Origin of the sequence: Paragemmobacter straminiformis, assembly GCF_014243445.1 — a bacterium.
In the GTDB taxonomy this organism is placed as follows: Bacteria; Pseudomonadota; Alphaproteobacteria; order Rhodobacterales; family Rhodobacteraceae; genus Paragemmobacter; species Paragemmobacter straminiformis.
On the sequence record NZ_JACLQD010000004.1, the window covers coordinates 1 to 226,615 of the forward strand.

Genomic DNA, 226,615 nt, shown 5'->3' on the forward strand with positions numbered 1-226,615 from the left:
GATCGCAAAAACAATAAGCCCTCGGGAAACACAACGGACGCGGGGTGGAGCAGCCCGGTAGCTCGTCAGGCTCATAACCTGAAGGCCGCAGGTTCAAATCCTGCCCCCGCAACCAACTCAAGCGAACTACGCGAAACCGCAAATGCCCCGCCCTTGGTGGGGCCTTTTGCTTTTGAGCTACCAGCCTGCAAAAGCTCGACAATCTTGCCTTCCAGCTCAATCGTATGGCCGTTCAGCGCATCGTGGCGCACGATGACACGGTCGATCATCTCGCGAAGTTCGTCGCCTACATCGCCGGCGACGGACTCGTGCGTGAGCGTCTCGACGAGGTTGGCTATGTGCTCGCGATAGATGTCCGGAAGGTTCTCGGGAAGATCGACCGGTTTAGGTTCAGCTTCGATCCGCTCTGTCTTCATCCGCTTGAGTTCCTCATCCACCTGATTGAGGCGTTCGAGAACCGGCGCGCTGAAAGTGCCGGTCTCAACCGCCTTCATCAGGTTTGCTTTCGTCTTCTCGTGCTCCCGAATACGTGCGTCTCGCAGTTTGAGGTCTTCGGTCGTTGCCGATTGTGTCGCTTCCAGATGACGCGCGTATTCCTCCCGGAAATGCGCATAGGCGGCTGGCTGCATCAGGCCATCGCGCAGGCCGGCGAGGGCGAAGCCATCGACTTCGCTTTGCAAGATGCCCGGCATACCCGAGCAGAAGGCCGGTCCTTTCTCCTTGTTCGTCGCACAGTAATAACGCCGCTTGCTCCCCTTGGTGGTGCCGCCGGCGACGGTCATAGACCCGCCACAGACGCCGCATTTGACGAGTCCGGACAGCAGGTATTTGCGACGGCGCAAGTTGCGGTTCACAGACAGATGGTTGTCATCTGTCGAGTTGATCTTGCTTTTGGCCTTCGCGAGACGGTCTTGTCTGGCCTTGGCCAAACTCCACTGTTCGTCGTCGAGAATACGCAACTCCGGCACCTCGATCCTCTGCCATTCACTGGCGGGGTTAAGGCGCGACACGCGGCTGTTGCCGTCCGGTGTTTTTAGGTAGCGCAGACGGTTCCAGACGCGCCAGCCGACATAAAGCTCGTTGTTCAGGATGCCGGTGCCGCGTTCGCGGTTGCCATTGATCGTGTTCTGCTTCCATCCGCCGGTGCCCGCGCCATTGCCGCGAGGCGAAGGTATCCCTTCGGCATTGAGGCGTGCCGCGATCTTGAGCGGAGAGTCCCCTGCGGCATACTCGCGGAAGATGCGACGGATGATGATGGCTTCGTTCTCGTCGATTACCAACCTTCCGGTGATCGGGTTGCCGCGCTCGTCGATGGCAGGGCGATAGCCATAGGCACGACCGCCTGCATTCAACCCGTCCTTGACCTTGCCTTCGAGGCCGCGACGGGTCTTCTCGCGCAGGTCCTCCAGAAACATCGCACTGAATGTTGAGCTGAACCCGATCTGCATCACATCGACCTTGCCACGATCGACCGTGTGCAAGACCACATCGTTGTGCTTCGCCTCTTTGTAGAAGCGCGAGATGTGTTCCTGATCCCGGCTGAACCGGTCCAGGCTCTCCGCCAAGACGATGTCACAACGACCTTGGCCGATCGCGTTCCTTAGATCCTTGAAGCCCGGACGGTCATCGCGTGTGCCGGACATTGCCTCGTCGGCAAACTCGGCCACGACCGCCCATCCTTGCCGCAGTGCGTGCGCGCGGCACTTGTCCAACTGATCGCGGACGGAATGGGCGTTTTGCAGTTCGGTCGAAAACCGGGCGTAGAGAATGACGCGGGGCTGACTGGTCAAGAGGAACTCCGTTCGAGCAGATTCTTTGGTTGAGGATGCCGTAAAGGATTCTGAATGGAAAATCGAAAGTATGGTGGCGCGCGGCTGCGCCTTCGGCTTAATCTGTAAGCCTCTGCCTCCGGCGTTCGACCCGAAGCGGCGGCTCTGGTAGTCGCGTTCTTCACGGCGACGACGGCGACGAGGGAGATTATCTTTTTGAGGTCCATCCGAGGTTCCTTTCCAGTCGAGACGATCAAACCTCTGTCCGGACAGCTACCAGATGGCCCCGAGTGAGTTCCCTGCAGATGCGCCCGTCCCGAAAGGGGCGGGCGCAGCCATTTTGTGATCCCCGCGGCCCGGTCGTTTCCAGCAGTGGAAAGCGGGGTTGGTTGATGGGATGGACCGCGGGGAACGGCCTCACCGGATCTTGCCGGTGCGGGTTCGGCGATAGCGCTGGATCGCGGCTTCCGCGTCGAGCAGGTCGCGGACCCTGATGACGAGGATGCAGGCGGTCTGGATGTCGGCAACGAACGACAGCAGCGCCGTATCTGCTTCGCGGCTGTCCGTTACGACATTCGCGGCAGCACAGATCCGCATCAGCGACGCACTGGTCGAGTCGTCGACGAGATCCCCTCGATCAAGCAGGGCTTCGATCAGTGCGAGGTGGTCGCCAAGTTGCGCATAGTCATCTGCATCCAAATCTTCGGCAGTAGCGACCGCATCGCGCAAAGCTCTGTGGGCGTCGGCCAAAAGGTCTGTGATGCGATCAGCATCGGGCAGCTTTTGGTCGGGCGAATGCATCAGGATGCGATGCGTGTTCTGCGTCGGGACGGTTGCTGAAAACATCGGTGGTCTTTCTGTTGTGAAGGGTAGGAAGTTGGGTGCGGTTTGCGGCGCGCGAGCTCGGCTTGGGCCGTGACGGGCGGGGCGACGGGATCGGCTTCCGCGGGCGGTAGATGATCAGGCGGCAAGATGACATTAGCGGCGCTCCTCCTCGCGTTGGTGGCGAGCAATGTCGGCTTCGGCGTGCAACCGTCCGCGCACTGCGTTCAGTCGTTCAAAGGCGCGGCCTGTAAGCCGGCCGACACGGATCCCACCATCAGGTCGGATTGCTTTGCGGCGCAGACTCTGCCGGCTGACGAAGACACGCCGGGCAGCGCAGAAGCGGGTTGGTTGTTCCAAGCCTGCCGAGGCAAGCAGGGCGTCTTCCTCGACAAGAATGTCATAGCCCGTCCGGCGTGCCGCCTCTGCCGGCGCGCCATCCGCGATCAGCAGATAGGCGCGATCGCTGATTTTGTGGGTGTCGATCACCAGACAAGGGCGAGCCGTGTCGGTCTCGCCGCCAGTCGTCTTTGACGGGAACGGATAGTGCAGGACATCACCGATCGCGAAATCATCGGCGTTCGTGTCCTGCAGGCGGGTAGCGCTGTGGTTGGTCAAGGTCATTCCTCGTGAGGGTGGGTTGTTATGCTGACCTGCTTCCGTTCCGGTATCTCTTTGGTCCGGCATCCGGTGTTCTGCTGCGGTCAAATGACCCGCGCAGCAGAACACGGTGCCGGCCGCGCCTTGCGCCTCTTCGGGAGAGCGTCGAGAGGGTTGCCCTCTGGACCCCTTCGCGGGCAAAGAAAGCGGGACTTGCCAACTTGGCCGGCCGGAACAACAGTCGGCTTACGCAGAGTGCAGCGCGACAGCCGAAACGGGGCGTCCGAAATGTCTGATGAGAATGAGATTGAGGACGACCCGAGTGAGGAACTCGAAGAAGGCCAAGATATCTGTCCCGTTTGCCGAACCTTGGTTTGGCCCGGCGCGATGGATTATTGCCAACATTACCTATGGACCCGTTGGGACGGCCAAATCATCTGGCCGTCATCCGAGGCGGAAGGACTGCTTCGCATCGCCAACGACTTTGTCGCTTCGGTTTACGATGCGGAAGAAGGCGGCTGGGCTGCATTAGCTTATGTCGCGCTTCGGGACGGTGGAAGTCCCGAGGCAGCCGAGTTCGTGGCGCAGGGATACAGCTTATCCACGGAAGATGTCGCCGATGCGCCAGATACAAAGATCGGCAAATGGCGAGAAACGGACGGAATGCTTTCAGGCAGCGGCGTTGCCTGTTTTGCCCCGATCGCTGCGGCGGCGTGGGCAGAACGGCGGTCGGTTGCGCTGAAGACGGCTCTGGCCGTCATCGGTAAGCAACGGCCAAATATCGACTGATCGTATCGATGTGCTGAGCGTCGATGAACACCGGCATATCCAGAGCCGGGTTCTTCGATCGTGAAGGCAACGCACTTCGTCGGGAGAGCGTCGAGAGGGTTGCCCTCTGGACCCCTTCGCGGGAAGCGGGAGCGGGTTGGGGTTCGGGGAAGGGAGCGGAACGCCTTCCTCCGGGAGCTTGGGGAAGCCGGTGGGGAGTGCAGAACATCCCCTCGGTCCCGCGGAAGGCGGCCGGACAGGGTGCAGGGACAGGTGGCGAACGGTCCTTGCCCGGGGAGTCCAGAGGGGTGTGGAGCTTCCCTCCGGTCCGTCGGAAGGACGCCAGGGGGGGCAGGGGGAGCGGCGAGCGATGACCCTGCCGAGGGTGTCCAGAGGGGTGTCGAGCCCCCTTTGGTCCCGCGGAAGGCGCGGGGACCGGGGCGGCGCCCCGGCGAACGAGGCAAGTGGAACGGATGCGCCAACGGCGCAGGAGTGCCACTTGCTTAGTGAGTAGACTTCTGGCGCTTTCCTGAACCCGCAGGTTTTTTGTTTTGAAAGGCGGCGACCCATCTCCTTCTCGCCAACCGCGACAGGAGACCCCGCAATGTCATTGGAGAACTACGAAAGCTTTGCCCGCAAACGGGAAATCATCCGCCACCGCATCGTGCTACGCTTTGCGGAACTCTTCCCGAGTGGCCTTGCCGGCGTTGAAATGCACGCAAATCGCAAGGGCGGGAACCTCGAACACGTCGACCAGCAAAGGACCCGCGAAAACGAAATCCTGATCGGGGACGCCGATTGGCGCGCGAAGCTGGAAGCTGAGATTGAAGCCGCGCGCCTCGAAAATCTTGCCGAAGAGTTGGAAGCCCTCAAGCGTCGTAAGCGCCAGTCGGAGTGGGACGCTAGACGCCTCGAAGGAAAGGCGGACCCGTGGAAGGCGTCGAAGAAAGGGCCGCTGCGGGAAGTGATCCTGACCGCAGGCAAGGACTGGTTTGCCGAACGGGATCAGCTTGCGGAAATCTTGGACGAGAGCCGCCAGCAGTGGTTCGAGACGATGGCGGTCGAGTGGCTTAAGGCCAACTTCGGCGATGCCGTCGTGCACGCGCGGGCCGACCACGACGAGATGACCTTCCACATCCACGCGGTCATAGCGCCGTGGTCCGAAAAGACGACTGCGCGGCGCGGCAAGCAGCGCGTTCTGCAACCGTCGGCCTATCCGATGCTTGCGTCCTATGAGGCAGCACAAGACAGCGTTGGAATAGCCTTCGCTACCATCGGTCTCGAGCGGGGGAGAAGAACGGCGGCTCTCCGGCGCGCTGCTACCAAGACAAGAAAAGATCGCGAGGAGCAGCGGGAAGCCCTGACTACCGCAGGTCAAGCCGTGCCCGAATACTTGGAAGAAGCAAAGGACCCCCTCATTCCAAGAAAGCGGCAGCACGTTCCAACGCCCGTCTGGTGGGCTGAAGAGACGCAGCGTCTTAATAAGAAGGAACGCGAATTGAAAGCGGCCGCTGTGGCTGATGCGGAACGCAAGGCAAAGCTGGAAGCAGAGCGCGCGGACATCGAGCAGCGCAAAGAGAACCTGACCGAGCGTGAGAAGGATGCCGACGAGTTGCTTCTGGTCATTGATGGGATAGCTGAGAATGCAGGTAGGGTCGAAGCGCGCGAGTATCGCCCGCGAACGCAACGGTTTCTCGATACCCTGAGGAAAGCCCGTGATGCGTTCCGCTCGAAGATAGAGCTGGACGCCGAAAAGAAACTCGCACAGGGGCGCGAGGCCATCGAGAAAGAGCGGAAGGCAGTCGAGACAGAACGCAAGGCTCTCGATGCGGAGCGCACGGCAGTGGAGCGCTTCAAGAGCCGCGTTTTGGGATTCGCCAAAAACGCCATCGCGACATTGCCGACTGAGGTTAAGCAACGATTTGTCGACGCCCTCAGGCCTGAGGCGGAGAAGGTCAAGGAAGCGGAAAAGTCGCTGCAAGAGTTGCGTAAGCGGGACCCCAACGGAAGTGCCGAGCGGTGATCACGAGCGGCGTTCCGACTGAAACAATACGTGATCAAAAAAGTGCAGCAGACCGCTTTTTCCTGCTGATGACGATACGAGGTCCTGATTATCCGCAAGCAACCAGAGAAAGGAAATCCGGATGACCACCCTCGCCAACACCAAGACTAACTCGACTGATCCTCGCATCGCGAACGCGCTCGACAGACTCGCTACGATGATGGCGGCTGATGAGAAGCGGAAACTCAAAGAGCACTCCGCGCAGCGCAAAGCAGTCCTTGCGGCGTTCGAAGCTTGGCTTGATCGGGCTCGCTTGGCCGATCGTCAAGCGTTCCTCGAAACACTGGCCGCGCGCTCAACCGGCACCGCTGCAACGCGCATCGCAGGCTTTGCAGAACGAATGGTGGAAGGAGCGGAAGCGATGCCCGCTGCACTTGGAAGCTCGATTGAGCGGGCGCCGGTGCCTTCTGTCCAGTCCGGGCCGAACGGAGGGGCACAATCGCCTAAGACCACGAGCGCGGCAAACTGAATCGCCTTGAAAGAGGTTTGACAAGGGGCGGCACCAAAAGGTGTCGCCTTTAAAGCTTCAAGACTGGGCAAGCGGATAGCCACAGTCAGAAAATCCCTTCCGCATAGCAGAAGCCAGTGCCATAGTTGGAGGTGAAATATTGCTTGCGGTTGCGTGTGAATCGACCGTGCGATTGAAAGGAGATTTTGAATGGGATTCCGTGACTCGAACATTTGGAAGGCTGCCTTCACGAACGAATCTTCAGGAACTTGGGGCGCGGAGCGCACACGGCTTATGACCGAACTGCTCGGTGCGCGTGAACGTGTCGAAGGCCTACTCACCGGCATCCCTCAAGATTGCAGAGATTTAACTATTCACGATGTCACACATTTGGACGCACTTTGGGAAGCCGCAGACCTCATTTGCGGAGAACGTATATTACTGAACCCGGCTGAGACATTTGTGCTTGGCCTTGCCATTTTGACTCACGATGCGGGTCTGACCTCTCTGGCATACGAGGGCGGAAAAGCCGCACTCAAGAAAACTCAAATTTGGCAAGACTTTGCCGCCCAATATTTTTATAGTCGATCAGGAGTTGATACTTCGGAACAACTAACTCCATCGCAGGAAGGGGAGGTGCTGTTCTCCGTCCTGAGAGCACTTCACGCAGATGAAGCAATACGTCTCTGTAAGGCGGAATGGAAATACGGTTCGTCAGGCCCCATCCACATTGTTTCTGACCCTGAGCTGCGTGAGGCATATGCCGAAACAGCTGGAAGGATCGCAGCAAGTCACAACTGGGACTCGAAAAAACTAACAGATGAACTTAGTTCATCAATCGGTGGTAGTCCAAAACTACCATCAGACTGGACCATCAACGAAGTAAAACTTGCTTGTATCTTGCGCTGTGCCGACGCTGCACAAGTTGATCGGCGTCGTGCGCCATTAGCATTATACTCAGCAATTAAGCCAAGTGGCTACTCTCAGTTGCATTGGGAGGCGCAATTAAAACTCAACAAGCCACACATAAAAAATGACACGATCTATTTTTCCTCATCCTCAACGTTCGCAACTTCCGAGGCGGACGCCTGGTGGGTTGCATATGATCTAGCAAGAGTGCTCGATTTTGAGCTAAAAAGCGCAAATGCAATTCTTACGGATATCGGTGAAAATACACTGATTGCACAAAGAGTGGCAGGAGCGGATACACCTGATGCATTCGCAAAGTATGTTAAAACAGCGCAGTGGCGCCCCGTTGATGCAAGCGTAAAGGTAACGGATCCGCTGCGTTTGGCTTCAACATTGGGCGGACGAAACTTATATGGTAATGACCCAAGAGTGCCATTTCGTGAATTAATACAGAATGCCGCCGATGCAATTAGGGCAAAGCGAGCACTTGAAAAACGTGGGCAGGATTTCGGTCAAATTACAATTACTATAGAGCAAGATCCTTCAAACGCTGACGACTGTTTGGTGTCAATTGACGACAACGGCGTCGGAATGAGTGAGCGTGTGCTTTCCGGTTCACTCGTAGATTTCGGGCGATCGTTTTGGAATTCGAGCGCGGTTCGAGAAGAGTTTCCAGGACTTCAGGGAACAAACTTCCAAAAAATCGGTAAGTTTGGAATTGGGTTTTTCTCTGTTTTTTCCTTTTCTAAGGCAGTCCGAGTAATATCGCGGCGACACGATAGTGCTGTCTCCGACGCTAAAGTTCTCGAGTTTCGTAGCTTTTCGAATCGCCCTCTATTGAGGGCGGCGATGATTAAAGAACTTCCGATGGATACCCATACGCGTGTGTCTTTCTCATTAGCGAAGAAGTTTTTTGAGTTTTCCACCGCAGGATTGGTGCTGCGTCGAGCTTACTTTGAAGATGACGATTGGGGCGGAAGGCGGAATGACCTGATTATGGAAGTTGCGCGACTTGTTTCATTTCTTGATATAAAAGTTGTGATTTCAGATCGAAGGAACGGGAAAAATTTTGTCCATCAACCAGACATATATGAAGTGGATGCGTCGAACTTTTTGACTGGACTTTACGATCAGAAGGAAGCTCGCCGGTTCTTTGATCCGGTCAAATTGCTTGCTGCATTAAAAGCCGAAGATGGAGATGCTTACGGTCGGGCTGCTCTTGATGTCGATGCGCTGCTTGATAGACAGACGCGATCTGTGGGCTTCGTCTCTGTAGGGGGCATAGTATCGCAGGGGCGTAGCTTGGAGTTGAAGTCCTCTCTTGGTGAATCTTTGCCATATATGGGTGTGATTGAAGGAGATACGGAGCGAGCGGCCCGGGATTTTGTGTCTAGCAAGGTGCCGCAGTCAGTAGTGGATAATTGGTTTAACGCTCAAATTAATGCCGTAGATGATGGTGTTCTTACCACTTCTGAACGAATGAAGCTTTCCGCCTTTGCTTTCCTAGCTACTGGCTTTGAAACAAGCTTGCCTTTCGCTTTTCATATGGGTCGCGTAAAGACAGTTTCTGAAATTCGTGAGGCAATTCGTAAGACGCAAACTATTCTATTGCCTATGTGGTGGCGTTATGATTCTTGGGTCGAACTCCGCGGTTACAACGATCTACAGCCAGATTACTTCGAGGCTGATTTGTCGGTTGATGTCTTCGTATTGTCGGAGGGTTCGCAGCGCTTGGTCGATGATGAAGATGCTAGGACGCTTAGACGAAACGAGAGTATGAAACTTTCAGCAACGGTGCTTTCATCTAAGTGGAAGACTGCTGCCCCATTGCTGAAGCTCATCCACGAGACTTGGGGTGTGGAACCAAGTGTAGAAATCAGAAAGGCCTCAATTTTTCAGACACGCGTATCGTCCTTGTCGGGGGCGCGTTGGGTGCTGGCTTTGGACAAGCCGGTGAATGTTGGTGCGAAGCACTAATATGTGGGAGCTCGGGTTCGCGTCAGTCCAAGGCGCGCCCCCGCAACCAAATCAACCGTACTGTAATCGACAGACCCAACACGCCCAGCTAACACTGGGGCTTTTTGCGTTCTGGGCCAGATCGATCAGGGCTGTGAGAGCCCCGTCCAGAACCACCGCAACCTGTCCCTCCTCCCAACGCACCGAAACCTTCTCGATCAGGCTGCGGATGATCTCGCGGGCGGGGGCGGAGGCCTTGTCCGCTGACCATGCACGCGGGGTGGCGAGCGTTTCCGGGGGGCGTCGGGATGCCGGACGGGTTCGTACAATCTTTTGTTGCGCGATGCGTTTCGCTAGTTAATCTTCCTTAAGTAGTATTTTTCCGTCCCCACTCATTTCAGCGCGGGTATGCCCATGGCGGACTACAAAGTTTCCGGTCCCGAGATCAAGAAATTCGTCAAGATCATGCGCCGCGAGCCGGTGTCGTTTGCGTACAACCCCGGTGACAGGCCCGAGGATGACTATCTGGGCCTGCATCGGCTGAAACCGCCGCAAGTCCTGGGCAAGGAAGCCAAGGAAGAGGGGCAGGGAGCGAAATATGCCTTTGGCACCGGAACGGTAGAGGGAAAGCTTCTGACCCTGACCTGCGAACGGGTGCTGCCCGGTTTGGCCAAGAAGATGAAGCGGTGCCTCAAGGCGCAAAAGGTGATGCTCAACGTCCAGATCCTCGACGCTGATGGGACCGTACTCGAAGCCGATGTCGAGGAGCTGCCCGATGATCCGGAACTCGACGACGATACCGACATCGCCCAAGGCGCACCGGCGGCCGATCCGTCCAACGCGCCTCCTCCCGAAGCGGTTGCGGCAGAAAACAGCGACCCGGCAGCATTGAAACAGCGCCTTGCCGCGATTGTTCCCAAGGTCCAAGCCCTGGGCGGCGATCTTGCCGAAAGGTTGCGGCAAGCCTGCCTTGTTGCCGGACAGCAGATCAGCTCGGGCAGTCCCGAAGCGGCCGAAACCCTTTCCAAGATTGAAAATGTCCTTGCGCGTCAGTCTGCGTCTGCGCCGCCTGCCGAAACCGCAGCCGAACCGGCATCGCCCGAGGTCCCTCTGGCCCGCCTGAAGGACGCCATGCTGCAACTGGTGCAGAGAATACGTGTCCTGCCCGAAGGGCCGGCGCGGACCAAGCTCGGGGCTGACTCGCGCACTATTCTTGGGCAGATCAACGAAGGTGCGGTCGAGGCCGCCATCACAGCGATGCGTCGCCTGACGCAGGAACTGGTTTTGGCCGAAAAGCCCGAGGCGGCGCCCAAGGCCGACCCGATGGTGGTCTGGCGTGACGCGAAGGAAACCGTAGATGTGTCGATCGGCGCGCTTCAATCGGCGCTCAGGGGCATCGACGACCCTGATCTCAGGCGGATCGCCGATGCCGGATTGAACGGCGTGACCGATGGTCTGCAAACTCGGCTCATGGCCGCGTTGTTCGAATACAATGCCGCGTCCGGCGAAAACCGCGCCAAGGTTGCCGAAACCCTGCGCGGCCGCGCCGTCGATCTGCGCAACATGCTGGAAACCGACCCGATCATTGCCCTGTGCGAGGACAATCCGTTCGGCGTCAAGGTTGCGATCCGCGCCCCTCTCATAGCCGCCCTCGACAAACTCGAAGCCATCGCTGGCGCGTGACGCCACCCACACGAGAGCCTGACCATGACCGAAGGACAGACCGTGACCGATGTCGCCATCCTTGACTGGATCAAGAAATTCAACGCGGCAAAAGGTTGGGACACCCTGTCCGTGCCAAAACCCGAGATGCTGGGGATCAAGCATCCCGGCGGCAAGCTGAAATCCTCGCCAAAGTCGCTGTTCGCGGCGAACCGCGACGATCTTGGCAACCGCGAAGATATCCAAAAGCAGCTCGATACGGTGAAGTCCGAGGTGTCGGAGCTGAAACGCAAGTTGGGCGAAAACCTGACTGCGGCCGAGATTGAAACCCTGCAAGAGCAGTTGCTGATCAAACTGGACGAACAGCAGGAACAGGAAGCCGAACTCGCGCTTTTCGACCGGTTCGACAGATTGACGAAGCAGGTCATCGCGGCCGAGGAAAGCATTCCGCAGGATTTGCTGGCGGTCGAGACCTCGATCATGGACCTGCGCGACAAGGTCGAGAAAACGCCCGCAGACCTTTCGAAACTGGATCCGGCGGAATTGTCGCGGCTGCGCGATTTCCACGACATGGTGTCGGGCAACGTCGAGCGCGCACGGCAGGAGGTGATCCCGCTGGTCCAAAGCACCGAGGATGGAACGGAGACCAAGCTTTTCGCTGCCATCAACTCGAAGGAATACAAGCTGCTTTTCGGCATGCTCGAAGAAGCTATCCTTTTGCTGCAACTGGGAAAACTGGCCGAAGCCAAGGACAGGATACAGACGGTTTCCGACAAGCTGTCAGAGTACCGTACCGCCCGCACGGGGGCGCAGCCGATTTCGCAACAGGAGCAGCTTGACCCCGCCCTTGACGAAATCCTGATGCACTGCGGCGGCCTTGTGGGCACCCTGAAGCATTCCGGCTTTGAAAAATGTGCGGCCCTGCGCGAGGAAGAAGTCAAGAAGCTGACCGGACGGATCAGAACCGAAAGGAATGCCAAGACCCCGTACCTTGCCGAAATGTTCAAAGGCGAAGCGACCGAGCTGCTGAATGTCCTGCGTCAGGATGTCGAGGCGATGCACAAGGTGCAAAGCCTGCTCGGCGAGGCGATGCAGGACAGTCAGGCGATGCTGGCAAACGGGCATGTTCACCGTCCGAAACGTATTCAGGACAAGATACAGAAATACGATCGGGGTCCGAAATCTGCCGACAATGTGGTCGCCGCCCTCGAGATCCGGGACTATGCGCGTGAAAGGCTGAAAGAGTCCCTTGCCGAGGACCTCGACCGCGCGGCGGTGAAGCCGGCAGACTTGAAAAAGACGCATGACGGTCTTGCCGCGCGCTATCTCAAGCTGGCTACCGAGCTGAAGAAACTTCCCGCCGAGGTCAAATCGGAAATCGACCTCATGATCCTTGCGTCGGGCCAGCTTTTGGACTCGAACTCGGTCGATGCGCTGAAACAGGCTGACCGCTATCTGCGGTCGATCGACATTTTCATCAAGAACATCGAGGGCTACCCGACAGTCTACGCCGATTTCCAGAAACGGATCGACAAGATCGAGACCGAGATTAAGAAGATCGGCGTGGATTACGGTGCCTACGAAATCGGCATGCGCGCCGAGATGGATGACGACTGCAAGCAGCTCAAGACGTCATACATGACCCTCAATCAAAAACAGGTGCTTGACCGGATCGTCGCACTCGAGACGGATGTCGCCAATTTCCGCAGGCTTTGCAGCGAATTGCGGGGGAAGAAGCGTGTTGCTTTCAAGATGGCCGACGCGCTGAACGAGACGCTCGACAAGATCGGAAAGACGCTGAAAAGCAGTTTTTCCAACGGTTTCATTACCTTTGATGGCTATTACGGCAGCCTGCGGGGCGAGGTTGCGACCGCCCGTGCGGATGTCGAAAAGCGGACCGAGTCCCTGATCGAGAAGGGCACGGAGACGCTGATCACCCTTAAGACAAAGATCGACAAGACCCGCACCGACCTTGAGAAGATGCGCACGGACAAAGCCAAGCTTGATCCGGCGACATCGCTAGCGCTGAATGCTTTCCTGATCGATGCCCGTGGGGCGCAGGCCGAACACGATGCCGACGAAAGCAAGAAAAAGGACTTCCAAGCCGCCAGAAGCGAGGTAAAGGCGGAAATCACCGAAGCGAAAAAGAAGTTCGCAAAGATCAAATCCGACCCCTCGGACCTGGACGCTTTGGAAACCGAACGGCTGAATCTGATAAAAGAGATCGAAGCCTCGGGCGCTTATGTCGATGGCCTCAAACGCATGACTGCGCTTTTTCCGCGTGTCAGGAAACTTGCCGCAACTGCCGATGACGCCGCGGAAATCCTTGACGGCACGCTTGAAGAAGCCGCGAAAAGTTGCGTTTCAAAGGTGGAAATCCTTCGCGCCCATGTCCGCGGCTTTTTCGACGGGGTGATCCGCCGGGCGGCGGAAACGACCAATGGCAACCAGTTTGACGACAAGTCGACCGGCTATGACGAAGCCAAGATCAAGGCCTTCTTGGCATCCATCGTTTCGGCCTTGCCGCAAAAGGCGATAGATGACCTGCCATCGGCCGCCGCGCTGGTGGTCAAACCCGGGCTCGGGTTGGCCGAACGTCGGGATGCACGCAAAGCCGCGCTTGCACATACGCGTGCCCTCATGGCCGTGCTCGACGGGTTCAGCCCGCTGAACCATCTGCGGGTAAATCCATTCGAAAGCACCGCTGCCAACCATCTCAACGCCGCTCGGGCCGCGCTGCCGCGTCTCGAGATGCGCCTTTTGACCGCGATCAAGGAGTAAAGCCATGCCCCTGACCGAAGCACAGCACGCATGGATCGAAACCGCGCAGGCCAAGAGCGCCGAGTTTCAAGCCTTTGGCGAAAAGATGAGTGTCCGCAACAAAGAGATGACCGAGATCACCGCCGAAATTGACCGGCTTACCTCGGAACTGCGCGACGCAAACGCGGCATTGAAGGTCACGTGGGACAGCGATGCAGGCAAGGGCCTGTTCAAGGGCAAGAAACGCAGCATGGATTGGATGGACGGGGACAGCGACAGCGAAGTCGATACCGTCCACGACCTGACCGGCAAGTACAAAGTCGATGAAAAGGCCGCGCGGCGCGTTCTGATGCTGCACGAGGAACTTGTCCGGCTGCAAACCCGGATGGAAGAAGCCGAATACGAGGATCCGGTCACCAAGAAGAAGGCCAAGGTCTTTTCGCCCAAGGATATCGAGCGCGAATTGTGGTCTCCCTTGGTGATGGCCGAAGTGCTTCCGTCGAATGCGGTGGCCGACAAATACAGTCAGGAAGCGCAGGTTTGGACCGGCGCTTGCGAAATCTATGGCGAAATCCTCGAAAAGCACACCGAAGAGGCCTCGGAATTCGAAGGTGCGAAACGCGCGCTGCGGATCGGGATGGATGTGGTTGCGCTGGTCGGCAGCGTCGGGGCGGAATCGATCAAGGCAGCCAATTTCGATGCCGTCTCGATGTCGGCGGCGGACAAGGACCTCGCATCGGCCGCAAAGAAGGTAGCGCCTTCGGAGCGGACGCCCGCACAGGTCTCGCTTTTGGGCAAGCTCGACAAGTTGGAAGTCGCCGAAAGGAACATGGCTGCGCTGAGCGTTGCCACGACGGTCGTGAACGGTGGACTGAAAGTGGCGGACAAGGCGCTCGACACGCCGGACGCCAAGCTTGGCTGGGCCATTGCCGAGTCTGTCTATGAAGCCCTCGGCGAGGCGGCGTCCAAAAGCCTTGGTCTTGCGGGCAAGCAGGTTGCAACCAGCAACAAGGCCTTGTCCGAAACGCAGGCCTTCAAGACCTCTATCGCTTCGGCCACCAGTCTTGTCAGTTACGGCTTCAAGGCGGGCAAAGTTGTGTTTCGCGTCAATGAAATCTGCACGGCCAAGGACGAGTCGGGCAGAAAGAAAGCGGCGCTTGGCCTGATACAGTCTGTCGCGGGCGCGATTGGCGATGCCTTTGCCGCTTTCGACAGGCAGGACGGAAAGAACGACAAGGGCGAGGACGTCACAGGCACCAATGGCGCCTGGTCCAAGATCGGCGCCGCCGTAAGAACCGCCGTGATCGGCGCATCGAATGCCGGCTTCATTGCCGAACACATCTACAAGGCCCAGAAATCCGGCGGTCTCAAGAACCCTAGTGCCTTGGTCGGGGCCATCGGCCTTACCGTGCTTGCCCCGATCATGGCCGGTGTGTTCGACTCGTTGTCGGATGCAAGCCGCAGAGACCTGAAGAAAGACGATAAGGGCAAAGAGGAAGCCTATGGCAAAGGGGCCCAACGCTCCTTTGAGGAAAGCTCGGACGACAAGGCCGGCAACCGGCTTACCGGCGAGACGCATTCAACTTTCACCGACTATGTCGATCAAAGCATGTCCAGCCTTATGCCCGACAAAGACGATGAATCGGCTGGCGCGATCGACAAGGAGAAGGCCAAGGAGCAGGTGGAGGCGGCGCTGAAATCCCTGCCGGAACTGGCCACGCTTGGCACGGCGCTGCTGTCGGCGATCCCGAGCGGGGCCACGGCCGAAGAGGCGAAACAGGCGATTGCCGAACGGCTTAGCAAGCTGGAACAGCAAGAGAAGGAAAAGGAGATCGGCAATTTCAGCAAAAGGCTTGCCGATGATCCGCAGTTCAAGGAATCGTTCTTTGCCGACATCAAGACGCAGTCCGACGAAGAAGCCGATCGACTGGACAAACTGATAAACGACGCTTCCCCGAGCCCCGAAGAGCTGGATAACGACGAAAAGGCGGAAAAGTCGGTGGCGGCGCTTGAAAAGCTGACCAACGAGGCCGAGGCCTGCAACCAGAAGTGGCAGATGGTCAACACCCTGACATCGGGCGGGGCATCGATTCTGGTGGCAGCCTTGCCGGTCGCCGGTCTGGTCGTCGCGATTCAGCGCCTTGCGATGGATACGGCGATCCTTGTGCGCAAGTCGATCCAGCTGAACAAATGGATGGACAATATGGCCCTGACGATGGGGAACCATTCGGTCTATGGCCCTGCGATCACGTCACGCCTTTCATCGGCCAAGATCCAGGTCAGCCAGCAGTCGCTTCTTGTGATCTATGCCGCTTTGGGCGTTGCATCCGAAGGGGCGAAGCTGGGCGATTGCACGGGGGCGGCGACCGGAATCTCGATCGGTGTCAACATGGCCCGCGCCCTGACCGAGTTTGGCTTCAAGATGCACAAAGAGGCCGAGATCGAAGCGGGTTGGCAGCTTTACAAAGAGGCGCGTGCCAATCCGGGCGACCGGAAGCGCGCCCGCAAGGCGATGCGTTGGAATTCGACCCTGTCAAAATGCGTGCTGGCATACGGCATCGTCAAAGATGGCGATCCCATCGCCAAGGAAGTCGGACGCAGCTGTGGACTGACGCCTGAAATTCTTGTCGATGGCAAAAATGTCTGCACCAAGGTCGTAAAATACTTCGAGACGGTCTATTCGGACGATCCGCAGGTCAAGCGGCGTATCCCGCTCAAGAAAGACTGGCATCCCGGGATGGCCAATCTTTCCCTCGACAGCTGGTTGCGCTTCAAGGCCGCGGCGATTGACAGGGCAATCCCGTCCATGTCGCAGGAGTCGGCCCGCACGACGGATATCGACCGTTTCATGGCGGTGCTTGAACCGCTTATCGGGCGCGATGCGGATTACTCGGGCGTGCGGGATCTGAAGTTTCCCGAACTGAATCCGGATCCGGCCGGAGCGGACATGCGGCTTGATCCGAAATACCGCGAATTCCTGAACCGCACCAAGGAAGCGGCCAACGGATTGATCGCCGCTCTGCGGGCGTGGAAGCCGGTCAACGGCAAACCGCCGAGCGATTCGGATCAGAAGTGGATCGCCGGATCGTCGCATGACGGAATGATCGACGTGGCCGATAGCCTGCTTGCGCAGGCCCAACTTCTGCTTGGCGAAGTGTCCTTTGACATCAAGCAGTTGGAGGAGCGCGAGAAGCAGGACAAGGCGCGTGAAGCGGCCGCTCTGGAAGCAGGCAAACAACAGCTGAAAGCCGCCTGATCGCCGCCTGTCCACACCAAGATGTGCTGCCATCCGGGCGCGGCAGGCGGGCAATTTTGCGCAGCGAAGGGCAGGCGTTGCAGTCTGCGGCGGTGTTGCTGAATGGCTCGATCCGCGCCGGATGCGCCGAGGTCATGCCGACAGGCGCAGCACCTCGTCCGGGGGGACTGTCAGGGCGATCTGGCTGCCGACCGAGAGGTTTGCAGCCAGATCGCGCGCGAAGCAATCGACGAGCAATGTGTTTGGCCCGCAAGATACATGCAGGCGGGTGAATGCCCCGAGGAATTCGACGTGGCGCACCGTGCCGCGCAGCCCGTCGCCGTCGATGGGCGCGGGGCGAAGTGACTGCGGCCGGACTGCCACGGAGAGGGTCTCGCCGGGCGATGCGCCGAAAGTGCCGGGCAAGGCCAGACGCCCGCCCGCACAGGTCAGGACGGTGCCGCCTTCCGTGCCGAGTTGCCCTTCGATCACGTTCAGCGTGCCGATGAACCCTGCGACGAAACGGGTGGTGGGCCGATTGTAGATCTCTTCGGGGGTTCCGATCTGCTCGGCCCGCCCCGCGTTCATGATCACGATCCGGTCGGACATCGACAGGGCCTCTTCCTGATCATGGGTCACGAAAAGCGTGGTGATGCCGAGTTGGCGCTGGATGGTCCTGATTTCGGTGCGAAGCGCCACGCGGATCTTGGCATCGAGTGCCGACAGCGGCTCGTCGAGCAACAGCACGCGCGGGCGCGGGGCGATGGCGCGGGCCAGTGCGACGCGCTGCTGCTGGCCGCCCGACAATTGGTAGGGATAGCGCCCTTTCATCGCCGCAAGCCCGACCATGTCGAGCATCTCGTCGACCCGTTTGTCGATCTGGGCCGGGGCAAGCTTGGCGACGCGCAGCCCGAAGGCCACGTTATCGGCCACGGTCATGTTCGGGAAAAGCGCGTAGGACTGGAACACCATCCCGATCTGGCGCTGGCTGGCGCGTTGGCGGAGCAGGCTTTGCCCCTCGATGCGGATATCTCCGCTGTCGGGGGTTTCGAACCCCGCGACCATCCGCAGAACGGTTGTCTTGCCGCAGCCGGACGGGCCGAGCAGCGACACGAATTCGCCCTGGTGCAAGGCGAGGTCGAAGTCGCGGACCACGGGCGTCGGGCCGAAGCTCTTGCCCAGTGAGGTCAGGTCGATGAAGGCCATGGCGGTCATCCTTTCGTAAAGCGGGTGCGCCGTGCGAGCAGCTGGATCACGCCCATGCTGGCCCATGTCATGCCGAAGGCGATCACGGCGAGGGCTGCGGGTTCATAGGCACGGTTGCTGCCCATCCAGACCATGTAGGGCCCGAAGGCAGGGCGGTTCAGCAAGGCGGCGATCACATATTCACCGATGACGATGGCAAAGGTCAGGAATGCGCCTGACAGGATGGCCACGGCGATGTTGGGCAGGATTACCCGTGCCAGCACCGTTGCCCATCCGGCCCCGAGGCTTTGGGCGGCTTCGGTGAGTGTCTGCACCTCGATGGCGCGCAGGCCGGTATCGACCGCGCGGTACATGTAGGGCAAGGACAGGGTCGCGTATCCGGCCGCAAGCAGGAAGTCGGTGCCCCGCGCCGAACCGGTCAAGGGCAGGATCGACGAGGTGTTGAACAGGCGGATGTAGCCGAAGACGATGATGATCGGCGGGATCACAAGCGGCAGCAGCGTGATGAACTCGACGACGGGGCGCAGGCGCGGCATCTTGAGCCGGACCCAGAAGGCCGTCGGGGCGACGATCAGCACGCCAAGGATGACGGTCGCAATCGACAGGATCACCGAATAGGCCAATGTCTGCTGGAATTGCGGGTCGTCCAGCACGTTGCGGTAGGCATCGAGGGAATAGACGCCCCTGCGCGCCCTGAGCGAGAATTCCAAGGTTCCGACGAGGGGCAGGAGGAAGTAGATGACCGCAAGGATGAAGATGGCCCATGAGCCGATGCGCTTGAGGTTCATTTCTGCCACCGTTCAGCGCGCAGGCGCAGCCAGATGTAGATGACGTTCGCGCCACCTGTCAGGGCGATCATCGCAAAGGCGATGGCATAGCCGAGATGGGGGTCTTGCAGGACATCGCCGCGGATCTGGGCGAAAAGGATGATGGGCAGGATCGACAGCGCCGAGCCGGTCAGCGCCATTGCCGTTGCCACGGCCCCGAAGGCATTCGCGAACAGCAGGGCGAAGGCCCCGAGCAACGAGGGCCATAGCACGGGAAGCGCCACCATGCGCCAGTATTGGACCCCGCTTGCGCCGAGGCTTTCCGCCGTCTCGCGCCATTCGCCGCGTAGGCCGTCAATCGCGGGGGTGATGATGAGGACCATGAGAGGTATCTGGAAATAGAGATAGGCCATGGTCAGGCCCGAAAAGCTCGTCAGGTTGAAGCCGGTCGCGTAGAGGTTGATGCCGAACCAGTCGCGGGCGAGCACGGTCACAAGGCCGAGGCGTCCGAGCGTTGCGATGAAGGCAAAGGCCAGCGGCACGCCCGCGAAATTCGATGCGACCCCCGAGAAGGTCATGACCGCATCGCGCAAGGCAGGGGGCAGCCCGCCGCGGATGACGGCACCGGCCACCAGAAGGCCGCCGATGGTTCCGAGGCATGCGGTCCACAGGCTGATCCGCAACGAAAGCCAGAGCGCCGAGAGGATCGTGCCGGACATGAGGTCCGACAGGTTGGCCAAGGTCAGGCTGCCATCGGGCCGCGTGAAGGCCCCGATCACGACATGCAGGGTCGGAAGGACCAGAAAGACAAGCGCAAAGACGAAAAAGGGAAGAACCCCCAGCCAAAGCGACAGGGAGCGTTCAAGCCGGTGGGGAAGCAGGGATGACATGAGGCGCCGATCAAAAAAGGTCCCCCGCGTCCGGTCGGGACGCGGGGGCGTGGTCAGGATCGATTACTCGGCGACCTGCGCGCCGACCATTTCGTCCCATTTGCCGGACACGACTTCCTTGTTGGCCGACTGCTGGTCAACCGAGGGGAATACGGCGCGGGCATAGGCCTCGGCCGGGGGCAGCGCGTCGAGCAGTTCTTTCGGCACTTCGCCAGCCGCGACCATCTTGGTGAAACGTGCGGTGTGGCAGTAGCCCTTGACGTAGCCGTTCTGGCCCTCGTTCGAGAACAGATGCTCCATCCACAGCTTGGCGGCGTTCGGGTGCGGCGCATAGGCGCTGATCGCCTGGACGTAGACGCCGGCCAGAACCGGACCTTCGGGGATCACCACCTCGACCGGCGGGTTGCCGGCGAGCTGGTCGCGCCAGGACAGGAGGTTGTAGTCCCAGGCCGCGACGATCGGCGTCTGGCCCTGGGCGATGGTGCCCGCCTTGCCCGAGACGGGGACGAAGTTTCCGGCCTTGTTCAGTTCGGCCATGAATTCAAGGCCCTTGGTGCCCGATGCTTCGCCCGGCTCGGCGCCACGCGACACGCCTGCCGACATGATGGCAAGGATCGCCTGGTTCGACGCGCGCGGATCACCGGTGAGGGCGAAGGCATTGGCGTAATCGCTTTTGAGCAGGTCGTCCCATTTGGCGGGCACGGTCTTGATGATGTCGGTGTTCACACCGAAGGCCATCACGCCATAGTAGGACCCGGCCCAGAAGCCGTCGGCGTCCTTGATATCGGCCGGAATGTCGTCCCAGAGCGAGACCTTGTAGGGCTGGATCAGACCTTCCTGTTTGGCCTGCGGGCCGAAGGCAAGACCCACGTCGATGACGTCAGGAGCCTGCGGGCCGGTGTTGTCCTTGTTGGCGCGGATCGCCTCGAGTTCGTCGGCGGAACCGGCATCGGGGTTCAGCTCGTTCACGGTGATCTCGGGATATTTCGCTTTGAACGACGCGATGATCTCGCCGTAGTTGCACCAGTCGTGGGGCAGGGCGATCGTCGTCAGCGCGCCTTCTTTCTTGGCGGCCGCTTCGATGTCGGCAAGCGTTTCGGCAGAAGCAGCCGTCGCCGCGAACATTGCAAGCAGGCTCACGCCAGAAACCAGCGCATTGAGGGTTTTCATTTACGTCTCCGTCATTTGGTCGGTGGGGCCGATTGCCCGCTCCGCCGGGCCTCTCTAGGCGCATCGCGTGACGAATTTCCGACGGTTATGTAACAGTTTCAATATGATGGACCGAAGGCCGTTTCCTGCCACAGCAAGGTGGGGGTGCGTTTCCCCCAAAGGAGGGTTGGCGCCTGCCGTAGGGATGCCGCGCGGGCAAGGCCGTGTTGCGCCGTTGGGCTGCGGGGGTGGCGGGCAGCCAAGGTGTTGCGGATGCCGCGACCGATGCTGTCGGTGCCGCAGGCCAGACCGCCGCTGTCGATATCCGGCTGCGATCGATCGCCGACGGGGCCTAGCCGACCCAGAAGCGCACGGCCCCGGTTGCCACGACCACGGCAAGGCTGGGGAGGCCGACCCGCAGGCCGACACCCGCCCCGCCGACCCATGCGGACATGACCGATTTTGCGATGGTGTTGACGACGACAGCCAGCACAATCGCATCGGCGGCAAGCTGTGCGGCACGGCCGCTTTGCGCCATGGAAAGGGTGATGGCGTCAACATCGAGAATGCCCGAAAGGGCCGCCACGCCAAGGACGCCGCTTTGTCCCCACAAGAGTTGGACAATCTCGACCGATGCCATGACGACGACGATGAAGAGCGCGATCTTGATCGAGGACGCAACCGCCAGAGGGTTCGCGATGACAAGCGACGCACCCGCCCCGACAGGGCTGGCCGAACGCAGGCGCAGCATCGACAGGCCCGCCGCGCACAGCATTCCCAGCACCACCATGCCCAGTTCGGGAAAAAGCGAGGCCAGCAAGGCGGGGTTCAATATCAGGACAAGCCCCGCCACACGCAGGGCCATGACCGCGCCGCTTATGAATATTCCGCCCACCAGCAGATCGGTCGCGCGCGGCTGGTCACCCGCCAGTCGCGCAAAGGCCAAGGTGGTTGCGGTCGAGGAGGCAAGCCCGCCCGCCGCTGCGGTCAGAACGATGCCCCACGTTCCGCCAAGCATCCGCACGGCAACGTAGCCGATGAAGGAAATCAGCGCCATCAGGATGGCGAGCAGCCAGACCTCGTACAGATTGACTGCGCCCCAAGGGTCGATCGGGCGATTGGGCAGCAGGGGAAGCAACAGGAAGGTCATCACCATGAGGATCAAGCCTGCGCGGACCTCGTCCCAAGTCAGGCGAAAGAGCCAGCTGTGAAGCTTTTCACGCAGCGCAAGCAGGACGGTCATGCAGACCGCCACCGCAATGGCGACCGTGACGTCACCGACCGTCGCCATCGTGCCAAGCAGGAAGGTGAGCAGCCCTGCGACAAGACCCGTTGCACTGAGATCGCCGCTTGCCCGCGATTCCATCCAGACAAAGGCGCCCAAGGTCGCGGCAAATGCGAGGAAGGTCACGGCGACGACCATCGGGCCAAGCTCGGCGCTCAGCACGCCGCTTGTCCCGCCCATCAGGCCCGCAAGGCCGAAGGTCCGCACTCCGGCGGCCCGTTTGTGATCCTCGACCTCGCGGGTTTTCCAGCCGCGTTCGATCCCGACCAGCAAGCCGATGGCAAGGGCAGCAGCAAGACGCGAGAACACATCAAGTTCCGGCATGATCGCGCGGATCCTTATTGGCAGCGGCCCGGTCCGGTCTGCGACCGCAGAGGGGCACCACGCACATCGTGGTCGGGCCAATTATGTATATGCATTCAATATGCTGTCCCGGGGTCATGCAATGGGGAAACATGGGTCGGACGGCAAGAAGACGGAAAGCCAAAGGGTGATCCGGCTGGCAAAGGAGGGGCGCGATACCGGTGCCGAGCGGGAAATCCGCAGGGTCGTGCGGAAAAGGGTTGTTTCGCACCCGACGGCACCGCCCCCCGCGCCCCGGCGGAAGGGCAGGGCATCGGGGCGGCAGCGGACACGCCTGCCAAAGCCGGCATTGGCGGCGCGGCCATGGCCCGCGACATGATCGCTGTGGTCTGGCGGGCAGAGACGCCGAAAGCGGGGCGTCGTCGGGCCGCGAAAGTGCGGCGGGGTCACATTCGGCACCTTGCCCTTCGCAGCGGGCGGACCGTCATATCGAATTGATGTTCTTGATGCTTTAACGCGGCAACCCCGCCATTCCTGTCGGCTTGCGCCCCGCCCGACCCTGCGCGCCGCCCCGATTGCGAATGTGCCGAAGTTTGCGTTCCGCAGGGGGAATGACCGGACGGCGTTTGGCGCGCTTTGCGTCTGCGCCCTTGTGCCTGTTGCGGGGGGGCGGGTAACAGGGGGCGCTTGCCCGGATTTCATTGCGGTTTGCGAGAGGGTCGATGTCACACGAAGCAATCACCGAACTGCTGCGCAAGCAGCGCCTCGTGGCCGGTCTTTCGACGGCGGCGCGCAAACCGGGGCAAGAGGTCGTCGACTCGCTTGTCACCCGCCAGCAGGCCGTGGAACTGGGCAGCCAGCTGGGCCGCATGACCCCCGAAGCCATCGCTGCTGTTCTGGAAGGGCTTGACCTGTCCGATGCCATGCTTGTCTGGCAGTCTTTGCCTGCCACGCGCACCAGCGATGTGGCGTGGTTCCTGCCCCGCCCGCTGCGCGAGGCGCTTGACGGCAGGGCCGAGCCGCGCTTTGGCGAGAACCGGATCACGGTTTGCGAAAGGGTCAACGGGCGGGTGCGTTTTCGCTGCATCACTGACACGGCCGAGCTTGCCGGGACCAATCCCGTCTGGATCGACCTTGTCGGCGCAAGTGCCGCCGAACGCCAGTTGATCGGCGCGCATTACGGCATCGACCTGCACGACCCCGGCGAGGAAACCGATCTCGAGGTCAGCTCGCGCTTTCAGGTCGATGACGCCGGATCGGTCTGGCTGCACTCGAATTTCCTGCTTGACCGAAATGGCGCGTCGCGCAGCGTGCCGGTGGCCTTTGCCCTGACGGGACAGATGCTGTTTTCGCTCAGGAACGAGGAACTGCCCGTGTTCCGGCTTTTGCGGCGGCGGCTGTCGACCATGCCGGTCAGCAGCCAGCAGGACTGTGTCGATATCATGATCGCGCTTTACGGGGCGGATGTGGAATACTCCGCAGACTCGCTTGAGGATATCTACCGCACCCTTGGCAAGGCAGGCCGCCATGTGCTGTCGGAGAAGATGACCGACCAGGAGGCGGCCTCGGTTCTTGCCGACATCGCCGAAGAAGAGGACCTGAACGGGCGTATCCGGTCGAACATCATGGATTCACAGCGCGCGATCAGCTTTCTGATGCAGGCCCGAAACCTGCAAAAGACGCAGATCGCATCGGCCAAGCAGGTCTTGCGCAACATCGACAGTCTGAACAGCCACACGGCCTTTCTGTTCGACAAGATCAACTTCCTGATGGATGCGACCATCGGTTTCATCAACATCAACCAGAACACCCGGGTGTCACAACTGACCGTGTTCGGTCTGGTCTTCATGCCGATCAACATCCTGTCCGGCATGGGGGGCATGTCGGAATTCTCGATGATGACGCGCGCGATACCCTGGCCCGTCGCCTATGGGGGGTTCATGGTCGGGTGCATCTTTGTGGGGTGGTTCACCTATCTGTTCATCCGCCGCGCCGAAATGCGCCGGATCCGCCAGAGCCGCGCGAAGTCGGGTGCGATGCGACACGATTCCTGACAGGGCAACCGGCGGCGGCGCGCGATGGCATCGCCGGAAAGGGTGCTACCTGCGGAATGCGGAAACCGCATCCCGCGGCAACACCCTGTCCCGGTTCGCTTTGACCGGCCACGGGCCTTTCCCCTGTGCGCGGGGAAAGGATGGCCCGTGGTGATCCGGTCGTGTCAGAGACCACCCATCGTCGTACCCGGGTAGAACGGCAGCGACCGGAGACGCGTGTTGGTCAGTTTGGCCCATGCGTTGGCGACTGCCGGTGCCACGACCGGAACCGCTGTCTCGCCGACCCCGCCCGGTGCCGCGGTGCTGGCGACGAGCTTGATCAACACGGTCGGCATGGTTTGCAGCTTGAGGTAGGGGTAGTTGTTGAAGTTCCGCACCTGCGGCACGCCGGCGACAAAGGTTGCCTGATGCCACATGGCGGCCGCAAGCCCGTGGGCAATGCCGCCCTGCATCTGGGCTTCGACCTGATCGGGGTTCACCACGACGCCGCAATCGACCGCGACATAGATCTTGGAAACCCGGATCGTTCCGGTCGAGGTTTTGCCCACCTCGGCGACCATTGCGACGTAGCTGCCGAACCCCTTGAGGAAGGCGACCCCGCGCTGGTATCCGGTCGGCGGCAGGTTCTTCCATCCCGAGAGCGTTTCAACCGCCGTCAGCACGCCCTTGGCGCGGGGGTCGGTCAGGCGGTCGCGGCGGAAGTTGAGCGGGTTGATGACGGCAAGTTTCGCCAGTTCGTCGATCGCGCTTTCGACGGCGAAGGTGTTGTAGGATTCCCCGACCGAGCGCCAGTAGCCAAGCGGAATGTCGGTCGGCAATGCCACATGTTCGATCTGGCGTGCGCCGATGCTGTAGGGCAGGCCCTTGGCGCCGGCGACGGCGCCGGTGTCTTCGGGGTTGCTCACGCTGCTCGGGCCGCGCTGCAATTTGATCGAGGGCGAGACGTTCCGATAGATCAGCGCGGTCATGTTGTTGGACGCGTCAAGTCCCGCCTGCACGCGGATCAGCGCGCTGGGGCGGAAGCGGTCGTTCTGGAAATCCTGCTCGCGCGACCAGATCAGTTTGACCGGAACGCCGAGTTGCTTGGAGCATTGCACCGCTTGCAGGACATAGTCCGACTCGATCTTGCGGCCGAAGCCACCGCCAAGATAGGTCGTGTGGAGAACGACCTTGTCATTGCTCAGGCCACAGGCGGCGGCGGCGGCGGGAATGATGAATTCCTGTCCCTGCGTAGGGGCCCAGATCTCGCAACGGTCTGCGGTGACCGAGGCGGTGCAGTTCATCACCTCCATACAGGCATGGGCGAGGAAGGGCAGCTTGTAGGTCTGGTCGAAGGTCTTGGCCGCACCGGCCAGCGTGGGGGTGCCCGAGGCTTCGGCCACATAGACCGAGCCGCTGCTTGCCGATGTCAGAAGGTTCTGCGCGGTCGCACCGAGGGAGGCGCTGTCCATGCGCGACGTGTCGGCGGGAAGCACCCACGAGACGTTGCGTTCGATGTCGCTGGCACCCTTGATCGCGGTCCAGGTGTTGGTGGCGATGACTGCCACCGCATTGCCGAGGTTGATGACCCCAAGAACGCCCGGGCGCGACGGTTTCGCCGGGGTCGCGCCGACGGTGCCGCCAATGGTCGGGCAATGCACGACGCTGGCAAAGACCATGCCGGGAACCTGGACGTCCATGCCGAAGACGGCCGAGCCGTTCACCTTGGCCGGAATGTCGAGGCGCGGCATGCGCTGGCCGACGAATTTGGTCGTCGTTGCCAGCACGGGGGCCGGAAGGCCGCTGACCGAGGCGGCAGTGGCCGCGACGGCGGCGAAGGTCAGGGTCGTGGTGCCGTTGGTCACGGTGCCGCCCGTGCCCAGTTTCCAGCCCGTGGTATTGGTCTGCTGGGCAGCGGCCTGGATGAGCATGTCGCGCACGGTTGCCGCGGCGGTGCGCATCGGGTTGTACCAGCCCATCATGCTGGTCGATCCGCCGGTGATCTGGGCGTGGAACAGCGGGTTCGCGTAAGGATTGCCCGCGCCCGATCCGCCGATGGCATGTTCGCCGCGCATCTGGGACCAGTTGACCTGCAACTGTTCGGCCACAAGCTGGGCAAGGCCCGTCATGATGCCCTGACCCATCTCGGTCGAGCCGATGCTGAGGGTGACGGTGTTCGTCTCGTCGATGCGGATGAAGGCGCCGATCTGCACCGGGGTTGCGGCCGCTTCGGCGCGGCGCGGGGCAAAGGAGACGGCGAAGGGAAGGATGAAGGACGCGGCCGCACCCTTGAGAAGGTCACGGCGGTTGGGCCCGTTTGCGGGTGCAGCAAGATCGTCCATGATGTCGGGGCTCTTTCTTCTGGATTGCGTGGCGGCGAAGGGTCGGAAACGGCGGGGTCAGAGCCCGCCGAGGGCCTTGTTGATGCGCGGATAGGTGCCGCAGACGCAGATATGCTTGATCTCGGGCGCGATTTCGCTGCCGTGGTGTCCGGCCTTCATCGCGGCGGTGGTGGCGGTCAGCATGCCCGGCTGGCAAAAGCCGCATTGCGGGACCTGGTTCGTGACCCATGCCGCCTGTGCCTTGGCCCCGTCGACATCGCCCGAGAGGCCTTCGACGGTCAGGATTTTCTTTCCGACAGCCGAGGAGACATCGACCTTGCAGGCGTGTTCGCGCTGGTTGTCCATGATGACGGTGCAGGCACCGCAGACTTCGATCCCGCAGCCATATTTGGCCCCGGTGAACCCCATGAAGTCGCGCAGGACCCAAAGCAGCGGCATGCTTGCCTCTGGCACGCTCACCGTGCGGTTAACCCCGTTCACGTTCAGTGTGTATGTGGGCATTTGGAAACCTTGTGTTTGATTTGGTTCGCAAATCCTGAGTTTCGGATGTGCAATTTATATTCAATTTCCAATATATATGCGACGGAGGCCCGCGCATCAGGAAAGTGGGGCGGGCAGGGGTGCGAAGGGGCGTTCTATAACTCGGGTCATAGGTGTTTCTTACCTGCGGACTAAGCGCGGAAGGCGAGTTGTAGAAGCACCATGAGCAAGAGCGCGGGCGCGAGATAGGCCCCGAAGGCGATGCGGCGGTCCTTGCCGCCGGACCCCGCCATGACCCGAGTCGCGTAGGCCCCGATCGCCGAGAGCGCGGCGCAGAGGATGAAGGGCGCGATGTTGTCTGCGGAGAGCCAAAGACCCGCTATCGCGATGAGTTTGACATCACCCTGTCCGAAGGCGTCGCCCCCCTTGGCCCGGCGGGCGAGGACCGCAAAAACCGTCAGGCCAACCCAGAGCGCGAGTGCCGCAAGGAGGCGCGCAATCAGGGTGTCGGGGTCAGGCCCCGTGAACAGTAGGCCCAGCGGGATCAGGGGCAGGCTGAGCCGGTCGGGAAGGAGGAAGTGGCGGGCGTCGATCAGCATCAGCAGGATGGCGATGCCGCCCAGAAAGGCGACGGCCAGGACGGCATTTGCCTGCGCACCGAGTGACGCAGCACCGAGGCCCGAAAGCAGCGCCGCGCCGAGGGCAAGCCTGCGGTCGGCTGTCGAAAGCCATCCTGCGATGACAGGCCAAGGCGTCCGCTTCCCTGTCATTGCTTGCCGAGTTCGATGGCGGTCGGCAGGAACAGGGTGACATCGCCGTCGGGGCCGTGAAACACGGCGCGGTCGGATGCGACGGTCATCAGGTGCAAGCCACGGCTTTCCTCGCCCGGTTCGAGGTAGACGGTCGGCCCGCCCGCCGTGTCGCCGACAAAGGCGCCGCCGGGAGGGGGCGAGGTCACGACCCCCAACAGCACGGGCAGAACTTCGGGCGCGGGGGGGGGCGTCGATGGTTCGGGCAGAAGCGGCGGTTGCAGTCCTGTCAGCGACGGCGCGGCCGGATCGGCATTTGCCGATGCGCGCGACGGCTGGAACAGGGGATGGTCTGCCAAGGCCGCAGGCAGGGCGGCAAGGGCGGGTCCGGCGGCAGGGGCAAGGGCGGCGGGATCGGTGGTCGAGGGGGGCGGGGTTTCGGGGGCGATACCGAACAGGCGGTCAAGCACCAGCAAGCCCAGCAGAAGGACCGCCACGATCGACAGAAGGCGGATGCGTCCGGTCATGGTTTCACCGCCGTTGCAAAGGCCGAAAGGGCGATTTCCGCCTGAAGGAGTCCGCCTTCGATGCCCTGTCCGTCAATGCTGATCCGGTCGAGGCGCAACAGTGGCTCGGTCTGGTCGAGGGCCAGCACGGCGGCCATGATCTGGGTTTCGCTGCCCGAGAGGGCAAGCGTGAGGGGAAGTCGCGTCAGCACGCCTTGGGCCTCGGGCGCGGCGGGGTCGATCCGGTCGGGCACAAGGCCCGTCGGGCCGAGTTGGCGCAGCACCAGAGATTGCAGCGCCGATTGGGCAAGCCCCGCCGTATCGCCCGCGACGAGGGTCTTGGCCGCCTGTCCGGCGGGGCCGGAATTGGCGGTCTGTCTGGCCGCAGCCAGTGCTGCAAGCGCCTTGTCGGCAGCGCCCCGATAGGCCGCGGCGCCAAGGCAGGCGCAAAGCCCGAGGGCAAGAAACAGCGCGGGAACAGAAAGAAGGACAAGCAACGGATTGCGCCGGATCATTCCTTGGCCCCCCTGAATGCGAATTCGCCGGTGACGGTGAACGAGAACAGGCCGTTCTGGATGTCGCGGGCCATGGGTCCGTCGAAATCGACCCGCTGTGCGGAGAGGGGGCCATCGGCGGACGAGAGGGCGGGGATGATGGCTTCGGGCGCACTGCTGCGTCCCGAAAGGGTGAAGCGGTTCCCTTCGAGTCCAAGGTGCAAAAGCCAGGTGTCGGTGGGCAGGCGGCTTGCAAGAAAACCGAGCCGCGCGGCAAGATCGGGGGTGCCAAGCTTGTCGTTCTGAAGCGACAGGACCGCAGCGGTGGCCGCCCCGAGGGTGCCGTTTTCCTGTAGCCTTGCCATTTCGGAGGCGGCGTTGGCGGCAATGGCGCGGGCGGCAAGGGCCGATGGCACCTGCCACAGCAAAAGGCCCAGCCCGAGGGCCATGATCCCGCCCGCAAGGGCGATGAGCCGCTTTCGCAGCCGCGCCCGTCCGGCAAGGTCAGGGCGGAAGGTGAAGCCTGCGCCATCGGTCGGTTGCAGCCGCACCTCGGCAAGGGAACTGCCGCACCGTTCCAGCCTGTCCTCGAGCAGGCGGAGCGGGGCGACCGGAACCATCGCGACCTGCCAGACGCCCGGCGTTGCGGTCTGTGCGGCGTCCCACAGATAGCTGCCCGGTGCCCAGGGCGACGCGTCCTCGAGCCATATGGGGACGGCGCGGCGGATATCGGTTCCTGCCGGAAGCTCGAGCCTGCGGATGAGGGCGCGGTCGGCCCCGACCGTCAGCGAGATGCGGGCGGCAGCAGGAAAGTCGCCGATGGCTGCGGCTTCGGCCGCGTCAAGCGCGAGCGGAACCAGCCCGCGCCGCGCCGGAGGCAGCAAGCCTTCGACATGAAGTGCGGCATCATCGACAAGGCGCGAGAGGCGGGATTGTATCATCGGGCGGGCATCCCAGTGTCGTCGGTCGGGTCAAGGGGCCAATCGATGGCCGCCACCTGATAGCCGTCCGCTGTGATCCTGAGCGAGACATGCGTGGTGCCGCCGCGTGGCGGGTCCGTGTCGCGGAGATAAAGCTCGTAGAAACCGGCGCTGTCCTGCGTGGCGGCCCCGGCGTAGAGGTCGACGCTGCCAAGGCTTGCCGCCGGAGCCACGGCTGCAAGGCGGGCCGGGGCGCTGCCCGCGTCGAAATTCACATTTGCGCCGAGGCAGGTTGTCAGCTCGCGCAGACGGGGCCAGAGCGCGGGTTCGTCCGCGAGCAGGTGGCGCAGGTCCGAGGCAAGGAGGAAGGCGCGGCCGGCCTGGGCGCTTGTGGCCTTGGCGCGGCGGTCGAGAATGCGGTCGGCCAAGGTCTCGGCGCGCAGGGGCGGCGTGTCGGCTGACCGGAACAGGGCGATCAGAAGCGGGCGCGGCGCGGTGTTCGGGTTCACCAGCCCCGCGACCGAGAAGAGCCGCGCCTCGAGCTTGCGGTCGGGCAGGGCCAGGCGGGTGGGCGTGCCGTTTCCGGGCAGGGGATCGCGCCCGTTCATGCGGGCAGCGACCAGCGCAAGGGCAGAGGGCAGCGCAAGCTGGTCTTTCAGAAGCAGGGTTTCGGATCGGGTCGTCGCCAGCGCGCTTGCCGACAGGCGTGCGGCGGCGGCGGCCACGGCTGCCAGCAGCGCCAGAGCCACCAGCACCATCAGAAGGACGGCCCCCGCTTCCTGTCTGGGTGCATGGCTCACGGCGTTGCCCCCGTTGTTGCGTCGGCGCAGCCAGAGGCGCCATCGGTGCAGGCCAGAGCGATGAGCGGCAGGAAGGATCCTGCAAGGGCAGGGCGGGCAGATCGGTCGGGGCCGACGACAAGCCCGAGCGCGCGGGGCATCGCGTTCGGGTCAGCCCAGCGGTCCAGCCATTTGCCGCGTGCGTCAAGGTAGCGGAAGGCCAGCGGTTGCAGCGGCTCCCACACCGCCACGGCGTCTGTTTCGGCCTGACCGAAGGGTGTTTCGCTGCGGTCGACATGGCCCGCGGTGCCGCCGCCCAGACGGTAGGTGACGAAAACGGGGTCGGGATCGGTTTCGCCGGGACGCGGGCGGGGCAGCATGGCAAAGCGGGCGGCCTGCGCGCTTCCCTCAAAGACCTTGCCCCCGGCGGTGACGGGCAGGGCGAGGGCATGGGCGGCATCGCCCGCCAGCAGATCGCCGAACCGCGAAAGGGCTTCGTCGGTTGCGGCGGAAGCGGCAAGGCGCGATGCGGTGGACCCGGCAAGTTTGACGGCCGTCAGCACCGACATCATCACGACCGCGCCAAGGGTAAGGGAGACGAGCGCCTCGATCAGGGTGAAGCCGGCTTCGGGTCTTGCGGTCATGGCGCGGCCTGCGGCAGTTCGAGGACCGAGAGGGACAGCACGGGGCCATTCGGCCCCCGGATGGCAAGGTCGCGACGCGCCAGATTTTGCGACAGCCGTTGCGTGTCTGCCTGCCAGACAAGCCCCCGGACATCGCCTTGCCCCGCGCTGCCTTCGGCGAGAAGCACCCTTGCGAGATTGCGCGCCGCGGTGCTGCGGGCCTGACGGTCGGCAACACGGGCAAAGGTTGCGAAGGTGTCGAAGGCGGCGACCAGCATCATGGTGGACAGGGCAAGGGCCGCCAGAACCTCGACCAGTGAAAAGCCCTGCTCGGCGCTAGGGCCACAGGGTGATGCGGCCGGTGGGCGCGGCGATATCGGCGCCGTATTCCGTGCCGTCGGCACGGGACAGGACGATGCGGCCGCCGTTGCTGGTGCCGTCGGGACGGAACCAGACGGGGCCGGACAATGCCGCTTCGGCGCCGGTCGAAAGGGTTGCGATGTCTGTTTCGCCCTGTCTTGCCACAATGTCGCGGCCGCTGGCTGCAAGGGTGAGGTATTGGCCCGAACGCATTGCCGCGACGCGGGTATCGACGAGGAAGCCGTCCAGCCTTGCGCGGTCAAGCATCGTGCCCCCCGGAAGGCCGCGGCCAAGGACAAGGCCGCTGGCAAGGGCGAGGATCGCAAGGACGAGAAGCATCTCGACCAGCGTGAGACCGGCTTCGCCGTCATGGGGTGATGTCGGCATTGTCACCTTCGCCGCCTTCCTTGCCGTCGGCACCGTAGCTTGACAGGCGGTAGGTCGCGCCGTCGGGGGCCGCGACATAGGCGTAGGCATTCCCCCAAGGATCGGCGGCAACCGCCTTGTTCAGATAGGGACCGTTCCAGCCGCCGGACGAAGGCGGCGCGTTGGTCAGCGCGTCCAGCCCTTCGGATTGTGCGGGGTAACGGCCCATGTCGAGGTGGTAAAGTTCCAGTGCCGTCTGGTACGAGGCGATCTGGATCTTTGCCGTCTTGACGCGTGATTGGCCCATATAGCCCACGACCCTTGGCCCGACGAGGGCGGCCAGAAGGGCAAGGATCACGAGGACCACGAGGAGTTCGACAAGCGTGAAGCCTGCCTCGCGGTCTTTCGGGAGGGGACGATGGGGGGTCATGGTTAGCGTCCTTCTTGCATCACAGGAACAGGTCGTTGACCGACATCAGCGCCCCGATCACCAGATATATCAGCGAGCCCACGGCGACCGAGATGAACAGGATCAGGGCCGGTTCCAGCAGGGTCAGCGCCCTGTCGAGCGCGGTGGTCGTCTTTTCCTCGAAGATCGCGGCGGCCTGCGACAGGCTTTGGCCGAGATTGCCGGTTTCCTGCCCGACCTTCATCAGGCTGGAGAGAAGGCCGGGAAAGGCGGGATCGGCCCGCAGGGGGCCGGTGATGTCCTGACCCGCACGCAGGGCGGCTTCCATCTTTTCCAGCGTCGCACCAAGGCGGGGCGACGGGGTCGCGTGGCGGGCAAGGCGCAGGCATTCGTCGACGGGCAACCCCGCCTCGGCCAGCATGGCAAGGGTGCGGGTGAGGTCGGCAAGGCGCGAGAGGGCCAGAAGCGGGCCGATGACCGGAACGGGGCGCAGAAACTCGGCCAGGGCGACCCGAACGGAGGGGCGGCGCAGCAGGGCGGCACAGGCGAAACCCGCGCCAAGCACCGGCAGCGCCGCAATCGGACCGTGGGCAAAGACCCAGTCCGAAAGCGCGATGAGGCGGCGCATCGCCCTGTCGCTGCCGTCGGCCATCGGCTGGTCGGGCAGGATCGCCCTGAGTTGCGGCAGGACGGCAAGCGCGATGAGCGCCACCGCCGCGATGGCGACGATGACAAGGAAGGCGGGATAGATCAGCGCCGCCCCCACCTTCTGGCGCAGGCGGGCGGCGCGGGCGCGGCCTTCGTAAAGCCGTGACAGCACCATCGGCAGGGTCCCCGCGGATTCGGCGAGCGACACAAGGCGGAGGTATGTTTCGGGAAAGATGCGGCCCTGCCGCGACATGGCTTCCGCAAGGCTGCTTCCGGCCCTGAGTTCGGCCCTGATGCCGCGCAGGGGGGCGGCGAGGGGGCCGGATTGCGCCTCGGCCAGAAGGATGTCGATGGCGCGGCCCAGCGGCACGCCCGAGCGCACCATCCACGCCAGTTCCTGCGTGAACAGGGTGATCTCGGCCTCGGTCGGGACGGCGGCGCGTCGGGGAAAGCCCAGTTCGAAACGGCGCGTGTCAGTCATCCTGCACCACGCGCAACAGTTCAGCCACGCTGGTCTGGCCCGCCAGCACTTGCCGAAGCCCCGCCGCGAGAAGCGGAACCATGCCTGCCCTTATGCCTGCCGCGTGGAGTTCCGATGTGCCCGCACCGCCCAGAAGGGCCTGCCGGAGCGGTTCGGTCAGGGCAAGCACCTCGAAGATCGCGGAGCGCCCGTAGTAGCCCGTGCCGCCGCAATGGTCGCAACCGACGGCATTCCAGACCTTGGTTTCGCCCGTCGGCGCGTGGCCGGCCATCGACCGGATTTCGGGGGCAAAGGGCAAAGCGGGCAGGATTTCGGGGGCGCGGCAATGCGGGCAAAGCTGGCGGACAAGGCGTTGGCCGATGCTGAGGCGCAGCGTTGCGGCGAGAAGGTAACGCTCGATCCCCATTTCGGTCAGCCGGACCACGGCACCGGCTGCCGAATTCGTGTGCAGGGTCGTCAGCACGAGGTGGCCTGTCAGTGCGGCCTGAACGGTGACGGCGGCGGTCTCGCGGTCGCGCACCTCGCCCACCAGAAGCACATCGGGGTCGGCGCGCATGAAGGCGCGCAGGCCGGCGGCGAAATCAAGCCCAATGGCGGGGTTCACCTGCACCTGTGACACGCCCGCGATATGGTATTCGACGGGGTCCTCGACCGAGATGATCTTGCGCGAGGGGTCGTTCAGCGCCGAAGTCGCGGCGGCAAGTGTGGTCGTCTTGCCGCTGCCGGTCGGGCCGGTGACGAGGATCAGCCCGTGGCTTTGCGCCAGAGCGTGGCGCAGGGCCGCTTCCTCGGCGGGCAGAAGCCCGAGCGCATCGATGCGCGGGATGCGCGCGCGGCCTGCCAGAATGCGCAAGGCGGCCCCTTCGCCATCGACCATCGGAAGGGTCGCGCAGCGCATGTCGATGCGGGACTTGCCGATGGTCACGCGCAGGTGCCCGTCCTGTGCGAGGCGGCGTTCGGCGATGTTCAGTCCGGCAAGGATTTTCAGCCGCGCGACAAGGGCGCGTCCTGTCGGTGCGGGAACCGTCATGACGACGCGCAACATGCCATCGACGCGCTGCCGGATCGTCATCTGCTGCGGGCCGGGTTCGAAATGCAGGTCGGTCGCGCGGGTTTCGACGGCGCGGGCCAGAAGCTTGTCGAGCAGCGCGACGGTGGGCGCGTCGAGGGCGCTGTCATCGGCGCTGTCGGTTTCGGCCGGTTCGGCCATCTCGGCCGCGCCGGATGCCTGTTCGGCAAGGCTTTCCAGACGCGAGAGCAGGGCGGGAACCGAGGCGATCCGGAGCGAGAGCGGCTTGCCGAGGGCGGCCCTTAGCGCATCGGTCGCGGCGCGGTTCGCGGGATCGGCCAGCGCGACCCTTTCGGCCCCCGTGGCAGGATCGGGGCCGACGGGAAGCATCAGGGCCGAACGCAGGAACCGCACCGAAAGGGCGGGCGGCAGGTCGATCCGGTCGGGCCAATCCTCGTCGGCCATCAGGGCAAGACCGCTTCGCGCGGCGATCAGGCGGGCTTGCGCCAGCGGGTCATCGCCGTCCCGCACCGCCTGCGGCGCCGCGATGCCGGATTGGGGGGTCATTTTCCGGCCATGAGCGTCATCTTGCGCCGGATTTCCTGCGCCGCCGCCGCCGCGTCCTGCTGGTCGCGGATGACATGGGGGGTGATGAAGATGACAAGCTCGCTGCGCGCGCGGTCGGACGTGCGGTGCCCGCCAAGCAGTTTGGTCAGCGCGTCGCCATCCTTGCTGCGCGAGGACTGGGTCGAGATCAGCCCGCCCAGGGCCACGGTCTGGCCGTCATAGACCGCGACGCGGGTCGCGATGGAGCGTTGGCGCAGGGTGGGTGTCAGGGTGGTGTTGCCGTCGGTCTGGCCCACGACGGCCGAAAGCTCTTGCTTGACCGACAGGTTGACAAGGTCGGTCTGGCTGACCTGCGGGGTCACGCGCAGGATGACGCCCGCGTCGCGGTATTCGACCGAATTGACTGTGGGCGCGTTGGGATCGGTCGTCGCCTGCACCTGCTGGGTGACGATGGGAACCTGTTCGACGACCTTGATTTCGGCCTGTTCGTTTTCGAAGGCGGAAATCGAGGGGGCCGAGACGACCTTTACATCTGTCACCTTCGACAGGCTGTCGATGATGGCGCGGGGGTCTGCGCTGCGGCCAAGGATGATGTTCACGCCCGGAAGATTGCCCGTCAGGGCGGGGGCGCTGTCGGTGCTGGCGATCAGGCTGGCCTGCTTGTCCTTGAGATAGGCCTGAACGCCCATGCTGGTGGCATCGTTCAGCGTGACTTCGACAAGGATGACATCGATCAGCACCTGCGTGGGCGATTTGTCGATCGCTGCCAGAAGCGCCAGCGCCTGATGCCGGATCGGAGCGGGGGCGCGGATGATCAAGGTGTTGTCGGCGTCATTCGCGATGAAATGGACGTCGGTCCCTGTGGCGCTGCCCATGCCAAGGGCCGAGGGCGCTGCCGCTGCGGCAAGGGCGACATCGCCGCCCGCATCGGCGGTGTCGGGCGTGGCGGGGGCGGGGGCCGCCGCCGGAGCGCTGCCGCCACCCGAGCCGCCGAATGTTTCCGTCAGAACCGATGCAAGCGAGGAGGCGCGGGCGAACTGGACCTGATAGACCTCGATATCGGTGCCGCCGGTTCCGCCGGTCTGGTCAAGCCGTTGCACCCAGCGCATGGCATTGCCGAGATCCTCGCTGCTGGCCGCCCGCAGGATCAGCGCGTTCGAGCGGTCAAGAACGATGACCTTCCATGTCGAGGTCGAAGGATCGCTTTCCTGAAGGGCGCGCAGGTCCTCGGCCACACTTGCCGCCGAGGCCGTTTGCAGGAAGGCGATGCCCGAGGCCGAACTGGACATGACATCGGTGTCGAGCGAGGCGATCAGGGCGGCCAGATCGGCGCGTTGCGTGCTGGAGCCACGCACGAGGATCATATCGCCATCGGGTGCCGCGCGCAGCGTGCCTTCGGGGGCGGCGAAACCGTCGAGCAGTGAAAGCATCCGGTCGGCAGGGACACGGCGCAACGGAACGGCGGTAAGCCCGTAGCCGTCGGCGGACAGGCGGGCGGTCGTGCCGTCACCGCTTCCGGCAAGTATGCGGTAGCTGCCCGAGGCTTCGGTCAGGGACAGTCCGTTCGCGGACAGGGCCTCTTCGAACAGGCCGACCAATGCGTCACGCGACACGGCGCCGCCGGTGGCCAGAGTGACCGTGCCGGACACGCCGGGATCGACCGTGTAGGGGACCTTGAGCACCTGTCCGAACAGCGATTCCGCCGCAGCTTCGACCGAGACGTCCTGCAAATTGACCGTGTAGCCCGCGCCAAGCGGCTGGATGCCCTGCGGCACCTCGTGCTCTGTTCCGCTATCATCGAAATAGGCGATACGCGTAACCCCCGAGGTCTGCGCGCCGTTGCCCCCCCGGGCCGCCTGCCCGCGCGGAGCGAGGTCGAGCCCGGAGAGCATATCGGAATTGCCGTTCTGGGTTTCGGTGCAGGCCGGAGCGATTGCAACGAGGGCAAGGCAAAGGATCGTGGCGAGCCGCTTACGCGGTGCAGGTCGGGCCTGTCGAGTTAGGGACACCTAGAATCCAATCCTGATAATTCTGGGGCGGGAGAACCTTGGCCGCAGGCAAGGTCGGGACCCTCCACTGGGGTGTTTGTGCCAAGGAAGTGACTGCGGTCAACGAAGATCAACCGCATGTGGTCATAGAGAGCCATGATCTACATCAAAAGTTATAGGGCGGATGATGCGGGAAGGGGCCTTGCGGAGGGGGGCCGTCACCGCAGCACCGTTGCCATGAGATCCTCGATCAGCACGCTCATGAGTTGACTGCGCCCCTGAACGCCGGCTTTTCGATAGATGGAGTTGAGGTGCGTCTTGACCGTTCCTTCGGCCGTGTGGCGCAGCGATGCGATTTCGCCGATGGAGCAGCCTTTGACCGTAAACATCGCGACGTCCTGTTCGGCCGAGGTCAGGGACCATTGCCTGAAATAGGCGATGATCGTGTCGTTCAGCACGCCTCCGACGACATCGAGACGGCGCTTCATCTCGCGCTGGATCCTGAGTTGCTGTGACACCCACCGCACTTCGAACAACACACCGATGGCAAGGCCGAGCGTGGCGAGGGCCTCGGGCAGGATATGGTGGAGGGAGGTCAGCCCGGATGCGATATCCATGGATACATCGGCCAGAAAAATCCCGGTGCAGGCGGCCTGAAACACCGCGAGGAACGCCATGCCCAAGGGGAAGGCCGCCGAGTCGGCTTTTGACGCGCCGATGGCGGGCTGGTCGGATGCCCAACGTTCCTCGGGGATCTTGCGTTCGCTGGCAGCTTGCATCTTCACTCCGCGATGCGTGCACCGTACCGACTTTTACAGCAATCTGACAATCTGTCGAAAGGATGGGCCAAATTGTGCAAAAAATGGCAGATTCGGCGCAATTGCCGCGAAGCTAGGCGGGGTCCGTCCGCGACGGGGATGCCGCGGAATTGAGGGGGGCGCCTCGCTGCGGGCGAGGGGGGATTTACACGGCAGAAGGGCGGGAGAGGGCGCTGAAGCAGGGTTGTAACGGGCAAAGGGTGGTCATGGCCGTGCTTGGCCTGCGGCGCGCGCAGGGTTCGCAGGGTGGAAGGCGCGCCGATTTGCAATAAAACTTGCGCAAACGCAATATTCTGCTAGGCTCGTGCGTGACAGGACAGGTGGCCATGGACATTCCCTACAAGAAGCCCGCGACAGTCAAGGAGGTGCAGGCCCGCCTTGCGTCGATGAACCCCGACTTCAGCAAGGGCTCGCGCCGGATCGCGGATTTCCTGATGGCGAATCCGTCGATTGTTGCCGTGCTGTCCGCCGGGGATGTCGCGAAGCGTTGCGATGTCCACCCCTCGAGCCTTGTCCGTCTGGCGCAGGGGCTTGGCCTGTCGGGCTTTCGCGAATTGAAGACCGTTCTGCAAAATGACATTGCGACGACGAAGGAACTGACCGGCACGGTGCAACCCGCCATCGCCGTCCAGCGCGAACTGGGGGAAAGGCTGCGGCTGCGCTTGCTGGCCGAGTCGGGGAAATCCTTCAACCAGGCCGCAAGCGAGGCCGCCGAGCGCCACTGGTTAAACAAGCCCGAGGTCGAGTTTCACGCCGAATCGCACGTATCGCACAGCATCGGTGCCGAGGAATTGGCCCACCGGATCAGCGTGGTGTCAGCCGATGCCGATGGCATCCTGCTTGTCGCGCGCGAACACCCCGCGATCAATCGCGCGGTGCAAGAGGTGACCGCGCGGGGCATTCCCGTTGTCTGCCTGACAAGCGATCTTCCGGCATCGGGGCGCACCGCCTATGTCGGGCCTGACCAATACGCCTCGGGGTCGACCGCAGGTTGGTTCTGCGGGCGCCTTGCCCCCCGCCAGCAGGTGGGGCGCGTCCTTTTCGTGTGCAGCGTTCCGTTCCGCTGCCAGCTTGACCGCGAACAGGGGTTCCGGCAGGTTTTGCGGTCGGAATTTCCGATGCTGACCATCGAGGAACGCGTGGGTTCGGATGAAAGCGTCGAAGTCACCTACGAGGCGATACGCCGGCATATCGCCCAGAACGGCCCGCCGGTTGCGATATACAACGTCTCGGGGGCGAACCTTGGCATCGGGCGCGCGCTCGAGGATGAGGGCCTGGCCGGAACCACGGTTTTCGTCGGGCATGAGCTGAACGCCAACTCGCGGATGTTGTTGGAAAAAGGGATCATGGATGTCACCATCGGCCATGATTTCGACCGCGAGATCGCGCTCGCGGTCGAGGCCATCCGCATGGCCCGGAACGGGGTTCAGCCGGCCAGCCGCATCACGCCCAGCCTGCTTTACACCCGGCACAACTGCGCCATCGCCTAAGGGTCAGACCGCGAGCTTTTCGACCGGCACGGGCGGCGCAAAGGGGTAGGCGCCCCAGACCGACTGGTCGAAATGGATGACCGCGCCGGTCATCATGCCGGATTCGGAGGAGAGCAGGAAACCGACGGCCTTGGCGACCTCTTCGGGGGCGAGAAGGCGGCCGAAGGGTTGTTCTGCGGCGACCTTTTCAAGCCAATTCGCATCGGCGTGGTGATAGTCGCGCTGGATCCGGTCTTCGCCGTCGGATGCCATCCAGCCGATGTTCAGCTGGTTCACGCGGATCTGGTTCTTCATCGCAGCAAAGGCCGTGTTGCGTGTCAGGGTGGCCAAGGCCCCCTTGCTGCCGCAATAGGCGGCAATGAAGGGCTGGCCCGACAGTGCCGCAGCCGAGCCGATGTTCACGATGGCGCCCGGCGTGCCCTGCCGCACCATGACGCGAATCGCGTCCTGCATCAGGAAGAAGGGCGCGCGGGTGTTGATCGCGAACATGCGGTCGAAAAGCGCCTCGTCCGTTGTGAGGATATCGCCGCGGTCGGTGATTCCTGCCGCGTTCACCAGCATGTCGACGCGACCGAAGGCCTTGTCGGCGGCCGCGACGACCGTGCGGACATCTGTTGCAACGCCCAGATCGGCCTGCACGAAGCGCACATCGCAGCCGGTTTCGTCGCGGATGGCATCGGCCACCGCTTTGCCTTTTGCGGCGTTGCGCCCGCAGGTTACCAATCCCGCCGCACCTGAACGCGCCAGCTGCCAGGCAACCGCCGCGCCAAGCCCCTGCGTGCCGCCCGTCACCACCCCGATCTTTCCGTCGACCCTGCTCATCCTGTCTTCCTCCACCGTTCGGATTGCGCCGCGACCGCTTCGCACTGATTATTGCGAGATGCGGTTGTTGCAAAATTTCTATTGACAGATATGCGCTGATGCAACAGTTTTTGCGCAACTGAAAGAATTACTGCACTTGGGGAGGGGATATGTTGCGAATTGCTGTTCTGGGATGCGGACGCATCGGCCAGATGCACGCGGCGAATGTGGCACGGCATCCGCGGGCGACGCTTGCGGGGGTCTATGACCTGCACCAGCCCTCGGCTGACCGCGTTGCGGGGGAACAGGGCGTTCGGGCCTTTGCCTCGGCGGCGGATGTCTTTGCCTCATCCGATGTCGATGCGGTTCTGATCGCGACGGCGACCCCGACCCATGCCGATTACATCGAACTTGCCATCGCGGCGGGCAAGGCCGTGCTGTGCGAAAAGCCCATCGACCTGAACCTTGCGCGGGTCGAGGCCTGTGCCGCCAAAATCAAGGGCAGCGCGCTGCCGATCCAGCTTGGTTTCAACCGCCGCTACGACCCCGGCCACAGCGCCGCGCGCAATGCGATGCTGGCGGGCGAGATCGGCGAGTTGCATCAGGTCATCATCACCTCGCGCGATCCGGGCATTCCGCCCCGCGCCTATCTGGAAGCGGCGGGCGGTCTGTTCCGTGACATGACGATCCACGATTTCGACCTTGCCCGCTTCATGCTGGGCGAGGAACCGGTCGAGGTCTTTGCCATCGGCGGCGCCTTGATCGACCCCGCCCTGGGTGCCGCGCTGAACGAGGTGGACAGCGCCATGTTCATCCTGCGCACCGCTTCGGGCAAGCAATGCCACATCAACAACTCGCGCACGGCCGTTTACGGCTACGACCAGCGGGTGGAATTGATGGGCAGCAAGGGGATGCTGATTTCCGACAACCGCAAGCCCCACGAAATGCGCCGCTACACCGCGACGACGACCGAGACGGCAGCACCCTACCAGTTCTTCTTTCTCGAACGCTACAACGAGGCCTTCATGGCCGAGATCGACGGCTTTGTGGATTGCGTCGAAAAAGGCGCGACCCCGCTTGCCAGCTTCGAGGACGGCCGCCGCGCGCTGATCCTTGCCGAGGCCGCCTATCTGTCCATGCAACAAGGCCGGATGGTCAAGGTGTCCGAAGTCAAAGCCTGACGGGACCGCCCGAGGGCGACCCGACGCCGCGCCCGCCTGACGGGGGGCGCGCCCTGAAAAGCCGTGCCTGACGGCAGGTGAGGAGATTTGCCGTCAGCACCGCCAGCCCATCCCTTTGTGACGCACGCAAAGGGGCAAAGTGGTCCTCCGATCCGGTGAAAGCCCGAGGGGATCGCAAAAACCCAGTGGAGGATGACAGAATGAAATTCAACATGACCCGCCGCCAGTCGGTCAAGGCGCTTGCCGCAGGGACGGTGGCTTTCGCCCTGTCCGCAGGCATGACCTTTGCCGACAATGCCGATGTGAAGATCGGCTTCACGCCGAAATTCCTGAAAGACGACTTCCAGACCCTGATGCTGGACCTGTCGAAGAAGGCGTTCGACGCGAAGGGCTTCACCCTTGTCGGCGCGCCTGATCCGAACGGCGATATTGCGGCACAGGTCGATGCGCTGACCAACCTGATGGCCAATGGCGCGAATGTCATCGTCTTTGCCCCGCTCGATGCCGCAGGCATTGTTCCGGTCGTGGAAAAGGCCAATGAATCCGGCGTTCTGGTCTTTTCGATCGACGACAGCCCGGCGGGTGGCAAGGTTACGGCAACCGTCCGCGCCGACAACGTCGATGCCGGCGCGCAGGGTGCCAAGGAAATGGCCAAGCGTCTGGAAGCGGCCCCGTGCTGGAAAGACGACAGCTGCATCGTGCTGGAACTTCAGGGCGCGCTGACCACGCCGAACGGACTTGACCGGTCGGAAGGCTTTGCCAAGACGCTGGCTGAACTGGCCCCCAAGGTGCAGATCATCCAGCGCCCGACCGAATGGACCGCCGACATGGCTGCCGATGCCGCGCAAAACGTGCTGACGCAGAACCCGAACCTTGCCGGGATCTTCATGGCGTCGGAACTGATGGCGACCGCCGTCAACGCGCAGCTGAACGCCGCAGGCAAGGGCGCTGCCGTGGGCGAGGAAGGCAACGTCATCCGCATCGCCATCGACGGCACGCCGCAGGGTCTGCAACTGATCCGCGACAAGGCGCTGGATGCGACCGTTTCGCAGCCGCTCAGCGCCTATGCCACCAAGACGGCCGAGTTGATCGAACTGGTCAAGGGCGGCGGCACCATCGAGCTTGGCAAGCGTGACGACGGGCAGGTCATCGATACCCCGGTCGGCCCGCAATACCAGCTGAACGCGACGCTCGTGACCGCCGAGAACGTCGACTCGCCCGATCTCTGGGCAAATCAGGTCGGCAAGTAAGCCTGCATGAACATCGTGGATCCAGAGATCATGGACAGAACGCAACCCATCGTCGAGATGCGCAACATCTCCAAGACCTTTGGTTCCACGAAAGCCTTGCGGGGCGTGGATTTCACCGTGATGCACGGCGAGGTTCACGCCCTTCTGGGGCGCAACGGGGCCGGAAAGAGCACGCTTGTGTCGACCATGAGCGGGCTTGTCGCGTCAGACACCGGAACCATCCGCATTTCAAGGACCGAAGTGGCGGCCAACGGTCAGCCCTATGCCGCCAGAATCCGAGACGACATCGCGCATGTCCAGCAGACTCCCCAGCTTTTCAACCTGTTGACCGTGGCCGAGAACCTGTTTCTGGAAAACCCGCTTGTCCGCAGGAAATTCGGCATCGTCAGCCACAGGCGCATGATGTCCGAGGCGCAGGCGTTGCTTGATAAATGGAACATCGACATCCGCGCCGAGGCGCTTGCCGGCGAACTGAGCGCGGGCACGCGTCAGCTTCTGGAAATCATGAAGGCGCTGAGCCGTGGCGTTCCCGTCATCATCCTTGACGAACCCACCGCCGCCCTGAGCAATGCCGAGAAGCGCATGCTTTTCGAACAGGTCAAGGCGCTCAAGGCGCTTGGAATTTCGTTCATCTACATCTCGCATCACCTCGACGAGGTGTTCGAGGTTGCCGATACCGTGACGATCCTGCGCGACGGGCAGGTGGTGAAGGAACGCGAGGATGTCGGCAACCTCAACGTCGAGCTGATCGCCGACCTGATGATGGGCGAAAAGACCGCCCGCTCGGTCCGCGTGGACCATACGCAGGCAGATGCGCCTGTTCTGTTGCAGGCAAGGGGGATCGGGCTTTACCCCGTTTCGGCGGAAGGGGTCGATTTCGAGATCCGGCCCGGCGAGATCGTGGCGCTGGCCGGCCCTGTCGGTGGCGGCAAGGAAGCCTTGGCGATGATGCTTGCCGGCCAGTTGACCCCCTATAAGGGCAAGGTCAGCGGTGCGGGCGGCACGCTTCCCACCATCGGGCTTGTGCCGACGGACCGCCATGCCAGCGGCTATGTCGGGATCCTGGGCGTGCGGGAAAACGTCGCCATCGGCGGGCTTGATGTTTTGTCGGGCCGCTTCGGCTTTATCGACCTCGACAAGGAGGCCGCGCATGTCGGCAATCTGGCGCGGCAGACGAATGTGATCGCCTCGTCGCTGGAGCAGGCGGTCAGCCAGCTTTCGGGCGGCAACCAGCAAAAGGTCGTCTTTGCGCGCGCCCTTTGCCAGAACCCGCAGGTGATCGTCGCACTCAGCCCGACGCGGGGTGTCGATGTGGGGGCCAAGGAACAGCTTTACGCCCTGTTGCGCGATCTGGCGAGCAAGGGTCTGGGAGTCATCGTCGTCTCGGACGAGGAGGACGAGATTTCCCAACTGGCAAACAGGGTCGTGATAGTCTTCGAAGGCAGGATCACGGGCGAATTGCGCGGAGACTACACGATGAAAGACTTGATTTTGCGCATGGAGGGCGTGGCATGAGCAGTGCAATGACAGGACAGGCAAAGGCCGGAACGCCGGCGGGCCGGTCGCGGCTTTCGGCCTTTGGCAGCGCCTTTGTCGCGGGCGGCTATACCATGTATCCGGTGCTGGCGCTTCTGGTGCTTGTGGGCGCCGTGGTCGCGCCGAACTTTGCCACGGGCATCAACCTGATCAACATCCTCGAACAGGTCAGCGTGCTTGGCCTGACGACCATCGGACTTACCTTTGTCGTGCTGATCGGACGGCTTGACCTGTCGCTTGAAGGCATCGTCGGTTTTGCGCCGATGCTGGCGGCGGTCTGTCTTGTTCCGGCAACGGCGGGCGGCTTCGGGATCGAATTGCCGTCATGGATGGGACTGGTCGTCGCCTTGGGCACGGCGGGGTTGATCGGGTATTTCAACGGTTTCATGGTCGTGCGGGTCGGGTTGAACCCGTTCATCTCGACGCTTGGCCTGCTTGTCCTGCTGCGCGGTGGCGTGCTGATCGTGTCGAACGGGCGGTCGATCTATTCGCCGGGGCCTGCGCTGACCTACCTCGGGTCGGCCAAGTTGTTGGGGCTTCCGGTGTCGGTGCTTGTCTTTGCCTTTGTCGCGGTCGCCATCGGTCTGGTGTTCAAATACCACCGCTACGGGCGCGCGCTTTATGCCATCGGCGGAAACGAAGATGCGGCGCGGGCGGCGGGTATCAACGTCGACCGCGTGATCTGGTCGGCCTTTGTCTATGCCGGTCTGCTTGCCGGTCTGGCAGGGGTGCTGATGACGGGGCGGCTCGACTCGGCCGTCACGACGCAGGGGCAGGGCATCATCTTCTCGGCCTTTGCGGCGGCGGTGATCGGCGGCGTGAGCCTTGGCGGCGGGCGCGGCACGATGGTCGGCCTTGTCAGCGGTGTGCTGCTGATCGGCGTGATCAACAACCTTCTGACGCTGGCGCAGGTGCCATCCTTCTACGTTCAGGCATCAACGGGTGCCGTGATCATCGTGGCGGCGGTATTGACCACCGTGGCAAGCCGCCGGTCGAGCGGTGTGCGCACCCGCACCTGAGAGGGGCGGGGAAAAGGGAAACTGCCGCCATCTGTGACGGATGGCGGCAGGTTGCTTTGGCGGTGTAGGCTGGGACGAAACGCGGGAGAGCGGCGATGAAGACCCATGCCATCGGCAAGACCGGCCTTGTCATCACGGATATCGGCTTTGGCGCGGCGCCCTTGGGCGACATGCCCGACACCTATGGCTACGGCGTCGACGAGGCGACGGCGCGGGCGGCAATAGACGCAATCTTCGACGGGCCTTCAAACCTGCTCGACACATCGCGGAATTACGGATTTGGCCGGAGCGAGGAACGGATCGGCGCGGCGATCCGTGCGCGGGGCGGGTTGCCGAAGGGGTTTGTCCTGTCAACAAAACTTGACCGCGACATGGAAACGGGCCGCTTCGACGGCGATCGGGCAAGACGGTCGTTCGACGAAAGCCTGACGGCGCTTGGGCTGGAGCGCATTCCGATGCTGCATTTGCACGATCCCGAACATGCCCGCGACCTGACCGAGATCACGCGGACAGGCGGCGCGCTGGACCAGTTGTTCCGGCTGCGCGAGGAGGGGCTGGCAACGGTCGTCGGGCTTGCGATGGGGCGGCTTGACATGATGCTGCCGCTTGTCAGGGACTGGCCCTTCGACGTGATCCTGAGCCATAATCGTTACACGCTGCTCAACCGTTCCGCCGATGCGCTGTTCGATCTGGCGCAGGCGAAGGGTATGACGGTGCTGAACGCGGCCCCCTATGCGGGTGGTGTGCTGGCCAAGGGCAGCGCCACCGTGAAGAAGATCACCTATCAGGACAGCACCGAGGCCGCCTTGGCCCCTGTGCGCGCGGTCGAGGCCCTTTGCGACCGGCACGACATTGCCCCCGGCGCTGCGGCGCTGCAATTCTCGCAGCGCGATCCGCGCATTGCCTGCACCATCGTCGGGGTGTCGCGGGCCGAGAGGGTCAGCCAGACGCTGGACTGGGCAAGGGCAGCCGTTCCGGATGCGGCATGGCGCGATCTGGACAGCTTGGACTATTCGACCGTCGACCCCGAAGCCGAGCGCGTCTATCGACCGGGTTGAGCGCCCAAAAGGCTGCGGCATCCGGCCCCGAAAGGGGCCGGTGCGTGCGTTTCCTTGCGGCGATGGGTCAGAACTTCAACCCGTATTGCGCGTTCATCACCAGACTCCCCGCCGAGCCCAGGGTGACGCTTTCCTCAAGCTGGCCAGCGCCGAGGGCGTGGCTGTAACGAAGCTCAAGGCCCGTGCTGAGTGAAGTGGCCGTGCCTTCGAGGTCGAGCGCCAGATCGAAGTTGCGCTGTCTGGCGGCATCGTCCTGCGACAGTTCGATGCGCGCGGATAGCCCGCAGTCGGTCGTCAGGTCGTTGAAACCGTGGTCGCAGAACAGACCGGGCGTGACCGACAGCAGCATGGGCGAGCCGGGCAACAGGTCTTCGACCCTGACGCTGGCGAAAAGCCGCATCCCGATCACTTCGGGGACGGTCACGCTGCCTGCATCCTTCAGCAGGCCGCGCGTCAGGGTCAGGTCGCCGTTTCCGCCCGGCGACCATGCAAGGTCGATCCCGGCTCTGGGCGTGAAGGCAAGCCCCATTGCCTGCGCCTCGCCCGAGAGCGCGGCACCGGCAAAGAGGGCCCCGTAGGTATAGGCTCCGTGGGCGTCGATGACGCCTCCGACACGGTCGAAGGCGAAGTCGAACCCGTGGCGACCGGCCGCAAGACCGAGGTAATAGTCGAAGTACAGATCCTCGCCGAGGCGCTGCGCCCCGTAGAGCCCGGCGTTGAGCCCGAAGCCGAGGATCGTGCCCGATGCGCCCGCCGAGATGTCGCTGCGCGTCGCATAGGCCCCGATGAAATGCCCTTGCAGGCGATCGGTGCCGACAAGCCTTTCCTTGCGGACCGAGAGGTTGACCATGGTCTGGCTGAGGCCGCCGTCGGATGACATGTGGCGCGCGCTGCCCGACAGGATGCGCCAGCTGCCCGTGGCGCATTCGCGGTCTTCACGGTTGAAGCCCGCGTCGAGACGGTTGCCATTGGCCCCGCTGTCGCTGTCGAAGGAATGGCTGGCCGTCGAGGTATCGACGCAGCCATTGGCCCCCGGCGCGTCCTCGATCAGGGTCAGGACGACGCCGCCCTTTCCCGCGCGACCGGCACCCGCCGCACCATAGCCGCGCGCCGCGATCTGCCAGCCGTCAACATGCCGGTCACGCAATCCCGCCACGATTGCGGCGGCGCGGGCATCTGTCAGACCCTGCGCCGCATCTGCCGCTTCTTGCGCATCGGCGTAGACGCCGATTTCGAAGCGGCTGTCCGGACAGCGGCGCAATCCGGCTGCGATACGGTCGAGCGCCTGTTCCGACCCCGGCGACAGCGCGGCGCCGTCGAAGGTGATCGGCTGTTCGGCAAGGATCGTCTCGATCTGCGTCTGGCACAGCGCCTTGTCCTGCGACTGGAGCCGTTTGAGCGCAGCTTCGGCATAGCCCTGCATGGTCTTGCCCTGCTGCTGAAGCGTCATCGCAAGATCATCGCGCAAGATCGCCTCGACATCGGCCTTGACCATCGGCAGCAGGTCGGCGTCGAGGGGAATGTGGTTGTGGACCACGCCGTTCGACGTGTTCGCGATATTGGAGGGCACGAAGACGAAATCGAAGGACATGTAATAGAGTTTCGACGTGCCCGAGGTTGGCACGGCATCGGCCACCACCGGCTGGATTCCTCCGCCCAATGAGGGGGACATCGCCCCCGCCGCAGGCTTGTAGACCGCCGAAGGCTTGTATCCCGGCCGCTCGACGCGCAGCCGGTAGGTGCCGCTCGGTGCGATTGAAGGGTCCAGAATATAGACGTAGATGCCGCTGGAATCGGTCACGCTGCCGTTGGTTTGGCCGAGCGTTGTGTTCAGCCAGTCGTCCGGAACGGGGATGCCGTTGTATTCCAGTGTGACCTTTGCCCCGGCCAGCGGCGCGAAGGTTTCGGAGTCGTAGACGACCCCACTCGGGTCGATGGAAAAGGCGTCCTGACGGACCTGCATCGCGCCCGCATCGACGGACAGGTCCGTGATGCGGTTGCCCGAAGCCGCGCCGCCCTGACTGACGGCCGTCAGCGGGGCCGAAGGATCCGACGCGAATTCCACCCCGTAAGTGCCGGGCGGCAGGCCGGTGAAGGCATAGCTGCCATCCGCCGCCGTGACGACCGATCTCGGCACGCCATTGTCGAGGACGTAGTCATAGACCCCCGGCGCGGTCTCGGTCAGCAGATAGACCGTCACACCCGCCTGCGGTGCAAGATATTCCCGCACGGTCCCGCCGATCTCGCCGGGGAATTGGGTTCCCGTCGCTTCGCCGCTGTCGGTGTTGTTGCCGGTGACCTTGCTTTCGGCCGACACTGCCGGTCCGCTGGGCGGGGTTCCCGTCACGGTGGCAAGGTTTTCGACCCCGCCTGCCGCTATCGCCCCGGCGTCGAGCCGGAAGCTGGCGTCAAACGTCCAGACCTCGCCGACATCCAGTGTATCGTCGGTCAGGATGCCGCGCGGGGTCGGCCCCGACGTCAAGGTCAGGCTGTTGCCCTTCGCGTCCCTGAAAGCGTCGTCAAGCGTCACGTTCGTAAGCGTTACGTTGCCGGTGTTCTCGACCTCGATCGTGTAAAGCAGGGTATCCCCGACACGCACCCCGTCATCCAGCGCCGAGTCGTCGACCGTCTTCTTGACCGAGATGACGGCTTTCGCCGCCAGCGTGGTCGTGGTCGGCGCGCCGTTGCCGGTGCCTGCGGTGGCGTTGCCTGTGCTGGCCGATGAGGATTCGACGCTGATCCGGTCGCCGCTGCCCGAGGGCGGGTTGGCGCTGGCGACGGCAAGGTTCTCGACCTTGCCCGCGTCGATGTCGCCCTGCGTCAGGGCATGGCTGGCCGAATAGGTCCATGTCTCGCCCAGATCGAGCTTGGCATTGGTGTTCGCATCGCCCGAGACATAGGCCTCGTCCGTTGTCAGCGCGTCGACAAGGGTGACGCCGGAAAGGGTGGCGTTTCCGCTGTTGGCCACGTTGATCGTATACGAGATCACCTCGCCGACCTTCGGCGCTGCGGAGAGAGCGGTTGCGTCGGCGACCTTCTTCACCGTCATGGCGGGGGAGGCCGCCAGCGTGGTTGTGGTCGGTGCGCCGTTGCCGGTGCCTGCGGTGGCGTTGCCGGTGCTGGCCGATGAGGATTCGACGCTGATCCTGTCGCCGCTGCCCGAGGGCGGGTTGGCGCTGGCGACGGCGAGGTTCTCGACCTTGCCCGCGTCGATGTCGGCCTGCGTCAGGGCGTGGCTGGCCGAATAGGTCCATGTTTCGCCCAAGTCGAGCTTGGCATTGGTATTGGCATCGCCCGAGACATAGGTCTCGTCCGTTGTCAGCGCGTCGACAAGGGTGACGCCGGAAAGGGTGGCGTTTCCACTGTTCGCCACGGTGATCGTATACGAGATCACCTCGCCGACCTTCGGCGCTGCGGAGAGAGCGGTTGCGTCGGCGACCTTCTTCACCGTCATGGCGGGGGAGGCCGCCAGCGTGGTCGTGGTCGGCGCGCCGTTGCCGGTGCCTGCGGTGGCGTTGCCTGTGCTGGCCGAGGAGGATTCGACGCTGATCCGGTCGCCGCTGCCCGAGGGCGGGTTGGCGCTGGCGACGGCGAGGTTCTCGACCTTGCCCGCGTCGATGTCGGCCTGGGTCAGGGCATGGCTTGCCGAATAGCTCCATGTCTCGCCCAAGTCGAGCTTGGAATTGGTGTTCGCATCGCCCGAGACATAGGTCTCGTCCGTTGTCAGCGCATCGACAAGGGTGACGCCGGAAAGGGTGGCGTTTCCGCTGTTCGCCACGGTGATCGTGTAAGAGATCACCTCGCCAACCTTCGGCGCTGCGGAGAGAGCGGTTGCGTCGGCGACCTTCTTCACCGTCATGGCGGGGGAGGCGGTCACAGCCAGCAGAGTCTGGTCATTGGTCGTGTTGCCGTCGGTATCGTCACCGTCGTCGGTGACATCGGTCACGGCCGCGCCCGTCGGCGGCGTTCCTGCCACGGTCGCGGTGTTGGTCAGGCCGCCCGCGTCGATATCGGCCTGGGCGACGAGATAGGTGGCGTGAAAGCTTGCCGTCGCGCCCGGAGCCAGTGTCGTCGACCCCGAGGCGAGCGTGAAGCTGCCGAGGCTGTTGGTCGCGGATGTCAGATCGGCCTTCTTGAGCGTGTCGCTTTGCACCGTGACGCCGGTCAAGGTGACATTGCCGGTGTTGGTCGCGGCGACCGTGTAGGTGACCGTATCGCCTGCGGACAGGCCGCTCGGGACCACATCGTTCGTGATCGCGGCGGTCTTTACGCCGTCGATGGCGGGGGATGCGGGCAGCAGCACGATGGCCCCGCCCGATGCGGCGGGTGCGCTGGAGGCGGTCGAGGCCACGCCATTCGCGGCACTGTAGGCGGTGACTGCCGTGCTGGTTCCGGACTCGGCCGCCGCGACGCTGGCGACGTTCTCGACCTTGCCGGCATTCACCTCGGTTTGCGTGAGGGTGTGGCTGACGGTCCAGCGCCATGTCTGGCCGGGTTGCAGGACCGAGGCGTTGGTCAGGGCCGCGGCGTTGTCGACCGTGCCGTCGGAATTGGTGTCGAGCCCGAGGTAGGTTCGGGTCGTGGCGAAACTGTCGGCAAAGGCCGAGTAGACGAGGTTCGATGTCCCCGTGTTCTTGGCGGTCACGATCCAGCCGATGCTGTCGCCGGATTTGGCGTTCGGCACCGAGGCGTCGGAATCTGTGGCGGTCTTGGTGACGGTCAGTTCGGGGACCGTTGCGGTGACGGCGTCGTAATAGGTGTTCAATTCCTGAACCAGCGAGGCCGGACGGAAGTTTGCGCTTCCGATGAAGCTCGAGGCTGCGGTGCCGTCGAAGACATAGGTCCTGTTTCCGCCGCTCTTGGTCAGGTCGGCGAAGAAGTTGGTGCCGTCGGTCGGGCCGACACGATCGAAGTAAAGGCTTTTGGCGGGGTTGAACGTGTTGGCGATGGAGACGCTTTCGCCTTCGGGCAGCATGAAGCCGAAGCCCTCGATCTTGCCGCCCGGCTGGTCTAGCCAGTTCACGCAGACAAGGAAGCTGATCGTTCCATTGGTGGAACCGGCCACCTTGGCCGGGTCGACGGTCAGCCTTAGGGTGACGGCCACATCGTTGCCCTGGCTGTCGCAGCCCGTCTGGATGGCCTCGAAGCGGCCGCTCGCGGTGTCCTGGACGAATTCGACGTTGGAAATGCCCGGAACGGACAAAAGGCTGGCGGGCGAGCCGATGTTTTGCAGCTGCGATCCGTCGAAGGTGCCATAGCCCACATCGCGGAAGGCGACGGCCACCTCGGTCGCTGTTGCGGCTTGCGCCGAGCCCATCGCCAAGACGAAGGCCAGGCTTTTCAAGCCGGAGGAGGCCACGGCGAGGTGACGGTGGAGGAAAGATTTGGGCATTTGGTGGAAAACCGCGATGAGGACTGTCGACCCCTGACAGCAAGAACCGTGCCGTACTTCCCGGCTTTGGCCGAGTCCTGTCGGCAAATGCCATGTTTGCCCGGCCAGAGGCATGTCTTGCAGACTTTATGCTGCCGCCTGCGTGGATCGGGTCGCGGTCGCCGGATTGCGGCAGATGCCCGTCTGTGCCGTGGAAACGGGGGCGTCTGACGGTGCCGGGCCGTGCCTGCAAACGGCAGCCATGTTCCGGTGACGGTGGTCCGGCCGATGTTGGACCCGTCGGGAGGGCCGCGCGGCTTTCTGGCCGTCTTGTGCGGCGATCCTGCACGCCGCAGGCGGGTACCGGTGACGGGTGGTCTGCGCGATTGGCGTGGCCCCTTGCCGAACGGCGGGGCGGGCGGGAATTTCGGCGGCCGTGATTGCCGAAGCCGCCGGAAGAGGCGTAGACATCCGGACGGGTTCCGGCTGTGGCCGGAGCGGTGACCGTTGCGCTGCCTGCTTTGGGGGAAGAACGCGTTGAAGATGACGGATATGAACCTGCGGGTGGTCGTGCGGGGCCGTGCGTGCCGGATGGCCTGCGTTGCGCGGGGGCGGTTGTGCTGAGCGGGCTGCGCAGGGCCGAGGCGGCGTTGCGGCGTGTCGGCATCGACCGCTACATGATGCTGCTGTTCCTGACCGTTCTTGCGGCCAGCCTTGCACCCGCGCGGGGCGAGGTTGCGGCGGGGTTGAAGCAGGTGACGTTCTGGGCGGTTTCACTTTTGTTTTTCATCTACGGGGCGAAGCTGTCGACGGCGACGATCCTGTCGGGGCTGACGAACTGGAAGTTGCAGACGGTCATCCTGCTATGCACCTTTGCGCTGTTTCCGCTGCTCGGGCTGGCGCTGAACCCGCTGGCGGGGCTGTGGCTTCCGGCGGCGATGGGGATCGGCTTCCTTTACATCGGCTGCCTGCCTTCGACGGTTCAAAGCTCGATCGCCTTTACGTCGGTCGCGGGGGGGAATGTGGCGGGGGCGGTCTGCGCCGCGTCGATCTCGAACCTGATCGCGGTGGTGCTGACGCCGGTGATGCTGGCGCTGCTGGTGCCGCAGGGGGGCGAGCATGCGGTGGATGCCGGGGCGATCTGGACGATCTGCAAGCAGATATTGCTGCCCTTTGCCTTGGGCCAACTGTGCCGGCCGCTGCTGGCCGATTTCCTGAACCGGCAGAAATTGCCGACGATGATCGTGGATCGGGGGTCGATCCTGCTGATCGTCTACGCGGCCTTTTCGGCGGGCGTGGTCAACGGCATCTGGAGCAAGCTGTCGGCAGGTGCGCTGGTGCTGACGGTGGGGCTGTGTTTTGCCATGTTCGTGGTGGTCGTCGCCGTGGCGCTGGCGGCGGGGCGGGCGATGGGGCTGGGGCGGGCGGACCTTTATGCCGTGCTGTTCTGCGGCTCGACGAAAAGCCTTGCCACCGGATTGCCGATGGCGGGGATTCTGTTCGCGGGGCCGGACCTGCCGCTGATCGTGCTTCCGCTGATGGTCTATCACCTGATGCAGCTGGTGCTATGCGCGCTGATCTCGCAGCGGGCGGCCGGCTGAGGCCGCGTCACTCGAGATTGGTGTGACGGGCGCGCATGGCGTCGGGCGGTTCGCCGAGGTGGTCGCGCAGGGCGAGGACGAGAAGCTCGAAGGCGAGGAACTGGGCGCCTTCGAACAGAGAGCCCATCGGCAGGACGCTGGTGGCGGCAGGCCCCTTGTCATTGGCCATCGTCTGGGCGGGGATGAGGAAAACGCGGTCCGCGGCCCGTGACGCGCTGCCCTGCGGCTGGGCGGTGATGCAGGCCACGCGGGCGCCGGCGGTGCGGGCGACACCGATCAGCCCGTCGACGGTGGAAAAACCGCCCGGACCCGCGCTGACCAGCAACAGGTCGCCCGGGCCGACCGGCGGGCAGGACATGTCGCCCACGACATGGGCATCGAGGCCCATGTGGTAAAGCCGCATGGCAAGGGCGCGCATCATCAAGCCCTCGCGTCCGACGCCGTAGCAGACGATGCGGCGGGCGGCGGCAAGTTCGTCCACCATGCCCGACATGGCCGCAGGGGCGATGGCGGCGACGGCTTCGCGGATTTCGGCGGCGGCGCGGGTGGCTTGGTCGGCCAGTGACATGGGGAAACCTTTCGTTGCGCCAAGGGCGGGGTCGGCCCAATCTGCGGCAAAGATCGGCCTTCGTCGAGCGGGACGGGAAGGCCGGACGGTCTTGGCAGGCTTGCGGTGGAAGGGGGAAGGGGTCAATCTACCTTTGCGTGTAATTGTCCCCTTGTGCGAGTGATGCGATGATCTATCCGGTGTTGTTGTGCGGCGGGTCCGGCACGCGGCTTTGGCCTTTGTCACGCAAGAGCTTTCCCAAGCAGTTCACGGCGTTGTCGGGGCCGGAAAGCCTGTTTCAGGCGACGGTGCGCAGGGTCGGGGATGGCCGCTTTGCGCCGCCGGTCGTGGTGACGGCGGCGGATTGCCGCTTTATCGTGGCCGAACAGATGCAGGCCGCCGGACGCGACCCTGCGGCGATATTGATCGAGCCCGCGCCGCGCGGCACAGCCCCCGCGATACTGGCGGCGGCATTGCATTTGGCGGCAAAGGGGCCGGAGACGCTGATGCTGGTCTTGCCCTGCGATCATGCCATGCCGGATGCGGCGGCCTTCCGGCAGGCGGTGGACCGGGGCAGGGCCGCCGCGTTGGAGGGGCGGATTGTGACCTTTGGCATCACGCCGACGCGGGCCGAAACGGGGTATGGCTGGCTTGACCCCGTAAAGGCGTCGGGCGACGTGTCGGGCGGGGCGGCTGTTGCCCTGCGCGGCTTTGTGGAAAAGCCCGATGCCGCCGCCGCCGCGCTGATGCTGGCCGAGGGCGGGTATCTGTGGAATTCCGGCATGTTCCTGTTCACGGTCGGGACCCTTCTCGATGCCTGCTTGCGCCATGCCCCCGATCTGCTCGCCCCGGTCGAAGCCGCGATGCGGGGGGCGCGGGCCGATCTGGGGTTTCTGCGGCTGGACCCGGCGGCATGGGCGCGGCTGCCCTCGATTTCGATCGATCATGCGGTGATGGAGCGGTGCGACGGGCTGGTCGTGGTGCCTTTCGCGGGAGAATGGGCCGATCTGGGCGGATGGGACGCGGTGGCGTCGGCCATGGGAACAGACGCAGCGGGCAATGCGCTGGGCGGTGCCGTGACGGCGATCGGTTGCGAGGGGTCGTTGCTGCGGTCCGAGGATGCGGGGGTGGAACTGGTGGGTATCGGCCTGCGCGGGATCATTGCCGTGGCGTCGGGGGATGCCGTGCTGGTTGCCGATGCCGCACGGGCGCAAGAGGTGCGGCTGGCGGTGGATGCCCTGCGCGCCAAGGGGGCGCGGCAGGCCGAGCATTTCGCCCGCGACCATCGCCCCTGGGGCTGGTTTCAGACGCTGGCGCTGTCGGACCGGTTTCAGGTCAAGCGGATCGTGGTGAAACCGGGGGCGGCGCTGTCGCTGCAAAGCCATGTGCATCGGGCCGAGCATTGGGTTGTCGTCTCGGGCACGACGCGGGTGACCATCGGGGGCGATGTCCGGCTGGTGAGCGAGAACCAGTCGGTCTATGTGCCGCTTGGTGCGGTGCATCGCCTGGAGAACCCCGGCAAGGTTGCGATGCATCTGATCGAGGTGCAGACGGGCACCTACTTGGGCGAGGATGACATCACGCGCTACGATGACGTCTATGCGCGCCCCGTCGATGGCGCGGCCTTCCAGAGCGAGTCGTAGACGCTGCGGATGCCGGCGACCTCGGCCTCGATGCCGAAGAGGCCTGTGGCGCGGTCGCGGGCGGCGGCGGCGGCGGCGGCGTGGCGGGCCGGATCGGACAGCAGGGCAATGGCGGCGTCGGCAGCACCGGCCCAATCTTCCTGCGCGACGATCTCTCCTGCGGTCTTGCCCACGAATTCGGCGAAATGTCCCGCCTGCGAGGCGATCACCGGCACGCCGCAGGCCATCGCCTCGAGCGGGGTCATGCCGTAGCCTTCGTAGCGGGGCAGGGCCATGAGGAGCGCTGCACCCCGCAGGATGCCGGGCATCGCGTCCGAGGGCACCTCGCCGGGAAAGAGGATGCGGTCGGTCAGGCCGGCGGCGGCGATCTCGGCGCGCAGCGTGGTGAGGAAGTCGGCCTCGGCCGGTTTCGCCATGCCGAGAACGACGGCGGTCGCTTGCGGCAGATGCGGCAGGGCGCGGATCATCGCCTTGACGAAAAGGTCGGTGCCCTTTTCGTTGCGGATGCGCCCGACGGTGACGATGCCGTAAGCGCCGGGAAAGCCGGTTGCGGCCCATGCCTTGGCGCGGTCGGCGGCGGGGGTGAAGCGGGCGGTATCGACGCCATGCGGCACCACGGCGCGCACATGGGGCACCAGTGCGGCGGCCAGCGGTGTCGTCGCCACGACCGCGTCCATCCGGCTGATGAGCCAGCGCGGCAAAGCCGAATGGCGGCGCTGGGCGGCCGAGGTAAAGACGATGCGCACAGGCAGCCGCAGGATATCGCGGGCGACGAGTGCTGCCAGCATTTCCGCATTGCGGCGCACATGCCAGATCGCGAAGGGCAGGCCCTTTGGCACGTTGCGCGACAGGGAAAATGCCCGCAGCACCGGCACGGGGGCAGGGCAGTCGGGCAGGGGGTGGCCTACGAGAACAGCGTCAAGCCCGCGCTTCTGCGTTGCCAGAACGGCCGCCGCAGTGGCCGATACGCCGGTAAAACGCGGGTTGAAATTGGTCACGAACAGCGCGGGCATGAAACTCGTCCTAAGGCTGTGCCCATACGTGGTGAGGGTTGTCCGGCTGTCAACCCTGACGCGCCGAAGCGTAGCGCCATCGGTGGCGAAGCGCCGTCGGCGGCTTGTGAGCGGAACGGGGCGGGGATATAAACTTTGATTAACGCAAGCGCCCCCGCCGGCGCGAAGGGATGCGATGCCAGAACCTCGGACCGTGATATATTGGCTGTCGGACCGCCTGATCCGAGCGGCCTTTGCCGTGCTGATGCTGATGCCCTTTCCCCTGCGGCGGCGGGTTTGCGGCTGGCTTATGTCGCGGGTGGTGGCCCCATTGGGCGGCTATCGCGCGCGTATCCGTGAGAACCTTGCGCTGGTGCTGCCCGATCTTCCCGAGGCGGAGGTGGCACGTCTGGTCCGCACGGTGCCGGAAAATCTGGGCCGGTCGCTTGCCGAACTTTATTCCGCGCCGGATTTCCTGAAGCTGATCCGCGACGAGCCTTTGACCGGGCCGGGCGTGGAGGCCTTGGCGGCGGCACATGCGGCGGGGCGTCCGGTGATGCTGGTGACGGGGCATATCGGCAATTACGATGCGATCCGCGCCGCGCTGATCTTGCGGGGCTATCGTGTCGGGGGGCTGTATCGCCCGATGGCGAACCCTTTCTTCAACGAACATTACGTCAGGGCGATTTCGGGCATCGGCAAGCCGCTGTTCCCGCGCGGGCGCAAGGGGCTGGGCGACATGGTCCGCTTTCTGCGCTCGGGCGGGATGCTCGGGGTGGTGTTGGACCAGAGCATGGGCGACGGCGTCCCGCTGAGTTTCATGGGGCACGCGGCGCTGACGGCGCTGTCGTCAGCGGAACTGGCGCTGCGCTATGACGCGCTGGTGGTTCCGACCTATGGCATCCGGCGGGCCGATGGCGGGTTCGATCTGATCGTGGAGGCGCCGGTCCCGCATACCACCGCCGCCGAGATGACGCAGGCCTTGAACGACAGTCTGGAGGCGCAGGTCAGGGCGCATATGGACCAGTGGCTCTGGACGCACCGGCGCTGGAAGACGCGGCGGCGGCGAGTGCGGAAAAAATAAGCGCCGCCGTGCGTTCGGTCGCGTCGCCCTCGGCGGTGACGACCTGCCGCGCGGCCTGTGTCATCGCATCGCGCAGCGCGGGATCCTGCAATTGCACAAGCGCGGGGGCAAGGGACTCGGTGGTGATGTGCGCGGCACCTCCGGCAATGTCGAGCCGCGCGTAGAGATCGGCGAAATTCTCGACATGCGGGCCGTGCAGGATGGCGGCGCCGTGCAGGGCGGGTTCGTAGGCGTTGTGCCCGCCCACGGGTTCGAGCGAGCCGCCGATGAAGGCGAGCGGGCAAAGATCGAACCAGAGGCCAAGCTCTCCCAATGTGTCGGCAAGATAGATGTCGCCCTGTGGCAGGTCGCCCCGGCTGCGCTGGCTGACGGCGAAGCCCGATTGCTCGAGGTCGGCGCGGATCGCGGCGGCGCGGTCGGGGTGGCGCGGGGCGAGGATCAGAAGCGCATCCGGCAGGGATTGCTGGACCAGCCGATGCGCGGCGGCGGCGGCGGCTTCCTCGCCCGAATGGGTCGAGGCGGCAAGCCAGAGCGGGCGCTGGCCCGTCGCCTGCCGGCAGCGCGCGAGTTCGGCCGCGTCGACCGGAATCCGGTCGGCCCCGCGTTTGAGCGAGCCGGTCACCTGCAGGCGGACGGGATCGGCGCCGAGTTGCAGCAATTTGCGGGCGGCGGCGGGATCGGGCGCGGTGAGGGCCGAGAAGCGGCGCAGCAGCGCGCTTGCCAGACCGCCAAGGCGCGACCAGCGGGCAAGCGAGGCATCCGAGATGCGCGCGTTGACCAGCAGCAAGGGGATGGCGCGGCGGTGGGTTTCGCGAATGAGGCGCGGCCAGAACTCGCTTTCCACCATGACGGCGACATCGGGCCGCCAATGGCGCAGGAAGCGCCGGACGGGGCGGGGAAAGTCGAGCGGCAGGAATTGCACGATCACGCCCTGCGGTGCGCGTGTGGCCATCAGGCGGGCCGAGGTGACGGTGGTGCAGGTCAGCAGGACGTTCGCCTTGCCGCAGATGGCCGAAAGCAGCGGCAGGACCGACAGGCCTTCGCCCACGCTGACGGCATGGACCCAGACAAGGGGGCCTTCGGGGCGGGGCAGGGCGGTTTCCCCCAGCTTTTCGCGCCAGCGGGCGGGATCTTCCTTGCCCGCGGCCAGCCTGCGGCGAAGCAGATGCGGCGCGAGCGGGGCAAGAAGCGCGGTAAGCCCGAGATAGGCCCAGAGCAGCGCCGAAGCGGGCGGGGCGGGCGGATCTGTGAAAGGGGCGGTTGTCATGGCGACAGGATTACACTGCCCGCAGCCGTCAGGCCAAGCCGGAACTGGCGCGGCGGGGGCTTTCCTGCGGCGCCGGCACTCTGCTAGCACAAGCGGATGGGGGTGCGGGATGCTGACCTGTTTCAAGGCCTATGACGTGCGCGGGCGGATCGGGGTCGATTTCGATGCCGGTATCGCCTGCCGCATCGCGCGGGCCTTTGTGGCAGAGACGGCTGAGGCAGGGGCGGCTGTGGCAGGGGCGGCTGTGGCAGGGATGGGCGCAAGGCGCGTGGTTCTGGCACGCGACAGCCGCGCCTCGTCTGCCGGAATTGCGATGGCGGTGGCGGAGGCCCTTGCGGCGGTCGGGGTCGAGGTGCTGGACCTCGGGCTTGCGGGGACCGAGGAGATGTATTTTGCCACGGCCGAGACGGGGGCGGTGGGCGGCATCTGCGTAACCGCGTCGCACAATCCGAAAGACTATAACGGGATGAAACTGGCGGGCACCGGAGCGGCACCGCTTCCAAAGGACGTCTTTGCCGCGATCCGCGCGCGGGCCGAAGCGGCGGGGGACGCGCCCGATGGCATGGCTGCGCGCGCGTCGGGGGGCCGCGTGACCGATGCCGCCCATCTGCGGCGCGACTATGCGGCGCGGATCGCGGGGATGGTGGACCGCGCGTCCCTGCGCCCGCTGCGGGTGCTGTTCAACTGTGGCAACGGCGCTGCGGGACCGACACTCGACGCGGTTCTGGATGCCTTGGGCGATGTTCCGCTGGCGGCGCTGCGGATGCATCACGAACCGGACGGGGCCTTTCCCAACGGCGTTCCCAACCCGCTGTTGCCCGCGAACCGTCCGGTCACAGCGCGGGCGGTGCTGGCGCAGGGGGCTGATCTGGCGGTGGCCTTCGACGGCGATTTCGACCGCTGCTTCCTGTTCGACGAGACGGGCGCTTTCGTGCCGGGGGAATATGTCGTGGCGCTGCTTGCCCGCGTCTTTCTGGCGCGCGAGGCGGGGGCGCGGATCGTGCATGATCCGCGCGTGGTGCTTGCCACCCGCGACACGGTGCGGGCGCTGGGCGGAGAGGCGGTCATGGCGCGCACGGGGCATGGATACATGAAACAGGCCCTGCGCGAGACGGGGGCGGTCTATGGCGGCGAGATGTCGGCGCATCACTATTTCCGCGACTTTCACGCCTGCGATTCCGGCATGATCCCCTGGCTGCTTGTGCTCGAGGAGATCGGGCGGAGCGGCAAATCCCTGTCAGAGCTGGTCGCCTCGTATCGCGCGGGCTTTCCCTCGTCGGGCGAGATCAACTACAGCGTTTCCGATCCGGCAGCCGCAATCGAGAGCGTCGCGCGGCACTATGCGCCGCTGGGCGGGCAAGAGGACCATACCGACGGGCTGTCGCTCGACTTCGGGGATTGGCGGCTGAACCTGCGGGCGTCGAATACCGAAAGCTACCTGCGCCTGAATGTCGAATCGCGCGGCAGGCCCGATCTGGTGGAACGGGCGGTGGCCGAGATCGGTGCTTTGCTGGCGGGGGTGCCGTAGGCTTGGCCCCTGCCGCGTGCGGGGGCCCTGCCGCGCGCGGGGGGCTGTCTGCCCCCCGGGATCGCCTGCGGCGATCCTCCCCCCGAGGATATTTGTTCGAGTATGAACAAGGCGGGCTCGCTGCCCCTTCATCCTTGTCCAAATACTCAATTCCTGCCGTGTGGGCGTAGCGCCGCCGATGGCGAAAGATGGCCCTGGCAGGGCGCTGTCACATGACGGCGCCGATCTGCCACGGCACGAATTCCGCCCCGCCGAAGCCCAACTCCTCGGACAGCGACTTCTGCCCCGAGGCGACGGCGATGATGCGGTCGAGGATTTCCTCGCCCTTCTTCTCGATGCTCACCCCTTCGGTCAGGATGTCGCCGCAGTTGATGTCCATATCCTCGGCCATGCGGGCATACATTTCCGAATTGGTGGCGAGTTTGATGCAAGGTGAGGGCTTGTAGCCCGAGACCGAGCCGCGCCCCGTGGTAAAGACGATCATGGTCGCTCCGCTCGCGATCTGGCCCGTGACCGAGCAGGGGTCGTATCCGGGGCTGTCCATGTAGACAAAGCCCGGCGTGGTGACGGGTTCGGCGAATTTGTAGACGCCCGAAAGCGGGGCGGTGCCGCCCTTGGCAACGGCGCCGAGCGATTTTTCGAGGATGGTCGTCAACCCGCCCTTCTTGTTGCCGGGCGAGGGGTTGTTGTCCATCTCGCCCTCGTTCCGGGCGGTGTAGTCTTCCCACCAGCGGATGCGGTCGATCAGCTTTTCGCCCACCTCGCGCGAGACGGCGCGGCGGGTGAGCAGGTGTTCGGCGCCGTAGATTTCGGGTGTCTCCGACAGGATCGTGGTGCCGCCCATGCGGACGAGGAGGTCCGAGGCATGGCCGAGGGCCGGGTTGGCGGTGATGCCCGAATAGCCGTCCGATCCGCCGCATTGCAGGCCGATCACCAGTTTCGAGACGGGCGCGGGCGCGCGCGGGGTCTGCGAGGCGACCTCTGCCATCTCGCGCAGCACCTCGAGCGCCTTGGCGATGGTGGCGCGGGTGCCGCCCGTGCCCTGAATGGTCATGTAGCGGAAGTTGCCATCGGGGCGCAGGCGGCCCTGCCCGACCAGGTCGGGGACCTGCATCACCTCGCAGCCGAGGCCCACAAGAAGGATGCCGCCGAAATTGGCGTTGCGGGCATAGCCTTTCAGCGTCCGCATCAGGGTCTGGTAGCCCTCGTTCACGCCCGACATGCCGCAACCGGTCTGGTGGACGATGGGCACGATGCCGTCCATGTTCGGCATGGAATTGAGGACGGGGTCCTTCTCGGCCGCTTCGGCGATGAACCGCGCGACCGAACCCGAGCAGTTCACCGAGGTCAGGATGCCGATGTAGTTGCGCGTGCCGACCTGACCGTCGGCGCGGTGGTAGCCCATGAAGGTTTTCGGCTCGAGCGGGGGCAGGGGCGTGCATTCCGCGCCGATGGCGTAATCGTCGCTGTGCGGGGCCATGCCGAGGTTGTGGCTGTGGATATGCGCGCCCGCTGCGACATCGGTTGTCGCCTGTCCGATGATCTGGCCGTAGCGCAGCACGTTCTCGCCCCTGGCAATCGCCCGGGTGGCGATCTTGTGGCCGCGCGGCACGGGGGCGGGGAGTGCTATGCCTTCGACGGCCGCACCCTTGGGCAGGTCCGCCAGCGCGATCACCACATTGTCCGACCCGTGCAGACGGATCACTCCGGCCTCTGTCACGCCCATGCCACTGTCCCCTTGCCTTGCGCCCGCCTAGCTTGACAGCGGGGCGTTCCTGCCTAACATGTTAGCATGTTACAGCCGCAAGAACCCGCTTCACAAGCCCATTCCGACGCAGGTGCTGCGCGGTTGCAGCCGTTGGACGCCTTTGCCGGATCGCTGGGGCAAAAGGTGTACCAGACGCTGCGCGAGGCGATCCTGTCGCTTGCCTACCGTCCCGGGGAAATCCTGCGCAAGCCCGAAATCTGCGAGGCGCTGGGCGTTTCGCGCAGCCCCGTCGCGGATGCCGTGGCGCGGCTGGCGGCGGAAGGGCTGGTCGATGTGGTGCCGCAGGCCGGGACGTTCGTGGCGCGCTTCTCGATGGAGGAGATCCGCGAGGGCGCTTTCCTGCGCGAGGCCATCGAATCGGCGGCGATCGAGCGGCTGGCTGAGGTGATCACCGACGACCAGCTTACGCAATTGCGCCGCAACATCACGGTGCAGGCGGCGCTGGTGGCCGATGGCGACATTCCGGGCTTTTACCAGATGGATGCCGCGATGCACGAGATGCTCTTGTCCTTTACCGGTTTCCGCAAGCTTGCGCAGGTGTCGGAAACCGCCTGGCTGCATGTGAACCGCGCGCGGCAGCTGATCCTGCCCGTGCCGGGACGGATCTCGGCCACGGTCGAAGAGCACCGCGCGATCCTAGCGGCGCTCGAAGCGCGCGACCCCGAGGCGGCGCGGCGGGCGGTGCGGTTGCACTTGCGCCAGTTGATCAGCTATCTGGAGCCGCTCGAGCGCGACCGGCCCGAACTTTTCGCGCCGAACTGACCTGCCCCGAAAGGCCCGATCCATGACCCTGCCGAACCGCCCGCGCTATGCCACGCGCCTGAACGCCTTCAAGCGCGGCAAGGAGGGGATCGCTGGGATGATCGCCCATGCGGGCGAGGTGGGCGGGCTGTCGGCGGCCGATCTGAACTTTCCCGACCATTTCGAAGCGCATTCCGCAGCGGAACTGTCCGATCTGCTGGCCGCGCAGGGCATGGCGCTGAACGGGCTGGCCATGCGCTATTACACCGAGGCGGGGTTCAAGCTGGGGGCCTTTACCCATCCTGACCGCGCCGTGCGGCGTGCGGCGATCGACGTGACCAAGCGCGGGATGGACGCGCTGGCGGCGATGGGCGGCACGGTGATGACGCTCTGGATGGGGCAGGACGGGTTCGACTACAGCTTTCAGGCCGATTACGCGCGGATGTGGGACGACACGCTCGAGGCGATGGCCGAGGTCTGCGACCATAACCCCGCGCTGGATGTGTCGGTGGAATACAAGCCCAACGAGCCGCGCGCCCATGCGTTGATGCCGGATATGGCGACGACGCTTCTGGCGCTGCGCGATCTGGGACGGAAGAATGCGGGGGTGACGCTCGATTTCGCCCATGTGCTTTATGCGGGCGAGATGCCGGCCAAGGCGGCGATGCTGGCGGCGCGCTATTCCCGCATTCTCGGGGTGCATCTGAACGACGGCTACGGCAAGCGCGATGACGGGCTGATGGCGGGCACGGTGCATCCGGTGCAGACGGTCGAGCTGTTCGTGGCTTTGGAGCGGATCGGCTATGACGGGGTGATCTATTTCGACACGTTCCCCGACCACGGCGGACTGGACCCGGTGCAGGAGGCGCGCGAGAATATCCGCCTGACCGAGCGGCTGCGCGCCATTGCCTCGGGTCTTGTGCATCATGTGGGGCTGGCCGAGGCGATGGCGCGGCAGGATGCCGCCGCCTCGACCCGCATCATCGCGGGCGCGCTTTACGGCGCGTGATCAGGGGGCGTTCCGCCCCCTCGGCGCGAGGCGCCTCACCCCCCGAGGATATTTGAGCGAATGTGAAAGCGGGGGGCGGGTTTCCCTTCCTCTTGCCTGAAATATCCTCGGGGGGTGAAGCCCCGACGGGGCGAGGGGGGCGGAAAGCCCCCCTTTTGCGCGGATCGGGGTTGCGCGGTCAGAGCCCGTAGAAGCTGCTTGCCGTGCCGCCGAAGATCAGGGCGCGGTCGACATCGGTCAGGTCGGCGGTGAGGGTTTGGGCCGCGGCGTGCCAGTCGGCATATTCGCCGCGCAGGCGGCAGACCGGCCAGTCCGAGCCCCACATCACCCGTTCCGGGCCGAAGGTGGCGAAGATGTGGTCGGTGTAGGGGCGGAGGTCTTCGACCGTCCAGCCCTCGTTCGCCTCGGTGATGAGGGCCGAGAATTTGACGCAGGCGGCGCTTTCGTCGGCGAGGCGCGAGATGCCCTCGGACCAGAAGCGCAGATGGTCGGCGGAAGCCTCGCGGATTTGCGGTTTCATGCAATGGTCGATGACGATCTGCAGGTCGGGGTAGCGGCTGAAGAGGGTGCGGAAATTGGCGAGGTGGCGGGGAAAGCCCAGTGCGTCGAAGCGCAGGCCAAGGTCGCAGAGCGCGCGGAAGGCCCATTGGATGTCGTCGCGCAGCATCCAGCCCTCGTCGGGGATATCCTGGATCATCGGGCGGACGCCCTTGAATTTCAGATGTTGCGACAGGCGTTTCAGCTGTGACAGGTCGGCGGGGTTTTCGAAGTCGATCCAGCCTACGACGCCCATGACCCAAGGTGTCGCATCGGCAATGCCCAGCATGTATTCGGTTTCCTGCACGGTCGGCGCCGCCTGCACGAGGACGGTGCCGTCGATCCCTGCCGCTGCCAGTTGCGGGCCGAGGTCTTGCGGCGCGTAGGGGCGCGACAGGATGGCGTTGTCCTTGGGCATCCAGCCGTAATCGCCACGGTCGGGGTGCCAGAAATGCTGGTGGGCGTCGATCTTCATGGGCTTACCGGAGCTGTTGCGGGAAGAAGGTTGCCGTCTTTCATCGCGGCCCAGAGGGCGGCGGGGACGGGGGCGGCGGCGGCTTTCAGGTTGCCTGCCATTTCGGCCACGGTCTGGCCGCCGGGGATGACCGAGACGACAGCGGGGTGTGCCGCGCAGAACTGGAAGGCCGCATCGACGAGTCGGGTGCCGTGGGCGGCGCAGAGGGTCTGGAGTTGGCCTGCCTTTTCCAACGCCCAAGGGGGCGCGTCCTCATAGCGGTATTTCGCGCCCGGTTTCGGCCCCGTGGCAAGGATGCCGGAATTGTAGGGCCCGCCGATCACCACCCCCACGCCGCGTTCGGCAGCGGGGTCCATGAAACCATCGAGCGCCTCGGTCCGCAGGAGGGAATATTCCCCTGCCAGAAGGAAGATGTCGAAATCGCCCCGCTCCATCAGCCATGCGCAGGGTTGCCATTCGTTCACGCCTGCCCCGAAGGCGCGAATCGTGCCTTCGTCGCGGAGCTTCAGGAGGGCGCGGTAGCTTCCGGCCATGAATTCGGCCAGACGCGCATCGAGGGCGGCTTGGCTGCCGTGGTTGAAGATGTCGAGGTCGTGGCCGTAGAGGATGTCGACGCGGTCGATCCCGAGCCGTTCGAGCGAGAATTCGAGCGAGCGCATGGTGGCGTCATAGCCGTAGTCATAGACCTCGTTCCGCGAGGGCACGTCGAACCATTTGCCGAAGCCGTCGCGCCTGTCGGGCGTGGTGGCGCGGAACAGGCGGCCGACCTTGGTCGAGATCACATATTCGTCGCGGGGCTTTCCGCGCAGGAAGCGGTTGAGGCGGGTTTCCGAAAGGCCGAGGCCATAGAGGGGCGCGGTGTCGAAATAGCGCACGCCCCCCTCCCACGCCGCTTGCAGCACGGCATGGGCATCGTCGTCCGAAATGGCGCGGAAGAGGTTGCCGATGGGGGCGGTGCCGAAGCCGAGGGTGGTAAAGGTCAGCCCGCCGTTGCCGAGCCTGTCCCAGTGTCTTTTTTGCATAAGCGCCCCCTGCCTTGTCGCTGACATGCTAGTATGAAGCCCCTTCCTGTCCAATATCTTTCCGACTAGCGTGGGGGCATCTTGGGAGGATGGTATGAGCAGGTTCGAGCGTGTTTTCGGGGCGGGCAGGAAGCCCGTGATCGCCATGGTGCATCTGGGCGCATTGCCCGGCACGCCGCTGCATGATGCGGCGCGCGGGGTCGAAGGGATCATCGCCGATGCGCGGGCGGACCTGATGGCCTTGCAGGCGGCAGGGGTCGATGCGGTGATGTTCGGGAACGAGAATGACCGCCCCTACGAGTTGAAGGTGGATACGGCCTCGACCGCCACGATGGCCTATGTGGTGGGCCGGCTGCGGGGCGAGATCACGGTGCCTTTCGGCGTCAACGTCCTGTGGGACCCGATGGCGAGCATCGCCTTGGCGGCGGCCACGGGGGCGGCTTTCCTGCGCGAGATTTTCACGGGCACTTACGCATCCGACATGGGCGTCTGGGCGCCGGATGCGGGGGCGGCGCAGCGCTATCAGCACCGGCTGGGCAATACCGGTTGCGCGCTGCTCTACAATGTCTCGGCCGAGTTTGCCGGAAGCCTTGATCCGCGCTCGCTGCCCGACAGGGCGCGGTCGGCGGTGTTTTCGTCGATCCCCGATGCGGTCCTGGTGTCGGGCGCGATCACGGGCGAGGCGGCAGAGATGCGCGACCTCGAGGCCGTGAAGCGGGTGCTGCCCAAGGTGCCGGTGCTGGCCAATACGGGCGTCAAACACGCCACGATTGCCGATGTGCTGCGGGTGGCGGATGGCTGCATCGTGGGGTCGGCGCTGAAGGTGGGCGGCGACACATGGGCGGCTGTCGATGCCGAGCGGGCAAAGGATTTCATGGACCGCGCGCGGGCGGCGCGGGGGTATTGAGCGGCGTGGGAAACGGGCAATTTTCTTTGAAGAAAATTGCAATTTCCTTGCAAGGCATTCGGGGAGGCGGGAATGGAGCTGCGTGATCTGATCCGCGAATACATGCTGGTGCCGGGTCTGGCGGGGCATGAGGACCGTATCCGCGCGCGGATCGCGGCGGACCTCGATGCGCTGGGCTTGGCGCACCGGACCGACCGGCTGGGCAACCTGTCGACGACGGTCGAGGGCGATCCGGCAGCACCTTCGGTGCTGGTCTTTACCCATATGGACCAGTTGGGGTTCATCGTGCGCAAGGTCGAGGCGTCGGGGCTGATCCGGCTTGAGCGGCTGGGCGGCGTGCCCGAGCGGGCGCTGGCATCGCAGTCGGTGCTGGTCTGCACGCGCAAGGGCGACATCAACGGCGTGATTGCCAACAAGAGCCATCATGCAACCACACCGGACGAGAAATACCGCGTGGTGCCCTATGCCGAGCTGTATGTCGATTGCGGCTTTGCATCGAAGGACGAGGCGCATGCGGCGGGGGTGCGGATCGGGGATGCGGTGGTGTACCGGCCCAATGTGATCGACCTTGCCAAGGGGCGGATGGCGGGAACCTCGATCGACGACCGCGCGGGCTGTGCGGCACTCATGGTGCTGGCGGAAGCCTTGGCGAAGCGCAAGGCCGGGCCGACGGTTCATCTGGTCTGGGCAGTGCAGGAGGAGTTCAACCTGCGCGGCGTGCTGCCTGCGGCGGCGGCGGCAAAGCCCGATATCGCGTTCCAGATTGACCTGCTGCTGGCCTGCGACACCCCCGATATGACAGGGCGGGGCGAAGTGACCCTTGGCGGCGGGCCGGGGATTTCGCTTTATTCCTTTCACGGGCGCGGCACGTTGAACGGGGTGATCCCGCATCCCGTGCTGGTCGCCTTGTTCGAGGATGTGGCCGAGGCCGAGGGGCTGGCGTTGCAACGGTCGGCCCATACCGGGGCGCTGACGGACCTGTCCTATATCCAGTTCATGGGCGAGGAGGGGGTGGCCTGCCTCGATGTGGGGTTCCCCATGCGCTACACCCATTCATCGCTGGAAGTGGTCGACCCTGCGGATGTGGCGGGGATGGTGGCATTGCTTGACGCCGCGATTGCGCGGATCGGGCCGGAGATGCGGTTGATCCGATGAGCTATACGCTGGGTGTCGATATCGGGACCTTCGAGACGAAGGGCGTTCTGGTGGATGCGGCGGGCGCCATCGTCGCCACGGCGACGCGGGCGCACAAGATGCTGGTGCCGCGACCGGGCTGGGCCGAGCATCGGGCCGAGGAGGATTGGTGGGGGGACTTCGTCTTTGTGACCAAGGCCTTGCTCGCACAGTCGGGCGTGGACCCCAAGGCGATTGCGGCCGTGGCGGCAAGCGCCATCGGCCCCTGCATGTTGCCCGTAGATGCGGGCGGCGCGCCCTTGATGAACGGGGTGCTTTACGGGGTCGATACGCGGGCCGCGGCCGAGATCGAGGAGTTGACCGCGCGGATCGGCGAGGACCGCATCATGCGGCTCTGCGGCAATGCGCTCACCTCGCAGTCGGTGGGGCCGAAGATCCTGTGGCTGCGGCGGACGCATCCCGACCTTTTCGAACGGACGGCGAAGATCCTTACCTCGACCAGCTATGTCACGTGGAAACTGACCGGCGAATATGTGATCGACCATTATACGGCTGCGAATTTCTCGCCGCTTTACGATGTGAACGCGCTGGCATGGACCGATGCGCTGGCGGGGGACATCGTTGAGCTTGGCCGTCTGCCGCGTCTGGCCTGGTCGACCGATATCGCGGGCAGCGTGACGGCGGCGGCGGCGGCCGAGACGGGGCTGGCGGCGGGCACGCCCGTGACGGTCGGCACCATCGACGCGGCGGCAGAGGCGGTATCGGTGGGCGTGCAAAGCCCCGGCGAGATGATGATGATGTATGGCTCGACCATCTTCATCATTCAGGTCACCTCGGACCCCGTGCGGGATGCGCGGCTGTGGTATGCACCGTGGCTGTTTCCGGGGATGCATGCCTCGATGGCGGGGCTGGCGACATCGGGCACGCTGACCCATTGGTTCCGCGACCAGCTGGCGCGCGACGCCGATTTCGCGGCGCTGGCGGCAGAGGCCGAGGCAAGCCCGAAGGGGGCGAAAGGGTTGATCTGCCTGCCCTATTTCAGCGGCGAGCGGACACCGATCCATGACCCCTTGGCCAAGGGGGCGTTCTTCGGCCTCAACCTCACGCATACGCGGGGCGACATGTTCCGCGCGGCGATCGAGGGGGTGGCGGCGGGGACGGCGCATGTGCTCGAGACCTATGCCGAGCTTGGCGCCTCGCCCGCCCGCGTGCTGGCCGTGGGGGGCGGGGTGAAGAACGCGGTCTGGATGCAGGCAACGTCGGACATTTCGGGGACGGGGCAGATCGTCTGTGAAAAGACGGTGGGGGCGAGTTATGGCGACGCCTTCCTTGCCGCCGTGGCGGTGGGCCATGCGATGGCGGAAGAGATCACCGAATGGAACCCCGTGGCGCGGGTGGTGACGCCGGAACAGGTGCCCGCCTATGCGCGGCAGTATCCGCTGTTCAAGCGGCTTTACGCCCAGACGCGCGATATCGCGCATGAGCTGGGGGCGGGCTGATGCGATATGAACGGATGCGCCCCGATCAGGTGCAGGCGGCGATTGCGGCGGGGGTGCCGGTGGTGCTGCCGCTTGGGGTGATGGAGCATCACGGCGGCCACCTGCCTGCGGGGGTGGACCTGCTGGCCGTGACCGAAATCGTGGAACGGCTGGGCGACGAGGTGGTGGTGCTGCCACCCTTTGCCTATGGCGCGGCAAGCCATGCCGTGGCGGGGCCCGAGCATGGCACGACGCTGCATGTCGATGCAGGCGCGCTGGTGCCGTTCTTCGAGGGGCTGTGCATGGCGCTGCTGCGGGCGGGGTTCCGCAACGTGCATGCGGTGATCCACCACCAGTCCGAAAACATCGGGCAGGGTATGCCCACCGACCTTGCCTTTCGTCTTGCCGCGCGGAATGTGATCTTCCGCTTTCTGGAAGAGACGCGGGGCGCGGGCTGGTGGGGCAAGCGCGAGATGCGGGACTATTACGCCGCGCACGAGGCGGGGACCGACCCGTTCAACTGGATCCGCCTGCATCCGCTGTTCCCGAAGACCGATGCCTTCCCCTTTGACCATGCGGGCGAGGGCGAGACGGCGCTGATGCTGGCGCTTGCGCCCGAGAGCGTGGCGATGGAGCGGGCGGGCGAGGGCGATCCCTGGTGGACCGAAACCGCGCCCCGTGCCACAGCCCGCACGGGCGAGGCGGGGGTGGCGCTGGCCCTTGCCCATCTGCGGCGGGTGCTCGGGCTTTCCGCGACCTGATATCTGCGCTTGTGCCCCCCGTCACCGGGGGCTTTGCGCCCCCGGACCCCCGCAGAGCATTTGGGCAAGGATGAAGGGGAGAAGATGCTTCCTGTCCGCTTTCCTCTTGCCTGAAATATCCTCGGGGGGAGCGGGCCGCTTGCGGCCCGTGGGGGGCAGACAGCCCCCCTTTCGCGCGGGGCCGGTCAGAGTTCCGGCAGGTTCACCACGCCCTTTTTCAGGATGAAGCAGCCATAGGGGCCGCTGTCGGCGGTGCGGATGATGGCGAAGGCGCGCTTTGCCTCGGCATAGAAGTCGAAGCGTTCGAGGGCGCGGATGGGAACGGGGCGGCCTTCGGCGCGGTCGACGGTGGCCTGCGTGCGGGCGAAGATCGGGACCTGGCCTTCGGGGTTTCCCACGACCTGCATGCGTGCGACGGGGGCGGGGACGAAGCTGTCAAGCGGCATGAGCGTAAGGATCGCCGCCGCCGCCGTGGGAATGTCGCAGCCCGCCATATCGACCAGCCGCCCGTAGGTGGTTTCGGCCGCGATGGTGGCGGCCGGGTGGTTCACGTCGCAGATCACCAGATCGTCGCCATGCCCCATGAGCATGAGGATATGGACGATCTCGGCGGAAAGCCTTTGGTCGATGCCCTTGAGCATTACTTCACCGCACCCGCGGCCATGCCCTTGATGATGTATCGTTCCAGCACCACGCCGATGACGATCAGCGGCAGGATGGCGGCAAAGGAAAGTGCGGCCATCGACCACCAGGAGATGCCCTGTGACCCTGTCTGGCTGGCGACCATCACCGGAAGGGTATTGGCATAGGTCGAGGTGAGCAGGGCCGCGAAGAAATACTCGTTCCATGTCAGCACGAGCGACAGGATGAAGGCCGCGACCATGCCCGGAAGGGCGATGGGCATGATGATGGTCAGGAACGCGCCCCAGATCGACAGGCCATCGACGAGGGCGGCTTCCTCGAGCTCGGTCGGGATGGAGCCGAACTGGTCGCGCATGATCCAGATGACGATGGGCAGCACCGAGAGCGTGTAGAGCAGGATCAGGCCGATCCGCGTGTCGAGCAGTGCCAGCTCCTTGTAAAGCACGAGGAAGGGCAGGGCGAGGACGACGGGCGGCAGGATCAGCTGGCTGAGGAAGAAGAAGGAGATGTCGGCGTTCTTCATCCACAGGAATTTGTAGGAAAACCGCGACAGGCCGTAGGCGGCAAGGCTGCCGATGGCCACGGCCAGCGCCGAGGAGGTGAGCGACACCACGGCCGAGTTCCAGAACCGCTTCATGAATTCGGCCCGCACGGTCGATTCCGCGCCGATGGTGTCGGGCGACAGGCCGAGCGATTTCCACCCGATCCACTTCGGGGTGAAATCGACCCAGGGGATCAGGTTCCCCTTCATCACGTTGGGGGCCATCTTGAAGCTTGTGGTGATGGTCCAATAGATCGGGAACAGGCAGATGATGGCCCAGACGACCAGCACCCCGTAGATGGCAATGCGGCTGGTCCACCATTTGGCGCGGTGGTTCAGGTCGGTCGAGGTGTCGCGGAAAATCTGGGTGGTCATGTCTGCGGCCTTGTCCAGCGTTCGGCGAGTTTCATCAGGATCGTCATGCCGATGATGATGACCACAAGATAGACCATCGCCAGAAGCGTGCCGTAGCCCACGTTCGATCGGTCGCGGTATTCACGGAAGATGAAGCTTGTGACGGTGTCGGTGGCCCCGCCCGGCCCGCCCGAGGTGACGGTGATCACGATGTCGGCCAGTTTCAGCTTGAAGATGATGCGGATCAGGATCGCGGTGATCGAGACGGGCAGCATCAGCGGGAAGGTGATTTCCCAGAAATTGCGCCAGCCGTTCGCGCCGTCGACCTTGGCGGCTTCGGACAACTCTTTGGGAATGGCCTGCAACCCGGCAAGGATCATGATCATCATGAAGGGGATGTAGGTCCAGGCATCCATCGCCATGATGGTGAACTTGGCGATGTCGGGCGTGCCGAAGAACGAGGGCGTGTCCCAGCCGAGGAAGCGGCCAAGGCGGGCGAGGGGGCCGTAGCGCGCCTCGAGCATCGATTTGCCGATCATCCACGACACGGCCACGGGCGAGAGCATCAGCGGCAGAAGGAAGGCCACGCGGAAGAACTTGCGCGCGCGGATTTCGGCGTTCAGCAGCAGCGCGAGGCCGAAGGCGATGGCATATTCCACAACGATGGCGGCGCAGTAGATCACCATGTTCCACATGGCGTTCCAGTAGAACGGGTCGGCCCACATCTGCCGCACGTTGTCGAGCCCGTTGAACTGCCGCCCGTCGGGGCTTGAGAGGTTCCAGCTGGAAAAGGCGATCAAGAGGCCGAAGAGCAGCGGAAAGACCGTAAGCGAGACGACGAACAGCGCCGCCGGAAGCACGAAGAGCGTGCGCTTGCCATGCTCGCCATGCAAAAGCACCTGCGCCCAGCACAGGCAGGTGGCCCAGAGGCAATAGGCGTAAAGCGTGGGCCGCCAGTTGACGAAGCCGAAATCGCCGTGCCCCGTGACCTGCAAGGTCTGAAGCGCCGCGATGACGGCCATGAGGGCCGCCGACCCCCAGATGATACCCCGCCCCAGCGCCTTGCGGCGGGGCGAGATGTTGTCGTTCGTGACGACGTGGAGGAGATCACCGTTGCTCATACTAGCATGTTAGTGGAGCGGATGGGGTTGTGGCAAGGGGGGAGGGAGGGGGGCGCCTTGGACAAAGCCGCGTAACGGGACGAAGTCGCCAGAAATGAAAGCGGTCCGCCGTTTCCGGCGGGCCTTTCAATAGGCGGGGGGTCCGTCACCACTTGCGCGGCGCTGCCGACCTGATCCCCGGCCTTTCGCCTTTGGGCGTAGCAAGCCCCTTGTTCTTATTCAAGGGTGTGTGTTTGTAACGGGTGACACGTGAAGGTTGTGGATTTCATCTCGGCAGAGCGTCTGGGCACGTTTGCTCCCAAGACCGACAGGCAGGACCGTGCGATAGCCCTGCACAACCAGACGCTTCAGATGGGCGCTTCGCTGATGTCCATGATCGCGCTGCTGGAACTTGCGCTGCGCAACGCAACCAACCAGCGATTGACCGAAGACTTCGGTGATCCGGACTGGCTTTTGCCCGGTCATTCTGCGGTCAGGTTGCTGCCATTCGAAATGAACGCTGTGCGGACGGCCATGACCCATGCCCGCAAGGCGGCCTATGCAAAGCTCAGCTACAAGGACAAATCGGCGCTGGATGCCAAGGCGTTTCCGAACGGTATTCCCGCCGGAACCGAGCATCTGGCGGTGGCGAAGGCGCGACAGGCGCTTTTTCCTGTCTCGCATGGCCAAATCATTGCGCAGACGACCTTTTCCTTTTGGAAGCGGCTCTATTCGCATGATTATGACGCCACGCTTTGGAAGACCTCGTTGAAGCGGGTCTTCCCGAACAAGTCGCTGCGGCGGTCGGATCTGACGCGTGCTTTGGAAACGATCTATGCGACGCGGAATCGGGTCGCGCATCATGAACCCGTCTACGGTGACCGCCTTGATGATGCGGTGGCGGCGCTCGATTACGTCCGGACTTGGACGGGGGCGAAAACCGAAACGGAGGACACAAGTTTCAAACGGTTCAGTTCGATCCAGTTTCTGCGTATGCAGATGGACTATCAAAGCCATCTTGCTACGTGGCAAACCCTGACCTGACGCAAAACAAACACCCGCCGCGGTCTCCCGCGGCGGGTGCTTTTGTTCTGGCCGTTGAGGCCGGTCTCAGAGGCCCAGCGAAGCCTTGTAGAGCTTGATCTGGTTGTCGCGGCCGATTTCGTCGGTGATCTTCTCCCATGCGGCGGCAATCGCGTCGGCGGTTTCCTGTGCCGATTTGTACTGGCCCGAGTAGCCCTTGGCCAGTTCGTCCTCGGCGACCGAGTAGTACTGGAAGATGCCGGGGATACGCGGTTCGACGGCGGCGTTGGGGTGGTTGTAGCTGTCGGCGTTCGACCCGAGGTAGTCCTCGATGAAGGCGCGGTCGTAGCCGGCGGCTTCCCATTCGTCATACTGGAAGTGCGAGTTCCGGTAGGGCTGGAAGCCCGAGGGATAGGCCGACATCCACAGCGACAGGTCCTTGCCACCCAGATGGGCTGCGGCGGACCATGCGGCCTTGCGCTTCTTCTCGTCGCCCGAGACGCGGTTGGTGACGTAGACGCCCCAGCCGAGGAAGGCCATGTTCGGCGCTTCGTTGTAGGTCTCTTCCCAGGCGGCGGTCTTGGAGTTGTAAACCTTGTCCGAGCCGGGGTTGATGCCGAAGCCCACCACATCGCCCACGACCGAGGTGTCCGAGGTGCGCGCGTTCGAGCCGATATCGCCCCACCACATCAGCATCGAACCGGTTCCGGCGAGGAATTGCGAGAAGCCGGTGGTGCCGGGGTCGGCGTTGATCTGGTCGGCGGGGTAGGCATTGGCCGCGATGAGGTCCATCACGTCCTGGATCGCCTGGACCCATGCCGGGTTGTTGACGCGCGGCTTCATGGTGTCGGGATCGAAGAGCCACGCCGGGTCGGACGGATGCTTGGCATAGGCCGCCGCACGGTTTTCGAGGAAGTAGAAGCCGAAGCCGCCCCAGCCCTTGAGCGGGTCGAGGTAGCCGACGGCGGGCTGGCCGGTCAGCGGGTCGGTCTGGCCGATCACGGCCTTGGAGACGGCATTGACCTCTTGCCAGGTCTTCGGAACGGTCGCGCCGCCGATGGCGCCTTCGCCGAAGTAGTCGGTGCGATAGGCGAAGGTGTGGCAGTCGCCGTCGATCGAGATGCGGTAGGTCTTGCCATCCCAGGTGCCGACGGGCGCCTTGAGGTAGCCCACGTAGTCGTCCATCTCGATCTGGGTCTTGACCCAGTCGGGCATCTCGTCGAGCAGGCCCTTGCTGGCGGTGTCACCTTCGAGCGGGGCGCCCATCGCGAGGATGTCGAAATCGACCGTGCCGGTGGCGATGCTTTGCTGCAGGCGCGGGTTGTAGTCGGCCTGCGCGAGGTCGATCCAGTTGATCTTGGCGCCGGTGTAGGTTTCCCAGCCCTTGAGCAGGCCGCGGAACAGGATGTTGTGCAGGCCGTTGTTGTTGATGCCGAAGAAGGTCAGCTCGACACCGGCGAATTCGCCCTCGGCCACGTTGGACTTGGTCGCGCCAAGGCACATCTCGCCGACTTTTTGCCAGTCGGCATCGGTGGGCGAGCCTGCGCCCACGCCCGGGATCTTGAGGATTTCGGCACGGACGTTGCCGTGGCTTTCGGCAAAGGCCGGACGGCCCATCGGCCCCATCGCGGTAACGGCGCCGAGGGCGGTGGCCCCCTGCAGCAGGCGGCGGCGGCTCATCTTCGAGCGCATCGCGTTGTAGAGTTCGACTTTCACGTGAACGTCCTCCCATTCGTGCCGGTTGCCCCCTTTGTGGGGTCGGCCTTTCCTAAGTTCTTTGTCAGGGATCGGCGCTGGCCCCGTCGGGTCATGTCAGCAGCAAAAGGGGCCTCCCAACCCCGCGCAGCGGCAATCCTTGGGGCGACAGTGGCAAGGCCTGCGCGACCTGTCAAGATTCTAACATGTTAGTATGATTAGTCCGTGGACAGGCCCGCCCGCCTTCGCTACCTAATCAGGGGCAAGACGACCGAAAGGGGCAGGTTATGGCCGAAGTCACGATCCGCGATCTCAAGAAGATGTATGGTGGGCTGCAGGTGATCCACGGCCTCGACCTCGATATTTCTGACGGGGAATTCGTGGTGCTGGTCGGCCCTTCGGGCTGCGGGAAATCGACGCTGCTGCGCATGATCGCGGGGCTCGAGGAGATTTCGTCGGGCAAGATCAGCATCGGTGACCGGCTGGTGAACAACCTGCCGCCGTCCGAGCGCGACATCGCCATGGTGTTCCAGAACTACGCGCTTTACCCGCACAAGACGGTGGGGGCCAATATGGGCTTTCCGTTGAAGATGCGCGGCATGGACAAGGCCGAGATCGACAGCCGCGTGGCCCGGGCTGCGGAAGTGCTGGGGCTGACACCCTATCTTGCGCGCTACCCGCGCGCGCTTTCGGGCGGGCAGCGGCAGCGCGTGGCGATGGGCCGCGCCATCGTGCGCGATCCGCAGGTGTTCCTGTTCGACGAACCGCTGTCGAACCTCGACGCGAAATTGCGGGTGCAGATGCGGACCGAAATCCGCGAGTTGCACCAGCGGCTCAAGACGACGACCGTCTATGTGACCCACGACCAGATCGAAGCCATGACCATGGCCGACAAGATCGTGGTGATGCAGGGCGGGCGCGTGGAACAGGTGGGCGCGCCGCTCGAGCTTTATGACCGTCCGGCCAATATCTTCGTGGCAAGCTTCATCGGCTCGCCCTCGATGAACATGATCGAGGGCGTGGTGCAGGGCGGGGCCGTGCGGGCCGGTGGCGCGGTGCTGCCCCTGCCGCCCGGGTTGGCCGTGGCCGAGGGGCGCGAGGTGATATACGGCATCCGTCCCGAGAACCTCGGGCTGGCGGCGGCGGGGATGCAGGGCACGGTGGCGGTGGTCGAACCCACGGGATCGGAAATGCATGTGGTGATCCGCATCGAGGGGCGCGAGTTGACGGCCGTGTTCCGCCAGCGCGTCACCCTGCGCCCCGGCGAGGCCGTGACGCTTGCCCCGGTCGAGGCGGGCGAGGTGCATCTGTTCGACAAGGCCAGCGGTATGCGCTTCTGACGGCGGCTTGACCCGTCGGGCAGGGCGCGTCAGGGTCGGGGAAAATTCGGGGAGGAACGGAATGCTGAAGGGGATCGACAACCGGCTGAACGCCGAGGTGTTGGGGTGCTTGCGGGCGATGGGGCATGGCGATGTGCTGATCCTGTCGGATACGAACTTTCCGGCCGACAGCATCGCGCGGGACACGCAGCTTGGCTATCTTTTGCGGATGGAGAACCTGACCGCGGCCGAGGCCACGAATGCGATCCTGTCGGTGCTGCCCCTCGACACGTTCGTCGATGATTTCGCCGGCCGGATGGAGATGGTGGGAGAGCCTGCCACCGTGCCGCCCGTGCAGGCCGAGGTGCAGGCCGAGATCGACGCCGCCGAAGGCAAGCCGCGCCCGATGATCGGTATCGAACGGTTCGCCTTTTACGACATGGCGCGGCAGGCCTATGCGGTGATCCAGACGGGCGAGCGGCGCTTTTACGGGTGTTTCATGTTCCGCAAGGGCGTGATCCCGCCGGAGGAGTAAGCCCATGCCCGCCAATACCGCCGCAAATCCCATCGTCATCCTCGGGATCTTCGTCGCCGACACGGCCTATCGTGCCGAACGCCAGCCCAAGATGGGCGAGACGATCCTTGGCACGTCCTTCGTGCTGGGGCCGGGGGGGAAAGGGTCGAACCAGTCGGTCGCGGCGGCGATGGCGGGGGGGGATGTGACCTTCATCACCCGCCTTGGCAAGGATGCCTTTGCCGATATCGCCCGCGCGACCTGGGCCAAGGCGGGGGTCAAGGCCTCGGTCACCGAGGATGCGGAAAGCTACACGGGGGCGGCCTATATCTTCATCGAGAACGCCACGGGCAACAATGCGATCATCGTGGCCGCAGGGGCTGCGGGGCGGATTTCGGTGGCCGATGTCGAGGACCGCGCCGCGATGATCGGCGGGGCCAAGGTGTTCATCACGCAGCTCGAGCAGCCCATTCCGGCGGCCAAGCGCGCCTTGGAGATCGCGCGGGCGGGCGGGGCGCGGACGATCCTGAACCCCGCGCCGGCTGCGACGCTGGGCGACGATATCCTTGCCTTGTGCGATTTCATCACGCCCAACGAATCCGAGACCGAAAGCCTGACGGGCCTGCCCGTGACGACCCTTGCCGAAGCCGAGCGCGCGGCCGATGCGCTGCTGGCGCGCGGGGTGGGGGCGGCGATCATCACGCTGGGCGAAAAGGGCGCGCTCTATCGGGACCGCAGCCGGTCGGTGCATGTGCCTGTGATCAGCGCGGGTGCCGTGGTCGAGACCACGGGCGCGGGCGATGCCTTCAACGGCGGTTTCGCGGTGGCGCTTTCGGAAGGGCGCGACGTGGTCGATGCCGTGCGCTTCGGCTGCGCCACGGCGGGGATTTCGGTGACCCGCGCCGGAACCGCGCCCGCGATGCCGTCGCGGGCCGAGATCGACGCGCTTCTGGCGAAACTCTAGCGCGGACGAATTTTCTGCGAAAATTCGAGGGGGGCCGCCCCCCCCCCCCCCCCCCCCCCCCCCCCCCCCCCCCCCCCCCCCCCCCCCCCCCCCTCGCGGCGCTGCCGCTCACCCCCCGAGGATATTTGGACATGTGTGAAGGGGGACCGGACGATCCCCCCCCCCCCCTTCATCCTTGCCGAAATACTCGCAGGGGGTTCGGGGGGCGGCAGCCCCCCGTTTGGTCTGAGCAGATATTCAGGCGTTGACAGATTGCCCGCGTTGGCTTTCACCATCACAGCCATGAGAGAGCCCGAACTTATCATATTCGACTGCGACGGCGTGCTGATCGACAGCGAGGTGATCTCGGCCCGCCAGCTGATCGCCGAGTTGAAGGGCTACGGGGTCGAGATGGACATGGCCTTTGTCAGCCGCCATTTCCTTGGCCGGTCCTATCCTGTCGTGTTGAAAGAGGTGCGCGACCGTTGGGGCGTGGCCTTGCCCGAGCGGTTCGAGGCCGACTACCGCGCGCGCCTGCTGGCGGCCTTCGAGCGGGATTTGCAGCGGATGCCGGGGGTGGTGGACACCATCGGCGCCTTGCGCTTGCCCTATTGTCTGGCGACCTCGTCCAGCCCCGAGCGGATGCGCAAGAGCCTCGAGATCACGGGCATGACGGCGCTTTTCGAGGGGGTGGCCTTTACCGCGTCGGAGGTGGCGCGCGGCAAGCCTGCGCCGGATCTGTTCCTGCATGCCGCAGGCCGGATGGGTGTGGCGCCCGAGGCCTGTGTCGTGATCGAGGACAGTCTGAACGGCGTTCGGGCGGGTCTGGCGGCGGGGATGCGGGTCTGGCGTTTTACCGGTGGCAGCCATATGGCGGGGCTTGACCTGACGCCGCCGGATGATGCCGTGGCCGAGGCGACCTATGACAGTTTCGCGGCCCTGCGGGCGGCGCATCCGGCGCTGTTCCGCGCTTCCCATGAGGTAATCTGATGCTCTCGCCCGAAATCGAGCCGAGCCAATCCGACGATGCCGCCCGTGCGGGCTGGCTGTATTACGTCGCCGGAATGACGCAGGACCAGATCGCGCGCGAGTTGGGCGTGAGCCGCCAGCGGGCGCAACGGCTGGTCAGCCGCGCGATGGCCGAGGGGTTGGTGCATGTGCGCATCGAGCATCCGATCGCGGCATGTCTGGAGCTGGAGCAGGCCCTGACCGACCGTTACGGGCTGACGCGGGCGCGGGTGGCGCCGGGGCTGGGTGCGGGGGCCGATGCGGTGCGGGCCATCGCGCCGGCGGCCGCGCAAGAGCTGGAGCGGTTTCTGGCGATGTCCGAGCCTTTGGTCATCGCGCTGGGCACGGGGCGGGCCTTGCGGGGGATGGTCGATTCCCTGACCGGGCTCGATGCGCCGCAGCACCGTCTGGTGTCGATGATCGGCAATATCGCCCCCGACGGGTCGGCGAGTTTCTTCGATGTCATCATGCGGATCGCCGACAAGGTGCGCGCGCCGCATTATCCGATGCCGATGCCGGTGATTTCCGCCACGCGCGAGGAATTCATGGCCTTCACCGCGCTGGGGCCCATCCGGCAGGTCCGGCAACTGGCCGAGCGGGCGGATGTGATCTTTGTGGGGGTGGGGCAGATGGGCGATGACGCGCCGCTGCTGGCCGACAAGTTCATCACGCGCGCCGAGTTGACGGCGCTGCAGAAGCGCGGGGCCATCGGCGAGATTGCGGGATGGGTGTTCGACGCCGAGGGGCGCTATCTCGAAAGCCCGGATGACACGCGGTTGGGCGGGGTGCGGATCGATCCGCGCCTGCCCCGTCCGGCCATCGGCGTGGCGGCGGGGGCGTCGAAAGTGCCCGCGATCCGTGCCGCGCTCAAGGCGGGAATCCTGAACGGGATCGTCACCGACGAATCATCCGCGCGGGCGATTCTGGCGCAGGGCTGACCGCCCCCTTGCTGCAACGCAGCATTTTCAGGGACTTGCAGGAAAAATATGGCGCCGTCGGAACCCGACGGGCCTTTGTGCGTTGACGTCCGTTTTGTGGGCGGAATTTTTGCCCGCCTGCTGAATTTTCGCTCAACAAGTCACTTGACTTGAAGGGGGGCGATATGAGTAATTGCTCGTCAGGCGATGAAATGCTCAGTCGCTTGTTAGGGAGGACTACCCATGAAAATGACTTACCGTGCCCTTTTGGGCGCGTCGGTCGCGGCTTGCCTTTCGGGCGCTGCGCTGGCCGAAACCACCATCACCGTGGCGACCGTCAACAACGGCGACATGGTGCGCATGCAGGGCCTGATGGACGACTTCTACGCCAAGCACCCCGACATCAAGGTCGAGTGGGTGACGCTGGAAGAGAACATCCTGCGCCAGAACGTCACGACCGACATCGCGACCGGCGGTGGCCAGTATGACGTCATCACCATTGGCACCTACGAGGTTCCGATCTGGGCAAAGCAGAACTGGCTGGAAAGCCTGAACGACCTGCCCGCCGACTATGACATCGACGACCTGCTGCCCGCGATCCGCGGCGGTCTGACGGTGGACGGCAAGCTCTATGCCTCGCCCTTCTACGGCGAGTCGTCGTTCCTGAACTATCGCAAGGACCTTGCCGAAAAGGCCGGGATCACCATTCCCGATGCGCCGACCTGGGACGACATCAAGGCCGCAGCCGCCGCGATGACCGACAAGGACGCGGGCATCTACGGCATCTGCCTGCGCGGCAAGGCCGGCTGGGGCGAGAACATGGCCTTCCTGACGACCATGGCCAACAGCTATGGCGCGCGCTGGTTCGACGAGAACTGGCAGCCCCAGTTCGACCAGCCGGAATGGAAAGCGGTCATGACCGACTATGTCGAGTTGCTGACCAAATACGGCCCGCCCGGCGCGTCGAACAACGGCTACAACGAAAACCTGACGCTGTCGCTGCAAGGCAAGTGCGCCATGCGGATGGACGCCACGGTTTCGGCCGGTGCGCTGACCGATCCGGCGCAGTCCGAGTTCGCGGACAAGGTGGGCTTTGCGCTGGCACCCGACGCGGGCCTTGGCAAGCGGGCCAACTGGCTTTGGGCATGGTCGCTGGCGGTTCCCGCCTCGTCCGACGCGAAAGAGGCCGCCAAGACCTTCATCAACTGGGCGACGAACAAGGACTACATCGCTCTGGTCGCTTCGAAGGAAGGCTGGCGCAATGCACCTCCGGGCACCCGCACCTCGCTTTATGCGAACCCGGAATATGCGGCGCTGCCCTTTGCCAAGATGACCATCGACTCGATCAACGCGGCTGATCCGACCAATCCGGCCACCAAGCCGGTGCCCTATGTCGGCGTGCAGTTCGTCGCGATCCCCGAGTTCGCGGGCCTTGCGACCAGCGTGGGCGAAGTCTTCTCGGCGGCGCTTGCCGGACAGAAGACCGTGGACGAGGCGCTTGCCGAAGCCCAGACGCTGGCCGTCGATGAAATGACCGCTGCGGGCTACATCAAGTAAGAAGCATCTCCGGGCCGGCTCCCACGGCCCGGAGAGGTAAGGACGGCTTGCGGACCGGCGTGTCCGGTCCGCAAGCCCGCCGTTCCGGATCCGGCCCGAAGGCCATTTCCTTGCGCCCCTGTTGTCGTTGGTTTCATCCGCGTCGCTTCGACGGCACCCTTGGCATCGCCATCTGACACCGGAGACCCTTTCGCATGTCCACACATTCCAGCCGCTTCGCCGCCCGTCTGATGGTGGCCCCGTCGGTCGCCCTGCTGCTGATCTGGATGATCGTGCCGCTGGTGATGACGATCTACTATTCGTTCCGGCTGTATCGGCTGGTCTCTCCGGACCGGACCGGCTGGACAGGGTTCACGAATTACACGTGGTTCTTCAAGTCGAGCGACTTCTGGCTGGCGATGGGCAACACGCTGGCGCTGGTGGGCGGGGTGCTGGCGATCACCGTGGTGCTTGGCATCGCCATCGCGCTGCTGATCGACCAGCCGGTCAAGGGGCAGGGGGTGCTGCGCATCCTTGTCATAGCGCCCTTTTTCGTGATGCCGCCGGTTGCGGCGTCGATCCTTGAAAACCTGTTCATGCATCCACAGAACGGGCTCTTCGCCGCCGTGTCGATCTATTTCGGGTCGGACCCGATCCTTTACATGCAGGACTATCCGATGTGGTCGGTGATCGGCATCGTGTCGTGGGAGTGGCTGCCCTTTGCGACGCTGATCCTGCTGACCTCGTTGCAGTCGATGTCGTCCGAGCAGTTGGAAGCCGCCGAGATGGACGGCGCATCCGCGCTGAGCCGGTTCCGCTATATCATCCTGCCGCACATGATGCGGGCGATTACCGTGGTGATCCTGATCCAGACGATTTTCCTGCTGGGCATTTTCGGCGAGATCTTCACCACGACGCAGGGCGGGCCGGGGTCGGCTTCGACGACGCTGCCCTATCTGATCTTCAAACAGGCCATCGTGGCCAAGGACATCGGGCGGGCCGCTGCGGGCGGGATCATCGCGGTGGTTCTGGCCAATATCGTCGCCATCTTCCTGATGCGTGGCATCGGCAAGCATCTTGATGCGTAAGGATTAGAGACATGGCACGCGCTGTAACCCCCCGCCGCATGATCCTGACCACCATCGCCGCCTGGGGCGTGGCACTGGTGATCGCCTTTCCGGTGATCTGGATGATCCTGACCAGCTTCAAGACCGAAGCCTCGGCTGTCGCCTCGCCGCCCGAGTTGATCGGGGCAAGCTGGACGGTCGAGAACTACGTCGAGGTCTGGTCGCGGTCGGATTACCCGCGCTTCTTCTGGAATTCGGTGGTGATTTCGGTCGGATCGACCCTGCTTGGTCTGGCGATTGCCATTCCTGCGGCCTGGTCGATGGCTTTCGTGCCGGGGAAAAAGACCAAAGACCTGCTGATGTGGATGCTGTCGACCAAGATGATGCCCGCCGTGGGTGTGCTGATCCCGATGTATCTGCTGTTCCAGCGGCTTGGGTTGTTCGACACCAAGATCGGGCTGGTGCTGGCGCTGATGCTGATGAACCTGCCGATCATCGTCTGGATGCTTTACACCTATTTCAAGGAAATTCCGGGCGAGATCCTCGAGGCCGCCCGCATGGATGGCGCGGCGCTGTGGAACGAGATCGTCTATGTGCTGACGCCGATGGCATTGCCCGGCATCGCCTCGACGCTGCTGCTGAACATCATCCTTGCCTGGAACGAGGCGTTCTGGACCATCACGCTGACCACCACCAAGGCGGCACCGCTTTCGGCGTTCATTGCCAGTTTCTCGGCCCCGCAAGGGCTGTTCTACGCAAAACTCAGCGCTGCCAGCACGATGGCGATTGCGCCGATCCTTATCCTTGGCTGGTTCAGCCAGAAACAACTCGTCCGCGGCCTGACATTCGGCGCGGTGAAGTGAGGGCGACATGGGCAAGATAGTTCTGAACAGGGTCAACAAGTCCTTCGGGGATGTGGCCGTCATTCCGGGGATCGATCTTGAGATCGAGAACGGGGAATTCGTGGTCTTCGTCGGGCCTTCGGGCTGCGGGAAGTCGACGCTTCTGCGGCTGATCGCGGGGCTGGAGGATACGTCCAGCGGCCGGATCGAGATCGACGGCAAGGATGCGACGACATTGCCGCCCGCCAAGCGCGGGCTGGCGATGGTGTTCCAGTCCTACGCGCTTTACCCGCATATGTCGGTGAAGAAGAACATCGGCTTTCCGCTGAAGATGGCCGGAATGGATGCGGCCGAGGCCGAGAAGCGCATCGCCAATGCGGCGCGCATCCTGAACCTGACCAATTACCTTGACCGCCGTCCGGGGCAGTTGTCGGGCGGGCAGCGGCAGCGGGTGGCCATCGGCCGCGCCATCGTGCGCGAACCTGCGGCGTTCCTGTTCGACGAGCCTTTGTCGAACCTCGATGCAGCACTGCGCGTGTCGATGCGGCAGGAAATCACCGAGCTGCATCAGACGCTAAAGACAACGATGATCTACGTGACGCATGACCAGGTCGAGGCCATGACCATGGCCGACAAGATCGTGGTGCTGAATGCCGGAAATATCGAGCAGGTGGGCAGCCCGCTGGAACTGTATCACCGCCCTGCGAACCTGTTCGTGGCAGGGTTCATCGGGTCGCCCAAGATGAACCTGATCGACGGGGCCGAGGCCATGAAGCACAACGCCACCACCATCGGCATCCGTCCCGAGCATCTGGATGTGCGGGCGGACGGGCCTTGGCAGGGGATTGTCGGGCTGGCCGAACATCTGGGGTCGGACACGTTCCTCAAGGTCACGGTCGAGGGGCTAGGCACATTGACGGTGCGCGCCACGGGCGAGGTGAGCTTGCGCCACGGCGACCGCATCGGGCTTTCGCCGCAACTGGAAAGACTGCACCGCTTCGGGGCGGACGGAAAGGCACTGGCATGAGGCTTCAGGGAAAAACGGCGCTGATCACGGGGGCGGCACGCGGCATCGGGCTGGAATTCGCGCGGGCCTATATCGCCGAGGGCGCGAAGGTCGCGCTTGCGGATATCAATGCCGAGGCGGTTGCCAAGGCGGCGGCAAGTCTTGGTCCGCAGGCGGTGGCCGTGCAGATGGATGTGACCAGACAGGACAGCATCGACGCGGGCTTTGCCGAGGCGATCGGCAAGCTGGGCAAGCTGGACATTCTGGTGAACAACGCCGCTCTGTTCACGGCGGCCCCCATCGTCGAGATTACGCGGGCCGATTATGACAAGCTCTTTGCGGTGAACGTGGCGGGCACGCTGTTCTGCCTTCAGGCGGCGGCGCGCCACATGATCGAACGCGGGCAGGGCGGCAAGATCATCAACATGGCGTCACAGGCCGGACGGCGGGGCGAGAGCCTTGTCGCGGTCTATTGCGCGACCAAGGCTGCGGTGATTTCGCTGACGCAAAGCGCGGGGTTGAACCTGATAAAGCACGGGATCAACGTGAACGCCATCGCCCCCGGTGTGGTGGATGGCGAGCATTGGGACGGGGTCGATGCCTTCTTTGCCAAGTATGAGGGCAAGGCGCCGGGCCAGAAGAAACGCGAAGTGGGTGCTGCGGTGCCCTTCGGGCGGATGGGCACGGCGGCGGACCTGACGGGGATGGCGGTGTTCCTTGCCACGGGCGAGGCGGATTACGTCGTGGCGCAGACCTTCGGCGTCGACGGCGGCAACTGGCTGGCCTGAGAATGGAACGGCTTGCGGGCAAAAAGGCACTTATCACGGGCGGGGCGCGGGGCATCGGCCTTGCGACCGCGCGGGCCTTTCTGGCCGAAGGGGCCGAGGTTTGCGTGGCCGACCTGCACCAAGCGTCGGTCGATGCGGCGGTGGCTTCGCTGGGGGCGGGGGCCTTTGGCATTGCCATGAACGTCGGCACCCAAGAGGGGATCGAGGCGGGTGTGGCCGCAGCGGTCGCGGCCTTGGGGCGGATCGATGTTCTGGTGAACAATGCGGGGGTCTATGACCTTGCCGCCATCGTCGACGTGACGCGCGAGAGTTACGACCGGCTGTTCGCAGTCAACGTGGCGGGGACGCTGTTCACGATGCAGGCGGTGGCCAAGGCCATGATCGCGGGCGGGCAAGGCGGGAAGATCATCAACCTTGCCTCGCAGGCGGGGCGGCGGGGCGAGCCGCTGGGGGCGGTCTATTGCGCGACCAAGGCGGCGGTGATTTCGCTGACGCAAAGCGCGGGGCTGAACCTGATCAGGCACGGGATCACTGTGAACGCAATCGCGCCGGGTGTGATAGAAAGCGACATGTGGGACCATGTCGACGCGCTTTTCGCCCGCGCCGAGGGCCTGGCCATCGGCGAGAAGAAGCGGCAGGTCGCGGCGGGGGTGCCGTTCGGGCGCTTCGGCACGGGCGAGGAAGTGGCGGCAATGGCTGTCTTTCTCGGCTCGGCGGATGCGGATTACGTGGTGGGCCAGACCTATGGCGTCGATGGCGGCAACTGGCTGGCATGAGGGGGCAGAGATGGACCGAGGGTTCTGTGACAGGCTTCGCCCCATGACCGGAACGGCGCTGCCGGTGCTGTCGAACGACGCATCGGCCGGATGCGCCGCGAATAACCGCATCGGCGGGCGCGACGCGCTTGCCGGTGCTTCCCCTTGCTCGCCCCGGGCGAGTTCTTGCACCGGCGCCACGGTCCTTGTGATCGCCGGGATGCCCAAAACCGTCTGAGGCTTACCATGACCCATACCGTCGATCTGCCTGCCTATGACCGTGCCAAGCTGACACCCGGCATCGTGCATATCGGCCTTGGCAATTTCCACCGCGCCCATATGGCGGTCTATCTCGACGATCTCTTCGCCAAGGGGCTGGCCCATGACTGGGCGATCCTTGGCGCGGGTGTGCGGGCCAATGACGCGCGGATGCGCGATGCGCTGCTGGCGCAGGACTGCCTGTCGACGGTGATCGAGCTTGACCCCTCGGGGCACAGGGCGCGGCGGGTGGGGGCGATGGTCGGCTTCATCGAGGTGCAGCCCGACAATGCGGCGCTGATCGCGGCAATGGCAGAGCCGGCAATCCGCATCGTGTCGCTGACCGTGACGGAAGGCGGCTACTACGTCGACCCCGCCACGGGGCGCTTCGATCCGACCCATCCCGATATCGTGGCGGACGGGGCCAATCCGGCCAAACCCGCCACGGCCTTCGGTGCGATCCTTGCGGCGCTGCGCATGCGCAAGGCGGCGGGTGTCGTGCCCTTTACGGTGATGTCCTGCGACAACCTTCCCGGCAACGGCCATGTGACCGAGGCCGCCGTGGTGGGGCTTGCCCGCCTGTCCGACCCCGCATTCGCCGACTGGGTGCAGGCCAATGTCGCCTTTCCCAATGGCATGGTCGACCGCATCACCCCCGCCACAGGCCCGCGCGAGCGGGCGATGGCGGCGAGGTTCGGCCTTGGCTCCGACCCCGTGCCGGTCACCTGCGAGCCGTTCCGGCAATGGGTTCTTGAGGACAGGTTCACCGCAGGCCGCCCGCCGCTGGAAGCGGTCGGCGTGACGCTGTCGGACCATGTCCATGCCTATGAGGTGATGAAGATCCGCATCCTGAACGGGGGGCATGCCATCATCGCCTATCCGGGCGGGTTGATGGGCATCGAATATGTGCATGAAGCGATGGCCGAGCCGCTGATCGCGGGCTTTCTGAACAAGGTCGAGCGCGAGGAGATCATCCCGATCATTCCGCCGGTGCCCGATACCGATCTGGGCGCCTATTACACGCTGATCCAGGAGCGGTTCTCGAACCCCGAGGTGGCCGATACCGAGCGGCGGCTTTGTCTGGACGGGTCGAACCGGCAGCCGAAATTCATCATCCCCTCGATTGCCGACAATCTGGCGCGGGGCGTGGTGCCGCGGGGGCTGATCCTCGAAAGTGCGCTGTGGTGCCGCTATTGCGCGGGCGTGGCCGATGACGGGGCGGTGATCGAGCCGAACGATCCCAACTGGGATCGTTTGCAGGCGGTGGCCAGGGCTGCGGCATCGGACCCTGCGGCCTGGCTGGCGATGGAGGACATCTATGGCGCGGTCGGGCGTGATCCTGCGGTGATCGCCTGTTTCGCGGGGTTCCTCGGGGATCTGGCGGCGCGCGGGACGCGGGCGGTGCTGGCCGATTTCATCGCCGGGTGATTGCGGGCGGCCGCAGCGCAGCCTAGCCTTCGGTCCGCAGACCGCGGCGCGGTCGGGTTTCGGGGGGCTTCGGGGTGCGGCGATGGATTTGACCGATCTGACGGCGGTTCGACTGGCGGCGCTTGTCGCGCAGGGCGAGGTTTCGGCGCGCGAGGTGGCCTTGGCGGCGCTTGCGCGGATCAACGCGGTCAACCCTGCGCTGAACGCGATCGTCGCGCCCTGCGAGGACGAGGCTTTGGCGGCGGCAGATGCGGTCGATGCGGCGCGTGCAAGGGGCGAGGCGGCCGGGCCGCTTGCGGGCGTGCCGGTGACGGTCAAGGTGAACGTCGACCAGATCGGCCATGCCACGACCAACGGCCTGCGGCAGAATGCGGGGCTGGTGGCCGACAGCGACAGCCCCGTGGTGGCGAACCTGCGCAAGGCGGGGGCGGTGATCGTGGGGCGGACGAACACGCCCGCTTTCAGCTTGCGCTGGTTCACGCGCAACAGCCTGCACGGCGCGACGCTGAACCCGCGCGCTGCGGGCCTCACGCCGGGCGGGTCCTCGGGCGGGGCGGGGTCTGCGGTGGCGGCGGGGATGTGCGCCATCGGGCATGGCACCGATATCGCGGGGTCGATCCGCTATCCGGCCTATGCTTGCGGCGTGCATGGGTTGCGCCCCTCGCTGGGGCGGGTGCCCGCCTATAACGCCACGGGGGCTGACAGGCTGATCGGCGGGCAGCTGATGGCGGTGTCGGGGCCTTTGGCGCGATCGGTGCCCGATTTGCGGCTGGCGCTGGCGGCGATGGCGGCGCCCGATCCGCGCGATCCCTGGTTCATCGCCGCCCCGCCCGAGGGGCCGCCCCTGCCGCGCCGCGTGGCGCTGTGCATGGCGCCTGACGGAATGGCGGTGGCCCCTGCGGTGCAGGCGGCGCTGCTGGCGGCGGCCGAGCGGTTGACGGCGGCAGGCTACGGGGTCGACGAGGTCGCCACCCCGCCTTGGGCCGAGGCGATGGCGGTGCAACTGCGCCTCTGGATGGCCGATATGCGGCACGGCGCGGCACAGGCGGTGCAGCGCGAGGCCGATCCCGACGCGCTTTTCGTTTATGACTGCCTGTGCCGGATCGTGCCGCCGCTGACGGCCGAGGTGCTGATGGAAACCCTTCAGGCCCGCGCGCGGCTGACGCGGCTTTGGCGTGGCTTTCTGGCGGATTGGCCATTGGTGCTTTGCCCGGTTTCGGGCGAGCCGCCCTTTCCCGATCATCTCGACGTCCTTTCCGAATCCGCTTTCCAGCAGGTGCTTGCCGCGCAGATGCCGCAGATCGCGCCGCCGCTGATGGGCCTGCCGGGGCTGGCCGTGACGACCGACCTGACAGGGCCGACCCCGATGGGGGTGCACCTGCTGGCCGACTGGCACCGCGAGGATGTGCTGCTTGCTGCGGGCGAGGTGCTGGGCGCTGTCGTGCCCCGGGCGTGAGCCTGTCCTGACCCCTTGGCTCTGCGGAGAGGTCGCACGGGGGGCCGTCTGCCCCCCGTCGCGCGCGGCGCGCGACTCCCCCCGAGAGTATTTTTGCAAAGGTGAAGCGGGCAGGTGTTTCCTGCTGCTTTCATGCTCGTTCAAATATCCTCGGGGGGAGGCGCGCTTTTGGCGCGCCCGGGGGGCAGACGGCCCCCCGTCGCTTTGGCGGGGGACGGGACGCCTGTTTTCGGATGTGCCGCAAATTTGGGCGAAGCGCCGCAAAGGCGGGCGATGTGGCGGGCAGGGGTCAGTGAAGGGTTCCGGCAGGACGGGCCGTGGTTGAGGCCCGGCGGGGCTTGGGCTTTGGCTGGGGCCAAGGGGAGCACCATGACCGCACAGGGGCCGATTTCAGCGATGCAGCGCAGCCGTGGCGAGGCTTTCGTCTCGTTTGCGATGGCGGGCGCGCGGTTGCGTCTGGGCGATCTGCGGCAGGCGGGATCGGCCAAGGCGATGCTGCCGCATGTGGGCGCGGTGCCGGAGGTGGTGTTCCTGAACACCTCGGGCGGGCTGACGGGTGGCGACCGCCTGTCCTATGGCGTGGCGCTGGGCGACGGGTGCCGCGCGGTGGCCACGACGCAGACGGCCGAGCGGGCCTATCTGTCAAACCAGGGTGCGGCGCGGGTCGAGGTGGCGCTGTCGGTCGGCGCGGGCGGCTGGATCGACTGGCTGCCGCAGGAAACCATCCTGTTCGACGGCTCGAACCTTGACCGGCGCACGCGGATCGACCTTGGCGCGGGGGCGGGATGCCTTGCGCTCGAGGTCGTGGTGCTGGGGCGTGCCGCGATGGGCGAGGTGGTCCGGAAGCTCGCCTTTCGTGACCGGCGCGAGATCTGGGCCGGTGGGCGGCCGCTGCATGTCGAACCGCTTGCGCTGGATGCGGCGGCGCTGGGCGCGGGGGCGGCCACACTTGGCGCGGCGCGGGCCTTTGTCAGCGTCGTGATGGTGGCCCCCGATGCGGGCGACCTGCTTGGCCCCCTGCGGGCGGTTCTGGACGGGGATGGCGTCGCGGCGGCGGCCTCGGCCTATGACGGGCGGCTGACGCTGCGGATGATGGCGGCCGATGGCTGGCCCCTGCGGCGGCAGATCGCGCGGGCTTTGTCGGTGTTGCGCCGGGGGGCGGCCTTGCCGCGTGTCTGGCAGATAGGGAGAGACGAATGAACCTGACCCCGAGGGAGAAGGACAAGTTGCTGATCAGCCTTGCCGCGATGGTTGCGCGCGGCCGTCTGGCGCGCGGTGTGAAGTTGAACCACCCCGAGGCGATTGCCCTGATCACCGATTTCGTCGTCGAAGGCGCGCGCGATGGTCGCTCGGTCGCCGACCTGATGCAGGCGGGGGCGCATGTGATCACTGCCGCGCAATGCATGGAGGGCATCCCCGAGATGATCCATTCCGTGCAGGTCGAGGCGACCTTTCCCGACGGCACGAAGCTTGTGACCGTCCATCACCCCATCCGCTGAAGGAGTGCCCCCATGGCCCGTATCGTCGCCCCGCTTTTCGCCCTGACCGCCACGCCCGCGCTTGCGCATCCGGGGTTCCACCCCAATCCGCATGGCGTCGAGTTCGGCTGGATCGCCGCGGCCGTCATCGGCGGGGTCGCGGCCTATCTGTTGCAATGGGTGCGCAAGTGATCCCCGGCGAGATCTTTCCGGCGGCGGGCGAGATCGTGCTGAACGACGGGGTTCAGGCGGTCAGGATCATGGTCGCCAACACGGGCGACCGTCCGGTGCAGGTGGGCAGCCACTACCATTTCGCCGAAACCAATCCCGGCCTTGCCTTTGACCGGGACGCGGCGCGGGGGATGCGGCTCGACATCGCCTCGGGCACGGCGATCCGCTTCGAGCCGGGCCAAAGCCGCGAGGTCTGGCTGGTGCCGCTGTCGGGCGGGCGGCGGGTTTACGGGTTCAACGGCAAGGTCATGGGCGATCTGTGATCGCCGGAAAGGAGAGGCGAGATGCCAGCAAGGATTTCCCGCGCGGCCTATGCCGATATGTATGGCCCCACCGTCGGTGACCGGCTGCGGCTTGGCGATACCGATCTGGTCATCGAGGTCGAGCGCGACCTGATCGCGGAACGTTCGTCGGCGCAGGCCAATGCGCTGCGTTACGGGGAAGAGGTCAAGTTCGGCGGCGGCAAGGTCATTCGTGACGGGATGGGCCAAAGCCAGATGACGCGCGCGCAAGGGGCGATGGATACGGTCATCACCAATGCGCTGATCGTCGACTGGACGGGCATCTACAAGGCCGATGTCGGCCTGCGCGACGGGCGCATTGCCAAGATCGGCAAGGCGGGCAACCCCGACACCCAGCCGGGCGTCGATGTGATCATCGGTCCGGGAACCGAGATCATCGCGGGCGAGGGGCGCATCCTGACGGCGGGGGGGATGGATGCGCATATCCATTTCATCGCCCCCCAGCAGATCGACGATGCCTTGCATTCGGGGCTGACCACGATGCTGGGCGGCGGCACGGGGCCGGCGCATGGCACGCTGGCCACCACCTGCACGCCGGGGCCGTGGCATCTGGGGCGGATGATACAGGCCGCCGACAGTTTTGCGATGAACCTTGCCTTTGCGGGGAAGGGCAATGCCTCGTTGCCCGCGGCGCTGGAAGAGCAGGTTCGGGCGGGGGCGTCCTGTCTGAAACTGCACGAGGATTGGGGGACGACGCCGGCGGCGATCGACTGCTGCCTGACGGTGGCGGATGCGATGGACGTTCAGGTGATGATCCATACCGATACGCTGAACGAGAGCGGTTTTGTCGAGAACACGCTTGCCGCCATTCGGGGCCGGACGATCCACGCCTTCCATACCGAGGGCGCGGGCGGCGGACATGCGCCCGATATCATCAAGGTCGTGGGCAGCCAGAACATCCTGCCGTCGTCGACCAACCCGACCATGCCCTATACCGTGAACACCATCGAAGAGCATCTCGACATGCTGATGGTGTGCCACCACCTTGACCGCAAGGTTCCCGAGGATGTGGCCTTTGCCGAAAGCCGCATCCGGCGCGAGACGATCGCCGCGGAAGACATCCTGCATGACATGGGGGCGTTTTCGGTGATCTCGTCGGACAGTCAGGCGATGGGACGGGTGGGCGAGGTGATCACCCGCACCTGGCAGACCGCGCACAAGATGAAACAGCAGCGCGGGCGGTTGGCCGAGGAGACGGGCGAGAACGACAATTTCCGCGTGCGCCGCTATATCGCCAAATACACCATCAACCCGGCGGTGGCGCACGGGCTGTCGCAGCACATCGGCAGCATCGAACCGGGAAAGCGCGCCGATCTGGTGCTGTGGTCTCCGGCCTTCTTCGGGGCGAAGCCCGAGATGGTGCTGATCGGCGGTTGCATCGTCGTGGCGCAGATGGGCGATCCCAACGCCTCGATCCCCACGCCGCAGCCGGTGTTCACGCGGCCCATGTTCGGGGCCTACGGGCGCAGCGTCGAGCGCAACGCGGTGGTCTTTGTCAGCCAGGCCGCGCAAGAGGACGATATCCGCCACAAGCTCGGCACGGCCAAGGAGACGCTGGCGGTGCAGGGCACGCGGGGCATCGGCAAGCGCGACATGCGGCTGAACGATGCCACGCCAAGTATCGAGGTGAACCCCGAAACCTACGAGGTGCGGGCCGATGGCGTGCTTCTGACCTGCGAACCGGCAAGGGAATTGCCGCTGGCGCAGCGCTATTTCCTGTTCTGATGCGCGGGCTGTCAGTGGGCGGTGCGGGCAATGACCCCCGGTGTCCGGCGGATGGGCCATCCGGGGCGCAGCGGGGCGGGTTCGGGCGCGACGGGCAGGGTATGGACAACGGTCTGGTGACTTTCGCGCAAATAGGCGGGATCGTTGCGGATCGCATCGGGCAGGGATGCGGGGTCGAAGGCCCGTGTCATGCTGTGGCTGATTTCCACGCGATAGAAGCGGCCGACCAGCGCGGCGAAGGGCGAATTTGCCAAACGGTGGCTGAGCAGCGCCTCGCGCCGTTCGAGGCGGGCGATTTCGGCGCGGATTTCGGCAAGTTCGTCAGCGGGGGGCAGGTGCTGCATCAGGTTTCTCCTGTTGGTGCTGGCCGAGCGTGGCAGCTGCCGGTTAACGGGCGGTTTCCGGCTCGCGAAAAGGTCGCCGCGACAGGGCAGGCGGGGGCTGATAGACTGCCATGACAGCGCATTTCGAAGGACACAGGCCCATGCCCGATCTTCCCCCCGCCCATCGTCTGATCCGCAAACCCGAAACGGGTGCGCGGGTTCCGTCCGGCCGCGTGGTGCTGGGCTATGACGAGCGTTTCCTGCGCCGCAAGCGGTTGATGACGGAAGATGACGAGGGGTTTCTGGTCGATCTGCCCGAAACCACGAGTGTGTCGGCCGGGGATTGCTTCGAGCTGCTCGATGGCCGCCTGATCGAGGTCGGCGCGGCGGCCGAGCCTGTGCTGGTGGTCACGGGGGAGAACCTTGCCCGTCTGGCCTGGCACATCGGCAACCGCCACACGCCCTGCCAGATCGGCGCGGACCGGCTGGTGATCCGCGACGACCATGTGCTCAAGGCCATGCTGGTGCAGTTGGGTGCGACGGTCGGTCATGCGATGGAGCCCTTTACCCCCGAGGGCGGTGCCTACGGGCACGGGCGCACGATGGGGCATGACCACGGCGGGCATGACCATCTGCGCGGTCCGGTGCTGACGCTGCCGCACGGGCTGGGCGGGCTGCATGTCCACCATCATGGCATGGTCAAGGTCGAGGACGAGCCCGAGGCACCCGACGAATGAGCGGTCTGCTGACGCTGGTGCAATGGCTTTCGCCCGCTTTTCCGACGGGGGGCTATGCCTTCTCGCACGGGATGGAGCAGGTGATCGCGGACGGGGTGATCCGGTCGGGCGATGACCTTGCGCTTTGGCTTGGCGCGATATTGCGGCACGGGGCGGGGCGGCAGGATGCCATCCTGCTGGCCGAGGCGCTGCGCGAGGGGGCCGACCATGTCGCGCTGGCGGGCTATGCCGTGGCGCTGGCGGCAAGCGCCGAGCGGTTGTCCGAGACATCGGCGCAAGGTGCTGCGCTGGCGCGGGCCGTTTCGGCGGTGACAGGGCGCGAGATCGGCGCAGGGCCGCTTCCGGTGGTGTTGGGGCAGGCGGCGGCGGGCCTCGGGGTGGCGCCTGTTCAGGTGATCGGGCTTTACCTGCATGCCTTCGCCTCGAACCTCGTCTCGGCCGCCGTGCGGTTCGTGCCGCTCGGGCAGAATGAGGGGCAGCGGGTGCTGGCGGGTCTGCACGGGCTGATCGAGGACCTCGCCGCCGAAGCGGCGGGGCTGGGGCTGGACGACATTGCGACCGCCGCCTTCGGGGCCGATCTGGCCGCGATGCGGCACGAGACGATGGATGTGAGGATTTTCAAGACATGAGCAAGAATGGCCCCCTGCGCGTCGGCATCGGCGGACCCGTGGGCGTGGGAAAGACCACGCTGACCGAGCAACTCTGCCGCGCCTTGGCGGGGCGCTGTTCGATGGCGGTGATCACCAATGACATCTACACCCGCGAGGATGCGGAATATCTGATGCGGGCGCAGGTGCTGCCGGTCGAGCGCATCCGGGGCGTCGAGACGGGCGGCTGTCCGCATACCGCGATCCGCGAGGATGCCTCGATAAATCTGGCGGCGGTGGCGGATTTGCGCGGGGCCTTTCCGGACCTTGACCTGATCCTGATCGAAAGCGGCGGCGACAATCTGGCGGCGACCTATTCGCCCGAATTGGCCGATATCACCATCTATGTGATCGACACGGCGGCGGGGCAGGACATACCGCGCAAGCGCGGGCCGGGGGTGACGCGGTCGGACCTGCTGGTGGTGAACAAGACGGACCTTGCGCCCTATGTGGGCGTGGACGTGGCGCTGCTGGAATCCGATACGCAAGTGGCGCGGGGCAAGCTGCCCTATGTCATGGCGCGGCTGCGGCAGGGCGTGGGGATCGACGCCATCGTCGCCTTCCTTGAACGCGAGGGCGGGCTGAAACTGCGCGATTCTGCCGCCGCCTGAGGCCGTTTTCCACCAGATGCGGGGCCGGGCCGATGTGCCCGGCCTTTTGCGTTTTCCGACCCAATCGGGGCCAAATCCGCCAGCGAGTCGCATCGGAGCGATGCAATCAGCGGCCAAAGATGCATCTTTGTGCGTTTTGCTGCGCAAATTTTAATCGAAAAACCCCGCTTTGCGCCCGGCGCTTTGCGGTAACGCCGCCGCGAGGTTGCCGCGATGCGGCGATGCGCGTCTTTTCGATGCTGACGGGTCTTTGGGCCTTGTCGGAACAAGATGTGCGAGGGGGGCCGATGTGGAAGTCCTGCCCCCCGCCGCACGGGGTGCAACCAGAGTTGCCTCCTGAAGATAGAGCCCCTTTCCGTATTTGGAAAGGGCGGCTTCGGGCGGCCCAGTGAGGGAAAACCTTATGAACGGATTCAAGGGAGTCATGCTGGCGGGGGCCTTGGGCCTTGCGTCGGCCGGAATGGCGCAGGCCGCCGACGACACGATCAAGATCGGCGTGCTGCATTCGCTGTCGGGCACGATGGCGATTTCGGAGACCACGCTGAAGGACACCGTCCTGATGATGATCGACGAGCAGAACAAGAAGGGCGGTCTGCTTGGCAAACAGTTGGAAGCCGTGGTCGTCGACCCCGCTTCGGACTGGCCGCTCTTTGCCGAAAAGGCGCGCGAGCTGCTGACCGTGGACAAGGTCGCCGTGATGTTCGGCTGCTGGACCTCTGTCAGCCGCAAGTCGGTGCTGCCGGTGGTGGAAGAGCTGAACGGGCTGCTGTTCTACCCCGTGCAATATGAGGGCGAGGAGTCCTCGAAGAACGTGTTCTATACCGGTGCCGCGCCGAACCAGCAGGCGATTCCGGCGGTGGACTATTACCTGAACGAACTTGGCGTGCAGAAATTCGCGCTGCTCGGGACCGACTATGTCTATCCGCGCACCACGAACAACATTCTGGAAAGCTACCTGATTTCGAAGGGTATCCCGAAAGAGGACATCTTCGTGAACTACACGCCCTTCGGCCATTCCGACTGGTCCAAGATCGTGTCCGACGTCGTGGCGCTGGGTGCCGACGGCAAGAAGGTCGGCGTGATCTCGACCATCAACGGGGATGCGAACGTGGGCTTCTACAAAGAGCTTGCCGCTGCGGGCGTGACGGCCGACAAGCTGCCGGTCGTGGCCTTCTCGGTCGGCGAGGAAGAGTTGGCGGGTCTGGATACCAGCAACCTTGTCGGCCATCTGGCGGCGTGGAACTACTTCCAGTCGGCGGATACGCCGGAGAATGCGGCCTTTATCAAGGAATGGCATGCCTTCATCGGCAATGACAAGCGCACCACCAACGACCCGATGGAAGCCACCTATATCGGCTTCAAGATGTGGGTTCAGGCGGTCGAGAAGGCCGGAACCACTGATGTCGACGCCGTGCGCGATGCGATGTACGGCCAAGAGGTTCCGAACCTGACGGGCGGCGTGGCCAAGATGCTGCCGAACCACCACCTGACGAAGCCGGTGCTGATCGGCGAGATCCAGGCCGACGGGCAGTTCGACATCATCAGCCAGACCGAGCCTGTCGCGGGCGACGCATGGACCGATTTCCTGCCGGAATCGGCGGTGCTGGAATCGGATTGGCCGGGCCTTGGCTGCGGGATGTACAACAAGGAAACCAAGACCTGCGTCCAGCTGAAGTCGAACTACTGATCTGACGGGGTGCGCGGCCTGCCGCGCACCCTGCATGACAGGGCAAAGCCGCGCGGTGCGTCCCTGCGGCTTTCGCCCCTCGCCCCCCACCTCTTTTCCTTTCCCTTTTGCCGTCGGGACATGATGCGCGCCCTTATCCTTGCCCTTTTGCTGGCCTTTTCCGCCATGCCCGTCCTTGCGCAGACCGCTGCCGAGATCGTGGCGGCGAATGCGGCGCAGATCGAGAAGCCCTCGCGCCAGACCATCGGGCCGGTGATCGAGCAACTGGCGGCAAGCGGTGATCCGCAGGCGGCGACGATCCTCGAGGCATGGGGCGACAAGCGGCTTGGCCTGCGCAAGGCGGACGGGGTGTTCTTCCTGATCGAAAAGACCGGCGACGGCTGGGCGCTGACCGCGCTGGACGGGACCGCCGCCGGAACCGCAGCCAAGGCGGATGTCACGGAATTGAAGCCCAACGCCGGTGTGCGCGGGCTGATTGCCACGGCGCTTGTGCAATTCACCCTGTCGGACCCTGACCGCGCCAAACGTGAGGCGGCGCTCGGGTCCATCGCGAAAGATCCCAAGGCCGAGGCACTTGCGCCGCTGGCGGCAAGCATAGGCGCCGAGGACGACCCCGTGCTGAAAGCGCAGAAAGAGCGGCTTCTGGGTCTGCTCGCCATCCGCTTCGGGGCGGATACGGCGACGCGGGTTGCCGCCATCGAGGGGTTCGGACGCGACCTGGGGCTTGATCTGCGCGCGGCGTTGAATCCGCTGGTTGCCACCACGCGGATCGCTTTTGCCAATGACCTGCCGGAGGGCGCGAACCTTGCCCGCGAATTGCGCGCGGGCCGCGAGCTGACCGAAGAGGAAGCCTATGACCTGCTGGTGGCTGGCGGACTTGCCCCCGCGCGGCTGACCGTGGCCGATGCCCGCAAGGCGCTGGTGGCGAACCTGAAGGACGGAGCGGTCGGAGGCGTGGCCCTTGCGGCGTTGGACAGCCAAGCCGAACGCGACCGCGCCTACAACGCGCTTGAAGCGGCGGGCACCGTGCCGCCAGCCGCCACCGATGCCGAGGTGACCGAGGCTGTCGCCCGGCATCGTTTCGCCGAGACCTATGCCGAACCCGACCCCGCCGTGACCGCCGCCGCCGAAGCGGCGCTTGCCAAGATCGGCACCAAGGTCGGCGCGATGCAGGGGGCGGACCTTCTGCTCGACGCGCTGTCGCTGGCCTCGATCTACTTCCTCGCGGCCATCGGTCTTGCCATCACCTTCGGCGTGATGCGCGTGATCAACATGGCGCATGGCGAATTCATCATGATGGGGGCCTATACCGGCTATGTGGTCCAGCAATGGATCACCAATTACACGCTGTCGATCATCGTGGCGCTGCCCTTGGCCTTTGCCGTGACCTTTGCCGCAGGCGTGGCGATGGAGCGTCTGGTGATCCGGCATCTTTACAAGCGGCCGCTCGAGACGCTGCTTGCCACCTTCGGCATCTCGATCGCGATGCAACAGCTGGCAAAGAACATCTTCGGCACGCAGGCGCGGCCGCTGACGGCGCCCGGATGGCTCGACGGGGCCTTGGTGTTCAACGACGTGGTCTCGATCAGCTACATCCGTATCGCGATCTTTGTCATGGCGATGCTGTTCCTGACCTTCTTCCTTTGGCTGATGAAGCGCACGCGGCTTGGTCTTGAAGTGCGGGCGGTCACGCAGAACCCGTCGATGGCGGCAAGCATGGGCATCGATCCCGACCGCATCAACATGCTGACCTTCGGCATCGGATCGGGCATCGCGGGCATCGCAGGCGTCGCCATCGGGCTTTTCGCCAAGGTGACGTCAGAGCTTGGCTCGGACTACATCGTGCAAAGTTTCATGACGGTGGTCGTGGGCGGGGTGGGCAACATCTGGGGTACGCTGGCCGGGGCGGTGCTGATCGGCACGCTGCAAAAGGGGATCGAGTGGTTCAACCCCTCGAACACGCTGGCCGCCCAGACCTATATGATCCTGTTCATCATCCTTTTCATCCAGTTCCGGCCACGGGGGATCATCGCCCTCAAGGGTCGCGCGGCGGGGGATTGAGCATGGCGCCTTTCCTTTCCGTCCTTAGATATCCCGGGGGTCCGGGGGCTGGCCTCTGGTCCGGCCAGAGTTCACAGACGCGGGTTTGCACATGAGCCGGTCCTTCCTTGCCAAGAACCCGTCGGTTCTGACCTTTCTTCTGGTGCTTGCGATCTTCACCCTGACGGTGACGATCCTGTCGGATGCCTATGGTCTGGCCTTTGTCTCGACCTCGTTCATCAAGACATTGGGCAAGACGCTGTGCCTGTGCCTTGTCGCGCTGGCGATGGACCTGATCTGGGGCTATGCGGGCATCCTGTCGCTTGGCCACATGGCCTTTTTCGCGCTGGGCGGCTATGGCTTGGGCATGTGGCTCATGTATGCGCGGACCGAGGAAATCGTGGTCGCGGCGCTGGCCCAGGACGTGATCCCCGCCACGGCCGAGGAAATCCGCCAAGGCATCGCCACGCAGATCTTCGGGGTGGTGGGCGCGTCCGAGTTCCCCGCGATCTGGGTCTTTGCCCATTCCTTCTGGCTGCAGATCGCCCTTGTGGTGCTGGTGCCGGGGGGGCTGGCGGCCGTGTTCGGCTGGCTGGCGTTCCGCTCGCGCGTGACGGGGGTTTACCTGTCGATCCTGACGCAGGCGATGACGCTGGCGTTGGCGCTTTACCTGTTCCAGAACGACTCGGGCCTTCGCGGCAACAACGGCCTGTCGGGGTTGCAGAACCTGCCGGGGCTGGACGGCGTGTCGCAGGACAGGCTGTCGGTCTGGTTCCTCTGGGGGTCGGCCCTCGCGCTGGGCCTTGGCTATGTGCTGCTTGCCTGGGTGGTGTCGGGCAAGTTCGGCTCGGTCATCCGCGCGATCCGCGACGACGAGCAAAGGGTGCGGTTTCTGGGCTATTCGGTCGAGGGCTACAAGCTGTTCGTCTTTACCCTGACGGCGGTGATCGCGGCCATCGCGGGGGCGCTTTACTACCCGCAGGCGGGGATCATCAACCCGGCCGAGCTTGCGCCCATCGCCTCGATCTACCTTGCGGTCTGGGTTGCCATCGGGGGGCGCGGGCGGCTTTACGGGGCGGTGATCGGGGCGGCCTTCGTGTCGATCGTGTCAAGCTGGTTCACCGGCGGGCGCGTGCCGGACGTGCCGCTGGGGTTCTATACGATCAGTTGGGTGGATTGGTGGTCGGTGGTGTTGGGCCTGTGCTTCGTGCTGGTCACGCTTTTCGCGCCCAAGGGAATCGGCGGCCTGTTCGATCTTGTGGCGGGCGTGCGGACCCCCGACCGCAAGGGAGCCGCACTTGGACCCGATGACGGGGCGCTGATGGAACGGGAGGCGCAGGAATGAGCGCGCTGCTTGAGGTTTCGGGCGTGTCGGTCAGCTTCGACGGGTTCCGCGCCATCAACAACCTGTCCTTCACCATCGGCCCCGCCGAGTTGCGGGCGATCATCGGGCCGAACGGGGCGGGCAAGACGACCTTCATGGACATCGTGACCGGAAAGACGCGGCCCGACGCGGGAACCGTCAGTTTCGGCGAAAAGTCGGTGTCGCTGCTTTCCTTGACCGAAGCCGAGATCGCCCGCGCCGGAGTGGGGCGCAAGTTCCAGCGGCCCACGGTCTTCGAGGACCAGACGGTGCATGAGAACCTGATCATGGCGTTGAAGGCGCATCGCAGCCCGTGGCGCGTGCTGGTCTGGCGCGAGGCGGCGGCGGACCGCGACAAGGTTGCGGCGCTGGCCGAAGAGGTGGGGCTGCTCGACGCGCTGCCGCGAAAGGCGGGCGAGTTGAGCCACGGGCAGAAGCAATGGCTCGAGATCGGGATGCTGCTGGCGCAGGAGCCGCGCCTCTTGCTGGTCGACGAGCCTGCGGCAGGCATGACGCTGGCCGAGCGCGAACATACGACGCGGCTTCTGGTCGACATGGCCAGAACCCGCGCCGTGGTCGTGGTGGAGCATGACATGGATTTCGTGCGGCGGCTGAACTGCAAGGTGACGGTGCTGCACGAGGGGGCGGTTCTTGCGGAAGGGTCGCTCGACCATGTCACGAAGAACAGCGACGTGATCGACGTCTATCTGGGGCGGGGCTGATGCTGGAAACCAAGGGACTGACGCTGCACTACGGCGGGTCGCAAATCCTGTACGGGATCGACATGGTGGCGCGGGCGGGCGAGGTGACCTGCATCATGGGGACGAACGGGGTCGGCAAGACGAGCCTTCTGAAGGCGCTTGCGGGCACGCATCCCCGTTCGGGCGGGCAGGTCCTGCTCGGGGGCGAGGCGCTGCCGAAGCTGCCCCCGCAGGGCATGGCCAGGCGGGGCCTTGCCGTTGTGCCGCAGGGGCGGATGATCTTTCCCTTGCTGACGGTGCGGGAGAATATGGAAACCGCCTTTGCCCTGCTGCCGCGCGCCGATCACCGGATACCGGACGAGATCTACGATCTTTTCCCCGTGCTGAAGGACATGGGCCACCGCAGGGGCGGCGACCTTTCGGGCGGGCAGCAACAGCAGCTTGCCATCGCAAGGGCGATGATCATGCGCCCGCGCGTGCTGTTGCTGGACGAGCCGACCGAAGGCATCCAGCCCAATATCATCCAGCAGATCGGACGGGTGATTTCCTATCTGCGCGGCAAGGGGGATATGGCGATCATTCTGGTCGAGCAGTATTTCGACTTTGCCTATGGGCTGGCCGACAGTTTCTATGTCCTCAAGCGCGGGCAGGTGGCGCTGTCGGGCAGCAAGTCCGCCCTGTCGCAAGAGGTATTGCGCCAGACGGTTTCGGTCTGAGCCTGTTCTGCCGGTCGCGGTGTTCGGCCCCGTGGCAGCGGGGGGCCAGCCCCCCGTCTCGCCAGGGCGAGACGCCCCCCGAAGTATTTCAGCAATGGTGAAGGGGGGGGCGGGGGACCGCCTCTTTCACACCGGCCAAATATCCTCGGGGGGAGGCGCGCTGGAAGCGCGGCGCGGGGGGCAGACGGCCCCCCGTCTTGCGCAGGGCTGGGGCTGCGCGGCAATGGAAAAAGGGGCCGCCTTGCGGGCGACCCCTTCGCTTGATCCGGATCGAAAGGTCAGTTCGCGGCGGGCGCGGGGGCCAGCGAGGCGAGGAAGGCTGCCACGTTGGCACCGTCTTCGGCCTTTTTCAGTTTGAACATCATCTTCGACTTGGCTTTCTTGTCGCCGGTCTTTTCGTCGAGGAACTTGGTCGGGTCCTGCACGTAGACGGCAAGATCCTCTTCGGTCCAGACGTAGCCGGTCGCGCCGAGTTCCTTGATGCCGTCACCGTATTTGAATTCGGGATAGCTGGCGGCGGCGCGGCCGATCACGCCGTAGAGGTTCGGGCCGGTCTTGGCGTTCTTGCCGGCAAGCACGTTGCCGTCGGGATCGACGACCGAGTGGCAGGTCTGGCATTGGTTGAAGACTTTCTTGCCGGCTTCCACGTCGCCTGCGGCAAGCGCGGGGGCGGCGGAAAGGGCGGCAAGGGCAAGGGCGGTCAGGGTCAGTTTCAAGGTTGGTCCTCCCAACGGGTTATTGGCGATCATATACTGGTTCTGTCGGGCGCGTTGACAAGAGGTCGTGAAGCGAAGTTTTGACCCCTTTTCGCGCGGCAATCCAGTGCAATTCCGCGTGATCCCTAGGCGACCGCATGGCTGACGGCGCAGCGCTGCCACAAAGCGGTCAGCGCGGTCACCAGATGGTCGATATCGGCGTCCGAATGCAGGGGGCCGGGTGTGATGCGCAGGCGCTCGGTGCCCTTGGGGACGGTGGGGTAGTTGATGGGTTGGACGTAGATGCCCCAGTCGTCCATCAGGATGTCCGAGATCATGCGGCATTTCACCGGATCGCCGATCATCACGGGGATGATGTGGCTGTCGTTCGCCAGATGCGGGATGCCCGCGCGGTCGAGGCGGGCGCGGAGCTTCGCGACATTCGCCTGTTGCGCCTGACGTTCGGCTTCGGACCCTTTCAGGTGGCGGATCGATGCGGTGGCGGCGGCAGCCACGGCAGGGGGCAGGGCTGTGGTGAAGATGAAACCGCTCGCAAAGCTGCGGATGAAATCGCACAGCGGCGCGGAACCGGTGATGTAGCCGCCGACGCAGCCGAAGGCTTTGCCGAGCGTGCCTTCGATCAGGTTGATGCGATGGGCAAGGCCCCGCTGTTCCGAGACGCCGCCGCCGCGCGGGCCATACATGCCGACGGCATGGACCTCGTCGATATAGGACAGCGCGCCGTGGGCTTCGCAGACCTCGACGATCTCGCGGATCGGGGCGATGTCGCCGTCCATCGAATAGACGCTTTCAAACGCCACGATCTTGGGCCGGTCGCCCACGGCGTGCAGTTTGCGGTCGAGGTCGCGCCAGTCGTTGTGCTTCCACAGCACCTTGTCGGCGCGCGAGTGGCGGATGCCCTCGATCATCGAGGCGTGGTTGCCTTCGTCCGACAGGATCACGGCATTGGGGATCTTCGCGCCGAGCGTCGAAAGAGCCGCCCAGTTCGACACGTAGCCCGAGGTGAAGAGAAGGGCCGCTTCCTTGCCGTGCAGGTCGGCCAGTTCGCGTTCGAGGATCAGGTGGTGGTGGTTGGTGCCCGAGATGTTGCGCGTGCCGCCCGCGCCCGTGCCGCAGGTCTGCACGGCATCGACCATCGCCTGCACCACGCCCGCGTTCTGGCCCATGCCGAGATAGTCGTTCGAGCACCAGACCGTGACCTCGCGCACTTTGCCGTCCTTGTGGTTGGCCGCGCGGGGGAAGGTGCCGCAGCGGCGTTCCATCTCGGCAAAGACGCGATAGTTGCCTTCGGCCTTGAGGGCATCGAGCTGGCCGCTGAAAAGGGCGTCGAAATCCATGTCAGTGCTTTCTTTTGGTCAGGGCCGGGTCGGTGACTGGCGCGGGTGTTACAGAGGGGGGCGCGGGGATCATCCAGCGCCAGAGTTTCTGGTCGGGAAGGGGCAGGACCATGAACCAATGCTCGAGAAGGGCGAGCAGGGTCAGGGCGGAGAGAAGCGTGAAGCCGATGAGATGCCCGTCGGTCGGGGCCGAGACGGCGCGTTCCAGAAAACAGGCGACGGCGAAGGTGAGGGCCGAGACCGAAAGCGGGAAGCCCGCGTTCATCGGGGCGCGGCGGAAATGGCTGGGCAGGTGCGACAGCGTCTGCGGCAGGAATTCGGTATGGATGCGCGGCACGCCGAAGAAGAGGTTCAGCTTGGCCGAGATGCGGGCGAAGAACAGGATCACGAAGGTCCAGAGGCCGAAGATGTTCGCGTGGCCCTCGGTGATGATGGCAAGCGCGCCCATCGTGCCCATCAGCAGCAACTCGTGCCACAGGATGGTGCCGCAGGCGCGCAGGAAGCGGGCAAAGGTTCCGGCATGGGGCGGGCAGGCTGCGGTATTGGGGCCGGCCACGATGCCGGACAGGAAGGCCAGTTCGATCCATGCCCATATGGCAAGCGCCGAGAGGAAGCCGAGATAGGCCCCCTTGGCGCTGTCGTCGTCGAGGACGTTGCGGAACACCACCGCGCCGCCCACCAGCAGCGGCAAACCAAGGATGACCGACCACAGATGCGCGTCGCGCCCCTGATGGTCGGCCTGCTTGACGCGCCAGATGATGATGCCGGTTGAGAACCACCAGAGAAACAGCGCGGACAGGGCGGCAAGCCACGGATTGGTCATACGCGGCCCCCCCCGAAAGGGGAGCCGCGCCGGACGGTGGGACGCGCCCATCCCGCCGTCGCAATCACCGCTTGCGCGGCGATTTGCATCTTACCGGTCAATAGGTCGGCTCCATCCGGACCGAAGCCGGAGGGGTCGTCTTGATGACCGGAATGAGGTAGAGGCCGGCAAAGGCCAGAAGCGCGCGGGCCGAGGCCGCCTTATGCGCCACCCAGCCGCCGAGGCCGCCGGATTTCTTGGCTTTCTCCATATCGCGCATGGCCTGATCCATCGCCCGCAGGCCGGGGATCCAGCGCGGGTGGTCGATGTCGAGTTCGACCGGAAAGACCTGCCGCGCGATGGCGGATGTCTTGCGGTAGACCTCTTGGTCATACCAGTCGATGTCGACGCCGAGGTGGTGGTGGAAGTCCACCCGCGCGTGGTCGCGGACCCACATCGTCGAATAGACCGCCGTCAGGAAGAAGCGGATCCACAGCTTGTTGGCAAAGCTGGTGGTCAGCGCGGGGTCGGTGCGCATCAGCAGGGCAAAGGCCTCGCCGTGGCTGAACTCGTCGTTGCACCATTCGCGGAACCATTTGAAAATCGGGTGGAAGCGGTGCTCGGGGTGCGCCTCGAGGTGGCGGAAGATCGTGATGTAGCGCGCGTAGCCGATCTTTTCCGACAGATAGGTGGCGTAGTAGATGAACTTAGGCCGGAAGTAGGTGTATTTCTTGGCCTTGGTCAGAAAGCCGAGGTTCACGGCGACACCCGCTTCGCGCAGCGCGTCGTTGATGAAGCCTGCGTGGCGGGCCTCGTCGCGCGACATGTAGCTGAACAGCTCGCAGATGTCGGGGTTGGTGCCGCGGCGCTTCATTTCCTTGTAGAGCACGCAGCCCGAGAATTCGGCAGTGCAGGAGGACACCAGAAAGTCGATGAATTCCACGCGGAGCGCGGGGTCCATGCCTTTCCAGTCGACATCGTCCCAATCGGCGTTCTTCTTGAAATGGCCCTTGTTCGGGTCCGATTTCATCTGGGCGAGCAGCTTGTCCCATTCCTCGCGCACGGGGGTGACGTCGATCTTGTCCATCTCGTCGAAATCGGTGGTGTAGAAGCGCGGGTTCAGCAGCGTGGTTTCGGTGGCCATCGCGGTCGTGTCGAAGGCGCCCGACATTTCGGCGTGCAGCTCGTCATGCGTGGTGGCGTGGACGTTCATAGCGTCACCTCTTCCGAGAAGGAGAATTCGCACAGTTCCATGAAGTCGAGGTCGCCCGTGAGGCGGGTCCAGAGGCGTTCGATGGCGCTTGCGCGGGTGATGGTGGCGGTGCGGTCTTCGACGACGACCTCGCCATAGGGCGCCATGACGGGCGCGCCGTGGACAAGGACTTCGTCACCGGGATGGACGACCGCGCCGTTGTTGAAACGGACATGGGCGTGCAGGGCCTCGAACCGGTGGCTGATTTCGACGGTGCAGGGCACGTCTTCGCGGGTGCGTGTGAAAAGCGGCATGGTCATTCCCCCGACTGCTGCAAGAGCCGCTCGAAGGCGGCGCGGTTGTCAGAGCCAAAGGCGTAAAGCTCGGCGCTCCAGCCTGTGGCGGGGTCCTCGGCCACGAGACGGCCGTTGTCATAGCGGACGATGTCGATCGGGGGATTGCCCTGAACGTGGTGGACAAGGCGTTCACGCGCCATGCCGGACTGGATCACGGTGATGAACCCGCCGTGGGGAAGGTCGGCCAGAACGGTGCCGTCCGGCCGTTTGACGATGACCGCCTGGGCGGAAAGCCCTTCGAGCACGATCTGCGTCCTGGCGGTCACGGTGCCCGCGTCGGGCACGCCGACATGGCTGCGGCCCGTGGCGACCGAATAGCTGACCAGCGCGAGCGAGGAAAGCGCCAGCGCGGCCATGCCCAGAAGCAGGGTGCGCGGGATCATTTCCTTTTCGCGGTTCGGGGTCTCGGTGCTGTGCATGACCGTTCCCCCTATTCCGCAGCCACGGCGCCAAGGCCGGGTTGGGCGCGGCTGACCACGGGTTGCGACAGGCGCGTTTCGGCGGCATCGGCCAGAACACGGGCGACGATGGCCGCATCGGGCACGCAGCGCAGCGCGGGTTCGGTCTGCTTGAGGTGCCACGGACGGGCGTGGGGCCACATTTGCAGATAGGCAAGGCGGGTGTCGCCCTGGGTCTGCAGGGCGATGGTGCCCGTGCCGGTCCGCTTCACCTCGACCGAGGCCGAGGCGATCTGCTTGAAGGGAATGTTATAGGTCACCGACAGCGCACCGATCCGCATCAGGACGCGGGCGGTGGTGATGGTGTAGATGGTGGCGCGCGATTGCGCCCATGCAAGGAACAGGATCACCGCAAGGGCGGCGACGGCCAGCATCGCATAGGGCAGACCGCGGGCGACGGCCATGACGGCCCCGCCATCGGCGGCTCCGCTGGCGGTTTTCCAGACGACGATCACGGCCATGTAGCCCATGATCCAGTTCAGTTTCCACGCCTCGCGGGCGAGGGGCAGGACAGCGGGGCGGCCTTGCCAGAGGATCGATTCCCCTTTCGGCAAAGGCGCCGGGATGCCGGGTGCGGCATCGAAGGCGAAGTCATCATGGTCTGACATCTGCAGACCCTCCGTGTTGGGGTAAGACGGGGCGGCCCGGGCGCAGGCCGCCCCCCTTTTTCTCAGAAGCCGTTCTTGCGTTTGGCGGCGTCATACATCCAGCCACCGGCGACGTAGCCCGAGATCTTGTCTTCCTCGAGCTTGGTGACGGTGGTCAGGGATTTGGTCTGCGGGATTCCCGCGAAGCGGTCCGAGGCGATGGCACGGATGCGCACGCGGTCGGGCCAGATGCGCGCAAGCGTCATCGGCACGAGGCGCTTGCCGCCATCGTTCAGCTCGATTTCAAGGTAGCGCACCAGCTGTTCCGGCGCGTCCACCCACATGTCCGAGATGCGGCCCACGACTTCGAGGTCGGCGGCCTGCACCGGAAGGCCACGCGGGTCGCGGCCGGCCGAGACGACAAAGCCCTTGGCCTGCCCCATCGGGACGATCTTGGCATGGCCGTGACCGTCGAGTTCGGGCTCGTCCCGGCGCGGCGCCCACGAGGCGGGGCCGACGCCATCGGCCATCGCATCGCCCGTGGGGGCATGCGGGAAGCCTTCGGACACGGCGGTCCGGGCGAGTTTCAGGTCGGTGCGGCGATGCGCGGCCTCGTTCGCGGCCGAGGGAACGGTCACGTCACCCTTGCCGAAGGGAAGGCGGAAGGTTTTCGGCTTCGGCACCGGGAAGGGGCCCTGGTTCGGGGCGGCAAGGCCGTCCTCGGTTTCCAGCGGATAGCCTTCGCGCATGTTCTCGGTTTGCAGATAGTAGACGAGCAGGGCGAAGAAGGCCCAGAAGAGCCAGATGGCAAGGCTTGCCAAGTCGAAGTTGCCAAAGAAAGTCACACCAACCATTTTGCGGGTCCTCCGGGGTCAGGTGGGGAATTCGACGATGGCAAGACGCGCATCGCCGGAAGGCTTGGTTTCAGTCAGGGGCCGGACACGGACCAAGGGGCCGAGCACGGCGAGGGTCGCAAAGAGCAACCCGATTTCGAGGTGGTAGACGAAGGAATAGCCCAGCGAGGGGCTGTTCAGCCCCGCGCCCAGCCAGCCACTGGTGGCCAGATGCCCGACAATGTCGCGCAGAGAGCCGCCGAAGAAGATGGACAGCCCCTGCGCGGTGGCCTGTGCGGCCCCCCATGCGCCAAGGGCGATGCCCGCCCCCGCCAGACCGCCCACCGGCAGTTGCATGGCGACGGTCAGGGTCGAGATGGCAAAGAGGCCCGCGCCGAAGCCGATCATTCCGGCCCCTGCGAAGAAAAGGGCGGTGGAATGCAAGGCTCCGGCGAAGATCACCGCCGAGAAAGCCGCGATCCCTGCCAGCAAGCCGCGTGCGGCCATGCGATAGGGGTCGATCCCGCGCGCAAGCCAGCGCCCGGCCAGCAGAAAGCCGATCAGCGCGCCGCCCGCCGACATTGCGGTGAGCAGCGTGGTTTTCGAGACGGAAAGGCCGAGGATCTCGCCGCCATAGGGTTCCAGAAGCACGTCCTGCATGTTGAAGCCCAGGGTGCCGATCACCACGACGACGAGCAGACGCCCCGCCGTGCCGCCCGACATGAGGTCGGCCCATGCATCGGAAAAGCGCGGGCGCGGCGCGTCACGTTCCTCGCGGCTCATCGGGCGGAAGCGTTCCTGCTTCCACAGCGCGATGATGTTCAGGACCAGCGTGGCAAGGCCGCAGCCCTGCACCACCCGCACCAGCGTCAGCGGAGCGAAGTCGCGCAAGAGCCAGCCGACGATGATGGCCGAAACCCCCATGCCAAGCAGGTTCATCACGTAAAGCAGCGCCACCACACGGGGGCGGGTCTCGTCGCTGGCACGGTCCGAGGCGAGGGCGAGGCCCGCCGTCTGCGTCATGTGCATGCCAAGTCCGGTCATCAGGAAGGCCAGCGCCGCCAGCACCTCGCCCGCGAAGGGGACGTTGTAGGTGCGGTCGCCCGACAGGACGATCAGCGCGAAAGGCATGACGGCAAGGCCGCCCATCTGCCAAAGGCTGCCGAACCACAGGTAGGGAACGCGCTTCCAGCCAAGGGCGGAACGGTGCGTATCGGAACGGTGCCCGAGCAGGGCGCGGAAGGGGGCCACCAGCACGGGAATGGCGATCATCAGCGCCACGACCATGGCGGGGACGGAAAGCTCGACGATCATCACGCGGTTGAGCGTGCCCAGAAGCAGGACCGAGGCCATGCCGACCGAGACCTGGAACAGCGACATCCGCAAGAGTTGCGCAAGCGACAGGTCTTCCGAGGCGACATCGGCAAAGGGCAGCCACGAGGTGCCGAGCATTTGCAGATGTTTCTTTCCGAGGATCACGGCTGATACTCCAGACATTCCGAGATGTAGAAGCCACGGCTCACGCGCTCGATCCGGCGCAGCTTGCCCTTGGCATGTGCGGCGATGGTTTCGGCGGCGTGGGGAATCATGGTGGGCGAGCGGTCGGCGCGGGGGAAGGCCTTGCCCAGCGTGAAGAAGGCCATCAGGAAGGGCGTCTTGGGCGCGACGGTAAAGACGATGCCGCCACGGGTGCGCTTGCCAAGGCGTTGCAGCACGGCGCCGATGTCGGCGGCCGAGTAGTAGATCAGGCTGTCCATCGCCATGACGAAGTCGAAGCTGCCGTGGGCGGCATCGGTCATGTCTCCGGCGGCAAAGGTGACGCGGGGGGCAAGGGTCTGGGGCAGGCGCGCCCTTGCGATGCCGATCAGCTGCGGCGAGATGTCGACGGCCACCACCTCGGCCCCGCGGCGGGCGAGTTCCTCGGTCATGGCACCGGTGCCGCAGCCCGCATCCAGCACGCGGCAGCCGCCAAGATCGGCGGGCAGGCGCGACAGCATGGTCGCACGCATCCGGTCGCGGCCTTCGCGCACGGTCTGGCGGATGCGGCTGACAGGCGCGTCCGAGGTCAGGCGATCCCAGACCTTGGTCGCGCTGCGGTCGAAATAGTGTTCGACCCTTTCGCGGGTGGCGGTGTAGTCGGACATCAATCAAACCCCAGCAGTTCGAATATCTCGCGGTCGGGCAGCGGTTCGGGGGTCGAGCCTGCGCCGTTCACCGACCGCCAGAGCGTTTCGGCAAGGCGCATGTATTCGGCGCGGGCCAGAACGATGTCTTCGCTGTCGTCCATCTCGAAGAGGGTCTTCTTCTTCAGGCGCGAGCGGCGGATGGCGTCGATGTCGGGCATATGGGCCAACCGGTTGAAGCCGACACGGGCGCAATAGCGGTCGACCTCGTCCGTCTCGCGCGAGCGGTTGGCAACGCAGCCGGCAAGGCGGACCTTGTAGTTGCCCGACTTGGCCTGCACCGCGGCGATGATGCGGTTCATGGCGTAGATCGAGTCGAAGTCGTTGGCGGTGACGATCACCGCGCGGTCGGCGTGTTGCAGGGGGGCGGCAAAACCGCCGCAGACCACGTCACCCAGCACGTCGAAGATCACGACGTCGGTGTCTTCGAGCAGATGGTGCTGCTTGAGCAGTTTCACCGTCTGCCCCACCACATAGCCGCCGCAGCCTGTGCCTGCGGGCGGGCCGCCCGCCTCGACGCATTTCACGCCGTTGAAGCCGGTGGCCACGTAATCCTCGGGGCGCAGTTCCTCGGCGTGGAAATCGACCTCTTTCAGGATGTCGATGACCGTGGGTTGCAGCCGGCCCGTCAGGGTGAAGGTGCTGTCATGCTTGGGATCGCAGCCGATCTGCAGGACGCGCTTGCCCATCATGGAAAAGGCGGCGGACAGGTTCGACGAGGTGGTCGATTTGCCGATCCCGCCCTTGCCATAGACGGAAAAGACCTTGGCCCCCTCGATCCTCGCATCGGCATCCTGATGCACCTGCACCGAGCCTTCGCCATCCAATCCGCGCAGATCGGGAATTTCGTCTCTCGGGCTCATATGGCCTCCTTCAGGGCGGGCGCGCCCATCATGTTCTGTCCAAAAATATCCCGCGCCGTGCGGGCGGCTGGCCGCCCGTGCTTCGGGTCCGGAAGGGCGCGCGCTTGGGTCATTCTGCCGCGATCCCCTCCAGCCGGTCCTCAAGCTCGTCCGCCGCATGTTGCAGCGCGGCAAGCGTGTCGGCATCGGGTTGCCAGTAGTTGCGATCCGATGCTTCCAGCAGGCGCTGCGCCATGCGGGATGATGCTTCGGGGTTGAGCGAGGCCAGACGGCGGCGCATCGCCTCGTCCAGAACAAAGGTTTCCGAAAGGCGCTGGTAGACCCAAGGATCGACCTGCGCGGTCGTGGCCGACCAGCCCAAGGTATTGGTCACATGCGCTTCGATCTGGCGCACGCCTTCGGCACCGTGGCGCAAAAGCCCCTCGAAATACTTGGGGTTCAGGCTGCGCGACCGGGTTTCGAGCGCGATCTGCTCTTTCAGCGTGCGCACCGTGCCGCCGCCGCGCGTCTGGTCGCCGATATAGACGGGCGTTTCCTCGCCCCCGCGCGCCCGTTTCACGGCGCGGGCGATGCCGCCCAGCGTGTCGAAATACTGGTCGACCGTGGTGACGCCAAGTTCGACGGATTCAAGGTTCTGATAGGCGAGGTCGACATCCTTCAGCACCTGCTGGAGAAGTCCGGCATGCTTCACCGGCTTGCCGGTCATGCCATAGGCAAAGGATTTGCGGGATTCGTAGGCGTCGGCCAGTTCATCCTCGGCCCCGAAGGCCGACGACCCGACAAGCACGTTGACGTTCGATCCGTAAGCGCCCTCGGCGTTGGAAAAGACGCGCAGGCTGGCGGTTTCCATGTCGATGCCCAAATCCTCGGCCTGCCGCAGCGCATGGGCGCGGATGAAGTTCTGCGACAGGGGTTCGTCGGCGGTCGCGGCCTTGTAGGCGGCCTCGGCCAGCATCCGCGTCTGCAGGGGCAGAAGGTCGCGGAAGATGCCCGACAGCGTCATCACAACGTCGATCCGCGGGCGGCCGAGTTCCGAAAGCGGGACAAGATCGGCGCCGCAAAGCCGGCCGTAATGGTCAAAGCGCGGGCGGGCCCCCATCAGGGCCAGCGCCTGCGCCAAAGGCGATCCGTCGGATTTGATGTTGTCCGACCCCCAAAGCACCAGCGCCACCGAGCGCGGCAGCCGCGGATGGGCGGCGAGCAGCCGTTCGGCCTGCGCGGCACCATCGCGCAGGGCATAGGCTGTGGGCATGCGGAAGGGGTCGAACGCATGGATGTTGCGCCCCGTGGGAAGGATATCGCGGCTGCGCAGCAGATCGCCGCCCGGAACCGGAGCGGTGAAATGGCCGGCCAGCGCGCGCATCAGGGCGGGCATTTCGGTATCTTGCGCAAGCTGGGCGTCAAGCGTTTCGGCCTCGGTGCCGGTCAGGCCGATGATCTCGATGGTATTGGCCCGCATGGCGGCGGTCATGGGGCGGCCCAGAACGTGGAAGCCGTCGGGGATCAGCGCCGATTCGGTTTCCAGCACCTTGACCCAAAGGCTGTCGGGATCGGTGGCATCAAGATCGACAAGCGCCGCCTGTTCGCGCAGCAGGGCCAGAAGATCGCCGCGCCCGGGGGCATCGGCCTCGGCCTGCCGCCAGCGGGACAGGCTGTCTTTCAGGTCGAGCAGCCCCTTGTAAAGGCCCGACTGCGCCAAGGGCGGCGTCATATGCGTGATGGTCACGGCGTTCGAGCGGCGCTTGGCAAGCGTGGCTTCGGACGGATTGTTCGAGGCATAGAGGTAGATGTTGGGCAGGTTGCCGATCAGGCGGTCGGGCCAGCAGCCTTCACCCACGCCGGCCTGCTTGCCGGGCATGAATTCAAGCGCACCGTGCATGCCGAAGTGCAGCAGGGCGTCGGCGCCGAAATCTTCGCGCAGCCAGCGGTAGAAGGTGGTGAAGGCATGGGTCGGCGCAAAGCCCTTCTCGAAGAGCAGCCGCATCGGGTCGCCCTCGTAGCCGAACACCGGTTGCAGGCCGACAAAGACATTGCCGAACTGGCGACCCAGCACCATCACGCCGCGCCCGTCCGACTGGATGCGCCCCGGCGCGGGGCCCCAGGCGGCCTCGACGTCGCGCAGCCACGGGCTGCGGGCGACCATTTCGGCGGCGGGGACGATGCAATGCACGTTTGCCGGTTGGCCGTAGACCTTGGCGCTGCCGCCGAGAACCGCCTCGCGCAGGGCCTCGACCGATGCGGGGGGCGTCAGGTCGTAGCCTTCGGCCTTCATCGCGTGCAGCGTGTTGAAGAGGGATTCGAACACCGACAGATAGGCAGCGGTGCCGGCAGCGCCCGCATTGGGCGGAAAGCCGTAAAGCACCACGGCGACCTTGCGCTTGGCCACATCCGACCGGCGCAGGCGGGCCAGACGGGCGACCTTGTCGGCAAGCGACAGGATGCGCTCGGGGCAGGGGGCCATCGCGCGGTGGGTCACGGCCTCGGCGCTGTCGGCCCGGCACTTCCGCCCGCAGCCTTCGCAACCGCCCGCGTCATGGCGTCCGGCGTAGACGGTGGGGTTCGTCGCGCCGTCGATCTCGGGCAGGGCGATCAGCATGGTGGTTTCCACCGGACCAAGCCCGCCCCCCGATGCACCCCATTGGCCCAGCGTCTGGAACTCGAGAGGGTGGGCCGCGACATAGGGCACGTCGAGCGCCATGAGCGCCGCGACAGCCGCGGGGCTGTCGTTATAGGCGGGGCCACCCACAAGGCTGAACCCCGTGAGCGAGACCAGCGCATCGACGCGGCCCGCGAAATAGGCGTCCATCGCGGGGCGACCGTCGAGACCGCCGGCAAAGGCGGGCAGGACGGCGATGCCCTTGGCCTCGAAGGCGCGGATGACAGCGTCATAATGCGCCGTGTCCGACGCAAGGATGTAAGAGCGCAGCATCAGCAGACCGACCGTCGCCGTGGCCCCTGCAGGGCGCGGCACGGCGGAAGCATCGGTGGTGATGCGGGCGGGCAGGTCGGGGTGGTAAAGGCCGACATCGGGGTAATCGACCGGCGGTTTCGATGCGACGGCGCGCCATTCGCGGTTGCCGCAATAGCGGCTGACAAGGAAACGGACCATTTCCTCGATATTGTCGTCGGACCCGCCAAGCCAGTATTGCATCGACAGGAACCAGGCCCGCAGGTCCTGCGCCTTGCCCGGCAGGAAGCGCAGGATTTTCGGCAGGCGGCGCAGCATCTTCATCTGCTTCTCGCCCGACTTGCCCGAAGGCGCGTTCGAGCCGCGCAATTTCTTCAGGAACTGCATCGCGGCCGAGGCCGGCTTGCCCATGTCGAGGTCGCCCATCCGCGTCAGCTTGACGATGGCCGGATCGGCGATCAGGCCGACGAAGGCGTCGGCGCGGCTGCTTGCGGCCTGCAACTGCGGAAGGATGGCGCGGATATGCTCTTCGATGAACAGCAGGTTCGCCACCACGAAATCGGCGCTGTCCACGGCGGCGCGGGCGGCGGCAAGGGCGGCGGGGTTTTCGGCCCATTCGGCGGCGGCATGAACCGACACCTCGATGCCGGGAAAGTCGCGGGCAAGGCGGGGGGCCACGCGGGCGGCGGGGCCTGCGGCATGGGCGTCGAGCGTGACGATGACAAAGCGGTAGACACCCGCGCCCTTTTCGGGCGTGGCGGGCATCACGGCGCTATGGCGGTCATCGCGCATAATGGGCCTTTGCCTCGTAGAGGGTGTCGACGCTGATCTCGGTCACGCCGCGGTCGGCGGCATATTTCTCGGTGTTGCGCTTGGCCTTGCCGCGCACGAAGAAGGGGATCTTCTTCAATTCCCGCTCGGCGGCATCGGCCCAGACCGGCGCGCCCAGAACGGCAACCGCGACGGCTGCCGCTTCATCCTTGTCCAAATACTCTGCGGGGGTGCGGTGGTGCAAAACCCCCGCTTCCACGGGTTCCGCCCGCGCCACGGCCTTGGCGCCGTGATGGCTGGCCCCTGCCGCATCGTGGAATTCGAAATCCTCGCGGAACATGGTCAAGAGATGCTCTTCCAGCCCCATGACCAGCGGGTGGATCCAGGTGTCGAAGATCACGTTCGCGCCTTCGAACCCCATCTGGGGCGAGTAGCGGGCGGGGAAGTCCTGCACATGCACGGGCGAGGAGATGACGGCGCAGGGAATGCCGAGGCGCTTGCCGATGTGGCGCTCCATCTGCGTGCCGAGGATCAGCTCGGGTTGCAGGCGCTCGATTTCGGCTTCGACTTCCAGATAATCGTCGGTGATCAGGGCTTCGACGCCGTGGGCTTTCGCGGCGGCGCGCATCGGCCGCGCGAATTCGCGGTTGAAGCAGCCCATGCCGACGACGGTGAAACCGATCTCGGTCGCGGCGATGCGGGCGGCGGCGATGGCGTGGGTGGCGTCGCCGAAGATAAAGACGCGCTTGCCGGTAAGGTAGGTGCTGTCGACCGAGGCCGACCACCACGGCAGGCGCAGGGCGCTTTCGTCGACCGCTGCCGAAAGGCCGGTGATCGCGGCGACCTCGTGCAGGAAATCGCGGGTTGCGCCCACGCCGATGGGGACGATCTTGGTCCAGGGTTGGCCGCAGGTCCGTTCAAGCTGGCGCGCGGCCCCTTCGCCGGTTTCGGGGTAGAGCAGCACGTTGAAATGCGCCTGTCCCATGCGGGCGATGTCCGAGGGGCGCGCATTCAGCGGGGCGGCCACGTTGACGGAAATGCCCATCAGCGCCAGAAGCCGCGTCACCTCGGCCACGTCATCGCGGTGGCGGAAGCCGAGGGCCGTGGCGCCAAGGATGTTGCAGCTGATCGCTTCGGTGCGGGGCATCGGCTTGGCAAGGTGCCGCACGATCTGGTGGAAGGTTTCGTCCGCGCCGAAGTTTTCCTTGCGCTGGTAGGACGGCAGGTCCAGCGGAATGACGGGAATCGGCAGGCCCAGCGCCTCGGTCAGGCCGCCCGGATCGTCCTGGATCAGTTCGGCGGTGCAGGACGCGCCCACGATCATGGCTTCGGGTTGGAAGCGGGCATAGGCGTCGCGCGCGGCGTCCTTGAACAGGTTGGCGGTGTCGCCCCCCAGATCGCGGGCCTGAAAGGTGGTGTAGGTGACCGGCGGGCGATGGTTGCGCCGCTCGATCATGGTGAACAGAAGGTCGGCATAGGTGTCGCCCTGCGGCGCGTGCAAAACGTAATGCAGGCCCTTCATTCCGGTCGCCACGCGCATGGCCCCCACATGGGGCGGGCCTTCATAGGTCCAGAGCGTCAGTTTCATGCCTGTGCCCCCGCTTGCAGCAGCGCCTTGCGGCGCAGGGGGCGCGAGAAGAGGCCGGCGAGATCGCCCGCCTGTTCGTAGAAATGCACGGGCGTGAATACGAGTTCGATGGCCCATTTGGTGGTGAAGCCCTGCGCTTCCAGCGGGTTGGCAAGGCCAAGTCCGCAGATCGTCAGGTCGGGCCGCGCGGCGCGCTGGCGGTCGAGTTGCTTTTCCACGTCCTGCCCTTCGGAAATCGTCGGGCCCGAGGGCAGAAGGTCAAGGTCGGGTCCATGCAGCGCGTCGTGCAGGTAGGGGGTGCCGACCTCGATCGGGGTCATGCCGCATTCGCGGGCCAGAAAGCGGGCGAGCGGGATTTCGAGCTGGCTGTCGGGAAAGAAGAAAACCGACTTGCCCTGCAGTTCGACCGATTGCGCGGCGATGGCTTTCAGCGCACGGGCGCGGGGGGCGGCGGTCACGCGGTCGAAGACATCGTCGCTGATGCCGAATTCGGTGGCGATGGCGCGCAGCCATGCGGTGGTGCCCTGTTCGCCAAAGGGGAAGGGCGCTGCAAGGTGGCGCGCGCCGCGGCGGGTCAGCGCGGCATGGGTGTCGCCAAGGAAGGGCTGGACCAGCGCAAAGACGGTGTTCGCCCCCACGGCGGGCAGGTCGGCCGAGCGGCGGGCGGGCAGCATGCGGACCGGGCCGATGCCGAGCGCCGCGAGCAGCGCGAGGCACTGGTCCTCGACCACATCGGGCAAGGCGCCGACGACAAGAAGTTCGCGCGCCGTGGTGCCCGCAAGGGTCGGCACCATCGCGGCAAGGCAGGCGTCCTCGCCTTGCGTGAAAGTGGTTTCGATGCCGGAACCGGAATAGTTGTAAACCCGGACATGCGGCGCGTGCAGACCCGACAACCGTTCGGCCGCGCGGGCGAGATCGAGCTTGATGACTTCCGAAGGGCAGGAGCCGACAAGGAAAAGCTGCTTGATGTCAGGCCGGCGTGACAGAAGCCGCGCCACTTCGCGGTCGAGTTCCGCATTGGCGTCGGCAAGACCGGCAAGGTCCTTCTCTTCGAGAATCGCGGTGCCGAAGCGGGGTTCGGCGAAGATCATCACGCCCGCCGCCGCTTGCAGAAGGTGGGCGCAGGTGCGGCTGCCGACCACAAGGAAGAAGGCATCCTGCATCTTGCGGTGCAGCCAGATGATGCCGGTAAGGCCGCAAAAGACCTCGCGCTGGCCGCGCTCTTTCAGCACGGGCGCGGTGCGGCAGCCGCTGGCACCAGAGAGTGTTGCGGGAAGGTCGAGGCTCATGCCGACACCCCCTGCGGGGCCGCGCCGTCAAGCCGTGCGAGGCGGAGTTTCCACAGGAACTGGCCGGCGTTCACGGCATAGGTGGCATAGGCCAGAAGGGCCAGAACCATCTGTTCCGTGGCGGTCAGGAAACCGGTGAAAAGTGCAATGATGTAAAGGGTATGCAGGCCGATGACGGCAAAGCTGAACACGTCTTCCCAGAAGAAGGCGGGGGCGAAGAGATACTGGCCGAAGACCACCTTTTCCCAGATCGCGCCGGTCACCATGATGACATAGAGAAAGCCGGTCTTGACGAGGATCGAGACGGTCGCGGCCATGTAGCCGTCACCCGTCAGCAGGAAGCGCAGGACCAGCACCACCGAGACCGCGAAGGCAAGGAACTGGGCGGGGGCGAGAAGGCCCTGCACGAGGGTCCAGCGAGTCGCGTCACGGCGGGCGCGCTGCTCTTCGGTGTATAGCCGCTTGCGCGGGGCAGGATGGGCATTCGGATGCATCTCGCGACGCCTCATTTCTCGGCTACTTGTGTCCAAAGGTAGCGACGGGGGGCGGAGTGTCAACTAAAACTTACAAGTTACAGCCTGACACTGCGTGAATTCTTGCGGCGGATCGTGCCCCTGAAAGGACAGGGATTTCCGCCTAAAATTCCCAGAAAATCAGTGATTTGTTGCGATGTGCCGCTTTTGTGTCGGTAAGGAGTGTCTATTTCTTTTGACATTCCTCTCCGGCGGGCAGACATTGCTGTCCAAAGGATCTACAGACAGGCGTGCGCGGGCTTCGACCGCGTGGTATCCGAAGTGATCCGGGGGCCGATCATGCAGCAGACGATGCATAGCGGAACGGCGCACCGGGTGAGAGGCTCGATGGGTAACGTTTCGAAAACGGACGGTGGTGCCGATGTGTCGCAGTTTGCGGCAGAGGTTGTGGCGCGTCTGGTGAAACGTGAAGGCGATACCGTGCCGGAGATGCGAGAGAGTCTGGTCCAAAGCCTGATGCGGGCCGTTTGTTCGGTCGATCCGCAGGTGCTCGAGACGCTGCGCCCCGAATTGCGGCGTGCGCGTGTGTCTCCGGCGGTTCTGGCCGATCACTACATTCCGGAAGTGGCGCGACGGCTGGGGCGCGAATGGTCGGCCGATTGCGTCAGCTTCGCGCAGGTGACGATGGGCACGGCGCGTTTGCAATCGATCCTGCGCGAGATCGGGCAGGGCTGGTTTGCGGATGCGGGGGGCCAGTCGGACGGGCCGACCCTGCTGCTGGTGCTGCCGCAGGGCGAGCATCACACGCTGGGGGCCATGGTTCTGGCCGGACGACTGCGCCGCAACGGGGTTTCCGTCGCGCTGCGCATCGGCGAGACCGCGCAGGAAGTCGCCGCATTCATACAGGGGCGGCATTTCGATGGTGCTTTGATTTCGGTCGCCTCGTACGACAGGCTTGAAACTTGTCGTAAACTGGTGAAAACCCTGAAAGATGCGACAAAAGGGGCGCTCCGTATCGCTCTTGGCGGTGCGGTTCTGGACGAGGGTGGCGAGACGGTGATTTGTGCGGGTGTCGATGTCGTCACCAATGATATCGAAACGGCGTTGGCCGTCTTGGGCCTGCTTGCCCCGGCCGGTGGAGAAAGCGAAACGGTCTGATCGGAACTGGGCCTTCGCCTCTTGGGGGCTGGGCGGAATTTAGCAGGAACGCAGTGACAACCGACGGCAGACATCTTTTGAACGGTGGCAAGTTGCCACTCATCGCGCCCGATTTGCTGGGCGAGATTCTGGCGACTGCGTCCGACATCGCGCTGATGGTTTCGCCGTCGCGCCGCATCATCTCTGTCATGGTCAATCCGCATCACCGCAGTTTCGGGCAGCTTGCCGATTGGGAAGGCAGCCATCTGCGCGACGTCCTGTCAGAAGAGAGCAACCGCAAGTTCGAGGCGCGTCTGGCCGACCCCCATGCCAAGCGCATGCCGGGGATGGCGCTGGAACTGAACCACGCCGACCAGTCGCACTGGGAGTTTCCGGTGCGCTATTCGATCCACCGCATCGGCAACGACGATTCGCTTTTGATGATGGGGCGCGATCTGCGGCCCGTGGCCGAGGTGCAGCAGCAGCTTGTGCAGGCCCAGCTTGCGCTGGAGCGCGATTACGAAAGCCAGCGCGAGATGGACACGCGCTACCGCGTGCTTATGGAAGTGTCGCGCGATCCTGTGGTGATGGTGTCGATGGGAACGGGGCGGATCACCGACCTGAACCAGGCGGCAGCCTTGCTGTTGGGCGGGCAAAGGGCCGATCTGGTCGGCTCGGCCATCGCGCAAGAGTTCGAGGGGCGCCGCCGTGGCGAGTTCCTCGAGACCATGTCGAACATCGCCGGAACCGAACGCAACGCGCCCATCGAGCTGACCGCGCGCCGGTCGCAAAAGCGCATCTTCGTGACACCCACGGTGTTCCGCGCGGCGGGCGAGCGGATCTTGCTGTGCCAGCTCGACACCGCGCAGGCCGGGGCTGCGGCGACGGACGAATTGGCCGGAAACCTTGCGCGTCTCTATCACGAGGGCGTCGACGGGATCGTATTCTGCGATGCCGAAGGCAATATCCGCGCCGCGAACGAAGCCTTCCTGAACCTGACCGACACGGCCAACATGGCCGCGATCAAGGGCCGGTCGATGACCGATTTCCTTGCCCGTGGCGCGGTCGATCTGCGGGTTCTTCTGGACAACGTCAAACGCACCGGCCAGTTGCGGCTTTACGCGACGCGGCTGACCACCGATTTCATGGGGCAGATCGCGGTCGAGATTTCCGCGACATGGCTCAACGACCGCCCGAACCCCGTGCTGGTTCTGGTCGTGCGCGACGCGAGCCGTGCCGAATCCCTGCGGCGTCCGGCCTTTGGCCAGCCCGATGACGGCGTGCGCAATGTCATGGAGCTTGTGGGATCGTCCACGCTGAAGGACATCGTCGCCGAGACCACCGATGTGATCGAGAAGATGTGCATCGAAACCGCGCTGGAGCTGACGCGCAACAACCGTGTCGCGGCGGCCGAGATGCTGTCGCTGTCGCGGCAGTCGCTGTACGTCAAGCTGCGCAAATACGGGCTTATCAACAAGGATGGCGAATAGCGGCCCGTCCGCCCTTTGCGCGCATACTTGTAGAAAACCGCCTGACACTTTCTGACTCTGCCGCAAAGATTGGCCACTTTTGGCGATAAATGCCTGTGCGGTTTGATGTGTGTCAAGGTGGCGCTCTGCAATACTGTCAGTTTTATCTGACAGGTTGCAGGAGGCGCGCAAGATGCGGATCGTATTCGTCCATCCCAATTACCATTCGGGCGGAGCCGAGATTGCAGGCAACTGGCCTCCGGCATGGGTTGCCTATCTGACCGGATCGCTGCGCAAGGCGGGGTTCGATGACATCCACTTCATCGACGCGATGACCCACCACATCGGCCCCGAGGACCTGCGCGCCCGGCTGGCGGCGCTGAAGCCCGATGTCGTGGGCACGACCGCCATCACCCCTGCCATCTACGAGGCGGAAGAGGTGCTGAAGATCGCGTCCGAAGTGGTGCCCAATGCGCTGCGGGTTCTGGGCGGCATCCATGCCACCTTCATGTTCCGGCAGGTGCTGGAAGAGGCGCCGCAGGTCGAGGTGATCGTGCGCGGCGAGGGCGAGGAAATCATGGTTGCCCTGATGCAGGCCGTGCAAGAGGGGCGCTGGCCCGAGGGGCGGCGCAAGATCCGCGGCATCGCCTTTCGCGAGGGGGCCGAGATCGTCGCCACGCAGGCGGCGCCCACGGTCAAGGATCTCGACTCGATCGATCCCGACTGGTCGATCCTCGACTGGGACAAATACATCTATGTGCCGTTGGGCGTGAAAGTGGCGATCCCGAACATGGCGCGGGGCTGTCCGTTCACCTGTTCCTTCTGCTCGCAGTGGAAATTCTGGCGCGATTACCGCGTGCGCGACCCAAAGAAGGTGGCGGACGAGATCGAACGTCTGGTCGATGACCACGGCGTCGGCTTCTTCATCCTTGCCGACGAGGAGCCGACCATCAACAAGAAGAAATTCGTCGAATTCTGTCAGGAGCTGATCGACCGCGGTCTGAACGAGCGGATCAAATGGGGGATCAACACGCGGGTCACCGATATCTACCGTGACCGCGACCTGCTGAAGTTCTATCGCAAGGCCGGGCTGGTGCATGTGAGCCTTGGCACCGAGGCTGCGGCCCAGTTGAAGCTGGACCTGTTCAACAAGGAAACCACGGTCGCCGAGAACAAAGAGGCGATCCGCCTGCTACGCGAGGCCGATATCTTTACCGAGGCCCAGTTCATCGTGGGTCTGGACAACGAGACCAGGGAAACGCTCGAGGAAACCTTCCAGATGGCCTGGGACTGGCAGCCCGATCTGGCCAACTGGTCGATGTACACGCCCTGGCCCTTTACCCCGCTGTTCCAGGAGATCCGCGATCAGGTCGAGGTGTTCGACTTCTCGAAATACAATTTCGTGACGCCGATCATGAAACCCGCCGCGCTGACGCGGGGGGAATTGCTGGACGGGGTGATGAAGAATTACCGCCGCTTCTACATGCGCAAGGCGCTGTTCCATTACCCCTGGCGCGGCACGGGCTTCAGGCGGCGCTATCTGCTCGGCTGTCTGAAAGCCTTCCTGAAGGCCGGGGTGGGGCGGACGTTCTATGACCTCGGCAAGGCGGGCTATTGGGGGCCGCAGACCAAGGACAAGGTCGATTTCCACTTCGATGCGACCCGTGGCATCGCCGAGGCGCAGATGGCCGATTGGGAGGCGAGTGCCGACCGTGCCGCCAAGGCTGCCGAACGGCGGGCGGCTGTGAAAGGCCAGATGAAGGAACGGGCCGAAGAGCGGAAGGCCTTTGCCATGCCATCCGATGCGATGGCCTGCGGCGGTGGCAAGGAGCAGATGGCGGAATGAATGCCGCAGCGCATCAGGGCGCGCGGATCGGGCCGAATGCCGTTCTGCAACTGATGGCGGTGCTGGACCGTGCCGAGGGCCGCATCGTGCGTGATCGGGTGCTGGCGGGCCTGCGCCTGCCCGCGCCCGACAGCGGCATGATCCCCGAAGCCGAAGCCATCGCCGCGCATCGGGCGGTGCGGGCGGCCTTGCCCGACCGTGCGGACGGTCTGCTTGTCGCGGCGGGCGAGGCGACGGCGGACTATATCCTGCGCCACCGCATCCCCGCGCCTGCCAAGCTGGTGATCCGGTTGTTGCCGGGGGCGCTGGGGGCGCGGCTTCTGGCCCGCGCCATCGAGCGGCACGCCTGGACCTTTGCCGGATCGGGGCGTTTCAGGGTGGCGGGCTTTGCGCCTCTGACCTTCGAGCTTGTGCATAACCCGTTGGTCACGCAGGGAAAGACCTGCCTCTGGCATGCGGCGGTGTTCCGGCGGCTGTTCGCGGCCCTTGTCTGGCGCGGCTGTCGGGTCGAGGAGGTGGCCTGCGCCGGTCTGGGGGCCGGGCACTGCCGCTTCCTGATCTTGCCGCAATAGGGTTTCGGGCTGATCCCTTTCGGCCAAGGGAAAGGGATGCTGCGGCTTTGACTGAAAAGGGGGCAATCCCCTCTCGCCGCGCCTGTTCGGCCCAAGGCGACAGGGGGTGCGGCTTTCATACTCGGACAAATATCCTCGGGGGGCCGCGCTCTGCGCGGCGTGGGGGGCAGACAGCCCCCCTTTGCGCGACATGTAAGCCAAACCTGACACATCCCGACTGACATATCGCGCTTGATCGACTCTGTATTGTAATGTTTAGTTGACACATGACTGTCAGCGCCCTGACCCCCCGCCGTTACCCCGAACCGCGTGCCATGCTGCGGCTGATCAAGCCCATCACGTGGTTTCCCCCCATTTGGGCCTATCTTTGCGGCTCGGTTTCCGCCGGAGTCCCGCTGGGGGGCAACTGGCCGCTGGTGCTTTTGGGGATGATCCTGTCCGGCCCCATCGTCTGCGGGATGTCACAGGCGGCGAATGACTGGTGCGACCGGCATGTCGATGCGGTGAACGAACCCGATCGTCCGATCCCCTCGGGGCGCATTCCGGGGCGCTGGGGGCTTTGGATCGCGCTGGCGATGACGGGGCTGAGCCTCGGCGTCGGCAGCCTATTGGGTGTCTGGGGGTTCTGGGCAACCGTGGCGGGGGTGATCGCGGCCTGGGCCTACAGTGCCGAACCCGTGCGGCTGAAACGGTCGGGTTGGTGGGGGCCGGGGCTGGTTGGCCTGTCCTACGAAGGGTTGCCGTGGTTCACGGGGGCCGCCGTCCTGCTGGGTGCCGCGCCGCGCTTCGAGGTTGTCGTCGTGGCCCTGCTTTATGCGCTGGGCGCGCATGGGATCATGACACTCAACGATTTCAAGGCTTTGGAGGGCGACCGCCAGCATGGCGTGCGCTCGCTTCCGGTGGTGCTGGGGCCCGAGGTGGCCGCAAGGATCGCCTGCACGGTGATGGCGATGGCGCAGGCGCTGGTGGTGGCCTTCCTGTTCGTGCTGGGCAAGCCGTGGCACGGGCTGGCGGTGACGCTGCTCTTGCTGGCGCAGTTCGCGGCGATGCGCGTGCTGTTCCGTGACCCCAAGGGCAAGGCGCCCTGGTACAACGGAACGGGCGTCGTGCTTTACGTCACCGGCATGATGGTTTCGGCTTTTGCGCTGCGGGGGCTGGTATGAAACTTACATGGGTCCAGATCTTCCGCCTCGGGCTGGTGCAGATGTGCCTTGGTGCCGTCGTGGTGCTGACGACATCGACGCTGAACCGGCTTATGGTGGTGGAACTTGCCCTTCCCGCGGTGGTGCCCGGCGCGCTGGTCGCATTGCACTACGGCATACAGATAACGCGGCCGAACTGGGGCTTCCGCTCCGATACCAAGGGCAACCGCACGGCCTTTATTCTGGGCGGCATGGCGGCACTGGCGGCGGGCGGGTTTCTGGCGGCGCTCGGCGTGGTGATCGCGGGGGTTGCGGGGCTGCTTCTGTCGGTGCTGGCCTATGCCCTGATCGGGCTGGGCGCGGGGGCCTCGGGCACCTCGCTTCTGGCGCTGCTCGCAACCGCGACAGCGCCGCACCGGCGGGCGGCGGCGGCGACGATCACATGGCTGATGATGATCGCGGGCATCGCGGTGACGGCGGGTGTCGTGGGAGGGATGCTCTCTCCCTATTCGCCCGCTCTCTTGCTGAAGATCGTGGCCGTGGTGACGCTGGGGGCGGTCACGCTGACGACGCTGGCGGTCTGGGGGATCGAGCGCCGCGTGATCGCCGAGCGCGAGGCGGAAGCCGCGCCCTTCCGGCAGGGCATGGCCGAGATCTGGGCCGAACCCGAGGCGCGGGCCTTCACGATGTTCATCTTCCTGTCGATGACCGCCTATTTCCTGCAGGAGCTTATCCTCGAACCCTATGCGGGGCTGGTCTTTGCCATGACGCCGGGGGAAAGCACGCAGCTTTCGGGCGCGCAACATGGCGGCGTGTTCGCCGGGATGCTGCTGGTCGGCATTGCCGCCACGGGTCTCAAGATCGGATCGCTGCGGATGTGGGTCACGGGCGGGTGCCTCGGCTCGGCCCTGTCGCTGGTCGCCGTGGCCCTGCTGGGGCAGGCGGGGGCGGGCCTTGTGCCTGCGGTGGTGTCCCTTGGCTTTTTCAACGGGGTTTTCGCGGTGGCGGCCATCGGGTCGATGATGGCGCTTGCCGGACGCGGGCGCGGCGCGCGCGAAGGCACGCGCATGGGGCTTTGGGGGGCCGCGCAGGCGGTGGCCGCCGGCTTCGGCGGCCTGCTCGGGGCGGCGGCGGTCGATGCGCTGCGCCTGTGGCTTCCCCCGCGCGAAGCTTTTGGCGCGGTGTTCATGGCGGAAGCCGGTTTGTTCGTCATCGCCGCCCTTATGGCGGCACGGATCATCGAGGGGCGCAGGCCGCCCGTCGCGGCGCAACTCGTTCCGGGAGAATGAGCGATGGGATATGATGTTTTCGTTGTGGGCGGCGGGCCTTCGGGGGCAATCGCGGCCGAAGATCTTGCCCGTGCCGGGCGGCGCGTGGCGATGCTGGACCGCGCCGGGCGGATCAAGCCTTGCGGCGGCGCGATCCCGCCGCGCGCGATCCGCGATTTCCAGATCGACAGCGCGATGCTGGTGGCACGGATCACCACGGCGCGGATGATCTCGCCCACGGGGCGGCAGGTCGATATTCCCATCGAGAACGGCTATGTCGGCATGGTGGACCGCGAGCATTTCGACGAATACCTGCGCAAGCGGGCGGTCGAGGCGGGGGCCGAGCGGTTGACGGGCACCTTCCTGCGGATCGAGCGGGACAAGGATGGCACCCATGTCGTCTGGCGCGACAAGCAAAGCGGCGAGGAACGGCGGCACGCCACGCGCCTTGTCATCGGGGCCGATGGCGCAAGGTCGGGCGTGGCGCGGGCCGAAGTGCCGGGCGGCGACCGCATCCCCTACGTCATCGCCTATCACGAGATCATCAAGGCCCCGGCGCCTTCGGCCAATTACGACCCCGTCCGCTGCGACGTGATCTATGACGGCAAGATCAGCCCCGATTTCTACGGCTGGATCTTCCCGCATGGCGAGAATGCCAGCGTGGGCATGGGCACCGAGGTCGATGGCGTCGACCTGAAACTCGCCACCGCCGCCTTGCGCGAAAGCGCGGGGCTTGCAGGCTGCGAGACGCTGCGCAAAGAGGGCGCGCCGATCCCGCTGAAACCGCTCGACCGTTGGGACAACGGCCGCGACGTGGTTCTTGCGGGCGATGCGGCGGGGGTTGTGGCACCGTCGTCGGGCGAGGGCATCTATTACGCGATGGTCGGCGGGCGCGTGGCGGCAACCGCCGCGCAGGCGATGCTTGCCTCGGGGCGGGCGCGCGATCTGAAACTGGCGCGGAAACTTTTCATGAAAGAGCATGGCACGGTGTTCCGCGTCTTGCGCTCGATGCAGGATGCCTATTACCGGTCGGACGAGCGGCGCGAGCGTTTCGTGAGCCTGTGTCACGATGTCGACGTGCAGAAACTGACCTTCGAGGCCTATATGAACAAGAAGCTGGTCAAGGCGCGCCCCTTGGCCCATGTGAAGATCGGGATGAAGAACATGGCGCATCTGCTGCGCCTCGTCTCGCCCGTCTGGACCTGAAGGGCAGGGAATGGACGTTCTGACCGAAGAGATGATTCCGGCCTGGGTCGACGGCAAGCTGACGCCGGTCGGCAAACTGGCGGTGCATCAGCGCGGGTTGCGGCACAAGGCAGTGTCGGTATTCGTGCTGGACGGGAACCGTGTGCTGATCCAGCAGCGGGCGCTGGGCAAATACCATACGCCGGGGCTCTGGGCGAACACCTGCTGCACCCATCCGCGCTGGGACGAGGACCCCGCCGCCTGCGCCGTGCGCCGCCTGCGCGAGGAGTTGGGGATCACGGGGCTGTTTCCGGCCTTTGCCGACCGCATCGAATATCGCGCCGATGTCGGGGGCGGATTGGTCGAACACGAGCTGGTCGATATCTTCACCGCGCAGGCGGGGACAGAGCTTGGCATCGCGCCCGACCCGTCCGAGGTGATGGCGACGCGCTGGGTCGATCTTTACGACCTTGCCGCCGAGGTTCTGCGCACGCCCGACAAGTTCACGCCCTGGCTGCGCATCTACATGACCGAACATATGGGGCGCATCTTCGGCCCGCGCCCGTAGCCGGAGCCGGACGCCGCCCCGAACCGCAAGGCGCGCGGGCAGGCCCGCGCAAGGCCATCTCTCGCCTTTGGCCCGGCCAAGGGGGGCTGCCGCCCCCCGCCGCCCCCCCCGCCGCGTTGCCGCGCGCCTCCCCCTGCGAGTATTTGGGCAAAGGTGACGGTGGAAGGGCTCTTTGCGGCTTTCATGCTCGTGCAAATATCCTCGGGGGGTGAGGGGGGCGGAAAGCCCCCCTGCGCCGCTTGTCAGTTTGCCGGATTGCCGCGCAGGAAATCGAGTGCGAGGGCCGCGACGCGCGCTGCGGCTTCTTCATGGACGAGGTGGCCATAGCCTTCGACCATCTGGAACCGCGCATCTGCCATGTGGCGGGCGGCATCGGCCGAGACCCTTGCGGGAACGGCATTGTCCTTGTCCGAGGCGATGAGCAGGGTCGGCGTCTGCAAGGCCGGAAGGCGGGCCATCAGCGCGTCGAGCTTCCATTGCGCCATCATGCCGAGGGTTCCGTCGACATGGGCCGTATCGCGCACGAGTGTCAGATATTGGGCCTGACCTTCCGCGTCGAGGGGCGAACCGGTCGAGGCGAGCAGGCGGTTCACGGTCTGCGCATTGCCCCAGAGCCGCGAGACGACCGCCGGTATGAAGGGGGTGACCGCCAGAACGCGGGCCATCAGCGGGAACATGACGCCCGCCGCGCCCTCGAAGCTGCCAAGGGCGGCGTTGATGCCGATCACCTTGTCCAGCGGCAGAATCTCGGCAAGGCGCAGGGCGATGGCTGCCCCTGCGGAATGGCCGATGGCGGCAACGGGGGCGATTTTCAGCGTCTGGCAAAGGGTGGCGATATCTTCCGCCATCGGGTCGAGGCCGAAACGGCTGCGGTTGCCTGCGCGCGTGAAACCCTGTCCCGGAAGGTCGGGGACGATGACGCGGTAGGCCGGTGCCAGAAGCGGGATCAGGTGGCGGAAGCTGTGGCCCGATCCTCCGGCCCCGTGCAGAAGCAGAAGCGCCGGAGCCGCGGGGTCGCCCGCGTCGATCACGCACCAGTCATGCGGGCGGCTGCGCACCCTGCGGGCGTGGTCCCGATAGGGCCAGTCTTTCGGCATCCGGTCGAAATCCATGCTCAGCCGTCCAGCGCCGCGCCGAGGGTGGCGCTGAGGCGGTGGGCATCGGCGCGGGGCAGGGCAATGTAGGGCGCCGCCATGTCCTGCGCGAGGAGGCGCAAGCCGGCCTGCGGGCGGGTGGCGACGTCGATGACCAGCGCGGGCGTGCCGCTGGCGCGGATCTGGCGGGCGAGGCGTCGGGCCTCGTCCTCGGCCCGCGTGCGGTCGGCGCTGCCGTCGAGGGCGATGTTGCCGCGCCCGTCGGTCAGGATGGCGATGGTCGGGGTCAATCCGCGCGCCTTGGCCTGTGCGGCCGTGGCAAGGGCGAGTTGCAGGGCCGATGCGAGCGGCGTGCCCCCGCCGCCCGGAACGCCCGCAAGGCGGCGTTTGGTCTGCACCAGCGAACGGGTCGGCGGCAGGATCAGTTCCGCTTCCGCCCCGCGAAAGGCCAGCAGCGCCACATGGTCGCGCCGCGCATAGGCCGCGGCGAGAAGCAGTTCGATCGCGCCTTTCGCCTCGGCCAGACGGGCGAAGGCGGCCGAACCCGAGGCATCGACGGCGAAAATCAGCACCCTGTCCGAGGTTTCGCGGAAGCGTTTCAGCCGGATGTCCGACGCGCGGACCAGAAGTGCCGCATCGGGGCGCGGGGTCTGGGCGCGGCGCAGGGGTTGCCAGGGTGCCGCCGCGCGCAATGTGGCGACAAGATCGATGCGCGCGCCCTGCGCCAGTCGGCCCGGGCGCGAGGGCAGCGGGCGGCCACGGCGGTTGCCGGCCTGCTCGGCGCCCGTGCCGTTGGCGGATTTCGCGGCGCGGGCGTTACGGCCGCTCGCCAGGGCTTGCAACAGGTCGGGTGGCAGGGCGGCGAGTGCGGCTTCGACCAGCATCTCGGAGGGGATCGTCATGCTGTCGCTTTCCGCCTCGGCCTCGGGGCGGTCTGCCGGATCGTCGGGCGGGGGGGGCGCGTCCTGGGTTGTGTCTTGCGCCTCGGGCATCGGGGTGGCGCGGTGGGCGTAGACGAGTTCGGCGGCGGCGACCAGATCGGCGTCGGCCACGGTGTCGCGTCCTTGCCATGCCGCGTGGGCGCGGGCGGCGGTGGCGGCAAGAAGCGGTGCGCGCAGCGAGGCGATGCCCAGTTCGGCTGCGGCGCGGGTCAGGTCGGCCAGTGCCGTTTCGGGCAGGGCGACGCGCGGCAAGGCGGCGCGGGCTGCGGCCAGACGGTCAGGATCGGGCGCGGGGTCGGTCACGTCGGACCATATCGCGCCGGACAGGTCGAGGAAGAGGGCAAGACGGTCGGCCAGTGCGGGTGGCAGGGATTCGTCGGCCTCGGCCCCTTCGTCGAGGGCGACGAGCGCATGTGAAGCGCCATCGAGCGCCGAGGCAAGGCGCGCGGCAAGGCCGGCAGGGCAGCGTTCGGCCATGGCCAGCACAAGGGCGGCGGGGGCGGACAAAAGGCCCTTGGTCGTGACCGGATGGCCGGTCGCAAGGGTCGCGGCAAGGTCGAGCCCGCCGTAGAGCGCATCGTCGGCCACGGTCGGGTGCAGGCGTTTCAGCGGCAGGGGCAGGCTTGCCAGACTTCCCGTCACCAGATCGCGCACCGGGCCCGAGCGGGCGCGCAGCCACAGCCCGCCCAATCCGGCAGGATCAATGGCCAGAAGCGCCAGCGCGGTTTCCAGCCGCGCCCAAGGGGCGGGGGCATCGGTCAGGGCAGCACCTCGGAAACGGCGCGGATCACGCGGGCGGTCGAGCCTGCCTCGTCCAGCGGGTCGCGGCGCAGGCGGTGCGACAGCGACATGGGGGCCACGGCTTTCAGATGGATGCGACCCACGGCATCGTCGCCTTCGAAGGCGGCAAGGGCGCGGGCGGCGCGCAGAAGCGTCAGCTCGCCCCGCAGCCCGTCCGAGCCGATGGCGATGCACAGGGCGGCGCAATCGTGCAGCACGGTGTTGGGCGTATGCAGCGCGGGCAGGCTGGCGCGGGCGGCGAGAATCCGGTCGCGCAGGGCGGCATCCTGCGGGCGCCATGTCTCGATGAAGGCGCCGTAGTTCGTTTCGTAGGCATCGCGGCGGCGGATCACCTCGACCCGCGTTTCGATGTCGCGGGGCGAGGTTACCTCGACCGACAGGCCGAAACGGTCGAGGAGCTGCGGGCGAAGCTCGCCTTCCTCGGGGTTGCCCGATCCGACGAGGACGAAACGCGCCGGGTGGCGGATCGACAGGCCCTCGCGTTCGACCACGTTCTCGCCGGACTGCGCCACGTCGAGGAGCAGGTCGACGATATGGTCTTCGAGCAGGTTCACCTCGTCGATGTAGAGGTAGCCGCGGTTGGCACGGGCCAGAAGGCCAGGCTCGAACGCCTTTTCGCCGCGTGTCAGGGCGCGTTCAATGTCGAGCGCCCCGACGACGCGGTCTTCGGTCACGCCAAGCGGCAGGTCGATGACGGGGGTGGGTTTTGTCACCAGCCTGCCGGTGGCCCCCTGCGCCCAATCGGGCACCATCTCGGCGCGGGGCGAGTTGACGGGGCAGCCCTCGATGGCCTCGATTTCCGGCAGAAGTGCGGCTAGGGCGCGGACGGCGGTGGATTTGCCGGTGCCTCGGTCGCCAAAGACCAGAACGCCGCCGATGGCCGGATCGACCGCCGTCAGGATCATGGCCTGCTTCATGGCCTCTTGGCCGACGATGGCAGAGAAGGGGAAGGGCTGTTTCATCTTGCGCGTCCGTTCGACAGGATTTTCTGCGAAAATCCCTCAGGGCGAATTTTCTGCGAAAATTCGGGCGTGGCGGTTGGGTGATCCTTCGCAGAAGGATCGTCTGCGCGATTTTTCGCAGAAAAATCGAGGCCGGCGATCGGGTCGCCGCCGTTCCACTGGCCGACGCTGCCGCGCAGGCGGAAGCGGGCGTATAGCTCTTCGTCGAACCAGTTGCCCGCGCGCACAGCTGCGATGGCGCGGCCATGCGGGCCGTCGCCTCGGGCAAAGCGTGCCATGCTGGCGGCATCGGGCCAGATGGAAAAGGTGACCTGATGCAGCAGCGGCACTTCGCCGATGCCGATCTTGAAGGCGACGTTCGGGTCACTGCCGATCATCGCCGAGATCGACGGCACCCGTTGCCAGAAGCGCAGCGCCCGCGCGGGTTTCACCGTGGCCCGGGTCAGGGCGGCCAAGGGGCCGTCTGCGGACTCGGGCGGGCTGTCGGGCAGGAACGGGTTGACACCCGACCATGCGCCGCGCGCCGAAATCGGGTCGAGGAATACCGTCCAGCTTTCGCGCGCGCGCCTGCGCCAGCGTTGCCAGACGGGCCCCGAAGCGGTGCGGTTGCGGGCGGTGTCTTCGTCCGGCCAGACGGCAAGGATGGCCCAGACGTCCCAATTGGGGCGGGGGGTGAACCCCTCGCCCGTGCCAGAGCCGCAGAGCTTCCAGAACAGCGCCCGTGATTCGGCCCGCATGGCGAAGCGGGCTGTCGCCATTTGCCCGATGATCCAAAGGCGGTTCATCGGTCCGTCGAAGCGGAACAGGCTTAGGCTGACGGTGGTAATGGCAAGACCCCTTGGCGCAAAGGCTTGGCGAAAGTGTAAACCTAGTCTGACAGCATAATGCAGGAAGGAAAAGAAAAAAGCGGCGGTTTGCGGCGGAAACGATGCTATTGTCAATCAAACTAGACAGTCTATCATCCGTGCCATGACCTATATGCGCCCCAACCCGCCCGCCCCGTCCGAAGCCTGCCATGCCATCGTGATCGGGGCAGGTCTCGGGGGGCTTGCCTCGGCCATGCGGCTGGGGGCCAAGGGGTGGCGCGTCACCGTGATCGACCGGCTCGACCGTCCCGGAGGGCGGGGGTCCTCGATCACCCAAGGGGGGCACCGCTTCGACCTTGGCCCGACCATCGTGACCGTGCCGCAGGGCCTGCGCGAATTGTGGGCCGCCTGCGGGCGCGACTTTGACAGCGATGTCACGCTTAGGCCGATGGAACCCTTTTACGAAATCCGCTTTCCCGACGGCGAGACCTTTACCGCGCGTCAGGACGATGCGGCGATGCAGGCCGAGGTGGCCCGCATTTCGCCGCGCGATGTGGCGGGCTACAACGCCTTTCTCAAGGACAGCGAGGCGCGTTACTGGTTCGGCTTCGAAGACCTTGGCCGCCGGTCGATGCACCGGTTCGGCGATCTGCTCAAGGTCTTGCCCAAATTCGCGATGCTGCGGGCCGACCGTTCGGTCTATGCCCATGCGGCGGGGCGCGTGAAGGACGAACACCTGCGCTTTGCGCTGTCGTTCCATCCGCTGTTCATCGGCGGCGATCCGTTCAACGTGACGTCGATGTACATCCTTGTCAGCCATCTCGAGAAAGCTTTTGGCGTGCATTACGCGATGGGCGGGGTGCAGGCCATCGCGGCCGCCATGGCGCGGGTGGTCGAGGCGCAGGGCGGCGAGGTTCTGCACGATACCGAGGTTGACGAGATCCTGACCGAAGGGGGCCGCGCTTCGGGTGTGAGGCTTGCATCGGGCGAGGTGATGCGGGCGGCGATCGTGGTCAGCAACGCCGATGCGGGCCACACCTACAGCCGTCTTTTGCGAAACCTGCCGCGAAAACGCTGGACCGATGCCAGGCTGAACCGCTCGCGCTGGTCGATGGGGCTTTACGTCTGGTATTTCGGCACGCAGGGCACAAGCGGGATGTGGAAGGATGTGGGGCACCACTCCATCGTCGTCGGACCCCGCTACCGCGACCATATCAAGGATATCTTTATCCGCGGCAAACTGGCCGATGACATGAGCCTTTATGTCCACCGCCCCAGCGTGACCGACCCGTCCGTGGCCCCCGAGGGGGGCGATACCTTCTATGCGCTGTCGCCGGTGCCGCATCTGGGGTTCGGCGGGGTCGATTGGGCCGAGGAAGAGCCGCGCTATCGGGCGAAGATGGCCCGCATGCTGGAAGAGCGGCTGATCCCGGGCTTTCAGGACCGCATCACGGAAAGCCTTGTCTTTACGCCGGAAACCTTTCGCGACCGCTATCTTTCGCCCTTTGGCGCGGGCTTCTCGATCGAGCCGCGCATCCTGCAATCGGCCTATTTCCGGCCCCATAACGTAAGCGAGGAAGTGCCGGGCCTGTATCTCGCGGGGGCGGGGACGCATCCCGGTGCGGGGCTGCCCGGCGTCGTGGGCACGGCCGAAGTGCTGGGCACGCTTGTGCCCGATGCGCCGCGCCGCGCGTCGATGCCCGATCTGCCCTTGCCCGATCTGCCGATGGCCGCGGAATGACGATCTCGGCCGGTCACTTCACGCCCGACAGGGCCGAGGACATCGCCGCCCGCGACATGGCCGAATGCCGCGAGGCGATCCGCACGGGGTCGCTGTCCTTTCACGCCGCCTCGCGCCTGCTGCCGACGGCGGTGCGCGACCCGTCGCTGGCGCTTTATGCCTTTTGCCGTCTGGCCGACGATGCGGTCGACGAAGGCGATGACAAGATTGGCGCGGTGCTGCAATTGCGGGACCGGCTGGACCTTGTCTATCAGGGCCGCCCGCGCGATGCGGCGGCGGATCGGGCCTTTGCCCGCGTGGTCGAGGCGTTCGACATGCCCCGCGCCTTGCCCGAGGCCCTGCTCGAAGGTTTTGCATGGGATGCGGTGGGGCGGCGCTATGACACGCTGTCGGGGGTGCTGGACTATTCCGCCCGGGTCGCTGCGGCCGTGGGGGCCATGATGTGCGTGCTGATGCGCGTGCGCGACGCCGATGCGCTGGCCCGTGCCTGCGACCTTGGCCTTGCGATGCAACTGACCAACATCGCCCGCGATGTGGGCGAGGACGCACGGGCGGGGCGGGTTTACCTGCCGCTCGACTGGCTTGCCGAACACGGGGTCGGGGTGGATGCCTTTCTGGCCGATCCGAAGCCCGACGCGGGGGTGCGGGCGGTGACGCGGCGGCTGCTCGACCATGCCGACCGGCTTTATGCGCGGTCCGAGGCCGGTGTGCCGCGCCTGCCCTTTGCCTGCCGGCCGGGGATATTGGCGGCGCGCCATGTCTATGCGGGCATCGGCGGGCGGGTGCGGGCGGCGGGGTATGACTCCGTCACCCAGCGGGCGCGCACCGGGCGCGGGGCCAAGCTGGGTTGGCTGGCGCTTGCGCTGCTGCGGGCAGGGACGACGGCAATCGGCCCCGTGCCTTCGGTGCTGCATGCCGGGGCGGCGCCCGAGGTCGATTTTCTGGTGCAGGCCGCGCGCGGCACACCGCGCAAGGCAAGGTCCGAGGCGCTATTGTCGGTTCTGGCGCAGCTCGAGGCGCGGGATCGCGGCATCGCCTGAAACTGCGCGCTTGGACGGAACCGATAACAGGTCTATGTGGCTTCTCCTGACTTTGATCGGAGCGGCCCCATGGATTTCGTCCTGTTCTTCACCTTTCTTGCCGCTTGCGGGGCCGCAGCGGCCACGGGGGCGCTGTTTTCGCCGGGCGATTGGTATCGCGGCCTGCGCAAACCGGTCTGGACGCCGCCGGACTGGCTGTTTCCCGTGGCATGGACCACGATGTATCTGTGCATGAGCGCCGCCGCCGCCCGCGTGGCGGTGCTGCCCGATGCGGGGCAGGCCCTTGCGCTGTGGTCGGTGCAGATCGCCTTCAACGCACTCTGGACGCCCGTGTTCTTCGGGTTGAAGCGGATGGGGGCGGGGCTTGTGGTCGTGTTGTGCCTTTGGCTGGCCGTGGCGCTGACGATGCTGGCGCTGTGGCAGCTCGACCGGATCGCGGGGCTTTTGTTCGCGCCCTATCTGACATGGGTCACCGTGGCTTCGGCGCTGAATGCGACCGTGTGGCGGATGAACCCCGAAGCCCGTGGCTGAGCGGCGATAGCCCGCGGTTCAGGGCCTGTCCTGCGTCCACTTTGCCCGCCGTGGCACGCGGACAGCCAGCATGGATTTGACCAGCGGCGAGCGGAAGCGGGTAAGATCGAGCGCCTCGTGAACGCCTGTCGTGACCTCGCCATTCAGGCGGGTCTGCACAAGGCTGCGGCTGTAGAAGGGCGCGTCGAGCATGTTGAGCCGTTGCTGCGGCAGGGTGCCCGCGTCGGCCCGCGTCTCGCGTTTGACCTGCCAGAGCGAGCGTTTGAACCGCGTCAGCGGCGGGGCCGCGATTTCGCGCACCTTGCCCGCGTGGTCGATCTCGATCCCGAGGGCGAGGGTGCTGCCGTCACGGCGGGTCGCATCGTAGAAGCACTGCGCGCCGTTCTGCGTGGGGTAGCGGCCCCATGTCCAGAAGTCGAAATCGGCTTCAAGCGCGGCGGTGCCGAAATTGGCGTCGAAATAGCCGTGGCCCTGCCAGCGGTGGCCTTGGGTCAGGTCAACGTCGATGCGCGCGATCGGGGCGAAGGGGCGCCAGATGTGGTTGGGGTGCAGGGCCACTTCGGCATCGGTGACCGCCTGCGGTGTCAGGGTGATGCGTCCGCGCACGGGGGTGACAAGCGGAAGCGCGCCGATCTCGTCGATGTCGATCACCAGGTGCCGGCCCGTCCAGTGCATGCGGCTTGGCCCGACCGTCAGCGTGTCGGTCGTCTGGCGCAGGGCGCTGCGGCCACGGTCGGTCATGGTGAAGCGCCCGCCCGGCCCGTAGGTCGCCACGTTCAGGCAGCAATGGTTCTGCGGATCGCGCCGCCCGCTTGCCGCATACCACGGCGAGAACACCGAGCCGATGAAGCCTATGACCGAGACCGCGCGCGTCCCGTCATCCGAGACGCCATCGACATACCACCAGGCGTAGCCGTCGGGCGCGACGTGGAGGGCGAAGTTCGGTCCTGCAGAATCGCCGCGACCGCGTGCTTGCCCGAGAGGGCTGCCATCGGCACTCCCGCCCCCGGATGCGTTCCGCCCCCGGCCAGATAAAGGCCCGCCAGCGCCGTGCGCGCCGTCGGGCGCTGAAATGTGGCCATCGCCCCCTCGGGCGTGCGCCCGTAGAGCGCCCCCTTCGATCCGGGAAAGAGCCGGTCGAAGTCTTTCGGCGTGGTCAGGCTGGTCGTGGCGGGGAGCGGCTCGAAGGTCAGGCCCATCGCCTGCAACTGCTGGAAGGTGCGTGTCCGGCATAGGTCATGGTCCTTGGTCGATTGGGCGAGGGCGGCAGGGGCGTTCAGGATGATCTCGAAGCGTTCGGGTCCGGTTCCGACGAAGCCGGAAAGGCGGTCTTCGGCGCAGAGGTAAAGGGTTTGCGCCTCGGGCATCCGGCCGCGACCGATGGGGCCGAATTCGGTGGCGGGGTCGGCGGTGAAGAAAAGGTTGTGATGCACCAGATCGCGCGCCCTTGGCCCTGCCGGTGTCGCGGCAAAGGCCCAGACCTGCGCCGACAGGCTGGGGGGCGCAGGGTCAGGGCCGGTAAAGGCATTTCCCATCAGCCCCGCGGAAAGGGCCGCCGGATCGCCGTTGAAGACGCAGAACGCGCAGGGAATTGCTTGGCCCTTTGTCGTCTGCACCGCCGTTAGCCGACCGTTCTGCCGGATCAGGCGGTGGGCTCCGGTGTCGTAGTGAAAGGTCACGCCCATGCGCGCGGCCAGATCGGCAAGTGCTGCGGCCAGCCTGTGCATGCCCCCCTGCACGCCCCAGACGCCCCGCGCCTCGGCCTGCCAGATAAGGGCGAGGACGGCGGGCGAATGGGCGGGCCTGCCGCCGACATAGGTCGCATAGCGGCCGAAGAGCTGGATCAGACGGGGGTCGCGGAAATGCAGGCGCAGCAGGCGGTCGAGCGACAGGCCCGGCAGCAGCGCGGGCCACAGGCGCGGCACGCGCAGGGCGGCGCGGGCGACGGCGCGGGCCTCGGGGCGGGGCGCACGCATGACGGGGCCTTGGAACGTGTCGTAAAGGTCTTTGGCAAGGCTGTCGAAACGCAGGAAGGCCGCAGCCTCGCGCGGGCCGGACAGGGCGCGGATGGCATCGGCATTGGCCATGCGGTCGGGCGTGAGGTCGAGGGTGCTGCCATCGGGCCACCAGTGGCGGGCAAGGACGGTCTGCGCGATCAGCGTGACATGGTCGTCCAGTCTTTCGCCGTTCAGGGCGAAAAGCTCGTCGAAAACATGGCGCAGCGTCAGCACCGTGGGGCCGGCGTCGACCGGCCCGGCTTCGCTGGGCAGGGCGCGGGCCTTGCCCCCCGGCGTGGCCGCGCGTTCCAGCACGGTGACAGCGAACCCCGCCGCCGCAAGCCGGATGGCCGAGGCGAGGCCGCCCATTCCGGCGCCGATGACGATGGCCTTGGTCGGGTCGCTTTCCATCGGGACAGTCTAGCGGGCTGCGGCGGTTTGTCCAAGTTGGATTACAGAATGGTGTAAGATTTAGTTTACACATCCGCTTGCCGGTGCAATGCTTTGCAAAAGCGATGCGCAAAGAGGGGCGATCATGGCACTGGACGGGCGGATCGAGCAGGCGGTGGTTGCGGCCCTTGCGCTGTCGAAGGGGGCGGATGCACCGCCCCGCTTGCAGGCGGCATTGGACCACGCGGTCTTTCCGGGGGGCGCGCGGATCAGGCCGACGATCCTGCTTTCCGTGGCAACGGCCTGCGGCGACGACCGTCCCGGCCTTGCGGATGCGTCGGCGGCGGCGCTCGAGTTGATCCATTGCGCCAGTCTCGTCCATGACGATCTGCCCTGTTTCGACGACGCCGACACGCGGCGCGGCAAGGCTTCGGTGCATCGCGCCTTTGGCGAGCCGCTGGCGGTTCTGGCCGGCGATTCGCTGATCGTGCTGGCCTTCGAGGTGCTGGCGCAGGCGGCGGGCGACCATCCGCGCCGTGCGGTGGACCTGATGCGGATTCTCGCGCAGCGGACGGGGATGCCGGGCGGAATTTGCGCGGGGCAGGGCTGGGAAAGCGAAGCGGTGATCGACCTTGCCGCCTATCACCGGGCCAAGACGGGCGCGCTGTTCATTGCCGCCACGCAGATGGGGGCCGTGGCCGCGGGGCAGGATGCCGAGCCGTGGGAAGAATTGGGCGCAAGGATCGGGTCGGCCTTTCAGGTGGCCGACGATCTGAAAGACGCGCTGCTCACGCCCGAGGAAATGGGCAAGCCTGCCGGTCAGGATGCCGCGCACCAGCGGCCTTCGGCCGTGGCCGAGATGGGTGTTGCGGGGGCGGTCAGCCATCTCAAGGACATTCTGGGCGGGGCCATCGCCTCGATCCCGTCTTGCCCCGGCGAGGCGAAGTTGGCCGCGATGGTGCGGGCCTATGCCGAGAAGATGACGCCGGTGCATCTGTCGCCCGTTCGGGGCTAGCGATGCTGAAGGCATCCGGAAAGGTGGCATCAGGTCTGGGCTGGGCCGCGCGGTTGGGCCTTTCGCCCCGCTTCCATGCGGTTTGTTCAAGGATTCCGGGGCTCAAGCATATCGCGCGGGCCGAAGGGCGGGCGCTTTTCGATGTGGTCTCGGGGTTTGTCCAATCGCAGGCCTTGCTGGCACTGGTCGAATTGCGGCTGCTGCATCGCCTGACGGACGGGCCTTTGCCGACGGGTGATCTTGCTGCCTTTGCCCGCGTGCCTGCCGAACGCATGGCGGTGCTGATGCAGGCGGGGGCAGGGTTGCGTCTGGTCAGGCGGCGGGCGGGGCTGTGGCATCTGACGACGCGGGGGGCGGCCTTTCTGACCGTGCCCGGGCTCGAGGCGATGGTGCGGCACCATCCGGTGCTGTACCGCGATCTGTCCGACCCCGTGGCCTTTTTCCGGGGCGAGACGAAGCCCGAGCTTGCGGGCTTCTGGCCCTATGTGTTCGGCGCGGGCGGGGCGGGGGATCCGGCGCTTGCGGCGCGCTATTCGGTGTTGATGGCCGACAGCCAGGGCCTTGTCGCCGAAGACACGTTGCGGCTGGTCGACTTTCGCGGCGTGACGCGGCTGATGGATGTGGGGGGCGGAACGGGTGCCTTTCTGGCCGCCGTGGGGGCCGCCCATCCGGCCCTTGCGCTGACGCTGTTCGACCTGCCCGCCGTGGTGCCCGGAGCGACCGCACGATTCGCGGCGGCGGGTCTGGGCGGGCGGACAAGAATCGTCCCCGGATCGTTCCGGGACGAGGCCTTGCCCGCGGGTGCCGATATGATCAGCCTTGTCCGCGTGCTTTACGATCACGGTGACGAAACCGTTACTGGCTTGCTTCGCGCGGCATATGACGCGCTTCCTCCGGGGGGGCGGTTGGTGGTGTCAGAGCCGATGTCGGGGGGCGACAGGCCCGATCCGGCGACAGATGTGTACTTTTCCATTTACACCCTCGCGATGCAAACGGGGCGCACCCGTTCGGGCCGCGAAATCGGCGCGATGCTTTCGGCCGCAGGCTTTGAAAACATAGAGGTTTTGCCGGGGTTCAGACCCTTTGTCACCTCGGCCGTGACGGGTCGTCGCCCGAATTAAAGGCGCTTCCGTCAAAAAACTGTCTATTTAATTTGACAGTCCAGATTGTAAGTCTAAACTTACACATAGAGCCGAAAGTCTGGGTGTTGCCGTAAATTCACGGCAACAGGGCGGACCGAGGCAGGGGGGTAGAACCGTGCGAACCAGTGCCGTCATCCTGTCCGGACCCCGAGAGCTTTCGCTCTCGACGCTGGGCATCGTTCCTCCGGGAGCGGGCGATCTGGTCGTCGAAATCGCCCATTCCGGCATTTCCACGGGAACCGAAAAACTGTTCTGGTCCGGCACGATGCCGCCCTTTCCGGGCATGGGCTATCCGCTGGTGCCGGGCTACGAGGCTGCAGGCGAAGTGGTCGAAGCGGGGCCGGATAGCGGATTTTCCGTTGGCGATCATGTCTTTGTGCCCGGTGCCAACTGTTTCGAAGGCGATGTGCGCGGATTGTTCGGCGGTGCCTCGCGGCATTTGACGACACCCGCCCACCGCGTCGCCCGCATCGACCGTGGCATGGGTGCCGAAGGCGCGCTTCTGGCGCTGGCCGCCACCGCGCGTCATGCGCTGGCGGGGTTCAACACCGCGCTGCCCGATCTGATCATCGGCCACGGAACCCTGGGCCGCCTGCTTGCGCGTCTGACGCTGGCTGCGGGCGGACCGGCCCCGACCGTCTGGGAAACGAATCCTGCCCGGCGTGCGGGTGCTGCGGGCTATGCCTGCATCGACCCGTCGGAAGACACGCGCCGCGACTATCGCGCGATCTACGACGCCTCGGGCGCCAAGGGCCTGCTCGACCAGCTGGTGATGCGGCTGGCCAAGGGCGGCGAGATCGTTCTGGCGGGCTTCTACACCGAACCCGTCGCCTTTGCCTTTCCGCCGGCCTTCATGAAAGAGGCGCGGTTCCGCATCGCCTCGGAATGGACGCCGGAAGACCTGACCGCCACGCGCGCGCTGATCGAAGCGGGGGCGCTGTCGCTTTCGGGTCTGATCACCCACCAACGTCCCGCATCAGACGCCACGGCGGCTTACGAGACGGCCTTCACCGACCCCGACTGCCTCAAAATGATCCTCGATTGGAGCGGACACGCATGACGCTGGATATTCCGAACCTCAAGGACTTTGATGCCCGCTTGCGGGACGAGGCGCATGAGGAGCCGAGCCTCGAGATTCCGATGGATCCGCCGACGAAGAAAACCCAGATCATTGCCATCTACGGCAAGGGCGGGATCGGCAAATCCTTCACGCTGGCGAACCTGTCGCACATGATGGCCGAGAACGGCAAACGCGTGCTGCTGATCGGCTGCGACCCGAAATCCGACACGACCTCGCTTCTGTTCGGCGGCAAGGCCTGCCCCACGATCATCGAAACCTCGACCCGCAAGAAACTGGCGGGCGAAGAGGTGAAGATCGGCGACGTGTGCTTCAAGCGCGGCGGCGTCTTCGCGATGGAACTCGGCGGGCCGGAAGTGGGCCGCGGTTGCGGCGGGCGCGGCATCATCCACGGCTTCGAGCTGTTGGAGAAGCTGGGCTTCCATGACTGGGACTTCGACTATGTCCTGCTCGACTTCCTTGGCGATGTGGTCTGCGGCGGCTTCGGCCTGCCGATCGCCCGCGACATGGCGCAAAAGGTGATCGTGGTTGCCAGCAATGACCTGCAATCGCTTTACGTGGCCAACAACGTCTGCTCGGCGGTGGAATATTTCCGCAAGCTGGGCGGCAATGTCGGCGTGGCGGGCATGGTCATCAACAAGGATGACGGAACGGGCGAGGCTGCGGCCTTTGCGGCTGCGGTGAACATTCCGGTTCTGGCCAGCATTCCCGCCGATGACGACCTGCGCCGCAAGTCGGCCAATTACCAGATCGTCGGCACCCATGCGACGCAATGGGGCGGGCTGTTCACCGAGCTTGCCGAGAACGTGGCCGATGCGCCGCCGCTGCGCCCGAAACCGCTGACGCAGGACGGGCTGCTTGGTCTGTTCGATGCCGAAACCACGGGGGCCGATTTCGTGCTTGAGCCCGCGACCGACACCGACATGCGTGGAAAATTCGCGGGCGAAATCAAATCGCTGGAAGTGGTGTACGACAATGTTTGACCTTGCGGCGCTGCAAAAGATCGAAGAGGCGCTGCGCGCGCTTTCGGGCGGAGGGTCGAAATGACCGCCGAAACCCGCTATGATCTGGCCGACCAGACTCCGGTGACCGAAGGGATCGCCGGGACTGCCGCGCCGGATTTGGCGGGAGCCACGGTCGACGGCCTTGGCTGCCATTCGGGCAGCACGATGAAGGAAGCGGCGCGGGCGGCGGGCAATTCGGAACTGCTCGACCAGTTTGCCGCCGACTATCCGCAAGGCCCGCATGACAAGCCGCAATCCATGTGCCCCGCCTTCGGCTCGCTTCGGGTGGGCCTGCGGATGCGGCGGGTGGCAACGGTGCTGTCCGGTTCGGCCTGCTGCGTCTACGGGCTGACCTTCGTGTCGCATTTCTACGGGGCGCGACGGTCGGTGGGCTATGTGCCTTTCAACTCGGAAACCCTTGTGACGGGCAAGCTGTTCGAGGACATCCGCGAGGCCGTTCACGACCTGGCCGATCCCGAACGCTATGACGCGGTGGTCGTGACCAATCTGTGTGTGCCGACGGCATCGGGTGTGCCGCTGAAACTGCTGCCGCGGGAAATCAACGGCGTGCGCATCGTCGGCATCGACGTGCCGGGCTTCGGTGTGCCGACCCATGCCGAGGCCAAGGACGTGCTGGCAGGCGCCATGCTCAACTATGCCCGCCGCGAGATCGAGGCCGGCCCCGTGCAGGCCCCCGAACGCGGGCGGTCCGACCGCCCCGCCGTGGCCCTGCTGGGCGAGATGTTCCCCGCCGACCCGATGATGATCGGCGCGATGCTGGCCCCGATGGGTCTGGCCGCCGGCCCTGTCGTGCCCTGCCGCGAATGGCGCGAGCTTTATGCCGCGCTCGATTGTGGCGTGGTCGCGGCGATCCATCCGTTCTACACCGCCGCCATCCGCGAGTTTCAGGCCGCAGGCCGCAAGATCGTGGGTTCGGCCCCCGTCGGCCATGATGGCACGATGGATTGGCTGGCCGCGATCGGTGACGCCTATGGCGTGAACCCCGCCCAGATTGCCGCCGCGCAGAACGCCTTTGGCCCCGCGATCAAGTCGGCGCTGGCCGCCAACCCGATCAAGGGGCGGATCACGCTGTCCGGCTATGAGGGGTCGGAACTTCTGGTCGCCCGCCTGCTGATCGAAAGCGGGGCGGATGTGGCCTATGTCGGCACCGCCTGCGCCAAGAACGACTGGTCCGAAGCCGACCGTGCCTGGCTCGAGGCCAAGGGCGTGGCCGTGAAATACCGCGCCTCGCTGGAAGATGACTGCGCCGCGATGGAGGCTTTCCGTCCCGACCTCGCCATCGGCACGACCCCGGTCGTGCAGAAGGCGAAAGAGCTGGCCATTCCGGGGCTTTACTTCACCAACCTGATTTCCGCGCGGCCCCTGATGGGTCCGGCGGGGGCGGGGTCTTTGGGGCAGGTGGTCAATGCCGCCATCGCCAACAAGGCCCGTATGGACGGGATGAAGGACTTTTTCGAAGGCGTCGGCACCGGCGACACCTCGGGCATCTGGGAGGGCGCGCCGAACCTGCGCCCCGATTTCCGCGCCACGCACCAGAAGAAACTCGACAAGGCCGCCAAGGCCGCCAAGGCGGAGGAGATGATATGATCCTGCGCCAAGACTTTTCGCTGAAAAATCATCGGACCGGGGGGCATTCATGCTGATCCAGGACCATGATCGGGCAGGCGGTTACTGGGGGGCGGTTTACGCCTTCTGCGCCGTCAAGGGCCTGCAAGTCGTGATCGACGGTCCCGTGGGCTGCGAGAACCTGCCCGTCACGAGCGTTCTGCACTACACCGATGCGCTGCCCCCGCACGAGCTGCCCATCGTCGTCACCGGTCTGGGCGAGGACGAGATGACCTCGGGCACCGAGGCATCGATGGCGCGGGCGTGGAAGACGCTCGATCCGGCGCTGCCCGCCGTGGTGGTGACAGGGTCGATTTCCGAGATGATCGGCGGCGGTGTGACGCCGCAAGGCACCAACATCCAGCGGTTCCTGCCGCGCACCATCGACGAAGACCAGTGGCAGGCCGCCGACCGCGCGATGACGTGGATCTTTACCGAATTCGGCCAGACCAAGGGCCGGATGCCGGTCGAGAAGAAGCGCGAAGCGGGTGACAAGCCGCGCGTGAACATCCTCGGGCCGATGTATGGCGTGTTCAACATGGCCTCGGACCTGCACGAGATCCGCCGTCTGGTCGAAGGGATCGGGGCCGAGGTCAACATGGTCATGCCGCTTGGCGCGCATCTGGCCGAGATGCGCAACCTTGTGAATGCCGACGTCAATATCGTGATGTACCGCGAGTTCGGCCGCGGTCTCGCCCAGGTTCTGGGCAAGCCCTATCTGCAAGCGCCGATCGGGCTGGATTCGACGACCAAGTTCCTGCGCAAGCTGGGCGAGTTGCTGGGGCTGGACCCCGAGCCGTTCATCGCGCGCGAAAAGCATTCGACGCTGAAGCCGGTCTGGGATTTGTGGCGTTCGGTCACGCAGGACTTCTTCGGCACGGCCAGCTTTGCCGTGGTTGCGAACGAAACCTACGCCCGCGGTATCCGGCACTATCTGGAAACCGACCTTGGCCTGCCTTGCGCTTTCGCCGTCGCGCGGATGGCGGGGCAGAAGACCAACAACGAACAGGTGCGCGCGTTGATGCGGCAGCACCGTCCCCTCGTTGTCATGGGGTCGATCAACGAAAAGATGTATCTGGCCGAGTTGAAGGCCGGACACGGGCCCGCGCCGCATTTCATCGCGGCAAGCTTTCCCGGTGCCGCCATCCGTCGCCACACCGGCACGCCCTTCATGGGCTACGCCGGCTGCGTCTGGATGCTGCAAGAGGTGTGCAACGGCCTGTTCGAGGCGCTGTTCCACATCCTGCCGCTCGGCACCGAGATGGACAGCGCGGCCCATACCCCCACAACCCTGCGCCGCGATTTCCCCTGGGATGCCGACGCGCAGGCCGAGCTTGACCGGATCGTGTCGGAACACCCGATCCTGACCCGCATTTCCGCCGCCCGCACGCTGCGGGATGCGGCCGAAAAGTCGGCCCTGGACCAAGGCGCGGAACGCGTCGTCCGGGAAACCGTCGAGGCCCTGCGCGGGCCGCAACAGTCACCAAAGGGAGCACCAGCATGAGCGATTACACCTCAGGGAGCGGGAACCATACCCACCGCGCCCCGCGTGCCGAATTCTACGTGTATTTCGCCCTGATCTTCCTTGTGGCGATCCCCTTCGCGCTTGTCGCCTGGGTGGTCCAGATCGCGGTCAACCGGGCCTTGCCCGTGCATGGCCCGCTGGCCCGCGCCTGGCGCGAGGCGGGGACGATCACGCCGAATATCTTCCGGCCCTGACAGGCCGGTTGCCAAGCTTCCGGTCCCGCAAGGTACCGGAGACGACTTCTCTCAGGGTTGCGCCCAGCCCGTCAAACCATTCGCCGCCCCCCAGGCCATCGGGGGACGGTGGAAACTCGGAACGGCACTCCGCCCGACCGTGAACCCCGCCGCAGGGAATGCGGCGTCAGTCTGCCCATCCGGAGGATAGTTATGGCTGATAAAACCGACCTGAGCTTCACAGGTCTTACCGACGAGCAGGCGCAGGAACTGCACTCGGTGTATATGAGCGGGCTTTGGCTGTTCACGGCCATCGCCGTCGTCGCCCATATCGCCACGTACATCTGGCGCCCCTGGTTCTGAGGAGGATCAAAACATGTCCAAATTCTATAAAATCTGGCTCATCTTCGATCCCCGTCGCGTCTTCGTCGCGCAGGGCGTCTTCTTGTTCCTGCTCGCAGCGATGATCCACCTCGTGGTTCTGAGCAACGGCATCAACTGGTTCCAGACCGCTGCGGCGGCTGGCGGAGCCGGTATGTGATCTTGCCGTAAGGCACTTGCTGCGGGCGGGGGCTGGTCCCTCGGCCGCGGCGACCCCTACGGGCGCAACTCGACGGCTATCGGAAAACTGACCGCCGGTCGCAACAAGCGGAGAGGGAAGCATGGCACTGCTCAGCTTCGAACGAAAATACCGCGTGCCAGGCGGCACGCTGATCGGGGGGAACCTGTTCGACTTCTGGGTCGGGCCGTTCTTCGTCGGTTTCTTTGGCGTCACCACATTCTTCTTTGCCGCGCTCGGCACGATCCTGATCTTCTACGGGACCGCGATGCAGGGCGTGTGGAACCCGTGGCTGATTTCGATCAACCCGCCGCCCGTGGAAAACGGGCTGGCCTTTGCCCCGCTTATGGCGGGCGGGCTGTGGCAGCTCATCACGATCTGCGCCATCGGCGCCTTCGTGTCCTGGGCGCTGCGCGAGGTCGAGATCTGCCGCAAGCTGGGGATCGGCTTCCACATCCCCGTGGCCTTCGGCGTGGCGATCTTCGCCTATGTCACGCTGGTCGTGATCCGGCCCATCCTGATGGGAAGCTGGGGCTATGCCTTTCCTTACGGCATCTTCAGCCACCTCGATTGGGTGTCGAACACCGGCTACACCTACGGCAACTTCCACTACAATCCGGTCCATATGATCGCGGTGAGCTTCTTCTTCACCAACGCTCTGGCGCTTTCGCTGCACGGCGCGCTGATCCTGTCCGCCGCCAACCCCGAAAAGGGCAAGGAGATGCGGACGCCGGACCACGAGGACACCTATTTCCGTGACCTGATCGGCTATTCGATCGGCACGCTCGGCATCCACCGTCTGGGCCTGTTGCTGGCGCTGAACGCGGCCTTCTGGAGCGCGATCTGCATCGTCATCTCGGGCACGATCTGGTTCGACCAATGGGTCGTCTGGTGGGATTGGTGGCTGCAGCTGCCGTGGTGGGCCGACATCGCAGGAGGCGTAAATGGCTGAGTATCAGAACATCTTCACCCAAGTGCAGGTCCGCGCCGCGCCCGAAATGGGCATGGTCGAAGGGGTCGAGCTGTCCAACCGCGGCAAGGGTGCGAGCTTCTCGAACCTTGCGGGCTGGCTCGGCAACGCCCAGCTCGGGCCGGTCTATCTCGGCACGATGGGGGTGATCTCGCTGATGTCGGGGGCGGTCTGGTTCATGACCGTCGGCGCCTGGTTCTGGTATCAGGCCGGCTTCAACCCTGCGGTTTTCCTGCGTGACCTGTTCTGGTTCTCGCTCGAGCCGCCGTCAGCCGACTACGGTCTCGGCTTCCCGCCGATCGCCGAAGGGGGGCTGTGGCTGATCGCCTCGTTCTTCCTGCTCATCTCGGTTCTGTCCTGGTGGGTGCGAACCTGGCTGCGGGCGCAGGCCCTTGGCATGGGCAAGCATGTGAGCTGGGCCTTTGCCAGCGCCATCTGGCTGTTCCTTGTGCTGGGCCTGATCCGTCCGGTGCTGATGGGGTCGTGGTCGGAAGCGGTGCCTTACGGTATCTTCAGCCACCTCGACTGGACCAACAACTTCTCGCTGACCTACGGCAACCTGTTCTACAACCCGTTCCACGCGCTGAGCATCGCCTTCCTTTACGGATCGGCCCTGCTGTTCGCGATGCACGGGGCGACCATTCTGGCGGTGTCGCGCTTCGGTGGCGACCGCGAGTTGGAACAGATCGCCGACCGTGGGACCGCATCCGAACGCGCCGCCCTGTTCTGGCGCTGGACGATGGGGTTCAACGCCACGATGGAGGGGATCCACCGTTGGGCCTGGTGGTTCGCGGTGCTGGTGACGCTGACCGGCGGCATCGGTATCCTGCTCACCGGCACGGTGGTGGATAACTGGTTCGTCTGGGCACAGGAACACGGCTACGCGCCGTTGCAATAAGGAGCGAATGCCATGTCTGACGGCTACTTCAACGAAAAACCGGGACGGGCTTTGCGGTCCTGGGCACTGTACCAGATGCTCGCGGGCGCAGGGTGGGGGGCGGTCTTCACCGTCGCCATCGCCGCGATCCTGCTGGCCATCTGGGGCGTGAGCCTGCTGCTTCCGGCAGCAAGCAAGGAAGCGCCCTCGCCCTACAACTCGTCCATCGAAGTGGTCGAGCGGGTGGTTACGGTCTGACGCTTGGTCCGGACGGCACCGTCCGTCCGGACCTTCCATAATTCGGGCCACGATGCCGGCCCGGATCCGGGGCGCAACCACAGCCCGGTTCCCTTCCTGTTGGCGACAGGGACCTGGTGCCGTGTGGGTTCTCCACACGGCACTTTTTTGCAACTGAAGGAGACGCGCCATGTCCAGCACACCAGTTCTCGACCGGGTATCCGGTCCCGCGGACTTGAAGGCGCTGAACGATGCCGAGCTTGGCCGTCTGGCGCATGAGGTGCGCGCCGAAGTGATCCAGGTCGTTTCGGAAACCGGCGGGCATCTGGGGTCCTCGCTGGGGGTGGTGGAACTGACCGTCGGCATCCACGCGGTGTTCAACACGCCGACCGACAAGCTGATCTGGGATGTCGGCCACCAATGCTACCCGCACAAGATCCTGACAGGGCGGCGCGAGCGGATGCGCAGCCTGCGGCAGGGCGGCGGGGTGTCGGGCTTCACCAAACGGTCGGAAAGCGAATACGATCCCTTCGGCGCGGCGCATAGCTCGACCTCGATTTCGGCGGCCCTCGGCTTTGCGATGGCGCGCGAGATGGGGCAACCCGTGGGCGATACCATCGCGGTCATCGGCGACGGCGCGATCACGGCGGGCATGGCCTACGAGGCGATGAACCACGCGGGCCATCTGGGCAAGCGGCTCTTCGTCATCCTCAACGACAATGACATGTCCATTGCGCCGCCGGTGGGGGCGCTGTCGAAATACCTCAATGAAATTGCGGCCAAGGGGCCGCTGTCGCTGTTGAAGGCGGCAGCCGAGGAATTCGAGGCCCATTTGCCCGGCCCGATGCGCGATGGCGCACGGCGGGCGCGGCAATTGGTGACGGGAATGCCCGGCGGCGGCACATTGTTCGAGGAGCTGGGCTTTTCCTATATCGGCCCGATCGACGGGCATGACATGGGGCAGGTTCTGGCCACGCTGCGGGCGGCACGGGCGCGGGCGACGGGGCCGGTGCTGATTCATGCGGTGACGGTCAAGGGCAAGGGGTTCGCGCCTGCCGAAAGCGCGGCGGACAAGTATCACGGCGTGTCCAAGTTCAACCCGCTGACGGGGGAACAGGCCAAGTCGAAGTCGAACGCCCCCGCCTATACCACCGTTTTCGGCAATGCCCTGACCGACGAGGCCGCGCGCGACCCGCGTGTCGTCGCCATCACGGCGGCGATGCCTTCGGGAACGGGGCTGGACATCATGGCGCGGCGCTTTGCGTCCCGCGTCTTCGACGTGGGCATTGCCGAACAGCACGGTGTGACATTCGCCGCCGGCATGGCTGCGGCGGGCCTACGTCCGGTCTGCGCGATCTATTCCACCTTCCTGCAACGCGGGTACGACCAGATCGTGCATGATGTGGCGCTGCAAAACCTGCCCGTGCGCTTCGCCATCGACCGCGCGGGGCTGGTGGGGCAGGACGGGGCGACCCATGCGGGGGCCTTCGACATCGCATTTCTGGCAAACCTGCCGAATTTCACCGTCATGGCAGCGGGGGACGAGGCGGAGCTGGTGCATATGGTCGCCACCGCCATCGCCCATGACAGCGGCCCCATCGCCTTCCGCTATCCGCGGGGCGAAGGCGTCGGGCTCGAGTTGCCCGAACGCGGGGTGCCGCTGCCGCTTGGCAAGGGGCGTGTGCTGCGCGAGGGAACGGATGCCGCGATCCTGTCCTATGGCGCGCATCTCTCCGAGGCTTTGGCAGCGGCCGAGTCGCTGCAGGACGAGGGGATTTCGGTGACAGTGGCGGATGCGCGCTTTGCCAAGCCCCTCGACACCGCGCTGATCGACCAGTTGATCGCGCATCACGGGGCCTTGGTCACGCTGGAAACGGGGGCGGTCGGCGGCTTCGGGGCGCTGGTTCTGCACCACCTTGCGAATTCGGGCGGGCTTGAGCGGGGGCGGGCGATCCGCACGCTGACGCTGCCTGACCGGTTCATCGACCAGAGCAGCCCCGCGCAAATGTACGAATGGGCCGGACTGACAGCCAAGGACATTGCCCGCTCGGTGCGGCAGGCGTTGGGGCGCGACGTGGCGAAGGGCGGTCTGCGGGTCGTGTGAAAATTCTTCTGCGAAGAATTTCCGCAACGATTTTTCTGCGAAAAATCGGGACAGGCCTGTCCTGAATTTTCGCAGAAAATTCGTGTCGTCAGGATTTTCGCGTAAAATCCCTAGGCGTGGCCGACCTTTTGGCGCTGTTCGCCCAATCCTTCGATGCCAAGGCGCATGACCTCGCCGCCCTTGAGGTAGATCGGGTCGGGCTTCTGCCCCATGCCCACACCGGGGGGCGTGCCGGTCGAGATCACATCGCCGGGATTGAGCGACATGAACTGGCTGACGTAATGCACGAGGTGGCGCACGCCGAAGACCATCGTGCGGGTGCTGCCGTTCTGGTAGCGTTTGCCATCCACCTCGAGCCACATGCCAAGCGCCTGCGGATCCGGCACCTCGTCCGCCGTCACCAGCCACGGGCCGATGGGGCCAAAGGTGTCGCAGCCCTTGCCCTTGTCCCAGGTGCCGCCGCGTTCGATCTGGAATTCGCGTTCCGAGACGTCGTTGATCACGCAGTAGCCCGCCACATGGTCCATCGCATCCGCTTCCGAGACATAGGACGCGCGTTTGCCGATGATGACGCCAAGCTCGACCTCCCAGTCGGTCTTTACCGACTTGCGCGGGATCAGGACATCGTCGTTCGGTCCGCAGATGGCGGAATTGGCCTTGATGAAGACCACCGGCTCTTTCGGCACGGGCAGGTTCGATTCTGCGGCGTGGTCGGCATAGTTCAGGCCGATGCAGATGAACTTGCCGACATTGCCGACGCAGGCGCCGATGCGCGACGGCACGATTTCGGGCAGGCTGGCGGGGTCGAGCGCGCGCAGCCGTGCCAGACCTTCGGGCGTCAGCGTCGCGCCGGCGATATCGGGCACGATCCCGGCAAGGCTGCGGACCTTGCCGCCTGCGTCCAGCATCGCCGGAATTTCGGCACCGGCCTCGCCCACGCGCATCAGTTTCATCCGCAAACCCTCCTTGCCGCATCTTTGACGCGGGCAGGGGAACAGCGAAAGCCACGCTTTGGCAAGGGCTGACATGTTAGTTGCGCCGTCTTTTGCATCGCGGCGGCCCGTCGCGACGGAAAAGCGCATCTTCCACGTGTCAGGAAAACGCATCGGGCGTTGCCGAGGCAGCACTTCTGTGGCAAACCAAACGGGACATAACTAGACTGATGAGTTCAGACATGAGCGACTTCTCGGCCCGCCGCGTGATGATGGTCGACACGCAGGTCCGCCCTTCGGATGTGACCAAATTTCCGATCATCGAGGCGATGCTTGCGGTGCCGCGCGAAGTCTATGTGCCGGCGGCGATGCGCGAAGCCGCCTATATGGGCGAAAACGTCGAAATCGCCCAAGGCCGTGTCGTGCTGGAAGCGCGCACCCTTGCCAAGATGCTTGACGCGCTCGACGTGCAGCCGGGCGAGATGGTTCTCGATCTGGGCTGCGGGCTTGGCTACTCCACCGCCGTGATCGCACGCCTTGCCGATGCGGTCGTGGCGGTCGAAGAGGACGAGGCGCTGGCCGCCGAGGCGCAGCGCACGCTTTCGGCCGAAGGCGTGGACAATGCCGCCGTCATCGTCGGGCCCTTGGCCGCGGGCGATGCGAAACATGCGCCCTATGACGTGATTACCCTGCAAGGCGGGGTCGAGGTCGTGCCGGACGCCTTGCTTGCGCAACTGCGCGAGGGCGGGCGTATCGGGGCCGTGTTCCTTGAAGGGGCCTTGGGCGTGGCCCGCGTGGGTTACAAGATCGACGGCGTGGTGACATGGCGCTTTGCCTTCAACGCGACGGCGCCCCTGCTTCCGGGATTCGCGGCGAAGCGCGGCTTCACCTTGTGACGGCTTGCCCGCAGCGGTTTCCTATCGCGCGGGCGCAATTGGACAGACGGGCCTGACAGGGCGCGGCGGGATTTAGGGGCGAAGATGCGGGCATTTCTGAAGGCAGCGGCGGTTTCGGTTCTGGCACTTGCGGCGGCATTGCCCGCCTCGGCGGAAAGCCTGGCCGATGCGTTGGTTGCGGCTTACACAAGCTCGAAGATCCTTGACCAGAACGAGGCGCTGCTGCGCGCGGCAGACGAGGATGTCGCAGGTTCCGTGGCAGGCCTGCGACCGGTGATCAGCTTTCTCGGGCAGTCGCGCTACAACGATCCGGCGGTAAGTTCGGTCGGGACGATGCAGACGACCTACAGTCTGGTCGCGCAATGGACGCTGCTCGATTTCGGGCGTCGTCAACTGGGTGTCCAGATTGCCAAAGAGACCGTGCTTGCAACGCGCGAGGCGTTGCGCGGGTTGGAGCAGAAGATCCTGCTGCAGGCGGTCGATGCCTTTGTGAACGTGCGGCTGCAATCGGAAATCGTGGCGCTGCGCCAGTCGAACGTGCGGTTGATCGGCGAAGAGCTGAAGGCCGCAAAGGACCGTTTCGACGTGGGCGAGGTGACGCGCACCGATGTGGCGCTTGCCGAAGCGCGGCTTGCCTCGGCCCAGTCGGGGCTGGTTGCGGCGCAGGGCGACCTGACCACCGCGCGCGAGCGTTACAAGGCGGTCACCGGCGCCTATCCGGGCAAGCTGTCGGCGCTGCCGAAGCTGCCCGCGACGCCGAAGTCGCTGGACGAGGCGCGGACGCTGGCCTTGGCGACGCATCCCGACATTCTGCAAGCCCAGCGTCAGGTGACGGTGGCCGATCTGGGCCTGCAAGCCGCCCGCGCCGAGCGTTTGCCCACGCTGAAGGGCGAGGCGAGCATTTCGCGGCTGGACCAGACGGGCACGGATTCAAAGGCCCTGTCACTGACCCTGACACAGCCGCTTTACACCGGCGGGGCCATCGCTTCGGGACAGCGCGCCGCTTTCGCCAACAAGGAAGCCGCGCAGGCCGCATTGGCGCAAACGGCGATCACGATTGCCGAATCCGTCGGCAATGCATGGTCGGCTGTGGATGTGGCGCAGGCGTCGATCGCGGCGGGCAACCAGCAGATCACGGCAGCGCAAACGGCTTTCGACGGCGTGAAGGAAGAAGCGACGCTTGGCGCGCGCACCACGCTTGACGTTCTGGATGCCGAGCAGGAATTGCTCAACGCGCGCGCGCAGAAACTGACCGCCGAGGCGCAGCGTTACGTGGGGGTCTACAACCTTCTGGCAAGCATGGGCCTCTTGTCGGTCGAGCATCTGAAACTCGGCGTGCCGGTCTATGATCCGGCGACCTATTACAACGCCGTGAAAAAGGCACCGATCAGCGTGCAGGGCAAGGCGCTGGACCGGATCATGAAGCGGTCGGGCAACTGACCGCAGGGCTGCCACGCCAAGTTCTTGATATGGCCACGGTTGTGCGGCTATCATGCCGCACAACGCCTGAACAAAGGACGCGCCGCGCATGTCGGAACCGATGAGCTCTGTCGAGATCGAGGATGTGCTTTCGTCGATCCGGCGTCTTGTTTCCGATGAACATCGCCCGCAGGCACGGCAACAGCCGGCGGCACCGCTGGCCGAGCCGTCGCCCGTTCCGGCGGCCGACAAGCTGCTGCTGACGCCCGCGCTTCGGATCGTGCCCGATGCCGACAGCTACACCCCCGAGGACGCGGCGCCGGCCATCGAACTGGCAGCGCAAAGCCCCGCCTTCCACAGCATCCGCCATGCCGAACCGGCCGAGGCTGCCGAGCCCGTGCCCGAAGCCGCCTTTATCGCGGTCGAGGACGATGACGTCCCCGAGCCTTCGGTCGTTGCCGCCTTTGCGGCCGCTCCGGGTGACAGCTATGACGACGACGGCGCGGCGGCACCCCTTGATATCGTCGTGCCCGAAGGCGCATTCGACGCAGCCGAAGCCGCCGAAGCGCCCGGGGTTTCGCAGCCCGAACCCGAAGCCTCGGTCGAAGATTGGGCCGATGCAGCCGAGGCTGCGGTGCGGGCCGAGCTGGAAGATGACACCATCACCGATGCCTATGCGCATTTCCTCGACGATGCGCCCGAGGCGGGCACCATCGACGAAGAGGCCCTGCGCGAGCTGGTGCGCGAGATCATCCGCGAGGAACTGCAAGGCACGCTTGGCGAACGGATCACCCGCAACGTGCGCAAGCTGGTGCGGGCCGAAGTGGCGCGCGCCCTCGCGGTGCGCGACTTCGAGTGACGCAGGAAGAATTCGCCCCAAGCCGATGATCGCAAAACAAAACGCGCCCCGGGGGGCGCGTTCGTCTTTCGCGGTTGCGCGGGTCGATCAGGCGGCTTCGGCCTGATCCGCTTCCAGCGCGTGGCGGCGCTCGGATTCCTCGCGCGACAGCGCGACCGAGGTCCGGATGCCCTTGGACACGAAATCCATCAGCCCTTTGACGACCCGTTCGTTCGGGTCGATGCCGGCGCAGGACAGCACTTCGCGCCCGTCGCGCGAACGTGCCCAGCGGGCGATCTGCTCGGGACCGTTTCCGTATTTCTTGTCATCGGCGATAGCATCATCCAATGCCGCCAATACGACAGCCGCGAACAGCTTGCGGGCCCGTTGGCCCTGTTCGTAGTTGAAGGCCGTGCCGTCAACGAAATCGACCATCTCGTCGTTCCTATTCTTGCTCTTGTCTTTTCTGGCGTCGGGCGAATATGACCATTTAGTCACGATTCGGTATTGCGACTTTGGAATGATAGCTATGCGTTGGGTGCATGGCTATCACAACTGCGCTACCGTATCTAGTCGTCTTGTCCGATATGCATGGGCGAGATATAGGCACGGACAACATTTCTTCAACCTCTCGACAAGGTTTTACCCTTATGGCCAAGATCAACGGCAACGAAATCAAGCCCGGCATGGTGCTGGAACATGACGGCGGGCTTTGGGCAGCGGTCAAGGTCAACCATGTGAAACCCGGCAAGGGCGGTGCCTTTGCGCAGGCCGAGCTGAAGAACCTGCGCGACGGGCGCAAGCTGAACGAACGCTTCCGGTCGGAAGACAAGGTCGACGAGGTCCGGCTCGAGAACAAGGACCAGCAGTTCCTTTATGAAAACGACGGGCGGCTGGTGTTCATGGATGCCGAAACCTACGAACAGATCGAGCTTGACGCCGACCTGCTGGGCGACCGTCGGCCCTTTCTGCAAGACGGCATGACGGCCACGATCCGCTACTATGGCGACGAGGCGCTGGCCGTCACCCTACCGCAAAAGGTGAAATGCCGCATTGTGGAGACCGAGCCGGTGCAAAAGGGCCAGACGGCGGCCAACAGCTTCAAGCCCGCGATCCTCGACAATGGCGTGCGGATCATGATCCCGCCGTTCATCGGGCCGGATGAAGAGATCATCGTGCATACCGAACTGATGGAATATTCCGAACGCGCCTGACGCGGCGGTTGCCTTGCGCCCCCGACCTGCCCCAAGATCGGGCAGGTTTCGGGGGTTTCTCTTTTGGATGTCGATGTCAGCCTGACCACGATTGCCGCCCGCATCGGGCAGGTGGATCGGGTGATCGCCTCGATCCTGTCGCAAAAGCCTGCGCCCGCGCGGGTGATCCTGCATCTTTCCGCCGGTCCGTGGCTGCTCGATACCGGCATCGCCGCGGTTCCGCCCGCCTTGCAGGCTTTGGCCGATGCCGGGCGGATCGAGCTGCGTTTCGGGGCGAATACCGGGCCTTACCGCAAGATATTGCCGTGGCTTGGCGCGCATTTCGGCAGCGACCGCATGGTCGTGACGGCCGATGACGATACGGTCTATCCGCAGGGCTGGCTGGCGGGCCTGCTGGCGGCATGGCGTCCGGGTGTGACGGTGGCCCATAGCGCCCATGCCATAGCCTTGCGGGACGGGGCTGTGGCGCCCTACGGGCAATGGTTCAAGGCACCCGTCACCTCGTCCCAACTGCTTTTGCCCATCGGCAAGGACGGCGTGCTATACCGTGCCAGCGACTTTCCGGCCGAGGTGCTGGATACGGCGGCCGCCCTGCGCCTTGCCCCCACGGGCGATGACCTGTGGCTGCGCTGGCATCAGGCGTGGCGGGGCGTGCCGGTGGTGGTGGCAGGGCAGGGCAAACTGGCCGATGCAGGACAGGGCGACAGCCTGTGGCGCAGCTACAATCGCGCGGGCGGCAACGATGCGACCATTGCGGCGCTCGAGGCGCATTTCCGCGCCAGCTACGGGTTTACGATGGCTGGTCCGGGTCCAGCGTGACGGTGGCGCTGCCCGCCCTTAGCGCGCCTTCGGCCCGGTCAAGCCGCAGATAGGCGATGGCGCGGTTGCCCGAACGGGTGAAAAGCTGCCCCGCAGGCTTTCCGTCCTGCGTCGCGATCTCGGTCCCGAAGGGTGCCTCGCCCGTGATGCTGACCCGCACCAGACCTTTGCGAAGCTCGGTCTTGTGCTTCATGCGGGCGGTCACTTCCTGCCCGACATAGCAGCCTTTGCGGAAATCGACGCCGTGCAGCCGCTCGAACCCCGATTCCAGCAGGTAGCTGTCGTCGACCCGCAATTCGATTGCGCTTTCGGGGACCACATGCGCGACGCGCAGCGCGTCCCAGTCGATCAGCGGGGCGCTGCCTTGCGTGGCGTCATAGCTGCGCCAGCCAAGCGCGGGGTGGCGCGGGTCGGGCAGGGCGCCGGAGGGCGCAGGCCCGAGGCCACGGCTGACATGCAGGGCGCTTGGCGCGATCTGCACATCAGCCCGCAGGCGATACATGTTCAGCCGCCGCAAGGTGGCAGGGGCAAGGCTTTCGGCGATATCGATGAGCAGGGGGCCGGTCGCGGGCTGGACCACGAAGAAATCGGCCAGATACTTGCCCTGCGGCGTCAGCAAGGCCGCCCAGACGATGCCCGCGCCACGGCCCAGGGGAAGAAGATCGTTCGACACCAAACCTTGCAGGAATTCCAGCGCATCGGCGCCCGTCACCTGCCACAGAACCCGGCCTGTTGCGGCTTCGCCTTGCATCACCCCTCCTTGAACTGAAGGCGGTAAAGGCTGGCATAAAGCCCGTCCGCGGCAAGAAGGTCTTCGTGCCGCCCCTCTTCGACGACTTTCCCGCGGTTCATCACCACGATCTTGTCGGCGTCGCGCACGGTCGAGAGGCGATGCGCGATCACAAGCGTGGTGCGTCCCTTGGCCAATGTGCCCAATGCTTCCGCCACCACCGCCTCGGACTGCGCGTCGAGCGCCGAGGTGGCCTCGTCCAGAAGCAGCACGGGGGCATCGGCGACAAGGGCGCGGGCGATGGCGACACGCTGGCGTTGCCCGCCCGAAAGGCCCGATCCGCGCGGCCCCGCAGGCGTGTTCAGCCCGCGCGGCAGGTTCGAGACGAAATCGGCCAGATGTGCCGCGCCAAGGATCGCGTCGAGCCGGTCATCGGACACATCGTTGCGCCCCATCAGGATGTTTTCGCGCAAGGTCTCGTCGAACAGCGCGGTGTCCTGCGTGACGGCGGCGAAAAGGCCGCGCTGGTCGGGCAGGGAAAAGGCGCGGATGTCCTGCCCGCCGATGCTGACGATGCCGCGGTCAGGTTCGGCAAGGGCGGTCAGCATGTGGAAAACGGTGGTCTTGCCCGCGCCCGAGGGGCCGACGATGGCGGTCATCTTTCCGGCCTCGGCGGTAAAGGACAGCCCGTCCAGCACCGGAACGCCGGGATAGGAGAAATGCACGTCACGGAATGCGATGCCCGGCACGCCTTGCGGCAAGGGGGCCTCGCTGCTGGCGGGGCGCTTCATCTGGGGTTCGGTGTCGAGCATGCGGAAGATACGTTCGAGGCTGGCCGCCGCGACCTGCCACGAGCCGAACAATTCGCCCAGACGGCGGATCGGCTGGAAGGTCAGGGCCATCGCGGTGAAAAAGGACATGAACTCGCCCACCGTGCGCCCGCCCTCGGCCACCTCGCGCCCGCCAAGCAGCAGGACGGCGAAGAACCCGAGGCCCGTCACCACGTCGATCATCGCGGGCATGGTCGATTGCGCCAGCGCCGATTTCGTCTGCGCGCGGTTCAGCTTGGCGATGATCGCGCCGAAACGTCCGGTCTGGTAGGTTTCCTGCCGGTTGAGTTTGATCGCCTGAATGCCGTGGAAGATCTCGTCCAGCCGGGTCGAGCGCTGCCCCGCCTCGGCACGCAACTGGCGCGATTTGCGACGCAGGTAGCGTTGCAGGATGATCGTCGGGAATATCAGCAAAGGCGCGCCGATCAGGGCGGCGAGGGTCCATTTCAGGTCGATCCCGATGGCGACGATCATCAGGCCGCCAAGTGCGACCATGTCGCGCCCCGCCGCGACGATCACGGTCATCCAGATCGACTGCACGGCAGAGGTATCGCCCTGCACCCGTTCCATCAGCGCGCCGGGCGGGTTGGACTGGAAGAAGGCGCCGTCCTGCCGCAAGATATGCCCCAGCAGGTCGATCTGCATGCGCGAAGCCGTGCGCAGCGAAATGGTGGTCAGCAGCAGACGCGAGCAGATCGAGGTCAGCGCCCTGACGAGGAACAGGCCGAAGATGCCGCCGCCCACGACCATCAGCAAACCGGTCCCGCCCGAGACGAAGACCTGATCGAACAGCGGTTTGAGCGAATAGCTCAGCAAGCCCAGCGTGCTGCCTTCGATGGTCATCACCACGAAGGCAATCGCCATCAGCCAGCGATGCGGCTTCAGGTAGCCGCGCCACAGCCGTCCGAACAGGGCGCCCGAAGCGTAGCGCGGGTCTTTGTCGGGATGGACGGGGTCGGATGGATCGGACACGGGAGGCCTGCTCTTTGGTCTGGGGGGTGGGTCTATCGCGAAAGCCCGAACGGGGCAAGGCGCGGGGGATCGCGTTCTCGTGCGGCGGCTCGCGCGGGGCGGGGGATGTGGCGCGCGCCTCCTTGGCGTTGACCTTGTCTGCCCGCTCGCCTAGCCATTGTGGGCCAGAACGGAGAGCCAGATGACCCTTGCCAACGGACGCCCCTACCTTGCCATTCCCGGCCCTTCGGTCATGCCCGACCGCGTCTTGGCCGCAATGCACAGGGCCGCGCCCAATATCTACGAGGGCAAGCTGCCCGAGATGGTCGAAACGCTCTGGCCCGATCTGCGCAGCGCTGCGGGAACCACGCAGAACGTCGCGATGTATATCGCCAACGGGCATGGCGTCTGGGAAGCGGCCAACATGAACCTCTTCTCGCGCGGCGACCGTGCGCTGGTGCTTGCGACGGGCCGTTTCGGCATCGCATGGGCCGAAAGCGTGCAGGCGCTGGGGGTGACGGTCGACGTGCTCGATTTCGGCAAGTCGAATCCGGTCGACTTCGACCGTGTCGAGGCGGCGCTGCGGGCCAATGCAGATTACAAGGCGGTGCTTTGCACCCATGTCGATACCGCAAGCACCGTGCGCACCGATGTGCCGCGGCTCAGGGCGGTCATGGATGCCGTGGGCCATCCGGCGCTGCTGGCGGTGGATGCGATCGCCTCTTTCGCCTGCGACGAATTCCACATGGACGCATGGGGCGTCGACGTTCTGGTTGCGGCCAGCCAGAAGGGGCTGATGGTGCCCCCGGGCATCGGCTTTGTCTGGTTTTCCGAAAAAGCGCGCGAGCGGTGCCGCACGTCTGACCTGCGCACCCCCTATTGGGATTGGACCCCGCGCGCCGATGCGACCGAGTTCTGGCAATACTGGGCCGGCACGGCGCCGACGCATCACCTGTTCGGTCTGCGCGAAAGCCTCGACATGCTGGCCGAGGAAACCTTGCCCGCCGTCTGGAAGCGGCACGATGTGCTTGCGCGCGCGGTCTGGGCGGCTTTTGACGCCTGGGCCGCGGGCAATCCCGACATCGGGCTGAACGTGGCCGATCCCGCCAATCGCGGCCGGTCCGTCACCGCCGCCCGCTTCGGCGCCCCCCATGCCACGCGCCTGCGCGAATGGACCGAGCACAAGGCGGGCGTCACGCTCGGCATCGGGCTGGGCATGGCCGCGCCGACCGACGCCGCCTATCACGGCTTCCTGCGGGTTGCGCATATGGGTCATGTGAATGCCCATATGACGCTGGGCGCGCTGGCGGTGATGGAGGCGGGGATGGTCAGCCTCGGGATTCCGCACGGGGCGGGGGCGCTTGCCGCCGCCGCCCGCGTGGTGGGGCAGGCCGTGGCCTAGGGTTACTGCCCGTTCTTGGCCAGCCATTCCTGCATGAAGGCGATCTCGCCTTGCTGTGCGGCGATGATGCCTGTCGCCAGTTTGCGGATTTCGGGGTCGGACCCGTGCTCCAGCACGATCTTGGCCATGTCGATGGCGCCCTGGTGATGGGCGATCATGCCGCGCACGAAATCGACGTCGGCATTGCCGGTGTATTCGATGTCCATCCCTTCATGCATCGCCATGTTGGCGGCCCGATAGGCTTCGGTCGCGGCATCGTCGGCGGCCATGTGGCCCGAATGGTCCATGCCCTTCATCGTCTCGGCCTGCAACGGGGCGGCCAGAAACAGGGCGATCAGCAAGGCGGTTCGTTTCATCGTCTTCTCCTAACGGTCTCGATGCCCATGCTTTCGCAGGTTCCAGCAAGGGGAAGGCAAATCGCAAAGGCGTGATTTCAGGTGCCGCGCGCGATTTCGCATAATCAGAGGGCGCAACCTGCGGCGCTGCACAGCGAAATGTGGTATTTTCCCTTCACCGGGGCGCATTCCTTGCTATCCTTTCTGTAACAGGTGGATGACGGTGCCATGAACGATATCGCAACCTGCCGCACGCCCGATCGCAGACCGGTCGTCGGCATCATCGGAAATATGAATATCCTGAACGCGGAATACGCCGTTCATGCGGGCGGGGTCATGAATTCCGAAGCCGTGGCGCAGGTCGCAGGCTGCCTGCCGCTCATCATCCCGTCGGATCCGCGTTTCGTGTCGGTGGCCGAATTGCTCGACCTGTGCGACGGCTTCCTGCTCACCGGCGGGCGGCCCAACGTCCACCCGAGCGAATATGGCGAAGAGGAAACCCCGGCCCATGGCGATTTCGACCGCTGCCGTGACGCGATAACCCTTCCGCTGATCCGCGCCTGCGTCGAGCGGGGGCAACCCTTCCTCGGCATCTGCCGTGGTTTCCAAGAGGTGAACGTGGCCCTCGGCGGCACGCTCTACCCCGAGATCCGCGACCTGCCGGGCAGGATGAACCACCGCATGCCGCCCGATGGTTCGCTGGCCGAGAAATTCGCCCTGCGCCATCCGGTGCGCTTTACCGAAGGCGGGGTGTTCCACCGTCTCATGGGCGCGCCCGAGGTGATGACCAACACGCTGCACGGTCAGGGCATCGCCCGCCCCGCCACGCGGATCGTGATCGACGGTCACGCGCCGGACGGCACGCCCGAGGCGATCTATGTCAGGGATGCGCCGGGCTTTACCCTTTCGGTGCAGTGGCATCCCGAATGGAACGCCGCGGGCGACCCCGTGTCGCGCCCGCTTTTCACCGCCTTCGGACAGGCCGCAGCCGATTGGGCAAGGGCGCGGCGGGGGGTGGTCGCGCTGCGCGCCTGACGTCGGGGCGTGCTTGGCACAGGCGATGCGTGTGTTCCTGTCAGGTGGTGCCAAAGACGCCGTGCCTTTGGAAACAGGCGTCGTGCATCGGGGCTGCGGGGGGCATATCCTTGTGCATTGCTCCGGCACGGCCCGCATCTGCGGCAATTCCAGAAAGCCGGCAATTCCAGAAAGCCGGCAGTTCCAGAAAGCCGGCAGTTCCAGAAAGAATGCCTTCGGAATCGATGGCAGGGCCCTGCCTGCCGGGGATTGACCGCATTCCCCAAAAGGGCCGCACCCCGGACATCCGGCCCTGCCTTTCGCGCTTTCACACCGCCCAAATATCCTGCGGGGGGAGCCTGCGGCGCAAGCCGCGGGCAGGGGGGCGCAAAGCCCCCCCTTCGCGGGTGCAAGACTGGCCTTGTCGGCAAGTAGGGAAACGTTTTACCCTTGGGCCAAGCAACGCCTCGGGAGGGCCTTATGAAACGTTCGCGCATCAACGAGATCATGGCGGCTGCGGATGAGATGATCCGTCACTACGGCTTCGTCCTGCCGCCCTTTGCCTATTGGACGCCCGACCAGTTCAAGGCCAACGCCCGGAGCGCAAGCCGGATCATCGACAGCCGCATGGGCTGGGACATCACCGATTTCGGGGCCGAGACATTCGACACCATGGGCCTGTTCCTCTTTACCCTGCGCAACGGCCAACTGGCCGACCTGCAACGCGGCGGGGGCATGTGCTACGCCGAGAAGCTGCTCATTTCACGGCAGGACCAGCTCTCGCCGATGCACACCCATTTCCTGAAGGCCGAGGATATCATCAACCGCGGCGGGGCGACGCTGGTGATCGAGCTTTGCGGGTCGGATGACAAGGGCAACTATGCCCCCGACCGTGGCGGCATGGTGCGCTGCGACGGGCTCGACGTGCCCTATACGCCGGGCATGAAGCTCAAGCTTCAACCGGGAGAAAGCGTCACGCTGATGCCGGGCGACTGGCATGCCTTCTGGGGCGAGGGCGGTGATGTGTTGATCGGAGAGGTCTCGACCGTCAACGACGACCTGACCGACAACATCTATGTCCAGCCCATCGGCCGCTTTGCCGAGATCGAGGAAGACGTTGCCCCGACCCATCTTCTGGTCAGCGATTACGACAGCTGGCTTCCGCGCTGAGGCCCGCCGCGCACTGGTCGCGCCGCGCTCTGGCCACGCCCTTGGCGACGGCCGGAGCCTCCGGCGCTACTTCTTGTCGGCCCGAAAGGCCACGCAATCCACCTCGACCTTGCAGTCGACCATCATGCGCGACTGCACGCAGGCGCGGGCCGGAGGGTTGGCACCGAAGTATTCGGCATAGACCGCATTGAACGACCAGAAGTCGCGCGGATCATCCAGCCAGACGCCCACGCGGACGATGTCCTCGGTGCCGTAGCCCGCCTCGTTCAGGATGGCGATCATGTTTTCGATGGCGCGGCGCGCTTCGGCGACGATGCCGCCCCCGACGATCTCGCCGTCTTTCATGGCGACCTGACCGGATACATGCAGCCAGCCATCGGCCTGAACCGCGCGGGCGAAGGGCAGGGGCTGTTTGCCCGCGCCCGATTGTCCTGTGCCATAGCGAACGAGTGACATGGCCTGTCCTATCCTTCCTGCAAAAGCCTCAGCCTGCGCCGCCTTCGGCCCACCATGACCCGCGCAGCACCATGCCGCGGCTGACAAGGTTCTGCTCGGTGGTGATCACCTCGCCCGAGACGTCGATATGGTCCATCCGCCTGTCGGCAAGTTCGAGGATCGTGGCATCGCCCGCCGTGCCGGGGGCAAGGGTGCCAAGCTCGGCGCGGCGCATGGCGCGGGCGGGGTTGTCGGTGGCGGCGCGGATCACCTCGACCAGCGGCATGCCAAGGGCGAGGAATTTGGACATCACGGCCAGCAGGTCATGCGCGGGTCCGTCGCAGCACAGCACATGCACATCCGACGAGATCACATCGGGCATGATGCCTTCGGCCAGCATGGGGCGCGCGGATTTGAAGGCGAAGCCGCCGAAGCCGTGGCCGATGTCGAAGATGATGCCACGGCGGCGGGCCTCGAGAATGTCTTCGCGGATGCGGCTGCCACGGGTGACGGGGGCGTTGGGGAAGGGGCGGAAGCAATGGGTCAGCACATCGCCGGGGCGCAGGGCCTCAAGCACCTCCTTGCGGCCGGGGGGCGGAAAGTCGATGTGGGCCATGACGGGAAGGTTCAGCTCTTCCGCCACCTCGATGGCTAGGAGCAGCGGCGCAAGCCCCGAACTGCCGCCCGCCCTTGCGCCGACGCGGGCCTTTATGCCCACGACAAGGTCAAGGTGCTGTTCGGCAAGCGCAAGGCATTCGCGGCTGTCGAGCAGGCGCAGGTCCTCGCATTCGCCCATCATCACGTTCTTTGAAAAGGCAAAGATGCCGGGGAACGAGATGTTGAGATAGGCGAAGATGCGCGGGGCCGAGGGTTCGATGATGAATTTGCGAAGCCCGGCGAAATTGCCTGCCCCCGCGCTGCCCGCATCGACGAAGGTGGTGGTGCCGCTGCGCTTGGCGATGGTTTCGGCATCGACCCCGAGCGAGGTGCCGCCCCAGTAGACATGGCTGTGCATGTCGATCAGGCCGGGGGTGACGATGCGCCCTGTGACATTGCGTGTTTCCTTGGCGGGGGTGGCAAGGTCGGGGCCGATTTCGGCCACCAGACCGTCCTTGAAGGCCACATCCATCACCGCGTCCAGGCCTTGGCCGGGGTCGATGACGCGGCCGCCTTTCAGGATCAGGTCATGCATCGTTGCGCTTTCCGGTTCGGGGCAGGCCGGTCACAGCCGGATGCCGATGTTCTTGGTCTGGACATAGCCGAGCAGGGCCTCTTGCCCCTTTTCGCGGCCATAGCCCGATCGTTTCATGCCGCCGAAGGGGGTTTCGATCCCTCCGGCCCACCATTCATTGACATAGATCTGCCCCGCGACAAGCCGGTCGGCGGTCCAATGCGCAAGGCGCAGGTCGCGGGTGTAAACCCCTGCGGCAAGGCCGAAATCCGTGCCATTGGCAATGGCGATGGCCTCTTCGGGCGTGTCGAAGGGAATGACGACCAGGACGGGGCCGAAAAATTCCTCTTGCGCGATGCGCATGTCGGGACGCACGCCGGTAAAGATCGTGGGCTGCATGAAATGGCCCTTCGTCCCCTCGAGCCTGCTGCCGCCGAGGATGGCGGTCGCCCCTTCGGCACGGCCTGCGGCGCAAAGCGCCTCGACGCGGTCAAGCTGGCGGGCGTTTATCAGCGGGCCCATGTCGCAGCCATCGATGCCGGGCCCGACGCTGCGTGCGGCGGCAAGGGCGCGGACCTTGGCGACAAGTTCGTCATGGATCGAGCGATGCACGATCAGCCGCGAACCGGCCGAGCAGATTTGCCCGGCATGGTTGAAGATGCCGCGCGCGGCGCTGGCTGCCGCGCGGTCGAGATCGGCATCGGCATGGACGATGGCACCCGATTTGCCGCCCAGTTCCATCACGCAGGGCACCACGTTTTCCGCCGCCGCCCGCAGCACCGACTTTCCGGTTTCGACCGATCCGGTAAAGACGATGTGGTCGATGCCCCTGTGCGCGGCAAGGGCAGCGCCCGCGTCATGGCCATAGCCGCAGACGATGTTGACCGCACCTGCCGGAACGCCCGCGCGTTCGCAGGCCTCGGCCAGAAGAAACAGGCTGAGCGGCGAATCCTCGGGCGATTTCAGCACGACCGTATTGCCCGTGACCAAGGCGCAGGCGATGGATCGCGCGCCCACGGGCAAGGGGCCGTTCCACGGCACGATCTGGCCCGAAACGCCATAAGGTTCGTGGGTGGTGTAATCGACATACCCGTCGCCCAGCGGAATCTGGCGGCCTTCGAGCTTGTCGGCCAGACCCGCGTAATAGGTCAGGTAACGCTGGGTAAGGGCGACTTCGGCCCGTCCGTTGGCAAGGGTCTTGCCGTTGTCGCGGCATTCGAGAAGGGCAATCTCGTCGGCGGCCTTGCCCAGTTCCTGTGCCACGGCCAGCATCAGGTCGCCGCGACGGTGCGGGCGCTGGTCGCGCAGCACGCGGCTGTCGAAGCAGGCGCGCGCGGCCCGAACCGCGCGGTCTATGTCGGCGGGCGTGCCGCGTGCCACTTCGGCAATGGGTTCGGCTGTCGCGGGGTCGGTCACGGTGATCCGCGTGCCATCGGCCCCGTCGACCCATTCGCCGCCGATGAAATTCCGCCAATAGGGTCTGATTCCAGATGTCATCGCCGTTCCGATCCCGCGCCGATCCCGCGCGCGCTCTGCCAGTATCGGTGCCGGACCCGCCCCTTGCGAATGCCGAAAAGCGATTGCGCTATGTGGCAGATGCATACCGCCACGCTTCATGCCGGACACGCATTGCCTTAGTCGGAGCTTGCATTGGCGGTGACGCGACAGGGCGGACTATCGTTGGCCCATCAGGACCGTTGGGACAAGATCATGCAATCGACCAAAAGCCACCGCGTTGCGATCCTGGGCCTGATGCTGGAAAGCAACCGCTTCGCGCCGGTCATCACCGAAGAGGACTATCTCAAGCGCGTCTACCTTGCGGGGGGGGAAATCCTCGAGGATCTGCACAGCTCGGACCCGAAACTGCCGACCGAAATCCGCGGTTTCGCCGCCGGAATGGACGAGCGCGGCCCCTGGGAGCTGGTGCCGATCCTTGTCGGTCTGGTCGAGGCGGGGGGGCCGCTCGACCACGGGTTCTTTCTTTCGGCGCTTGACGAGATCAGGACGCGCCTGCGCGCGGCAGGCCCGCTCGATGCGGTCTATGTCTCGAACCACGGCGCGATGATCACCACCGAGAACAGCGATCCGGACGGTGAAATCCTTGCCGCCGTGCGCGAGGTCGTGGGGCCGGATGTGCCGGTGGTCGCCACGCTCGATCTGCATGGCAACGTGTCCGAGCGGATGGTGCGCATGGCCGATGTGATCGTGGCCTACCAGACCAATCCGCATGTCGACATGCTGGCGCGCGGGCAGGATGCGGCGGCGGCGCTGCACGAGATGTTCGCCGGAATGAAACCCGACGTGGCCTTCATCCGCATGCCCATCGTGCCGCCGACCGTCACCCTGCTGACCGAGGTCGGCCCCTATGCCGATCTGATGAACTTCGGCCAGTCGCTGGTCAGGGGCGATATCGTCAATGTCTCGATCCTTGGCGGTTTCGCCTATTCCGACACGCCCAAGAACGGGTTGGCGATCATCGTCACCGCCCGTCAGGCCAATGGCAGCGCGAAAGCCGTGGCCGAGCGGATCGCGCGCCGGGCATGGGACGAACATCTGCGCTTCGTGCCGAAGCTTACATCCTTGGCCGATGCGGTCGACCATGTCGCCGCGGTCTGCGCCAATCCGACGCTTCCGGCCATCGCCCTTGCCGATGTGGCCGACAATCCGGGCGGCGGCGGCAACGGCAACACGATGTGGATTCTGGAAGCCTTGCACGAGCGCGGGGTGCGCGATGTCATCATCGGCGTCGTCAACGACCCGTCCCTTGCCGCCGAGGCCGCGCGGCTGGGCGAGGGGGCGCGCTTCCGCGCGGTGTTCAACCGCTCCGGCGCCGACAGCTTTTCGCGCCGGTTCGAGGCCGATGCCCGTGTCGTCAGCATCCGCGACGGCGATTGCGTCGGGCGACGCGGCTTTTACGCGGGGCGGCGGATGAACCTTGGCCTGTCGGTGTTGCTGGACCTGAACGGCATTTCGGTGGTGGTCATTTCCATCCGCACCCAATGCGCGGACCCGATCTTCCTCGAGATGATGGGCCTCGACATCGCGGCGGCGCGGGCGGTCGTCGTCAAGTCGCGCGGCCATTTCCGCGCGGGTTTCGACGAGTTTTTCGGCCATGACCAGGTGATCGAGGTCGATGCGCCGGGGCTGACCTCGCCCGCCTTGCAGCGTTTCGACTTTCGCAACATCCCGCGTCCGGCCTTTCCGCTTGATCCCGACGCGCAATGGTCACTGGCCAAGGCTTAAGGGTCGCGGCCCGAGGGTCGCGGCGTCAGGGGCGCGGCGTGAGCGGTCAGTAATCGACCGTCACGCCCGCGCCGCTTTCCAGCGCCTTGCGCCATGCCAGTTCGGCGACCACAAGGTCTTGCAGCGCCACGCCGGTGCCGTCGAAGATCGTCACTTCGTCAGCCGCGTGCCGGCCTGTCGCGCTGCCGTCAAGGACCGCGCCCAGCGGGGTAAGGGCCTCGGGGCCGATCAGCCCTGCGGCAAAGGCGTGCTGGAATTCCCCGATGCTGACGGATTGTGCCGCTTCGTCCACGAACAGGCGCGCTGCGGCGACGAGGGCGGTGTCAAGTTCCTGCTTGCCCTTGGTATCGGCCCCCATCGCGCTGATGTGGGTGCCGGGCCTGATCCATGCCTTTTGCAGGATCGGTTTCTGCGAGGGCGTGACCGTGATGATCACATCGGCGGCACGCGCCACGGCTTCGGGATCGGCTTCGGCCACATAGTCGAGGCCGAGGGCTTCAACGGTTTCGCGGAAGCGGGCGGCGCTTTCGGCGCTGGTGTCCCAGCCATGCACGCGCGTCAGGTTTCGCACCCGCGCCGTGCAGGCCAGTTGGTGCGGCGATTGCCCGCCTGTTCCGATGATGCCCAGAACGCTGGCCTCGGGCCGGGCAAGGGCGCGGGTGGCAAGGGCCGAGGCCGCGCCCGTGCGGATGCCGGTCAGGTAATTGGCGCTGACCAGGGCCGCGGCCCGACCCGTCGCGGGGTCGAAGAGCAGGGTCGAGGACTGGTGGTTCCCTAAGCCCTTGGCCATGTTGCCCGGCCAGTATCCCCCGGCCTTGAGGCCGAGAAAGGGGGTCGATACATCCGCACCCGCCTTGACGCCGAACACCGCGTCGTTCAGGCCCACGCCCTCGCGCACGACGGGGTAGTTCCGCGCCGCACCCTTCGCCATCGCGCGGAAGGTGGCAGCGACGGCCTCGATGGCGTCGTCGATGCCGACAAGCTGGCGCGCCTGCGCCTCGGACAGGATGAGCATCGCTTGGCCTTTCAGTCTTCGAGGATGAATTCGCTGATCATCACGTTCATCCCCGCCAGCAAGCCGCCGTCGACGGGCAGGGCTGCGCCCGTGATATAGCCCGCCTCGTCCGAGGCGAGGAAGGAGACCGCTTTGGCCACATCCTCGGGTTCGGCCACGCGCCCCAGCGGATACCAGCGGGCCAGTTTCCGGAACACATCGGGGTCGCGTTCCTGACGGATCGTCCATGTGATGTTGTCGGTGCGGACCGATCCGGGCAGAACCGCATTGCAGCGGATGCCGTGGCGGCCGTATTCCGACGCGACCGATTGCGTCAGGTTGATCAGCGCCGCCTTGGCCGCGCTATAGGCGGGATTGCCGAAGTAGCGCACCCCGTTGACCGACGCGATGTTGACCACCGCGCCCTGTTTGCGCGCCTGCATCCTTGGAAGAAGCGCGCGCAGGCAATGGTAGGTGCCGTTCACGTTCACGTCGATTTCGCGGTGCCACGTGTCCAACCCGATATGCTCCAGATCGCCCGCCACCGTATAGGCGGCGTTGTTCACCAGAACGTCCACGGCACCAAGGGCGGCTTCGGCCCCCGTCACGGCGGCTTCGACCGCCGCCATGTCGGTGATGTCGGCCCCCGTGGCCCATGCCTTGCCGCCCTTGTCGCGGATCAGCCCGGCGGTCGCCTCGGCCCCCTGCGCGTCGATGTCGATCACGGCGATGGCGGCCCCTTGGGCGGCCAGATGCAGGGCGATTGCCCGCCCGATGCCATGTGCCGCCCCCGTGACAAGGGCGGTCGTGTTCTCATGTCTCGACATGCGCGTTCTCCGGTCGGATCGCCGCCGCGATCCAGTCGAGCGACTGGAGACGCATATGGCCGTAATTGTAGAAGGAAATGCGGTCCGCCCGCGCCCGCCGCGCCAGACCGACGCAAGCGGCAAGGTCATCGGCCCCTTGGACATGGGGCCAAGTGGGGCGCAGGATGAAGCCAAGGGCCGCGTCCTTGCCTGCCGCATCGCGGACGGCGGATATGTCGCGCCCGATCGCATCGGGGCCGCATTGGTAGGCGGGCACCTCGAGCCGGTCGCAGACCCGCTGAAGGGCGGCAAGGTCGCTGCCTTCGCGCCAGCACAGGTCGTTCGGCGTCTGGACCGAGGGGATGACGGCAAGCCGGACATGCGCGGGAAGCGCCGCGCGCACCTCGGCCACCAGTGACGTGACCGTGTCGCAGCGGCAGGCCACGAGCGCTTGCCAGTCGGGGTCGTGCCTCAGGTCGGGCAGCGGCGCCGTGCCATCGGCGAAAAGGGCGGTCAGCATGGCTTGCGCCCTGCGGGCAAGCGCATCGGCATCAAGCCCCCAGTCGCGGGCGCGCTGGCGGCAGGCATCGCAAAAGCACAATCCCAGCAGCGCATCGGCGGCGGGGGAAAGCTCGATCAGTTCGAATTCGTGATGGTGGCCGTGGCGATAGGTCTGGAAACCGGGGGTTTCGATCATCACTTCCACCACGCCCGCCTGTGCTGCCGTATCGCGGCACAGCGCGACCAGATAGGCGCGCACCTCGGGTTGCGACGGGCAAAGCGCATTGACCAGCGGATCGCCGAACGGCGTCTGGCAGGCAAGGTCGGGATGCAGTGTGCCAAGGCGGCTGTTGTGCAGCCCGACCGTCCATGCCGCCACCGCCAGACCGGGGGCACGGGCGGCCAGTTCGGGCAGGGGATCGCAGTCGCGCAGCATCGCCGCCGCCTGCGGCTTCAGCCGCCCGTAGCCGGTTTCGGACGGTTGGAAATAGACGGTGCCATCCTCGGGCAGATAGACGCGCTCGCGCGGGGCATGGGGGCGCAGGAAGCGGCCCGCGTGATAGGCGGTCGCCAGCGCGACGCCGTCCAGACCCGCATCGCAAAGCCGCGCCGTTACGGCAGCCGTGCCTTCGTGCCACAGATCCCAGGCGTAAAGATACATGGCGTGACGCATCGGGCCGCCTTGCGCAAAGGTTTCGTCTCCCCATCGCTAACGGTCCCTGCCTGCCCTCTCCAATGCCATCGCGGCATGGCTGCATTCGTGAATCGCATTCGCACGCGGGGGCTTGGCGCTGCTAGCATGGGTCCAACGGTGTGCAGCCCCATTCCCATGCCCCATTCCCATGAACGGACCAGCCATGAAGAACATCATCGTCACCGGAGGAAGCGGCAAGGCGGGACGCGCCGTCTGCCGCCATCTCGTCGAACGCGGATACGAGGTGCTGAACCTCGACATGCAGCCTTCGCCCGATCCGGTCTGCCCGATGCTGAAGGTCGATCTGACCGATTTCGGTCAGGTGATGGACGCGATGCAATGGAGCGGGGGCAAGGACCATCCGTTCCGCAAGTTCCGCACGCCCGATGCGGTGGTGCATTTCGCAGCCATCCCCGCGCCGGATCTGACTTCGGAAGAGCTGACCTTCCGCACCAACATCGTCTCGACCTACAACGTCTTCGACACCGCATTGCGCGCCGGTGTGAAGCGGATCGTCTGGGCCTCGTCCGAGACCACGCTGGGTTTGCCCTTCAACCCCGGCAACCCGCCCGCCTATGCGCCGGTCGACGAAGACCATCCGATGCGGCCCGAAAGCGGCTATTCGCTGTCGAAAGACCTTGGCGAAGAGATGGCCCGCCAAATGGCGCGCTGGAATCCCGGCGCGACCTTCATCGGCCTGCGCCTGTCGAATGTGATGGAGCCGAAGGACTATGCCCGTTTTCCGGGCTGGCAGGAAACGCCGCATTTCCGCGAATGGAACCTCTGGGGCTATATCGACGCGCGCGACTGCGCGCAGGCGGTGCGCAAGGCCTTGCATGTCGATATGGTCGGGGCCGACCATTTCATCATCGCCAATGCCGACAGCGTCATGACCCGCCCCAGTGCCGAGCTGATGGCCGAGGTCTTTCCCGACGTGCCGCTTAAGGGTGCGGTCGATGGCGTGCAAACCCTTTTGAGCATTGAGAAAGCCAAGCGCGTGCTGGGATATTCGCCGGAATATTCATGGCGTGACGCGGTGATCTGACCGCCCGCCGACCGGGTCGCAAACACTTGCCTCGCCGTGCCGCACCCTTTGTGCGGTGCGGTGTTTCGACCATGCACGACCCCGCGCCGCCAAGGGTTATGCAGCACCCACATACAGTGATGCGTAAATGCGATTTCAATTCGAGAAACACTCGGCGGAACATGTCCAGACGACAACCGGCCAAGCGAAGCCGACCGGACCACCACAACCATAAATCGACAACAGGAGTGACCTTCCATGACCAATCCGTTCCGGACGTCCACGGCCGCCTTGGCCCTTGGACTGGGAATGCTCGCCTCGGGTGCCTATGCCGAAACCGTCGTCGACTTCACTGTCGCGGAATACAGCTCGAAGACCGGGCCGTATTTCCAGAAGGTGGCCGATGATTTCACCGCCGCGAACCCGGATATCAAGATCAACATCGAAGTCGTGCCGTGGGACACGCTGCTGCAACGCCTGACGACCGACGTCGCAGGCGGCAATGCGCCCGACATCTCGATCATCGGCACGCGCTGGCTGCTCGACTTCGCCTCGCAAGGCGTGGCGGAACCGGTCGACGGCTACCTGACGCCGGAATTCAAGGACAGCTTCATCGGCACCTTCATGAATCCGGGCATCATCGACGGCAAGATGATGGGCCTTCCGGTCGCGGCCTCGGCGCGCGCGATGATGGTCAACATGGACATCTACGACAAGGCAGGCGTCGCTCCTCCGACGACATGGGACGAGCTTTACGCCGCCTCTAAGAAGATTGCCGAACTGCCTGATGTCTATGCCTTCGGCCTGCAGGGCAAGGAAATCGAGACGGACGCCTATTTCTACTACAACCTCTGGACCCACGGCGGCGATATCCTGAACGCCGATGGCACCAGCGGACTGGACAGCGAGGCCGCGATCACCTCGGCCAAGCTTTACAAGCAGATGATCGACGAAGGGCTGACCCAGCCGTCGCCGACCAACTACACCCGCGAGGACGTGTTCAACATGTTCAAGCAGGGCCAGCTTGCGACCATCTTCACCTTCCCGATGCTGATCCCGCAGATCAAGGAAGAGGCGCCGAACCTGCACTACAAGATCCTTCCCTTCCCCGAAGCCGGCGCCAAGGCGACCTATGGCGTGACCGACACGCTGATGATGTTCTCGGACAGCGACGTGAAGGAAGCGGCGTGGAAGTTCATCGAATTCGCCTATCAGGACAAGTATCGCGAAGAGTTCGACCTTGGCGAAGGCTTCCTGCCGGTGACCAAGAACGTCGCAGCACTTGACCACTTCACCAGCGATCCCGATGTCGCGGGCTTCGCTGCCGGCCTTCCCTATGCCAAATTCGCCCCCGTCATCGCGAACTGGGAAGAAATCGCCGACGTGACCGTGCGGACCTTGCAGCAGATCTACCTCGGCGATGTGACGCCCGAGGACGGGCTGAAGGCCGCCGCCGCCGAGATCAACAAGATCCGCGGTCTCTGATGCCGACAGGGGCGGCCCCGCAACGGGCCGCCCCCGCTTTTCAGACGGTGGCCGCGCCATCGTTCCAAGGCCAGTGATCAAGGGCGACAGGCGTGCAGAAATCCATTCCGCTTCTGATGATCGTGCCAAGCCTGCTGATGGCTATGGCGATCATCGGCTACCCGATCCTCGATCTGGCCTGGACCTCCAGTCAGGAGGTCAGCCGTTTCGGCAAGCTGACAGGCTTTGCCGGATGGGAGAACTTCGCCGAGGTCTTCGGCGACCAGCTTTTCTGGGATTCGCTCTGGCGCACCGGCATCTGGACCTTTTTCGTGGTGGTGGGAACGCTTGCCGTCTCGTTGCCGGTGGCGATCATCCTGAACGACGATTTCTACGGGCGGGGTCTTGCCCGCGTCATCATCATGCTGCCGTGGTCCGTGTCGCTGACCATGACCGCCGTGGTCTGGCGCTGGGCGCTGAACGGGCGGGCGGGTCTGCTGAACGCCACGCTGATGGATATAGGCATCATCGACCAGCCGGTCGAATGGCTGGCGACCGCGTCCACGGCCTTTGTGGTGGAAATCCTCGTGGGTATCCTTGTGTCGATCCCGTTCACCACGACGATCCTGCTGGGCGGCCTGTCTGCCATGCCGCAAGACACCTACGAGGCCGCGATGGTCGACGGCGCGTCGGGCTGGCACCAGTTCCGCTACATCACGCTGCCGCTGATGAAACCCTTTATCAACATCGCGATCGTCCTGAACGTGATCTACGTTTTCAACTCGCTTCCCATCATCTGGGTGATGACCGAGGGCGGGCCGGCCAACGGCACCGACATTCTGGTGACCTACCTCTACAAGCTCGCCTTCCGCTTCGGGCAACTGGGCAAGGCCGCGGCCATCTCGCTGATCATGTTCGGGGTGCTGCTGGTGTTCACGCTGCTTTACGTGGCGCTTGTCAGCCGGGGCGAGGAAGACGCCGCCCCCGAAGACGAGAAGGAGGCGTAACCATGTCGCGCAAACTGACACGCAGCCTGCTTTACTGGCTTTTCCTGTCGCCGCTGGTCGTGGTGATCCTGTTTCCCTTCGGCGTGATGTTCGTCACCGCCATCCGTCCGCGCGACGAGATATTCACCTATCCGCCGACATGGGGCTTCAGCGAATTCCGCTGGACCAATTTCTCGGAAATGTGGGTCAAGACCAACTTCGGCGGAGCGTTGATGAACAGCATCTACGTGAGCGTTCTGGCGACGGCCATCGCGCTGCTGCTGGCCATTCCTGCCGCCTATGCGATGTCGCGTTACCGTTTCGCGGGCAAGGGGCTTTATCGCAACTTCCTGCTGATGACGCAGATGATGTCGCCCATCGTTCTGGTGCTGGGTCTGTTCCGGCTGATGATGGCGATGGGGTTGGTCAACGATCTGAATTCGCTCGTCGTCACCTATGCCGCCTTCAACCTCGCCTTCACGATCTGGATGCTGCAAAGCTACTTCAACTCGATCCCGCGCGATCTGGAAGAGGCGGCATGGATCGACGGGGCAAGCCACCTGACAAGCCTTGTGCGCATCTTCCTGCCGCTGGCGGTTCCGGCCATGGTGGTGGCGGCGATCTTCACCTTCATCAACAGCTGGAACGAATTCGTCCTTGCCCTGACGCTGATGCGCTCGTCCGAGGATTTCACCCTTCCCGTGCAGATCTACGCGCAGGTGGCGGGGCGCTATCAGGTCGAATGGCATCATGTGATGGCGGGCACCGTTCTTGCGACCGTGCCCGTGGCGATCGTCTTTTCATGGCTGCAACGCTACCTGATCCGGGGCATGGCCCTTGGCGCGGTGAAGTGACGGCCCCCTTACCTACAGGAATGCGACCATGTCCTCAGTCACCATTCGCGGCATCCGCAAGAAATACGGTTCGATGGACGTGCTGCACGGCATCGACCTCGACATCCGCGATCAGGAATTCGTCGTGCTGGTCGGCCCCTCGGGCTGTGGCAAGTCTACCCTGCTGCGGATGATCGCCGGGCTTGAAAGCGTTTCATCCGGCGACATCATGATCGGCGAGCGGGTGGTGAATGACGTGCCGGCCAAATCGCGCGACATCGCGATGGTGTTCCAGAACTATGCGCTTTACCCGCATATGTCGGTCTACGAAAACATGAGCTTCAGCCTGCGCCTGCGCAAACAGGCCAAAGAGATGATCGACCGCAAGGTGCGCGAGGCGGCGTCGATCCTGAACCTGACAAGCTATCTCGAACGCTCGCCCCGCCAGCTTTCGGGCGGGCAGCGCCAGCGGGTCGCGATGGGGCGGGCGCTGGTGCGGGACGCGCAGGTGTTCCTGTTCGACGAGCCGCTGTCGAACCTTGACGCCAAGCTGCGCGTGGTGATGCGGACCGAAATCAAGGCGCTGCACCAGCGGCTCAAGACCACCTCGGTCTATGTCACGCACGACCAGATCGAGGCGATGACGATGGCCGACCGCATCGTGGTGATGAATGCGGGGCGGATCGAGCAGATCGGCACGCCGTTGCAGCTTTACGACACGCCCGCCAACCTGTTCGTGGCCGATTTCATCGGTTCGCCCTCGATGAACGTCCTGCCCGGGACCCTGCGGGCCGAAGGCGGGGCGGTCTGGGTCGAGATCGCGGACGGTTTGCGCCTGCCGGTGCCTGCCGCCCATGCGGCGCGCGCGGGGCAGAAGGTGGTTTTCGGCATCAGGCCCGAGCATACGCTTCTGGCCGATGCCGGTTCGGGCATCCCGCTCGAGGTCGAGGTGGTGGAACCCACGGGGGCGAATATCCAGGTCTATGCCAAGATCGGCGGCGCGCATCTTTGCGCCATCTTCACCGACCGGCACGAGTTCCGGCCGGGCGATCTGATCCATCTGGCCTTTCCCGAAGCCAAGATCCACCTGTTCGACGCGGCAAGCGGAATGCGGCTGTGATGGCGCGGCGCTGACGCGCCCCGCTGTCACCAGCCGTTGATGCGGGGCCAAAGGTCTACGACCTGATCGGACGGGCCGTCGACCACCCGATAGGCGTCATACATCGCCGCCGTCATGCAGGCGTGGTTGGGCAGCACCCGCACCCGCGACCCGACAGGCAGCAGGTCAAAGGGAAAGGGGCCGTCCGACTCGAGCAGCCCGTGTTCCTGATAGACCTTGCCGACGCGCAGGCCGGGAATGCGGGCGCGGCCCGAGGCATCGGCCAGAAACCCGAATCCCGCGTCTTCGGGCAAACCCTCGGCCCCGGTGCTGCGGTCTTTCGACAGGGCAAGCCCGCCCGCGTCGATCAGCGCGGCGTTGAGTTCGGGGCGATGCCCGATCACCGTGGCCAGCACCGTGACCGCGATGTCATCCATATCGTGAGACCCGATTTCCGACTGGAACACATCTCCGAACATATAGACGCCGCAGCGCATTTCGGTCAGCCCGTCAAAGCATTGCCCGTGGGTCGCCGTGGGGGTCGAGCCGACGCTGACAACGGGGCAGGGCAGGCCCGCCGCGCGCAACTGTCCGGCTGCGGTCACGGCGCAAAGCCGCTCTTCCTCGGCCACCTGCCGAAGCGCGTCGAGGCTGCGGCACTGGTAGGAATTGCCGGCGTGGGTCAGCACTCCGGCAAGCCGTGTTCCGGGCAGGTCATGCAGCACCCGGCCAAGCGCCGGAATCTCGGGCCTGCCCGCGATCAGCCCGGCGCGACGCTCGCCTGAATCAAGCTCGATCAGCACATCGACCACCACCCCTTCGGCCACGGCGCGATGGCTGACCTCGGTCGCGACTTTGATGCTGTCGGTCACGGTGCCAAGCCGCACGCCGCGCCGGATCAGGGCCGCGATGCGCGGCAGCTTGTCCGGCACGAGGCTGACGGCATAGGTGATGTCATCGATGCCGTGATCGGCGAAATACTCGGCCTCCTTCAGCGTCGAAACCGTTATTCCGCCGAAGTTTCCCGCAAGGGCGATGCGGGCCACGTCGATGGATTTTCCCGTCTTCATATGCGGCCGCAACCGCAACCCCGAGGCCTTGTGCCGTTCGGTCATGCGGCGGGCGTTCCGTTCCAGTCGTGCGCGGTCAAGGATCAGGCAGGGCGTCTCGAGGCTGGCAAGCGTGGTCATGGCGGTGAAGCTACCTGTCGTTGGACGGGGACACCCCCCGTATTTCCCCTGTTCTAGTCCGGTCCGACCGGCAGCCGCCAATGCCTTAAGCGGCGCGGGCAATGCCTTGCCGGCATGGTCAGCCCCAGTCGGTATCGACTTCGCCGGGGATCAGCGCCCAAAGTTCTTCCGAGGCGGCGGGCAGCGGGTCGAGCGAGCGGATCACGCGCACGTTGATCGGAATCTCCCAGCGTTCGTCGCCCGCACGTACCAACGTGCCATTGGCGAATTCCTGCGCCAGATGGCTTTCGGGCAACCATGCCGTGCCACGGCCTTCCGAACTCATGACCTTCAGCACCGCCGCCATATGCGAGACGAAGACCCGTTTCAGATGCAGGCTGCCCGCATTGTCTGAAATCAGCTGTTCGACAACCCGCCCGATGGCCGAGGTTTCGCTGTAACCGAGGTAATGCACCGGTTCGTCCTCGGTCCCCGGAAGGCGGTCGACGGGTTGGCCGGAACTGTCGGGCAAGGTCACGGGAACCAGTTTGTCGCGCAACACCATCTTCGAGGTGAAATGCTCGTGCGGCAGGTTCATCTGGATCACGGGATGGGTGTAGCTGATCAGGAAATGGCTGTCTCCGCGCTGCAAAAGCTGGATGCAGTCGTGGAACTGGCTGGTGTCGAGCCGCGTGTTGAAGGTGTGGCTGCGCGTTTCGATCGACCGCAGCCAGCCCGAGAAGAAATTCAGCGACAGGCTGTGTGTCGCGGCAAAGCGGATGGTGCTGGCCGTGGTGTCGCCGATGCGCCGCGCCTCCTCGCGCCCTTGCAGCAGGCGGCGCAAGACATCCTCGGCCACGGGGCGAAAGCGTTCTCCGGCCAGCGTCAGCGTCACGGGCTGGGACGTGCGGTTGAAAAGCTGCGCCCCGACCCATTCTTCAAGGCTTTTGATCCTGCGGCTGAAGGCGGGTTGGGTGGTGTACCGCGCCTGTGCCGAACGCGAGAAGTTGCGCGTATCCACGAGGCTCAGGAAATCTTCAAGCCAGCGGCTTTCCATGCGGTGCGTCTCCGGTTCTGCGCCTTGGTCCAGCTTATGATGGTTAACCGATGAACGGCATTGCGCAAACCGCCGCTTCGATGTCGGTTGCTTGCGAAATCGGCATGGGGCGATGCGGACGGTGCATGCCCTATCCGCGCCCGCGTTGCCATGCGAACGGGCGGCTGGCAAAGTCGGGGCCTGTTTTCAGGAAAGGGCGGCTATGGCACCGGGCACAGCGGACCCCACCGACGGCATCGACACGCCCGCCGTGCTTGTCGATATGGCTGTGGTGCAGCGCAACATCGACCGTTTCCAGTCACTTGCCGACCGGATCGGCATGAAGGTGCGCCCCCATATCAAGACGCACAAACTGGCCGAGGTCACGCGGATGCAGCTTTCCGCAGGGGCCATCGGCATCACCTGCCAGAAGGTGTCGGAAGCCGAGGCGATGCTGGATGCCTGCCCCGAAATCCGCGATCTGCTGATCACCTACAACATCCTTGGCGATGAAAAGCTCGATCACCTGCGCAAACTGGCGCGCAGGGTGCGGCTGACCGTGGTCGCCGACAATGCGACGGTGGTCGACGGGCTGTCGCGGGCCTTTGCCGCCGAGGCCGAACCGCTGCGGGTTCTGGTCGAATGCAACACCGGCGCGGACCGCTGCGGCGTGGCGACCCCGGACGAAGCCTGCGCGCTGGGCCTGCACATCGCTGCGGCGGCGGGGCTGCGGTTTCAGGGCCTGATGACCTATCCGCCCGTCGGCGGTGCCGCTTCGGTCCAGTCCTTCATGACCCGCGCCATCGCCTTGCTGGCCGATCACGGGATTGCCGTCGAAACGGTATCTTCCGGCGGGACGCCCTCGATGGCGCAGGCGGGCGAGGCGCCCGTCGCAACCGAGTACCGTCCGGGCACCTATGCCTACAACGACCGCTCGCTGGTGGCGCGCGGCGTTTGCGACTGGGAGGATTGCGCCCTTACGGTGCTGGCGACAGTCGTGTCGACCCCCGACCCGCATCGCGCGATCATCGACGCGGGCAGCAAGGCGCTGACTTCGGATTTGCTGGGCCTGTCCGGTTACGGCCATGTTCTGGGCAGGCCCGATATCACCATAGACCAGTTGTCCGAAGAGCATGGCCGTCTGGTCAGCGCCTTGCCCATCGGTCTGGTCGTAGGCCAGCGCATCCGCATCGTGCCGAACCATGCCTGCGTCGTCACCAACCTGTTCGACAGCGTGATTGCGATAGACGGACCTGCCGCTCCCCGAACCCTGCGGGTGGCGGCACGGGGCAAGGTCGTCTGACCAAGGGGCGCGCCACGGGGGACGCGCGCCCCTGCGGGGGTCAGCCTTTGTCCGGGGCTAGGCTTGCGGTGCGCGCAGATAGATCAGCCAATAGACAAGCGCGACAAGCAGGCCGCCCCCCACGACATTGCCCGCCGTCACCACGATCAGGTTCACAAGCAGGCCGCCAGCATCGAACACTCCGGAATGCAGCATGCCGACGGGGATCAGGTACATGTTGGCAACCGAATGCTCGAACCCGAGTGTGACGAAGGCGGTCACCGGAAACAGGATCACCAGCACCTTGCCCGATACGCTATGGGCCGAAAAGCACATCCAGACCGCAAGGCAGACAAGCGCGTTGCACAGGATGGCGCGCAAAAAGGCCTGAAACGGGTCAAGCCCGAGTTTGGCCGCCGCGATGGCATCGGCGGTGGCACCCACCGCCCCGTCGGCCGCGCCAAGGCTGCCTGCCAGATGCACCAGCACCGCCGTCGCCATCGCGCCGATCAGGTTGCCGCAATAGACGATGCCCCAGTTGCGCAAAAGCGCGCGCGTGGTGATGTCGCCACTGGCCCAAGCCAGCAGGATCAGGCTGTTTCCGGTGAAAAGCTCGGCCCCGCCGATGATGACAAGGATCAGGCCCAGCGAGAAAGCCGCCCCCCCAATCAACCGCGTGGGGCCGTAACCCAATTCGCTGCCCGTCACGGCGACCGTGTAGAACATAGCGCCAAAGGCGATGAACGCCCCGGCAAGCACGCCAAGCGCCAAGGTCTGCACAAAGCCGAGCCCGGCTTTGCGGATGCCGACCTCCTCTACCAGTTTCGCCATGCGGGCGGGGGCCACGACGTCGAGCGGGTGCGGTTCGGGTGTCATGCGCTGTGCCTTTGCAGGGGGCTGTTATGCCAGTTCTATCGCGGGCGCGACGAACTGCAACGCTCCTGCGTTCCGGCATGGCGGCACCCTGAGCAGGGACCGCCATGCCGCAGGGTCAGTCGACCGCCAATGACGTGCCGCGCTGGCCTGCCGAGGCTTCGGCCAGGTCGAGCAGGCGCTGCAATTCGGCGCCACGGGCAAAGGTCGGCTCGGCAGGGGCCTCGCCCCGGATCGCGGCGATGAAGCGTTGGTAGATGGTCGGAACGGGGGGGCAGGCGATCTCGGTCCAGTCGGCGGTTTTCATCGCGGGTTCCAGACAGGCGAAGAGACGGCTCGTGTTCTTTTCGAACTGCACCTCAAGCCCGCCCTTGTCGCCGTAAATCCGCAGACGCAGGTCGTTCAGGTGGCCGCTGGCGAAACGCGTCGCGGCCACCGTGCCCAAAGCCCCGTTCGCCAGCACCAGTTGCATCGTCGCGCTGTCGTTGGCGTCGAGCGTATACTCTCCGATCTTGCCACCTTCGGCCTTGTCAAAGGTCGCCAGACGGCACGAGATTTCGCGCGCCCCTTGCCCCGCGATGAAGGTCGCGAAGTCGAGGATATGGATCCCCACATCGCCCAGAACGCCCTTTGACCCATGCGCCGTGGACAGCCGCCAGAGCCACTGGCTTTCCTTGTCCCATGCGCCCCATGCATCCTGTGTCAGCCAGCTCTGCAGGTAGGAGGCCTCGAAATGCCGGACCCTGCCGATGGCCCCCTCGCGCACCATCTGCGCGGCCTTTTGCAGCGATGGCACGTTGCGATAGGACAGGTTCACCATATTGACCACGCCCGCCCGGTCGGCGGCGGTGGCCATCTCGGCTGCATGGGCCGCGTTGGTGGCGAGCGGCTTTTCGCACAGCACATGCTTGCCAGCGGCAAGAAAGGGCAGGGTGGTCGCGTGATGCGCGGCGTCCGGCGTGACGTTGGTCACGGCGTCGAAGGCGCCCCAGTCCAGCGCGGCAGCGACCGATGCGAAGCCGTGCGGGATGGCGTGCGTTTGCTGAAAGGCGGCCAGTTGGGCGGGGCGGGTGTCGATCCCCGCCACCAACTGGACGCCGTCGATGGCCGCAAAGCTCTCGGCATGGTTCTTTGCCATGCCTCCGGTTCCGACGACAAGCAGGCGGATCGGGGCGGGCATCAGCGGAACCCCTCTTCGCCGTCATGGTGCAGGCGCGGCCCGCGTTCCACGATGGGCTCCAGCGCCGCCGTGACGGGCGTGTTGGGCGCGTCATTGGGGTTCCGGATGCGCGGCATGGGATTGTGCGCCCAATGCACGGCGTTGCGGATCACGCGTTGCACGTTGGCATCGTGATAGGTGGGATAGGTTTCGTGCCCCGGGCGGAAGTAGAAGATATTCCCCGCCCCGCGCCGATAGGTCAGGCCCGAGCGGAACACCTCGCCGCCCGCGAACCACGAGATGAACACCGTCTCGAGCGGTTCGGGAACCCCGAAAGGCTCGCCATACATCTCTTCGTGTTCCAGTTCGAAATGGTCGGGCAGGCCCGCCGCGATGGGGTGCTGGCGCGAGGTGACCCAAAGCCGTTCCCGCTCGCCCGCCTCGCGCCATGTCAGGTTGCAGGGCGCACCCATCAGGCGCTTGAAGGGTTTAGCGAAATGCGCCGAATGCAGGAAGATCATCCCCATCCCGCCCCAGACGGCATTGCAGACCCGTTCGACGATCTCGTCCTGCACGTCGCCATGCGCGGCATGGCCCCACCAGACCAGAACATCGGTCTCGGCCAGTTTCGCCGCCGTCAGCCCGTGTTCGGGGTCTTGCAGCGTGACGGTGCTTGCGGTGATCCCGTCGGTGCCGTTCAGCGCCTCGGCAATCGTGCCGTGCATGGTCTTGGGGTAGACCTGTGCGACGACCTTGTTCTTGTGTTCGTGGACATTCTCGCCCCAGACAGTGACGCGGATGGACATGGCGGTTCTCCTTCTTGCCCGCATATCGGATGCCGGGCCGCGATCGTCAACGCAACGGTTGTCCTGCGGTGCCGAATGGGTGGATTTACGCCCCCCAAGCGTGGCGCAAGGCCGGGCGGCGCCTTCCTTGCGGTCCGCAAACCGTGGCGCTGTGGATGCCGCCGTGAAGGATGCGGTCAAAGCGCCGGACGATCCACCTTGCACAAGGGGGCCTTTCCCGTGCCCCAGCCGGCCTGACCCCGTCTTGCCCGTGTAGGCCGTGAAAACCCGCGCGGAAATTCGCGATCCGGATAGCGTGGCGGGTTCCTGCGCGGAAACATGGGCGCATCGCAACGGGCGGGACATCGCCCCCGAACGAAATGGATGACGACATGAACAGGACGCACCTTCTTCGCCTTGTGCTTGCCACGGCATGTGCGGTCGGTGCCGCCGCTGCGGCACAGGCCAAGATCGTGGCCGAACCCCAGATGGCGGCCTTTTGCACCGGCGAGGCGGCGGCGAAACTTGGCACCCGTCCGCGCAACATCCTGACGCTGCCGGTCGAGAAGAAGCGCGGGAAATACATCGTCTACGGCCAAAGCCCCGCAGACGGGGCCGATGTGACGACCTTTGAATGCTCGTTCGGGTCCGACCGCAAATACAAAGGGATCAAGATCACCGGACGCCCCTCTGTCGCGGCCGCAGGCAATGGCGGCGCCCCGCCCGCAGCGATGGCGGCCTGCAAGTCGATGGTCGGCGTGCCCGCCAAGGTCGAGACCGTCAGCCCGCTTCGTGCAGGCTATACCGAGATCATCCTGCGCGAAAACGCCAGCGGACGCCGCGTGGCCTGCACCGCAACCGACAGTGGCTCGATCGAGGACTGGGTCGAGTTGAACTGACCACCCTTCGTTGGTGACGAGTGACTTGATAAAGCGGGGCGGTGCCGGAAGGTGCCGCCCTTTGCCTTGGGTCAGGGCTGGCAATCCCCGGGCGTCAGGCGGATCAGCCATTTCTTGAAACCCGGGCTGTCCTCATAGGCGCCCGGACCTTCGTAGACCACGGGCGGCAGGCCAAGCCGCGCCATGTCGGCAATCGAAAATCCCCAGCCCAGCTGGTCGCCGGACAGACGGCCCTCGAACCTGTCGCCCACGCCGCAGATGGCAAAGCTGTCGTCGGGCAGGCCGATCCGCCTGTAAAGCGCTGCTTCCTCGGCGATCAGCGCGTTCAGCGTCGGCACCGCCTCGTCCAGCCATTTTTCCAGATCGGTGCCGCCCGGCGCGGCCCCTTGCGCGACCGAGGCGCGCAGATGTTCGCGCAGGGTGATCCCCTTCTGCTCTGCGACGATCTGGAAACCGCGGTCGTTGCCGTGCCAGCCCAGAAAGGCGTTCTCGCGGATCGTTATGCTGGCGGCGGCAGGGGCGATAAAGTTCGCGCATGAGGAGAAACATCCCCCCTCGATGGTCAGATCGGGCTTCAGGTCAGCGATGATGGAGCCGATATAGATGCCGACCTTTGTGTCGCCGCCGCCGGAATTGACCAGCATCTTCGTGACCTGCCCGCGCGGCAGGTGGCGCACCGCCGTGTCAAGCGCGGTCAGGCCCGCCGCGTTGATACCGCCAATGTAGGTCAGCGTGTCCCCTTCGATCCGGACGGTCGGATTGGCATCGGTCGACGGGCGCCCGACGGGTTGCGCAACGGCCGCGTGGCAGGCGAACACAAGGGCCGTGGCCGGAAAGACCGCACGCATCAGGCGTAGCCTTTGGCGTAATCCCGTCCGGCATGGCGCAGGAAGAACAGGCCCAGCAGGACCAGCGGCAGGCTCATGACAATGCTTCCGTAGTCGCCCAGCGCGGTCGGACCGGCAGCGGTTCCGCCTGCCGCCGCACCCCCTGCCGCGATGAAGAAGGTTCCCGCATCCCACAGCCCGTGCAGCACGATCCCGGTCCAGAGCGACCCTGTCCGCAGCCGGACAGCGGCCAGGAACACCCCCGACAGAAGGGCGGCACCAGCCTGGATCACCGCCCCCCGCAGGTCGCCCGTCAGAAAGACGTTAAGCACATGCATCGCCCCGAACAGGGCCGATGATCCAAGGATCGCCACCCAGATGCCGCCGCTGCGGAACAGCCCGCGCAGCATGATGCCGCGGAACATGACCTCTTCGGACCAGCCGACCATCAGGGTATTGGCAAGGATGAACAGCGTCACCGTCGCGGGCGGCATTCCGGCACCCAGCGCGCTGAACGCAAACAGCGCAAGGAACAAAAGCCAGGGCCAGATCACCTTGAGCGTGCCGCGCTGCGGGCCCTGCGCCAGCCCGATCTCGCCCCACCAGCGAAAAACCAGAACCAGCACTAGCAGGAACAGGCTTGCCGCCCCGATCGAGGGTGAAATGCCGTGCTTCACCAGATCCAGCAGGTCGATCCCGTCAGGACCGGTTCCGGCCTTCTGGATGCCGAGGTTGATCGCGTGCCAGACAAGGTAGACGCCAAGGGCGACAAGGGCTGTCAGTTTCATCTCGACCATGTCCCGTCAGGTAAAAGGAACGCAGACGTCAGCGCCTGCGTGCAGGTTGAATCGAAGGGTGCTTCGGGATTTTCCAGAAAGGCCGCGCCGATGTCCTTGGCGCATTGCGAAAACGCCAGCGTGCCGTGGCCGGATTCGGGAAAGAACACGAGCCGCCCCTTCGGCAGCGACGCGACCATGAGCGCGCCCCAACTCGGGGCCGTCTGGGTGTCGAAGGCGCCCTGCATCACCAGCGTCGGCACCGCCGCCGTGACCGGATCGTGAAATCCCGCCCGTGGCTGCGGGGTGAATTCCTTGCACATGTCGAAGAATGTCGCGTTCAGCACCGCGCCATACATGTCCGTCAGGCTTTCGGGCCATCCGAATTCGGTCTGCAAACGCGCGCCCACGGCGGCGGCCCCGGCGGGCGAATTGATGTCCATGTCCTCCTGACAGGCGAACATGTCGGTCTGGAAACCCTCGAGCAGCACGCGGTCCAGGGTGCTGTTGTCGGCACCGATGCGGGCGTAAACTTGCGCGAGTTGCCCGTCGCCAAGCATTCCGGCAAGGGATTGCAGCCGTGTCAGCGTCTCGCCCGTGAACTGCCGTGCCAGCATCGCCGTCAGCGCGGCGCGTGTCGCCTCGCCTGTCCGCAGCCGCAGGTAATCGGCGGCAAAGCCCACGCGGCCCGTCTGGTCGGGCAGCGCCAGCGCCGCGGCCAAGAGTGCCGCCTCGAACTCGTCCACAAGCCCCGCACCGGTTTCCGCCGCCGTCCTGTCGGCCTCGAGCCGCGCGAGCGCGGTTTCCACCATCTTGTCGTTCTGCCTTCCCGCCATCGCCAGCCGCAGCGCGGTTTCGGCAAAGGCCATCGCGTCGGGATCCAGCCCGTTCAATCCGGCAAGCGCGCTTTCCGGTGTCGGATGCAGGTCGATCGTCTCGCCTGCAAGCGCAAGGAAGGTGGTCGCATCGCCTGTTTCGAGTTCGGCCACCACCTTCGGGACATAGCCGGTCAGCCCCTGCAACTGCGCTTTCCAGTTGTTGCGACCATCGACGAACTGGAACAGCGCCTCGGAGTCGATCGTGCCTTCGGTTGTCTTGATCGGCTGCGTTTCGAGCTTTTCGTATAGCGACCAGAAGCGGGCCTTCAGGCCGGGATAGGCGGCCGCGCATTTCGGATCGGCGGTGCAACTGTCGAAAATGCTTTGGATCGCCTCGGCATGGGGCAGGGCGAGCGTGTCGTAGATCGGCACCTGCACGGGCGCCACGGAATCCAGAACCACCGACCGCAGCCCGTCGGACGCCGAGCGCATCACCTCTTGGCCCAGCTTGGTGCCATATGAGATGCCGTAGATGTTGTAGACCGGATAGCCCAGCGTATGCATCACGGCGCTGACATCCTGCGCGTTCTGCCACGTGTTGATCTTGGTGATATCCGCCCCCGAGGCCGCGATTTCGTCCAGACAGGCGCGGGTCATCTTGCGGGTCAGGGCGATGCGGTCGCCGATCCCCCGTGTTGCCTGAACCAATGCTTCGGGGTCTGACGCAAGCGTATCGAAACAGCGCGACTGGGCGGCGGCCGAGGCATCGACCCCGCGCTGGTCAAAGGCCACCACGTCGCGGCGGCCGCGCAGATGTTCGAAGAAGGTGGTCGTCAGCGATGCACGCGCGACGATCCCCACGCCGGGGCCGCCGTGCAGATGCACGACCGCATCCGGCGCGGGCGAGAGGGACCGCGACTTGAAGATCATGAAGGCAAGGTCGATCCGGCGGCCCTCGGGCCTCGCATGATCCTCGGGCACGCTGATCTTGCCGCAAGCCACCGTGCGGCCTTCGATTTCGAACGGGGCCAAAGGGCGCGGGCAGGCGGTGGCGACCACCGGAAAACGCGGATCGGCCCCACCTGCGGCGATCACGGGAAACAGCGGTCCGGCCTGCGGCGGGGCGGTCAGGGCAAGAACGAAGGCTACGATCTGGTCGGGCGTCATGTCCTGCTTTCCTGCATGGTCGCCGCACTGTTCCGCCTTTGCCGGCCCGTGCCTATCCGAAAGGCGAAATCGGGCGGGCGCGGGCGGGCGCTTCGCGTGCGGCGCTTCCTGTCCGGGCCTTTGCCTCACGGGCTTCGCGTTGCGGATAGCGGCAGGGTCGCAGGCTGCTATGCACGACAGGACATGGCAGTGGAGACGCCCGATGACACCCGATCAGATCATTGCCGCGGTGATGGCGCTGGTATCCGGACATGCCGACCCGACGGCCTTTTCCACGATCCGCGCGGGCGGGGCCGACACGCGCTATCCGGTGACGGTCGAGGCCTGCCCGCGCCCCTTGCCTGCGGGCGAGATCGAGGGCCAGACGGTCATCTGCGGGCGCGTGGACCTGCCCGAGGTGCATGGCAAGGCCGACAGCCGCCGCATCAGTCTTGCCTTTGCGGTGTTGAAGGCCCGAACGCAAAGCCCCGCCCCCGATCCGGTGGTCTATCTGCACGGCGGTCCGGGCGGCGGTGCGGTCAAGGACCTTTGGTCCATCGTGGTGCCGATCTTCGACCAGTTCCGCGCGCGGCGCGACCTTGTGACCTTTGACCAGCGCGCGGCGGGGATCTCGTCTGACATGGTGACCTGCTTTGACACGCTCGGGGCCAATATCGTCTCGCTCATGGCCCCCGGCGCCGTGCCCGAGTCGACGCCCGAAGCCGATGTCTTTGCCCGTTGCCTTGACGAGATGAAGGCCAAGAGCGGCGACATCACGGCCTATAACACCACCCAGAACGCCTTTGACACGCAGGCGATCCTGCGCGCGCTGGGCTATGCGGACTGGAACCTCTACGGCATCTCCTACGGCACGCAACTCGCGCTCGAGGTGATGCGGTCAGCCCCCGAAGGCACGCGTTCGGTGGTGATCGACAGCGTCTTTCCGCCCGATGTGAAAGGCTATGACGAAAACATAAAGCCCTTGCAGGAATCCATTCAGGCCACGCTGGACCAATGCGCCGCCGATCCGGCCTGCGCCGCCGCCTACCCCGATCTTGAAGGAACGCTTGTCCGCGTGGCCGCGAAACTGCAGGCCAACCCGATCCCGGCCGCGCGCGGGCGTGGCGAGATCACGCTCAAGGCCCTGATCGACCTATTCGACAACCGCAACAGCTCTGGCGCATGGCCGCAGATCACCGCGCATGTGCCGCTGATCCTGACCGAACTGGAACGCGGCGAGACGACGACTTGGGACATGCTGACCACGGGCGGCACGCGCAAGGTTCCCACCAGCGCCGAACGGCTGGCCGGCATCGCTGCCAAGCTGACGCCGGAACAGACGGCGCTGGCGACGCTGCTTCTCGACCATGCCGCAGCGGAACGCGTGGATGATGCCGCGATGGCGGCTGCCCTTTCGGCGCTGTCGGATTCGCTGGGGCGCAGCCAATCGGGCGCATCGGACCTTGCCGCCCGCTTCGATGCCGAGGTCACGCGCTCCATCATCGGGTCCGGCTCGCGCGAGGCGATGCTGGATTTCGTGGTGGCCTATGCCGGACTGACGACGCAGACACCGTCACGACAGGGTCTGCGCGACCTTGTCGAACCCCGCTTGCCCGCCGCCGATCTTGCGCCGATCCTAGCCTTGATCGACCTGATGAGCGACGCCGACATCCGCGCCGTCTATGCCGCCGTGGCGGGCGATGCGCGCAAGGCATACGCGCCGATGATGGTTCCGCTCGATCTGATGGTGATCGCCTGTCAGGAACAGATGCCCTTCAACACAATCGAAGGTTTCAACGCCTACAATGCCACGCTGAAATGGCCTTGGCTGACACAGTCGAACAAGGCCGATGCCTCGATGTATGGGATATGCACGCTGCTTCCGCCTGCACCCCGGCCCGAATTCCTGACGCCGGTTTCCAGCGACATCCCGACGATGGTTGTCTATGGCCTGAACGACACCCAGACCTCGTCCGCCGATGCCCGCCACGCCGCCGAGACGCTCTCGCGGTCGCAGGTGATCGAGGTGCCGGAGGCGGGCCACGGCTCGATCATCTTCTCGCAATGCGTGAAGGATATCGGGATGGCCTTCATCGAGCGGCCGGAAACTGCACCCGATACCGCATGCCTTGCCAGCCTGAAGCCGAAATTCGTGCTGCCGCCCGGCTAGGGCCACGCATGACGGCGCAGGGCCAGCGCGAAGCCTTGGCCTTCCGCGCAGGGATGCATGTTCAAATTGCCGACCGACCTCTCAAATAGTATCGTTCTGAGAGATTCAGACCCGCCGTTCAGGCCCGGGAGCAAGGCGAGCAAGAGATGGGCCACGAAAAGCGACCGACAGCCGCGCGCGACGCGTTTCACCTGCCGGACGAGATCGCGGGTTTCATCGAAAGCGGCGTCAGCATCATCCTTGCCGTGGTCGGACCGGACGGGCGCGCAAAAGCCGGGCGCGCACTTGCCGCGCGGGTCGTCGCAGGCGGCGCGATCCGCGTGATCTATCCGGCCGAGGGCAACGGGGCGATCACCGCCGCTGTCGCCGCAGGCGGGCCGATTGCCGTGACCTTCAGCGCGCCGATGTCGCACCGGACCATCCAGCTCAAGGCGATGTCGAGCCGCGCCGAAGCCTTCGAGCCGGAAGACAGGACCGGTCTCGACCGGCAGATCGATGCCTTCGCCGCTGTCCTGCGCGCCATCGGCTACGGGCCTGCCTTCGTGCAGTCGTTCTGCGACAACCGCTCGCAAAGCGTGTTCGTGCTTGGCTTCCGCCCCGAAACGGCCTTCGAGCAGACACCCGGACCGGGCGCGGGGCGCGAGTTGTGAGCGGCGATCCGAAACCGCCGGACCACGGCGCCGGGGCGGTCCTGACGCTTGATGCCTTGCGCGATTGCTTCGAGGGCGCGGTGCCCGCCGTTCTGGCGACCGTCGATCCCGCAGGCGTGCCGAACGTGTCCTACATCAGCCAGATCCACTACGTCGACCCTGACCGCGTTGCGCTGAGTTACCAGTTCTTCAACAAGACACGCCGCAACATCCTGTCGACGCGCACCGCCTCGGTCGAGGTGGTCGATCCGCTGACCACGGCCTTTTACCAGCTCGATCTGGATTTCGAGACCACCCAGTCCGAAGGCCCGCTTTTCGAATCGATGAAGGCGCGGCTTGCGGGCATCGCCTCGCATGCGGGGATGGCGGGGGTGTTCCGGCTGATGGGGGCGGATATCTTTCGCGTGCGGGCGATCCGGCAGGTCCTGCCGCCCAAGGTTCCGCGTCCGGTGCCGCCGGTGGCCGCCCTTCCGGCGCTGCGCCGCGTGCTGGGCGAAATGGCGCGGGCGGTCACGCTTGGCGACCTATATGACCGCACGCTAGACGCCATCGCGCGGCATCTGGGGATCACCAACCTGATGATCTTCGTTCCCGACGAGACGCGCCTTGCGCTCGATGCGGTTGCGACCTGGGGCTATACCGCCTCGGGGATCGGGTCCGAGGTGCGGCTTGGTGACGGGGTGATCGGTGTCGCGGCGCGCGAGAAGGTGGCGATCCGTATCGACCATATGTCGAGCGACTATCTTTACGGAACGGCAGTCCGCAACGGGTTGCTGGCCGATGCGGGCCGCGACAGGGCGGATGAGCCGGGGGTCGCCTTTCCCGGACTGGCGCGGCCCGAAAGCCAGATTGCGCTGCCGGTGCTGTGGCAGAACCGTCTGGTCGGCGTGCTTTTCGCCGAAAGCCCGGCGCCGCTGCGGTTCATGCACGAGGAAGAGGATACGCTTGCCTGCGTTGCCGCGGCGCTTGCAGCCCATGCGGCGGTTCTCGAGGCTGAGGAAGACGCCGAAGCGTCCTTCGACCAGCGCCCCGCCACCCGTTTCGACACCACCCTGACACTTCGGCATTTTGCTGCGGATGACAGCATCTTCGCGGGCGGCGACTATGTCGTCAAAGGTGTCGCAGGTGCGATCTTCTGGAAGCTTGTCCGTGCCTATGTGACCGCCGGCACCTCCGAGTTCTCGAACCGCGAACTGCGCCTTGCGCCGGAACTCCGCCTGCCGTCCCATGCCGAGAACCTCGAGGCGCGGCTTGTCCTGCTGGAACGGCGGTTGCAGGAAAAGGCCCTGCCGATCCAGATGGAGAAGATCGGGCGCGGCAGGTTCCGGCTGGTCGTAAGGGCGAACCTCGCGTTGCAAGAGGGATGATCCGGCGGCGGTTCCGGCGTTTACGAAGTTTTTAAGAAATCGCGAGGAAAGACTTAGCGAGCGGCGCGCATCTGCGCAGGGTAGATGTGCATCCGTTCACAAGTACACCGCGACCGGGACGGCAAGGCACCACAGCCGGGCCTGACGGTGCGGGTCGTCCGTTTTCAAACCATCACCCCCGCAACGGGGCAAGTCTGCGATCCGGCGCCCCTCATGCGGGCGGCTTCGGACATGGCGTGGTTTTGCGGAAGCCGTGGACAGGGAAGGGCCGGCACCGCGCCGCGCAATGGATCATGGACAGAAGGAAAGAGACTATGGATATCGAAACGCTCCGCCGCCAGATCGGCGGTGACGTGGTCACCGAGGGCGAGGCGGGGTTCGCCACCGCGCGTGACGGGTTGGTCTGGAACGGGCGCAAGCCGCAGGCGATGCCGCGCGTGATCGTCAAGGCGGCCTCGACCGCCGATGTGCAGGCCGCCGTGCGCTATGCCGCCGCGCATGGCTACCGCGCCTCGGCCCGTTCGGGTGGGCATAACTGGTCGGGCATCGCGATGCAGAACGGCGTGGCGATCGACCTGTCGGCGCTCGACGCCGTGTCCGTCGACCGCGAGGCGCGGATCGCCGAGGTCGGACCCGCGGCGAAGAACCTCGCCCTTGCCATCGCCCTGACGGCCGAGGGGCTGGCCTTTCCGGTGGGCCATTGCGGCGACGTGGCGATGGGCGGCTATCTGCTCGGCGGCGGTTTCGGCTGGAACGAGGGCACATGGGGGGCCGCCTGCCACCTGATCGACCGGGCCGAGGTGGTGCTGGCCGACGGTCGCGCGGTGATGGTCAGCGAGACCGAATATCCCGACATCTTCTGGGCGCTGCGGGGGGCAGGCCCGCTGTTCTTCGGCATCGTCACGCGCTTCTGGCTGCGGCTGATGCCGCTGCCTGCCGCGATGGCCGTGGCGACATGGACCTATCCGCTCGCACGGGTGGCCGAGGTGACCGCCAGCATGAAGCGTCTGGCCAACGTCCTGCCCGGCCATGCCGAGGTTTCGCTTTCGCTTGCCGCAGCGCCGCCCGCAGCGGGCCTTGGCGACGCGAAATTCGCCACGGTGATCCTGACGGCCTATGCCGCTTCGATGGCCGAAATCACCGGCATTGCGACGCATCTGGGCGACATGCTGCCCCAAGGGGTGATTGTCCACAACGCGCCCAGCCGGATCGATTTCGCCACGCTCTACGGCCTTGTCGACCAACGCTTTCCGGACGGCGCGCGTTACGGGGTGGACTGCCTGTGGAGCGCGGACGCCGATGCCACCTTTGCCGGTCTGGCCCGCATGATCGCACAAGCGCCCTCGGCGCGGTCGAATGCGATCGGTGTGATCTATGGCCGCAACTCGGCCCTGCATCGCAGCCTGCCGGATGCGGCCCTGTCGGTGGTCGGTCCGGTGTGCGGGATCGTGCACGGGACGTGGTCCTCGGCAGATGAGGATGCCGCCAACCTTGCATGGTTGCGCGACGGTATGGATGCGCTGGATCCGGTCACCACGGGCCGATACGTGGGCCACGCCGACCTTGCACGGCAAGGCCGGATGGAGGCCTGCCACAGCGCCAAGGCCCGCGCAGACCTTGCTGCCCTGGCCCGCAAATACGACCCGCAAGCAGTCTTTGCCGGTCGCACCGTGCAGGACATGGCCGAAGCGCCCGCCGCGATTGCCGCCGAATGACCGCAAAAGAGAGAAAACAGATGCGAACGGACTTTGACTTCTTGCCTTCGGGCATGGCGCGCGCGGCGGGGCCGATGCTCTCGCTGCTTCTGGCCAGCTTCGGCACCGGTGCCGCCGCCGACGACGCGGCCCAGATCGAGCGGGGGCGTTACCTCGTCCAGATTGCGGGCTGCGGTGATTGCCACACGCCCGGGCATTTCCTTGGCCAGCCCGATATGGACCGCTTTCTCGGCGGATCGGATGTCGGGTTCGAGGTGCCGGGGGTGGGGGTGGTCTACGGGCCGAACCTGACGCCCGATACCGCGACCGGACTGGGCGGATGGAGCGCCGACGAGATCGTCGCCGCCATCCGCACCCGGGCAAGGCCGGATGGCAGGGGCCTTGTGCCGGTCATGCCTTGGCCGAACCTCGGCACGCTTACGGACGGGGATGCCTATGCCATCGCGGCCTATCTGCAATCGCTCGATCCGGTGTCGAACAAGGTGCCGGGTCCGATACCCGAGGGAGAGGCGGCCCCGTCCTTCGTGATGCGGGTCATCCCTCCGGCCGGTTGAGCCTGCGGTCCCCCGCCCCTTCGGCGACGGACGGGCGGGCGGTTCTGCGACGGATATCGCGGCGGGGTGTTCGGGCATCCCGCATCGCAAGGCGCAACCACCCTGCGGGGGCCTGTCATCGCAAATGTGAAGGCTGCGGCCGCGACCCTGCCTTTGCCCCGCAGGCCAAGGCTGATAGCCTTGCGGCATTGGGCAGGGCAGGGGCGCGCATATGAACCGGATCGAAGGCTGGAACGCAGCCCTGTTCACGGCGCTGAACGCGGATATGGCCTCTCCGCATGCCCTTGTGCTTCTGGCCCGCATTCTGGCCGAAGCAGCGCCATTCGCGGCGGCGGCGGGGATGGTTCTTCTCTGGATCAGGCGCGACCGCCTGACGCGGTTGCACCTGCTGGATGCGGCGCTGGCAGCACTTGTCGGACTTTCAATCGCGCAAGGGATCACGCATCTGTGGTATCACCCGCGTCCCTTCGAGCTTGGGCTGGGCCACCAGTTCATGCCCCATGCCGCCGAGGCGTCTTTCCCGAGCGATCACGCGACGCTGCTGTTCGGCCTTGCCCTGCCGCTGCTTTGGGCAGCAGCGACGCGGGGGGCAGCGACGGGGGGGGCAGCGACGGGGGGGGCAGGGTTCGCCTTTGCCGCGCTGGCCTTGGCCACGGCATGGTCGCGGGTCTATCTGGGCGTGCATTTCCCGCTGGACATGATCGGTGGGCTGGTCGTCGCCCTTGTCTCGACGCTGCTCGTCCGCGCCCTTGCCGCGCCACTGCACGCGCGGGCCTACCCCCTGCTTCTGGTGCTTTACGAGACGGTCCTCGCGCGTCTGCACCTCTCTGCCCGCCTCTTTCCGCGCGGTCGGTGAAGCAGGTGATCCGCAAAAGCGGCATACCGGCGGCGATCTGGGTTCTGGGTTTCGTCAGCCTGCTGATGGACATCTCGTCCGAGATGATCCACAGCCTTCTGCCGCTTTTTCTCGTCACCGGACTGGGCAGCAGCGCGCTTGCCATCGGGCTGATCGAGGGCGCGGCCGAAGCCACGGCGCTGATCGTCAAGGTGTTCTCGGGCGTGCTGAGCGACTGGGTCGGGCGACGCAAGGAACTGGCGCTGCTCGGTTACGGCCTCGGGGCGGCCAGCAAGCCGCTCTTCGCGCTGGCCTCGTCGGTCGATACGGTCATCGTGGCGCGGCTGGCAGACAGGGTCGGCAAGGGCATCCGTGGCGCGCCGCGCGATGCGCTGGTGGCCGACCTTGCCCCCCCGCATCTGCGCGGCGCGGCCTTTGGCTTGCGCCAGTCGCTCGACACGGTCGGCGCCTTTGCGGGGCCCTTGCTGGCGGTGGGGCTGATGCTACTTTTTGCAAATGACTTCCGTCTGGTCTTTTGGATCGCGACCGTTCCCGCCGCCTTGTCCGTCTTGCTGCTTGCGGTGGGCATCCGCGAACCGGCCAAGGCTTCGGGCGAAAGGCGCCGCAATCCGATCACGCGGCAGAACCTGAACCGGCTTCCGGCCGCCTACTGGGCTGTCGTCGGCATCGGCGCGGTCTTTACACTTGCGCGTTTCAGCGAAGCCTTCCTTGTGCTGCGCGCCCAGCAAACGGGTATCCCGCTTGCCGCCGTGCCGCTGGTCATGGTGGCGATGAATGCGGTCTACGCGCTGTCGGCCTATCCGCTCGGCCGGCTTTCGGACCGGGTCAGCCATCGCGGCCTGCTTGCGGCGGGCCTCGCGCTGCTGGTCGTGGCCGACCTGATCCTCGCCTCGTCCCGTGCATGGCCCGTCGTCATGGCGGGCGTCGCGCTTTGGGGGCTGCACATGGGCATGACGCAAGGGCTGCTTGCCGCGATGGTCGCGGCAACCGCACCGCCCGACCTGCGCGGAACGGCCTTTGGTTTCTTCAACCTTGTCAGCGGTTTGGCGCTGCTTCTTGCCAGCGGTATCGCGGGTCTTGCATGGGACAGGTTCGGGGCGGAGACCACCTTTCTTCTGGGCGCGGTCTTCGCTGCGGCGGCGTTGATTCTGGTGCAAAGGTCGCGCCCGCACCGCCTGCCCTGAGCCGCCCGCGCCGCGCTGCCATCCGCCGCCACCCCTTGTCGCGACGGGGGCCGTGCCATTGGGCGCGCCCTGCCGATCACGCGTTTTGCCCGCCTGAAGAGATCAGTTGCGCCATTGTGTCGCACTGATACTATACATTCGTTCAGTAAGGATTCGATTGGGGGCTTGGCATGCCGCGTGACCCGCGCTTCGACATACTTTTCGAACCTGTCCGGATCGGGCCAAAGCTGGCGCGGAACCGGTTCTTTCAGGTGCCGCACGCCTCGGGCATGACCAATGCCGCACCCCATGTCAGGGCCGCTTTCCGCGAAGCCAAGGCCGAGGGCGGCTGGGCCGTCGTGTCGACGGGGGCCTGTTCGGTCGATCCCTCCTCGGACGACAGCCCCTTTCCCTTTGCCACGCTCTGGGATCAGGCCGATGTGCGCAGCCATGCCCTGATGACCGAGGCCGCCCATCGTCACGGGTCGCTGGCGGCGGTCGAGCTGTGGCACGGTGGCGCTGCGGCGGTGAACCGGACCACGCGGCATGCGCCCCTCTCGCCCTCGGGCATTCCGTGGATGGCGACGCATGTTCCGTTCATGTCCTCGGCCCGCCCCCGTGTGATGGACGCCGCCGACATCCGCAACCTGATCCGCTGGCACGCCGAAGCGGCCATCAAGGCCGAGGAGGCGGGCTTCGACATCCTCTATGTCTATGCGGGCATGGGCTATCTGCCCTATCAGTTCCTGCTGTCCGACTATAACCAGCGCACGGACAGCTACGGCGGGTCGGTGCGCAACCGCGTGCGGCTGGTCGAACAACTGATCGACGCCGTGCGCGAGGCGACAAAGGGCCGCTGCGCCGTGGCCCTGCGGATTTCGATGCAGGAATTGCGCGCCCGCCCCTCTGACGTGGCCCCGACCGAGGCGCACGAGGTCATCGGCTATCTGAAGGATGCGCCGGACCTTTTCGATGTGAAGATGGACTACTCCGCGTTCGACTGTGCCGCGAGCCGCTACACGGCCGAGGGCAGCCACGAGGCGGTGGTGGATTTCCTGAAGTCCGTGACCGACAAGCCGGTGGTGGGCGTCGGCCGCTTCACCAGCCCCGACACGATGGTATCGATGATCCGGCGCGGCGTGCTGGATTTCATCGGCGGCGCGCGGCCCTCGATCGCCGATCCTTTCCTGCCGAAGAAGATCGAGGAAGGCCGGGTCGAGGACATCCGCGAATGCATCGGCTGCAATCTCTGCATCTCGAGCTGGCATGACGGGGTCTGGGTGCGCTGCACGCAGAACCCGACCGCGGGCGAGGAATGGCGGCGCGGCTGGCACCCCGAGATCGTGCGGCGCGATGCGTCGGGCTCGGTGCTGGTGGTGGGCGCCGGCCCCTCGGGGCTCGAGGCGGCGCTGACGCTGGCGCGCCGTGGCCACGAGGTGGCGCTGGCCGACCGCGCGCGCGATTTCGGCGGGCGTCTGCGCTGGGAAAGCCGCTTGCCGGGATTGGGGCAATGGCACCGCGTGGTCGACTACCGCATGGGCCAGCTGCGCAAACTGCCCAACGTCTCGCTTTATCCCGAAAGCGAGCTTTCGGCGGCAGATGTGCGCGACTTTGGCGCCGATCATGTGGTCATAGCCACCGGCGCGCGCTGGCTGCCGCATCTGTGCGGCACGAACGAGCTTCCCTCGGGGCCGCTGGTCGCACCACGGGTCTATACGCCCGACGATCTTGCCGCCGGTGCCGTCCCCGAGGGGCCGGTGGCGGTGTTCGACTACGACAACTACTACCTCGGATCGGCCGTGGCCGAGTCGCTGGCGCATCTGGGGGTGACCTATATCACCACGGCAGGGGCGGCGGCGGCATGGGGGTTCATGACCAACGAGCAGCCCTTGGTGCATCAATCCTTTGCGGCCAAGGGCATCGCCCTGCGCACGCTCGAGGTGGTGACCGGCTTCGATGGCGAGGAGGTGCGGCTTGCGCAGATCTTCAGCGGCGAGGAGCGGCGCATCGCGGCCCGTTCGCTGGTGATCGTGGGCTATCGCGCGGGCGGCAGTGCGCTGCACGCGGCTTTGGCCGAAGACGCGGCACCGCGCAGGCTGCATCTGACCGGCGATGCGAATGCGCCCGGCGCCATCGTCCATGCCATCTATCAGGGGCACAAGACGGCGCGCGAACTGGGGGTGGAAAAGGTGGTCGTGCGTCGGGATGCGCCCTTTGCGGCGCGCGATTTCCAACTGCCCGAGGCCGCCGAATGAACCGGGCCGAGGGGCGCAGACGGCAGGCCGACCGCGCAATGGGCGGCGTTCCGCAGCGCCCCTGGGGTCAGGTCGAACGGCAGATGCCACCGGTCAGGATCATCAGCGACGATCAGGTATCGGCCATCCACCTTGCGGCGCTCGATGTGCTGGGGCGGCAGGGACTGCGGGTGCTGCACGCTCCGGCGCGGGCGCTTTATGCCTCGGCGGGGGCCGAAGTGGTGGACGAGACGGTGCGTCTGGACGCGGGGCTTGTGGCCGAACGCCTTAAGACGGTTCCGGCGGGCTTCACGCTCGAGGCGCGGAACCCCGCGCGGAACCTCCGCATCGGCGGGGGCTGGTGCGTCTATGGCGCGGTCGGCGGGCCGGCCTATGTGATGTGCAACGACAAGGGCCGCCGCGATGGCACATTCGCCGAGATGTGCGATTACATGCGCCTGATCCAAGGGCTGAACGTGATCCATCAGGAAGGCGGCGGACCGTTCGAACCGCTCGACCTGCCCGCCAACACGCGGCATCTGGACATCTACCACGCGCAGATCCGGCTTCTGGATAAAAGCTGGCAAACCCAGACCCTTGGCCATGCCCGCACGATGGACGGGATCGAGATGGCGGCGATCATGCTCGGCACGACGCCCGAGGGGCTTTGCCACCGTCCGGTTCTTCTGGGCATCATCAACACCAACTCTCCGCTGCAACTCGACGTGCCTATGGCCGAGGGGCTGATCGCCCTCGCCGCGCATGGGCAGGTGAACGTGATCACCCCCTTCACGCTTGCCGGAGCGATGGCGCCGGTGACGCTGGCGGGGGCGCTGGTGCTGCAACATGCCGAGGCGATTGCCGGCATCGTGCTGACCCAGATCGTTCGTCCGGGAGTGCCGGTGATGTACGGGGGCTTCACCTCGAACGTCGACATGCGGTCGGGCGCGCCTGCTTTCGGGACGCCCGAATATGCCAAGGCCGCGCAGGCTTCGGGGCAGCTTGCCCGCCATATCGGTGTGCCTTTCCGCTCGTCCAACGTGACGGCCGCGAACGAGGTCGATGCGCAGGCGGCCTATGAATCGCAGATGGCGCTCTGGGGCGCGCTGACCGGCGGGGCGCATCTGCTGAACCACGCGGCGGGTTGGCTGCACGGCGGCCTGACGGCGAGTTTCGAAAAGCTGATCCTCGACGCCGAAATGCTGCAAATGATGGACGCCTACTTCGAGCCGATGGCAACCGATCCCGGCGCGCTTGCCCTCGACGCGATCCGCGAGGCCGGAGCGGGGGGGCATTTTTTCGGCACGGCCCATACGATGGAACGCTACGAGACGGCCTTCCATACCCCGATGCTGTCGAACTGGGACAACCATCCGAACTGGCTGTCCAAGGGGAGTATCGACGCGCGAACCCGCGCCAACAGCCTGTGGAAGGAACTTCTGGCCGCGCAGGTTGACCCCGCCCTCGACCCTGCCGTCGACGAGGCGCTGCACGCCTATGTCACCCGCCGCAAGGCCGAAGGCGGGGCGCCGATGAACTGATGGGACAGCGTTTGGACATCCGCACCGACTATCCCTTCGGCCTGATCGAAGAAGAGAACATCTGGGTTCCCCTTCCCGACGGCACGCGTCTGGCCGGACGGCTCTGGCGGCCGGACGGGGCGGGCAAGGTGCCGCTGATCCTTGAATATCTGCCCTACCGCAAGCGCGATGGAACCCGCGCGCGCGACGAAGGAATGCACCGCTACCTTGCCCGCCACGGCTATGCCTGCCTGCGGCTCGACATCCGCGGCACCGGCGACAGCGAAGGCATCCTGACAGATGAATACTCTGCGCAGGAACTGTCGGACGGGGTCGCCGCCATCGCATGGCTTGCCGCGCAGGACTGGTGCGACGGTCAGGTGGCGATGTACGGGATCAGCTGGGGCGGCTTCAACGGGCTTCAGATCGCCGCCCTCCGCCCGCCCGCGCTCAGGACGGTCATCACCGTCGGGTCGACCGACGACCGCTATGCCACCGATATCCACTGGGTCGGCGGCTGCCTGTCCAAGGACAATTTCGACTGGTCGTCGACCATGTTCGCGATGCAGGACTTGCCGCCCGACCCCGCCATCGTGGGCGGGGCGTGGCGCGCGATGTGGGCCGCGCGGCGCGAGGCGAATGCGCCTTGGATCCTCCGCTGGCTGCAACACCAGTCGCGCGACGCCTATTGGCGGCACGGATCGGTCTGCGAGGATTTTTCGAAGATCACCATCCCCGTCTATGCCGTCTCGGGCTGGGCCGACAACTATTCCGAAGCGGTGCCGCGCCTGCTTGCGGGCCTGTCGGGGCCACGGCTCGGGCTGATCGGGCCTTGGGCGCATTCCTTCCCGCATTCGGTGACGGTCGAACCTGCCATCGGCTGGCTGCAAGAGGTGCTGCGCTGGTGCGATCACTGGTTGAAGGGCCGCGACACCGGGATCATGGACGAACCGATGCTGCGTGTCTGGATGCAGGATCACGTTCCGCCGCGCACCTGCTACCACGCGCGACCGGGCCGCTGGGTGGCCGAGGATATCTGGCCCTCGCCCCGCATCCGGCCGCAGCGTATGGCGCTGGGGGCCAACGGCCTGCTGGGCGGGGCGGGTGCGGGCACCGCCAGCATCTGCTCGCCGCTCTGGGTGGGGCTTACGGCGGGCGAGGTCGGCCGCTATGGCGACGCGGCAGAATGGGCGACCGACCAGCGCGAGGATGACGGCGGGTCGCTGGTCTTTGTGACTGCGCCGCTTGCGGCACCCTTGGAAATCCTTGGCGCGCCACAGCTCACCCTGCGATTTGCCAGTGACAAACCCTTTGCGCTGGTGTCGGTGCGCGTCAACGATGTGGCCCCCGGCGGGGCCTCGACGCGCGTTGCCATCGGGCATCTGAACCTGTGCCACCGTCACGGACACGGAACCCCGCAACCGCTGGTGCCGGGGCAGGTCGAGACGGCCGTGGTCGATCTGGACGACATCGCGCACAGCTTTCCGGCCGGTCACCGCATCGCGGTTTCCATCTCGACCGTCTATTGGCCCATCGTCTGGCCCTCGCCCGAACTTGCCACCCTGACCGTCCATCTTGGCGACAGCGCGCTGACGCTCCCCGTCCGCCCGCCACGCCCCGAAGACGCCGCCCTGCGGGCCTTTGACCCGCCCGAGGCGGCCGAGGCTGACGCGCAACACGATCTGCCGCCCGATCCCGTCGCAGCCCTGATCCGCCGCACCGTCACCCGCGACCTGCTCAGCGGTGAAAGCGTGGTGGACTTTCCGCGCTGGACCTATGCGACCGCGATGCCCGCCATCGGCCAGACCCACCGCGGCACCGGCCTTGCCCGCTACCGGATCACCGGGGACGACCCGCTCAGCGCGCGCTGCGAGACACGCTACACCGTGCAGATCGAACGGCCGGACGGCCTGTTCACCCATGAAAGCGAAGGCGCCCTGTCCTGCGATGCGACGCATTTCATCGTGACCATGCGCCTTCGCATCACCGAGAACGGGGCCGAGGTTTTCGCGCGCGACTGGCAGGAAAGGATTCCGCGTGACCATATCTGACCGGACAAGGGGGCGACGCTGATGCTGGCCTATGCGATCCGGCGCGTGGGGCTGTCGCTCCTGATCCTGGTCGTGGTGATGACGGCCATGTATGGCATGGTCTTTCTGGTGCCGGGCGATCCGGCCTCGCTGGCGCTGGGTCCGCGCGCGACGCCCGAGCTGAAAGAGGTGCTGCGCGAGAGGATGGGGCTGGACCAGCCGATCCTTGCGCAGATCGGGATTTTCTTCGGCAATGTGCTGCAAGGCGACCTTGGCACCGATGTGTGGTCGAAACGTCCCGTGCTGGACCAGATTCTCGAGGTGTTTCCAAGGACGCTGCTTCTTGGCGTGGTGGCGCTGGGCTGGGCGCTGGCGCTAGGCGTGCTGCTGGGCTGCGCCGCGGTGGTCTGGCGCGATACGGTCGTAGACCGGATGCTGGGCGTGCTGTCGGTCAGCGTGATTTCCGTGCCATCCTTCGTGATCGCCATCTATGCGCTGATCCTCTTCGCGGTCTGGCTCAACTGGCTTCCGGCCATCGGCGCGGGCGAGGCGGGCGATTTCGCCAGTCAGGCCCGCGCGCTGATCCTGCCCGCCTTTGCGCTGGGGCTGGGCTGGGTCGGGTATCTGGCACGCCTGATCCGCGCCTCGATGCTCGAGGTGATGGAGGCGCCCCACATCCGCACCGCCCGCGCCTTCGGCATGCGCGAGGGCGACATCGTCTTTCGCCATGCCTTGCGGGTCGCCATCGTGCCGACACTCTCGGTTCTGGCGGTGGGGTTCGGCGGCATCCTTTCAAGCGCGGTCTTCGTGGAAAGCGTGTTCTCCCGCCCCGGCATCGGCACGCTGATCACGGCGGCGGTCGAGAAGCGCAACTATCCGGTGGTGATGGGCACGGTGCTGTTCATGACCGCCTTCTACCTGATGATCGTCACCACTGCCGATCTGCTGATCGCGCGGCTTGACCCGAGGGTGCGTGATGTCCTTCGCTCTTGACCCGCCCTCGCGTGGCCGTCGCGGAATGGGACGCGCCCTGCTGGGCGATCCGATGGGGCTGGCGGGATTGGTGATCGTCGCAGCCTTTGTCGCAATGGCGCTGCTTGCGCCTTGCATCGCGCCCTACGATCCGGTTGCGCTGGACGTAAAGGCCAAGTTCGTCGCGCCTTCGGCCGCGCATTGGGCCGGAACCGACCATCTCGGCCGCGACCTGCTGTCGCGCATCATCTGGGGGGCAAGGCTCGCTTTGGGGATCGCGATCACCTCGGTCGGGATAGCGGGGGCAATCGGGCTGGTTCTGGGTCTGGTTGCCGGATACGGGCCGCGCTGGCTCGACAGCCTGCTGGTGCTGGTGTTCGACAGCCTGTCGTCGCTGCCGATGATCTTCTTCGCGCTGGCGGTGATCACCGTGCTGGGGCCGGGGACCGCGACGCTGATCCTTGTCATCGTGCTTGTGTCCTTTCCTGCCTATGCGCGGCTGATCCGGACCCAGACGCTCACGCTTGCCGGTGCCGATTTCATCCTTGCCGAACGGGCCATGGGGGCGGGGGCGGGCCGCATCATCTTCCGCCACCTTCTTCCGAATGTGGTCGGGCCGCTGGTCATCCTGATTTGCATGGACATTCCCGTCATCATCATGCTCGAGGCGGGGCTGAGCTATCTGAACCTCGGGGTAAAGCCGCCCTCGCCGTCATGGGGCAATATTCTGGCCGAGGGTTACACCTCGCTGCGTCAGGCGCCGCATGTGGTGATCGTGGCGGGTATCCCGCTTGTGCTGGCAACGCTCGGTTTCACCTTTCTGGGCGAGGGGTTGCGCGACGTTCTTGACCCGCGCGGCGCCGGAAGGCGGTGGACATGACGGCTGTGCTGGAAGTTCAGAACCTGTCGGTCGCATATCGCATGCAGGGCGGGGCGCTTCAGGCGGTGCGCGACGTCTCCCTGTCGGTCGCGCGCGGCGAGGTGCTGGGGATCATGGGCGAAAGCGGCTGCGGCAAGTCCACGCTGGCGGCGGCGATGATCAACCTTTTGCCGGCCGGCGCGCGGGTCGGGCAGGGGGCGGTGCGGCTGAACGGCACCGATATCCTGCGCCTGCCGCCTGCGGCACAGCGCGCCCTGCGCGGCAAATCGGTGGCGATGGTGTTCCAGGACCCGATGACGGCGTTCAACCCCGTGCTGACCATCGGTCGGCAACTGGCCGATTTCGTCGGGGCGCATGACACCGGTCTGGCACAACCCGAACGCCTTGCCGCCATGCTGACGCGGGTCGGCATTCCCGATGCGCGGTCCTGCCTCGGGCGCTATCCGCATGAATTGTCGGGCGGCATGCGGCAGCGGGTGGCGATTGCCGCCGCCTTGCTGATGCAACCCGACGTTCTGATCGCCGATGAACCGACCACCGCGCTCGATGTGACGATGGAGGCGCAGATCATCCATCTTTTCCGCGACCTGCGCACCAGCTTTGACGGGGCCATCGTGATCGTCACCCACCATCTGGGGGTGATTGCCGAACTGTGCGACAGGGTGGCCGTGATGTATGCGGGCCAGGTGGTCGAAGAAGGCGCGGTCGATGCGATTTTCCACGATCCGCAGCATCCCTACACCCGTGCGCTGCTGGCCTGCGATCCGGCCGTGGTCGATCCGTCCTCGGGCCGCCTGCCGACCATCGGCGGGCGGCTGCCGGACCTGAGCGCACCGCCGCGCGGCTGCGCGTTCGAGCCGCGGTGCCGCGTCGCCGCCGTATCCTGCCGTGAACCCGTGCCGCGCCAAAGACCCTCGGCAGGCCGGTCGGTGCTGTGCCACAGGGGGGCCGAATGACCCCGGTTCTTGACCTGCGGCATGTCGATGTCGATCTGCCGCTGGGCGGCTTCCTGACGCGCGCGGGGCTGCCGATCCTCAGGGATGTCAACCTGTCGGTCGGGCGCGGGGAAAGCGTGGCGCTTGTCGGGGAAAGCGGGTCGGGCAAGACCACGCTGGCCCGCGCCGTGATGGGCCTTCAGGCCGTCACCGCGGGCGAGGTGCATTTCGACGGCACGGCCATCGCCGGGCGCGACGGGTTTTCCCGCCTGCGCCGTGATGCCGCGATGATGTTCCAGGATGCCACCGCCTCGCTCTCGCCGCGCCTGACGGTCGGCTATCTGGTGACCGAGCCGTTCCGGATCCATCGCCAGCCGTTGCCCGATCCCGCCCGCATGGCGCGCGATCTTCTGGCGACCGTCGGTCTGCCGCCCGCGATTGCCGACCGCTACCCGCACGAACTGTCGGGCGGGCAGGCACGGCGGGTGGGCGTGGCGCGGGCGCTCGCCCTGCGTCCGCGACTGGTGATCGCCGACGAACCGACCGCCGGCCTCGATGTCTCGGTTCAGGCCGAGGTTCTGAACCTGATGGCCGATCTGCGCCGCGACATGGGGCTGGCCTATCTCATCATCACCCACAACCTCGCGCTTGTGCGCCACGTCGCCGACCGCATCGTGGTGCTCTACCTCGGCCGCGTGGTCGAAGAGGGGCCCACGGCCCAGGTTTTCGCCGCCCCGGCCCATCCCTATACCGCAAGCCTTGTCGCGGCCGAACCCAAACCCGACCCGCGCAAGCGCCGCGCCGATCTTGCGATCCGGGGCGAGATGCCATCGGTCCTGCGCCGTCCTGCGGGCTGCGAGTTTCACACCCGCTGCCCCTTGGCGCGCGACCTCTGCCGCGCAACCGCGCCCGACCTTCGCCCCACCACAAGCGGGCGTCTGGCCCGCTGCCATTTCGCCGATCACCATCAGGAACAGGGAGACCACCATGCACTGGAGAACTGACCGTCGCGGATTTCTGAAAGCCGCAGGCGCGGGGCTGGCTGCCGCTGCCGCCTTGCCGCGCTTTGCCTGGGCCGCCGATGGAACCACCTTGCGGCTGCGCGTCATCGCCGACTTCCAGGTTCTCGATCCCTTCGGCATCATCGGCGAACTCGACGACATCATCCCGCGCTGCACCAATGTAACGCTGGTTCGCCTTGGCGACATGCGCGATGGCAACCAGTGGCGCCCCTGGGCTGCCGAAAAGATCGAATGGCTCGACGACACGAAGCTGGCCTTCACCCTGCGCGAAGGTCTGAAATGGACGGGCGATTACGGCCCGGTCACTGCGGCGGATGTGAAATTTTCCTTCGAGCGGATCGCAGGCTCCGACAGCGCATGGGCCTACCAGTTCGAAAAGCTGAAAGAAGTCGAGGTCATCGACGACCGCAACGGCGTCATTCACCTGACCGAACCCTTCGCGCCCTTCCTTGTCATCGCGCTTCCCTATTACGGCGGCCATATCGTCAGCCAAAAGGCCGTCGAGGCGGTGGGGGGCAGCTACACCACGGAAATTCCCGCGCAATGCGGCCCCTATCTTTTCGACACGTGGGAGCAGAACCAGAAGGTCACGCTCAAGGCCAACCCCGACTGGACCGGCGAAAAACCCGCGTTCGACCGCGTTGAATTCTACATCGTCACCGACGATCAGGCGGCGCAACTGGCCTACGAGGCCGACGCCTACGACTTTACGCGCCTTGCCGTCGGCGCGGCGGCGCAGCTCAGGGACAACACACCCCAAGGCGCCGCGCTGATCGAAGCGCCCGGCACGCGCTATGCGTGGCTTACGATCAACATGAATGCCGAACCGCTCAAGGACATCCGCGTCCGGCAGGCGATCCAGTATGCCTATGACGGGCAGGCGGTTCTGGACGGCGCCTATGACGGGCTGGTGGCGCGTTCGACGGGCGTCGTGCCACCCACCTCGGGCTACGCGCGGCCCTCGAACCTGATCGCGGCGCGCGACGTTGACAAGGCAAAGGCGCTCTTGGCCGAAGCGGGGGCCGAGGGGCTTGAACTCGACCTCTATACCCTGACCGATGGCACCAGCCAGACCATCGCCCAGATCATACAGGCCAACCTTGGCGAGGCGGGCATCACCATCAACATCCAGCCGGTCGAGGAAGCGGCCTACTGGGCGCTGGGCGACAAGACGGCGGGCGAGGGGTACAAGTCGGTCGAACTGGTGCTGATGAACTTTGCGGGCGGGATCGACCCGACCGAAAACCTCGTCTGGTTCCGTCCCGACCAGATCGGCATCTACAACTGGTCCTTTTTCGACAATCCGGAGTATGAGAGCCTGTATCAGGCCTCGACGATCGAGCAGGACACGGCAAAGCGCCGCGCCATGTTCAACCGGATGGAGGATATCATGGAAGAGTCGGGGGCGTTCATCTTCATCTGTTTCGAACCCTATCTTGCGATCCACGACGCCGATCTGGTGCCGGTGATCCTTGCCGACGGGCATCCCGATCCCGTCGGTTTCCGAAAGGCCTGACGGAGGGCGCGCTTGAACGACCAGACCCGCAAGAAAGCCCGCCTGTCCGCCAAGGACAGACGGGCGCTTCTGGAAGATGCCGCCCGCATCTGCATGGCGCGCGGCGGCATCCGCGACTTTACGGTCGACAAGATCGTGGCAGAGGCCGGCGTGTCGCGCGGCCTGATCACGCATCACTTCGGGTCGATGGACGGGCTTCTGGTCGCGGTCTACAGCCGCATGTATGGCGAATGGATCGCCGGGATCTCTGCCCCCTGTCCCGGCCTTACCCCGCTCGAGGCGCTGGTCGAGGCGCTTGTCTCTCCGGCGCTCTTCAGCCGCGATGTGCTGAATGTCTGGCTGACCTTGTGGGGCGAGATCGCTAACAATCCCGTCCTGCGGGCCGAACATCGCGCGCGCTACGGCGAGTACCGCGACACTATCGCGGCCGCGCTGCGCGATGCGGCCCCGCCCGGTGCGGACATCGACGCCGATACCGTCGCCTCGGCCTTCATCTGCCTCGTCGACGGGCTTGGCGTACAGCGCTGCATCGATCCTGACCTGCTTCCCGAAGCCGCCGCCCGTACGGCCTGCTGGGCTCTGCTGTCCCCCTATCTGGCGCAGGGCAACGGCCCTTTCACCACGCAGGCCCGACAGGCAGGACAGGACAGCGCGCCCGCCCGCACCGGTGCATCCCGCGCGGAACAGGGCTGAGGCTTCGTCGCATCATGCCCGCGATAGTTCGGGAAGGTTGAAAATAGGCCGTTCACAATCGAGGCGGGCCATATAACCATTGCCCGGTAAGCGGGTGGCCGGGCCATGCGCACCGCTCCGGCGCGCTGCGCCGGAATGCGGGCGGGCCGGGTGCCGGTGCAGTGCGCATGCGTATGAGCGAGATGATTTTGATGCGGGACCTTCCTTCCGATCCGGTTCGGACCTTGGGCTGGCCGAAGGTTCTTCTTGGCGCATCGGCATCGCTTGCGGTTCTCATGTCTCTTTACATCGCCATCGCCTATGCGGCGCAGTTGCCGCTCGAGGCGCATGCCTTCCGCCAGACGCAGACGGCAATCACCGCCCTGTGGTTCGAAAAGACAGGGTTCCGACTGGCCTATGAAACGCCGGTCGGCGGCGCGCCTTGGGCGATACCCTTCGAGTTTCCGCTGTATCAGGCCATCGTCGCGCTGCTCGGCAAGGTATTCGGCCTTTCGATCGAGGTTGCGGGTCGCGGCCTCAGCTACGCCTTCCTGCTGGCCTGCCTGCCCGTGGCGTGGCGGATCAACCGGCGGCTCGACCTCGGGCCTGCGGCCTTCCTGATCTTTGTCACGCTGCTCTTCACCTCGCCGCAATATCTTTTCTGGGGCCGCAGCGTGATGATCGAGACGGCGGCGCTGTTCTTCGCGCTGGTCGGGATCGGCTTTTTCCTTGACTATCTTCTGGGCGACGGGCGGCGGCGCGATCTTGTCGCCTTTGCCCTGGCCATGACGCTTGCCCTGTTGCAGAAGATCACCACGGGGCTGCCGGTCTGGGTGGTTCTTGGCCTTGTCGCGGCGATCTTCCGCTTGCGCGCCTGGCGCAAGGGTGCGCCGCCACGCGTTGCAGAGTTGGGCTTCATCGCGGCCTGCTTTGCCGTTCCGCTGGTCGTCGGGGTCGGCTGGGCGCAATACACCGACCATATCAAGACCCTTAATCCCTTGGGACAGGCTTTGACCTCCTCGGCGCTTTCGGGGTGGAACTGGGGCACCGTGGTGCAGCGCCTCTCGCCCGAGTTCTGGATCGGTCTGGTCGGGATGCGCATCATCGTCGGCAATCTCGGCTCGCTCTTCGGCCTGATCCTGCTTGCCTGCGCCTTTGTCGGACCCACCGCGCCAAGGGCGCGGGCGGCGATGCAGGCGGGTTTCGCGATGGCGGTCCTGCCGCTGTTCATGTTCACGAACTTGCACCTCGTGCATGACTATTACCAGACCTCCTGTCTGATCTTCCTTTTTGCGGTCATGGCCGTTTCGGCGTCACAGATGCTTGCAAGGCCGCGCCGCATGGCCCTTGCGCTGGTGCTGGTCCTGGGTGCCGCCGGAACCAATGCGGTGATCTTTCTGACCAAACAGTTGCCGCTGGTGCAAATGGCCTTCGGCCCCGACGATCGCGATGTCGCGGTGGCGCGTGTGCTTGCGCGGGAACTGCCCGGCGACGGCACCTTCGTCGCCTTTGGCAACGGGTGGAGTTCGACCTTTTCCTATCTGTCGCAACGCCGCTCCTTCACCGTGCCCGACTGGTTCGCCGAATTCGACCGCTCTGTCAGCACGCCCGAGGCTTTCGTCGGCGAGGGCACGCTTGGCGCGGTCCTGACCTGCGCGCCCAAGCCCACGATCCGCCAGCTGGTCGCCGCACCGCCACGCGATGGCTGGAAGATCGGCGAGACCGCGGGCTGCGACATCGCGGTTCCGGCACGTTCCGCACCCGACCTTGTGACCGAAGGGGACTGCACCGGCGCCATCGAAAAGGCGGTGGTGGAAGACAGGGGCGGCGTCCGGACGCTGATCCTGTCGGGCTGGACAGCGCCCGTCGAAGGGGCGGCCCCCGAAGCACTCTTCGTCTCCCTCGAAGCGCAAGGGCAAACGCCCCTGATCCTCGACACGCTGCGGGTGCCGGATCTTGCGGCGAACCGGAAACTCGGCGTCAACGACGGGGTCGATCTTGGCTTTTCGCGTCTGCTGCCGGGGGGGATCGACGCGGGGGAATACCGGCTGCGTCTGGTGCAACTGGTGGATGGGGCCTATCGCGCCTGTCGCTTCACCCATCGCCTGAGGGTTGATTAACACCTTGCCGCAAGCCCCGAAACCGTTGCACGCTTCCTTGCAGGCCCGTCCTGCGCCGGCCCGTCCTGCTGCGGTCCGGTTTTTGTGCGGCGTGACCAAAGGCTTGCCCAGAGGTTCCCATTGAACGGTGCGATGACCTCTCTTTCCGCCGATTGCCCTCTGGTCGTCGATTTCGACGCGACCGGCGTCTTTGTGAATATCCGGCACGAGGCTTTCTTCCGTGCCTTCGTCCGTGGCCCCTCGGTCGCCGTTTACAGGGCCCTCGCAGGGCGTGAGCAGACGCCCGAACCGCCCGCAACCCGTGGCGGGATGCCGGTTGCGGAACCCGTGCTCGACCTGATCCGGCAGGCGCGTGCCGAAGGGCGCAGGGTGCTGCTTTGCACCACGGGTAGCGGCCGCGCGGCGCATGCGGCGGCCGAATGGCTGGGATGCATCGACGGCGTGATCGAGACGCCGCCCCCTGCGAAGGGGCAGGGGGACCGCGCGGCGCGGCTGGTCGCGATGTTCGGCGAAGGCGGGTTCGACTATCTCGGCACTTCGGCGCATGATCTGCCGGTCTGGGCGCAGGCGCGCACCGCACTGGTCCACAGCCGCGACGGCACGCTTGCACCCCGCGTGCAGGGCGCGCGCAGGGTGGTGCAGGTTTCGCTTGCACCCAAGGCGGGGCTTGCCGATTGGGTGCGGCAGTTGCGCCTTTACCAATGGGCCAAGAACCTCCTTCTCTTCGCGCCCCTTCTCGCGGCGCAGCGGGCATCCGATCCGGTGGCGGTCGGCTGGCTGCTCGTGGCCTTCCTTGCCTTCGGGATCGTCGCCTCCTCGACCTATGTGCTGAACGATCTGATCGACCTCGAGGCCGACCGCCAACACGCCCGCAAGCGCGAGCGTCCGGTCGCGGCGGGGCTGATCCCTGTCAGGCAGGCCGCCTTTGTCGTGCCTTTCGGGGTCTGGCTGGGCCTGTCGCTGGCCTATGTGGTCAGTCCGGTCTTCATGGCGGTGATGGTCATCTACATGGCGGTGACCTTGGTCTATTCGCTCTGGCTCAAAAAGGCGGTTCTGGTCGATGCGATCTGCCTTGCGGGGCTTTACACGCTGCGGGTGATCGCCGGAGCCGTGGTGATCGGCAATGCGCTGTCGCCGTGGCTTTTGATGTTCAGCCTGTTCCTGTTCCTGTCGCTGGCCTACCTGAAACGCTACACCGAACTGTCATCGGTGCCCGCGGCGCGGCGGCGGCAGATGGTGGCGGGGCGGGGATACGGGCCGCGCGATCTGACGCTTGTGCTGGCGCTTGGCATCGGGGCGGCCTATTCCTCGCTCGTGATCCTTGCGCTTTACCTGTTCAGCGATCAGGCGCTGCGCTTCTATGCCTCGCCCTATGTGATGGTCGTGGCAATCCCGATCCTCGGCTACTGGATCAGCCACATGTGGTTGCAGGCGATGCGCGGCCATATGGGGCATGACCCCGTGCTGCATTCGTTGCGCGACAGGAACAGTCTGGTGGCCGTGGCGCTGTTCTTCGCGGTGTTTCTGGTCGGGGCGCATATCTTCTGATGGGGCAGGCGCAAGAGCAAAAGACCATCCTGCAAGGCTGGGGCCGGTTGACGGCAGACCCGCATCGCGTGGTGCCCGTCCCGCGCGACGGCGCGGCATTTCCGGCCGAAAAGATTTTCGCCTGCGCGAACGGGCGCAGCTATGGCGATGCCGGGCTGAACCCCGCCGCGCTGGCGCTGGATGCGCGGGGGCTTGACCGGTTCCTGTCCTTCGATCCCGAAAGCGGGGTTCTGTGGGCCGAAGCGGGGGTGCTTCTTGGCACCATCCAGCGCAACCTGTTGCCGCAGGGCTGGGTGCTTCCGGTCACGCCGGGAACGCAGTTCGTCACGCTTGGCGGTGCCGTGGCCAATGATGTGCATGGCAAGAACCACGGACAGGCGGGAAGTTTCGGGTGCCATGTCACGCGCCTCGACCTCTGGCGCAGCGACGCGGGCGTCGTCACCTGTTCGGCGCAAGAGAACCCCGAACTTTTCGCCGCGACCATTGGCGGGATGGGGCTTACGGGTATCATCCTGCGGGTGGGCGTGGCGCTGCGGCGGGTGGACAGCGGCTGGATGGCGACCGAGACGGTGCCCTTCAGCGGGCTGCCCGCCTTTTTCAACATCGCGCGAAGCCGCGAGCCGCTTTGGGAATACGGGGTCGGATGGCTTGACTGCACAAGGGCCGATGCGCCCGAGGGGGTCTATTTCAGCGCCAACCACAGCCAGCCGGGCGCCCCCGTATCCTCGTCCCCCGTGACCGCGCCTGCGGCACGCCTTTCGGTGCCATTCGCGCTGCCTGTCTCGGCCGTCAATCCGCTGACGCTGCGGCTGTTCAACAGCGTCTATCTGGCCGCGCAGAAGCGCAAGGCGGGGGCGGGCGTGACGGACATGTGGCGCTATTTCTACCCGCTCGACGCCGTGGCGAACTGGAACCGGCTTTATGGCAGGCGCGGGTTTTACCAGTATCAATCCGTCATCCCTTGGCAGGGTGCCGAAGCGGCGACCGCCGAGATGCTCGCCGCCATTGCCGGGGCGCGGCAAGGGTCGTTCCTCATGGTGCTCAAGCTGCTTGGCGACAGGGCCGGACCGGGGATGATGGGCTTTGCGATGCCGGGTGTGACGCTGGCGATGGATTTCCCGAACCGGGGGGACGCGACCGAGCGGCTGTTCCAGAAGCTCGACACCATCGTGCTGGCGGCGGGGGGCAGGCTTTACCCGGCCAAGGACGCAAGGATGCCGGCCGGTATGTTCCGCCGTGGCTATCCGCGTCTGGACGAATTTCTGAAATGGCGTGATCCGTCGATCTCGACGGCCATGTCTTGTCGCTTGATGGGGTGGTGAATGGCTGAACTTCGACGCCGGATCGTGATCGTGGGCGGAACCTCGGGCATAGCCGAGGCCTGCGCGCGCCTTTGGGCCGAGAGGGGGGGCGCGGATTTCGCGCTGCTGGGCCGCTCGTCCGAGGGGCTTGCGGCCATCGCGGCAGACCTTCGGGTGCGCGACCCTGCGGCGCAGGTCGATGTGGTGACGGCAGATTTGGCCGATCCCGAAACGGTCGATGCGACTGCGTCCCGCTTTGCCGACGCGGGGGTCGTCCTGATCGCATTCGGCGCCTTGCCCGGGCAGGCAGGATTGCAGGCCGACACGCGGGCGCTTGCCGAAAGCCTGCACCTCAACGCCGTCGCACCTGTGCTTTGGGCCGAGGCTTTCGCCCGCGCGGCGGGCAACCGGACCTGCCGCATCGCGGTGATCGGATCGGTCGCGGGGGATCGCGGGCGCAAGACGAACTATGCCTATGGCGCGGCCAAAAGCCTGCTTGCCACCTATGTCGAGGGGATGCAGCACCGCTTTCCCGCCGGCCCCGTGATCCCCGTGATCGTGAAGCCCGGCCCGACCGCAACCGCCATGACGCGCCACCTGCCGCCCGCAAAACTTGCCCCCGTGGCCGAGGTGGCCGCGCTTGTCGTTGCGGGCATCGAAAAGGGAAGCCCCGTCATCTACGCTCCGGCGAAATGGCGGATCATCATGGCGGTTCTGCGCCATATGCCCCGCTTCGTCTTCAACAGGCTGGATATCTGATGCGCCACGCTCTGACTGACCTTTTGCACAAAGGCCCGATCCGGAATGACAGGTAAGGTGGTTCTTCCCGGCGGGGCGGGGCTGGTGGGCCAAAACCTCGTGCCACGGCTCAAGGCGCGGGGCTTTGGCGATCTGGTCGTGATCGACAAACATGCGGGCAACCTTGCCATTCTCGGAAAATTGCACCCCGATGTCACGGTGATCAACGCCGACCTCTCGCAGCCGGGCGACTGGGAAGAGGCCTTCAGCGGCGCGCAGGCGGTCGTGATGCTGCAAGCCCAGATCGGCGGGCTGCGGGCCGAGGATTTCCACGCCAACAACATCGTCGCAACCGAACGCATCCTCGCGGCGATGAAACGCGCCTCGGTGCCGCAACTCGTGCATGTCTCTTCTTCGGTCGTGCGGTCGGTGGCGGATGATTTCTACACAAGGTCCAAGACCTTGCAGGAAGAGATCGTGGTCAAAAGCGGGATCGACGCGACGATCCTGCGCCCGACCCTCATGTTCGGCTGGTTCGACCGCAAGCACCTTGGCTGGCTGTCCCGTTTCATGGCCAAGGTGCCGGTCTTTCCAATCCCCGGTGACGGGGGCTACATCCGCCAGCCCCTCTATGCGGGTGATTTTTCCGAAATCATCGCCTCGGTCCTGTCCAAGGGCCAGCCGCAGGGCATCTACGGCATCACGGGATTCGAACGCGTGACCTATATCGATCTCTTGCGGGCGGTGCGCTCGGCGACGCGGCAGAAAACGCCGTTCCTCTGCATCCCGTTCGGACTGTTCAAGGTTCTCTTGTCGGTCTGGGCGATCTTTGACCGCAACCCGCCCTTTACCGCGCAGCAACTCGACGCTCTGGTCGCGGGGGACGAGTTCGAAGTGATCGATTGGCCCGCGATCTTCGGCGTGACACCCACGCCGCTGGCCGAGGCGATGGAACAGACCTTCCGCCATCCGCTCTACTCCGGCGTCGTCTTGGATTTTTGACATGGAAACACAGGCAAAACGGGTCGCGGTGATCGGAGCGGGGCCGATGGGCCTTGCCGTCGCCTATCAGCTGGTCTGCGACGGCCACCACCCCGTCATCTACGAAGCGGCCGACCGCGTGGGCGGCATGGCGGTGACCTTCGATTTCGGCGGGCTTGATATCGAACGCTTCTACCATTTCCACGCCACCTCGGACCATGATTTCGAAACCCTGCTGGCCGAGCTTGGCATCGCCGACAAGATGGTCTGGCGCGAGACGCGCATGGGCTATTACATCGACGGCAAGGTGCAGCCCTGGGGCAACCCCGTCGCCCTGCTGCGCTTTCGCGGAATCGGCTGGCTGTCGAAATTCCGCCTTGCCAGCCATGCCTTCCTGTCGATCAAGCGCAGGGACTGGCGCGCGCTCGACCGCATTTCCGCGACCGGCTGGCTGCGAAGCTGGATCGGGGCCAAGGCCTATGACAAGCTTTGGCGCCCGCTGATGGATTACAAGTTCTACGATCTGGCCGACAGCGTCTCGGCGGCGTGGATCTGGGCGCGCATCCGGCGTGTCGGCACCTCGCGCTATTCGCTGATGCGCGAGAAACTCGGCTATCTCGAAGGGGGGTCGGCAACCTATCTGGATGCCATCCGCCGCCGGATCGAGGCAGGGGGCGGAGTGTTCCATCTGAAAACGCCGGTAAAGCGCGTGGTTATAGAGGCCGGGCGCGTTCAGGGGGTGGAAACCGTCGATGGGGTCGCGGCTTTCGATCACGTGGTCAGCACCGTGCCGCTGCCCTATGTCGCGCCCATGATCCCCGACCTGCCCGCCGCGGTGCTGGCGAAATTCAGGTCCCAGCGCAACCTTGCCGTGGTCTGCGTCATCGCGCGCCTGAAGCGGCCGGTAACGGCGAATTTCTGGCTGAACGTGAACGACCCCGACATGGATATTCCGGGCATCGTCGAATATACCAACCTGCGCCCGCTGGACGGGCATGTGGTCTATGTGCCCTTCTACATGCCGCCCGACCATCCGAAATACCGCGACAGCGACGAGGTCTTTACGGCCAAGGTCAGCCGCTACCTCCGCCGCATCAACCCGGCTTTGCATGAGGACGACATCCTCGACATCCGCGCCTCGCGCTATCGTTTCGCGCAGCCGGTCTGCGGCACGGGATTTCTGGAAACGCTGCCGCCCGTCGACTTGCCGGTCGCGGGCCTATGGGTGGCCGACACCTCCTATTACTACCCCGAGGATCGCGGCATTTCCGAAAGCACCAAGTTCGGCCGCGCCTTGGCGCGGCGGGTGGTGGCATGACGGGGGGTGGTATGAAGGGGCGCGGGCCGGATATCCGGGGCTGGCTGGCGATGCCGCAGCGGCAGGCAAGCTAGGATGGGCAATTTCCGCATCTTTCTTCTGGTCGGCGGCGCGGCGGCGCTGGTCAATGTCGTTGCGCGCATCCTGCTTGGCGCGTTCCTGTCCTTCGAGGTGGCCGTTGTGATCGCCTTTCTCGTGGCGATGACATTCGCTTTCCTCATGAACCGGCATTTCGTCTTTACGGCGTCGGATATTTCTCCCGCATCCCAGTTCATGCGCTTCGCTCTGGTCAACGCGGTTGCCTTGGTGCAGGTCTGGCTGATCAGTGTCGGCCTTGCGAGGTACCTGTTTCCCGCAGTCGGCTTTCAATGGCACGCCGAAACCATCGCCCATCTTGCAGGCGTCGCGAGTCCTGTCGTGACAAGCTATTTCCTGCACAAGAATTTCAGCTTTCCGACCAGTTCATAGGGGCGCCACCAACCCGACACGCCCTGTTCGCAGATCGCGGACCGCCCGCGCCCCCTCGCCAGCCACCCGCCCCGCCGCCCGGCCACAGGTTTCCCCCCGAAACCGGGCGCGTCACGCAGCCCCCGCCCCGCGCCGCCGGGGGAAATGTGCCCTATTTGACAAATGAATTGACGTTGCCCCCGACTTTTATCCAGCGTGAACGCCTTCTGCGCATCCGAGAAATTGCTCGCCTTCATCCGATTCCGCTCCTCTCCCAGCCAGAAAAGCGTAGCGGAAAACTCCAACCTCAAACGGTCCAGTTTGCGGGGATCAGATCACATCTGTTCGCCACGCCCTTAAACGCATCCCCTAACAATTAGGAAGACCGCGGGGCCAGACATTCGGCTTCCGGATACAGAATACTTTTCAGGTGGAACGAGACGATCTAACCCTAGAAGTACTTCGTGGGATGGCGTTCAGGTCGCTTGCGGGAACGGAAACTGATCGCAGGTCGGCCAAAATGCTGTGCCAAGCGGTCTCAGCTCTTTGCATGCAAGGGGCCGCAGTCTCCTCACATCCGTAACCGGAACCGCTGGATTTTTCCTGTCTGGGTCTTTGGGAGCGCCTCGGTGAATACCACGCGCCGCGGGTATTTGTAGGGGGCAATGATCGCCTTGACGTGGTCCTGTAGCAGTTTGACCGTCTGCGCGTCGCGCGCGTGGCCGGGTGCCAGAACGACATGGGCCTCGACGATCTGGCCGCGGTCTTCATCCGCCGCGCCGATCACGGCGCATTCCAGCACCGCCGGATGCGACAGGAGCGCCGCCTCCACCTCGGGTCCGGCGATGTTGTAGCCCGCGCTGATGATCATATCGTCCGATCTGGCGGCGAAATGGAAGCGACCGTCTTCGTCCTGCCAGAAACTGTCGCCCGTCAGGTTCCAGCCGTCGCGCACGTATTTCGCCTGCCGGTCATCTGCCATGTAGCGGCAGCCCGTTGGGCCGCGCACGGCAAGGCGTCCGACCTCGCCGCGGGGGAGTTCGGTCATGTCGGGGCCGACGATGCGGGCTTCGTATCCTGTGACAGGGCGACCGGTGCAGCCGGGGCTGTGGTCGTCGAAGCGGTTGGTGATGAAGATATGCAGCATCTCGGTCGCGCCGATCCCGTCGAGCATCGGCTTGCCGGTCTTGGCGATCCATTCGTCGTAGACTGGCGCGGGAAGTGTTTCGCCCGCGCTTACGGCGGCGCGGAGCGATGACAGGTCGGCGCCTTCGTCCATCGCCTTGAGCATCATGCGATAGGCGGTCGGCGCGGTGAAACAGACCGTGGCGCGATGTTCCTGGATAAGCTCGATCATGTTCGGGGGGCTGGCCTGTTCCAGCAGCGCCGCGGCAGCCCCGAAGCGGAGCGGGAAGATGGCAAGCCCGCCGAGGCCGAAGGTAAAGGCGAGCGGCGGAGAGCCGACGAAGACATCCTCTGGGGTCACGCCCAGCACTTCCTTGGCGTAACCGTCCGCGATGATGAGAAGATCGCGGTGGAAATGCATCGTGGCCTTCGGCTCGCCCGTCGTGCCCGAGGTGAAACCCAACAGCGCCACGTCGTCCCGCCCCGTCGGGGGCGGAGTGAAGCGGACGGGTTTTTGCAGCGCGATGCGGTCCAGTTCCGCATCGTGGTTGGCCGTTCCGTCGAAGCCGATGACGGTTTTCAGGAAGCTGCTTTCCTTTTGGCAGGCGACCAGTTCCTCCATCAGCCGTGTATCGCAGAGGGCGTGCGAGATCTCGGCCTTGTCGATGATCTTCGTCAATTCGCCCGCGCGGAGCATGGGCATGGTGTTGACCACCACCGCCCCTGCCTTGGTCGCGGCCAGCCAGCAGGCCACCATGGCCGGATTGTTGGCCGAGCGGATGAGCACGCGGTTGCCGGGCTTCACGCCGTAATCCCCGACCAGCGCATGGGCGATGCGGTTGGACCAGTCGGTCATTTCCTTGTAGGTCCGCACACGGCCATTGCCGATCAGTGCCACGCGGTCACCGAAGCCGCGTTCCACCATGCGGTCGGACAGTTCGACACCGGCATTCAGCCATTCGGGATAGTCGAACTGTCCGCATTTCAGTTCGGGCCAAAGATGGCTTGGCGGAAGGTTCGCGCGCGTGAAAGCGTCGCTGTGACCGGACGGTCCGAGCGTTTCGATCGACATGGTCTGCCCTGTTTTTTCGGATTGAGACAAGGGGTGGGGGGGCGATGTCTCGCCCCCCCCTGTGTCGGTCAGGTGCGGTTCTGGCCCATGCGGGCGAAGCTGGCCGGATCGGTCTTTTCAAGCCGGACGGCTGCCAGCCAGCCGATCACCGCGGCGAGCGGAATCAGCGACGGGAAGATCCAGCGCAGGCCGCCGCCAGCCGTGCCGGTCAGGTCGCCGAAATTGATGAAGATGTAGACGAACAGCACCGCCATGATCAGCCCGGACAGGGCGGGCAGCACCAGCGTCGTCAGGGCTGGGCCACCCTGACGGCGGAAGAACATGATCACCGAAAGCGAGGTTACGGTCATCATGCCAAGAACACCTAGGGTGCCGATCTGGCTGATCCATGTGAACATGTTCAGCACGGGATCGAGACCGAGGCCCGCGAAGACGGCAAGCACGACCAAGGCACCGATGGTCTGCACGACCGAACCGATATGCGGGCTGGAATGGGTGTCATGCGTGCGGCCGAAGGCGGCGGGCAGCAGTCCCTCGCGTCCGGCGACATAGCTGTAGCGGGCGATGTAGTTATGGAAGGCCGAGAGGGCGGCGAAGAGGCTCGAGACGAGCAGCAGCCCCGCTATCGGCGGCACGGGTCCGCCGACATAGGTATCGGCCAGCACGAAGAAGAATTCGGTCGGGTCGGCAAGGCCGCCGATCGTCGGGATCAGGTTTGCCGCACCGACACCGGCGATCATCAGCCATGTGGTGAATACAAAGAAGATGCCGATGAGCAGGACCGACAGATAGGTCGCGCGGGGGATCGTGCGGTCGGCATCGCGCGCTTCCTCGGCATATATGGTGGTCGCTTCGATGCCGATGAACGATCCGAGGCAGAACAGGATCGCGGCGGTGAGCGAGCCCGAGAAAATCGCGCCCGTGTCGAAGATGTTGACCGAGAGACCGCCTGCGTCTGCCGCGCCGCCCTTGGCGAGGATGGCGAAATCGACGAGCAGCACGATCAGGTATTCGAGGGCAACGAGCAGGACGAGGACGCGCGCGGAAAGGTCCACTTGCCGATAGCCCAGGACTCCTACCAGCAGCACGGCGATCAGGCTCCACGCCCACCATGGCAGGTCGATGCCGAAGCCTGCGAACACGCCCGACGCTATGCCGCCCAGAAGCCCGATCAGGCCGAATTGCATGGCGTTATAGGCGGCAAGGGCCGTGAAGGCGGTCGCACCCGCCCAGCGTCCGCCAAGGCCGCGTGCTGCATAGGCGTAGAAGGCGCCCGCGTTGCGCACATGGCGCGACATGGCGACATAGCCTGCCGCGAAGGCGAGCATGACCAGCGTCATGAACAGGAACGTGGCTGGCACGCCCGTTCCGTTGCCGAGCAGGAATGCAATGGGCACAGCTCCCGCAACGCCCGTCAGGGGTGCTGCGGCCGATATGACCATGAAGGTGACTGCAAGCAGCCCCAGTGAATTCCGGCGAAGTTCGTTCGCCCCGTCCCCTGTTATTTGCGTCATTACACTTCCCTCTGTTGGTCGGACGCCCGTTCTGCGCGGTTCGTCCCGGTTTACCTCGGCCTCTTGCGGGTCCGATGGATGGGGTTCGTCGGTCAGGTCTTTGCTTCAGGCAGGTGGACCGCCCGCCGATAGGCGCGCTGCCCATAAAGCAGCGCCGTCGGACTGTCCGACAGCCGGACGGAATGGACCCGCCCGACGATGATGTGATGTGTCTCCCAGAGCAGGGCCGTGGCCAGACGGCATTCGAAGACGGCGGTGGCACCTGCCAGCATCGGCTGGCCTATCTCTCCCGCCTGCCAATCTGCGCGGTCGAAGCGGGTGGCGTGGTCTGTTCCGGCGCGTCCGGCGAAGAGGTTCGACACCTCCTGCTGGTCTTCGGCCAGAAGGTTGGCGCAAAAGGCGCGGTTCTTCAGGATCGCGGATGTAGCGGGGCTGAGATGGTGGATGCAGGCCAGAAGCGACGGCTGGTCGCCATCGGCAGAAACCGATGTGAGGGACGAGATGGTCACCCCCGCCCGCCCGCCTTCTCCATCAGTGGTGGCGACGGCGACGAAGGTGGCAGCGCGGCTCATGCCTTCCAGAAAACGGGCGCGAAGGTCCTCCATTGCGGTCACCCGAGATCGAAGAAGCGTTCGAGTTCCACATCGGGAACCTTGCGGCGGAATTCGTTATATTGGCCTTCGCGTGTGGCGGTGAAGGCTTCGACGAAGCGGGGGCCGAGCCAGTCCTTGGCGAAGTCCGATCCGCGCAGACGCTCGATTGCTTCGGGCATCGAGCGGGCGAAATCGCGCGGCGGGGTCTGGGCATAGCCCGAGCCGAGGGTTTCGGGGTCGGGTTCGACCCCTTCGATGATGCCCGCAACACCTGCGGCGATGGTGGCGGCGGCGGTCAGGTAGGGGTTGGTGTCGGCACCGGGCAGGCGGTTCTCGACCCGCAGGCTGCCCGCATCATGGCCGACAAGGCGGAAGCAGGTGGTGCGGTTCTCGTATCCCCATGTCAGGCCCGGCGGGGCAAAGGTGCCCGGTGCGAAGCGGCGGTAGCTGTTCACCGTCGGTTGGAAGATCAGCGTCATGTCGCCGATGTATTTCTGCAAACCGCCGAGGAAGTGCAGGAAGGTCTGGCTGACGCCGTTGCGTCCGGCAGGATCGTAGAAAAGCGGCTTGCCCGCCTTGTCTTTGAGGCTGACATGCAAGTGGATCGACTGGCTGTCGGCCTGTTCGTTCCAGCGTGGCATGAAGGTGACCGATTTGCCCTGCCGCAAGGCCAGAGCGCGGATGAAGTTCTTCAGAAGGACCAGTTGGTCGGCAGGCTCGGTTCCCTCGCCCGCGCCAATGCAGGCCTCCATGAAACCCGCACCGATTTCCTCGTGCATCTTGGCAAGGTCGATGCGGAGGGGTTCGCACATGTCCGAGATGGCTTCATACCATTCGGTCTGAAGCGCCTGATAGATCGTCAGGTCGTGGCTGGCGTGCTGTGTGGCGGGCTTCAGGTTCCGGTAGCCCTTGGACTTTGCGCTTTCGGGCGTTTCGTCGAAGAGGGTGTATTCCAGTTCCATCCCGTATTTCGGAAAGAACCCCGCCTCGGACGCGCGGGCGAGGACGGATTTAAGGATCGAGCGGGGGCACATCTTGGCGGATTCGCCGGTGAAGTTGGACAGGACCAACAGATCATGCCCCGGCTTCGACCACGGCAGGCGGCGCACCGTGGCGGGGTCGAGTTGCAGCGGATCGTCGTGGAAATCACCCGTCTCGTCATTCACGCCGGGAATGGTTTGCAACACATCGGTCGGGTCGAGCGAAAGCTGGGCCGGGGCCATGCCCATGCCGTTCTTCGCGATGCCTTTCAGGCTTGAGACCGAGACCATCTGCCCGCGCAGCAAACCGTTCGTGTCGGCCATGACCACCGTGGCGAACCGGCTTGCCGGATCGGCGATGTAGTCTTCCAGCTTCATTCTTCGTCCCCTGTCGTTCGGGCGCTTGCAAGCGCCTCTAGCTGTAAAAGGTCGTCTTCCGGCGAGGTCGAATAGGCGCGCAGGAAGACGCGCAGACCGTTCGTGACGTATCGGGCAAGGTCGTGCCGGTTGGGCACCGTATCGGGCTGGTAGAGCGCCTGCGTTCGCGGGGCGGAGAGGATGAGACCCCACAGATCCTGCGCGGCGAGTTCGGCATCGTCGAAGGCAAGTCTGCCTGCGGCGCGCTGCAATTCCAGATAGGCCATGATCCCCGCAAGCAGCCGATCCGGCCCGCTTGCCTGATAGGCGCGACCGATCTCGGGGAAGCGCTGCACCTCGCCGATGATCAGACGGGCGAGCGACAGCATCTCTGGCTGCATCACCGCATCGGCATAATCCCAGGCGAAGGCGTGCAGGTCATGCACCATGCCCTTTGGCGAGGGATGGTCGAAGACGGCCATCATCTTGTCGCGCAGGCCAAGCATCATGGCTTGGAACAGGTCTTCCTTGCTGGGGAAGTATTGGTAGAGGGTGGGTTTCGACAGGCCCGCCGCAGCGGCCACCGCATCCATCGTCGTGCCGGAATAGCCCGCCTGCGCAAAGACGCGCAGCGCGCCGTCGAGGATACGCCGCGTCCGATCCATCCGGTTCTGTTCGCGGCGCGAGGGGGCGGTCATTTTGCAAGCCCCGCAAGAAAGGTGCAGAGGCGGTCGCTATAGCTGTCCGGCTGTTCGACATTGCAGACATGGCCTGCATCGGCGATCACCTCGAACCGCACATCGGGCCGCTTGGCGCTGTCCCAGATGCGACCCGCGACACTGCGGATTTCGGACGGCGGGGCCAGCCGGTCATGTTCGCCGGTCATCATCAGCACGGGCATGTCGAGACGGCTGAAATCGAAGCGTTCGACGGGGTTGGTGAAGCAGAGAAGCGCGTCGCGATAGGTCGGGACGGGGATTGCCGACATCGACGCGAGCAAGTCCTGACGCACGCGTTCCGACGCGCTGGGTCCGGCCAGCACCTTGACCACGGCAGGTGCGAAATCGGCAGGGGATTGGCCTGCGTTCAGCGGCACCTCGCGGCTGACGCGGAAGGCTTCGCGCTCCTCCGGTCCCGCTTCGGACATGCCGGTGCAGCCGCCCGACAGGACCAGCCCGTCGAGCATTTCGGGGTAACGCATGGCAAAGGACGTGGCGATCCACGATCCGTAGGACAGGCCGACGAGCACAAGGCGGCGGGCACCCAGAACCTCGGCCACGCGGAGGATGTCTGCGCAGTAGTCGTCAACGCTCGACTGGCGCGGGCCGAGCGTGCTGTCGCCATAGCCGCGCAGGTCCATCGCCGCCGAGCGGATGTGATGGCCCGCAGCGCCGAGTTGCGCCGCCCAGTTCGTGCGCCCGCCGCCGATCCCGTGCAGGAAGAGGCAAAGGCGACCGTCGCCAAGTTCCGGCGTGACAGACACGGCGAGGCGTGGCAGGTCGTCGATCAGGCGGGTGGTGACGGGGACGGGGGCAGGGCGGGGTGCCGTGGTTCCGCCCACGGGGGCGGAGGCGCCGCGCAGGGCGTCGATTCCGGCCTGATAGACCGCCCGCGTGCCATCGCAGATGTCGCGCAGCCGCGCTGCCGGAGCTTCGATCTGCGCGGTCCAGAGCACGGTGCAACCGCCGCTTTCCGACGGTGTGACCGTGACCCGCGCATCATAGGATTGCGCCCCCGCGATACCTTCCAGATGGGTATAGGCCATCACGTGGTCGCTATCGGACAGGTAGGTGCGCTGCTCGCGGTAAAGGGTCGCTTCGCCCTTGACCGTAAAGGCCCGGATCAGGCTGCCGCGCAGGTCGCGCTCTTCCCGCATCGAGGCGATCCAGGGGTGCCACGGGGCGCAAAAGTCGCGCAGCACCGACCAGACCGCCGAGGCGTCAGCCGAAACGTGCCCGTGGACCTGAACGCTGTCGCGCGGCATCGGCTTAGCGAAGTCCCTTGAGGCTGCCCGAGTCGCCGCGCCAGAGCGAATTGCGCGCACCCCCTTCGTCACCCGGCGCGGTATCAAGCTCGTTCATCTCGTAAAGGGCCAGAACGCCGATGTAGTCTTCCATGATTTCCGAGGTGTATGGCAGCATCAACGCCCCGCAGCGGCTGTCGCGATACATCCGCTCGAGAGGAAGGGACTTCAGCATCGACTGCCCGCCACAGGTGCGGATGGCGAGCGCCGTCATCTCTTGCGCGCCTTCCATCACGTTGTATTGCGCGGCATACATGCGCATCACCTCGGCCTTCGTGGGCATGCCCTTGGCTTCGGAAAACGCCTGCCACCACAGCGCCCGCATGTTGGCGAGACGGGCATACATCTTGCTGACCGCCACCCGCTTCGTGGCATACATCCGCCGGTCGATGGGCGGCTGACCGGGAACCTGCCCCTTGAGGTAGGCAATGGTGAAATCATAGGCCCCCTGCGCCACGCCCATATAGGTGGGCGACAGTGTCGCCATCATGTGCGGCCAGTTGGGCAGCGTCTTGCCGAAGATGCCACGCGGCATCAGAAGATCATCCTTTGTGACGAAGACATCCTTCAGGATCAGGTCGCGGCTGTTGGTGCCACGCATCCCGAGCGGGTCCCACTCGCCCTTCACCGTCAAACCGACCGAGTTCTTGTGGACCACGAACAGCATCGTGTCCTCGTGTCGCGGCTCCACTCCTTCGAACACCTCGGTGCAGACGATGGTGTAATAATCGCAATAGCCCGCCAGAGACGCGAATTTCTTGAAGCCGTTGATCCGCCAGCCACCTTCGACGGCGCGGCACTGGGTCTGGTTGGGCTTCGACGTCCAGTTCTGACCGCCTTCCGAAATCGGCTGCGAATAGATCGCCCGTTCCTTCATCGCGCGGGTGAACTGCCGCGCCCGCAGGGGGAAAAATTCGGCCTTTTCCTCGGGCGTCAGGTTCGGCATGTCATACATGAAGCGCGACCATGCCATTGACGAATTGTGCATGTTGAAGGTCAGCGCGGTCGCCCCGCAATACTTGGCGATTTCGGCCCCGACCATGGCGTATTCGCCCATGGAAAAGCCCCAGCCGCCGAATTCCTCGGGGATGGACAGGCCAAGGAAACCCGCTTCGGCCAGATCGCGATAGTTTGCCGTGGGGAAGGACGCCTCGTCATCCACAGCCTTGGCGCGGGCGGCAAAGACCGGCCCCATTTCGTTGATCTTCGCCATCGCCGTCGCCACCTCTGGCCGCACGCGGGACATATCGTAGTAATCCGCAGGCGCGCTCACGGGCATCGCGGTGACGGGGGTCTGGACGTTCATGGGGCAAGCTTTCCCTGCAAAACGCCGTCTTTCACGACGACGCGCCCGTCGAGGGCTATGGTGCAATTCCGCATCGGAAGGTCGAAATGGCCGAGTGTGTAGCGGCCTGCATACTGGTTTGCTCCGGTCGACCACAGGAACGAACCCGCAATGGCGCGGAACTCGACCGCCTGCATGTCGCGCTTGTCATACATGGTGGCCGAAACCCATTTCGCGCCGTGGTTCATGCCCCAGCCGACATGGGACATGCCAAAGGCGTTCCGGTCGGCCCACGCCTCCATGTATTCGCGCAAGTGCAGGGCATCGATGCCGTCGCCGCCGATCTTCGTGACGAAATCGTTCTCGATGGTGAAGTCGATGCGGCTGGTCAGGAAGGTCTTGAACGTCAGGTTCATGTCGCCCACGTCCATCACGATCCGCCCGTTCACAGCATCCTTGCCGGGGAAGGCAAGGCAAAGGCCGCCCGGCCAATGTGCCACCGCGCCCGGCGTGGTGCCGAAGCCTGCCGTCCCGCCGCAGGGCGCGCCGCGCAGATCGACCGTCAGGTCGGTTCCGGCCTTGGATGTCACCCGCATCTCGGACGCTTCGCGCAGCATCTGGATGCCGATCTGGAGTCTGACGTTGTCCTCGGCCTTCGGCTCGGTCCGTTCGAGGATTTCAGGATGTTCGTTGGTGATGACCAGAAGCCGCGTGCGCCCCGCCTCTTCGATCTCGGGCCATTCGGGGGCGTGGATTATGCCTTCGACCGTGCAATCGACGATCACATCGACCAGCTTGAGGGCCTCGATCACGGCGCGGTTTCCGGCGATGGCCCAACTCGTGCCCGTCGATTTGACCGGAACGGGCGCGGCCTGCGGCGGGGTCGGCATCTGGATCATGCAGAATTCCGCGCCGAGGTCATAAGCCGAAAGTTCGCACAGATGCACCAGCACCGGCCGCGATTGCGTCTCGGACAGGATCGCGATCCGCGTTCCCGCGCCGATCCCGTTCAGCGTGAAGACACGCCGAAAGGCGGCAAGCCATTTGCCTTCGATGCGCTCTTGAAGCATCGGAACATCCCTGTGTGAACGATTCGCTTGTGCGAATTCTTAACTCTGTAGTTAAGGTTTTCGTTTCGACGGCATTCTGTCAACGAATTTTTTTTGCAATCAAAATCAGATACTTGCCTTGCGCCAAGTTCAAATTAAGGACCGGCGAGTGCGACACGGAAACGCACGGTCGTGCAGGAACAAGACTTTCGCGACAAATGGAGTGCGACTGTCCGCCCTCTGCCGATCGTGTTGCAAAACTCTCTTGCGGGCCGGTTTTGCTGCTGGTTCACTTCCTGTCATGACCGCGAGGTGCTGGCATGATGGGATCGTGGCAGGTCGCACAAGGCGCGCTGTTCTACGAGTTCTCGCTTGAGGATCATGTCCCGCAGGATCCCCTGACCCGCGCGATTGACCGCTTTGTCGACCTCGGCGGCATCCGTCAGCATTTGGCCCCGTTCTACAGCACTACTGGCAGGCCGTCGGTCGACCCTGAACTGATGATCCGCATGCTGCTGATCGGCTATCCTCGCACCGTGATCTGATGCACTGCGTCCCGCTTGAACTCGTCGCTGCAATTGCTCGTCCCCATGTCGGCCTCCTAGCCTCAAAATTGGGGGGCAAAGCGTCTACAAATCTAGGGGCACCTCAGTTTGGCGCGTCTGCCAGACCTGCGCCAGGCTTGGTCAGATGTATTCGTTTGCGGCCTATGAACGATCGGCTGTTATGACGTGTGGGTGCGCTTCCTGGTTCTGGTACGCAGTTCGTTCACGCCGGTAGCCTACAAATCATATGTGGGGGACTGGTCGAAGCTCAGAAGCCGAAAGACCAGCAATATCAAGATGTTGAATATGGGAAATGGTGCTGCAAGAGAGGATTGAACTCTCGACCTCTCCCTTACCAAGGGAGTGCTCTACCACTGAGCTACTGCAGCGCCGGTGCCGTGGCTGGTGGCCCGCTGGCGTGGCGGGTGATTAGACGTAATCGAAAACGGGTGCAAGAGAAAAACCGACCCGATTTCCTGCGGCCTTCGCAGGCGGGGTCTGGCAGGGTTGGCGCGGCTCAG

Annotated in this window: 200 protein-coding genes, 2 tRNA genes and 1 pseudogene; 118 read left to right on the forward strand and 85 right to left on the reverse strand. The window is 65.3% G+C overall.

What is annotated here, in order from left to right; genetic code table 11:
• The first annotated feature begins 38 nt into the window (after positions 1 to 38).
• A tRNA-Met gene (locus H7F16_RS13440) sits at positions 39 to 115 on the forward strand.
• On the opposite strand, the gene H7F16_RS13445 is transcribed toward H7F16_RS13440, so the two are convergent.
• The 3 genes from H7F16_RS13445 to H7F16_RS13455 form a co-directional block, all read right to left on the reverse strand.
• On the reverse strand, positions 72 to 1,790 hold the full coding sequence (locus H7F16_RS13445) for a recombinase family protein (RefSeq protein WP_185798521.1): 1,719 nt from the start codon (positions 1,788 to 1,790) through the stop codon (positions 72 to 74). The two genes, H7F16_RS13440 and H7F16_RS13445, sit on opposite strands and share 44 nt — an antisense overlap.
• Positions 1,791 to 2,186: 396 nt before the next feature.
• Positions 2,187 to 2,615: a hypothetical protein gene (locus H7F16_RS13450; protein ID WP_185798145.1), complete on the reverse strand. Its 429-nt coding sequence runs from the start codon at positions 2,613 to 2,615 to the stop codon at positions 2,187 to 2,189.
• Between the two features lie 132 nt (positions 2,616 to 2,747).
• Positions 2,748 to 3,215: a hypothetical protein gene (locus H7F16_RS13455; RefSeq protein ID WP_185798146.1), complete on the reverse strand. Its 468-nt coding sequence runs from the start codon at positions 3,213 to 3,215 to the stop codon at positions 2,748 to 2,750.
• A gap of 264 nt (positions 3,216 to 3,479) precedes the next feature.
• Here H7F16_RS13455 and H7F16_RS13460 point away from each other — a divergent pair, with 264 nt between their 5' ends.
• The 7 genes from H7F16_RS13460 (at position 3,480) to H7F16_RS13490 (ending at position 17,012) form a co-directional block, all read left to right on the forward strand.
• Positions 3,480 to 3,980: a hypothetical protein gene (locus H7F16_RS13460; RefSeq protein ID WP_185798147.1), complete on the forward strand. Its 501-nt coding sequence runs from the start codon at positions 3,480 to 3,482 to the stop codon at positions 3,978 to 3,980.
• Positions 3,981 to 4,563: 583 nt separating this feature from the next.
• The gene (locus H7F16_RS13465; protein ID WP_185798148.1) at positions 4,564 to 5,982 is read left to right on the forward strand and encodes a hypothetical protein; all 1,419 of its coding nucleotides are present in this window, start codon (positions 4,564 to 4,566) and stop codon (positions 5,980 to 5,982) included.
• A 121-nt stretch (positions 5,983 to 6,103) separates the two neighbouring features.
• Positions 6,104 to 6,490 carry a hypothetical protein gene (locus H7F16_RS13470; RefSeq protein WP_185798149.1) on the forward strand — a complete coding sequence of 129 codons (387 nt, stop codon included), beginning with the start codon at positions 6,104 to 6,106 and terminating at the stop codon, positions 6,488 to 6,490.
• 189 nt (positions 6,491 to 6,679) lie between these two features.
• Positions 6,680 to 9,355 carry an HD domain-containing protein gene (locus H7F16_RS13475; protein ID WP_185798150.1) on the forward strand — a complete coding sequence of 892 codons (2,676 nt, stop codon included), beginning with the start codon at positions 6,680 to 6,682 and terminating at the stop codon, positions 9,353 to 9,355.
• A gap of 393 nt (positions 9,356 to 9,748) precedes the next feature.
• Complete coding sequence (locus H7F16_RS13480) at positions 9,749 to 11,017, forward strand: hypothetical protein (protein ID WP_185798151.1); 1,269 nt, start codon at positions 9,749 to 9,751, stop codon at positions 11,015 to 11,017.
• A gap of 24 nt (positions 11,018 to 11,041) precedes the next feature.
• Positions 11,042 to 13,777, forward strand: coding sequence for a hypothetical protein (locus H7F16_RS13485; RefSeq protein WP_185798152.1), 2,736 nt, complete (start codon positions 11,042 to 11,044; stop codon positions 13,775 to 13,777).
• A 4-nt stretch (positions 13,778 to 13,781) separates the two neighbouring features.
• Positions 13,782 to 17,012 carry a hypothetical protein gene (locus H7F16_RS13490; RefSeq protein WP_185798153.1) on the forward strand — a complete coding sequence of 1,077 codons (3,231 nt, stop codon included), beginning with the start codon at positions 13,782 to 13,784 and terminating at the stop codon, positions 17,010 to 17,012.
• A gap of 132 nt (positions 17,013 to 17,144) precedes the next feature.
• On the opposite strand, the gene H7F16_RS13495 is transcribed toward H7F16_RS13490, so the two are convergent.
• The 4 genes from H7F16_RS13495 to H7F16_RS13510 all read right to left on the reverse strand — a co-directional run bounded on the left by H7F16_RS13495 (position 17,145) and on the right by H7F16_RS13510 (position 21,024).
• Complete coding sequence (locus H7F16_RS13495) at positions 17,145 to 18,197, reverse strand: ABC transporter ATP-binding protein (RefSeq protein WP_185798154.1); 1,053 nt, start codon at positions 18,195 to 18,197, stop codon at positions 17,145 to 17,147.
• Between the two features lie 5 nt (positions 18,198 to 18,202).
• A complete protein-coding gene (locus tag H7F16_RS13500) occupies positions 18,203 to 18,985 on the reverse strand; it encodes an ABC transporter permease (RefSeq protein WP_185798155.1) in 783 nt (260 codons plus the stop codon).
• Positions 18,982 to 19,854 (reverse strand): ABC transporter permease, encoded by an 873-nt coding sequence (locus H7F16_RS13505; protein ID WP_185798156.1) that lies wholly within the window; start codon positions 19,852 to 19,854, stop codon positions 18,982 to 18,984. Before H7F16_RS13505 ends, H7F16_RS13500 begins: the two co-directional genes overlap by 4 nt.
• A gap of 63 nt (positions 19,855 to 19,917) precedes the next feature.
• The gene (locus tag H7F16_RS13510; RefSeq protein WP_185798157.1) at positions 19,918 to 21,024 is read right to left on the reverse strand and encodes an ABC transporter substrate-binding protein; all 1,107 of its coding nucleotides are present in this window, start codon (positions 21,022 to 21,024) and stop codon (positions 19,918 to 19,920) included.
• 203 nt (positions 21,025 to 21,227) lie between these two features.
• Here H7F16_RS13510 and H7F16_RS19905 point away from each other — a divergent pair, with 203 nt between their 5' ends.
• Complete coding sequence (locus H7F16_RS19905) at positions 21,228 to 21,359, forward strand: hypothetical protein (protein ID WP_277818383.1); 132 nt, start codon at positions 21,228 to 21,230, stop codon at positions 21,357 to 21,359.
• Here the strand turns inward: H7F16_RS19905 and H7F16_RS13515 are convergent.
• Positions 21,356 to 22,612, reverse strand: a complete 1,257-nt coding sequence (locus H7F16_RS13515) for an MgtC/SapB family protein (protein ID WP_185798158.1) — start codon at positions 22,610 to 22,612, stop codon at positions 21,356 to 21,358. The two genes, H7F16_RS19905 and H7F16_RS13515, sit on opposite strands and share 4 nt — an antisense overlap.
• A 701-nt stretch (positions 22,613 to 23,313) precedes the next feature.
• Here H7F16_RS13515 and H7F16_RS13520 point away from each other — a divergent pair.
• Positions 23,314 to 24,645 carry a CorA family divalent cation transporter gene (locus H7F16_RS13520; RefSeq protein ID WP_185798159.1) on the forward strand — a complete coding sequence of 444 codons (1,332 nt, stop codon included), beginning with the start codon at positions 23,314 to 23,316 and terminating at the stop codon, positions 24,643 to 24,645.
• Between the two features lie 164 nt (positions 24,646 to 24,809).
• Here H7F16_RS13520 and H7F16_RS13525 read toward each other — a convergent pair whose 3' ends face one another.
• The 15 genes from H7F16_RS13525 to H7F16_RS13595 all read right to left on the reverse strand — a co-directional run bounded on the left by H7F16_RS13525 (position 24,810) and on the right by H7F16_RS13595 (position 38,124).
• Positions 24,810 to 26,966, reverse strand: a complete 2,157-nt coding sequence (locus H7F16_RS13525) for a xanthine dehydrogenase family protein molybdopterin-binding subunit (protein WP_185798160.1) — start codon at positions 26,964 to 26,966, stop codon at positions 24,810 to 24,812.
• A 57-nt stretch (positions 26,967 to 27,023) separates the two neighbouring features.
• The gene (locus tag H7F16_RS13530) at positions 27,024 to 27,467 is read right to left on the reverse strand and encodes a (2Fe-2S)-binding protein (protein WP_185798161.1); all 444 of its coding nucleotides are present in this window, start codon (positions 27,465 to 27,467) and stop codon (positions 27,024 to 27,026) included.
• Positions 27,468 to 27,637: 170 nt separating this feature from the next.
• Positions 27,638 to 28,216, reverse strand: a complete 579-nt coding sequence (locus H7F16_RS13535) for a prepilin peptidase (RefSeq protein WP_185798162.1) — start codon at positions 28,214 to 28,216, stop codon at positions 27,638 to 27,640.
• A complete protein-coding gene (locus tag H7F16_RS13540; RefSeq protein ID WP_185798163.1) occupies positions 28,213 to 28,722 on the reverse strand; it encodes a hypothetical protein in 510 nt (169 codons plus the stop codon). The genes H7F16_RS13535 and H7F16_RS13540 overlap by 4 nt, the downstream gene beginning before the upstream one ends.
• Positions 28,719 to 29,216 (reverse strand): hypothetical protein, encoded by a 498-nt coding sequence (locus tag H7F16_RS13545; protein ID WP_185798164.1) that lies wholly within the window; start codon positions 29,214 to 29,216, stop codon positions 28,719 to 28,721. Before H7F16_RS13545 ends, H7F16_RS13540 begins: the two co-directional genes overlap by 4 nt.
• Positions 29,213 to 30,136, reverse strand: a complete 924-nt coding sequence (locus H7F16_RS13550; protein WP_185798165.1) for a hypothetical protein — start codon at positions 30,134 to 30,136, stop codon at positions 29,213 to 29,215. Before H7F16_RS13550 ends, H7F16_RS13545 begins: the two co-directional genes overlap by 4 nt.
• Positions 30,133 to 30,915 (reverse strand): hypothetical protein, encoded by a 783-nt coding sequence (locus tag H7F16_RS13555; RefSeq protein WP_185798166.1) that lies wholly within the window; start codon positions 30,913 to 30,915, stop codon positions 30,133 to 30,135. Before H7F16_RS13555 ends, H7F16_RS13550 begins: the two co-directional genes overlap by 4 nt.
• Positions 30,912 to 31,538, reverse strand: a complete 627-nt coding sequence (locus H7F16_RS13560) for a PulJ/GspJ family protein (protein WP_185798167.1) — start codon at positions 31,536 to 31,538, stop codon at positions 30,912 to 30,914. Before H7F16_RS13560 ends, H7F16_RS13555 begins: the two co-directional genes overlap by 4 nt.
• Positions 31,535 to 31,921, reverse strand: coding sequence for a prepilin-type N-terminal cleavage/methylation domain-containing protein (locus H7F16_RS13565; protein ID WP_185798168.1), 387 nt, complete (start codon positions 31,919 to 31,921; stop codon positions 31,535 to 31,537). Before H7F16_RS13565 ends, H7F16_RS13560 begins: the two co-directional genes overlap by 4 nt.
• Positions 31,854 to 32,264 (reverse strand): prepilin-type N-terminal cleavage/methylation domain-containing protein, encoded by a 411-nt coding sequence (locus H7F16_RS13570; protein ID WP_185798169.1) that lies wholly within the window; start codon positions 32,262 to 32,264, stop codon positions 31,854 to 31,856. The genes H7F16_RS13565 and H7F16_RS13570 overlap by 68 nt, the downstream gene beginning before the upstream one ends.
• Positions 32,245 to 32,673 carry a type II secretion system major pseudopilin GspG gene (gspG, locus tag H7F16_RS13575; protein WP_185798170.1) on the reverse strand — a complete coding sequence of 143 codons (429 nt, stop codon included), beginning with the start codon at positions 32,671 to 32,673 and terminating at the stop codon, positions 32,245 to 32,247. Before gspG ends, H7F16_RS13570 begins: the two co-directional genes overlap by 20 nt.
• 19 nt (positions 32,674 to 32,692) lie before the next feature.
• A complete protein-coding gene (locus H7F16_RS13580) occupies positions 32,693 to 33,781 on the reverse strand; it encodes a type II secretion system F family protein (protein ID WP_185798171.1) in 1,089 nt (362 codons plus the stop codon).
• Positions 33,774 to 35,357 carry a GspE/PulE family protein gene (locus H7F16_RS13585; RefSeq protein WP_185798172.1) on the reverse strand — a complete coding sequence of 528 codons (1,584 nt, stop codon included), beginning with the start codon at positions 35,355 to 35,357 and terminating at the stop codon, positions 33,774 to 33,776. Before H7F16_RS13585 ends, H7F16_RS13580 begins: the two co-directional genes overlap by 8 nt.
• Complete coding sequence (locus H7F16_RS13590; RefSeq protein WP_185798173.1) at positions 35,354 to 37,249, reverse strand: secretin N-terminal domain-containing protein; 1,896 nt, start codon at positions 37,247 to 37,249, stop codon at positions 35,354 to 35,356. The genes H7F16_RS13585 and H7F16_RS13590 overlap by 4 nt, the downstream gene beginning before the upstream one ends.
• Before the next feature lie 314 nt (positions 37,250 to 37,563).
• A complete protein-coding gene (locus H7F16_RS13595; protein WP_241741455.1) occupies positions 37,564 to 38,124 on the reverse strand; it encodes a helix-turn-helix transcriptional regulator in 561 nt (186 codons plus the stop codon).
• Positions 38,125 to 38,489: 365 nt separating this feature from the next.
• Here H7F16_RS13595 and H7F16_RS13600 point away from each other — a divergent pair, with 365 nt between their 5' ends.
• Complete coding sequence (locus tag H7F16_RS13600; RefSeq protein WP_185798174.1) at positions 38,490 to 39,653, forward strand: substrate-binding domain-containing protein; 1,164 nt, start codon at positions 38,490 to 38,492, stop codon at positions 39,651 to 39,653.
• Positions 39,654 to 39,656: 3 nt separating this feature from the next.
• Here H7F16_RS13600 and H7F16_RS13605 read toward each other — a convergent pair whose 3' ends face one another.
• Positions 39,657 to 40,475, reverse strand: coding sequence for an SDR family oxidoreductase (locus H7F16_RS13605; RefSeq protein WP_185798175.1), 819 nt, complete (start codon positions 40,473 to 40,475; stop codon positions 39,657 to 39,659).
• Positions 40,476 to 40,624: 149 nt separating this feature from the next.
• Here H7F16_RS13605 and iolG point away from each other — a divergent pair, with 149 nt between their 5' ends.
• The 5 genes from iolG to H7F16_RS13630 all read left to right on the forward strand — a co-directional run bounded on the left by iolG (position 40,625) and on the right by H7F16_RS13630 (position 46,498).
• Positions 40,625 to 41,635 (forward strand): inositol 2-dehydrogenase, encoded by a 1,011-nt coding sequence (iolG, locus tag H7F16_RS13610; RefSeq protein WP_185798176.1) that lies wholly within the window; start codon positions 40,625 to 40,627, stop codon positions 41,633 to 41,635.
• 200 nt (positions 41,636 to 41,835) lie between these two features.
• The gene (locus H7F16_RS13615) at positions 41,836 to 42,885 is read left to right on the forward strand and encodes a sugar ABC transporter substrate-binding protein (protein WP_185798177.1); all 1,050 of its coding nucleotides are present in this window, start codon (positions 41,836 to 41,838) and stop codon (positions 42,883 to 42,885) included.
• 6 nt (positions 42,886 to 42,891) lie between these two features.
• Positions 42,892 to 44,400, forward strand: a complete 1,509-nt coding sequence (locus tag H7F16_RS13620) for a sugar ABC transporter ATP-binding protein (RefSeq protein ID WP_185798178.1) — start codon at positions 42,892 to 42,894, stop codon at positions 44,398 to 44,400.
• On the forward strand, positions 44,397 to 45,440 hold the full coding sequence (locus H7F16_RS13625) for an ABC transporter permease (protein ID WP_185798179.1): 1,044 nt from the start codon (positions 44,397 to 44,399) through the stop codon (positions 45,438 to 45,440). Before H7F16_RS13620 ends, H7F16_RS13625 begins: the two co-directional genes overlap by 4 nt.
• Positions 45,441 to 45,535: 95 nt before the next feature.
• Entirely contained in the window at positions 45,536 to 46,498 is a 963-nt protein-coding gene (locus H7F16_RS13630; protein WP_185798180.1) for an aldo/keto reductase, read from the forward strand.
• A 67-nt stretch (positions 46,499 to 46,565) separates the two neighbouring features.
• On the opposite strand, the gene H7F16_RS13635 is transcribed toward H7F16_RS13630, so the two are convergent.
• Positions 46,566 to 51,890: a DUF7507 domain-containing protein gene (locus H7F16_RS13635; RefSeq protein ID WP_185798181.1), complete on the reverse strand. Its 5,325-nt coding sequence runs from the start codon at positions 51,888 to 51,890 to the stop codon at positions 46,566 to 46,568.
• Between the two features lie 563 nt (positions 51,891 to 52,453).
• On the opposite strand from H7F16_RS13635, the gene H7F16_RS13640 reads away from it, so the two are divergent.
• Positions 52,454 to 53,470, forward strand: a complete 1,017-nt coding sequence (locus H7F16_RS13640; protein ID WP_338402009.1) for a bile acid:sodium symporter family protein — start codon at positions 52,454 to 52,456, stop codon at positions 53,468 to 53,470.
• A gap of 7 nt (positions 53,471 to 53,477) precedes the next feature.
• On the opposite strand, the gene H7F16_RS13645 is transcribed toward H7F16_RS13640, so the two are convergent.
• A complete protein-coding gene (locus tag H7F16_RS13645) occupies positions 53,478 to 54,038 on the reverse strand; it encodes an SIS domain-containing protein (RefSeq protein ID WP_185798182.1) in 561 nt (186 codons plus the stop codon).
• A 167-nt stretch (positions 54,039 to 54,205) separates the two neighbouring features.
• Between H7F16_RS13645 and H7F16_RS13650 the strand changes: the two genes are divergently transcribed.
• A complete protein-coding gene (locus tag H7F16_RS13650; protein WP_185798183.1) occupies positions 54,206 to 55,660 on the forward strand; it encodes a mannose-1-phosphate guanylyltransferase/mannose-6-phosphate isomerase in 1,455 nt (484 codons plus the stop codon).
• Here the strand turns inward: H7F16_RS13650 and H7F16_RS13655 are convergent.
• On the reverse strand, positions 55,615 to 56,673 hold the full coding sequence (locus H7F16_RS13655; RefSeq protein ID WP_185798184.1) for a glycosyltransferase family 4 protein: 1,059 nt from the start codon (positions 56,671 to 56,673) through the stop codon (positions 55,615 to 55,617). The two genes, H7F16_RS13650 and H7F16_RS13655, sit on opposite strands and share 46 nt — an antisense overlap.
• Positions 56,674 to 56,848: 175 nt before the next feature.
• On the opposite strand from H7F16_RS13655, the gene H7F16_RS13660 reads away from it, so the two are divergent.
• Complete coding sequence (locus tag H7F16_RS13660) at positions 56,849 to 57,736, forward strand: lysophospholipid acyltransferase family protein (RefSeq protein ID WP_185798185.1); 888 nt, start codon at positions 56,849 to 56,851, stop codon at positions 57,734 to 57,736.
• Here H7F16_RS13660 and H7F16_RS13665 read toward each other — a convergent pair.
• The gene (locus H7F16_RS13665; protein WP_185798186.1) at positions 57,660 to 59,003 is read right to left on the reverse strand and encodes a 3-deoxy-D-manno-octulosonic acid transferase; all 1,344 of its coding nucleotides are present in this window, start codon (positions 59,001 to 59,003) and stop codon (positions 57,660 to 57,662) included. The two genes, H7F16_RS13660 and H7F16_RS13665, sit on opposite strands and share 77 nt — an antisense overlap.
• Before the next feature lie 109 nt (positions 59,004 to 59,112).
• Between H7F16_RS13665 and H7F16_RS13670 the strand changes: the two genes are divergently transcribed.
• Complete coding sequence (locus tag H7F16_RS13670) at positions 59,113 to 60,531, forward strand: phosphohexomutase domain-containing protein (RefSeq protein ID WP_185798187.1); 1,419 nt, start codon at positions 59,113 to 59,115, stop codon at positions 60,529 to 60,531.
• 208 nt (positions 60,532 to 60,739) lie between these two features.
• Here the strand turns inward: H7F16_RS13670 and H7F16_RS13675 are convergent, their stop codons facing one another.
• Positions 60,740 to 62,257 (reverse strand): UxaA family hydrolase, encoded by a 1,518-nt coding sequence (locus H7F16_RS13675; protein ID WP_185798188.1) that lies wholly within the window; start codon positions 62,255 to 62,257, stop codon positions 60,740 to 60,742.
• 66 nt (positions 62,258 to 62,323) lie between these two features.
• Between H7F16_RS13675 and H7F16_RS13680 the strand changes: the two genes are divergently transcribed.
• A complete protein-coding gene (locus H7F16_RS13680; RefSeq protein WP_185798189.1) occupies positions 62,324 to 63,061 on the forward strand; it encodes a GntR family transcriptional regulator in 738 nt (245 codons plus the stop codon).
• Positions 63,062 to 63,083: 22 nt separating this feature from the next.
• Positions 63,084 to 64,049, forward strand: a complete 966-nt coding sequence (locus tag H7F16_RS13685) for a sugar phosphate isomerase/epimerase family protein (protein ID WP_185798190.1) — start codon at positions 63,084 to 63,086, stop codon at positions 64,047 to 64,049.
• A gap of 178 nt (positions 64,050 to 64,227) precedes the next feature.
• Here H7F16_RS13685 and H7F16_RS13690 read toward each other — a convergent pair whose 3' ends face one another.
• Together H7F16_RS13690 and H7F16_RS13695 are read right to left on the reverse strand one after the other, a co-directional pair.
• Positions 64,228 to 65,061, reverse strand: a complete 834-nt coding sequence (locus tag H7F16_RS13690; protein ID WP_185798191.1) for an amidohydrolase family protein — start codon at positions 65,059 to 65,061, stop codon at positions 64,228 to 64,230.
• On the reverse strand, positions 65,058 to 66,083 hold the full coding sequence (locus H7F16_RS13695; protein ID WP_185798192.1) for an aldo/keto reductase: 1,026 nt from the start codon (positions 66,081 to 66,083) through the stop codon (positions 65,058 to 65,060). The genes H7F16_RS13690 and H7F16_RS13695 overlap by 4 nt, the downstream gene beginning before the upstream one ends.
• A 94-nt stretch (positions 66,084 to 66,177) precedes the next feature.
• Between H7F16_RS13695 and H7F16_RS13700 the strand changes: the two genes are divergently transcribed.
• The 4 genes from H7F16_RS13700 to H7F16_RS13715 all read left to right on the forward strand — a co-directional run bounded on the left by H7F16_RS13700 (position 66,178) and on the right by H7F16_RS13715 (position 70,363).
• Positions 66,178 to 66,990: a BtpA family protein gene (locus tag H7F16_RS13700; protein ID WP_185798193.1), complete on the forward strand. Its 813-nt coding sequence runs from the start codon at positions 66,178 to 66,180 to the stop codon at positions 66,988 to 66,990.
• A gap of 72 nt (positions 66,991 to 67,062) precedes the next feature.
• Entirely contained in the window at positions 67,063 to 68,145 is a 1,083-nt protein-coding gene (locus H7F16_RS13705) for a M42 family metallopeptidase (RefSeq protein WP_185798194.1), read from the forward strand.
• Positions 68,142 to 69,623 carry an FGGY-family carbohydrate kinase gene (locus tag H7F16_RS13710; RefSeq protein ID WP_185798195.1) on the forward strand — a complete coding sequence of 494 codons (1,482 nt, stop codon included), beginning with the start codon at positions 68,142 to 68,144 and terminating at the stop codon, positions 69,621 to 69,623. Before H7F16_RS13705 ends, H7F16_RS13710 begins: the two co-directional genes overlap by 4 nt.
• Positions 69,623 to 70,363, forward strand: coding sequence for a creatininase family protein (locus H7F16_RS13715; RefSeq protein WP_185798196.1), 741 nt, complete (start codon positions 69,623 to 69,625; stop codon positions 70,361 to 70,363). Before H7F16_RS13710 ends, H7F16_RS13715 begins: the two co-directional genes overlap by 1 nt.
• A gap of 185 nt (positions 70,364 to 70,548) precedes the next feature.
• Here H7F16_RS13715 and H7F16_RS13720 read toward each other — a convergent pair whose 3' ends face one another.
• The 3 genes from H7F16_RS13720 to H7F16_RS13730 are packed head-to-tail and all read right to left on the reverse strand — an operon-like array spanning position 70,549 to position 73,021.
• On the reverse strand, positions 70,549 to 71,004 hold the full coding sequence (locus tag H7F16_RS13720; protein WP_185798197.1) for an RbsD/FucU family protein: 456 nt from the start codon (positions 71,002 to 71,004) through the stop codon (positions 70,549 to 70,551).
• Positions 71,004 to 71,921, reverse strand: a complete 918-nt coding sequence (locus tag H7F16_RS13725; RefSeq protein ID WP_185798198.1) for a carbohydrate ABC transporter permease — start codon at positions 71,919 to 71,921, stop codon at positions 71,004 to 71,006. The genes H7F16_RS13720 and H7F16_RS13725 overlap by 1 nt, the downstream gene beginning before the upstream one ends.
• The gene (locus H7F16_RS13730) at positions 71,918 to 73,021 is read right to left on the reverse strand and encodes a carbohydrate ABC transporter permease (RefSeq protein ID WP_185798199.1); all 1,104 of its coding nucleotides are present in this window, start codon (positions 73,019 to 73,021) and stop codon (positions 71,918 to 71,920) included. Before H7F16_RS13730 ends, H7F16_RS13725 begins: the two co-directional genes overlap by 4 nt.
• 372 nt (positions 73,022 to 73,393) lie before the next feature.
• On the opposite strand from H7F16_RS13730, the gene H7F16_RS13735 reads away from it, so the two are divergent.
• Complete coding sequence (locus H7F16_RS13735; protein WP_185798200.1) at positions 73,394 to 74,044, forward strand: hypothetical protein; 651 nt, start codon at positions 73,394 to 73,396, stop codon at positions 74,042 to 74,044.
• A gap of 66 nt (positions 74,045 to 74,110) precedes the next feature.
• Here the strand turns inward: H7F16_RS13735 and H7F16_RS13740 are convergent, their stop codons facing one another.
• Positions 74,111 to 75,739 carry an extracellular solute-binding protein gene (locus H7F16_RS13740; protein ID WP_185798201.1) on the reverse strand — a complete coding sequence of 543 codons (1,629 nt, stop codon included), beginning with the start codon at positions 75,737 to 75,739 and terminating at the stop codon, positions 74,111 to 74,113.
• A 266-nt stretch (positions 75,740 to 76,005) separates the two neighbouring features.
• Here H7F16_RS13740 and H7F16_RS13745 point away from each other — a divergent pair, with 266 nt between their 5' ends.
• The 19 genes from H7F16_RS13745 (at position 76,006) to ureC (ending at position 93,291) form a co-directional block, all read left to right on the forward strand.
• Positions 76,006 to 77,058, forward strand: a complete 1,053-nt coding sequence (locus tag H7F16_RS13745) for an ABC transporter ATP-binding protein (protein WP_185798202.1) — start codon at positions 76,006 to 76,008, stop codon at positions 77,056 to 77,058.
• A 61-nt stretch (positions 77,059 to 77,119) separates the two neighbouring features.
• Positions 77,120 to 77,572: an RbsD/FucU family protein gene (locus tag H7F16_RS13750; RefSeq protein WP_185798203.1), complete on the forward strand. Its 453-nt coding sequence runs from the start codon at positions 77,120 to 77,122 to the stop codon at positions 77,570 to 77,572.
• Between the two features lie 4 nt (positions 77,573 to 77,576).
• The gene (locus H7F16_RS13755; protein WP_185798204.1) at positions 77,577 to 78,515 is read left to right on the forward strand and encodes a ribokinase; all 939 of its coding nucleotides are present in this window, start codon (positions 77,577 to 77,579) and stop codon (positions 78,513 to 78,515) included.
• 282 nt (positions 78,516 to 78,797) lie between these two features.
• On the forward strand, positions 78,798 to 79,484 hold the full coding sequence (locus H7F16_RS13760; protein WP_185798205.1) for an HAD family hydrolase: 687 nt from the start codon (positions 78,798 to 78,800) through the stop codon (positions 79,482 to 79,484).
• The gene (locus tag H7F16_RS13765; RefSeq protein WP_185798524.1) at positions 79,481 to 80,440 is read left to right on the forward strand and encodes a sugar-binding transcriptional regulator; all 960 of its coding nucleotides are present in this window, start codon (positions 79,481 to 79,483) and stop codon (positions 80,438 to 80,440) included. The genes H7F16_RS13760 and H7F16_RS13765 overlap by 4 nt, the downstream gene beginning before the upstream one ends.
• Before the next feature lie 222 nt (positions 80,441 to 80,662).
• A complete protein-coding gene (locus H7F16_RS13770; RefSeq protein ID WP_185798206.1) occupies positions 80,663 to 81,976 on the forward strand; it encodes an ABC transporter substrate-binding protein in 1,314 nt (437 codons plus the stop codon).
• A gap of 194 nt (positions 81,977 to 82,170) precedes the next feature.
• Positions 82,171 to 83,043 carry a carbohydrate ABC transporter permease gene (locus tag H7F16_RS13775; protein ID WP_185798207.1) on the forward strand — a complete coding sequence of 291 codons (873 nt, stop codon included), beginning with the start codon at positions 82,171 to 82,173 and terminating at the stop codon, positions 83,041 to 83,043.
• An 11-nt stretch (positions 83,044 to 83,054) separates the two neighbouring features.
• Positions 83,055 to 83,885: a carbohydrate ABC transporter permease gene (locus tag H7F16_RS13780; RefSeq protein WP_185798208.1), complete on the forward strand. Its 831-nt coding sequence runs from the start codon at positions 83,055 to 83,057 to the stop codon at positions 83,883 to 83,885.
• 7 nt (positions 83,886 to 83,892) lie between these two features.
• Complete coding sequence (locus tag H7F16_RS13785; RefSeq protein ID WP_185798209.1) at positions 83,893 to 84,891, forward strand: ABC transporter ATP-binding protein; 999 nt, start codon at positions 83,893 to 83,895, stop codon at positions 84,889 to 84,891.
• Positions 84,888 to 85,658, forward strand: coding sequence for an L-iditol 2-dehydrogenase (locus H7F16_RS13790; protein ID WP_185798210.1), 771 nt, complete (start codon positions 84,888 to 84,890; stop codon positions 85,656 to 85,658). The genes H7F16_RS13785 and H7F16_RS13790 overlap by 4 nt, the downstream gene beginning before the upstream one ends.
• Positions 85,659 to 85,660: 2 nt before the next feature.
• Positions 85,661 to 86,434: an L-iditol 2-dehydrogenase gene (locus H7F16_RS13795; protein WP_185798211.1), complete on the forward strand. Its 774-nt coding sequence runs from the start codon at positions 85,661 to 85,663 to the stop codon at positions 86,432 to 86,434.
• Positions 86,435 to 86,477: 43 nt separating this feature from the next.
• Positions 86,478 to 86,651, forward strand: a complete 174-nt coding sequence (locus tag H7F16_RS13800; RefSeq protein ID WP_185798212.1) for a hypothetical protein — start codon at positions 86,478 to 86,480, stop codon at positions 86,649 to 86,651.
• An 8-nt stretch (positions 86,652 to 86,659) separates the two neighbouring features.
• Positions 86,660 to 88,099 carry a mannitol dehydrogenase family protein gene (locus H7F16_RS13805; RefSeq protein ID WP_185798213.1) on the forward strand — a complete coding sequence of 480 codons (1,440 nt, stop codon included), beginning with the start codon at positions 86,660 to 86,662 and terminating at the stop codon, positions 88,097 to 88,099.
• Positions 88,100 to 88,181: 82 nt separating this feature from the next.
• Complete coding sequence (locus H7F16_RS13810) at positions 88,182 to 89,555, forward strand: amidase (protein ID WP_185798214.1); 1,374 nt, start codon at positions 88,182 to 88,184, stop codon at positions 89,553 to 89,555.
• Between the two features lie 369 nt (positions 89,556 to 89,924).
• Entirely contained in the window at positions 89,925 to 90,755 is an 831-nt protein-coding gene (locus H7F16_RS13815; RefSeq protein ID WP_185798215.1) for an urease accessory protein UreD, read from the forward strand.
• Positions 90,752 to 91,054: an urease subunit gamma gene (locus tag H7F16_RS13820; protein ID WP_185798216.1), complete on the forward strand. Its 303-nt coding sequence runs from the start codon at positions 90,752 to 90,754 to the stop codon at positions 91,052 to 91,054. Before H7F16_RS13815 ends, H7F16_RS13820 begins: the two co-directional genes overlap by 4 nt.
• A gap of 12 nt (positions 91,055 to 91,066) precedes the next feature.
• On the forward strand, positions 91,067 to 91,225 hold the full coding sequence (locus H7F16_RS13825; protein ID WP_185798217.1) for a peptidase M23: 159 nt from the start codon (positions 91,067 to 91,069) through the stop codon (positions 91,223 to 91,225).
• Entirely contained in the window at positions 91,222 to 91,527 is a 306-nt protein-coding gene (locus H7F16_RS13830; protein WP_185798218.1) for an urease subunit beta, read from the forward strand. Before H7F16_RS13825 ends, H7F16_RS13830 begins: the two co-directional genes overlap by 4 nt.
• 21 nt (positions 91,528 to 91,548) lie before the next feature.
• Positions 91,549 to 93,291, forward strand: a complete 1,743-nt coding sequence (gene ureC, locus H7F16_RS13835) for an urease subunit alpha (protein ID WP_185798219.1) — start codon at positions 91,549 to 91,551, stop codon at positions 93,289 to 93,291.
• Positions 93,292 to 93,302: 11 nt separating this feature from the next.
• Here the strand turns inward: ureC and H7F16_RS13840 are convergent, their stop codons facing one another.
• The gene (locus H7F16_RS13840) at positions 93,303 to 93,635 is read right to left on the reverse strand and encodes a hypothetical protein (RefSeq protein WP_185798220.1); all 333 of its coding nucleotides are present in this window, start codon (positions 93,633 to 93,635) and stop codon (positions 93,303 to 93,305) included.
• Positions 93,636 to 93,775: 140 nt separating this feature from the next.
• Here H7F16_RS13840 and H7F16_RS13845 point away from each other — a divergent pair, with 140 nt between their 5' ends.
• The 8 genes from H7F16_RS13845 to urtE all read left to right on the forward strand — a co-directional run bounded on the left by H7F16_RS13845 (position 93,776) and on the right by urtE (position 102,116).
• A complete protein-coding gene (locus H7F16_RS13845; RefSeq protein WP_185798221.1) occupies positions 93,776 to 94,351 on the forward strand; it encodes an urease accessory protein UreE in 576 nt (191 codons plus the stop codon).
• On the forward strand, positions 94,348 to 94,980 hold the full coding sequence (locus tag H7F16_RS13850) for an urease accessory protein UreF (protein WP_185798222.1): 633 nt from the start codon (positions 94,348 to 94,350) through the stop codon (positions 94,978 to 94,980). The genes H7F16_RS13845 and H7F16_RS13850 overlap by 4 nt, the downstream gene beginning before the upstream one ends.
• Positions 94,977 to 95,609: an urease accessory protein UreG gene (gene ureG, locus H7F16_RS13855; RefSeq protein ID WP_185798223.1), complete on the forward strand. Its 633-nt coding sequence runs from the start codon at positions 94,977 to 94,979 to the stop codon at positions 95,607 to 95,609. The genes H7F16_RS13850 and ureG overlap by 4 nt, the downstream gene beginning before the upstream one ends.
• Positions 95,610 to 96,012: 403 nt before the next feature.
• Complete coding sequence (gene urtA / locus H7F16_RS13860; RefSeq protein ID WP_422121123.1) at positions 96,013 to 97,296, forward strand: urea ABC transporter substrate-binding protein; 1,284 nt, start codon at positions 96,013 to 96,015, stop codon at positions 97,294 to 97,296.
• 120 nt (positions 97,297 to 97,416) lie between these two features.
• Positions 97,417 to 99,357 (forward strand): urea ABC transporter permease subunit UrtB, encoded by a 1,941-nt coding sequence (gene urtB, locus H7F16_RS13865; protein ID WP_422121124.1) that lies wholly within the window; start codon positions 97,417 to 97,419, stop codon positions 99,355 to 99,357.
• Between the two features lie 91 nt (positions 99,358 to 99,448).
• Entirely contained in the window at positions 99,449 to 100,681 is a 1,233-nt protein-coding gene (urtC, locus tag H7F16_RS13870) for an urea ABC transporter permease subunit UrtC (protein WP_185798224.1), read from the forward strand.
• Complete coding sequence (urtD, locus tag H7F16_RS13875) at positions 100,678 to 101,421, forward strand: urea ABC transporter ATP-binding protein UrtD (protein WP_185798225.1); 744 nt, start codon at positions 100,678 to 100,680, stop codon at positions 101,419 to 101,421. The genes urtC and urtD overlap by 4 nt, the downstream gene beginning before the upstream one ends.
• On the forward strand, positions 101,421 to 102,116 hold the full coding sequence (gene urtE, locus H7F16_RS13880) for an urea ABC transporter ATP-binding subunit UrtE (protein WP_185798226.1): 696 nt from the start codon (positions 101,421 to 101,423) through the stop codon (positions 102,114 to 102,116). Before urtD ends, urtE begins: the two co-directional genes overlap by 1 nt.
• A gap of 278 nt (positions 102,117 to 102,394) precedes the next feature.
• On the opposite strand, the gene H7F16_RS13885 is transcribed toward urtE, so the two are convergent.
• The 15 genes from H7F16_RS13885 to bchF all read right to left on the reverse strand — a co-directional run bounded on the left by H7F16_RS13885 (position 102,395) and on the right by bchF (position 118,508).
• A complete protein-coding gene (locus tag H7F16_RS13885; protein ID WP_185798227.1) occupies positions 102,395 to 102,832 on the reverse strand; it encodes a c-type cytochrome in 438 nt (145 codons plus the stop codon).
• A gap of 125 nt (positions 102,833 to 102,957) precedes the next feature.
• Positions 102,958 to 104,169: a 5-aminolevulinate synthase gene (gene hemA / locus H7F16_RS13890; RefSeq protein ID WP_185798228.1), complete on the reverse strand. Its 1,212-nt coding sequence runs from the start codon at positions 104,167 to 104,169 to the stop codon at positions 102,958 to 102,960.
• Position 104,170: 1 nt separating this feature from the next.
• Positions 104,171 to 104,992 carry a putative photosynthetic complex assembly protein PuhE gene (gene puhE / locus H7F16_RS13895; protein WP_185798229.1) on the reverse strand — a complete coding sequence of 274 codons (822 nt, stop codon included), beginning with the start codon at positions 104,990 to 104,992 and terminating at the stop codon, positions 104,171 to 104,173.
• Positions 104,993 to 105,089: 97 nt separating this feature from the next.
• Complete coding sequence (gene acsF / locus H7F16_RS13900) at positions 105,090 to 106,184, reverse strand: magnesium-protoporphyrin IX monomethyl ester (oxidative) cyclase (RefSeq protein WP_185798230.1); 1,095 nt, start codon at positions 106,182 to 106,184, stop codon at positions 105,090 to 105,092.
• Entirely contained in the window at positions 106,181 to 106,477 is a 297-nt protein-coding gene (locus H7F16_RS13905) for a hypothetical protein (RefSeq protein WP_185798231.1), read from the reverse strand. Before H7F16_RS13905 ends, acsF begins: the two co-directional genes overlap by 4 nt.
• A gap of 2 nt (positions 106,478 to 106,479) precedes the next feature.
• Complete coding sequence (gene puhC, locus H7F16_RS13910) at positions 106,480 to 106,938, reverse strand: photosynthetic complex assembly protein PuhC (RefSeq protein ID WP_185798232.1); 459 nt, start codon at positions 106,936 to 106,938, stop codon at positions 106,480 to 106,482.
• A gap of 11 nt (positions 106,939 to 106,949) precedes the next feature.
• Complete coding sequence (gene puhB / locus H7F16_RS13915) at positions 106,950 to 107,585, reverse strand: photosynthetic complex putative assembly protein PuhB (RefSeq protein ID WP_185798233.1); 636 nt, start codon at positions 107,583 to 107,585, stop codon at positions 106,950 to 106,952.
• Positions 107,586 to 107,647: 62 nt separating this feature from the next.
• Positions 107,648 to 108,418, reverse strand: a complete 771-nt coding sequence (gene puhA, locus H7F16_RS13920) for a photosynthetic reaction center subunit H (RefSeq protein ID WP_185798234.1) — start codon at positions 108,416 to 108,418, stop codon at positions 107,648 to 107,650.
• 18 nt (positions 108,419 to 108,436) lie between these two features.
• On the reverse strand, positions 108,437 to 109,876 hold the full coding sequence (locus H7F16_RS13925) for a PucC family protein (RefSeq protein WP_338402011.1): 1,440 nt from the start codon (positions 109,874 to 109,876) through the stop codon (positions 108,437 to 108,439).
• Positions 109,873 to 110,541: a magnesium protoporphyrin IX methyltransferase gene (gene bchM / locus H7F16_RS13930; RefSeq protein WP_185798236.1), complete on the reverse strand. Its 669-nt coding sequence runs from the start codon at positions 110,539 to 110,541 to the stop codon at positions 109,873 to 109,875. The genes H7F16_RS13925 and bchM overlap by 4 nt, the downstream gene beginning before the upstream one ends.
• A complete protein-coding gene (bchL, locus tag H7F16_RS13935) occupies positions 110,541 to 111,443 on the reverse strand; it encodes a ferredoxin:protochlorophyllide reductase (ATP-dependent) iron-sulfur ATP-binding protein (protein WP_185798237.1) in 903 nt (300 codons plus the stop codon). Before bchL ends, bchM begins: the two co-directional genes overlap by 1 nt.
• Positions 111,444 to 111,552: 109 nt before the next feature.
• Positions 111,553 to 115,143: a magnesium chelatase subunit H gene (locus H7F16_RS13940; protein WP_185798238.1), complete on the reverse strand. Its 3,591-nt coding sequence runs from the start codon at positions 115,141 to 115,143 to the stop codon at positions 111,553 to 111,555.
• Positions 115,133 to 116,710, reverse strand: coding sequence for a ferredoxin:protochlorophyllide reductase (ATP-dependent) subunit B (gene bchB, locus H7F16_RS13945; protein ID WP_185798239.1), 1,578 nt, complete (start codon positions 116,708 to 116,710; stop codon positions 115,133 to 115,135). The genes H7F16_RS13940 and bchB overlap by 11 nt, the downstream gene beginning before the upstream one ends.
• A complete protein-coding gene (locus H7F16_RS13950; RefSeq protein ID WP_185798240.1) occupies positions 116,707 to 117,999 on the reverse strand; it encodes a ferredoxin:protochlorophyllide reductase (ATP-dependent) subunit N in 1,293 nt (430 codons plus the stop codon). The genes bchB and H7F16_RS13950 overlap by 4 nt, the downstream gene beginning before the upstream one ends.
• A complete protein-coding gene (bchF, locus tag H7F16_RS13955; RefSeq protein WP_241741456.1) occupies positions 117,996 to 118,508 on the reverse strand; it encodes a 2-vinyl bacteriochlorophyllide hydratase in 513 nt (170 codons plus the stop codon). Before bchF ends, H7F16_RS13950 begins: the two co-directional genes overlap by 4 nt.
• A 351-nt stretch (positions 118,509 to 118,859) precedes the next feature.
• Between bchF and H7F16_RS13960 the strand changes: the two genes are divergently transcribed.
• The 8 genes from H7F16_RS13960 to idi all read left to right on the forward strand — a co-directional run bounded on the left by H7F16_RS13960 (position 118,860) and on the right by idi (position 127,659).
• Positions 118,860 to 119,630 carry a cobalamin B12-binding domain-containing protein gene (locus H7F16_RS13960; RefSeq protein WP_185798241.1) on the forward strand — a complete coding sequence of 257 codons (771 nt, stop codon included), beginning with the start codon at positions 118,860 to 118,862 and terminating at the stop codon, positions 119,628 to 119,630.
• Between the two features lie 92 nt (positions 119,631 to 119,722).
• Positions 119,723 to 121,099: a transcriptional regulator PpsR gene (ppsR, locus tag H7F16_RS13965; RefSeq protein WP_241741457.1), complete on the forward strand. Its 1,377-nt coding sequence runs from the start codon at positions 119,723 to 119,725 to the stop codon at positions 121,097 to 121,099.
• Between the two features lie 172 nt (positions 121,100 to 121,271).
• Complete coding sequence (gene bchE, locus H7F16_RS13970) at positions 121,272 to 122,924, forward strand: magnesium-protoporphyrin IX monomethyl ester anaerobic oxidative cyclase (protein ID WP_185798243.1); 1,653 nt, start codon at positions 121,272 to 121,274, stop codon at positions 122,922 to 122,924.
• Positions 122,921 to 123,496, forward strand: coding sequence for a bacteriochlorophyll 4-vinyl reductase (gene bchJ / locus H7F16_RS13975; protein WP_185798244.1), 576 nt, complete (start codon positions 122,921 to 122,923; stop codon positions 123,494 to 123,496). Before bchE ends, bchJ begins: the two co-directional genes overlap by 4 nt.
• 266 nt (positions 123,497 to 123,762) lie before the next feature.
• Positions 123,763 to 124,659 carry a chlorophyll synthase ChlG gene (chlG, locus tag H7F16_RS13980; RefSeq protein ID WP_185798245.1) on the forward strand — a complete coding sequence of 299 codons (897 nt, stop codon included), beginning with the start codon at positions 123,763 to 123,765 and terminating at the stop codon, positions 124,657 to 124,659.
• The gene (locus H7F16_RS13985) at positions 124,656 to 125,927 is read left to right on the forward strand and encodes a BCD family MFS transporter (RefSeq protein WP_185798246.1); all 1,272 of its coding nucleotides are present in this window, start codon (positions 124,656 to 124,658) and stop codon (positions 125,925 to 125,927) included. The genes chlG and H7F16_RS13985 overlap by 4 nt, the downstream gene beginning before the upstream one ends.
• A 3-nt stretch (positions 125,928 to 125,930) precedes the next feature.
• Entirely contained in the window at positions 125,931 to 127,112 is a 1,182-nt protein-coding gene (locus H7F16_RS13990) for a geranylgeranyl diphosphate reductase (protein WP_185798247.1), read from the forward strand.
• A 10-nt stretch (positions 127,113 to 127,122) separates the two neighbouring features.
• Positions 127,123 to 127,659 (forward strand): isopentenyl-diphosphate Delta-isomerase, encoded by a 537-nt coding sequence (gene idi, locus H7F16_RS13995; protein ID WP_185798248.1) that lies wholly within the window; start codon positions 127,123 to 127,125, stop codon positions 127,657 to 127,659.
• Between the two features lie 242 nt (positions 127,660 to 127,901).
• Here idi and bchO read toward each other — a convergent pair whose 3' ends face one another.
• The 4 genes from bchO to crtA are packed head-to-tail and all read right to left on the reverse strand — an operon-like array spanning position 127,902 to position 132,284.
• Entirely contained in the window at positions 127,902 to 128,771 is an 870-nt protein-coding gene (gene bchO / locus H7F16_RS14000; protein WP_185798249.1) for an alpha/beta fold hydrolase BchO, read from the reverse strand.
• A 2-nt stretch (positions 128,772 to 128,773) separates the two neighbouring features.
• Positions 128,774 to 130,456, reverse strand: coding sequence for a magnesium chelatase subunit D (locus H7F16_RS14005; protein ID WP_185798528.1), 1,683 nt, complete (start codon positions 130,454 to 130,456; stop codon positions 128,774 to 128,776).
• Entirely contained in the window at positions 130,453 to 131,457 is a 1,005-nt protein-coding gene (gene bchI / locus H7F16_RS14010; protein ID WP_185798250.1) for a magnesium chelatase ATPase subunit I, read from the reverse strand. Before bchI ends, H7F16_RS14005 begins: the two co-directional genes overlap by 4 nt.
• Positions 131,454 to 132,284, reverse strand: coding sequence for a spheroidene monooxygenase (crtA, locus tag H7F16_RS14015; RefSeq protein ID WP_422121127.1), 831 nt, complete (start codon positions 132,282 to 132,284; stop codon positions 131,454 to 131,456). The genes bchI and crtA overlap by 4 nt, the downstream gene beginning before the upstream one ends.
• Before the next feature lie 151 nt (positions 132,285 to 132,435).
• Between crtA and H7F16_RS14020 the strand changes: the two genes are divergently transcribed.
• The 3 genes from H7F16_RS14020 to tspO all read left to right on the forward strand — a co-directional run bounded on the left by H7F16_RS14020 (position 132,436) and on the right by tspO (position 135,575).
• Complete coding sequence (locus H7F16_RS14020) at positions 132,436 to 134,004, forward strand: phytoene desaturase (RefSeq protein WP_185798529.1); 1,569 nt, start codon at positions 132,436 to 132,438, stop codon at positions 134,002 to 134,004.
• Positions 134,001 to 135,044: a 15-cis-phytoene synthase gene (crtB, locus tag H7F16_RS14025; protein WP_185798251.1), complete on the forward strand. Its 1,044-nt coding sequence runs from the start codon at positions 134,001 to 134,003 to the stop codon at positions 135,042 to 135,044. Before H7F16_RS14020 ends, crtB begins: the two co-directional genes overlap by 4 nt.
• Positions 135,045 to 135,113: 69 nt before the next feature.
• Positions 135,114 to 135,575 carry a tryptophan-rich sensory protein TspO gene (gene tspO, locus H7F16_RS14030; RefSeq protein ID WP_185798252.1) on the forward strand — a complete coding sequence of 154 codons (462 nt, stop codon included), beginning with the start codon at positions 135,114 to 135,116 and terminating at the stop codon, positions 135,573 to 135,575.
• 18 nt (positions 135,576 to 135,593) lie between these two features.
• Here the strand turns inward: tspO and crtC are convergent, their stop codons facing one another.
• The gene (gene crtC, locus H7F16_RS14035; RefSeq protein ID WP_338402012.1) at positions 135,594 to 136,412 is read right to left on the reverse strand and encodes a carotenoid 1,2-hydratase; all 819 of its coding nucleotides are present in this window, start codon (positions 136,410 to 136,412) and stop codon (positions 135,594 to 135,596) included.
• A gap of 14 nt (positions 136,413 to 136,426) precedes the next feature.
• The gene (gene crtD / locus H7F16_RS14040) at positions 136,427 to 137,983 is read right to left on the reverse strand and encodes a 1-hydroxycarotenoid 3,4-desaturase CrtD (protein ID WP_185798253.1); all 1,557 of its coding nucleotides are present in this window, start codon (positions 137,981 to 137,983) and stop codon (positions 136,427 to 136,429) included.
• A gap of 124 nt (positions 137,984 to 138,107) precedes the next feature.
• Here crtD and H7F16_RS14045 point away from each other — a divergent pair, with 124 nt between their 5' ends.
• The 13 genes from H7F16_RS14045 to dxs all read left to right on the forward strand — a co-directional run bounded on the left by H7F16_RS14045 (position 138,108) and on the right by dxs (position 150,272).
• Positions 138,108 to 138,977 (forward strand): polyprenyl synthetase family protein, encoded by an 870-nt coding sequence (locus H7F16_RS14045; RefSeq protein WP_185798254.1) that lies wholly within the window; start codon positions 138,108 to 138,110, stop codon positions 138,975 to 138,977.
• A 2-nt stretch (positions 138,978 to 138,979) separates the two neighbouring features.
• Complete coding sequence (locus tag H7F16_RS14050) at positions 138,980 to 140,098, forward strand: methyltransferase (protein ID WP_185798255.1); 1,119 nt, start codon at positions 138,980 to 138,982, stop codon at positions 140,096 to 140,098.
• A 136-nt stretch (positions 140,099 to 140,234) separates the two neighbouring features.
• Complete coding sequence (gene bchC, locus H7F16_RS14055) at positions 140,235 to 141,179, forward strand: chlorophyll synthesis pathway protein BchC (protein ID WP_185798256.1); 945 nt, start codon at positions 140,235 to 140,237, stop codon at positions 141,177 to 141,179.
• Positions 141,176 to 142,180, forward strand: coding sequence for a chlorophyllide a reductase iron protein subunit X (locus tag H7F16_RS14060; RefSeq protein WP_185798257.1), 1,005 nt, complete (start codon positions 141,176 to 141,178; stop codon positions 142,178 to 142,180). The genes bchC and H7F16_RS14060 overlap by 4 nt, the downstream gene beginning before the upstream one ends.
• Positions 142,181 to 142,240: 60 nt before the next feature.
• Positions 142,241 to 143,809 carry a chlorophyllide a reductase subunit Y gene (gene bchY / locus H7F16_RS14065; protein WP_185798258.1) on the forward strand — a complete coding sequence of 523 codons (1,569 nt, stop codon included), beginning with the start codon at positions 142,241 to 142,243 and terminating at the stop codon, positions 143,807 to 143,809.
• A gap of 49 nt (positions 143,810 to 143,858) precedes the next feature.
• A complete protein-coding gene (gene bchZ / locus H7F16_RS14070) occupies positions 143,859 to 145,331 on the forward strand; it encodes a chlorophyllide a reductase subunit Z (RefSeq protein ID WP_185798259.1) in 1,473 nt (490 codons plus the stop codon).
• Complete coding sequence (gene pufQ / locus H7F16_RS14075; protein ID WP_185798260.1) at positions 145,328 to 145,546, forward strand: cytochrome PufQ; 219 nt, start codon at positions 145,328 to 145,330, stop codon at positions 145,544 to 145,546. The genes bchZ and pufQ overlap by 4 nt, the downstream gene beginning before the upstream one ends.
• A 192-nt stretch (positions 145,547 to 145,738) precedes the next feature.
• Positions 145,739 to 145,888: a light-harvesting antenna LH1, beta subunit gene (pufB, locus tag H7F16_RS14080; protein ID WP_185798261.1), complete on the forward strand. Its 150-nt coding sequence runs from the start codon at positions 145,739 to 145,741 to the stop codon at positions 145,886 to 145,888.
• A gap of 13 nt (positions 145,889 to 145,901) precedes the next feature.
• On the forward strand, positions 145,902 to 146,066 hold the full coding sequence (pufA, locus tag H7F16_RS14085; RefSeq protein ID WP_023664873.1) for a light-harvesting antenna LH1, alpha subunit: 165 nt from the start codon (positions 145,902 to 145,904) through the stop codon (positions 146,064 to 146,066).
• A gap of 121 nt (positions 146,067 to 146,187) precedes the next feature.
• Positions 146,188 to 147,036: a photosynthetic reaction center subunit L gene (gene pufL, locus H7F16_RS14090; RefSeq protein WP_185798262.1), complete on the forward strand. Its 849-nt coding sequence runs from the start codon at positions 146,188 to 146,190 to the stop codon at positions 147,034 to 147,036.
• Positions 147,029 to 147,952, forward strand: coding sequence for a photosynthetic reaction center subunit M (gene pufM / locus H7F16_RS14095; RefSeq protein WP_185798263.1), 924 nt, complete (start codon positions 147,029 to 147,031; stop codon positions 147,950 to 147,952). The genes pufL and pufM overlap by 8 nt, the downstream gene beginning before the upstream one ends.
• 12 nt (positions 147,953 to 147,964) lie before the next feature.
• A complete protein-coding gene (gene pufX / locus H7F16_RS14100; protein WP_185798264.1) occupies positions 147,965 to 148,189 on the forward strand; it encodes an RC-LH1 core complex protein PufX in 225 nt (74 codons plus the stop codon).
• Between the two features lie 169 nt (positions 148,190 to 148,358).
• Complete coding sequence (dxs, locus tag H7F16_RS14105; RefSeq protein WP_185798265.1) at positions 148,359 to 150,272, forward strand: 1-deoxy-D-xylulose-5-phosphate synthase; 1,914 nt, start codon at positions 148,359 to 148,361, stop codon at positions 150,270 to 150,272.
• A 110-nt stretch (positions 150,273 to 150,382) separates the two neighbouring features.
• Here the strand turns inward: dxs and H7F16_RS14110 are convergent, their stop codons facing one another.
• Entirely contained in the window at positions 150,383 to 151,225 is an 843-nt protein-coding gene (locus H7F16_RS14110) for a fumarylacetoacetate hydrolase family protein (protein WP_185798266.1), read from the reverse strand.
• 221 nt (positions 151,226 to 151,446) lie between these two features.
• Here H7F16_RS14110 and H7F16_RS14115 point away from each other — a divergent pair, with 221 nt between their 5' ends.
• From H7F16_RS14115 to H7F16_RS14125, 3 genes are all read left to right on the forward strand, one after another.
• Complete coding sequence (locus H7F16_RS14115) at positions 151,447 to 152,100, forward strand: protein-L-isoaspartate O-methyltransferase family protein (RefSeq protein WP_185798267.1); 654 nt, start codon at positions 151,447 to 151,449, stop codon at positions 152,098 to 152,100.
• An 84-nt stretch (positions 152,101 to 152,184) separates the two neighbouring features.
• Positions 152,185 to 153,540, forward strand: coding sequence for a TolC family outer membrane protein (locus tag H7F16_RS14120; protein ID WP_185798268.1), 1,356 nt, complete (start codon positions 152,185 to 152,187; stop codon positions 153,538 to 153,540).
• 88 nt (positions 153,541 to 153,628) lie between these two features.
• Complete coding sequence (locus tag H7F16_RS14125) at positions 153,629 to 154,378, forward strand: hypothetical protein (protein WP_185798269.1); 750 nt, start codon at positions 153,629 to 153,631, stop codon at positions 154,376 to 154,378.
• Between the two features lie 87 nt (positions 154,379 to 154,465).
• Here the strand turns inward: H7F16_RS14125 and H7F16_RS14130 are convergent, their stop codons facing one another.
• Positions 154,466 to 154,792 carry a DUF6280 family protein gene (locus H7F16_RS14130; RefSeq protein WP_185798270.1) on the reverse strand — a complete coding sequence of 109 codons (327 nt, stop codon included), beginning with the start codon at positions 154,790 to 154,792 and terminating at the stop codon, positions 154,466 to 154,468.
• Between the two features lie 215 nt (positions 154,793 to 155,007).
• On the opposite strand from H7F16_RS14130, the gene efp reads away from it, so the two are divergent.
• Together efp and H7F16_RS14140 are read left to right on the forward strand one after the other, a co-directional pair.
• Entirely contained in the window at positions 155,008 to 155,571 is a 564-nt protein-coding gene (gene efp / locus H7F16_RS14135; RefSeq protein ID WP_185798271.1) for an elongation factor P, read from the forward strand.
• Positions 155,572 to 155,634: 63 nt separating this feature from the next.
• Positions 155,635 to 156,390: a glycosyltransferase family 2 protein gene (locus tag H7F16_RS14140; RefSeq protein ID WP_185798272.1), complete on the forward strand. Its 756-nt coding sequence runs from the start codon at positions 155,635 to 155,637 to the stop codon at positions 156,388 to 156,390.
• Here H7F16_RS14140 and ygfZ read toward each other — a convergent pair.
• Together ygfZ and H7F16_RS14150 are read right to left on the reverse strand one after the other, a co-directional pair.
• Positions 156,362 to 157,141 (reverse strand): CAF17-like 4Fe-4S cluster assembly/insertion protein YgfZ, encoded by a 780-nt coding sequence (gene ygfZ / locus H7F16_RS14145; RefSeq protein ID WP_185798273.1) that lies wholly within the window; start codon positions 157,139 to 157,141, stop codon positions 156,362 to 156,364. The genes H7F16_RS14140 and ygfZ overlap by 29 nt on opposite strands.
• The gene (locus H7F16_RS14150; protein ID WP_185798531.1) at positions 157,141 to 158,814 is read right to left on the reverse strand and encodes an ABC transporter ATP-binding protein; all 1,674 of its coding nucleotides are present in this window, start codon (positions 158,812 to 158,814) and stop codon (positions 157,141 to 157,143) included. Before H7F16_RS14150 ends, ygfZ begins: the two co-directional genes overlap by 1 nt.
• Before the next feature lie 289 nt (positions 158,815 to 159,103).
• Between H7F16_RS14150 and H7F16_RS14155 the strand changes: the two genes are divergently transcribed.
• On the forward strand, positions 159,104 to 160,303 hold the full coding sequence (locus H7F16_RS14155; RefSeq protein WP_185798274.1) for a pyridoxal-phosphate-dependent aminotransferase family protein: 1,200 nt from the start codon (positions 159,104 to 159,106) through the stop codon (positions 160,301 to 160,303).
• A gap of 2 nt (positions 160,304 to 160,305) precedes the next feature.
• Here the strand turns inward: H7F16_RS14155 and copM are convergent, their stop codons facing one another.
• On the reverse strand, positions 160,306 to 160,659 hold the full coding sequence (copM, locus tag H7F16_RS14160) for a CopM family metallochaperone (protein ID WP_185798275.1): 354 nt from the start codon (positions 160,657 to 160,659) through the stop codon (positions 160,306 to 160,308).
• Positions 160,660 to 160,866: 207 nt separating this feature from the next.
• Here copM and H7F16_RS14165 point away from each other — a divergent pair, with 207 nt between their 5' ends.
• Both H7F16_RS14165 and H7F16_RS14170 read left to right on the forward strand, forming a co-directional pair.
• The gene (locus H7F16_RS14165; RefSeq protein ID WP_185798276.1) at positions 160,867 to 161,673 is read left to right on the forward strand and encodes a gamma-glutamyl-gamma-aminobutyrate hydrolase family protein; all 807 of its coding nucleotides are present in this window, start codon (positions 160,867 to 160,869) and stop codon (positions 161,671 to 161,673) included.
• A 459-nt stretch (positions 161,674 to 162,132) separates the two neighbouring features.
• Positions 162,133 to 162,822: a D-lyxose/D-mannose family sugar isomerase gene (locus H7F16_RS14170; RefSeq protein WP_185798277.1), complete on the forward strand. Its 690-nt coding sequence runs from the start codon at positions 162,133 to 162,135 to the stop codon at positions 162,820 to 162,822.
• Positions 162,823 to 162,888: 66 nt separating this feature from the next.
• Here the strand turns inward: H7F16_RS14170 and H7F16_RS14175 are convergent, their stop codons facing one another.
• Genes H7F16_RS14175 through H7F16_RS14185 form a run of 3 tightly spaced genes read right to left on the reverse strand, consistent with a single transcriptional unit; the run spans position 162,889 to position 165,925 of the window.
• Positions 162,889 to 163,278 carry a RidA family protein gene (locus H7F16_RS14175; protein WP_185798278.1) on the reverse strand — a complete coding sequence of 130 codons (390 nt, stop codon included), beginning with the start codon at positions 163,276 to 163,278 and terminating at the stop codon, positions 162,889 to 162,891.
• Between the two features lie 28 nt (positions 163,279 to 163,306).
• The gene (locus tag H7F16_RS14180) at positions 163,307 to 164,449 is read right to left on the reverse strand and encodes an amidohydrolase/deacetylase family metallohydrolase (RefSeq protein WP_185798279.1); all 1,143 of its coding nucleotides are present in this window, start codon (positions 164,447 to 164,449) and stop codon (positions 163,307 to 163,309) included.
• A gap of 30 nt (positions 164,450 to 164,479) precedes the next feature.
• Entirely contained in the window at positions 164,480 to 165,925 is a 1,446-nt protein-coding gene (locus H7F16_RS14185) for an aldehyde dehydrogenase family protein (protein WP_185798280.1), read from the reverse strand.
• Positions 165,926 to 166,138: 213 nt separating this feature from the next.
• Here H7F16_RS14185 and H7F16_RS14190 point away from each other — a divergent pair, with 213 nt between their 5' ends.
• Positions 166,139 to 167,671 carry a M81 family metallopeptidase gene (locus tag H7F16_RS14190; RefSeq protein WP_185798281.1) on the forward strand — a complete coding sequence of 511 codons (1,533 nt, stop codon included), beginning with the start codon at positions 166,139 to 166,141 and terminating at the stop codon, positions 167,669 to 167,671.
• Positions 167,672 to 167,717: 46 nt separating this feature from the next.
• Here H7F16_RS14190 and H7F16_RS14195 read toward each other — a convergent pair whose 3' ends face one another.
• The 3 genes from H7F16_RS14195 to H7F16_RS14205 are packed head-to-tail and all read right to left on the reverse strand — an operon-like array spanning position 167,718 to position 170,645.
• Entirely contained in the window at positions 167,718 to 168,686 is a 969-nt protein-coding gene (locus tag H7F16_RS14195; RefSeq protein ID WP_185798282.1) for an ornithine cyclodeaminase family protein, read from the reverse strand.
• Between the two features lie 11 nt (positions 168,687 to 168,697).
• Positions 168,698 to 169,492, reverse strand: a complete 795-nt coding sequence (locus H7F16_RS14200; protein ID WP_185798283.1) for an SDR family NAD(P)-dependent oxidoreductase — start codon at positions 169,490 to 169,492, stop codon at positions 168,698 to 168,700.
• Positions 169,479 to 170,645 (reverse strand): hypothetical protein, encoded by a 1,167-nt coding sequence (locus H7F16_RS14205; RefSeq protein WP_185798284.1) that lies wholly within the window; start codon positions 170,643 to 170,645, stop codon positions 169,479 to 169,481. The genes H7F16_RS14200 and H7F16_RS14205 overlap by 14 nt, the downstream gene beginning before the upstream one ends.
• Before the next feature lie 169 nt (positions 170,646 to 170,814).
• Between H7F16_RS14205 and H7F16_RS14210 the strand changes: the two genes are divergently transcribed.
• The 5 genes from H7F16_RS14210 to H7F16_RS14230 all read left to right on the forward strand — a co-directional run bounded on the left by H7F16_RS14210 (position 170,815) and on the right by H7F16_RS14230 (position 176,093).
• Positions 170,815 to 171,711 (forward strand): NAD-dependent epimerase/dehydratase family protein, encoded by an 897-nt coding sequence (locus H7F16_RS14210; protein ID WP_206682604.1) that lies wholly within the window; start codon positions 170,815 to 170,817, stop codon positions 171,709 to 171,711.
• A 237-nt stretch (positions 171,712 to 171,948) separates the two neighbouring features.
• Positions 171,949 to 173,175, forward strand: a complete 1,227-nt coding sequence (locus H7F16_RS14215) for an ABC transporter substrate-binding protein (protein WP_185798285.1) — start codon at positions 171,949 to 171,951, stop codon at positions 173,173 to 173,175.
• 92 nt (positions 173,176 to 173,267) lie between these two features.
• Positions 173,268 to 174,161, forward strand: a complete 894-nt coding sequence (locus tag H7F16_RS14220; protein WP_338402013.1) for a carbohydrate ABC transporter permease — start codon at positions 173,268 to 173,270, stop codon at positions 174,159 to 174,161.
• Between the two features lie 2 nt (positions 174,162 to 174,163).
• Positions 174,164 to 174,994: a carbohydrate ABC transporter permease gene (locus H7F16_RS14225; protein WP_185798286.1), complete on the forward strand. Its 831-nt coding sequence runs from the start codon at positions 174,164 to 174,166 to the stop codon at positions 174,992 to 174,994.
• Between the two features lie 28 nt (positions 174,995 to 175,022).
• Complete coding sequence (locus H7F16_RS14230; RefSeq protein ID WP_185798287.1) at positions 175,023 to 176,093, forward strand: ABC transporter ATP-binding protein; 1,071 nt, start codon at positions 175,023 to 175,025, stop codon at positions 176,091 to 176,093.
• Between the two features lie 26 nt (positions 176,094 to 176,119).
• Here the strand turns inward: H7F16_RS14230 and H7F16_RS14235 are convergent, their stop codons facing one another.
• Positions 176,120 to 177,262 carry an alanine racemase gene (locus H7F16_RS14235; protein WP_185798288.1) on the reverse strand — a complete coding sequence of 381 codons (1,143 nt, stop codon included), beginning with the start codon at positions 177,260 to 177,262 and terminating at the stop codon, positions 176,120 to 176,122.
• A 118-nt stretch (positions 177,263 to 177,380) separates the two neighbouring features.
• Positions 177,381 to 178,298: a LysR family transcriptional regulator gene (locus tag H7F16_RS14240; RefSeq protein WP_185798289.1), complete on the reverse strand. Its 918-nt coding sequence runs from the start codon at positions 178,296 to 178,298 to the stop codon at positions 177,381 to 177,383.
• A gap of 202 nt (positions 178,299 to 178,500) precedes the next feature.
• Here H7F16_RS14240 and H7F16_RS14245 point away from each other — a divergent pair, with 202 nt between their 5' ends.
• Positions 178,501 to 179,580 (forward strand): D-TA family PLP-dependent enzyme, encoded by a 1,080-nt coding sequence (locus H7F16_RS14245; protein WP_185798290.1) that lies wholly within the window; start codon positions 178,501 to 178,503, stop codon positions 179,578 to 179,580.
• 57 nt (positions 179,581 to 179,637) lie between these two features.
• Here H7F16_RS14245 and H7F16_RS14250 read toward each other — a convergent pair whose 3' ends face one another.
• The 3 genes from H7F16_RS14250 to H7F16_RS14260 all read right to left on the reverse strand — a co-directional run bounded on the left by H7F16_RS14250 (position 179,638) and on the right by H7F16_RS14260 (position 182,397).
• Positions 179,638 to 180,435: a formate/nitrite transporter family protein gene (locus H7F16_RS14250; RefSeq protein ID WP_185798291.1), complete on the reverse strand. Its 798-nt coding sequence runs from the start codon at positions 180,433 to 180,435 to the stop codon at positions 179,638 to 179,640.
• Positions 180,436 to 180,550: 115 nt separating this feature from the next.
• The gene (locus H7F16_RS14255) at positions 180,551 to 181,612 is read right to left on the reverse strand and encodes a Gfo/Idh/MocA family protein (RefSeq protein WP_185798292.1); all 1,062 of its coding nucleotides are present in this window, start codon (positions 181,610 to 181,612) and stop codon (positions 180,551 to 180,553) included.
• Positions 181,612 to 182,397 (reverse strand): ThuA domain-containing protein, encoded by a 786-nt coding sequence (locus H7F16_RS14260; protein ID WP_185798293.1) that lies wholly within the window; start codon positions 182,395 to 182,397, stop codon positions 181,612 to 181,614. Before H7F16_RS14260 ends, H7F16_RS14255 begins: the two co-directional genes overlap by 1 nt.
• A 371-nt stretch (positions 182,398 to 182,768) precedes the next feature.
• Between H7F16_RS14260 and H7F16_RS14265 the strand changes: the two genes are divergently transcribed.
• Positions 182,769 to 183,275, forward strand: coding sequence for a hypothetical protein (locus tag H7F16_RS14265; RefSeq protein ID WP_185798294.1), 507 nt, complete (start codon positions 182,769 to 182,771; stop codon positions 183,273 to 183,275).
• A 71-nt stretch (positions 183,276 to 183,346) separates the two neighbouring features.
• On the opposite strand, the gene H7F16_RS14270 is transcribed toward H7F16_RS14265, so the two are convergent.
• From H7F16_RS14270 to H7F16_RS14280, 3 genes are read right to left on the reverse strand one after another with little or no spacing between them, the layout of a single operon-like run.
• A complete protein-coding gene (locus tag H7F16_RS14270; RefSeq protein WP_185798295.1) occupies positions 183,347 to 184,123 on the reverse strand; it encodes a Clp protease/crotonase-like domain-containing protein in 777 nt (258 codons plus the stop codon).
• Positions 184,123 to 184,899, reverse strand: coding sequence for a CPBP family intramembrane glutamic endopeptidase (locus H7F16_RS14275; RefSeq protein ID WP_185798296.1), 777 nt, complete (start codon positions 184,897 to 184,899; stop codon positions 184,123 to 184,125). The genes H7F16_RS14270 and H7F16_RS14275 overlap by 1 nt, the downstream gene beginning before the upstream one ends.
• Positions 184,887 to 186,863, reverse strand: coding sequence for an alpha/beta fold hydrolase (locus H7F16_RS14280; RefSeq protein WP_185798297.1), 1,977 nt, complete (start codon positions 186,861 to 186,863; stop codon positions 184,887 to 184,889). The genes H7F16_RS14275 and H7F16_RS14280 overlap by 13 nt, the downstream gene beginning before the upstream one ends.
• Positions 186,864 to 187,065: 202 nt before the next feature.
• On the opposite strand from H7F16_RS14280, the gene H7F16_RS14285 reads away from it, so the two are divergent.
• The 23 genes from H7F16_RS14285 (at position 187,066) to H7F16_RS14390 (ending at position 215,572) form a co-directional block, all read left to right on the forward strand.
• On the forward strand, positions 187,066 to 189,012 hold the full coding sequence (locus H7F16_RS14285) for an alpha/beta hydrolase (RefSeq protein ID WP_185798298.1): 1,947 nt from the start codon (positions 187,066 to 187,068) through the stop codon (positions 189,010 to 189,012).
• Between the two features lie 146 nt (positions 189,013 to 189,158).
• A complete protein-coding gene (locus H7F16_RS14290) occupies positions 189,159 to 189,662 on the forward strand; it encodes a hypothetical protein (RefSeq protein WP_185798299.1) in 504 nt (167 codons plus the stop codon).
• Positions 189,659 to 191,029, forward strand: a complete 1,371-nt coding sequence (locus H7F16_RS20005; protein ID WP_185798300.1) for a GAF domain-containing protein — start codon at positions 189,659 to 189,661, stop codon at positions 191,027 to 191,029. The genes H7F16_RS14290 and H7F16_RS20005 overlap by 4 nt, the downstream gene beginning before the upstream one ends.
• A gap of 314 nt (positions 191,030 to 191,343) precedes the next feature.
• On the forward strand, positions 191,344 to 192,744 hold the full coding sequence (locus tag H7F16_RS14300) for an FAD-binding oxidoreductase (RefSeq protein WP_185798301.1): 1,401 nt from the start codon (positions 191,344 to 191,346) through the stop codon (positions 192,742 to 192,744).
• A 20-nt stretch (positions 192,745 to 192,764) separates the two neighbouring features.
• Positions 192,765 to 193,298: a c-type cytochrome gene (locus H7F16_RS14305; RefSeq protein ID WP_206682605.1), complete on the forward strand. Its 534-nt coding sequence runs from the start codon at positions 192,765 to 192,767 to the stop codon at positions 193,296 to 193,298.
• Between the two features lie 211 nt (positions 193,299 to 193,509).
• The gene (locus H7F16_RS19695) at positions 193,510 to 194,154 is read left to right on the forward strand and encodes a phosphatase PAP2 family protein (protein ID WP_241741458.1); all 645 of its coding nucleotides are present in this window, start codon (positions 193,510 to 193,512) and stop codon (positions 194,152 to 194,154) included.
• Positions 194,155 to 194,159: 5 nt separating this feature from the next.
• Positions 194,160 to 195,338: an MFS transporter gene (locus H7F16_RS14310; RefSeq protein WP_338402014.1), complete on the forward strand. Its 1,179-nt coding sequence runs from the start codon at positions 194,160 to 194,162 to the stop codon at positions 195,336 to 195,338.
• Between the two features lie 170 nt (positions 195,339 to 195,508).
• Positions 195,509 to 197,572, forward strand: coding sequence for an oxidoreductase (locus H7F16_RS14315; protein ID WP_185798303.1), 2,064 nt, complete (start codon positions 195,509 to 195,511; stop codon positions 197,570 to 197,572).
• Positions 197,569 to 199,092, forward strand: coding sequence for a trimethylamine methyltransferase family protein (locus H7F16_RS14320; protein ID WP_185798304.1), 1,524 nt, complete (start codon positions 197,569 to 197,571; stop codon positions 199,090 to 199,092). The genes H7F16_RS14315 and H7F16_RS14320 overlap by 4 nt, the downstream gene beginning before the upstream one ends.
• Complete coding sequence (locus tag H7F16_RS14325; protein WP_206682606.1) at positions 199,092 to 201,122, forward strand: CocE/NonD family hydrolase; 2,031 nt, start codon at positions 199,092 to 199,094, stop codon at positions 201,120 to 201,122. The genes H7F16_RS14320 and H7F16_RS14325 overlap by 1 nt, the downstream gene beginning before the upstream one ends.
• 21 nt (positions 201,123 to 201,143) lie before the next feature.
• Positions 201,144 to 202,094 carry an ABC transporter permease gene (locus H7F16_RS14330; protein ID WP_185798305.1) on the forward strand — a complete coding sequence of 317 codons (951 nt, stop codon included), beginning with the start codon at positions 201,144 to 201,146 and terminating at the stop codon, positions 202,092 to 202,094.
• On the forward strand, positions 202,078 to 202,953 hold the full coding sequence (locus H7F16_RS14335; RefSeq protein WP_185798306.1) for an ABC transporter permease: 876 nt from the start codon (positions 202,078 to 202,080) through the stop codon (positions 202,951 to 202,953). The genes H7F16_RS14330 and H7F16_RS14335 overlap by 17 nt, the downstream gene beginning before the upstream one ends.
• Positions 202,950 to 203,909, forward strand: a complete 960-nt coding sequence (locus tag H7F16_RS14340; RefSeq protein WP_185798307.1) for an ABC transporter ATP-binding protein — start codon at positions 202,950 to 202,952, stop codon at positions 203,907 to 203,909. The genes H7F16_RS14335 and H7F16_RS14340 overlap by 4 nt, the downstream gene beginning before the upstream one ends.
• Entirely contained in the window at positions 203,906 to 204,892 is a 987-nt protein-coding gene (locus H7F16_RS14345; protein ID WP_185798308.1) for an oligopeptide/dipeptide ABC transporter ATP-binding protein, read from the forward strand. The genes H7F16_RS14340 and H7F16_RS14345 overlap by 4 nt, the downstream gene beginning before the upstream one ends.
• The gene (locus tag H7F16_RS14350) at positions 204,876 to 206,426 is read left to right on the forward strand and encodes an ABC transporter substrate-binding protein (protein WP_185798309.1); all 1,551 of its coding nucleotides are present in this window, start codon (positions 204,876 to 204,878) and stop codon (positions 206,424 to 206,426) included. Before H7F16_RS14345 ends, H7F16_RS14350 begins: the two co-directional genes overlap by 17 nt.
• Positions 206,427 to 206,438: 12 nt before the next feature.
• Positions 206,439 to 207,119 (forward strand): TetR/AcrR family transcriptional regulator, encoded by a 681-nt coding sequence (locus H7F16_RS14355; protein WP_185798310.1) that lies wholly within the window; start codon positions 206,439 to 206,441, stop codon positions 207,117 to 207,119.
• 275 nt (positions 207,120 to 207,394) lie between these two features.
• Entirely contained in the window at positions 207,395 to 209,218 is a 1,824-nt protein-coding gene (locus tag H7F16_RS14360; RefSeq protein ID WP_185798311.1) for an ArnT family glycosyltransferase, read from the forward strand.
• A gap of 132 nt (positions 209,219 to 209,350) precedes the next feature.
• Positions 209,351 to 210,766, forward strand: a complete 1,416-nt coding sequence (locus tag H7F16_RS14365) for a UbiA family prenyltransferase (RefSeq protein ID WP_185798312.1) — start codon at positions 209,351 to 209,353, stop codon at positions 210,764 to 210,766.
• The gene (locus tag H7F16_RS14370) at positions 210,766 to 212,088 is read left to right on the forward strand and encodes an FAD-binding oxidoreductase (protein WP_185798313.1); all 1,323 of its coding nucleotides are present in this window, start codon (positions 210,766 to 210,768) and stop codon (positions 212,086 to 212,088) included. Before H7F16_RS14365 ends, H7F16_RS14370 begins: the two co-directional genes overlap by 1 nt.
• Positions 212,089 to 212,826: an SDR family NAD(P)-dependent oxidoreductase gene (locus H7F16_RS14375; RefSeq protein ID WP_185798314.1), complete on the forward strand. Its 738-nt coding sequence runs from the start codon at positions 212,089 to 212,091 to the stop codon at positions 212,824 to 212,826.
• A 45-nt stretch (positions 212,827 to 212,871) separates the two neighbouring features.
• A complete protein-coding gene (locus H7F16_RS14380; protein WP_185798315.1) occupies positions 212,872 to 213,807 on the forward strand; it encodes an NAD-dependent epimerase/dehydratase family protein in 936 nt (311 codons plus the stop codon).
• A gap of 1 nt (position 213,808) precedes the next feature.
• The gene (locus H7F16_RS14385; RefSeq protein WP_185798316.1) at positions 213,809 to 215,104 is read left to right on the forward strand and encodes an NAD(P)/FAD-dependent oxidoreductase; all 1,296 of its coding nucleotides are present in this window, start codon (positions 213,809 to 213,811) and stop codon (positions 215,102 to 215,104) included.
• Between the two features lie 75 nt (positions 215,105 to 215,179).
• Entirely contained in the window at positions 215,180 to 215,572 is a 393-nt protein-coding gene (locus H7F16_RS14390) for a GtrA family protein (protein WP_185798317.1), read from the forward strand.
• Between the two features lie 550 nt (positions 215,573 to 216,122).
• Here H7F16_RS14390 and H7F16_RS14395 read toward each other — a convergent pair.
• The 8 genes from H7F16_RS14395 to H7F16_RS14430 all read right to left on the reverse strand — a co-directional run bounded on the left by H7F16_RS14395 (position 216,123) and on the right by H7F16_RS14430 (position 225,570).
• Positions 216,123 to 217,748: an AMP-binding protein gene (locus H7F16_RS14395; RefSeq protein ID WP_185798318.1), complete on the reverse strand. Its 1,626-nt coding sequence runs from the start codon at positions 217,746 to 217,748 to the stop codon at positions 216,123 to 216,125.
• 68 nt (positions 217,749 to 217,816) lie between these two features.
• Positions 217,817 to 219,262, reverse strand: a complete 1,446-nt coding sequence (locus H7F16_RS14400; protein ID WP_185798319.1) for an APC family permease — start codon at positions 219,260 to 219,262, stop codon at positions 217,817 to 217,819.
• A gap of 92 nt (positions 219,263 to 219,354) precedes the next feature.
• Positions 219,355 to 219,867 (reverse strand): flavin reductase family protein, encoded by a 513-nt coding sequence (locus H7F16_RS14405; RefSeq protein WP_185798320.1) that lies wholly within the window; start codon positions 219,865 to 219,867, stop codon positions 219,355 to 219,357.
• Between the two features lie 5 nt (positions 219,868 to 219,872).
• Entirely contained in the window at positions 219,873 to 221,213 is a 1,341-nt protein-coding gene (locus H7F16_RS14410; RefSeq protein WP_185798321.1) for a glutamine synthetase family protein, read from the reverse strand.
• The gene (locus H7F16_RS14415) at positions 221,210 to 221,890 is read right to left on the reverse strand and encodes a TetR/AcrR family transcriptional regulator (RefSeq protein WP_185798322.1); all 681 of its coding nucleotides are present in this window, start codon (positions 221,888 to 221,890) and stop codon (positions 221,210 to 221,212) included. The genes H7F16_RS14410 and H7F16_RS14415 overlap by 4 nt, the downstream gene beginning before the upstream one ends.
• Positions 221,887 to 223,176 (reverse strand): alpha/beta fold hydrolase, encoded by a 1,290-nt coding sequence (locus H7F16_RS14420; protein ID WP_185798323.1) that lies wholly within the window; start codon positions 223,174 to 223,176, stop codon positions 221,887 to 221,889. The genes H7F16_RS14415 and H7F16_RS14420 overlap by 4 nt, the downstream gene beginning before the upstream one ends.
• A 4-nt stretch (positions 223,177 to 223,180) precedes the next feature.
• Positions 223,181 to 224,521 (reverse strand): acyl-CoA dehydrogenase family protein, encoded by a 1,341-nt coding sequence (locus H7F16_RS14425; protein ID WP_185798324.1) that lies wholly within the window; start codon positions 224,519 to 224,521, stop codon positions 223,181 to 223,183.
• Positions 224,518 to 225,570: a 2,5-dihydroxypyridine 5,6-dioxygenase NicX family protein gene (locus H7F16_RS14430; RefSeq protein ID WP_185798325.1), complete on the reverse strand. Its 1,053-nt coding sequence runs from the start codon at positions 225,568 to 225,570 to the stop codon at positions 224,518 to 224,520. The genes H7F16_RS14425 and H7F16_RS14430 overlap by 4 nt, the downstream gene beginning before the upstream one ends.
• 299 nt (positions 225,571 to 225,869) lie before the next feature.
• Between H7F16_RS14430 and H7F16_RS14435 the strand changes: the two are divergent.
• Positions 225,870 to 226,076: pseudogene (locus tag H7F16_RS14435) on the forward strand (transposase); the annotation flags it as partial.
• A 332-nt stretch (positions 226,077 to 226,408) separates the two neighbouring features.
• Here the strand turns inward: H7F16_RS14435 and H7F16_RS14440 are convergent.
• Positions 226,409 to 226,483 (reverse strand) — tRNA-Thr (locus tag H7F16_RS14440).
• Positions 226,484 to 226,615 lie beyond the last annotated feature (132 nt).

What these genes read in the sequence shown, in the direction of transcription:
- H7F16_RS13450 (WP_185798145.1), bottom strand. Translation starts at nt 2,615, where the DNA reads ATGTTTTCAGCAACCGTCCCGACGCAGAACACGCATCGCATCCTGATG.
- H7F16_RS13455 (WP_185798146.1), bottom strand. Translation starts at nt 3,215, where the DNA reads ATGACCTTGACCAACCACAGCGCTACCCGCCTGCAGGACACGAACGCC.
- H7F16_RS13460 (WP_185798147.1), top strand. Translation starts at nt 3,480, where the DNA reads ATGTCTGATGAGAATGAGATTGAGGACGACCCGAGTGAGGAACTCGAA.
- H7F16_RS13465 (WP_185798148.1), top strand. Translation starts at nt 4,564, where the DNA reads ATGTCATTGGAGAACTACGAAAGCTTTGCCCGCAAACGGGAAATCATC.
- H7F16_RS13470 (WP_185798149.1), top strand. Translation starts at nt 6,104, where the DNA reads ATGACCACCCTCGCCAACACCAAGACTAACTCGACTGATCCTCGCATC.
- H7F16_RS13475 (WP_185798150.1), top strand. Translation starts at nt 6,680, where the DNA reads ATGGGATTCCGTGACTCGAACATTTGGAAGGCTGCCTTCACGAACGAA.
- H7F16_RS13480 (WP_185798151.1), top strand. Translation starts at nt 9,749, where the DNA reads ATGGCGGACTACAAAGTTTCCGGTCCCGAGATCAAGAAATTCGTCAAG.
- H7F16_RS13485 (WP_185798152.1), top strand. Translation starts at nt 11,042, where the DNA reads ATGACCGAAGGACAGACCGTGACCGATGTCGCCATCCTTGACTGGATC.
- H7F16_RS13490 (WP_185798153.1), top strand. Translation starts at nt 13,782, where the DNA reads ATGCCCCTGACCGAAGCACAGCACGCATGGATCGAAACCGCGCAGGCC.
- H7F16_RS13495 (WP_185798154.1), bottom strand. Translation starts at nt 18,197, where the DNA reads ATGGCCTTCATCGACCTGACCTCACTGGGCAAGAGCTTCGGCCCGACG.
- H7F16_RS13500 (WP_185798155.1), bottom strand. Translation starts at nt 18,985, where the DNA reads ATGAACCTCAAGCGCATCGGCTCATGGGCCATCTTCATCCTTGCGGTC.
- H7F16_RS13505 (WP_185798156.1), bottom strand. Translation starts at nt 19,854, where the DNA reads ATGTCATCCCTGCTTCCCCACCGGCTTGAACGCTCCCTGTCGCTTTGG.
- H7F16_RS13510 (WP_185798157.1), bottom strand. Translation starts at nt 21,024, where the DNA reads ATGAAAACCCTCAATGCGCTGGTTTCTGGCGTGAGCCTGCTTGCAATG.
- H7F16_RS13515 (WP_185798158.1), bottom strand. Translation starts at nt 22,612, where the DNA reads ATGCCGGAACTTGATGTGTTCTCGCGTCTTGCTGCTGCCCTTGCCATC.
- H7F16_RS13520 (WP_185798159.1), top strand. Translation starts at nt 23,314, where the DNA reads ATGTCACACGAAGCAATCACCGAACTGCTGCGCAAGCAGCGCCTCGTG.
- H7F16_RS13525 (WP_185798160.1), bottom strand. Translation starts at nt 26,966, where the DNA reads ATGGACGATCTTGCTGCACCCGCAAACGGGCCCAACCGCCGTGACCTT.
- H7F16_RS13530 (WP_185798161.1), bottom strand. Translation starts at nt 27,467, where the DNA reads ATGCCCACATACACACTGAACGTGAACGGGGTTAACCGCACGGTGAGC.
- H7F16_RS13535 (WP_185798162.1), bottom strand. Translation starts at nt 28,216, where the DNA reads ATGACAGGGAAGCGGACGCCTTGGCCTGTCATCGCAGGATGGCTTTCG.
- H7F16_RS13540 (WP_185798163.1), bottom strand. Translation starts at nt 28,722, where the DNA reads ATGACCGGACGCATCCGCCTTCTGTCGATCGTGGCGGTCCTTCTGCTG.
- H7F16_RS13545 (WP_185798164.1), bottom strand. Translation starts at nt 29,216, where the DNA reads ATGATCCGGCGCAATCCGTTGCTTGTCCTTCTTTCTGTTCCCGCGCTG.
- H7F16_RS13550 (WP_185798165.1), bottom strand. Translation starts at nt 30,136, where the DNA reads ATGATACAATCCCGCCTCTCGCGCCTTGTCGATGATGCCGCACTTCAT.
- H7F16_RS13560 (WP_185798167.1), bottom strand. Translation starts at nt 31,538, where the DNA reads ATGACCGCAAGACCCGAAGCCGGCTTCACCCTGATCGAGGCGCTCGTC.
- H7F16_RS13570 (WP_185798169.1), bottom strand. Translation starts at nt 32,264, where the DNA reads ATGCCGACATCACCCCATGACGGCGAAGCCGGTCTCACGCTGGTCGAG.
- gspG (WP_185798170.1), bottom strand. Translation starts at nt 32,673, where the DNA reads ATGACCCCCCATCGTCCCCTCCCGAAAGACCGCGAGGCAGGCTTCACG.
- H7F16_RS13580 (WP_185798171.1), bottom strand. Translation starts at nt 33,781, where the DNA reads ATGACTGACACGCGCCGTTTCGAACTGGGCTTTCCCCGACGCGCCGCC.
- H7F16_RS13585 (WP_185798172.1), bottom strand. Translation starts at nt 35,357, where the DNA reads ATGACCCCCCAATCCGGCATCGCGGCGCCGCAGGCGGTGCGGGACGGC.
- H7F16_RS13590 (WP_185798173.1), bottom strand. Translation starts at nt 37,249, where the DNA reads ATGCTCTCCGGGCTCGACCTCGCTCCGCGCGGGCAGGCGGCCCGGGGG.
- H7F16_RS13595 (WP_241741455.1), bottom strand. Translation starts at nt 38,124, where the DNA reads ATGCAAGCTGCCAGCGAACGCAAGATCCCCGAGGAACGTTGGGCATCC.
- H7F16_RS13600 (WP_185798174.1), top strand. Translation starts at nt 38,490, where the DNA reads ATGGACATTCCCTACAAGAAGCCCGCGACAGTCAAGGAGGTGCAGGCC.
- H7F16_RS13605 (WP_185798175.1), bottom strand. Translation starts at nt 40,475, where the DNA reads ATGAGCAGGGTCGACGGAAAGATCGGGGTGGTGACGGGCGGCACGCAG.
- iolG (WP_185798176.1), top strand. Translation starts at nt 40,625, where the DNA reads ATGTTGCGAATTGCTGTTCTGGGATGCGGACGCATCGGCCAGATGCAC.
- H7F16_RS13615 (WP_185798177.1), top strand. Translation starts at nt 41,836, where the DNA reads ATGAAATTCAACATGACCCGCCGCCAGTCGGTCAAGGCGCTTGCCGCA.
- H7F16_RS13620 (WP_185798178.1), top strand. Translation starts at nt 42,892, where the DNA reads ATGAACATCGTGGATCCAGAGATCATGGACAGAACGCAACCCATCGTC.
- H7F16_RS13625 (WP_185798179.1), top strand. Translation starts at nt 44,397, where the DNA reads ATGAGCAGTGCAATGACAGGACAGGCAAAGGCCGGAACGCCGGCGGGC.
- H7F16_RS13630 (WP_185798180.1), top strand. Translation starts at nt 45,536, where the DNA reads ATGAAGACCCATGCCATCGGCAAGACCGGCCTTGTCATCACGGATATC.
- H7F16_RS13635 (WP_185798181.1), bottom strand. Translation starts at nt 51,890, where the DNA reads ATGCCCAAATCTTTCCTCCACCGTCACCTCGCCGTGGCCTCCTCCGGC.
- H7F16_RS13645 (WP_185798182.1), bottom strand. Translation starts at nt 54,038, where the DNA reads ATGTCACTGGCCGACCAAGCCACCCGCGCCGCCGCCGAAATCCGCGAA.
- H7F16_RS13650 (WP_185798183.1), top strand. Translation starts at nt 54,206, where the DNA reads ATGATCTATCCGGTGTTGTTGTGCGGCGGGTCCGGCACGCGGCTTTGG.
- H7F16_RS13655 (WP_185798184.1), bottom strand. Translation starts at nt 56,673, where the DNA reads ATGCCCGCGCTGTTCGTGACCAATTTCAACCCGCGTTTTACCGGCGTA.
- H7F16_RS13660 (WP_185798185.1), top strand. Translation starts at nt 56,849, where the DNA reads ATGCCAGAACCTCGGACCGTGATATATTGGCTGTCGGACCGCCTGATC.
- H7F16_RS13665 (WP_185798186.1), bottom strand. Translation starts at nt 59,003, where the DNA reads ATGACAACCGCCCCTTTCACAGATCCGCCCGCCCCGCCCGCTTCGGCG.
- H7F16_RS13670 (WP_185798187.1), top strand. Translation starts at nt 59,113, where the DNA reads ATGCTGACCTGTTTCAAGGCCTATGACGTGCGCGGGCGGATCGGGGTC.
- H7F16_RS13675 (WP_185798188.1), bottom strand. Translation starts at nt 62,257, where the DNA reads ATGGGCGTGACAGAGGCCGGAGTGATCCGTCTGCACGGGTCGGACAAT.
- H7F16_RS13680 (WP_185798189.1), top strand. Translation starts at nt 62,324, where the DNA reads ATGTTACAGCCGCAAGAACCCGCTTCACAAGCCCATTCCGACGCAGGT.
- H7F16_RS13685 (WP_185798190.1), top strand. Translation starts at nt 63,084, where the DNA reads ATGACCCTGCCGAACCGCCCGCGCTATGCCACGCGCCTGAACGCCTTC.
- H7F16_RS13690 (WP_185798191.1), bottom strand. Translation starts at nt 65,061, where the DNA reads ATGAAGATCGACGCCCACCAGCATTTCTGGCACCCCGACCGTGGCGAT.
- H7F16_RS13695 (WP_185798192.1), bottom strand. Translation starts at nt 66,083, where the DNA reads ATGCAAAAAAGACACTGGGACAGGCTCGGCAACGGCGGGCTGACCTTT.
- H7F16_RS13700 (WP_185798193.1), top strand. Translation starts at nt 66,178, where the DNA reads ATGAGCAGGTTCGAGCGTGTTTTCGGGGCGGGCAGGAAGCCCGTGATC.
- H7F16_RS13705 (WP_185798194.1), top strand. Translation starts at nt 67,063, where the DNA reads ATGGAGCTGCGTGATCTGATCCGCGAATACATGCTGGTGCCGGGTCTG.
- H7F16_RS13710 (WP_185798195.1), top strand. Translation starts at nt 68,142, where the DNA reads ATGAGCTATACGCTGGGTGTCGATATCGGGACCTTCGAGACGAAGGGC.
- H7F16_RS13715 (WP_185798196.1), top strand. Translation starts at nt 69,623, where the DNA reads ATGCGATATGAACGGATGCGCCCCGATCAGGTGCAGGCGGCGATTGCG.
- H7F16_RS13720 (WP_185798197.1), bottom strand. Translation starts at nt 71,004, where the DNA reads ATGCTCAAGGGCATCGACCAAAGGCTTTCCGCCGAGATCGTCCATATC.
- H7F16_RS13725 (WP_185798198.1), bottom strand. Translation starts at nt 71,921, where the DNA reads ATGACCACCCAGATTTTCCGCGACACCTCGACCGACCTGAACCACCGC.
- H7F16_RS13730 (WP_185798199.1), bottom strand. Translation starts at nt 73,021, where the DNA reads ATGAGCAACGGTGATCTCCTCCACGTCGTCACGAACGACAACATCTCG.
- H7F16_RS13735 (WP_185798200.1), top strand. Translation starts at nt 73,394, where the DNA reads ATGATCGCGCTGCTGGAACTTGCGCTGCGCAACGCAACCAACCAGCGA.
- H7F16_RS13745 (WP_185798202.1), top strand. Translation starts at nt 76,006, where the DNA reads ATGGCCGAAGTCACGATCCGCGATCTCAAGAAGATGTATGGTGGGCTG.
- H7F16_RS13750 (WP_185798203.1), top strand. Translation starts at nt 77,120, where the DNA reads ATGCTGAAGGGGATCGACAACCGGCTGAACGCCGAGGTGTTGGGGTGC.
- H7F16_RS13755 (WP_185798204.1), top strand. Translation starts at nt 77,577, where the DNA reads ATGCCCGCCAATACCGCCGCAAATCCCATCGTCATCCTCGGGATCTTC.
- H7F16_RS13760 (WP_185798205.1), top strand. Translation starts at nt 78,798, where the DNA reads ATGAGAGAGCCCGAACTTATCATATTCGACTGCGACGGCGTGCTGATC.
- H7F16_RS13770 (WP_185798206.1), top strand. Translation starts at nt 80,663, where the DNA reads ATGAAAATGACTTACCGTGCCCTTTTGGGCGCGTCGGTCGCGGCTTGC.
- H7F16_RS13775 (WP_185798207.1), top strand. Translation starts at nt 82,171, where the DNA reads ATGTCCACACATTCCAGCCGCTTCGCCGCCCGTCTGATGGTGGCCCCG.
- H7F16_RS13780 (WP_185798208.1), top strand. Translation starts at nt 83,055, where the DNA reads ATGGCACGCGCTGTAACCCCCCGCCGCATGATCCTGACCACCATCGCC.
- H7F16_RS13785 (WP_185798209.1), top strand. Translation starts at nt 83,893, where the DNA reads ATGGGCAAGATAGTTCTGAACAGGGTCAACAAGTCCTTCGGGGATGTG.
- H7F16_RS13790 (WP_185798210.1), top strand. Translation starts at nt 84,888, where the DNA reads ATGAGGCTTCAGGGAAAAACGGCGCTGATCACGGGGGCGGCACGCGGC.
- H7F16_RS13795 (WP_185798211.1), top strand. Translation starts at nt 85,661, where the DNA reads ATGGAACGGCTTGCGGGCAAAAAGGCACTTATCACGGGCGGGGCGCGG.
- H7F16_RS13800 (WP_185798212.1), top strand. Translation starts at nt 86,478, where the DNA reads ATGACCGGAACGGCGCTGCCGGTGCTGTCGAACGACGCATCGGCCGGA.
- H7F16_RS13805 (WP_185798213.1), top strand. Translation starts at nt 86,660, where the DNA reads ATGACCCATACCGTCGATCTGCCTGCCTATGACCGTGCCAAGCTGACA.
- H7F16_RS13810 (WP_185798214.1), top strand. Translation starts at nt 88,182, where the DNA reads ATGGATTTGACCGATCTGACGGCGGTTCGACTGGCGGCGCTTGTCGCG.
- H7F16_RS13815 (WP_185798215.1), top strand. Translation starts at nt 89,925, where the DNA reads ATGACCGCACAGGGGCCGATTTCAGCGATGCAGCGCAGCCGTGGCGAG.
- H7F16_RS13820 (WP_185798216.1), top strand. Translation starts at nt 90,752, where the DNA reads ATGAACCTGACCCCGAGGGAGAAGGACAAGTTGCTGATCAGCCTTGCC.
- H7F16_RS13825 (WP_185798217.1), top strand. Translation starts at nt 91,067, where the DNA reads ATGGCCCGTATCGTCGCCCCGCTTTTCGCCCTGACCGCCACGCCCGCG.
- ureC (WP_185798219.1), top strand. Translation starts at nt 91,549, where the DNA reads ATGCCAGCAAGGATTTCCCGCGCGGCCTATGCCGATATGTATGGCCCC.
- H7F16_RS13840 (WP_185798220.1), bottom strand. Translation starts at nt 93,635, where the DNA reads ATGCAGCACCTGCCCCCCGCTGACGAACTTGCCGAAATCCGCGCCGAA.
- H7F16_RS13845 (WP_185798221.1), top strand. Translation starts at nt 93,776, where the DNA reads ATGCCCGATCTTCCCCCCGCCCATCGTCTGATCCGCAAACCCGAAACG.
- H7F16_RS13850 (WP_185798222.1), top strand. Translation starts at nt 94,348, where the DNA reads ATGAGCGGTCTGCTGACGCTGGTGCAATGGCTTTCGCCCGCTTTTCCG.
- ureG (WP_185798223.1), top strand. Translation starts at nt 94,977, where the DNA reads ATGAGCAAGAATGGCCCCCTGCGCGTCGGCATCGGCGGACCCGTGGGC.
- urtA (WP_422121123.1), top strand. Translation starts at nt 96,013, where the DNA reads ATGAACGGATTCAAGGGAGTCATGCTGGCGGGGGCCTTGGGCCTTGCG.
- urtB (WP_422121124.1), top strand. Translation starts at nt 97,417, where the DNA reads ATGATGCGCGCCCTTATCCTTGCCCTTTTGCTGGCCTTTTCCGCCATG.
- urtC (WP_185798224.1), top strand. Translation starts at nt 99,449, where the DNA reads ATGAGCCGGTCCTTCCTTGCCAAGAACCCGTCGGTTCTGACCTTTCTT.
- urtD (WP_185798225.1), top strand. Translation starts at nt 100,678, where the DNA reads ATGAGCGCGCTGCTTGAGGTTTCGGGCGTGTCGGTCAGCTTCGACGGG.
- urtE (WP_185798226.1), top strand. Translation starts at nt 101,421, where the DNA reads ATGCTGGAAACCAAGGGACTGACGCTGCACTACGGCGGGTCGCAAATC.
- hemA (WP_185798228.1), bottom strand. Translation starts at nt 104,169, where the DNA reads ATGGATTTCGACGCCCTTTTCAGCGGCCAGCTCGATGCCCTCAAGGCC.
- puhE (WP_185798229.1), bottom strand. Translation starts at nt 104,992, where the DNA reads ATGACCAATCCGTGGCTTGCCGCCCTGTCCGCGCTGTTTCTCTGGTGG.
- acsF (WP_185798230.1), bottom strand. Translation starts at nt 106,184, where the DNA reads ATGAACGTCCACGCCACCACGCATGACGAGCTGCACGCCGAAATGTCG.
- H7F16_RS13905 (WP_185798231.1), bottom strand. Translation starts at nt 106,477, where the DNA reads ATGCCGCTTTTCACACGCACCCGCGAAGACGTGCCCTGCACCGTCGAA.
- puhC (WP_185798232.1), bottom strand. Translation starts at nt 106,938, where the DNA reads ATGCACAGCACCGAGACCCCGAACCGCGAAAAGGAAATGATCCCGCGC.
- puhB (WP_185798233.1), bottom strand. Translation starts at nt 107,585, where the DNA reads ATGTCAGACCATGATGACTTCGCCTTCGATGCCGCACCCGGCATCCCG.
- puhA (WP_185798234.1), bottom strand. Translation starts at nt 108,418, where the DNA reads ATGGTTGGTGTGACTTTCTTTGGCAACTTCGACTTGGCAAGCCTTGCC.
- bchM (WP_185798236.1), bottom strand. Translation starts at nt 110,541, where the DNA reads ATGTCCGACTACACCGCCACCCGCGAAAGGGTCGAACACTATTTCGAC.
- bchL (WP_185798237.1), bottom strand. Translation starts at nt 111,443, where the DNA reads ATGAGCCCGAGAGACGAAATTCCCGATCTGCGCGGATTGGATGGCGAA.
- H7F16_RS13940 (WP_185798238.1), bottom strand. Translation starts at nt 115,143, where the DNA reads ATGCGCGATGACCGCCATAGCGCCGTGATGCCCGCCACGCCCGAAAAG.
- bchB (WP_185798239.1), bottom strand. Translation starts at nt 116,710, where the DNA reads ATGAAACTGACGCTCTGGACCTATGAAGGCCCGCCCCATGTGGGGGCC.
- H7F16_RS13950 (WP_185798240.1), bottom strand. Translation starts at nt 117,999, where the DNA reads ATGAGCCTCGACCTTCCCGCAACACTCTCTGGTGCCAGCGGCTGCCGC.
- bchF (WP_241741456.1), bottom strand. Translation starts at nt 118,508, where the DNA reads ATGAGGCGTCGCGAGATGCATCCGAATGCCCATCCTGCCCCGCGCAAG.
- H7F16_RS13960 (WP_185798241.1), top strand. Translation starts at nt 118,860, where the DNA reads ATGGGTAACGTTTCGAAAACGGACGGTGGTGCCGATGTGTCGCAGTTT.
- bchE (WP_185798243.1), top strand. Translation starts at nt 121,272, where the DNA reads ATGCGGATCGTATTCGTCCATCCCAATTACCATTCGGGCGGAGCCGAG.
- bchJ (WP_185798244.1), top strand. Translation starts at nt 122,921, where the DNA reads ATGAATGCCGCAGCGCATCAGGGCGCGCGGATCGGGCCGAATGCCGTT.
- chlG (WP_185798245.1), top strand. Translation starts at nt 123,763, where the DNA reads ATGACTGTCAGCGCCCTGACCCCCCGCCGTTACCCCGAACCGCGTGCC.
- H7F16_RS13985 (WP_185798246.1), top strand. Translation starts at nt 124,656, where the DNA reads ATGAAACTTACATGGGTCCAGATCTTCCGCCTCGGGCTGGTGCAGATG.
- H7F16_RS13990 (WP_185798247.1), top strand. Translation starts at nt 125,931, where the DNA reads ATGGGATATGATGTTTTCGTTGTGGGCGGCGGGCCTTCGGGGGCAATC.
- idi (WP_185798248.1), top strand. Translation starts at nt 127,123, where the DNA reads ATGGACGTTCTGACCGAAGAGATGATTCCGGCCTGGGTCGACGGCAAG.
- bchO (WP_185798249.1), bottom strand. Translation starts at nt 128,771, where the DNA reads ATGGATTTCGACCGGATGCCGAAAGACTGGCCCTATCGGGACCACGCC.
- bchI (WP_185798250.1), bottom strand. Translation starts at nt 131,457, where the DNA reads ATGAAACAGCCCTTCCCCTTCTCTGCCATCGTCGGCCAAGAGGCCATG.
- H7F16_RS14020 (WP_185798529.1), top strand. Translation starts at nt 132,436, where the DNA reads ATGCGCCCCAACCCGCCCGCCCCGTCCGAAGCCTGCCATGCCATCGTG.
- crtB (WP_185798251.1), top strand. Translation starts at nt 134,001, where the DNA reads ATGACGATCTCGGCCGGTCACTTCACGCCCGACAGGGCCGAGGACATC.
- tspO (WP_185798252.1), top strand. Translation starts at nt 135,114, where the DNA reads ATGGATTTCGTCCTGTTCTTCACCTTTCTTGCCGCTTGCGGGGCCGCA.
- crtD (WP_185798253.1), bottom strand. Translation starts at nt 137,983, where the DNA reads ATGGAAAGCGACCCGACCAAGGCCATCGTCATCGGCGCCGGAATGGGC.
- H7F16_RS14045 (WP_185798254.1), top strand. Translation starts at nt 138,108, where the DNA reads ATGGCACTGGACGGGCGGATCGAGCAGGCGGTGGTTGCGGCCCTTGCG.
- H7F16_RS14050 (WP_185798255.1), top strand. Translation starts at nt 138,980, where the DNA reads ATGCTGAAGGCATCCGGAAAGGTGGCATCAGGTCTGGGCTGGGCCGCG.
- H7F16_RS14060 (WP_185798257.1), top strand. Translation starts at nt 141,176, where the DNA reads ATGACGCTGGATATTCCGAACCTCAAGGACTTTGATGCCCGCTTGCGG.
- bchY (WP_185798258.1), top strand. Translation starts at nt 142,241, where the DNA reads ATGACCGCCGAAACCCGCTATGATCTGGCCGACCAGACTCCGGTGACC.
- bchZ (WP_185798259.1), top strand. Translation starts at nt 143,859, where the DNA reads ATGCTGATCCAGGACCATGATCGGGCAGGCGGTTACTGGGGGGCGGTT.
- pufQ (WP_185798260.1), top strand. Translation starts at nt 145,328, where the DNA reads ATGAGCGATTACACCTCAGGGAGCGGGAACCATACCCACCGCGCCCCG.
- pufB (WP_185798261.1), top strand. Translation starts at nt 145,739, where the DNA reads ATGGCTGATAAAACCGACCTGAGCTTCACAGGTCTTACCGACGAGCAG.
- pufA (WP_023664873.1), top strand. Translation starts at nt 145,902, where the DNA reads ATGTCCAAATTCTATAAAATCTGGCTCATCTTCGATCCCCGTCGCGTC.
- pufL (WP_185798262.1), top strand. Translation starts at nt 146,188, where the DNA reads ATGGCACTGCTCAGCTTCGAACGAAAATACCGCGTGCCAGGCGGCACG.
- pufM (WP_185798263.1), top strand. Translation starts at nt 147,029, where the DNA reads ATGGCTGAGTATCAGAACATCTTCACCCAAGTGCAGGTCCGCGCCGCG.
- pufX (WP_185798264.1), top strand. Translation starts at nt 147,965, where the DNA reads ATGTCTGACGGCTACTTCAACGAAAAACCGGGACGGGCTTTGCGGTCC.
- dxs (WP_185798265.1), top strand. Translation starts at nt 148,359, where the DNA reads ATGTCCAGCACACCAGTTCTCGACCGGGTATCCGGTCCCGCGGACTTG.
- H7F16_RS14110 (WP_185798266.1), bottom strand. Translation starts at nt 151,225, where the DNA reads ATGAAACTGATGCGCGTGGGCGAGGCCGGTGCCGAAATTCCGGCGATG.
- H7F16_RS14115 (WP_185798267.1), top strand. Translation starts at nt 151,447, where the DNA reads ATGAGCGACTTCTCGGCCCGCCGCGTGATGATGGTCGACACGCAGGTC.
- H7F16_RS14120 (WP_185798268.1), top strand. Translation starts at nt 152,185, where the DNA reads ATGCGGGCATTTCTGAAGGCAGCGGCGGTTTCGGTTCTGGCACTTGCG.
- H7F16_RS14125 (WP_185798269.1), top strand. Translation starts at nt 153,629, where the DNA reads ATGTCGGAACCGATGAGCTCTGTCGAGATCGAGGATGTGCTTTCGTCG.
- H7F16_RS14130 (WP_185798270.1), bottom strand. Translation starts at nt 154,792, where the DNA reads ATGGTCGATTTCGTTGACGGCACGGCCTTCAACTACGAACAGGGCCAA.
- efp (WP_185798271.1), top strand. Translation starts at nt 155,008, where the DNA reads ATGGCCAAGATCAACGGCAACGAAATCAAGCCCGGCATGGTGCTGGAA.
- ygfZ (WP_185798273.1), bottom strand. Translation starts at nt 157,141, where the DNA reads ATGCAAGGCGAAGCCGCAACAGGCCGGGTTCTGTGGCAGGTGACGGGC.
- H7F16_RS14150 (WP_185798531.1), bottom strand. Translation starts at nt 158,814, where the DNA reads ATGGCGATTGCCTTCGTGGTGATGACCATCGAAGGCAGCACGCTGGGC.
- H7F16_RS14155 (WP_185798274.1), top strand. Translation starts at nt 159,104, where the DNA reads ATGACCCTTGCCAACGGACGCCCCTACCTTGCCATTCCCGGCCCTTCG.
- copM (WP_185798275.1), bottom strand. Translation starts at nt 160,659, where the DNA reads ATGAAACGAACCGCCTTGCTGATCGCCCTGTTTCTGGCCGCCCCGTTG.
- H7F16_RS14165 (WP_185798276.1), top strand. Translation starts at nt 160,867, where the DNA reads ATGAACGATATCGCAACCTGCCGCACGCCCGATCGCAGACCGGTCGTC.
- H7F16_RS14170 (WP_185798277.1), top strand. Translation starts at nt 162,133, where the DNA reads ATGAAACGTTCGCGCATCAACGAGATCATGGCGGCTGCGGATGAGATG.
- H7F16_RS14175 (WP_185798278.1), bottom strand. Translation starts at nt 163,278, where the DNA reads ATGTCACTCGTTCGCTATGGCACAGGACAATCGGGCGCGGGCAAACAG.
- H7F16_RS14180 (WP_185798279.1), bottom strand. Translation starts at nt 164,449, where the DNA reads ATGCATGACCTGATCCTGAAAGGCGGCCGCGTCATCGACCCCGGCCAA.
- H7F16_RS14185 (WP_185798280.1), bottom strand. Translation starts at nt 165,925, where the DNA reads ATGACATCTGGAATCAGACCCTATTGGCGGAATTTCATCGGCGGCGAA.
- H7F16_RS14190 (WP_185798281.1), top strand. Translation starts at nt 166,139, where the DNA reads ATGCAATCGACCAAAAGCCACCGCGTTGCGATCCTGGGCCTGATGCTG.
- H7F16_RS14195 (WP_185798282.1), bottom strand. Translation starts at nt 168,686, where the DNA reads ATGCTCATCCTGTCCGAGGCGCAGGCGCGCCAGCTTGTCGGCATCGAC.
- H7F16_RS14200 (WP_185798283.1), bottom strand. Translation starts at nt 169,492, where the DNA reads ATGTCGAGACATGAGAACACGACCGCCCTTGTCACGGGGGCGGCACAT.
- H7F16_RS14205 (WP_185798284.1), bottom strand. Translation starts at nt 170,645, where the DNA reads ATGCGTCACGCCATGTATCTTTACGCCTGGGATCTGTGGCACGAAGGC.
- H7F16_RS14210 (WP_206682604.1), top strand. Translation starts at nt 170,815, where the DNA reads ATGAACGGACCAGCCATGAAGAACATCATCGTCACCGGAGGAAGCGGC.
- H7F16_RS14215 (WP_185798285.1), top strand. Translation starts at nt 171,949, where the DNA reads ATGACCAATCCGTTCCGGACGTCCACGGCCGCCTTGGCCCTTGGACTG.
- H7F16_RS14225 (WP_185798286.1), top strand. Translation starts at nt 174,164, where the DNA reads ATGTCGCGCAAACTGACACGCAGCCTGCTTTACTGGCTTTTCCTGTCG.
- H7F16_RS14230 (WP_185798287.1), top strand. Translation starts at nt 175,023, where the DNA reads ATGTCCTCAGTCACCATTCGCGGCATCCGCAAGAAATACGGTTCGATG.
- H7F16_RS14235 (WP_185798288.1), bottom strand. Translation starts at nt 177,262, where the DNA reads ATGACCACGCTTGCCAGCCTCGAGACGCCCTGCCTGATCCTTGACCGC.
- H7F16_RS14240 (WP_185798289.1), bottom strand. Translation starts at nt 178,298, where the DNA reads ATGGAAAGCCGCTGGCTTGAAGATTTCCTGAGCCTCGTGGATACGCGC.
- H7F16_RS14245 (WP_185798290.1), top strand. Translation starts at nt 178,501, where the DNA reads ATGGCACCGGGCACAGCGGACCCCACCGACGGCATCGACACGCCCGCC.
- H7F16_RS14250 (WP_185798291.1), bottom strand. Translation starts at nt 180,435, where the DNA reads ATGACACCCGAACCGCACCCGCTCGACGTCGTGGCCCCCGCCCGCATG.
- H7F16_RS14255 (WP_185798292.1), bottom strand. Translation starts at nt 181,612, where the DNA reads ATGCCCGCCCCGATCCGCCTGCTTGTCGTCGGAACCGGAGGCATGGCA.
- H7F16_RS14260 (WP_185798293.1), bottom strand. Translation starts at nt 182,397, where the DNA reads ATGTCCATCCGCGTCACTGTCTGGGGCGAGAATGTCCACGAACACAAG.
- H7F16_RS14265 (WP_185798294.1), top strand. Translation starts at nt 182,769, where the DNA reads ATGAACAGGACGCACCTTCTTCGCCTTGTGCTTGCCACGGCATGTGCG.
- H7F16_RS14270 (WP_185798295.1), bottom strand. Translation starts at nt 184,123, where the DNA reads ATGCGTGCGGTCTTTCCGGCCACGGCCCTTGTGTTCGCCTGCCACGCG.
- H7F16_RS14275 (WP_185798296.1), bottom strand. Translation starts at nt 184,899, where the DNA reads ATGGTCGAGATGAAACTGACAGCCCTTGTCGCCCTTGGCGTCTACCTT.
- H7F16_RS14280 (WP_185798297.1), bottom strand. Translation starts at nt 186,863, where the DNA reads ATGACGCCCGACCAGATCGTAGCCTTCGTTCTTGCCCTGACCGCCCCG.
- H7F16_RS14285 (WP_185798298.1), top strand. Translation starts at nt 187,066, where the DNA reads ATGACACCCGATCAGATCATTGCCGCGGTGATGGCGCTGGTATCCGGA.
- H7F16_RS14290 (WP_185798299.1), top strand. Translation starts at nt 189,159, where the DNA reads ATGGGCCACGAAAAGCGACCGACAGCCGCGCGCGACGCGTTTCACCTG.
- H7F16_RS14300 (WP_185798301.1), top strand. Translation starts at nt 191,344, where the DNA reads ATGGATATCGAAACGCTCCGCCGCCAGATCGGCGGTGACGTGGTCACC.
- H7F16_RS14305 (WP_206682605.1), top strand. Translation starts at nt 192,765, where the DNA reads ATGCGAACGGACTTTGACTTCTTGCCTTCGGGCATGGCGCGCGCGGCG.
- H7F16_RS19695 (WP_241741458.1), top strand. Translation starts at nt 193,510, where the DNA reads ATGAACCGGATCGAAGGCTGGAACGCAGCCCTGTTCACGGCGCTGAAC.
- H7F16_RS14315 (WP_185798303.1), top strand. Translation starts at nt 195,509, where the DNA reads ATGCCGCGTGACCCGCGCTTCGACATACTTTTCGAACCTGTCCGGATC.
- H7F16_RS14320 (WP_185798304.1), top strand. Translation starts at nt 197,569, where the DNA reads ATGAACCGGGCCGAGGGGCGCAGACGGCAGGCCGACCGCGCAATGGGC.
- H7F16_RS14325 (WP_206682606.1), top strand. Translation starts at nt 199,092, where the DNA reads ATGGGACAGCGTTTGGACATCCGCACCGACTATCCCTTCGGCCTGATC.
- H7F16_RS14330 (WP_185798305.1), top strand. Translation starts at nt 201,144, where the DNA reads ATGCTGGCCTATGCGATCCGGCGCGTGGGGCTGTCGCTCCTGATCCTG.
- H7F16_RS14335 (WP_185798306.1), top strand. Translation starts at nt 202,078, where the DNA reads ATGTCCTTCGCTCTTGACCCGCCCTCGCGTGGCCGTCGCGGAATGGGA.
- H7F16_RS14340 (WP_185798307.1), top strand. Translation starts at nt 202,950, where the DNA reads ATGACGGCTGTGCTGGAAGTTCAGAACCTGTCGGTCGCATATCGCATG.
- H7F16_RS14345 (WP_185798308.1), top strand. Translation starts at nt 203,906, where the DNA reads ATGACCCCGGTTCTTGACCTGCGGCATGTCGATGTCGATCTGCCGCTG.
- H7F16_RS14350 (WP_185798309.1), top strand. Translation starts at nt 204,876, where the DNA reads ATGCACTGGAGAACTGACCGTCGCGGATTTCTGAAAGCCGCAGGCGCG.
- H7F16_RS14360 (WP_185798311.1), top strand. Translation starts at nt 207,395, where the DNA reads ATGTCTCTTTACATCGCCATCGCCTATGCGGCGCAGTTGCCGCTCGAG.
- H7F16_RS14365 (WP_185798312.1), top strand. Translation starts at nt 209,351, where the DNA reads ATGACCTCTCTTTCCGCCGATTGCCCTCTGGTCGTCGATTTCGACGCG.
- H7F16_RS14370 (WP_185798313.1), top strand. Translation starts at nt 210,766, where the DNA reads ATGGGGCAGGCGCAAGAGCAAAAGACCATCCTGCAAGGCTGGGGCCGG.
- H7F16_RS14375 (WP_185798314.1), top strand. Translation starts at nt 212,089, where the DNA reads ATGGCTGAACTTCGACGCCGGATCGTGATCGTGGGCGGAACCTCGGGC.
- H7F16_RS14380 (WP_185798315.1), top strand. Translation starts at nt 212,872, where the DNA reads ATGACAGGTAAGGTGGTTCTTCCCGGCGGGGCGGGGCTGGTGGGCCAA.
- H7F16_RS14385 (WP_185798316.1), top strand. Translation starts at nt 213,809, where the DNA reads ATGGAAACACAGGCAAAACGGGTCGCGGTGATCGGAGCGGGGCCGATG.
- H7F16_RS14390 (WP_185798317.1), top strand. Translation starts at nt 215,180, where the DNA reads ATGGGCAATTTCCGCATCTTTCTTCTGGTCGGCGGCGCGGCGGCGCTG.
- H7F16_RS14395 (WP_185798318.1), bottom strand. Translation starts at nt 217,748, where the DNA reads ATGTCGATCGAAACGCTCGGACCGTCCGGTCACAGCGACGCTTTCACG.
- H7F16_RS14400 (WP_185798319.1), bottom strand. Translation starts at nt 219,262, where the DNA reads ATGACGCAAATAACAGGGGACGGGGCGAACGAACTTCGCCGGAATTCA.
- H7F16_RS14405 (WP_185798320.1), bottom strand. Translation starts at nt 219,867, where the DNA reads ATGGAGGACCTTCGCGCCCGTTTTCTGGAAGGCATGAGCCGCGCTGCC.
- H7F16_RS14410 (WP_185798321.1), bottom strand. Translation starts at nt 221,213, where the DNA reads ATGAAGCTGGAAGACTACATCGCCGATCCGGCAAGCCGGTTCGCCACG.
- H7F16_RS14415 (WP_185798322.1), bottom strand. Translation starts at nt 221,890, where the DNA reads ATGACCGCCCCCTCGCGCCGCGAACAGAACCGGATGGATCGGACGCGG.
- H7F16_RS14420 (WP_185798323.1), bottom strand. Translation starts at nt 223,176, where the DNA reads ATGCCGCGCGACAGCGTTCAGGTCCACGGGCACGTTTCGGCTGACGCC.
- H7F16_RS14425 (WP_185798324.1), bottom strand. Translation starts at nt 224,521, where the DNA reads ATGAACGTCCAGACCCCCGTCACCGCGATGCCCGTGAGCGCGCCTGCG.
- H7F16_RS14430 (WP_185798325.1), bottom strand. Translation starts at nt 225,570, where the DNA reads ATGCTTCAAGAGCGCATCGAAGGCAAATGGCTTGCCGCCTTTCGGCGT.